Here is a 161,711-nt window from a genome sequence, read left to right as displayed (position 1 = left end):
GCTCCGAAATCTCGAAAACTCGCTCCCAATCAGCGGATTGCCGCTCCAAAACTTTGCAGTTGCACCGAATGAGGCATTACTTGCTCCCAATCGCCCATATCTCGCTCCCAATCAGGCTAAACTTGCTCCGAAATCGTGAAAACTCGCTCCTAATCGCCCATATCTCGCTCCGAAATCTCGAAAACTCGCTCCCAATCAGCGGATTGCCGCTCCGAAACTTTGCAGTTGCACCAAACGAAGCATCACTTGCTCCCAATCGCCCATATCTCGCTCCCAATCGGGCTAAACTCGCTCCCAATCATTGGATTGTCGCTCCGAAATCCTGCAGCTGCTCCGTATGAAGCATCACCTGCTCCCAATCGCCCATATCTCGCTCCCAATCAGCGGATTGTCGCTCCGAAATCTTGCAGTTGCACCGGATGAGGCATCACTTGCTCCGAATCGCCCATATTTCGCTCCCAATCAGGCTAATCTCGCTCCAAAATCGTGAAAACTCGCTCCCAATCAGCGGATTGTCGCTCCAAAACTTTGCAGTTGCACCGAATGAGGCGTTACTTGCTCCCAATCGCCCATATCTCGCTCCGAAATCTCGAAAACTCGCTCCCAATCAGCGGATTGCCGCTCCGAAAATCCAGCTGAACCCGGCTGAATCAGCATGGCTAAAAAAGCCTATCCGTTCCATATTTTCACTTCAATCCTGCCATTTATACACCAGCTGGCGCTGCCGCACGACATCACTTTGTCTTTAAACCTTTATAAGCTGCACCTATTCGTCGTTGGCACCGTCTGACATTTAAAAAGAGTGCGCGGACAAGCTGCGGACACAAAAAAGTCTGAATGGGAGCTGTATTCTGCATCATTCAGACGGCTTCAGTATTAATTTTCGCAGGGTGTCATTCCGGATCGGGAATCTCAAAATCAACGGCCAATGTATCGATCAGTCCTGCTTCTTTAAGGTAAGAAACAATGGCCTGATGCTCCGGTGACGGTGTGTAGTGTTCATGATCGGCCTTTGATCTGAAACGGACTGTCAGTGCCATCGAGTAGCCCTTGCCGCGTGTTGAATAATTCTGACCGGCCTGAATATCGAGAATTCCGGGCAGCTCATGGATCAAATGACGGAGGCGCCGCGCTCCCTCCTCTTTTTGCTCTTCTGTTGTTTCATCGGAAAATTTAAACAAAACAATGTGTTCGATCATCTTCAGAACCTCTTTTCATAAGATAGATCCGTCCCGTTCATTTTATCACATCGTACCGGGACGCCGGCAACAAAAATAGTTCACGGCGCCGTTTTAAAGGGATGGCCGGCCGCTTTCCGGACGGCGGCCGCATGGTTGAAAAGACGTTCCTTTTCCTTAATGTATTTGATCAGTTCGACCGTTGCGCCATAATGGCCCATCGGCGTAATCAGATAAATGCCCTTAAAATGTTTCATGGCGGTATCGATCAGTTCTTTTGCGATTTCCAGCCCCGCCTGAATCGATTCTTCCCGATCTTTTGCCTGTGCCATCCGCCTGCGGACATCGGCGGGCAGCCGAATGCCCGGCACCTCATTATGCAGGAACTCCGCATTGCGGGATGAGGTCAGCGGCATGATGCCGATATAAAGCGGTTCGGCCACGTCCGCAGTCGCTTCGCTGACTTCGATGATGCGCTGTCTGTCGAATACCGGCTGGGAGATAAAATAGTCCGCCCCGCATGCTGCCTTTCGCTGCATTCGCTGTACGGCGCGGTCAAGATTGCGGACGTTCGGATTGAAAGCAGCGGCTACGCGAAAGTGGGCGGGGCGTTTCAGGTTTTTTCCGGAATAAGAAATGCCGCGGTTAAATTTCTTGACCAGCTCAATCAGCTGCATGGATGAAAGATCATAAACCGACGTGGCCCCCGGGAAATCGCCGATTTTTGTCGGATCGCCGGTGACCACCAGCAAGTCATGCAGACCAAGCACGTCCAGCCCCATCAGGTGAGACTGGATGCCGATCAGGTTGCGGTCGCGGCATGTCAGATGGACGAGAGGCGGAATGGAAAACCGTTCTTTAATCAGACGAGCGATAGCCGTATTGCTGATCCGCGGCGAGGCAAGCGAATTATCCGCCATCGTAATCGCATCGGCTCCGGCCTTCTCGATGGCCCGGACCCCCCTGAAAAAATGTGCCGTACTCAGATGCCGCGGCGTATCAAGCTCGACAAATACCGAACGGCCGTTTGCGGTCTTTTCATAAAGCGGCGTTTCAGGATGGCTGTCATCCCGGCCGACAACGATCGGCGGGATTTTCTTTGATACTTTTTTGGCCTGAAGCGGCTCCAGTTCGGCGATTCCTTTTTTAAAAGCTTCAATCTGTACCGGGGTCGTACCGCAGCAGCCGCCGAGAAGCCGCACACCTTCATTGCGGAAGTCGACCGCATACTTTCTGAAATAAGCCGGTTCGGTTTCATAATACAATTTGCCGTCCCGATAGGCGGGAAGACTGCCGTTCGGATAGGCGGAAAGGAAGGCCCGCTTCGGAAGCGGGACCCCCCGGAGCGCCTGTATCATGTGGAAGGGGCCGAGGCGGCAATTGGTTCCGACGATGTCCGCACCGAGCGCCTCCAGCTCTTTCAGCGCGTCGGAAAGAGGCAGGCCGTTAAGCAGAATACCGGGTTCCTGCATGGATACGTGAGCAATGATCGGCCGATCCGTCGCCTTTCTTGCAAGCTTCAGCACCTCCCGCAGCTCATCGAAATCATAATAGGTTTCAAGCAGCAGGCCGTCCACGCCGCTTTCAATCAGACAGTCCGCCTGCTCCTGGAAACTCCGCGTGATTTCGCTCAGTTCCAGAGACTGCTGCCGGAATCCGCGGATACCGCCGATTGTCCCGAAGACATAGGTCTCGGGCCGGGCCGCACTTTTGGCGATTTCCGCGGCCGCCTGATTGAAACGGACGACCTCCTTTTCCAGTCCGTAGCGGGCGAGCTTGATCGCGTTTGCACCGTATGTGTTGGTCTGAATAACGTCCGCACCGGCATTGACATAGGCTTCATGAACGTGCCTGACCTCATCCGCATGGGATACATTGAGTTCCTCAAAACATCGGTCAATGCCGTAAGAGTATAAAAGTGTTCCCATGGCTCCGTCGCCGATCAGAATTCTTTTCCGAAGTTCATCAAGAATGGACGGGCGCATCATTCTCCGCTCCTGACTGTCCGTTTTTCTTTCTCCCGGACCGCTCCGAGAGCGCCCTGAAAATCACGGATCAGATCTTCGGCGTCTTCCAGTCCTACCGACAGCCGGAGCAGGCCGCTGCCGATTCCCGCTTTAATCCGTTCCTCCTCGGACAATTCCGCATGTGACATTTTCGGCGGATAGGATAAAATCGACTCGACGGCGCCGAGGCTGACCGCAAAGACCGGCAGGCTGGCATGACCGACAAATGTCCGCGCACAGGCTTCATCCTTCAGTTCAAAAGACAGGACGGCACCCCCGGAATCCGCCTGCCGGGCCTGCAGTGCCGCGCCCGGATGGCCGGACAGGCCGGGATAATAGACCGTGCGCACTTCCGGCTGTGTCTGTAGAAATTCGGCAATCATCCGCGCCGACTGTGCGGATTTGCGAATGCGGACATCCATTGTCTTCAGCCCCCGAAGCAAGAGCCATGAATCCTGGACGCCGAGAATGGCACCCATCGCATTTTGTAAAAAATACAGTCTGTCGGCAAGTTCGTCGCTGCCCGCAACTGCCAGACCCGCAACGACATCGCTGTGCCCGGAAATAAACTTGGTCGCACTGTGCAGAACGAGATCCGCACCCAGTTCCAGAGGACGCTGGAAAACGGGCGTCATAAAGGTATTATCCACAAAGGTAAGACATCCGTGCGCCCTTGCTATTTCGGAAATCGTCCGGATATCCGTCACTCTGAGTGTCGGATTGGACGGTGTCTCAACATAGATAACTTTCGTATTCGGCCGGATCGCCCGTTTGACTTCTTCGAGGTCGGTTGTATCGACAAACGTATGGCTGATCCCCAGTCTGCCCAATACCTGGGTAAGAATGCGGAACGTTCCCCCGTACACATTTTTCGGGACGACTGCATGGTCTCCCGCAGAGAGAAGCAGAAAAGCCGAAGAAATGGCTGCCATACCGGATGCGAAGGCAAACCCCCGCACGCCCCCTTCCAGTGCGGCTATTGCTTCTTCCAATGCCTCCCGTGTCGGATTGCCCGAACGGCTGTAGTCATATTTTCCATAATGATCAAAATCTTTCTGATGAAAGGTAGACGACAAATAAATGGGAACATTGGCCGCCCCGGTCTGCGGATCGACTGCCACTGTTTCTTTAATCAGCCTTGTGGCAAAACCGAATGTGTCAGCCATGCAGCACCACATCCTTCTTCAAGGACTGAAAAGCCTGATCGAGATCGTCGACCAGATCATCGGGATGTTCGATTCCGGCCGACAGGCGCAGCAGCGAGTTGGACAATCCGTACTTGAGGCGGTCGGCTTCCGGAATGTCCGCGTGTGTCTGTGTGGCGGGATAAGTGATCAGGCTTTCTACACCGCCGAGGCTTTCGGCAAAGGTGATCAGGTGCAGTGCCTTGAGGAAAGGCTGGACATAGGCTTCTTTGCTGAGTTCGAAGCTGACCATTCCGCCCCTGCCGGGATAAAGAACCCGGGTCACAAGCAGCTGATTGTTCAGGTAATCGACAATCCTCCTGGCATTCGTTTCATGCTGCCTCATTCTCAGTGCCAGAGTTTTCATTCCGCGGATCAGCAGCCACGAATCGAAGGGATCGAGTACAAGACCGCAGGCATTATGGAACAGCCTCAGCTTTTCGGTAATCTTGGCGGAGTTGGAAACAACCAGGCCGGCCAGCACGTCATTGTGCCCGCCCAAATATTTGGTTGCACTGTGAATGACCAGATCGGCTCCTTCTTCAATCGGTTTCTGAAGCACGGGCGTGTAAAATGTATTGTCAACAATCAGCAGCAGATGACTTCTCTTGGCAATGTAGGAAACCTCGGATATATCCACTTCCCGCATCAGGGGATTGGTCGGCGTTTCAATAAAGATGGCTTTCGTCTGCGGTTTTACAAGAGAAGCCAGTTCGTCATAGTCTGTGCCGTCCCAATAGGTGAATTCAATGCGGTATTGTCTGGCGAAGATTTCGAAGAGGCGGTATGTTCCGCCGTATAGATCTCTGGAGGCAATAATGTGGTCTCCCGACTGGAAAAGTGAAAAAACCAGCTGAATCGCGCTCATGCCGGAACTACAGGCAAAGCCTTCTTCTCCGCCTTCAATCGAGGCGATCGCTTTCTCAAGAATCGATCGGGTCGGGTTCCCCGTCCGGATATAGTCGTACCCTTTTGAAACGCCGATCCCTTCATGGCGATATGCAGTTGACAGATAAATAGGCGCGTTGACGGCGCCCAGTTCGTCAAAACCGTTGCCGATCTGTGTCAATTTTGTCTCCGTTTTGTAAGCTGTCATCGTGATTCGTCCCCTCTCCTTTTCTTGACCAAAAGCCCTGGCCGGCCCTGAAATTTCCGTAAAAAAAGCCTTCTTCGATAAGAAGAAGGCCGGTTGGCAGTTTTCTTCTTATCCCTCAAGCATCTAAGCATATGCTTGCTGGAATTAGCACCTTGTCGCCACATCGGGCAACGGTTGCTGAAACGTCATCGGGCCAGTCCCTCGGCTTCTCTTGATAAGAATCTTTTATTATGATATTGTTGTTGACTAGTTTACAATACTCTTTTTGTTTTTTCAAGCGGCCTTTTCATTATTTCGGAAAGAAGGCAGGCTATTGTTCGAAAAAGAGCCGCACCTGCGGGGAAAACAAAGATTTTTTACCGGTTCCAATTTTCTTTGATAAAAGCATCGCGGCCCGATTCGCTCCGCTCCGCCGCATAACGGTCCGGATGCTTTTTGTAAAATTTCTGATGCTCCTCTTCGGCCGGATAGAAGGGTGCGGCCGGAAGAATGCGCGTCACGATCGGCTTTGTAAAACGGCCGCTGGAAGCAAGCGCCGACTTTGATTGCTGTGCCAGTTTTTTCTGCACGTCATTATGATAAAAAATGGCGGTCCGATAATTGGAACCGCGATCGAAAAACTGTCCGCCGGCATCGGTCGGATCGATTTGCGTCCAATAGAGATCAAGCAGTTTCTCATAAGGAAAGACAGTCGGATCGAAGGTAACCTGAATGGCCTCCATGTGGCCGGTCGTCCCCGATTTGACCCGTTCATAGGTCGGATGCTCAACCTGCCCTCCCGTATACCCGGAGACAACTTTTTCTATGCCCGGCAGTGTATCAAACGGCTTGACCATGCACCAAAAGCAGCCGCCGGCAAAAGTTGCCGTTTCTTCAAGATGATTGTTCATTGGCTTTCCCCTTCCCGTTTTTATTGCTGTTCCGTCTTTTTTCTCCCGCTCTCAGCAGCTGCGGAACCTTATCTTCCTTTTTTATAAGAGGCAGATGTACGGTAAAAACGGTGCCCTTGCCCGGCCTGCTGTCGGCCTCAATCCTGCCGCGATGCTTCTCAACGATCCATTGAGCGATCGCCAGTCCGAGCCCGGTGCCTTTTCGATCCGTCCGCGAAGCATCCGCCTGAAAAAATCGATCGAAAATATGAGGCAGATCTTTTTCGGAAATGCCGATTCCGCTGTCCGACACGCTAAGCGTCGCCGTTTTATTATCCTGGCTGCAGGAGACGGCAATCTTCCCGCCCTTATTCGTAAATTTCATCGCATTGTCCAATAGAATGACAAGCAGCTGATGAATACGCTGCTCATCGCCGTTAATGATAACCGGCTTCTTGTCAAGCTTCAGTTCAAAAGTCTTCTCATCAAAATCAGCCATTTCGGCAAACGGTTCCGTCACCTTTTTCAGCATGAGCGTCAAATCCAGCGGTCCAAGGCTCACTTCCAGACGGTTGGCATCGGAACGCGCAAGCGTCAGAAGACTGCCGACCAGCTTAGACAGCCGCCGAATTTCGTCAAGCATGACAGCAATATCCTCGCCTGTATCCTGAATAGAGCGCTTCGGCTGCCTGAGCAGCCCTTCCGTCTTTAATTGGATAATGGAAAGAGGCGTACGCAATTCGTGGGAAGCATCGGCGACAAACCGGTTCTGTTTATCCCACGCATTTTGAATCGGCCGCAGCGCCCACCGTGCAAGAACATAGCCGAGCACGACCGAAAGCAGGGTTCCGAATCCCAGACCGGCCCAAATAATGGACAGCAGTGTATTCAGCAGATTGCGTTCCGGATCGACGTTGATGATAAAATAAACAGTTAATGTTGTCTTATTCGCATAAATTTTGTTGACCAGGACATGAAAATAATAGCCGGCTACCCTTTTTTCAACAATTTGATCCGTCGTTTTCGTCAAAAACGATTTCATCGTATCTGTCGTCAACGAATCCATTTTATCGGAGAAGAGAACCTCATTATTCTGATTAAGAATGGCAAAACTTAATCTCGGATCGCGCAATCTCGGATCACGCGTAACCAGAGCACCGCCGTTGAACGAAGCAAGCGCACCGGAAGCATGGGTCAAAATTTCATCGCTTCCCTGATACAGCACAGTCCGCTCATAGATATAGATGGTTCCTCCGAGCAGACTGATCAGACAAAATAAAATGAGCGAATTCAGAGCGGCCAGTTTAATCAGTGTTTGTCGGAACATAGGCTGGGCCCGCTCACTGATCCGACAGCATATACCCAATACCTCTTACCGTCTGGATATCCTTGTCATAACCGTATTTTTTCAGTTTTTTACGAAGCTGATGGACATAAACTTCAACGATGCCGACCGTCGTTTCCGAATCAAAGCCCCAGATTCTGTCGAAGATTTGCTCGCGTGTCAGGATCTGGTCGGCATTGCGAATCAGGTACTCTAAGAGTTCATATTGCTTGACCGTAAAGGCCAGCACTTCTCCGTCAACTTTTATCTGTTTATGCTTTTCGTCGATCACAATGCCCTTATAGCACAATGTCTGATCCAGCGTCATGGGCGAACTCCGGCGAAGCACGGCGGATAGCCTCGCTTTCAGTTCCTGATTCTGAAAAGGTTTGACGATATAGTCGTCTCCGCCCAGATTCAGGCCTTTTACACGGTCATCCACGGCATCCCTGGCCGTCAAAAAAACGACCGGTGTCATGATATTCTCGTCACGCAGCCGTTTAGTTACTTCAAAACCGTCCATCTCGGGCAGCATGACGTCGAGAACCAGAGCATCGTATATATTCTGTTCCGCCATGTACAGCGCGTCTTCGCCATTTGCCGCCGAATCGACCGTGTATTCATCCGACAGAAGTTTTACAATCTCTTCAAGCAGCGACAGATTATCCTCAACCGCAAGCAGTCTCATCTCATTCAGCCTTCCTTCTCAAGCCTGATGACCGTGTGCCTTTTCAAAAAAATGTTGATTTTCTTCTTCCGGGCACCCCCATTGAAACGGGGTCCTGACCGCGTCATCTCTCCTGAAGTCACTACTTATTTTACACATTGTCATCCTGTTTTAACAGTGTTGAAAATCTCATGATTCTCTTTTTGTTTTTATTCAAAACGGAGGGCCTCGATCGGGCTTAATCTCGACGCCTTGTTCGCCGGAAAAACGCCGAAAATAATGCCGATAAGTGCTGAAAACAGGAAGGCAAACAGAATAATCGCTATCGAGAATACCGTCTGTCCGCCGGTTACAGCTGTGTAGATCCGGCCTGCGAGAAGCCCGACGGCCACGCCGCACAGCCCTCCGATCATGCTGAGAACAGTGGATTCGATCAGAAACTGGAGAAGAATATCCCGTCTTTTAGCACCGATGGCTTTTCGAATGCCGATTTCCCTCGTCCGCTCCGTGACGGATACAAACATAATGTTCATGATGCCGATGCCGCCGACAAGCAGCGAAATACCGGCAATGCCTCCCAGGAGCAGGGTCATCGTCTGCGTGACGGAATCCATCGTATTCATGATGTCCTGCTGATTAATGACTGTATAATCATCCGAATTGCTGTAAACCTGCCCCATGGCTCTCTGAATCCCCGACATCGCTATATTAACATCCTGCTGATTGTCGGCCTGGGCGTAAAACTGCGTGATATGGGTGGTCTGCAGCAGCCTTTGCGCCGTTGAAAACGGAATGAACACCGAGGAATCGCTGCTCTGTCCCATCGATCCGCCCTTCGTATTCAGAACGCCGATCACGTTATAACGATTGCCGTTAATCAGCACGCTTTGATTGACGGGCGACCCGCTTGCGAATAATGTCTGGGCAACCTCGCTGCCGAGAACAATCTCTTTTTGACGATATTGATCGTCAAGTGTTGAAATAAAACGTCCGCTGCCTACCGAAAGCTGGCGGGTTGTCAAATAACCGGCGTTTGTTCCCGTCAGACTGACCTGAGTCGACGTACTCCCTTTTTGTACCGTCACACGGCTCGTCAGGACGGGAGAAACACTCTTCACACCGTAAACTTTTTCAATCTGCCCGATATTATCCATGGTAAAAGGCGTATCCGTATTCATGATGTTCACCGTAATGAGATTGGTTCCCAGACTGTTAACACTGTCGGCTACGGACTTGCTTGACCCCTGCCCGATGGAAACGAGGACGATGACCGACGACACGCCGATGATAATGCCCAGCATCGTCAGAAAGGATCGGGTTTTGTTCGCGCGTATATTACGGAACGCCATACTGATTGAAGTGAGTAGATTCATAAAGTTTGCTCACCTTCATACAGTTTGCCGTCGCGGATGCTGACCGTCCGTTTTGCTTCCCTCGCAACATGCAAATCATGCGTGATTAAAACAATGGTGCGTCCCTCTTCATTCAGTGCCGTCAGAAGATCGATAATTTCTTTGCTCGTCCGGCTGTCGAGTGCACCGGTCGGCTCGTCCGCCAGAAGAATGGACGGCTGCCCGACCAGCGCCCGGGCGATAGCAGTGCGCTGCTGCTGACCTCCCGAAAGCTGATTGGGAAGGTGTTCCGCGCGCTCTTTAATGCCGACCTGCGCGAGGCTGGCCATGGCCCGTTCTTTTCTTTCTTTCACTTTTATTCCGCGATAGATCAGCGGCAGTTCGACATTTTCCAGTGCAGTCAGTTTACCGAGCAGATTGAAATTTTGAAAAATGAATCCGATTTTCCGGTTGCGGATATCCGCCAGCTGCCAGTCTTTCAGGCTGTCGACATGATTCCCGTCAAGTACGTATTCACCGGAATCCGGATGATCGAGGCAGCCGATCGTATTCATCAATGTCGATTTCCCCGACCCGGAAGGACCGACTACAGAGACAAAATCTCCCGCTTCAATCGACAGACTGACATGGTCCAAAGCATGAACTGTATTTTGCCCCATTTTGTATGTTTTCTCGATTTCTTTCAAGGAGATCATCGTCTCGGTCATTGCTGATTGCCTCCTCCGGTACTGCCGTTCCCCTGTCCGCCATTTAATCTGCTGCGGAAACCGCCGCCGTTTGTGCCTCCGAACAGCTGTCCGCCTGTTCCTGTCGTAGTCGTGGAGGCAGACGCCGCTCTGGTAATTGCCGGAAGCTGCACAACCTCGCCTGCCCGCAGTCCCGACAGGATTTCAATCGACTGATCATTATGCAGACCCGTTGTAACATTCACCCGCGTGCCGAGCTGATGATCGACACCGCTCATGCGGCCGCCGTATGAACCAGCGGAAGTGCTGCCGCCGGAAGATGACGACGATACATAAACAAAGGACTGGCCTCCCTGCTGATGGACCGCTCCTGAAGAAATATAGAGCGTGTTGTCTTTTTTCTGAATAACTACGTCCGCCGTTGCCGTCATTCCCGCTTTCAGTCCCGATGACTGATTCATATGGATCGTTACATTAAAGGTCGCCACGCCATTCGTATCCGTTCCGGCGTTGGCAATCGATGTGACTGTCCCTGTGAATTTCTGATTCGGGTAGGCGTTGACGGTCACTGTCACGGCTTGTCCGTCCTTTAGTTTCGGAATATCCAGCTCATCGATCTGGGCAACCATATTCAGGTCGCTGTAATTCGTCAGATGAGCAGCAGCCCTTCCCGGACTAACCCGGTCTCCGGCATACAGGCTCAGATTGGAGATGGTTCCGTCAGCAGGTGCGGTCAGCGTCGTGCCGTCGGTGTAAGTGATCAGCGCAGTTCCTTTTTTGACCGTTGCGTTGTTCGCGACATTCACAGAAGACACCGTTTTAGAGGCATCGCCCGAACCGATCACGATGTTCTCATCGACCGCAGGCGTTAAATCCCCCGATCCTGTAACATCTGATGAAATCGAACCTTTCTGAACGACCGTCGTCGGGATAATCACCTGTGCCTTGGCCGTGCTGTTCCTGTTCAGGAACCAGAATGCTCCCCCTCCGACGACAATAATCACTGCAATGACAATCAGCCAGCCCTTCTTCATGCCTGCTGTTCCCCCTCATTTATATCAAATGATTGAAAAATCTTCTGTTGCTAGTTTAGGAGTATTTTCTTAAGAATTGCTTAATGAGGCCAAAAGAAAATAACCGCTTGCCGTCACAGCAAGCGGTTTGTCTGAAGCGGCCGGTCGATTATTTTTTGAAATGGTAGGGAACAGTGGCGACGACCACATCCGCATGGCGGATCAGACTTGCTTTAATCAGCGTTCCGGACTGGTTATGAAGGAAATTCTGCCACCATTTCTTGGTATAGAACTGAGGAAAAACAACCGTCACCGTTGCACCCGTCTGATCCGCTTTCCATTTTACCGTGTCGATAAATTTATCAAGCGGACTGACGATACTTCGATAAAGTGAATGCAGAGTTACCAGACGAATATCCGCTTTCCATTCTTTCCACTCTTTTTCCATCTTTGAAATAGCCTGCGGACTGTCCCCGACATAGACGGCAATCACGTTTTCGGACAGCGACTTTGCATAGGTCAGCGATTGTTCGACAACTTTGGTTATTCCCGCAACCGGAACGACAATGATGTTATCCGTCGTGCGTACCGACCGAAGCGGAACCGACAGATCCAGGCGGAGCTGTTCGGCGACCAGCATATAATGCTGATGTATCTTATGAAAAATGAAGATGACGATAGGCAGAAAGATTAACACAGGCCAGATTTGACTAAACTTGGTCAGGAAAAAAATGAGCAGGATCAGGTAGCAGATCAGGGCGCCTGTCAGATTGACGGACAACCTGCCCGTCCAGCCCTCGGGCCGTTCGCGGATCCAGTGCACAATCATCCCCGTCTGAGAAAGCGAAAACGGAATAAAGACACCGACTGCATAAAGCGGAATCAGATTTTCAGTTTTCCCTCTGAAAATGATAATGAGCAGAATCGACATGACCCCGAGCGTGATAATGCCGTTCGAGTAACCGAGACGGTCGCCCCTGATTTTAAACGGACGAGGCATGTACTTATCGTTGGCCAGGTTATAAGCAAGCATAGGAAAAGCAGAATATCCCGTATTGGCTGCAAGAACCAAAATAAGTGCTGTTGATATCTGAATCAGATAATAGAAAAAGCTGCTGCCGAAAATAATCCTTCCAAGCTGGGACAGTACGGTTTGGTCGCTCATCGGCCGGATGCCGTACCAATAAGACAGAAAAACCGTCCCCGCGAGAAGGGAAGCCAGTATTCCGCCCATCATCAGTAATGTTTTCGCAGCATTTTTCGGAGCAGGATCCTTGAAACCCGGGATGGCATTTGAAATCGCTTCAACACCGGTCAATGCAGAACATCCGGATGAAAAGGCGCGCAGCAGCAGAAAGAGACCGACTCCCGCAACCGGTGTGCCGATGGCCGTGTGGGGATGAACCGGCGCCGTATGCCCGGTCAGAGCGCCGAAAATGCCTGCGCCAATAACAAGAACCATCATCATGACAAAGAAATAGACGGGATAAGAAAGCAGAGTGGCCGAATCGGTCAATCCGCGCAGGTTCAGAATCGTAATCATCACAACAATCGCAACAGCGACCGTTACGTTATAGGCCCGGAGCGCCGGGAATGCGGAAGTGATCGCATCCGTCCCCGCTGAAACACTGACGGCGACCGTCAGAACATAATCGACCAGCAGCGATCCCCCGGCTATCAGGCCGAAATTCACGCCAAGATTTTCCTTTGATACCATATACGCTCCGCCGCCCTGAGGATAGGCAAAAATAATCTGGCGATAGGACAGGATCAGCGCAGTCAGAAGGACGAGCACTCCAAGTGAAATCGGCAGCGCATACCATAACGCGGCAGCGCCCGCCATGACAAGCACAATCAGAATCTGCTCAGGCCCGTAGGCAACCGATGAGAGCGCATCGGACGATAAAACAGCCAGAGCCTTCAGTTTATTCAGCTTCTGACTGTGGATTTCATTTGATTTGAGCGGCCGGCCAATCAGTATTCTTTTCATTTTCGCAAACATTACATCATCACCTTCATACATTCTGATAGACATGAACCGATGATTGCTTCCGGACGGCTGAAGTCCAAAAAGAAAAGGCTCAAAGCGGAAAATTTCCGATTTCGCCCGAAAGCCTGTCATTTTTTGTATGTATATGTATTTGAGAATCAAAAAATCTTTTCACTTGCTCCTGAAAGTTAATAGGATCAATAGTCATGCCTTTTCATGCATTCTGATTGTATGCTAATGATTTAAAAGTTGCAATAGTTTTTATGAAAGCGGCGCAGCGCTTTCTTTTCCCGCAAAATTTCCCGGGGAATTTCCAGCATACGACAGCATTTTCATCACCTGTAAGTTTTTTACTTTGATCGTGCCGGGCAATGGAGCAGAACCGGAACCGCCTCCCGGCGCGACGATCTCAGAGGAGAATCTTTTTCCTTCCACCTGCCGCGGACATTTCCCCGGTGAAAGACGGAGCGGCGTCGGGAGCGGACGGCCGATCGGCTGCAAGTGTTGCCGCCTCCATCTCCGACTCTACTGATTGAATTTTTTTTATTTTCCCTGTATGATGAAGTCAGTTCAGTCAAGTTGAGAAGAGCAAAGAAGAGCAGAGCCTGAGAAAAGAAAAGTTTAAAAGATTGATGAGGGTTTCGGCAGAAAACGCTCATTTTTCGATTTCGAATCAGAATTGCTCTTCTGTATAATTTATTTATACGGGAGGTTTTTTTATTGAGTCTTTCATCCGATGCCAACGCTGCGCGCGGGGCTGCCTTCTATACGACAGACGAAGGCCTGCGCATCACCCGCAGCCGTCTCTCCTGTCCGGCAGACAAATCTGTTTCGTCCTTGCTGAGTCGGCTCGACGATCACAAGGGCGCATTTTTCTCCAGCACTTATAAATTCCCCGGCCGTTATTCCCGATGGGATATCGGCTTTATCAATCCCCCATTGGAACTTACGGCGAAAGGGAACGCTTTTCATATCCGTGCATTGAATGAACGCGGAAAAGTGATCCTGGCCTATTTAAACGAATGTTTAGCCCATCCGTCATTAGCCTTTGCAAAAAACAGCGACACAGAATTATCCGGAACCATCCGGACAGACAGCGATGATCGGATTAAGGAAGAAGACCGGACACGGCGCTCTTCTGTTTTTACCTTACTGAGGCAGTTTCGACGGCTCTTTCAGATTGACGACGGTTTTCTCGGACTGTACGGGGCTTTCGGATTTGATCTGATCTATCAATTTGAGCACCTGCCGATGTACAAAAAAAGAGAAGCGAAACAAAACGACCTGCAACTGTATCTTCCGGATGAACTCTTTGTGGCGGACCGTGAAAAAAAAGAGGCCTACAAGCTTTCCTACGAATTCAGCTACAAAAAAAGAACGACTGATGGGCTGGCCCGCAGCGGGAGACGTTTCTCCTTCGATTCAGACGGCGATAACCGCGCGCCCGCCGCTTTTGCCGACAGAAGCGGCGACTATGCCGAGATGGTCCGCCAGGCAAAAACGGCTTTTAAAAAGGGCGATCTGTTTGAAGTCGTCCCCAGCCGCGTGCTGTCCCGTCCTTGCAAAAGCCGGCCGTCGGCTGTTTTCCGCCGGCTTCAGGAAATCAATCCAAGCCCGTACGGTTTCCTCATCCATTTAAACGAAGAAGAATTTCTGGTCGGCTGTTCCCCGGAGATGTATGTCAGGGTCGACGGAGCCACCGTGGAAACCTGCCCCATTTCCGGTACCATCCGGCGCCGCGGTTCGGTCATTGAGGATGCCGAACAAATCAAGACGCTGCTCGGGTCGGAGAAGGAGGAATCTGAACTGACGATGTGCACCGATGTGGACAGAAACGATAAATCGCGGATTTGTGTGCCGGGGACCGTTAAAGTGATCGGCAGACGCCAGGTCGAGACCTATTCGCATTTATTTCACACCGTTGACCACATTAAGGGGCTGCTAAAAAAGGATTTCGATGCGCTGGATGCATTTATCACGCATATGTGGGCGGTCACCGTCACCGGAGCGCCGAAGCTGGAAGCCATGAACTGGATCGAGAAACACGAAAAGACGCCGCGGGGCTGGTACGGCGGCGCCGTCGGCTGGTTCCGGTTCAACGGCAGCCTGAACACAGGCCTCATGCTGAGAAGCTTGCACATACAAAAAGGTACGGCCCAGATTCGTGTCGGCGCGACACTGCTTTACGATTCTGTTCCGGAAAATGAAGAAGAAGAAACACTGACAAAAGCGGAAGCACTTATGGAAGCTCTTGAAACGGACAGCCTGCCTGAAAACCTGAACCGGGAACAGCCTGACAGCCGAAAGCCGGGAAAACATCTTCATATTCTGTTCGTCGACCACGAGGATTCGTTTGTCCATACGTTATCCGGCTACTTTCAAAAACTCGGCGCCGAGGTCACGGTCCGCCGCAGTCCTGCAGCCCGGAGACAGATTAAAGACGGCAGCGAACCGGCCGATCTCGTGGTCCTGTCGCCCGGTCCCGGCGAACCGGACCGTTTTCAAATGAATGAGACGATCCGCCTTTGCCTCGAGCGCCGGCTGCCGATTTTCGGGATCTGTCTCGGCCTGCAGGGAATTGTCCGTTACTTCGGCGGCGAGCTGAAGGAACTGGACGTCCCGGCACATGGAAAGTCGTCTTTCGTGATCCATGACGGACGCTCTTCTCTGTTCCAAGGCGTGCCGAGACGGTTTAAGGCGGGGCGCTATCATTCGATCTGTGCCGGCCGGCTGCCGTCGGAACTGCATGCCATCGCCGAAACGGAAGACCACGTGATTATGGCTGTCGAACACCGCAGTCTGCCGATCAGCGCTGTACAGTTCCATCCGGAATCGATTATGACCATGGGCGGGGAAATCGGCATGAAGATTCTGAAGAATGTGCTCCGCTCGATCGCCATGCAGCCTGCCGGAAAATAATCGATTTGATACCGCCGGAGACAGCGTCTGCCTTTCCATACATTTACAAGAGCCTAAATCTTATTGAAAAAATGAACGCTCTTGATCTTTTTCGTAAAAAAGATGAATAATGACTGTCTTCCTCTCGTTTTCTATAACTATTCATGTTACAGTATGACATGAGGTTGCGTCCCTTTTCACAAAGGCGGGTGAACACGGATTCCGCGGCGCGGGTGCAAATAATCCAATGACTGTCTCTCTGTTCTTTTATAAACGGTCGGATGCAGCCTCCTTGCGCCGATATTATTATAAGGAAGAAGAACTCATTTATTCTATTTTATGGCTTCTGTGATGTATGGAGGAGGATGTTTCGATGAAAACTGCCATTTATGCGCATCGCGGCAGTAAAGCAAATCGTCCTGAAAATACGCTGTCTGCTTTTGAAGAAGCGATGCGGGTCGGAAGCGACGGCATCGAACTCGATGTTCATCTGACAAAGGACGGAGAAGTTGTCGTCATGCACGACGAAAAAGTCAACCGGACCACAGGCGGCAAGGGGCAGATTAAAAATTTCACACTGCATGAACTCAAAGAACTGGATGCCGGTTCCTGGTTCTCCCCGAAATATTCGCGTGAACGGGTGCCGACACTCAAAGAAGTTCTGGAACTATTATCCGATTTTCCGGGAGTGCTTAATATAGAATTCAAGACGGACAGAAACACCTATCCGACGATCGAAGAGCGTGTTGTCCGCCTGGTCGGCCAGTACCGGCCGAATCTGCCCGTTGTCTATTCATCTTTCAATCACGAATCGCTTGTTCGGCTGAAAAAAATCGATCCGGGCGCAGATCTGGCTCTGCTGCTCTGGGAACGCCTGGCCGAGCCGTGGCGCTACACGCAGCAGGTCGGCGCATCCGCTCAGCACTTGTGGGAACCTTCCGCCTTGTCCGACACCGGAAAGCAGCTTCAGCAACACGGCGTCAAAGTCCGCGCCTGGACAGTCAACAAGCCGAAAAATATGCAGAAGACCTTTGAATTGGGCATTGACGCTTTGATTACCGACTATCCTGAAGTTGCACTCGATCTTAGAAAAAGTTTCGAATCAATGAAAAAGTCGCTTTAAAAATTTTTTCTGCAAAGGAAGCCGGCAATGATATCGGTGCCGGCTTCCTTTTTATTCACGAAATCGTTGGAAGCGGTCAGGGCAAAAGATCGCCGCTGAAAAAAAAAGTGTTATGATGGAAAAGGTGTGTTCTCACCTATTCAAAACTCCACGCCAAATGTGTATCGGCTTTTTATCAGGCAGCCCGGCGGCGGCGCGGAAAGGCGGAGCGCTGTCTCTTATACTCGTGAAACCGCAGACATTGGATACTTCCGGAATTTTTCAACCGGCCGGCTTGTTTATAATCAGCCGGTCATATACAGGAAATTGGGGGATATGATCTATGGACGGAAAAAAAGCAGCAGGCCGGAAGGCCATCGATGAAATTGAAGAAGGCATGACAGTCGGACTCGGAACAGGCTCAACCGTTTTCTATTTTCTTGAAGCATTGGCCGAAAAAGTTGCCGACGGTTTTTCAATCACCGGCGTGACAACATCGCAAAAAACAGCCGAACTGGCCGAAAAGTGGCAGATTCCGCTTCAGTCCCTAAACAATGTGAAGCAGATTGATTTGACGATCGACGGTGCGGACGAAGTCGATCCGTCACTGAACGGCATTAAAGGCGGCGGCGGCGCGCTGCTTTATGAAAAGCTGGTCGCCGAAGCCTCGGACAAACGTATCTGGATCGTCGACAGCCGAAAAAAGGTAGACCGGCTGGGTGCCTTTCCTCTGCCGATTGAAGTGGTTCCCTTCGGCTGGAAGCACGTCGAAGCGCTCATGGCGGGAAAAGGATACAGACCGCGGCTGCGTCAGACAACCGGCGGACAGCCTTTTGTTACAGATGCTCAGCATTATATCCTCGACCTTCATCTGAATTCCATTGAAGATCCGGAGGCACTCGCAGATGAACTGGATCATGTCACCGGAATTGTTGAGCATGGACTGTTTGTCAACATGACTGATAAGGCTCTGATCGGTTATCCCGACGGACGTGTTGAGAAACTGGTTAAGGAAAAATAATCGTTCTGAGGATGGATGAATATGAAAAAAATTGCTCCTTCTATATTAAGCGCCGATTTCTCAAAACTGGCTGCCGAAGTTGCCGAAGTCGAACAGGCAGGGGCAGACTATCTCCATGTCGACATCATGGACGGCCATTTCGTCCCGAACATCACTTTCGGACCTAACGTCGTCAAAAGTCTGCGCCCTCATACCCGCCTGCCGCTCGATGTGCATTTGATGATCACGAATCCGGAAAATTATATTCAGGCTTTCGCCGAAGCCGGGGCCGATATAATCAGTGTCCATGCGGAGACCTGCCCTCATCTTCACCGCGTACTGCAGCTCATTCATGCGTGCGGAGCCCGGGCAGGTGTCGTGCTTAACCCGGCCACTCCGATATCCGCTCTTGACTATGTGGCGGACAGTGCCGACCTCATCCTGATCATGACTGTAAACCCGGGATTCGGCGGACAGACGTTCATTCCCGGTATGATCGAAAAAATCAAACAGACACGCCGTCTGATCTCGCGTCACTCAAAGCCAATTGAAATCGAGGTTGACGGCGGAATCAACCATGAAAACGCAAAGTCGTGCGCAGACGCCGGGGCAGACGTCTTTGTCGCCGGATCATTCATTTTCGGAAAACAGGACCGTGCACAGGCCATCCAGTCACTCAGGTCGGCCCTGTCTTAAAACAATTTTTGCCGAATCATTTTTCAAAAGATGAGTATCCCCGCTCAACCCAGCTACCCAGCAGGCCTCAGCGTAAAAGCACCGGTGATTCCTCCGAAAAACAATCGGCTGGCACGAACTGCCGGCTATAGCTGTGAATGTTCTGCGAACGGCGATTTATTTCGCTGAAAAAGAGGGCTGTCCGGCACGGACAGGCGTTACATAGCGGAAACACCCGATCTTTTTCTTCGGCCTGCCGCGTATCCCAGTAAATTGTGGTGAAAATCGCCGGGAAAAGCCGGTTATCGACAACAACTAAAAAATCGACATCCAACGGACCGGATCAATAAATGTGAATCATTTAGAACAGCAAGCTCGTCCCCGATTGATTGATTAACCCCGCGGCTGGAGATATAGCGATTGTTGTTCCCGGTTTGTCATCGATTAGCTGCCGATTGCCGGTCCCGGGCGACGGTATCGGTCATTCCGAACAGTTTTTCGGTCGCTGTATGCCCGGTATCGGTCGTTATGTCCGGTTTATCGGTCGTGAGGCAAAGCTTTTCGGTCGTCACTGGTTTTATCGGTCGTCGCAGGCAGTTCTTCGGTCGTTACGCCTGATTTATCGACCGTTAGCAGCAGTTTTTCGGTCGTCGTGCCTGATTTAACGGTCATTACAGGGAGTTTATCGGTCGTCGGCAGGTATACGCGGTGTATCAACCGCGACAGGAGTTTATCGACTGTTGCAGAAGTTTATTAATCGTGTAAACACTAACACTCTCCGTTTTTCAAAAAATCGACGGTTCCAGGAAGAGCCGATCGTCAATTGACGGCACAGAAGGACAATGAACTGAAGGGATACTCGAATTTCAAAAAAATAAATTTGACAAAGTGTTGACATTTATTAATCTTGTAATTAAAATAGTTACAGGTGGTGAGGGAATTGATTAATTCACGGGTCGCCGTCGCAATTCACATTCTGGCACTGATTGCCTCAAAGCCCCATGATGATCTCGCTTCGGATTATATAGCGTCCAGCGTCAATACCAACCCGGTTGTCATTCGGCGGATCCTGGGCATGCTGCGAAAGGCGAATCTGATTCGTACCTCGGCCGGAAAGGCCGGTGCAGCCTTGGCATCACCTCCGGCACAGATTTCTCTGCTTCGCGTTTATCGGGCTGTTGAACCGGACAACGAGCTTTTTGCCGTTCACGAAAATCCCAATCCCTATTGTCCGGTTGGAAAACGTATTAATGCAGTGCTTGAAGAAGCATTTCACGGAGCCCAGATGGCGCTTGAGAAAAAACTGGCCAGCCAAAACATTCAGGATGTACTGGATCATCTTTTTCCGGAAAAATGATTCAGTTTCGAAATCTTGTAACAGATTCAGTTACAGATTGAAAGGAGGTGCAGGAATGGGCCTATCATTGGAGCCGGCCCGGGAATTTCAAAGATCTGAAACGGCCGGAAGATCCGGCCCGGACATTGATCGGCCGCCAGGCTTGCCCTTGACAAACGGATGGGACATGATACAACGGCAGTGACCGGCCGCCCGTCCATTCGCAGGGACAAACGAGGATGATGCGGCGGCAGTCATTGGCAAAGCTGGAAACCGAGTAAGTTCATAAGTGTTTTACCGTTGTCCCGGAATCCGCATGAGGGATGCCCGGCCCGGTTCCGGAAAACCCGATTGAACGAATACGGGACGCGTTCATCAAATAAACTATTGGATTTAAAAGGAGAGGATTTAATTGACAAACTGGACAATCGACAGCGCACACACAGAAACATCATTTTCAGTGAAACACATGGGACTCTCAAACGTCAGAGGCAATTTTCAGACCACATCGGGTACCGTGACAACCGACGACAACGGGACCATCACGGCTATTGATGCCAAGATCGATGCAGCAAGCATTGAAACAAGAAATGAGGATCGTGACAATCATCTGAAAAGCGCCGATTTCTTTGATGTCGAAAAGTTCCCGGAAATTCATTTTGTCTCTACATCGGTAACCAAAAAAGACGATGAAGAATACACAGTTGAAGGCAATCTGACCATTAAGGATGTTACCAAACCGATTTCATTCGATGCAGAAGTCGGCGCGCCGGTCGACGATCCGTACGGTCTGAAGCGGAGCGGCGCCAGCCTGGCGTTCTCATTTGACCGCCGCGATTTCAAACTGACCTGGAGCCAGGCACTGGCTAACGGCAGCCTGGTTGTCGGCAACAAGATCAAGGTTAACGTCGACGTCGAGATCACTCAGAATCCGGCTGCCTGATCAATAAGGCCTGATTTTAGAATTTATTAAGGCAACAAGGCTTCGATTTTGGACCTTTTTTCAAAACAGGGCGTCTCACAGACTGGTTTTCCGGCTGCGAGACGCCCTGTTTCCTTTTATAAGAATTGATCCATCCCGTACTTGAGCCATTCGGCCGATCTTTTTCAGAAGAAGCAGTGTGCACAAGTTATCGAAGAAAAACCGGACTTCCGTATTTAAAACGGAAAACGGCCGTCGATTCATTCAAAGCAGGCGTGCACATCGTGAAAAGCACTGTCCGGGGAAAATAATATTTGTGTCCGCATAAAGACAAAAACCGTGAAACGATCGGGAAGCTTCCGTATTCCGGATTTGCGTTCCGAACGGGCATGCGGCGCAATCATTTTACGAATGCATCATTCATATCGGCGCAGGGATTCGACCGGGTCCAGATTGGCTGCCTTGGCCGACGGCGCAAGTCCGGCAACCACGCTGATGCCGAACACCGCAAAGCCGGGTGTGACGTTTAAGAGCGCCACATGCACATGCGGGCGGGCAAAGTAATTGCCGGCGGCACCGGCAATGAAAGACAGCAGGACCCCTGAATTTATTTTTCATGCTATATTTTAGCAATAGAACGAGCGAATTTGACCCGTTTCAAGAATTAATTTTTACTAAGTCTCCAGGCCTATCTTTTTTTTACGTTCGGATCCCCTCCCCGTTTTTTCTTTTATAAAAAACGGCGTTAAGAAAAAGTGCCGTCCATAAAGATATATTAACGATTCAGGCCGATTTCCAGCCTATTATTCATTAATCATAGAAAAAACTTATTTTTAATAGAAACCCCTAAAAATAAAAAGAGAGAACACAAATTTGTGAACTCGTCTGATCAGAATTCTTCGTTTATTTCATCCGCTGCCCATTTAATGACGGATGAGCGGATTCCATTTTATTTTTTTATATCCTTATTTGTGAAATATATCTACTTAAAAAAGCGCAGAAAGTACCGCTCTCTTTCTGCGCAGGAACAGATTGTGAATTTTTGAGTTACGGACAGGTTGACCATGGAATAATGAACCAAATGATCAGACAGATGGACAGTTCCCCCCGAAAAATCATCAGTCAATTTCTGCCGTCTTTAACTCTTTTATGACCGTAAAATATATTAATTTACAGTATCCTGTTCAGTCATATCAGGTTCATGATCGAGGATCCATCTTTCGGCCTCCGGAGACCAAAGGCCGTCATGCTTTTCCAGAATTTCACCCAAAGGAGATTTCGGATCAACTTTTTCCAGTTCAATTCTACTGAACTTCTTATGAGTATACGTTAACTTCTTGCCCCCGCCTATATCAGGCTGACTCATCGTAGTTTCAGCCGCCGCATCCAGGCCTAGTACATGGGTAATGACTTTGGCAACATTCACTCGTCTCTCTGCGATTAACTGAGCGGCCTCCGCCTCATTTTTTGCATTGCCGCCTGAAGTACCGGTAACGTGGGTAAAGTTATAATGCACGTTGTAGAAATTTAAATGAGCGGAAAAATCTTTCTTCATCGGACCGGCAAATTGGTTCAGGCATCCGTCGGCATTTAACAGTTCTCCCGCCATAGTAACTAGAGGAGAAACGCTAATCATACAAAAAATATCATCATAACCATTTCCGCCGACAAGTTGTTTAAGCCCAGCTTTTTGTTCTTCGATACTCAGCCCATTAACGTTAACAAAATGCACGTTTACTTCATCCGACGGGTATAGCTTTTTGGCCCTATCCAGTTTTTCCTGGCTAATATCCGTGACTACAAGATGTTCGGGTTTTCGGTCGGAGTGCAGTGCATAATCAATGGCAAGCAGGCCCATAGGACCCGTACCGCCGAGGATTAAGCAATTACCGTTTCTTTTAATTCCCATCTCATGATCATACGTATGCGGAATCAAATGAAATTGAGCATTAAATGCAGCGATAACGCAGCTAAGGGGTTCACATAATGATCCTTCATAATAAGCCTGTCCATGAAATGGAATGAGACAATTGAGTTCTATTACTTCGGGCGGAATGATAATCGCTGTTGCGTCGCCCCCTATATAGGGATAAGAATAGCCCGGCACGAAAGGTGTATCGTCTCTTGCTAAGTTTGGCTGAATGACATAATTTTCGCCTTCATGAAACTGATCGATCCATCTCTTGCCAACCTTCAATATTTTCCCGGAAAATTCATGACCGATCAATACAGGATCTTCAGCTAAATGATCGGGAGTTTTCTTATGATCCTCCCCTTCCATGGCCAATTTCCACGAGGACATGCACATCGTATCGCTGACAACAGTCGCCAGAATCTCGTCCTCTTTAATGTCAGGTAAATCAAAGCTCTCAACACGAAGATCTTTCTTACCATGTAATTTTAGGCCGATACTTTCCATATTTATTCTCCTCACATTTGTGATAGGTGGCCTGCTGGTTTTTTACATTTTTATAATATACGGTGTTAATGCAAAAAATCAAGATGCCATCATCAATATTCACATTTGTGAGATACTTTTAATTTCCAGAGCCGTTGAATAAGTTGTAATAAGATCCGTAACCAGGCCGGACCGCAATGCGCCGAGGATGCCTCCGGCTTTCTGCTTTCCAGCCGCTATTCCAATCCGGCGATCGATTTTCCTCAACTGATCCAGTGACATACCAATGATATTGATCTCCGGCAATTTAAGAATTTTCCCCTCCGCCGTAAAAGGTTGAGATAAAATATCTCCGGCAGCCATCTTTCCCAGTCCGCTCGCAAAAGACGTTTCTTTGTAAAATTGCTGCCACGATTTGTTTCCTGAAGATTCCCTGCTGCCAATGCCGAAAATGGCAACATCCAAATCCGGCCACATGCTTATGACTTTTTCTACATTCGGATTGTCTAAAAGCTCATCTTTTAATTCTTTACTTTTGATTAAAGCGGGCGTGTCTAAAGAATAAGGAATGGCATCTGTAATTTTTGATGCTAAGCGATGGACAATAGAATTGGCATGATATGGGGCCGGCAGCGATCCTCGCGGCCCTCCAATCAAGGGAATAACCGTTATATTTTTTGGAAATACATCCTGCTGAAACTTATCAACGACTGCCGCCAAAGACTGTCCCCATGATAATCCGATTGTCGTATTGCTTTTAATCAAAGAGTGAAGAAAGGAATCTGCATAAAGTCCCAGCGTGTCTAAACTTTCTTTGTATGATCCGGCCTGATCATCCGGGACAACCAAGGCGGTCTTCAAATCAAACGCCCGTTCAAAAAACTTCGACATATTTTTGGCTGAACCGAAAGTTGTATCTACGCTAATCTTAACAATCCCCAGCTTCTTTGCCTCCTTCAACATGCGGCTGATCTCGGTTCTATGAACATGCATCACGTCGGATATTTGATTCTGATTGAGATGATGTAAATAATAAAGTTCTGACGCTTTAATTAAGCTGTTTATTTTGTCTGCGGAAGGCCTCATAGCCTCCACCCCCTTTACCATAAATAATATATCACAAATGTGCGTTTTATAATATACATATTGCAAACGTATACATGCGTGATATTATAGCAAGTGAAGGTGATCACTTGCTGGTAATCACAAATGAGAGGTGTTTTCTTTGAGCTGGTTGGGTATTGAAGAGGGTGTTTTCATTGTAACGGGCGGATCTTCAGGCATTGGTCATGCGGTTGTTCAAGAACTTATTCAGGATGGGGCCAAAGTGGTCAACGCTGATCTAAGAGAGGGCTCTTATTTTAACGATAATCTTCTATTCGTTCAAACGGATGTCACGGATTCAGAATCGGTCAATCATATGGTTGAAACGGCAGTCTCCCATTTTGGTCACATCGATGGTCTTGTTAACAATGCAGGTATTAATCTTCCTCGCTTAGTCGTAGATACAAAAAATCAAAGCGGTAAGTACGAACTTTCTTTAACAGATTTGCAAAAAATGTTCTCCGTGAATGTACAGGGAGTCTTTCTTACGACTCAAGCCGTTTTACGTTATCTGACAAAACAGAGAAGGGGCGTCATCGTTAATATGTCCTCCGAAGCAGGCCTGGAAGGCTCCGTCGGACAAAGCGCATACTCTGCGACTAAGGGAGCAATCAACGGTTTCACACGGTCATGGGCCAAAGAACTCGGAAAAAATAATATCCGGGTTGTAGGTGTAGCACCCGGTATTCTTGAAGCAACCGGGTTAAGAACTCCTTCATATGAAGAAGCATTGGCTTATACACGCAATATAACCGTTGACCAGCTCCGCAGGGGATATAGCAGCACCACAACGACCCCGCTCGGAAGAAGCGGCAAATTATCTGAAGTCGCCAATTTAGTTGCATTTTTTCTTTCAGATCGGGCCGGCTATATAACAGGCGTCACGACCAACGTGGCAGGAGGTAAATCCAGAGGCTGATTTCCAAACATGGGAGGGACAATATGATGGATTTTATTTTAGTGGGCCACGGCACTACCGGCATAGCTATGAAAAATGCTGTTGAAATGATTTTTGGTGAATCTCCAAGTTTCTATCCTTTGTCTTTTAAGCCGGGAGAAGGGCTTACCGACCTCTCGAAGAAAATCGAAAAAACCATTGACGATCATAGCCTTTCCAGCGATCGTACACTCGTCGTCACAGATCTGTTTTGCGGCACTCCTTATAACGCATCCGCGGCTTTAGCAATGAAGGGCAAAGTTAAAGATGTAATTGCAGGAATGTCCCTTCCTATTTGTCTGGAACTGGCACAAGCCGCGGACAAAGGGACTGTCTCTGAAACCGTAGAGCACATTATACAGGCATCTCCCGCTTATACACGCGCACTCAGTAAAGAATTACAGAAACAACCGGATGAAGGTGACTTTTAATGATTATCAATTTAGCAAGGATTGATGACCGTCTCATTCACGGACAGGTAACAACTGTATGGGCGAAGGGCTCAGATGTCGATCGCATCATTATTGTAAGTGAAGACGTATTTCATGACCCGATCAGAAAGACTCTTTTAAAGCAAGCAGCACCTCCGGGTATCAAAGTGAATATAGTCGATGTGCCGAAAGCGATTGCCGTCTTCAAAAATCCTAAATACGCAAATGATAAGATTTTCTATTTATTTACTAATCCGATGGAAGTCCTGAAACTTGTTGAAGGCGGAATACCATTAAACTATTTAAACATCGGCGGAATGCAATTCCGTGAGGGAAAGAAGCAAATCAATAAAGCTGTCTTTATCGATAAGGAAGAAGCGGAGGCTTTTAAAAGATTAAACGAATTAGGTGTAGAATTAGATCTTCGCGTTGTGAAAACGGATCCGCACACTGATATTCTGGAAAAAATAAAGGAGAAATTCCAAGAATAGAAAAGAGGAGAATAGAAAATGTCGATTATTCAAGTTATCCTTATTTTTCTATGGTCGTCAATTGTCGGCGCCGGAAGCGTTCTTGATGAGTTTCAAACCCACCGGCCCTTAATTGCTTGTACAATAACCGGTTTAATTCTTGGAGATCCGATAACCGGTATTATTTTAGGAGGCACACTTGAACTAATTGCATTAGGCTGGATGAATATCGGAGCCGCCCAATCTCCGGACTCAGCTCTGGCCAGTACAATCTCAACGATTTTGGTTATCATAGGCAGTCAGAGTATTGCGAAAGGTATTGCCATTGCTTTACCTGTAGCTGCCGCAGGACAGGTTTTAACCGTTATCGCCCGATCGATCACCATTGCCTTTCAACATGCAGCAAATAGAGAAGCCGAAAAAGCCAATTTTACAGCCATAGTGGCACTGCATTTCTCTGCTCTATTTGTGCAGGCACTGCGTGTCTCCATCCCAACGACCCTGGTTGCCATATTTGTTAATCCCACAATGATTCAGAATATGTTAAATGCTTTGCCGGAAGTTGTAACCGGTGGTTTAGCGGTCGCCGGCGGATTTATCGTCGTCGTTGGATATGCAATGGTTTTGAACATGATGAGTGTGAAATATTTAATGCCATTCTTCTATCTTGGTTTTATTCTCGGCGGTTATTTAAAATTGAGCCTGCTCTCATGGGGAGTTGTCGGTTTAATTGTAGCCATCGTTTATATAGAGCTTAATCCGAAATTCTCTAAACCTTCAGCTTCTTTAGCTGCTGCAAACGCCGGGGCAATTTCAGATGAGGAATTACCGGAAGACGAATTAGACGATTAAGGAGATGAAAAAAGATGAGTGAAAATAAAACAGTGACAACCTCAGACTCCAAACCCGTTAAAGTGACCAAAGGCGACTTATTTAAAACATTTATTTTCGAAAATTTCCAACAAGCGTCTTTTAACTTTGAAACGATTCACGGGCTGGCATTTTGTGTCGATATGATTCCAATCATCAGACGTGTTTACAAGAATAAAAAAGATCAGGTTGCCGCACTAAAGCGTCATTTAACGTTCTTCAATGTCACCCCCGGATTATGCGGACCCGTTGTAGGTGTGACAGCAGCCCTTGAACAGGGACGTGCCAACGGAGAAAAAATTGATACGAAAATGATTCAAAGTTTAAAAGTCGGCCTGATGGGTCCCTTATGCGGTGTCGGCGATCCATTGATGTGGGGAACACTTCGCCCCATCTTAGCGGCATTGGGCGCCACTTTAGCATTGCGCGGATCCTGGCTCGGCCCAATTATTTTCTTCTTCGGTTTTAACATTATCCGGCTTGCTTTAAAATGGTATGGCCTGACTTACGGTTATCATCGTGGTTTGTCCCTGATAAAGGACCTGAGCGGTAATCTTCTGCCCAAACTGACTGAAGGAGCTACAGTATTAGGACTGTTTGTGATGGGTGTCCTGGTGACAAAATGGACAACAATCAATATTCCGCTGGTCATTTCCAAAACGAAAGCGGCTACAACAACGGTGCAGGACATTCTTAACCAACTGATGCCCGGACTGCCTGCGCTCGGTTTAACGCTGCTGATGGTGTATCTTCTCCGGAAGAAGGTTAACCCGATCATCTTGATTTTCGGATTATTCGGTTTAGGCATCGTCGGATATTGGCTCGGTTTCTTAAAGTAAAATAGATTAGAGTTGATATAAATGACCGATCAAATCATTGCTCTTGTAGGCGGTGTGTTAATACTTTCGTTAGGTTTTCTTATGAAAGCAAGGAAAGGAAAACGTGATTATGTCTATATTCTCTTTGGCTTAATACTCATTGGCATCGGCATGTATAAAATATTGTTCTAATTTTCATGCGGGGTTCTCTCTGTGTGTTATCAAAAGTTGTGTAAAAACAGCGTCCTCTGTCGATTGCTGATCAAACAAGCATTCTATCTGTACCCAAAAACAGGGCTGTCTCATTATTCAGGCAACCTTGTTTTATCTTGTTCTTGCCATTTGAACGAACTCGATCGCCTGCATGGTTTCAGACCTGTTTTTCGGAGACACTTCGCTCCGCGAATAAAATCACAGCCGCTTTTCCAAAGATTCGGCTTCATCCCGGCAGCGCCTGGTCCAGCGAGTTTCAAATTGTCCGTGCGGGAGAATCCGCTCTTTCAGGTCGCTGATAAACACGATCCCCTGCTCTCTGCACCACTTCAAGCGGATTTGATACAGATCTGCTTCCGAATCGTCTTCGTCCAGGAAAACAGGAATCAGAGAAATTTTATTCAGATCATATAGAAGAGCCCGGGCGTGCCCGTCCGCAAAATAAAACTCACCGCCGTTCCTTCTAATCGGAAGCGGCATATTTCCTCTGATATTGAGCGGATCAAACGAATCCTTTAAGCGGTCGACTTTGTCCTGATCTAGAAATAGCTGGCTCGGACGGATCTGATACAAATCGATAAAAAATTTTTTCAACTGAATGACTTCCCTTGTCTTTCGACCGTTCAGGCCGTTCTTCTTCCAATAAACAGCAGATATACAAGAAATCCGCCTACATCGCAAAGAGCGATTAAAAGCGCCATCGGAAAATAAGTCTGGCTGCCGCCCAATCCGACCAGCGGCGAAAGCAGCGCACCGATTGTATTCATGCCCATTCCGAGGATCGCCGAGGCACTCCCGGCCGCTTTTCCCTGACCCTGCATGGCCATTGAAAAAGCCGTCGAGTTCACAAGCCCGACCATCGAGACAATAAAGAAAAGCGGAATCATGACAGCGAAAAGCTGAGCGGGACGGAGCAGCAGACTGCAAAATAAGGCAATACTGCCAAATGCTGCAATCAGTGTGCCTGTCCGCAGAATTTTCCGTTCGTCCACTCTTCCGGCCAGAACCCCGGCCAACTGCGACATCATGACGATACCAAAGCCATTTATTGCAAAAAACAGACTGAAACCTAACGATGAAACATGGAATTGATCCTGCAGGACAAATGAAGATCCGGCAATATAGCAGAACATCGCCCCCGTGATCAATCCCTGAACGGCGGCGTAGCTTATAAACTGCCCGTCGCGGCACAGCCGGCCGATTGCCGCAAAAGAGCCGGCCATTCCGCCGCTGACCCGTTCAGCGGACGGCAGCGATTCGGGCAAACCGAACAAGGCCCCGAGGAAAAGAATAAACCCGATCACTCCGAGAACAACAAAGACACCGTGCCACGAAGTAAAACGCAGGATAAAACCGCCCGCAATCGGAGACAAAATCGGAAAAATCCCGTTCACCGCCATCAGCATCGAGAAAAATTTGGTCAGTGCCGTTCCGGAATAATAATCACGCGCGATCGCTCTCGAGATGACAAGGCCGGCGGATCCCGCAAGCCCGTGCACAAAGCGCAGAAAAATGAGCCAGCCGATCGAAGTGATCATGACGCATAAAAAGGATGTCACGGTAAACAGAATCAGTCCGGCCAGCAGCGGACCCCGGCGTCCGTGACTGTCGCTTAAAGGACCGATAACCATCTGGCCGATTGCGAGTCCGATCAGGCAGGAGGTAATGCTCATTTGAGCGAGCGATGTCGTCGTCTGCAGATCTTTAGTCAGAAATGGCAAAGAGGGCAGATACATATCCATTGACAACGGGCCGAACGCACTGAGCGCTCCTAAAATAACGACCAGCCAGAGATGCTTTCCTCCCGCCGTTTTTTTAAGCCTTGTTTTTTCTTCTGCATGATTCAGTGCCGTCTCCTGCAAATTTCATTCAGTCCTTCCATCCGACAGCCGATCAAAGGACGGCGTATTCAGCCGCCGCCCCGAAAACGGTCTTCAATCCCGACAGGATATAACCTATCATAGCAGAAAAAAAGCCCCGATACTAAAATGAAGGATCGAAAGCTTTCGAACAGATTGATTCTTATAGGAAGGTCCCTTTCATTTATCATCCGGAAACGATTCCGGCTTTTCAGTCAGGCCTGATTTAATTTCTGTTCGGCCAGTTTGATCTGCTTTTCAACCTGATGCGGGGCGGTGCCGCCTTCGCTTTCGCGGGCACGCATCACATTTTCCGGCTTCAGCGCTTCGAAAATATCTTCTTCAAACAACGGGCTGAACCGCTTGTAGTCGTCCATGCCGAGTTCAAGCAGATATTTGCCCTGTTCAATCGCGTAGAGAACCATTTTCCCGGTAATGGCGTGAGCTTCCCGGAACGGCAGGCCTTTTTTGGCCAGATAGTCGGCGATATCCGTTGCGTTGGAATAGTCCTTCTCAACCGTGCGGCGCATCCGCTCCTTTCTGACTGTCATCGTTTTCAGGATCGGTTCCAGCAATTGCAGCGCGCCGCTGATCGTCCGGACCGTATCGAAAATGCCTTCTTTATCTTCCTGCATATCCTTGTTATAGGCGAGCGGCAGTCCCTTTAGAACCGTGAGCAGGCCGATCAGGTGGCCGAATACGCGTCCCGTTTTTCCGCGCAGCAGCTCGCAGACATCCGGATTCTTTTTCTGCGGCATGATGCTGGAACCGGTGCAGAACGCATCATCCAGTTCGATAAATTGAAATTCCTGGCTGCTCCACAGCACCATTTCTTCGGAAAGGCGCGACAGATGGACCATGATCAGCGAACAATCGGCCAAAGCTTCAACAACGAAATCACGGTCGCTGACGGCATCCATGCTGTTCGGATAAATATCGTCAAAATCGAGCAGTTCGGCCACCCGGCGGCGATTGATCGGGAACGTGGTTCCGGCAAGCGCCCCGGCGCCGAGCGGAAGCACATTGATCCGCTTCAGGCTGTCCGCAAGCCGGCTTTTGTCGCGCTCGAACATCCAGAAATAGGCCAGCAAATGGTGGGCAAACGATACCGGCTGCGCCCTTTGCAGATGCGTATAGCCCGGAAGGATGGTATCCACGTTTTGTTTTGCCTGCTCAAGCAGTGCGGACTGGACATTTTCCAGAAGTCCGATCAGTTCTTTCGTTTTATTCCGCATATAAAGATGCATATCGGTCGCTACCTGATCGTTGCGGCTTCGGCCGGTATGCAGCTTGCCCCCGACTGCTCCGATTTCATCGATCAGCATCTTTTCAATATTCATATGGACGTCTTCCTGATCAATGGAAAAAGCCGCTTCACCTTTCTTCACCTTTTCCAGGATTGCGTGAAGTCCCTTTTGAATCGTCTCCGATTCTTCCCGGGAGACAATGCCGCATTCACCCAGCATTTTTACATGGGCAAGGCTCCCCTCGATATCTTCCTCCGCCAATTCCTTATCATAAGCAATCGACGAAGTGTATTCGTCAACCCATTTATTTGTTGACTTCGTAAACCGGCCGCCCCATAGCTTCGCCATGATCTGCCTCCGTTTCGCTCGTTTCGCTATCGTTCTTGTGCACTTCGGCATTGACTTTCGTCGGCAGCCCCCACAGTTTGATAAAGCCGACGGCCGCGTTGTGGTCGAATGCATCGCCCTTCGTGTAGGTCGCCAGTTTCTTGTTATACAGGCTCTGATCCGACGTGCGGCCGACGACAAAGTCATTGCCCTTGAACAGCTTGACACGCACCTTTCCGGAAACAACCTGCTGCGTATTATCAACAAATGCCGACAGCGCTTCTCTTAGCGGCGAATACCAGAGGCCGTCATAGATGACCTGTGAGACTTCCTTATCAATCAGCGGCTTGAACTTCGATACCTCTTTAGTCAGTGTGATCGTTTCCAGTGCCTGGTGGGCATGGATCAGAATCAATGCCGCCGGATTTTCATATACTTCGCGCGACTTGATGCCGACGAGCCGATTTTCCACGTGGTCGATCCGTCCGATGCCGTGCAGCCCGCCCAGTTTATTCAGCTTCTTGATGATGTCCGTAAAAGAAATCGCCTCGCCGTTCAAAGCAACGGGAATGCCCTTTTCAAAAGCGATCTCGATGTATTCGGGTGTATCGGGTGTTTTTTCAATCGGGCAGGTCCATTCAAAAGCGGCTTCCGGCGCTTCGTTCCATGGATTTTCCAGAACGCCGGCTTCGCATGCCCGGCCCCAGATATTGGCGTCAATGGAAAATGGATTGTCCAGATCAATCGGGATCGGTATATTGTTCTTTTCCGCATACTTGATTTCTTCGTCACGGGTCATCCCCCATTCACGAACCGGAGCGACAACCTTGAGCGACGGATCAAGAGCCTGAATTGACACTTCAAAACGGACCTGGTCGTTTCCTTTGCCGGTGCAGCCGTGGGCGACGGCAACCGCGCCTTCCTTGTGGGCGACATTGACAAGCAGCTTGGCAATCAGCGGCCGCGACAGCCCGGAAGAGATCGGATAAACACCCTCGTAAAGTGCGTTCGCCTTCAGCGCCGGGGCGAGATAGCCTTCCGCAAGCAGATCTTCCGCATCAACGATATAGGATTTGATCGCTCCGACGTCAAGCGCCTTCTGTTTCACCATCGCCAGGTCCTTGCCCTCGCCGACATTGATGCTCAGGGCGACAACATCGTAGTTATATTTGTCCTGGAGCCATTTAATGCATACCGAAGTATCGAGACCGCCTGAATACGCCAATACTATTTTTTCTTTAGCCATTATAAAATCCTCCCCTTTATTATGATTGAAAAATTTATTTATAATGGTTCTCAATTGCCTTCCATCAGACACTTCATAATCGCTTTATGCGCATGCAGCCGATTTTCTGCTTCGTCGAAAACCACGGAATGCGGTCCGTCGATAATACCGGCCGCTACTTCTTCGCCGCGATGAGCCGGCAGACAGTGAAGAAAAAGATAATCGTTCTTTGCCAGGCGGGCCAAGTCTTCGTTCACCTGAAAACCGTTGAAATCATGCAGCCGTTTTTCCTTTTCCGCTTCTTCGCCCATGCTCGCCCAGACGTCGGTAATGACAACATCGGCATCTTGCGCCGCCTGCTGAGGAGAATGAGTAAAACTGATTTTACAGCTGTTTTCCGCCCCGCGTTCTTTTGCCGCGGCAAAAATCGTTTTGTCCGGTTCGTAGCCTTCCGGGCTGGCAACCGTCATATCCATGCCGACAGCGGCGGCACCTTCAAGAAGAGAATGAGCCATATTGTTATAGCCGTCGCCGATGAAGCAGGCCTTCAGCCCCTTCAGCGTCCCCTTATGTTCATAAACAGTCAGCAGATCGGCAAGCACCTGAGTCGGATGATGAGTATCGGTCAGTCCGTTGATCACCGGCACATCGGCATAGCGGGCCAGTTCTTCCACTTTTTGATGTGCAAACGTGCGGATCATGATGCCGTCCACATAGCGGGAGAGCACCCTTGCCGTGTCCGGGATCGGCTCGCCGCGGCCGATCTGGATGTCCCGGCTGCTGAGAAAAAGCGCCGAACCGCCCAGCTGATACATGCCGGCTTCAAATGAAACCCGTGTCCGAGTCGACGACTTTTCAAAAATCATGGCCAGTGTCTTGCCTTTTAAATAAGGATGGGAAATATTTTTTTTCTGCAGCTGCTTCATGTCAAGCGCCTGTTGCAGGAACGTATGAATTTCTTCTGTTGTAAACTCGGCGATTGTCAGAAAGTCCCTGCCTTTCAGTGTAGAAATCGTACAATCATTAACCATGTTTGTCACTCCTCAGTTAGTCGTATAGGTCAGGTCGCGGTATTCGTCCAGCGTGTGAACGGTACCTGAAGAAGATGTGCCGGCTGCGCTGAGCGCCTCGGCAACGGTGTCGAGACACGTATAAAGGGGAATCCGATAGCGGAGGGCAAGCGCCCTCATTCGGAAGCCGAATGAATGGACGTTGCGGCCTGCCGTCGGTATGTTCAGAAAAGCGGCCGTTTTTCCGCTTGCGAAAAGGCGGCGGACCGCCTCGCACCCCTTCTCCAGTTTCAGGACCCCGACGCCCCGGTTCCGATAGTAATTGGCCGTATCCCCGGTCGCAATAATCCTGAATCCCTTCGCGGCGAGCCGCCTGACGACCGGCACGCTTTCTTCTCTCTGCCTTTCCGCCACCGACCAAAGTACGGCATCTCTCCGGCCGGGCCCGGCAAACAGGTTCGGTTTTCCGAGAAAAAATGCTTTTTCGAAGGCTTCATAAACTGTATTTCCCATTCCGAGCCGTTCCCCGGTTGACTTCATTTCCGGTCCGAGCACGGGATCGACCCCATTCAGTTTTGCAAAAGAGAATACGGGCGCTTTGACGGCGTAAAATCCGGGATCCCGGCAATAGCCGAAAACAAGCCCCTGATCCGCCAGACGTTCGCCGAGCTGAATGCCGACAGCCTTTTCCACCATCGGGATGCCGATCACCTTGCTGACAATCGGCACGGTCCGCGAGGCGCGCGGATTTACTTCCAAGACATAAACTGTGCTGCCGACGACCACGAACTGAATGTTAATCAGGCCTTTCACACCGATCCGCAGGCAAATTTTTTCCGTGTCCGCCGCGATTTCCTTCTTGACCGCGGCCGGCAGGGTGGGCGACGGGAACACGGCGACGCTGTCTCCGGAATGAACGCCCGCCCGTTCCACATGTTCAAAGATGCCAGGGATTGTGACGTGTCCGCCGTCACTGATTGCATCGACTTCGCACTCGGTTCCCGGCATATAGCGGTCGACAAGAAGCGGGAAGGACTGCGGGCCCAGATGCCGGTCGGCACGGATGTAAGCCTGCAGCTCCTCGGAACGATAGAAAAGAAACATCGATTGGCCGCCGATGACAAACGACGGACGCACAAGGATCGGGTAGCCGAGCGTATCGCCGGCCGCCGGCAGATCCTCAAGCCGGTCGACGGTTAATCCCTTGATATGCGGTATGCCGAGTTCAGCGAGCAGCGCATAGAATGCTTCCCGATCTTCAAGTTCATCGATGCCGTCGGCAGGCGTGCCCAGGATTGGGATCCCCGCCTTTTCAAGAGATCGGGCAACATTGACGGCCGTCTGTCCGCCGAACTGGACAAGTGCCCCCTGGACATGTTCTTTTTCCGCTACGTTCAGAATGTCTTCCACAGCCAGAGGTTCAAAATAAAGCCGGTCGGCAACAGAATAATCCGTACTGACTGTTTCCGGATTATTATTGACAACAATCGCCTGATAGCCCTTCTTCCTGACGGCGAGCGTCGCCTGAACCGAACAATAATCAAACTCAATGCCCTGCCCGATCCGTATCGGCCCCGAGCCGACAATCAGGATCTTCTTTCTGCCGTCGACCGCCGCCTCGTCTTCGCCCGTCCAGGAGGAATAATAATAAGGCGTCTGTGCTTCAAATTCTCCGGCGCACGTATCCACAAGCTTATAGGACGGAACGAGGCCGATCGACTCTCTTTTTTCTCGTACGTCCTCCGCCTTGACCCCGCACAGTTCGGCAAGCCGCGCATCGCCGATGTTGATCTTCTTAGCCTGAATAAGGAGCTCATTGCTGAGATCCGGCCATGAAAGCCGGCTGATTTTTGTTTCAAAATCGATCAGGCCTTTCACGGCGTTCAAAAACCATGGATCAATTTTCGTGAGATCGTTTATTTTTGCAACCGTCCGTCCGCGCCGGAACAGTTCGGCGATCGCAAACAGCCGCAGATCGGTCGCCTGACGCAGAGATTCTTCGAGGACGCTGTCCGGCTGATCATGCAGCCCGGGATTATCCAGCCCGCTGAATTCCAGTTCCAGTGAACGGATCCCTTTATTCAGCGCACCTTCGAATGTCCGGTCGATCGCCATTACTTCACCCGTCGCCTTCATCTGCGTTCCGAGGCTGCGGCTTGCCTCCGTAAACTTGTCGAACGGAAAACGGGGGATCTTTACGACGATGTAATCAATGGCCGGTTCAAACGAAGCATAGGTCGTTCCTGTAATCGGATTGAGAATTTCATCAAGATGAAAACCGGCCGCACATTTTGCAGCAACCCGGGCTATGGGATAGCCGGTCGCTTTCGACGCCAGCGCCGATGACCGGCTGACCCGCGGGTTGACTTCGATAATCGCATATTCGTCGGAATCGGGATTAAGGGCAAACTGGATATTGCAGCCGCCGACGATCTTCAGAGCACGGATGATTTTCAGCGAAGCGTTGCGCAGCATCTGGTACTGTACATCCGACAGCGTCTGCGAAGGGGCGACGACAATACTGTCGCCGGTATGCACGCCGACTGGATCGACATTTTCCATATTGCAGACGATGATGCAAGTATCATTCGCGTCGCGCATCACTTCATATTCAATTTCTTTCCAGCCCTTTATGCTCTTTTCGATCAGCACTTCATGTATCGGGCTTAGACTCAGCCCTCTGTGCAGCACCAGATCCAGATCCTGTTCACAGTAGGCAAATCCGCCTCCCGAACCGCCGAGCGTGTAGGCGGGACGGATAATCACCGGGTAACCGATCTCCTGTACGAACGCCAGCCCGTCTTCATAGGAGCGGATAATGCTCGATTCGGGAATCGGTTCATGAATGGCGAGCATCAGTTTTTTAAATAATTCCCGGTCTTCGCCGTGCTGAATCGATGCGACCGACGTACCCAGCAATTCAACACCGTATTTGGCAAGAATACCTTTTTCATGAAGAGAAACGGCAAGGTTCAGACCGGTCTGTCCGCCGAGTGTACCGATCAGGCCGTCGGGCCGCTCTCTCGCAATGATCTTTTCAATGACCGGCAGAGTCAGCGGTTCGATGTAGGTCCGATCGGCAATCTGATCATCCGTCATAATTGTTGCAGGATTGTTATTGATCAGGACAACCTCGATACCTTCCTCCTTCAAAGCCAGACAGGCCTGCGTGCCGGCATAGTCGAATTCAGCCGCCTGGCCGATGACGATCGGTCCCGAACCGATCACAAGCACTTTTTTAATATCAGTACGTAACGGCATGAGTCGCTTCACCCTTGCTTTGTTTAATCTTTTCAATGAACCGCTGAAATACGGGATGCGTATCCAGCGGGCCGGGATGTGCTTCCGGATGGAACTGAACAGTTTCAATCGGAAGCGTTTTATGTCGCAGTCCTTCAACCGAACCATCGTTGACATTCAGATAAGTAATGATAAAAGTGCGGCTGTCGATGCTGTCTTTCTTTACGACATAACTGTGATTCTGTGAGGTGATCCACACTTTTCCGGTCATGGTTTCACGGACCGGATGGTTTGCCCCGCGGTGCCCGAACAGCAGCTTTCCCGTTTTCGCGCCGTAAGCAAGGGCGATCAGCTGATGTCCGAGGCAGATGCCCAGCGTCGGATACGCGGACGTAATTTTCTTCAGCTCGCCAAACAGGGGCTGGAGCTGAAGCGGGTCTCCCGGGCCGTTGCTGAGCATCACACCATCCGGATGAAGGGCCGAAACGGTTTCGTACGACGTGTTATAAGGAACGACCGTAACTTTGCAGCCGGCGCCGGTCAGTGCGGTCCGCATTGATTTTTTATATCCGTAGTCGATCAGAACGACATGCGGTCCGGCCCCTTCGTAGACTTTTATCTGTTTCGTTGAGACACGTTCGACAACATTCCGGGGAAGGGGCTTTTTCCATTCATCATCGGCGGCTTCAGGCACGCTGCTGATGATCGCCTTCATCGTGCCGCTTTTTCGCACCTTTTTTACAACAGCCCGCGTATCGATCCCGGCGAGTCCCGGCACCCCGGACTGTTTCAGCCATTCATCAACGGTTTTTATCGACTGATAGTGGCTGGGGAAGGAGCAGAGGTTGCTGAAAACGGCACCTTGCATATGGATACGGCCGTGCTCGCTGTCGTACGGATTAACGCCGTAATTGCCGATCAGCGGGTAGCAGAACGTCATGATCTGCCCTGCATAGGAGGGATCGGTCATGATTTCCTGGTATCCGGTCATGCTTGTATTGAAAACAATTTCGCCTGAAACTGAAGTATGCTCGCCGACGCGCAGGCCTGTGAACAAGTCGCCGGACTCCAGAAGCAGATAGCCTTTTTCCATCGTCATCACGCCCCCTTTTTCTTAATTTCCCAGAACTTTATCCAGTGCCTCTGTAAAATAACCGATTTCAGCTTCGTTTGTAACGAGCGGCGGCAGAACGCGCAGTACATTTTTTCCGGCAGTCAGGACAAGAACGCGATGCTCTTCTCTCAGCTGATTGACCCATTCGATGGCCGGTGCAAAAGTTTCCACACCGATCAGCAGCCCTTTTCCGCGGACCTCTTTAATGGCACCGGGATACTTTTTCTTAAGCCCATTCAATTTTTCTGTCAGACTGGCTGCGTTTTTTCGGCATTGTTCCAGTACATTCTGCTTTTTAAAAGTTTCGAGCGTCGCCACACCCGCTGCCGTCGCAAACGGATTGCCGCCGAAAGTCGACCCATGTGTGCCCGGAGTGAACACTTGCGAGACGGCTTTCTTGGCAAGGACCGCTCCGATCGGGATGCCTGAGCCGAGCGCTTTCGCCACCGTGACGATGTCCGGCTCAATGCCGTACTGTTCATAGGCAAACAGCGTACCCGTCCGGCCGATGCCTGTCTGAACTTCATCAACGATGAGCAGAATGCCTTTTTCACCGCATACTTTGGCAAGTGCCTCAATCCATGGCTTGTCGGCAGGCAGGACACCGCCTTCGCCCTGAACCATTTCCAGCATGACGGCGATGCAATCCGAATCTTCGGCAATTGCCTGAACGGCTTCTTCACTATTGAAGGGCAGATAGCGGAATCCGGGAACAAGCGGGCCGAATCCGTCCTGAATTTTTTTCTGGGCCGTTGCTGTCAGCGTCGCTATTGTCCGGCCGTGAAAAGAATGTTCAAATGTAACAATATGTCCGTTTTCCTTATGCTTGATCAGATGCGCATAGCGGCGGGCCAGCTTGATCGCAGCTTCGTTGGCTTCCGCTCCGCTGTTGCAGAAAAAGACTTGATCGCAGCATGAGAGATCAGCCAGCATCGCAGCCAGCTTTTCCTGGGACGCAATATGAAAAAGATTTGAGCAGTGCCAAAGGGTATCCAGCTGCTTCTTCAGGACCGCTTCGACCGCATCGGGGACATGGCCGAGTGCCAGTACGGCGATTCCTGCCGTGTAATCGAGATATTTCTTCCCTGTATCATCCCAGACATAACTGCCTTTTCCTTTGACAATGGTTATCGGGAAACGCCCGTAAGCCGACATCACCGGGAAAACTTTTTCAGCTGATTTTGTATTAAGCATGGAGAGCCTCCTCTTCCAGAAAAATTTTTGTTCCGACCCGGGCGCCCTTCGTGTAATCAATGAGGCATTCCGGTTTCATTCCGTTGATAATTACAACCTCCGGGACATGCTGCTTCAGACCGGCTACCGCCGCCGTGACTTTCGGTATCATGCCGCCGCTGATCTTTTTCGCAGCGATCAATCGGGCAATCTGCCGATCGGAAACCTGCTCGAGCCGTTTCAGCTTCCCGTCCTGTTCGATCAGGATTCCCGGAACGTCGCTGACAAAGCAGAGCCTGCCGTTCAGCGCACCGGCAATAGCGGACGCTGCCTGATCGGCATTGATATTGTAGTGCTGCCCTTTCGAATCCATCGAAACCGGTGAAATGACGGGTATGAACCCCTGCCCGCACAGGCACGTAATCACCGACGGCTCAACCGAAACGATCCTGCCGACATAGCCCAGCTGCTCCAGGTCAATCGGTTCCGCCGTAAATAGGCGGGCGTCGATCCCGCTCAGGCCGACGGCCCTGCCGCCCGCGGCGCAAAGATTGGAAACCATTTTTTTGTTCATTGTCCCGCTCAGCACCATCTCGGCTACGTCCAGAACCTCCTGAGTCGTCACGCGCAGTCCCTGATGAAAAGCAGTAGCAATCGAGAGCCTTTTCAGCATTTGCGAAATGGCCGGGCCGCCTCCGTGAACGATCACCGGCGACCACATTCCGTCTTCTTTAATTTTCCGGATACTTTTAAAAAATGCCGGCGTCAGCTTATCAAAAACGCTTCCTCCGCATTTAATAATCAGATAACGGTCCATTGTGTGCCTCCATTAAAATAATGCCGAGCGGGTTTATGAACGGTAAGACGCATTGATTTTCACGTAGTTATAGGTCAGATCGCATCCCCAGGCAACGGCTTCGCCGTTGCCCTCGCCGAGATTCACCTTGATTACGATACTGTCTCCGTCAAGATAGTCTCTGGCCCTGTCTTCATCAAAGGGAACAGGCCGGCCGTCTGCAAACATGAGCGTATCGCCGAGCGCCAGCGATACTTTTCCCGGATCAAAAGACGCGCCGCTGTAGCCGATCGCGCAGATCATCCGGCCCCAGTTGGCATCGCTGCCGAAGACGGCCGTCTTGACGAGGCTCGATCCGACGATGGTTTTACTGATCGCTTCGGCCGTTTTCTCATCCTTGGCGCCGCTCACCTGCACTTCAATCAGTTTGGTTGCGCCTTCTCCGTCAGCGGCAATATATTTTGCCAGGCCCCGGCAGACCGTCTGCAGACCCGAGAGAAAAAGCGGCCAATCCGGATGCTTTGCCGTCAGCTTTTTATTTTCGGCCATGCCGTTTGCCATAACCAGTACCATGTCGTTCGTACTGGTGTCCCCGTCTACCGTAATCCGGTTGAACGTCCGATCCGCCACCGTCTTCAGTGCCGCCTTCAGATCAACCGGATCAACCGCCGCGTCCGTTGTAACAAAAGCAAGCATCGTCGCCATATTCGGACGAATCATGCCTGATCCTTTGCATGCGCCGCCGATGGTGACCGTCTTACCGTCGATCGCGCACTGTACGGCCAGGTGTTTCGTCTTCGTATCCGTCGTTAATATGGCCTGTTCAAACGGCGCCGCCGATCTCTCCAGAAAAATATTTTCAATGCCCCGCCGTATTTTATCCATCGGCAGCTGCAGTCCGATCACGCCCGTTGAGGCGACGGCAACGGCATGTTCCGGAATCTTCAGACGATCCGCCGCCCATTTTCTGGTGGTATAGGCATTTTCCAATCCCTCTTTGCCGGTGCATGAATTCGCACTGACCGTGTTAACGACAATCGCCTGCAGGGTCTGTTTTTCCGCAATGCTCGCCTTAGTCACAACCAGCGGTGCCGCCTGAAAAAGGTTCGTCGTATAAACGCCCGCCGCAGCAGCAGGCTTCTCCGAAAAAATCCAGCCCATATCCGGCCTGCTCTTTCTCATGCCTATGTTTTGTCCGCCGCTGATAAACCCTTTCGGCGATCCGACGCTGCCGCCCTCTATTTCTTTCAGTTCTGCACACTGCTCAATCATATTTTCCACTTTTCTCTTCCTCTCACGGATAGATCGGGGCGAGGGCAAGCCCGGTCTTTTCGTCCCATCCCTTAATAATATTTAAGTTCTGGACAGCCTGCCCCGCGGCGCCCTTGACCACGTTGTCGATCACGGAAACAATGATCAGGCGCCTTGAGCGGCCGTCTACATTCAGTCCGATATCGCAATAATTGGAACCCGCCACTTCTTTGGTCGACGGCCAGTGGCCGAGCGGCCGGATTCTGACAAAAGGCGATCTGGCATAAAACCGCTCATACATTTCAAGAAATTCTTTTGTCGAATAGCCTTTGGCCAGTGTGGCATAGACGGTACACATCAGTCCCCGCGTCATCGGAATGAGATGCGTCGTGAACGTGAGGCTTTCTTTTTCCCCGCTCATTGCCGCAATAGCCTGCTCAATTTCCGGCGTGTGCTTGTGCGTTCCGAGCTTGTAGGCTTTCACACTTTCGTTGACCTCACTGTAAAGGTTGCCCGGTACCGCACTTTTCCCCGATCCCGATACGCCCGATTTTCCGTCAATAATAATCGAACTCAGATCGATCGCTCCGTCTTTGACGGCGGGAGCCAGCCCAAGCAGAGCCGCAGTCGGATAACAGCCGGGATTGGCAATCAGCCTGGCCCCCTCTATCTGCTTCCGGTTAATTTCCGAAAGACCGTAGACTGCCGTGGCAAGGAGTGCGGGATCTGCCGGTGCCTGACGATACCACTTCTCATAAGCTGCCGGATCTTTCAGTCGAAAATCACCGGATAAGTCAATACAGATCAGGCCTTGTTCCAGGCATTTCGGAAGCAGGTCCTTGCTGACGCCCGCCGGCGTGGCAAAAAAGACAACATCCGTACGCCTTGCGAGCTCATCTGCATCAAAATCCTCCAGCCTCCTGTCCAGGAGATCCGTTAAATGAGGATAGAGCTGCTGAATATCGGAACCTTGCGTCGAATGGGAGACAAGCATCTCCGCTTCGACCAGAGGATGGTTGATGAGCAGCCGGATCAATTCGATTCCGCTATAACCGTTTGCACCGACAATGCCTGCTTTCACTTTCACCTGAATAGCCTCCAGTTTAAGAACATTCGCTTTTTTCACTCTTCATTTAATAAGCTGACGCTTCAGAGAGATGAAGACTGCTGTAAAAAATTTTTTAACAGCCTTCCCCGGCTTTTTTCATCTCAAGACATTTAAAAACGCCCGCCTCTTTTACTGTTAAAAGAGACGAGCGTTGTTCACATTACCCGCGGTACCACTCTGATTATTCCCGAAGAAGATGCTCCCGGTGCGCTTCGACTTTCGAGCACAACACAGCACGCTTCGCAAGAAATCTGCTTTGGTTCTCTGTAACGGGAGCTACCCGGCCGGCCCTACTCCTGATTTCAGGCCGTCACCTAAAAAGTGCGGTTCACAGTGATCGGCTGCACCGGCTCCCATCCTCCCGGTTTGCTTGAGCAGCTTCAAACTATTACTCTCTTTCTCATCGGTTTTCTATTTTCGTGAAGAATTTTTCCATTCATTCTGGCTTGTGTGTTATTCATTATACATTGCCCATGAGATAAGTCAACCCTTTTGAACAATTATTTTTTTCTCCTCGTGCGACACAAATGCTGATACCTCACTCAATCTATTATTATTTCAAAAACAGCCTGTCATTTCTCATCAAACTTTAATGCTCTCATAAACTTAGGCCATATCGGATTATGCTATAATATGGGCTAATGTACTGTTACTAAAAAACATTAGCTCAAGGTTGGTGAATTTTTTGACTCAGATTATTATCGGCATCATTATGGGCGCAATAGAAGGGCTGACCGAATTTGCACCCGTATCTTCAACCGGCCACCTGATTCTTGCCGGATCTTTAATGCATTTTACAAGCAACACCGCCAAAACATTCGAAGTCATTATTCAGCTTGGGTCCATCATGGCTGTGGTTGTCCTTTATTGGAAAAGACTGTGGAGCTTATTTGGATTTTACAGAAACGAACGGGCGGCAGGACCCAGTCATCTTAACCTGCTGCATATAATTATCGCAGCGATTCCCGCTGGCATTCTCGGCTTCCTGACGCGTGATTTTATTAAAAACGTCCTGTTCTCGCCCTTCTATGTGGTTATCGGCCTTGTCGCCGGCGGTATCCTGATGATTTTTGCAGAGCGCCTGGCTCACCGTAATGAAAGCCGTTCTCTCGATCAGATGTCTTATTTTCAGGCATTTACAATCGGCCTTTTTCAATGTCTTTCTCTTTGGCCCGGTTTTTCCCGTTCCGGGTCGACCATTGCCGGTGGTATTATTGCCGGAGCCGATCGTAAAACATCTGCCGAATTCTCATTCATCCTCGCTGTTCCGATGATGTTCGGCGCAAGCGGCTATGATTTTTACAAAAGCCTTCCTTTCCTTAGGATAAGCGATATGCCGCTCTTTGTCGTTGGATTCATCACCGCTTTTGTCGTGGCAATGTTTGCCATCGTTTTCTTCATGAAATTATTGAGGCGCTATACACTCGTCCCGTTTGCGGTCTACCGTTTCATCATTGCGGCAGTCTTTGCTGTCTACCTGATCGCCGCCTGAGACGAACAGATATCGTTTTTCTAAATGGAATCATCGATCCCGTAAGGAAAGTCCCGACTCAGCCGGGATATTCCGTACGGGATTTTTCTTTGCCCTATAGTATAAATTTCAGAGGGTTAAATAGGGCCGGATAAAAGTGCCGCAAGCCGTTCGCCCGCCATTCGGCCGACTAGTGCCGCCGCAGCCAGGCCCCCGGCTTTGCCTGAAGGCTCACCCATCGGCAGGTTTTCTTTACCTGGAAGCGGCTTGTTCAAACGACCCGGATGAATGATCTCCCCCGCGGATGAATCGATCCTCCATTCGTTCTTTATCCGATAAAATTCACAGCGCTGCGAACAGCAGTTTTTGGTTAAGTATTTTTAATGATTCTTTATCTTCCCGCATTCCATAAAAAAATTGCGATACAATGATATAAGGTTTTCTAAAGTTCAATCCGAAGGAGGTTGAAATAAATGGGTAAGACAATATGCATCTATGCAGGCTCCAATCTCGGAATCAATCCGCGATACAAAGAAGCAGCCCGCTGCCTCGGTGATGCCATCGTACACAGGGGGTACCGGATCGTCTATGGGGGCTCGTCAATCGGCCTGATGGGCGAGATCGCCGACCGGGTGCTGGCGCTCGGCGGAGAAGCCATCGGCATTATGCCCCGGGGGCTGATACTTGGCGAAATGGCTCATGAGCATCTTACTGAATTGATTGAAGTGGACGGGATGCATGCCCGAAAAGAAAAAATGAATGAACTTGCGGATGCGTTCATTGCACTTCCCGGCGGTATCGGTACCTTTGATGAACTTTTTGAAATACTTTGCTGGGCACAGATCGGGCTCCATCAAAAACCGATCGGACTCATGAATGTTTCCGGCTATTTCGATCCGCTGCTCGCACTGATCCGCCACAGTATTGATCAGGGCTTTGCCAACGAATCGCACCTTAACCTGCTGACGGTTTCGGACGATCCGGATACATTGCTTGACAAAATGGAAGCCTATGTTCCTCCGTTTCTCGGAAACAAATGGAAGCAATTAAGCAAGTAGGCTTATATCTAAATGAGTGTTCTTTCAGCTTCGTCACAGCCGGACCGCCATGCAGATTCATGATCGGCTTTTCATTATTGCGCTGTCTTCTCCTCTTTTTCAGACGGATAATAATTTCTTTTCGGCTACTTGTATATTGACGCTGCCCGGCGTTACCTTGAGCGGACGATCGCGTCAATTCGTCTGACCGTAAAATCCGAAATACAAAAAAGCGCGGGAAGAAGGAACCTTTCCGGCGCTTATTTTTTAAGCCTCCGAACTGTCCGGATAAGCTTAAAAATGCTCATATTTTTAATTAATTATATTGAGGAATATCAAATACAAGGCTGTATTGGGCAATCTGCCTGTACATACTGTCGATCATCGATGTCTGACTGACGGCCCAGGCGACATCCGTCGCATATTGATGCGCTGCGCTGCCCGCAACCAGGGCCGACGGATTCCAGCGCATTTTGTACAGCGTATCTTGCTGGTAGACCGAATTATAAATATAATATTTGGCGATCCAGGCCGCTCCGCCTTCGATTGCTTTCGCCGGCGTTGTCCATCCCTCGCTGTAAGCCATCGCTGCCCCGGCGTTTTCGGGATCCTGATCATAGGCACCGATCCCGAACATATTATAAACTTTGACTCCTTTATATACGATTCCGTTCGCCAGGTTGGACGTTCCGTTTCCTGTTTCAAGCATAGCGTGTGCAGCAAGATAGACCTCATTTACACCGTTTTTCTTTGCAGCATCGATAAATGTTGATCCATAACCGGACAAAATGCCCTTGCCGGATAAAATAAGATTCATATCCGAAAGGCTGATATTGGCCAATGAAGATAACTGCAGGAACTGAAAATAGCTCGGGGTTCCCTGTGCAAAATTCTTCGGATTAAGATAATAGGCAAGCTGAGACGACTGATTGACTTGCTGCTCTTCCTCCAGAGCCTGCGAGAATGAAATAGGATAATTCGTCGTTTTATAGGCATTATTTCCGGATTGTGTCGTTGTTGACGTTTCTTTTTTAACATAATCGCCGTAAACATAACCGTCATTTCCGCCATAGCTGACTTTAACCCATCCATTCGGTGCATCCGCCAGCCATTCAACTGTTGTTCCGGCCGGAATCACTTGATAAATTCCGTACGTCGTATCCGGCCCCTTGCGGAAATTGACGTCTGTCGTAATCAGGCCTTCTGTACTGCTGGATGTCGTCTGGGAAGTCCCGCCGGGAGCGGAGGGATCGGTCGAAGCCGATGAGCCGTCCTGTTTCTGTACGTAATCCCCGGACACATAGGCTGTCCCGTCTTTATAGATAATCTGAAGCCAGCTCCCGCTCGTCCCGACTACTTCCACTTCAGTCCCTTTGGACAGCGTGGCCAGTATCGTACTCCCGGTCGACGCCCCCGTCCTCACATTCAGAGCGTCCGTCGTCGTCCCCGTGTACAGCACTTTCGGCGTCGACGAAGAGCCCGAGCTCCCGGCCTTCTGCACATAGTCTGCGGATACGTACGCTGTCCCGCCTTTATAAACGATCTGCAGCCAGCTCCCGCTCGTCCCGACCACTTCTACCTCAGTCCCCTTGGACAGTGTGGCCAGCCTCGTACTGCTCGTCGATGCTCCTGTTCTCACATTCAGGTCGTCCGTCGTCGTCCCCGTGTACAGCACTTTCGCTGTCGAGGAGGAACTTGAACTCCCGGGCTTCTGCACATAGTCTGCAGATACGTACGCCGTCCCGTCCTTATAAACAATCTGCAGCCAGCTCCCGCTCGTCCCGACCACTTCTACCTTGGTCCCCTTGGACAGCGTGGCCAGCCTCGTACTGCTCGTCGATGCTCCTGTTCTCACATTCAGATCGTCCGTCGTCGTCCCCGTGTACAGCACTTTCGGCGTCGACGAAGAGCCCGAGCTCCCGGCCTTTTGTACGTAGTCCCCGGACACGTACGCCGTCCCGCCTTTATAAACGATCTGCAGCCAGCTCCCGCTCGTCCCGACTACTTCTACCTTGGTCCCCTTGGACAACGTGGCCAGCCTCGTACTGCTCGTCGATGCTCCTGTTCTCACATTCAGGTCATCCGTCGTCGTCCCCGTGTACAGCACTTTCGGCGTCGACGAAGAGCCCGAGCTCCCGGCCTTCTGCACATAGTCTGCGGATACGTACGCTGTCCCGCCTTTATAAACGATCTGCAGCCAGCTCCCGCTCGTCCCGACCACTTCTACCTCAGTCCCCTTGGACAGTGTGGCCAGCCTCGTACTGCTCGTCGATGCTCCTGTTCTCACATTCAGGTCATCCGTCGTCGTCCCCGTGTACAGCACTTTCGCTGTCGAGGAGGAACTTGAACTCCCGGGCTTCTGCACATAGTCTGCAGATACGTACGCCGTCCCGTCCTTATAAACAATCTGCAGCCAGCTCCCGCTCGTCCCGACCACTTCTACCTTGGTCCCCTTGGACAGCGTGGCCAGCCTCGTACTGCTCGTCGATGCTCCTGTTCTCACATTCAGGTCGTCCGTCGTCGTCCCCGTGTACAGCACTTTCGCTGTCGACGACGCCGAGGAAGTGCCGGCGTTTTTAACGTAGGCCGCAGATACGTAGGCTGATCCATTATTATATTTAATCTGCAGCCAGCCGTCCGCCGTTTTTCCGGTAACGGTCACCGTAGTGCCGCTCCGCAGAGTCGTCAGAATGGTCCCTGTCAGACTGGGCAGGAACCGGACGTTCAGGCTATCAGTGGTTGTGCCCTGATAAGCCGTAACGCTCTGTACTGCCTGTGACGGTGCCGCAGGCTGAGACACTTGTACAACATAAGCACTGTCAACGTACGCAACGCCGTTCTTGTATTGGATTTTCAGCCAATTGCCGTCCTCGCTTTTCCCCGCGATTCCGATGACATTAAATGTCTGTCCCTTATAGAACAGGCCGATCTTCGGCTGATCGGTCCCCGGCAGGCTGCGGACATTCAGATCATCCGTTGCCTGTCCTTCGTATGGCTGAAAAGATTCCTGAGCGGAAACCTGCGACGGTACTATACCGGCTGCTGCCGTCACCGCGGCCGCCGCTGCAAATGTGCCGATTACTGTCAAACCGCGATTTGGATTCAATGTGATCCACACCCCCACTGCAGCAAAAAATTAAAAATAGAATTTGTCATAATATGGAACTTGTTTTATAGGAAAAACTTAATAGATGAAATCCATTTCTATAGGACGAGGAGCATGCATAGTGCCGCTTTTCATCATCATTTATCAGGCCGGGCGGAATGATGCATGAAGATAGGCTGAAAAAGCAAAAAACGGAAATCCCCAAAAAGCAAAATAAAAACTCCCTCCATTTACGTTTCCGCTCAAACATGAGAAAAATACGGCAGTCCAGCCATCATAGCGAATCACGCCTTAGATCTGTGACTTTGCGCCACTGCTTTTCAGCAGCTTTGCCATTTAGAAAAGAGATTTGCAAACTAGCTGTATATTATTCAATATAAACCAGATTTTGGATGCCTGCAACATTACAGCCGTTTAAGCCCGCAACTTTCGAACCTTTATACGGCTTTTATACGTAAATAGGTCTCACTTTCATAGGAAATTATAAACACTGCTCATACTTATTATCGGATAACATTTAAAACATTTTAGACTTTCTTTAACAGCTTTTCATTTTTCCAATAAGGGCATTCTGCTCACTTGCAAAGGAAAATCCTTTATAAATCCGGGACAATTATCCCGCGTCTTGTTTCAGAGTTGGCCGGAACAGGCCCTGCTGAAAATGGCGACGCCGAGTCCGAAGAAGCAGCCGCCCGCCATAAAAAAATCGACGTCCAGCAAATTATAATCGCCGTTCGTCGATATTTTTTGATTTGAAACAAGTATTCCGTAAACTCCGTCTAAGCCGGGCAGGAGATTTCGATCACCCGGCCGGCTGCATGATGCCACTGACCATCGCGGATTAGCAGGAGGAATGATTTCCCAGATGCTGTCAAGGCCGGAACAGACATTCATCGGTTTCACTTAGTATAGGTGACCGCCTGACTTCCGAACTGTTCCCACGCCTCGACAAAATCTGATTTATCCGCCTTACTGCCGCCGCTGCTCATCTCGGGATCATTAAAATAGACATTATCTTTATCATAGCCCGTCACAAGAACCGAATGTTCCATAAAAGAGATGCGCATGTCTCCCTGCTGGGTGTGCCAGGTCTGCCAGTCTCCCTCAGGTACGGGCTGAAAATTTATGCTGACAATAACCCATACCGGAGTCCCTGAAGCAAGCCGCTGCTCAACCTGGTCCCATCCGTCTCCGCTTAGATCCATGACTCTTCCGCCCAGATATTGTCTTGCCAGATCCACTATCGGTCCGTGATAAACCGCCAATCCCGGGTCATCGGTATCACCATGATACATATTGCCGACAAAACCGATGTTCGGATTCCCCTGATAGCCTCCTGAAGAAAAAGGCACTTTTTTTACTTTCGCCGCAAGTGTCATCTTATCTACAGGAACGCCCGCCGAATTGAGAAGCATGGTCAGGCTTGTAATTTCGCAGCCATTCGGCAGTTCGGGTTTTTGACTGGTAAACGGTGCGGAAAGCTTCACTTCCTGCGGCAGAACATTCTTCGCCGCCGATTTAGCAGGAGTACTCACTTTCTTCTGCTCAACTGTCGTCTGTTCCTTTTTCGTTACTTGTTGCGGAGTGCTCACTCGGCCGGATCGGCTGTCCACTTCTCCCGCGACAAGGAGGCCGCCGGCGATGAGAAAAAGGAGAAGAGTAAAGAAAAGCCATGAAATTTTCCCGGCGAATTTCATATATCTGCCTCCCCACATTTACATTTCTGTCCTTGCATAAAAACTTTTAAAACGTTCTCCACTCCATTCCACGCTTTTTATCTGCTGATGATAGCCAAAAATTCATGAAACCGGTCTGCCGTTTCTCCGCCGAAGACGGACCGGACACCGGCCCTGATTCAATAAATCATACGGCATGTCAATAGTCATCGTCTATTTTCGCCTTTTTTTATTAAAATTTACTTAAAAAGAGAAACTGTCACGGCAGAATATCCGCTGATAAAATAAAAACTTCCAGCCAACGGCTCGGCGTGCCGCAAAGTTAAAGAGCTGCCCCTCGTCGAAAAATCGATAATGGGCAGCCGCATCAAGCGCTTCAATTCACATTGTTTCGCTCCTGCGTTCAGAGACTTCAATCCGTCAATAGGGCCGCTCATTCATGTAGCGAAAGTGACGCCCGGCTCCGGTAAATGCTTATCTGACACCTTGTGATAAAGTACGTTTTCTTTCAATGAAACAAAGAAGATGATAAATACTTTCAATCGTTTTAACGGGAACACGATGCTCGTGAGCCACCTCAATCGCGAAACCGAGTATTGCTTCCAGCTCCATTTTCCTGCCATTCTCCAGATCCTGCAGCATGGACGTCTTATGATTCCGGACTTCTTTATTCGGAAGAAGTACGTTATCGGAGAATTTCGGTCTGATTGCCACTCCTGCGGCACGTGCCGTTTTCATGAATTCACTCTTCATGTCGAGAAGAAGCCGCCGCACATCCGGATCGTCCAGCGCCTCTCCTACTCTGGTCCCGGTAAGGGCCGTTACAGGATTATAAGTAATATTCCACAATAACTTTTCCCATTTGATCCGGCGAATATGATCCGTCACTTCCGCCTTTATCCCTGCCGACCGCAAAACACCTGCCAATTCGTCAAGTTTCTTATTAGGGACGCCGGCCGGGCCGTCCCCTTGCCACCCGCCGATGACCAGAGTGCCTTCCCCGACATGATTCACAATACCCGGAGCTTCACGGATAATTGAAATAAAAGCCGAACCTCCGACTATCCGGTCCGCGCCGAATTCATCCGCCAGTTTTTCTTCATTGCCGATTCCGTTTAAAAGGCAGATAATCCGGGTCCCTTGGCCGGTGAGTACCCGAAGCGCTGGCATAACGTCTGTCAGAGCCGTCGATTTTACCGACAGCAGAACAAAGTCAAAATCCGTCTCCTGCCGCTGAAGATGTTCAGCGTCTGCTGCTTTGACGGGCAGCGAAAAATCACCGTTGATACTTTTCACCATCAGATCGTGACTCAGCAGGTAATCCAGGGTCCGACCTCTTGCCACAAACGTCACATCCTGTTTTTCCCTGGCCAGCAGCCCGCCGAAGAAGCAACCAATCGCACCGGCCCCCAGTACCGCAACTTTCAAAACAAACACCCCTCATTAAGCAGATTTATCTTTCCGTTCATCCTTTGACTGTTCTCCCGAACAGTTTTTCTCTGTTTCCGGGTGTCCTTAGTCTTATTTTACAGCATACGAACGATCATGACATTTTCATCGAAATCTTTTTACGATTATATCGTTCGTTCACAGCAGCCTGGATCCGCATGTACGCGCATATAAGCAGAAAACTGAAGAGTCGGATCATTATTTTTGCCCAGTATATAGTATCCTGCAGCGATCTATTCATTTGAGAAAAACGAATTCTGAATTCCTGCGTATATACATTATACGTCGGAATCTTTTGCAATATTTTTAACTTCGGCCGACGGATCGGATTCAAACCTGCTTGCTTTCGGTCGCCGGATTTCCGGCTCCTTTGATATAATGGAGCAAAAGAAATCATCAGACGAAATGAGTGAGGCATTTGAACACTATTATTATCTATTGCGATGGCGGATGCCGAGGCAATCAGAGTGAACGGAACATCGGCGGTTGGGGAGCTGTTCTTAAATTCGGGGAACATACAAAGGAGCTCTGCGGCGGCGCGAAAAACACGACAAACAACATCATGGAATTGACCGCCGCTATTAAAGCTCTTGAAGCTTTGAAAACCGACCACATTCCCGTCGTCTTTTACATTGACAGTGCATATGTCGTCAACGGAATGAACAATTGGGTGCCGGGCTGGATAAAAAAAGGCTGGAAAACGGCGGGCGGATCGTCTGTCAAAAATAAAGAACTCTGGATCCGGCTGAACGAACTGGCCGCCGGACAAAAATCGATTACCTTTAACAAAGTCAGGGGACACCACGGCGTCGCGCTTAATGAACGGGCGGATCAGCTCGCTAACCGCGGGATGGACGAGATCGAGAAAGAGAGCTGACCGAATAAACGGCCGGCATGACCGAATCCATCGCTCCAGACCGATAAGCGGCCGCAGCCGACCGAAAAACGGCAGTTCACGACCGATAAACCGCCCGGGATGACCGATACCGCTCCCAAATTGACCGAATAAACGGCCGGCATGACCGAATCCATCGCCCAGACCGATAAGCGGCCGCAGCCGACCGAAAAACGATGACTCACGACCGATAAACCGCCCGGGATGACCGATACCGCTCCCAAATTGACCGAATAAACGGCCGGCATGACCGAATCCATCGCCCCAGACCGATAAGCGGCCGCAGCCGACCGAAAAACGATGGCTCACGACCGTTAAACTGCCCGGGATGACCGATACCGCTCCCATGTTGACCGAATAAACGGCCGGCATGACCGAATCCGTCGCCCCAGACCGATAAGCGGCCGCAGCCGACCGAAAAACAATGACTCACGACCGATAAACCGCCGGTGATGACCGATACCGCTCCCATGTTGACCGAATAAACGGCCGGCATGACCGAATCCGTCGCCCCAGACCGATAAGCGGCCGCAGCCGATAAACCGGGCGCATCGGCCGTTTTAAACTCATCGCAACGGAATCAATCAGGCTTAATAACCTTAATAACCGATAAGTTCCCCGCGCCGGCCGGCATCTTCCGAAGCAGGCAGAAGGATCGCGTTCCGTATCCGGTTGATCCGGTATACAACGCGATCCTTTCGGCAAGAAACATGACTTCGACTCGCATGCGGCTTCCGGCGCCGCATCGCCGACCTGGCTCACCGGGATTGTTTTCTCAGCAGTTCAGGCCTATTTCGTTCCCGCTCCAGACGGCGCTCATGATATTTGCCGCCCGGTAAGCGTCGCCGATCAAATACAAATCGGCAATTTTTCCATTGAGTTTATTATAAAGCGTCTGATTGGGCTTAAACCCGACCGAAATCACGACCGTATCTGCAGCCAGGAACTGTTTCCGGAACTGATCGTTGATCAGCACCGCGCCTTCATCGGTCACTTCTGTCAGCGAACTATTCGTGATCACCTTGACGTCGTATTGATGAAGCAGGTCAATGAGCATAATCTTGTTCATATGCGGAATCGGCTTGCCGCCGCCGCTGCTTAATATTTCGTTCTGTGCTTCAACGATCGTGACATTTCTTCCGTCCTGAGCAAGGTACAAAGCTGTTTCACACCCTACAAGTCCGCCGCCGACAATCAGGACATCCTTCCCGGCCGTTTTTTTGCTTTCAAGAATTTCAATGGGAGTCGCCACCTTATCTTTGTCGCCGCCGGGCACATCCAAATGGATCTCACCGGCGCCTGTTGCAACAATGACGACGTCCGGATTTTCTTTTCTAACGAGCTCTTCGGTTACTTCCGTACCGTTCAGTACCGGAATATCCAGCCTTTCCAGTTCATTTTTGTACCATGCGAGCAATCTTCGGTCATCTATCTTAAATTCAGGGACGGAGCCGGGTATGATCTGCCCGCCCAGTCTGCCGCTTTTCTCGTAAAGCGTGACCTTGTGTCCCCTGAGCGCCGCGACTCTGGCCGCTTCCATTCCTGCGACTCCGCCGCCGACAACCATCACTTTCTTTGCAGAAAGCACCGGCTTCGGTTCATAATATCTTTCCCTTCCGCATGCCGGGTTAACTGCGCAGCTCAGCGGTTTTCCTTCAAATCCGCGGCCGAGGCAGCCGACGTGACAGCCGATACACGGGCGGATGCGCTCCACCTGATGATTCATTACCTTCTTCGGCCAGTAGGGATCCGTCAGCAGCGGCCGCCCCAGTCCGATCATATCCGCCGAGCCGTCCTCCAGCGATTTTTCTGCCGTTTCCGGAACACCGAGTTTTCCGGCCACGATCACCGGTATATGGACCGCTTCCTTTAATTTTTTAGTATAAGGGAGATACAATCCTTCTTTTTGATAGACCGGCGGATGCGACCAGTACCACGCATCGTACGTCCCGAGGTCCGTATTCAGTTCATCATAGCCCGCTGCTTCCAGAATTTTCGCTGCCTCGATTCCTTCCTCGAGGTCCCGTCCTTTTTCAATGTAATCCTCATCGGGAAGCCCGCCCTGGCGCCAGTCCTTGATACAGCTCTTTACACTGTAGCGCAGTCCCACCGGAAAGTCCTTGCCGCATCTCTTTTTAATTCCCTGTACGATTTCGGCCGGCAGCGTCAGACGGCCCTTCAGATCTCCTCCATATTTGTCGGTCCGTCTGTTGAACAGCGACAGGGTAAACTGATCGAGCAGATAGCCTTCATGAACGGCGTGAATTTCAACACCGTCGAATCCTGCCTTTTTCGCTATATCGGCGCTTTCAATAAATTGCTGAACAATCCACTCTACTTCAGAAGTGGTCAGCTCGTTACAAGTAACAGAGGGATCCCAGTAGTTCGGTATGCTTGAAGCGGAAACCGGCGGGGCAGTGAGCAGCGCGCCCGGTACTCCGCTTCTTCCGAAGCCCATGGTCAGCTGCAGGAATATCTTCGTTCCGTACGCATGCACGCGCTCTGTCATTTCGGCTGAGGTCATCAGAAATCTCCCCGGATTTTCCGAAACAACCGGAATGATGCCGGAAACCACCTTATCCAGTTTATTTTCAACTTTGGTGATGCTCGTAATGATTAATCCCGTGCCGCCTTTCGCCCGCTCAACGTAATAATCCGCCGCCCTCTGATTGTAGCACCCTTCATTGTCGACAAGTCCGAAAGCACCCATCGGCGCCATCGATATCCTGTTTTTGACCTCCAACTTCCCGATTCTGATTGGTTTGAATAAAGCTTCGTACATTTTTACTGCCCCTCCTTTTTTTAATGAATTTCATACATCTCCTGTATAACATGGATCCTGAAAATTGTATGTTATTTTTTTCACAAAAAATGAAATCGTTTTCAAACTTTTATATTAATTTTCCTTTTTCCGGCTGCGGATTTCTCAGAATCTGCAGCTGAAGAATCCATTTCTTCCTGGCCCGAAACAGCCGGCGGCGCCGCGCCGTGCTGCCGTGCTGCCGTGCTTGCCTCACTCGAGCTGCTGCAACGCGTGCTATGATTCCGGCCGCATTCTCGACGGGCCCGCCTTATCTTAAGACGATTGCCTTCATTTGAAGCCCATCGCTCTCTATCCGGAACGGCAGTCCCGTGTTTTAGGATGGCGATCGTCTGCGCGGCGGCAGATCGCGGCTGTTCACAAGCGATCGCGATCATCATTTTTTATCAATCATCGGCACTCGGATAAAAAAACAAACCTGAAAGAGAAAAATATCCTCTCAATCGGGTTTGTTGCGTATGCCCGGCAATCTGCCTATTGCAGCTGCAGAACGATTTTCTGTTGTTCCAGCGATTCCTTCACATTGATCACTCGCTGATTGGACGATCCGCGGAATTTCAGTTTCAGATTTCTCTTTGCCAGATCAAACTGGCCGTCGACAAGGACATCAAGACCGTCCAGCATGTTCCTCCTCCCGGGATCTTCCAGCAGCTCCTCGAACGTAAAGCCTGTCCAGCACCAAATATCTTTCCCTTTGCACTCCCGTCTGACACGCTGCACGAGACGCGTCAGCGTCGCCGGATGATCAAACGGCTCTCCGCCCAGAAGCGAAAGTCCCTGTATGCGTATATCGGGCTGATTCAGATCGGCAATTATCTGATTCTCAAATTCATCCGTGTAAGGCTTCCCAAATTTGGGATTCCAGGCAACCGCGTTCCAGCAGCCTTTACAGTGAAAGTGGCAGCCGCTTACAAACAATGAATGCCTGATTCCCGTTCCATTTAAAAAATCAAATTTTTTATAATCCGCATAATTCATCTTCTCTCAGCTGCACGGCGAAAAACAGAAGCAACAGATTCTGCTTCGCGCAGCACCGCCTCCCTCCCGGCTGACGAACTAACACTGCTGTTTTTCCCGGCTGTTGATTTCTTTCAGGCGCCCTTTAATCGGCTTGCGCTGAATGACGGAACCAAGGTAACCGCACAGCCGGCGAATGCACGATGTCGTCTCCGGATTATGATTGCCGCAGCTCGGGCACTTAAATCCTTCAGCCGTTGATTCGAATTCGCCCTCATAGCCGCATTCATAACACTTGTCGATCGGCGTGTTCGTGCCGAAATAGCCAATCCGGTCATAAGTATAGTCCCAGACAGCTTCCAGTCCTTCCGGATTGTCGACCAAAGACGGAAATTCGCAGTAATGGATGAATCCGCCGGCCGAATACGGCTCATAGTCTTTTTCAAAATCGATCTTTTCAAACGGATTGATTTTTTTCCGGACATCGTAATGAAAACTGTTTGTATAGTAATCTTTATCGGTAATATCCTTGACGCTGCCGAATTTCTGCTTGTCCAGGCGGCAGAAACGATCCGTCAGGCTCTCCGACGGCGTTGCGTAAATGCTGAAAGCGTAGCCTGTTTTTTCCCGCCAGATAAGGGAAACTTCTTTAAAGCGCTTGACAATATCCAGTGTGAACGCCTTGGCTTCCGGATTGTGCTCCCACTCCGGACCGTAGAAGACGGTCGCGGCCTCATAAAGCCCTATATAGCCCATCGAAACGGTTGCCCGACCGTTTTTGAAAATGTCGGAAACGGATTCGTCCGCATGCAGCCGCTTGCCGGTCGCTCCGTACTGATAAAGAATCGGCGCATTCTTTGCCGTGACCTTGTCCAGAGTATGGATACGGAACAGCAGCGCACGGCAGACAAGATCGAGGCGTTCTTCAAAAAGGCTCCAGAACGCCGTTTTATCGCCGCCTGATTCCAGAGCGATCCGCGGTATATTCAAGGTAACGACGCCCATATTATTGCGCCCGTCGGTCACATATTCGCCGTTTTCTTTATAGGAAGGCAGAAACGAGCGGCAGCCCATCGGCGCCTTGAAATCGCCGGTCACTTCAACGATTCGGTCATAATTCAGGATGTCGGGATACATGCGTTTGGTCGCGCATTCAAGCGCCAGTTCCTTGATATCATAATTCGGGTCGCCCGGTTCAAGATTCAGGCCTCTTTTAATTGTAAAAACAAGCTTCGGAAAAACAGCGGTTTTATGATCTTTTCCGAGGCCGAGAATTCTTACATTTAATATGGCTTTCTGAATCTCGCGCGCGAACCAGGACTCTCCCAGCCCGAAATTCAGCGTAAAGAAAGGCGTCTGACCGTTGCTTGAGAACAGCGTATTGATTTCATATTCGAGCGACTGCATCGAATCATAGATTTCTTTCTTCGTCATTTCGTATGCATAGCTTTCCTGCACGGCCGGATCGGAAATCCACGCCTTTGCGGTTTTCAAGTATTTATTGAAACTGATTCTGGCATAGGGTTCCAGCACTTCGTCGGCGCGGTTGAATGACGTGCCGCCATAAATATTCGATGAAACATTAGCCACTATCTGGGCAACGAGCGCCGTCGCCGTCTTGATCGATTTCGGCCGTTCCACATCGGCATTTCCGATTGAAAAGCCGTTTTTCAGCATACCCCTGAAATCAATCAGCATGCAATTGTACATTGAGAAAAAAGGCGAATAGTCAAGATCATGAAAATGAATGATCCCCTCATTATGAGCGGCGGCAAACTCTTCAGGCAGAATATGGCGCAGAGCATAATCCCGTGCCGTCACGCCCGCAAGCAGATCGCGCTGCGTGTTAAAAACCTTTTCGTCTTTATTGGCATTTTCGTTAGCTACATATTCATCCATATTGATTAAATCACGAATTTTATCATCCAGTGTTTTTTCTTTAATCACCGGTTCTTTAATCATTCCTGTCCCCCCTACCTAGGCTTCAAAAATATTATATAACAACATATAGTAGGGTCAAGAGGCATCATTATACAACATATTGATTAAAGACGCAATTTCGTTGATTTTCTGGATAACAGTGCGGAAAAAGAGAGAGAACCCCTCTTGTGACAACTTTTCGAACGCAGAAAAATGAAGAAGCATACGAATCTATCGGAGACAATGCCGGAACAAAAACTCTATACAACTTATATCGGATATTCGGCTCAACAAATAAACAGCTGTTTCTTAATTTTATCGGCGGGCAGAGTAGGGTGGCTGCTGATGCGGAAATGTGTATCCATGCCCCATGACAGCGGACGGGTCGCTTTCGCTGCTTTTTTCAGGCTGAAAAAAGACAGCGGCAGCTGCGGCACGGGTGCTAAGTTTTGACTGCTGCCTGACACCCGTCTATAATTAAAATCACCGGAAATCTTTTAACAGCACGTTTGTAAGCGAATACATTGTCTGTGCCAGGAGGAGAGCGGATTATATGGCAGTAAAAGAAAACCGTCGTCAGGACATTGATCAACTGCTGACCGATATTGCCGTTTATGTGAAAGACGGATCGATTGAAAGTAAAGAAGCCTTATCAACCGCCCGCCTTGTTTTAATGGATACTGTCGGCTGCGGCCTGCTGGCTCTGCGTTTCCCCGAGTGCACGAAACTGCTCGGGCCTGTCGTGCCGGGCACGGTCGTTCCGAACGGAGTCCGTGTGCCCGGGACTTCCTATGTTCTTGACCCTGTCCAGGGCGCCTTTAACATCGGCTGTATGAACCGCTGGCTTGATTTCAACGACACATGGCTTGCGGCTGAATGGGGACATCCTTCCGACAATCTTGCCGCCATCCTCGCGGCAAGCGATTTCATCAGCCGTTCGAACCGTTCTAAGGGAAAAGCGCCGCTTCTGATGAAGCAAGTGCTGGAATCAATGGTGAAGGCTCATGAAATTCAGGGCGGGCTGGCACTTGGCAACAGTCTGAACAGACACGGGCTGGATCACGTGCTGTTTGTCAAAATCGCTTCCGCAGCGGTTTCATGCGCCCTCTTCGGCGGCAGCGGGGAAGACGTTGCGGCGGCGGTTTCACAGGCGATCGTTGACGGTTCAAGCCTGCGCACATACCGGCACGCCCCGAATACCGGATCCCGGAAATCATGGGCGGCAGGCGATGCGGCGAGCCGCGGCGTCCGTTTTGCGCTGATGACGCTGCATGGGGAGATGGGATACAGGACCCCGCTGACTGCCCCCGGATGGGGATTTCAGGATGCACTGTTCGGCGGACAGAGCCTTGCGCTGGAACGTCCGCTCGATTCCTATGTCATGGAAAACGTCCTGTTCAAAGTTTCCTATCCTGCCGAATTTCACGGACAGACGGCGCTGGAGGCGGCAATCCGGCTTCATCCCGAGGCCGCCGGAAGGCTTGACGATATTCAGCGCATCGACATCACAACTCATGAATCCGCCATCCGCATTATCGACAAGACGGGACCGCTGCGCAATCCGGCCGACCGCGACCACTGCATTCAATATATCGTCGCCATCGGTCTGATTTTCGGTACGCTGACCGCCGATCATTACGAAGACGAAACAGCCGCCGATCCGCGCATCGACCGGCTGCGTGCTAAAATGCAGGTTGTCGAAAACGAGGCCTACAGCAGAGACTATCTGGATCCGGAAAAGCGGTCGATCGCCAGCAGCGTTCAGATCTTTTTCAAAGACGGAACGGAAACAGAGCGCGTTGCTGTTGAATATCCGATCGGCCACAGGAGGCGGCGCAAGGAGGCCGTGCCCCTGTTAGTCGATAAATTCAGAAATAATTTGCTGACGGCTTTCACTGAAAAGAAAACAGAACAGATTCTCTCGCTTTGCCTGGACAGCAGCCGGCTTGAAGCCACGCCGGTAGATGAGTGGATGGATCTGCTTTCATTTGCCTGAGAAAGATATTAAAAAAATAAGCGGATCGGGAGGAGATTTTTTTGAGCTGGATTGTTAACGAACAAACACCGCAGAAGCAGCTGGCCGAACAATTCCGCCGGCTGATGGAAGGCCCGGAACTGTTACAGATTCCCGGAGTCCATGACGGCATGTCGGCGCTGATTGCCAGGAAAGTCGGATTTGAGGCGCTTTATCTATCGGGAGCCGCTTACACCGCAAGCCGCGGCCTCCCTGATCTCGGCATTATCTACTCTGATGAAGTTGCCGAGAAGGCGCGTGAACTGGTCCGTGCCGCCGATCTCCCTCTGCTCGCCGATATCGACACCGGATACGGCGGAGTGCTTAATACGGCCAGAGCGGCAAAAGAAATGACAGAAGCCGGGGTGGCGGCCGTTCAGATTGAAGATCAGCAGATGCCGAAAAAATGCGGACATCTGAACGGAAAGAAGCTGATCTCTTCCGAAGAAATGCAGCAGAAAATCCGGACGATCAAGGCCGCGGCTCCGGATCTCGTTGTTGTTGCGCGGACAGATGCCAAAGCCGTCGAGGGAATTGAACGCGCAGCCGTCCGGGCACGGGAATACATCGCCGCCGGTGCCGATGCCGTCTTTCCCGAAGCGCTCACGTCCAAGGATGATTTTCAGACCATGCGGCGCGCAGTCAGCAAACCCCTGCTCGCCAATATGACCGAGTTCGGAAAGACGCCTTATTTTACCGCTGAAGAATTCGCCGGATTCGGCTTCAATATGGTCATCTACCCCGTAACCTCAATGCGGGCGGCGGCCAAGGCGTGCGAACAGGTTTTCAGTGAAATTTTCGAAAAAGGGACGCAAAAAAACAGGCTCGACAGCATGCAGACGCGAGCGGAGCTTTACGAAACGATTGACTACGATAAGTATGAATCCCTCGACCGCCATATTGCCAAAACCGTTCTTCCCGAGATCGGAAAAGAGGGAAAAAAACCTTAATCCACCGCATCCGCGCCGTTTCATGGCATATAAAGAAATCCTAAGACATAGCGAAGATCAGTCAAACGTCTTTTTCAGAAAACGGCAGAGGCCGTTTTCGGCACATGAATAGTCCGTTACTTCATCCGCCTGCTCCTTTACGTGATCAGGCGCATTTTTCATGGCGGCGGAATGGCCGGCGATCTGAAACATTGGCAAGTCATTTTCTCCGTCTCCGACGGCGAGCGCCGATTCAAAAGAAAGGCGGCAGCGGTCAAACAGGATCCGAAGGCCGCTCGCCTTCGAAACCCCTTTCGCCGTGACTTCTGCGTTATTTGGCGACGAGGAGAAAACTTCGAACGGTATTTCCCGGCTCAGTTCGGTCAGCTCCTGTTTCCATCGGCGGATTTTTCCCGCATCCCTGCTGAAGAAATACATTTTACTGGTACTGGAATATTCCGATTCGGCGATCGTTTTTTCCCAGGCGATTGTTTGATTGACGGCCTGCAGACGGGACAGCCATTCATTTTCCGACACCGAGTCCGGTTTAGCCCCGTGAACCTGTTCCAAAATATAGGGCCGGTCGCGGACAAGCGTGACACGCCCTCCCGCCGTCGGGATCAGCTCGTAGTACAGCTCAGCCCGTTCCGCACGTCTGACCAGCTCCGGGGCAAGCCTCTCGGGAAGCACGCCCTGAAAAATATTGGTTGTTCCCACATAAACAGCCATACCGTTTGCCGTAACCATACCGTCAACCGGAAAATCCTGCGGCAGTACCTCCCAAGCAGTTCCGTACGACCGCCCGGTGACGGCAAAAATATGAACGCCGCGTTTTCTGAGCACCTTTAAATAATTTCTCAATTCATCCGTCACTGTATTTCTCGGAGTCAGCACGGTTCCGTCAAGATCCATCATCACTGTCTGGTACACGTTCATCCCGCCTTTCAAAAATACAACCGTTTTTCACACTGCTCCATTCTATCACATGCGGCAGGCTTTAAGGAACACGTAAGGATCAACGATAAAAGTGGGGTAAGAGCTTTCTTGATTGAAATGAAGCACTCTGTGATCACTAGTCAGTGGCATTGGATAAGGGAACGACGAAGCTTATTGTAAACCTCACAATCCAAATAATTTCTTTGGAAAGGATATCTTTCTTTTTAGAAATCATCCTCTTAAACGACATCCATTCGTCAACTGAATAAATGAACGGCAGAGACCGATAGGAGTCCTGCCGATATTAATCCCTGGTTTTCAGTGTGAGAGCTCTAAAACATACAACGGACAATGGGAAGGCCCGATTAGTGCAGCTGAAGGCACTGTGTTTCTCACTCCGATTTCTATTTATTTAAAGTTATTCATACTCCAGTCATAATTATGTTGTTGACTCGGAGGCTGATTGCCTGATTAACAGTTCGGCGAAAAAATAATTTAATGCTCCTGAGACAAAATAAAGAAAGTTGCTACAGCCCTGGCAATCAAATTTTTTTGTTCGTTCACAATCTCACAATCCATAACTAGGGTTTCTTTTCCAATGTGAATTGTTTTCGCGGATATGTTCAGTCGTTCTCCCTGTCCGGGGGCAATAAAATTGATAGAAAGGTCCATGGTCACTGCAAACTGATTTTCATTCACTATTTGCGCAGCTAATTCTCCCATTGTCGTGTCGGCCAAGGCTGCAAGAACCCCTCCGGAAACCATACTCATTCCATTGAAGATGATCGGCTGAACGGGTACAGAAGCAATGATACTTTTTTCTGTCAGCTCCACTAAACGGAATCCAAACAATTCTTTTAGAAGCAGATACTCCTTATGGTCAGCTCGCAATGTTTGTATAAATGCCCCCATTACTTTTTTTTCAGAAGGATTTAGGGAATTCATATATTGAGTGACTAACTTGAAAAAAGGAACCTGTTTATCAATCATCTACACCGCTCCAATCTGGACATTTTGTCTAGTCTATAAGTTGAATGTGTCCAACATAAAATTCGTCTAAAAGTAAAGCCTTCGTTGTTTCAATCAGCAAACAGGATACGGGTCAGAGAATCACCCTTCACCGTACTGCTTTAGAACTTCTGATTCATCAAATTTTCTTTAATCGACTGTAACATACCCTCTGATACCAAGATGTTCCTCAATACTTTAATGAACTTGATTCATCTAATGTCAATCCTTTTGTCTCAGGAGCCATAATTATTGATACAATCAGTCCAAGAACCGAGATCGCCACGCCGACAAGCATCGTCAGTCTGATCCCATGAGCCTTCATGAAAATTGGTAATGCATAAGTAGACAGCACGGTCCCGATTCTACTAAAAGCCATCACTGCACCTACTGCCGAAGCACGAATTTCAGTGGGAAAAAGTTCATTTGGATAAAGCCACTGAAGAATACCGGGGCCGCCGGAAAAAAATGCATAAATTCCGAACGATACAATAACGACCCATATATTCGCGTTGGGTAAAAATTCTAAAACAGCTAATGCAATGCTCATGATTGCAAAGCTTCCAATTAACAGAGGACGGCGGCCTATGGAATTCAGCCAGAACATCGCCGGAATGCAGCCTATAAGGAAAAACAAGCTAATGACGATATCCCCCCAAATGGCCTGCTTCGCAGCCTCGAATCCGAACGCATTCAATATCTGAGGACCAAACGTATATAAACCGAACATAGGAACAACCTGGCATATCCAAATAATACCGATAAATATAATTCTTCTAAAATATCCTTTTTCAAATATCTTGCTGTATCGCGTTTTCTTAACTTCCCCCGTCTCTAATGCCACATCAACCCCAAACAGCCGCTGGACAATAGCACGCGCCTCCTCAACGCGGCCTTTACGCACCAGCCACCGGGGCGATTCCGGCGTTCCCCATCGACCGATAAGCAATATAATACAGGGGATGCACGTACTGCCCAGCATCCATCGCCAGCCTCCGTCTATATCATACAAATAATATCCAACAATATCCGCCGCTGTCGCGCCAACGTACCAAACAGCTGCAATAAATCCCATACTGATAGCTCTGTACTTTCTCGGCGTAAATTCCGACACAAGAGAAGTGGCAATCGGATAGTCTGCCCCGATAACCACTCCGATTAAAAATCTCATAATAACCAGCTGCATGGGAGAAGAAATAATCATAGTCCCAAGGGAAATGATTGCAATAACGATGACATCAATGGTAAACATCTTCTGACGCCCCACCAGATCAGTTATATAGCCGAACAGTGCCGATCCTATAAAAATTCCCGCCAGTGCGGAAGCCCCGACCAATGCGCTCCAATAAGCATTCAGATTCAGCTCTGGTCCCAGTTGGACAAGGGCGACTCCTATAATTACCAGAACATAGCCGTCTAAGAAGGGACCGCCGCTGGCAAAGAGTATCATCTTTTTCAAATAAGGTGTAATTTCAAAATCATCCAGTATTTTTTCTGATTGCATGCTCTTGATCTCCCTTTATTTTTGTATACTTTTATCTCCCTCTCTTTGAACAAATCATTAAGGCTGTTCCCTACGCCATATTTTAAAAATTTTTAGAAAATATTAATCAGGAAAAATTTTTTGTAATGATTCCTCTCATAATAGACACACGATCATGATTCTGCTGAAAATGATTATTTGTGCGGAGGTTCTTATCATATTTTCCCTATAAAACAAATGGAAGCAAGGCGAAGTCCATGTATAAGCGTTCTAACGTTTCCATCGCATTTTTATAATTTCATGGAGCTTCGCTTTTACTTCCTTAAAAAAAGTTTTATAGATGGATTCAAATTTTGAGCGGACTCAAGATTTTAGATCGTTTCTGAAATGGAAATAATATATTATTTCCATTCTACTAATCCGTAATTTAGATGATTGACACCCGTTTCCGCATTGGCAACTCTAAAATGAACGACATTGTGTCCCATTTTCCATATCTGAGTCTTTATGGTAGAGCCCGGATAGAGCGGAGCGGTAATACGAACCTTGAAACGTGTAATTTTTTCAGGCTCACCGGGAAAAAGTGATTGAGTAATATGCCGGCATGCAAATCCTGAGGTACTCAAGCCGTGAAGGATCGGTTTTTTATAACCGCATTTTTTTGCATATTCCCAATCCGCATGGACCTTGAACCAGTCACCCGATAATCTGTAGATGAGCGCCTGATTTAAGGGGATCAGCTCTGTGACTTCATAATCGGGCTCTCTGTCCGGAATTTCCACTCTGACAACCGGTTGTTTGGGTCCTCCGAATCCGCCGTCATAAATTTCTATATCTGTACTTTCGTTCGTAAACAGTTTTTCTCCATTCTCATCGTAAGTGGTTGCTTCATTTAGGGCCAGGCAGCCCTTATTAGGTCCCCGATCATATATGTTCTTAAGCACGCACGTCGTACTTAATTTACCTGATGTTTTGATCAATGGCTGATAAAATCTGATATCGAATCCCCAATGAAGCGAACCATCCCAGTTAAAACCGAAATCCATAGCCTTGCTGACTTCATGTGCCTCAGCAAGCATAGCTCCATATATAGGAATAATTTTTAAATTTTTTTCATATACATAATCCAGGTCAGTGATGCCGTCGGCGCCGGCACCGCAGCCAAGAGCGAAAATAATCAGATCTTTATAATCATATTCATGTACAAAGGGTCCAAACTGTTTTCCAATCATGTCCAATTTAAGTACCAATTTAATCATCCTTTCTCATTATGGTTTGATGAAAATATGCGCCTGTATGGCCGCTTTCTCACAGGTGCCATCATGTCCCTTCCGGTTCGTCCGTCAATGAAGGCAACCCTTATACTGTTCAAAGAGACTGTCCGCTTGATTGTCTTTATCATTTATTCGGCAGCTTTTCCTTCCTCATGCTTCGCACGTATCAACTTCCACCATTTGGCAGTCTGCACTATTTTTCACATCGTATTGAATCAATAATTTTAATACTGTGTTTAAATAGTCGTTGTATAATATGCCTCTTATTTCAACAACTTTTTTTGTATTTTACCTGTCCCTGTCCTAGGAAGAGATGTCACTACTTCTATAACAGAGGGAACTTTGAATTTAGCCATATGACATTTGCAGTATTCCATGATTTCATCAGTTGTAAGTTCTTCGCCGTCCTTAAAAACGACAAAAGCCTTGACTGCCTGATCGCGAATAGGATCGGGAATTCCTATCACTGATGCCTCAGCAACTTTTGGATGAGCCATCAGAATACTCTCAATTTCAGTGGACGATATATTTTCTCCCGACCTTTTAATCATGTTCACCTTTCGATCCACAAAATAAAACCAGCCTGATTCATCCACATAACCTTTATCGCCAGTATGCATCCACCCATCGCGATTCAAAGTTCTTGCCGTTGCATCCGTGTCATGATAATATTCCTTCATCAGCGTGCGCCCGGGTATTCCTTTTATATAGATCTCGCCAATGTTATTGGGAGGAAGTTCATTCTCGTCTTCGTCAATAATTCTTGCTTCATAGGATAGGCCCGGTTTCCCTATTGAGGGCCACTTTCTTTCTCCGCACGGCGGATCGCCAATGACTCCGACAAGGGACTCGCTGAGGCCGTAAGAATTTAAAAGTTTCACATTAAAACGTTTTTCAAAAGCATCTTTTTCCTGATCCGGAAGGGCAAGATAGTAGAATACATCACGAACGCAGTGATCTTTTTCCCAATCTTGCTGGGGCTGCAGCATCATCGTACGAACTAACATCGGGATACATTCCGTCATTGTTGCTTTATAGACGCAGACCTGTTTCCAGAAACGTCTTGCACTGTACTTTTCCACACTGATCAGCGTAGCGCCGACTGTCAGAATAGGCATGACGGTATTTAACTGGAAATCGACATGAAAGGCAGGCATGATTGTCAAATAACGATCTTCGTACCTTAACGAAAGTTGCCAGGCAGTGAAGGTCCCCGCATATAACATGTTGCATTGCGTAAGAACAACGCCCTTAGGCTTTGATGTTGTACCGGATGTGAACAATATTTCTGCAACATCGTCACTGCTTAAAGGCCTGAAATTTTTTAATTCCTTAGGTTGTGCTCTTCTGCCCTTTTCAAAATTAAGCGTGCCGGGAACTTGTTTTGCGGTTCTTGCTAATAATATCGTCTTCACATCATGATCATCATTCGGTCGATTACGGCTTGTAACATACAAAGGCAGAAACTCTTCCTCAATGACTGCAGCAGCAACGCCGTCGCATTTTTTAATGATATAGTCACATTCTTCTTGGGTATATTGCGTATTTAAAGCAACCAAAATAGCTCCGATTTTTGCCAGCCCGAACCAGCACATTAAAAACTCAGGACAATTATGAAGCTGGACGGCAACCTTCTCATTCTTTTTTATTCCAAGATCAAGGAAAAAATTTGCCGTCTTATTAATCTCTTCATTAAGCTGCGAATAGCTGAATTCATTGATGCCGCCTTCGCAGTCGCGAAATATCAGGACTGTTTTTTCTTTGTAAATCCGGGCTATTTCATCCCACATATCACGCAAAGTCTTACTCCCCACTATATCAGTCACTTTTCCCACCTCTGGCTAAATAACTAACTCTAGTCTTGTTTGATGCCCGAAACAAAGTAAAATGATAAATGAGATTTTTACACATTTACAAAGATTAATTATTTGGAGAAGGGAATCAAATATACTCCATATATTCCTTATTATGGATTCTATCTGTAAGATTTCCCTCCTAAACTATTCAATCAATCATTAACAATGATTTTATCCGTACCGGAATTCCACACCTTTCGTGCCTTCAGGATATTCCCATTTTTTTACAACCGTGCCGAGACATAAAATCCGACAGGTTCCGCATTCCAGGCATCCTGCATAATCAAAGGACAGCGTCCCGTCTTCATTGAGTTTATACAAACCTGCCGGACATGCATTAACCAGTTTCATTTTCTCTTTTCTATCAGGATAAGAAGAATCTATCTCTATATGAGGATGGTGCTCATCAACGAAATATTTATTTGTACCCAATTTTTCCTCAACGGTCATATTCATAGAGATCTCACTCCCCTTATGCCGTCCCTTACCAGATTCATGATACCGGCGGCGCTTATATGCTTTTTCATCCGTTTTCTTAATGGAATTGCCGGGGTTCCGTCAATAACAAAAATATCGGCCATCATGTTGGAAATCATCGTCGGATACTGGTTGAATAAACGTTCATTTTCTATGAACGCCGGGAATTTCTTATAAACAGAAAGGTCATGCATAATAAAACTATCATCGAGCAGGGTCTTGTAGACTTTGAGAGAGGAGGCAGTATAATCCTCTTTTTCCTTGGCCTTAATAACAGCTTTTGCAGCCAGCTCTCCTGAAGCAATAGCCAGATCCATTCCCCGTACCATGTAACCGATATTTAAACAAAATCCTGCCGCATCGCCGCAAATCAGAAATCCGTCTCCAAACAAAGTCGAGACCATTGACAATCCGGCTTCAGGTACCATATGGCCGCTTCTTTCAAGAAGTTTGCCATCTTTTATCAGAGGAGCTATTTCAGGATGACTGACAAAGTTTGTAAACATTTCCTCTACCGTTTTATTGTTTTCACCTATATGCTGCAGGCTCAGAACTAAACCTACAGAAAGGCTTTCCCGATTTGTATACAGAAAACCTCCGCCAGTCAATCCATTGGTAGGAGTTCCGGCAAATAAACATGCGGCACCCTCTTCCCCTGCCAGGCCGAAACGCTCCTCTATAACCTTTGCCGGCAGCTGATAAACCTCTTTAACACCTACGGCAACTTGAGAGGGACGGACCTTTTCTCTTAATCCGGCTTTTTCAGCCAGCAAAGAATGAACACCATCGGCCAGAATAACGACATTGGCCCTTATTTCCTCGCCGGCGCAGATAACCCCGGTAACTCTGCTATCCTCCACAATCAGCTGATCAACCTTTACACCAGCAGCGGTTATTGCACCGGCTTCTTCTGCCTTGTCGAAAAGCCAGCGATCAAACTTGCCACGCAAAACAACGTAAGAATCGCTTCCTGCCGCAGCAAGCCGCGGCGAGTGATACTTTATAACAAAAGCATCTTTTTCAGTCAGCATGCCGATATATTCTTTGTCCACTCTTCTCTCTACCGGCGCTTCTTTGGCAAAGTCTGGAATTATTTTTTCTAAACTATGAGCATAGAGACGGCCGCCAGTCATATTTTTGGAGCCGCTGTAATTACCCCGTTCGACGATGAGTACTTCCAAGCCCTGCTTTGCCAGAACGTAAGCCGCCGTAGAACCGGCAAGGCCTCCTCCTACAATAATGGCATCAAATACGCTCAACCGTATCACTCCTACAATTTGCTTTATTACTACAGAAAATAGCTCTATAGCCCCTTACGGCCCTCACGAGCAATCTATTTACAATTGCTCCAGAAGCTGTTAATAGTTCTCGACGCACATCAAATATTTATTTTTGTGTTCTGATTTTCTCAACAATTTTTGGCAAAACTTTATATAGATCCCCTATTAGGCCAATATCAACCTGTTTAAAAATCGGGGCATTTCTATCCTTATTAATGGCTATCAGTGTTTTAGCCTGATTGACGCCTACCATATGTTGAATTTGCCCTGAAATGCCGATGGAAAGATAAATATCCGGTTTCAGAACCGCACCGGATACGCCAACATAGCGATCCTTGCTCATCCATTTCATACCCTCTGCAACCGGCCGGCTGCAGGCTGTTTCGGCCCCAATCAACGCTGCTAGTTCCTCTGCCATCTTTAAATCTTCTTTTTTTTCAAACCCTCTGCCGACGCCAACAACCCGTTTTGCGGCACTCAGATTGACTGGCTCGCTTTGTTTGGAGTGAATCTCCAGTACACGGATGCCGGCATTATCCGCCTTCGAATAAATGTGGGTCATCTCGCCCGACCGGGTCTCATCCATCGGCACGCAATCAAAAAGATCAGGTTCCACCGTTACGACTGCAGTTTCCGATGCCGCTTTTTCCATTCTGACGGCTGCCCCTCCGTAAACCAGCCGTTTCACGACGATACCATCATCCCCCGCGGAGATTTCCGATATATTCGAAAAAACGCAAGTGCCTAATTGAGACGCAATGCGTCCGGCCATAAGTTGGCCGCATGCCGAGGAACTAAATAAGGCAAGATCTGCCTTCCCTTCCTGCAGCAACTTCACAATCGATTGGGAGTGCCCTTCAATCATTCCGGAGTTCTCGGGCCGATCAAACAAATAGACCCGTTCCGCTCCCAAAGCAATAGCTCTCTTTGCCTGATCTTCACTGCCAAATAAAACGGCACACAGATGTTTTCCAAGCTGAGAACCGCCGCTGCACAATTCATCAGCGGTTTTAGAATCATCGGCAATGATCCAAACATTGTTAACGGTCACGAAATATTCACCTCTGCTTTAACTACTTCAATTCAGCAATAAGCTTTTTCACAAAATCATCTATAACCTCGTCAGATTCGCCTTCCAGAAGATCTAACCGCCGATCGACCTGTCCGGGTGCCAGCGTGCTGAGTATCCGGCCGGACGGTTCAACAGCAGCCAGACCTATCTCAGCTAATGTAAATTGAGTCAGCGGTTTTTTTCTGGCAGCAATGATATCTCTCATTCCCGCTATGCGCGGAGTATTTATTTCAGATGTCACAGACAGCACCGCTGGTAATGGAATCTCCAAAACCTGGATTTCATTTTCCAGCATACGCTCAACCACCGCCTTTTCTCCTTGAACCGTTATTTTGTTGACTGCATTGACAACAGGTATCCCCAACAACTCACCTAACTGATTGCCGGTTTCCTGCGCGTAGAGATCTGATGAGCCTGCTCCGCAAAGAATCAGATCAAAATCGCCCATTTTCATTATTGCGGCTTTCAGAATGGCAGCCGTCTGATAAGTGTCCGTTTCTGTCTGTTCATCCATCACCAGATACAAATCATCCAGACCCCTTGAAAGAATATCCTTTTTCAATTTCGGATTATCCAGATAACTTCCTCCAACCACCAGACCTGACAGTTTGCCGCCCACGGTTTCAATAATTTGTTTGCCCGCCTCGACGGCATTTAGATCATACTGGCCGAATTTCCATTCCGCCCGGCTGAGCGACAGCTGTCTATCTTTTGTAACAATAATATCCTGCTCCTCAGGAACCGCCTTACAGCATGAAATGATTCTCATTTTTCCACCTTCTAAATGACTCAGTCTTATGACGTATTCTAATCGGGAAATTGCAACCCATCGAACGCGATCTTCTAACAAACCGGACTTCGGCTTTATTCCTTTTGCGCGGTTTTAATAATGCCCTTTCGGCTGAGTTCCCGTATATGTTGCTCCGAATAGCCCAGCCGGTCCAAAATAGCTTCAGTATCCATTCCCCGCGCAGGCATTGGCCGCCAGACCTTGCCCGGATTTTTTTTGAACTTGGGAAATACATTCGGGCCCGTGCATTTTTTACCTTGAAGCGTTTCCCACTCGATCAGATCCTTACGAGCCAAACAATGAGGATGGTTTTCAATTTCTTCATAGCTCATCATTCTCATTGCGGCAATATCGTATTGGGCCAATTCCTTTTCGGCTTCATCGGCTGTTTTGTTCAAAAAATATTCATCCAGCTTTTCCTCCAGTTGCGGGCCCTTAGGGCTATCGAACCTAACACTGCCGGGCATATCTTCCGGATAATCTTTAGTCCCGATCAGATTTCCCATTCCGATCAGGTTAAACATTGCTTTGATTTGTTTGGCACCGACCAATTCCAAAGCAATGTATCGGCCTCCTTTGCACTTATAGACTCCGCAGCCTATCTGAATCGGATCTTTTCCTTTATTTGCACGTGGGTACGTTACTTTGTCATTAAAGTAATCCATCATGTAATACTGGCCCATACGCAGAATAATCTCATGCATAGCAACGTCTATGCTTTCCCCTTCGCCCGACTTCTGTGCACGGTAGAGAGCAGCTAAGGAGGCTCCAAGTACCATGAGCGCTGTGAAGTAATCCGCGGCATATGGAAAAGCCGGCGTGGGCTGCTCTTTTGTTCCGTTTTGCATCAGATAGCCGCTGAATGCCTGTGTTGTAAGATCATAGGCAGGCAGATTTACAGTGTTTTCATCGCCATCCAATCCCCAACCTGTTACGTGGGCAATAACCAAAGATTTATTGTGCTTCCACAGCAGCTCATCGGTAATGCCATGTCTTGCGAATGACGGGCCTTTACTTGATTCAACAAGGATGTCCGTCGATTCCATCAGTTTCAGGAAGGTTTCCTTTCCTTCGTCCGAAAAGATATTGATGGACAGGCTGTGCTCGTTTCGGCGGTCCAATTCCGCATAATTACGTTCTACTCTTAATGAGTCATCGTGTTTTACATGTTCAATCCAGGTAACATCTGCTCCCCATTCAGCCATCATCTGCGGGCCGAATGCTCCGGCTACTTCCATCGCGGAAAATACAACTTTCAATCCTTGCAGCGGACCGAATATCGGCATATCTGAATGATCTATCATTGTTCTTGTCTCCAGCCTTTCATGAAATTTTAGAAAGCTGCTTCCTCAAACTTTAATTTACCGATACTTTTTAAGCGTTGCTTTAGCAGCCGTAAGAATCTGCATTTCGTCGGTTCCTCCGGACACTCTGTCTACGCGAATGTCCCGCCAAAAACGGCTGATACGATGATTACCGGCGATGCCGATGCCACCCAGAACCTGCATGGCGGCATCGACGACTTCAAAACCGGCATTGGCACAATAATACTTGCACATCGCTGCGTCTCCCGAGTCCATGATTTCATTATCATACTTCCACGCTGCCTCATATAACAGGTTCCGCATATTATGAATCTTTATCGCCATATGAGCAAATTTCTCTTCATTTAACTGGAACCTCCCAATCTTCCGGCCGAATTGTTCTCTTTGATTCGCGTACTTAGCCGCGTCCTCAAAAGCACACAGGGCGATTCCATAATCGCAGCATCCGACTAAAAATCTTTCAAAATCAAATTCTTCGGCAACTCGCTGCATGCCGTTTCCTTCTTTTCCAAACATATCCTTTTCATCTAATGCAACATTATCAAAGTATATCTCACAACAACTATCCATTCTTTGACCCAGTTTAGATAGCTTCTCTATTTTTATGCCTGATTTTTTCATATCCACGAACCATTCGGTTAAATTACCGTTTTCAGAGTCTTTTGCCATTACAACCAAATAGGGGGCTCCTGCTCCGCTTGTAATAAAAGTCTTATGGCCATTCAGATAAACCTTTCCATCTTTTCGGGTATATGCAGTCTGAAGCCCCCCTACGTCTGAACCCGCTCCTGGTTCGGTAATCGCTGAATTCCACATTTGTTTGCCGCTGCCGCGCAGTGCCATTATTTTATCAATCTGTTCTTCTGTTCCTTCACGCAGAACTGTATTAAATCCGGTCAGCTGATAGAGGACATAAGTGGGTACACCTAACCTCCCCAGTTCTTCCCAAGCAGCCGTCACAGTCATCAGACCCGCTTCAAGGCCCCCGTATTCTTCAGGCAATAAAAGACTATCAATGCCTATATTGGCAAGCTCTTTTACAAATCTTTCCGGATAGCGACTGTTGGCATCGCATTCCTCAAAATATTTTCCCCAGTTTTCCCTGCCCATTAATTCCCGAATTCTTGATATTAACAATTCCTGCTCGTCCGTCAGCCTAAAATCCATCATTCAGCCTCCCAAAAATTTCTTAAGTGCCAGCCAATCCAATTTCTAAACCGGTACAGACTAAACCTTTCCAAATCTCGCCTCCCATCGCTTGAATCCTGATTTGCCGGCTCATCCCTTTCTGTTCCTAATCTAAAAAAGCATTCACAGCTATACATGCAAAAATCATGCCAGATTCTCCATATCAAAAAAGCAGTGCTGCTATCCGAAATAGGCCCTATCATCCACCTCGCCAATACAGAGTCAGTTCAACAAAACGGCATCACTTAAAAGAGTCTGTAAAATATTTTTGACAAGTACAATGATTTTGTTGGGTAAGAGATTTTGAAGTAAACCGTTTCCAAGAAACAACGTAAAAGTTTTTTGACAAATATATTTCCTCATCATTGCCGTTCCGTTAAATCCAAGGGGCCTTGCGAAAATATTTATCCTTTAGACACGGCTTTTACCTCTGATGGGCAGAAAAACAGATTGACCTCATACTATTCACATTTTGTCATTAAGCCGCTTAATTTGATTGAATATGAATCATTGTATTAAAAATCACTCCTTTTTTAAAAAACTTGATGTACCCTTAAAAAGGTTATGATGAACTAGGATTATATCTTCATAAAAACAGCCAATCTTTTATTTAGGTAAAGCCGCATTTCTAATTATTAATTAATAGGCATTCAGCCAAGTCCTGCCTTTTTAAGTCCATACACCTATTGCAGCACAGAAACTTTAACTGAACTCTTATTGCCTGACCGTATTCAGATGATTGATTCATCCATTAACCGCGCATGATTTTATCTCAAAAACCGGCAACTTTGTTCCTGACTAATGAATTTTGGGAGGTAGTACAAAATGACTCCAACCGACTTATCCAAATCTCCAAAGAATCTAAGAAGAATTAAAAAGAGCTGCGGAGACATAAGCGATAAATACCAATTAATTATCAATTCTTTGAACAGGCTAAAGGACTGTTACTTTTCAATCGTTGATAGAACAGGAAAGATTATCTTTATATCAAAAGAATTCGAAGATATTGATGGTTATAAAGTCGATGATATATTGGGAAGAAATGTACTGGATGTTTACAAGTTAAATGAACAGACCAGCGTACACATGAAAACAATCAAAGAAAAAAAAACAATGGAAAATACCCTTTTCAGATATACTTCTGCCGACGGTCAGATAATTGAACTTGTCATGGACATCTATCCAATTTATTCAGAAGGAGAAATCATCGGTTCATTTGCTGTGAGTCATGATACGAGCAAAATGAAAACGCTTACCGATAAGCTTTTTCAACTGCAAAAAACTTTTTATCAACAATTACAGAAAATCAACAATAACGGGACCCGGTTTTGTTTTGACGACATCATCGGTCCGGGAGAGGGCATGAAAAATGTCATTGCAACTGCCCAAAAAATGGCCTGTTCGGAGTCGCGGATCATGATTTTAGGAGAAACAGGAACAGGAAAAGAACTGTTCGCTCAAAGTATCCATAATTACAGTTCAAGAGCCAAAGGACCCTTTATAGCAGTAAACTGCTCAGCAATCCCGGAGACTTTATTGGAAAGTACTCTATTCGGGACAAGCAAAGGAGCATTCACCGGTGCGGTGGATAAAGCCGGTTTGTTCGAAGAAGCAAAAAACGGAACACTTTTTTTGGATGAAATTAATTCTATGGGAATAGTTTTTCAAACAAAGCTATTGAGGGCGCTGGAGACGAATAGTATCCGACGCGTGGGCAGCAACAAAGAAGTTCCCATAAACGCACGAATTATCAGCGCAATGAATATCGAACCCGAGGAGGCTGTAGAAACAGGAAAACTAAGAAGTGATTTTTATTACAGGCTTGCTGTTGTTACTTTAGAATGCCCCTCCCTGCGAAACAGAAAAGAAGATATCATCCCTCTATCCAAATATTTCATTAACAAATATAATAAAATTCTAGGGAGAAAAATTCGGGGTGTATCCGAAGAAGTTGAACAAGTATTGCAAAATTATGATTGGCCAGGTAATGTTCGTGAGTTGAGCCATTGTATCGAACATGCAATGAATATGGTTGATCCCGCCGATTATGTTCTGAGCAAACATCATCTGCCCGTTTTTCTCCAAAAAAAGGGAAACCATGCCAGTTTCACTCTATCCATTAGCGCGTCAGAAGTAGACGATTATAAACAAGTCATGCTGCATATTGAAAAAAACCTATTGACACAGGCTTTGAAAGAAAGTAAGGGAAATATTAATCAGGCAGCTAAAAAGCTGAACCTATCCAGACAATGTTTATTTTATAAGTTAAAACGGCTAAATATTAATATCCAGCATGAAACTCATATTGCATGAGTCCAGAACGATCCATCTGCAAGATAGACCGGCCGGTTCGCAGCTAGCAAACCGGCCGGTTTTATTTGTACATCGCCATCCCCTTCATAATACTGCTCATTTTTTTTACACGGTATTACATTTTCTCCTGCGAACGCCGCATAACGCCTCTATAAATTTTTTTACTTGTTCATTCGTTTTGACAGCAATAGACTTGCGATTACCATTATCCCATGAGTCCAGATCAGAAAATAGTGCCGTTTTACGCCAAAGAGCGGCACTTTGAACATATGAAGCAGCTCCTATTTGGCACAAATCTTGCAGAGAATATCTTGATAGAAATAAATGATAGTCTGATATACCTGATATCAAGATCAGAGAAGAGGCGAAGAAGCTCAAACCCGTTGCTGACGGCAAGTCCAGAGTTCTATGAGAGGAGGAATCAGGAAAACTTCGCAGCAATCTGAAAGTGTTGTCTTTAAACAGTTCTACTGTTTTGTCGGATTTGACCACTTAGGAAGTTTTAACCGACAGACCAAGGCAAAAAAAGCTGATTAGAAAAGGAGAGGGGATTTAAGAATTTTAAAATGGGAAGAAAATGTTTTGAACACAAGCAGAAAATAAAGGTGGGAAAAATATTATGAAAATCAGTAAAACGAAGTATTTCGCAAGATTGGTAGTACTTGGGTTTGCTAACCCTGTAATGTATGTGCTGCCCTACTTATATTACACATGGGGCAATCAAATGCTTGGCAGATACCACGCCAGCTTAACAACATTGGCCGGGTTAGTCGGTATATATGGAATTATAGCTTTAATTACGTATGCGCCATCCGGTATTTTAGTTGATATTTTTGGAGCATGGAAATTGTCGATTTTCTCATATATCACTACGACCGCGCTCGTTCTAGTAAGTGCATTTGTAACTGATATTAATGTATTAAAAATCGTTTATATTGCATTGGGATTTACTACAATTTTAACATTCTGGTCACCATGGATTACTTCAACAGCAAGAGCCGGCGGTATAGAAAATCAAACGAAGTCTTTTGGATTTACCTATACATTCGTAGGACTCGGCGGAATTATTGTAAACACGATACTTGTAAAAATCATTGGTAATACAAGCAGCGGAATTAAACCCGGGTTAATTGTGTTGGCAATCATTACAGCTATAATAGGCGTTCTATATATGCTCTTATTTAAAGATATTGATAATATAGAGGGCGAAAATGATGACAGTTCAAAATTCAAATTCTCAATGGTAACACAGGCGATAAAAATACCTGGATTATGGTATGCAGGACTTGTTGTCTTTGCTTTCTATGCACTGCTTACAACAACAAGTGTATTTAACCAATTATTAACAAACTCTTACGGAATGACTAATGAACAAGCATCGTTTATTGCCGTATTCCGTACAAATGGACTTGGTTTAATAGCGGGTCCGGCATTAGTATTTGTTGTATCTAGATTTAAATCCACAGCTAAAACATTACTATCAACTGCGATTGTTGAAGTAGTATTTGTTGCGGCAATTATGCTTTTACCAAAAAGTCCATCTCAGGTTATTTCAGCTATGGTTATCGTATTGGCGATAGCATTCTTGCAGCTTGGTGCTCGTTCAATTTATTTTGGCCAAATTGGTGAAGCAGGAATCCCTGATCGAATTTTAGGTACAGCTTCCGGGATAATTTCATTAATTGCATACTCTTCGGATATATATATGCCTCAACTAGTAGCGGGAATGATTACAGATAAAGCTGGAAAAATAATGACTTCTGGTTATAACACAGTTTACATGCTTCAGTTTGGATTATTAGCAATGGTAGTTGTATTTAGTTTACTTGTTTGGAGAGAATCTAAAAAAAATAAAGCTATACTTGGATAGTGTCAAAGTTGCCATCATAATGGACATTCTAATTTTTAATTGAATTTGCATGACAAATTTCTCTAAAAAGGTTAAGAATGTCCTTTTTTTATTATTGCTGCCGGATCTTGCTTGTTCCTTGCATTTAGAGAAAACCGGCTCTGAATGATGATGAAAAAAGAATGTCAAAAAAAATATAAAAAATTTCACAGCCGTCTAATGAAAGATAAAAATGATCAGAAAGCAGGGTGCCAACTCATGAAACAAACCAAAATTCTGGTTGAAAAAAATGTACCATGCAAAATGAGAGATGGCGTTGTTCTTTATGCAGATATTTATCGGCCTGATAAAGAAGGCAAATTTCCAATTTTGTTAACGAGACATCCTTATGGAAAGGATTTGCCGCTTTATTCCTATCGTTATCTCGATACAAATCGGCTTGTGGAAAATGGATTTGTTGTCATTAATCAGGACGTGAGGGGGCGTTTCCATTCGGAAGGAGAGTTCTATCCGTGGAAATATGAAGCAAATGATGGATATGATACAGTGGAATGGGCAGCATCCTTGCCGTATTCAACAGGAAAAATCGGTATGTTTGGCATGTCGTATTATGGCTATACGCAACTGTTGGCAGCCATCAAGAAACCTCCCCATTTGGCTGCTATTTTTCCTGCGATGACGTTGAATGAACAAAGAAATGATTTTGTCTATCATAATGGGGTTTTTCAAACCGGCGGGTTCGAAACATGGACACTTGAATCGATCGTTGCCGATTTACTGAGAAGAAAGATAAAGGACCCGACAGAAAAAAAAGAGGCTATACGAAAGCTTGCCGACAACCTTAATAAAATGGAGGAATTATACCATTTTATTCCCTATAATGAATGGCCTCCATTAAAGGAGCTGAATGTCGCCGACTATTACTTTGATCAAATATCCCATGCTCCGGAGGATGAAGATTACTGGAAAGAAGCAAACATTGCTGATAAGTACATGGATTTGCAGATACCAGCCTTTCATTTAAGCGGATGGTATGATTGCTTTACCGGTCCGACATTAATGAATTATGAAGAAATGAAAAAAACAGGACAACCGCAAAAACTGATTGTAGGGCCATGGGGGCATGGCTATTTTGCCTCTGTGCAGGGAGAGTGTTCCTATGGCGTCCATGCTTCCGGGGACTGGATTGACTTGGAAGAGGACATCACTGACCTCCATATTCGCTGGTTTAACCATTGGCTAAAAGGAACCGATAATGGTATCGAGACGGAAGCTCCTGTAAAAATTTTTATTATGGGGATCAACAAGTGGCGGAATGAAATGGAATGGCCTCTTAAAAGAACTCAATACACCAATATTTATTTGCACAGCAGCGGGAAGGCAAATACAAGAACAGGGAATGGGAGTCTTTCAATGAATTTCCCTGAAGCTGAAATGTCGGATACTTTTATTTATGATCCTGAAAACCCGGTGCCGTCAAAGGGTGGGGGTACGCTATTTATTGGAGTGCAAACAGCGGGTCCGCTTGATCAAGGTCGGATAGAAGACAGAGAAGATGTGCTTGTTTATACGACGGAGCCGCTAACTGAAGCAATGGAAGTGACAGGACCGATAAAGGTAAAATTGTGGGCTTTAACGGATGCGAAAGATACAGATTTCACTGCCAAGCTGGTAGATACGTATCCGGAGGGAAGAGCGATCATTTTAACACAAGGCATTACTAACGCAAAATATCGCAATGGCAATCAGCCTGAAAAGGAATTGAACGGGGAAATCGTTGAATATGAAATCGACCTCTGGGCAACAAGCAATGTTTTTATGCCCGGGCATCGGATTACGCTGGAAATTTCCTCGAGCTGTTTTCCTCAATATGCGCCAAATCCGAATACGGGGAAATCACTGATTGATAGTAAGAAAGCAGTAAAAGCGCAGCAGGTTATTTTCCACAATGAAAAATATCCGTCTCATATGATATTGCCTATGATTTCAAATAACTAAACAGTCAAAAGTTCCAAGTACCTATGAAATCAGTAATTCATCGTCTGATGCCGGCATTTCCTGCTTCTCTTAAATTATTTAAACGCGGGTTTCGTCGGACAATTGTTCGGCGCTAATAGGCCACCACCGTTGCTGCCGAGCATAGAGTCGGATGATCGCTTCCAGAGCTGATGTCCGGCCGGTACTGGCCAGAATCGCCTGTTGCTCCCCCATCATGACGAGCACAGAGGAGGATACTGAGACTAAGGATACCAGTTATCGTCAATTTTTCCAAAAAATATTTTAAAAGGGCAATATAAGATTATTAATGTAGATGCACTCTTGACTGGGATTAAGTGAAAGAGGTAACAAACCTTTGAATGCGTATAGATCACTTATATGTCCTTTCTCAAATGTGTATATTCGGGCGTAAATGAACCCGCAATATTCTGCTTAAAATAAAACTAAGATCATTCAGATTTATGCTGTTTATAATAGGCTATTCCCGTCGTCTATACCTTATTCCATCAGCACTCCGATGCCTGTCCAATGGATTGCTTCTTCGGCTATGGCTGCACAAAGAGAGGTGTAACGAATGGGCAGGCTTCGTGGAATTATTTTCATCATCGCTGCAGCCGATTTATTTGGTATTATGCCAGTATGGGTCAAACTAGCATATACAACTGGATTGACTGTCTTTGGGGTTGTTTTTCTGCGTTCGGGTATTGCTGCAGCGATACTAGGAATATTACTCTTCTGCCGCAAGATTGATTTTCATATCGGGAAGCCGCAATTAGATCCATTGCTGTTATTGAGTACATTAGGTTATACAGCTACTATTTTCACTTTGTACTTATCTTATAAATATATTAGTGCTGGTGTCGCCACTTCGTTGCATTATCTGTATCCCGTCCTGGTGATGCTGCTCGGTTATTTAATGTATCGTAAAAAGAGACCACAGGTTTATAAATGTTGTGCTCTCCTGATGTCTCTGATCGGTATCTATTTGATCGCTGATCGGGGAGGAGGGGATTTTTCTCTTAAAGGTGTTGGACTAGCTATAAGTTCTGCTGCTTTTTTTGCGATTTATGTGCTGTCCATTAATTACCCTCAGCTAAAAAAATGGGACAGCCTGATGCTTGCCTTTTATGACTGCTTGATGACAACGATTATTTCCCTTGCAGTACTTGTGGTTCAAGCGAAATGGCCGCCGAAGATTACACTGAAAGGTTTGTACTATACAGGATTGATAAGCTTTTTCTGTACTGTTCTGGCATTGCTTGTCTTTATAGAAGGCGTGAAAATAATCGGATCAGTTAGTGCATCCATCCTCAGTACCCTGGAACCGGTGGTTAGCCTTGTATCAGGTATCATTGTTTTACATGAACCGATAACCTGGTACACATCTCTTGGGTGCATATTGATTATCACCTCCGTCATTCTGATTGCTATTTCAGACCTGAAAAGGGGTGCTGCCGGCTGAGAAAGGATAAAATCAACTTCAAAAGAAATCTGGATTTCAGTGGTAACTTTAAAGAAGGCTGACTCAAAAGCCCTTTAAAAGAAAAGAAGCGGAGAGAAATCAATAAAAAAATTTCTCTCCGCTTCTTTTTAGTGTGAAGATGCCCACCTTCTCCTTGCAGAAAGTCCATTCGGACCTTATTCAGAAGGTTATGGGCCAGCGCAACAAGCTGAATTCAGTCGAGACTTTTTCAAAATGAAAGGGGATTTCTATTCTGTTTCAAGTTGCCTAAGACGGGTGCAACTTCCCGCTCTCATCGCCGGTATTTGACTCTGCCTGCTTCCGAAGTGAAGGGCATGCCTTGCTTTCCCTTCACTTCTTTTTCCAAGAAAGGAAAAGACGAGAGGGGAAACGCTCCTTCTCGCCTTTCATTTGAGGCACCCTTTGGGGACATCCTCTTTCTATTGATTTGGCCATTTGTTTTTTCTGCATTTCCAATACTGAAAAGGAGCTATAGATTAAATCTCTGCATTTCCACACCGAAAAATTTTTTAAATAATATTTCACATTTTGTTTTGTTCACGTCAATGGACGGGCAGAGACTCCTCGACACTCTCGCTAAAAATCGTCATTGCCCGGTCGATTTGATCTTTTTCCACAATCAGCGGGGGAATGAAACGGATGACATTCTTGCTGACACCGCAGGTTAGCAGAATCAGCCCTTTTTCCAATGCCTTTTTCTGTATGCACGCAACGATTGCGGCATCCGGGCGGCCCTGTCCGTCAACAAATTCGGCGCCGATCATCAGGCCGAGCCCTCTGACTTCCATAATTTCATCGTGCCGCTCTTTCAGCGATTCCAGTCTCTTCTTAAAATAGCCGCCGATCTCCGCGGCATGATCGGCAAGACCGTTCTCAAGAAGTTCAAACACCGCCACGCCGGCGGCACAGGCTACCGGATTGCCTCCGAACGTTCCGCCATGTGTTCCCGCCGGCCATCTGTCCATGAGAGATCGCCTGGCAACCACCGCACTGAGCGGAAACCCGTTGGCAATCGCCTTAGCGAGAGTCATGATGTCCGGCTTAACATCAAAGTGTTCATAGGCAAAGATTTTGCCGGTCCGCCCGAACCCCGTTTGTACCTCGTCGAAAGCAAGCAGTATACCGTGCTCATCGCAGATTTTGCGCAAGGCCTGAAGAAACGGCTTCGGCGGTACAATATACCCGCCTTCACCTTGAACCGGTTCGAGAATCATACAGGCCACCTGTTCCGGCTCGATCAGATCGTGGAAAATCTCATCCAGCTGGGCCAGGCAGCGCGCCACTTCCTGTTCCTCGGTCAGCCCGCTGCGGATCGCGTATGGGTATTCTGCATAGTAGACGCTCGGGAGCAGGCCTTCATAGTTGCGGCGATAGCGGGCATTCGAAGCCGTCAGCGTCGTCATTGCCAGCGTCCGGCCATGGAAGCTGCGCTTGAATGAAATAATGCCCGGCCGGCGCGTCACCTGTTTTGCCAGTTTAATAGCCCCCTCGTTGGCTTCGGCACCGCTGTTCGAAAAATAGATTTTATAATCGCCGCCAACATGCCCCAGTATCTTTTCCGCCAGTTCAATATAGGAAGGATAGTAAACGACATTATGGCCGCCATGAATCAGTTTATCCATCTGCTCCTTGGCCTTCTTTACGACAAAGGGATGGTTGTGCCCGCAGTTCACAACCGCTACGCCGCTGGCAAAGTCCAGATATTTCCGGCCCGTCTCATCCCATACGTAGGCGCCCTCGCCTCTGATAATGCCGAGATGTGTTGCACGATCCGCGACAGGCGGGAACAGATCCAGTGATTTTTCATACAAACTTTTCTCCGCCATTGTTCTCATGACCTCCTTTTTCTTAAAATGAACTCGGATACAGAGCTGCTCTGCAGCAGATACGTTATTATATAATGCGTTCAGGCATCTTATTATTGAATTTCGGCTCCCGCTTTTTTAACGGCCGGACAAATGCACCGATTTTTACGATCGGACGGTCCGAAATCAGCTCGGACAGGCGGCTGTTCAGGTAAAACCTTCTGCCGTATTATCGGCGCAGACACATGAGACATCTCCCGAAAATGGCCGGCGCAGCGGCCCGGACATAAATTTTTATAATATTTTTTCGAGAAAATCCCTCGCCCGCTCTGTTTTCGGTGCACTGAAGAATTGGCCGGGCGGGGCGCTTTCCAGGATCTGTCCGTCGTCCATAAAGGCAATCTTATCGGCGACCATTTTGGCAAAGCCCATTTCATGAGTCACAATAAGCATCGTCATTCCCGTATCCGCCAGCGACTGAATGACGTCCAGCACTTCCTTGACCATTTCCGGGTCAAGAGCGGACGTCGGTTCGTCAAATAACATGTAGTCGGGTTCCATGGCGAGTGCCCTGGCAATCGCGACACGCTGCTGCTGACCGCCCGACAGTCTGCTTGGATACTCCGCTGCCTTCTCCGACAGGCCGACTTTTTCCAATAATTCCGCGGCCCGTCCCTCAGCCTTATCCCTGGACAGCCCCTTGACCTTCATCGGCGCATAAATCAGGTTTTCGAGGACGGTTTTATGCGGAAAAAGATAGAAGTGCTGAAAAACCATGCCGACTTTTTCACGGACTTTAACGACCTGTTTCGGGCGCAGCGAAGTCATCTCCTGTCCGTCAATCTCTACCCGTCCTTTGGTCGGCTTCTCAAGAAAATTGATACAGCGCAAAAAAGTAGATTTGCCGGATCCGGAAGGCCCGATGATCACGACAACTTCTCCCTCTCTGACCTCGAGAGAAACATCTTTTAAAACGTGCAGCTCTCCAAAATTTTTAAAAATATGTTCGGTTTTAATCACTGCGGCGCATCCTCCTTTCGAGCCGGCCTCCGAGATGAGTCAGAATCAGGACGATCACATAGTACATCACAAGTGAGACAAGCATCGGCGGAAAATATAGATAGTATTGTGCCGCCACGATCTGGGAACGGCGCATCATGTCGGTGACCGAGATTGTCGAGACAATGGCCGAATCCTTAGTCAGCGTAATAAATTCATTCATCATTGCCGGCAGAATGTTCTTGATGGCCTGCGGCAGGATGATATCTTTCATTGCCGGCCAATAGGAAACGCCCAGTGCTTCGGATGCTTCAAACTGGCCTTTGTCAACCGCATTGATGCCGGAGCGGATAATTTCCGACATATAGGCGGCGGAGTTCAGTCCGAACGTCAGCACCGCACACGTCAGCGGATTGACATCCCCCATCTGAAACAGCTGCGGGATGCCGAAATAGGCGATCGCCAGCTGCAGAATCAGCGGCGTCCCGCGGAAAACGGATGTGTAAGCCCGGGCCAGTCCGCTCAGCACTTTAATGTTTCCGATCTTGCACAATGAGAGCAGAATTCCGCCGACAAAGCCAAGGATCGAGGCGCCGAGCGCGATGCCCAGCGATACCCAGACACCGTTGATGATATATGGAATTGAAGGGGCAATCGTCTTAAATCCCCCGATTAATTCGTTCAGCATTGCCCTGTTTTTCCCCTCTTCCGATCAGTAAATAATGAGCCGGTTATTGATTTTTGATCCATTGATTAACCAGCTGCTGGGTCTTTCCGTTCTTATTCATCTTGTCCAGAACTTTGTCAAACTCCGCTTTCAGCTTGCTGTCTTTAGGAAAGGCGACGCTGATCGGATCGGCCTGGGATTTCCCGTTAACGAGCGCTTTAAACTGATGCAGGCTTTTGTCTTTGTTCGTATAGCCGTATGCAACGGAGCTGACAGTAATAATCGCGTCCAGTTTTCCCGCTTTCATCGCTTCGGCCATGTCGTTCAGCTTATCCCATCTCTGAATGTTCATCGGAATCGTCTTGTTCAGCTTGACAGCCAGTGTTTCCTGCGTTGTTCCGAGCTGAACGCCGACTTTTTTCCCTTTCAGATCATTGACACTGTTAATCTTTGCTCCCTTTTTGGATAGAACAACCTGATAGTCGTTAAAGTATGGTTTGGTGAATTCCACCTGTTTTTCTCTGTCCGGGGTGTCAACCATTCCGGCCATGACAAAATCAACCTGTTTGCTGTTCAGTGCGGCAATAAGCCCGTTGAAGTCCTGGTTTTTGATCTGCAGATTGTAGCCCAGCTGACTGGCAATATATTTCGCCATATCAATATCGAATCCGACTATTTTATTGCCGTCTGCCGTATTCACGGACTCAAACGGCGGATAATCCGCGCTGGTCCCCATAACAATGGTTTTCTTGGCCTGTCCGCCGCTGCTGCCTGCGCTGCTGCACGCAGTCAGCACGATCAGAAGACAGGCAATCATGATTAATCCGGTTTTTTTGAACATAAATAATCGCCTCTTTTTTATTTTTTGCTTGCAGGTAGGAAACAGACCGGGAAGAAATCCGGCTTCAGGTTCCGCTCGTTCCAGAAAGGACGCCCTCCGTCATTCCCCTGATCAAACGGGGAAGCACGCCGAAGGAGTACGGCTTGTACACGCGTTCCATCCACGTGTGCGCCTTCTTGCCGTAAACGCCCATATCGACAACCGGTATATTAAGCCGCCGTATGCGGTCGGTCGGAATGCTGTACATTCGCCCCCATCCCGGAAAGTTTTCGATGATCTCATTTGTTTCTTCCTCCGTCTCATTCATGGCTAGATAACTGCTGTCCGCCAGATACGGGAAAAATCTTTTTTTGGCAAACAGTTCCCCCGTTTTCTTACCGGTTTTTACCAACATCCGGTCAAGCAGGTCATCGCAGCGCCGTTCCGCATCGATCTCTGCGCGCAGATAATTGTGCGGACAGTAAGGGGGCGCGAAAAAAACAATCACTTTCGGACGATAGTCTTTCGCCGCTGCTTCGAGTGCTTCAATGATTCGGTAACTGATCCGGCGAAAATCCTCGGACGGATGAATCTGAACCGTTTTCTCCGTCACTTCTTCAACATCCACACCCGTTGTCCTTGCTTCTTCAGCGAACGCTTCATAGGTCATTACAAGGGTCGACCAGTCCGGCGGATCTGCCTTCAAACCGCAATTACCCGAGAACTTAGTGTATTGTTTTTTCAAAAAAACTTCAAGGTCTTGACAAGCGGCTTGCGCCGCACTTTCCAGCTGCCTCAGTACATCTTCCGGGGAACGCTCGTAAAGAAAATAATTAAAATAGAGATAGGCGGCTCCTGCCGTCTGGACATTATAGAACGGCTTGCTGTCCCGTTGATAGAGACAGGACGGCGGCAAAATCACTTCGCCCGGAATTTTCTCCGCGGCATCCATGTTGTTGTTCAGTGCCGTATTAATTCTGCCGGCAATCCAGGTCGGATCAATGCCGGAAAACGTTTCTCCGACATGGGCCTCCCTGCCCCGTATGTAAAAGCAGCCAAGCAGCTTGCCCGCAGAACCGGTATAGACATAGCGGTGCGGATCGCCCTTATAAAGCGGACTGACAAAATCTCCGTTAATCGCCAGCAAGTAGGTCAGATGCCTTTCCCTTCTCAGCCGGATCAATTCTTCCACCGCCTCGATGACGCCTTTATGATCATTTTCTTCGACAGGGTTGAACATGACGAGCAAATTGCCCGAAAGCTCGCCGCGATGGTCCGAGTAGTAAAGCAGGTTGCTCAGATGAACGGCATCGCCGCTCTTCATATCGAGGGCGCCCCGGCCGAAAAGCCAGTCTCCCGAAACGGCATCTGCCTTTGTATCGGCGTCTTTATCATAGTTTTTGAAAAATGTCTGCAAATAATCCGGATCGAGCGCAAAGGACTCGATCCCGCCAAAGTCGGAAGTGCCGACGGTGTCTGTATGGCCGTGGTAAATTACGGTTTTATCTGTCGGCACTCCGCTCTCAAGCAAAGCAAAAACATTTTTCCTGCCCAGTTTATCCCCCTTCAGGCGCTGTGTCCAGACCAGATCCGGATGATTTTTAAAAAAAGGAAAGGAGCGGATGATCGCCTCCAGCCGGGCGGCAATATCCACTTCTCCATGTGTACCATTGACGCTTCTGATACGGACCAGGTCGCGCGTGATCTTCTCGGCCTGCTGTTCGAACGGCAGATCTTTAATTTGTCGATACATGAATATCCCTTCTTTCAATCCTCTCAGTCATCCAGATCATCTCTCTGAAGGACGAGCGACGAACAATGAATCCCGCCGCCCATTTTGTTAATTTCGTCAACCGGCACGGCGATGACTTCGATTCCGGCCTTTCCGAGCGCCTCAATGGTCCGCTGACCGAGCGAAGTAAACAGCACTTTACCAGGAGACAGGCAGAGACAGTTCGTCGTCATCGGCGGATCAAGCGGATCTGTATAAATCAGTTCAATACCGCGCTGCTGCAGCATCTGCAGGAACCAATGCGGCAGATTGTCCGGATCGACAAGCGCCTTGTTCACGTCGACCATATTGAAAACTTCATCAAGATGGATCATGCTTGACGGCAAATCAACGACGATCAGCTCCATCCCCTGCCAGGAAAGAATCGCGCGCAGCTGATCAATGCCCGCCTGATTGACGCGGATCGAGCGTCCGGCAACAGCGGTTTTCCTGTCCAGCACCATAAAGCTGCCGCCTTCGGCAAACCCTTCGCCCTGAATGGACGCGAGCACGGGCATGCCGATTTTAGCCGCTGTTTTAAGCGTCCCCCGCGTTTCCCCGTATCGGAATTTCAATGCGAACCGGGCCAGGATCAGCCCGCCCGGGATTACCATTCCGACATCGCGGGTGAACAGATTATTGGTCAGCAAATCGGCGTCTTCCTCCAGAGGAATAACATCCACCCCTTCTTTCTTCAGCACTGAAGTCATCCGGTCATGCTGCTCCTGCATTTTGGCAAGATCCAGCGGTTCTTTGCCAAGGCAATAGCTGACCACGTTGCCCCGATCGTCCCGCAGAATTCTCGCATGGACGGCAGGCTCATACTCGGCTTTATTCAGCGCAAGCATTTCGTCTCCCGGCCGATGAACAAAAACTTTTCTGACTTTGCCGACCGCATTGCTGTTTCCCCAGCCACCGCCCCAGTAGGTTTCGAGCAGCGATCGATCCGCAAAGGGGCGCCGAATCATGTTTTCATCCAGAAATTTATGCAATACCGACAAACCGATCACTCCTTCTCATGAATGAACTACAGCCGAGTTAACAAGTAGTGGAATAAAAATTAACATTATATACTCTTATCATAATATAAAATCAAAACAGAAAACATATAAATTTTGTGATGATATATATTCAATATTTTAACACTATTTCGAATAAGATACTGCATCTTTTTCTAACCGCTTTGTGCCGTTACATTCTGTGTCTTTGCAAAACCGATTGAGCAGATGTCAGACATTCCGTCTGAACAAAATAATCATGTCAATTTATCTGACAATTCGTTTGACGTTTCGCTCCCTGTCGTATATTATTATCCCTGTAAACTTCATCCTTTCTGTTTTCGTATATCCTTAATCATACGGTTTAAGGGTCTCTACCGAGGAACCGTAAATTCACGGCTACAAAAAATATGCGCGCATATTTTTTGTAGCCCTTTTTTTCAATTTGCCGAGCAATATTATTGCACGGCTTTGCAAAGGCTGATTTAATAGAAGAGTAGTTTATAAACCAAATAGTTTAAAAACAGGAGGGATCCCCATGAGTCCATTCACTTTACCGGAACTGGATTACGCTTTCGATGCTCTTGAACCTTATATTGACGCGGAAACGATGCGTATTCATCACGGCAAGCACCATCAGACGTACGTCAACAACCTGAACGCCGCACTTGAAGGCTATCCCGATCTGAACGGCAAATCTCTGATCGGCTTACTGACGGACCTCGGAGCTGTCCCTGAAAACATCCGGACAGCAGTACGCAATAACGGCGGCGGGCACTACAACCACAGTTTTTTTTGGAAAATACTGACCCCGGGCGGATCGGAAACGCCCGCAGGTGAGCTGAAAGAAGCCATCAACGGCCAATTCGGCAGTTTCGACGCATTCAGGGCACAGTTTTCGGCCGCAGCCGCGGGCCGCTTCGGCTCAGGCTGGGCATGGCTGGTCCTGGATCAAGGCAAGAACCTGAAGATCACAAGCACGCCGAACCAAGACAATCCGCTGACAGACGGAGAAATCCCGCTGCTCGGGCTTGATGTTTGGGAACACGCCTACTACCTGAAATACCAGAACAGAAGGCCGGAATACATTCAGAACTTCTTTAATGTAATCAACTGGGATCTTGTCGGAACAAATTACGCTAATGCACTGAATCAGGCAGTTTGATCAATTGAGGAAAAAAGCGCCGGCCGGCGCTTTTTTCCTTTCTATCGGGCGTGAAACATCACCGTGTCCAGGCCCCCGGCAGGCGAGCTGGGTCGAAACGGCAAAAGCAAGAAAACAAACACGAAATCCGCACAAACCGAATCAGAAATCAGATAGGCCGATCCGGTCCCGGTCCAACGCCGGGCGGCTGTATCCTTTCCTTTCCACATCCCGTATATGCAAAGAACGCTTCTCAAAAACGGGACAAAAGGCTGTTCTGTTTTTCATGCCGGGCTAATCCGAACGGCTGCTTTGTTTAGCGCTTCCCGCCGCTGAATCTGATCCGGAACCGGCAATGGGCCTCTCCGTCGGCACGGCACAGCATTCTGTCGGCACTTTCGGCTCCAAGCACACTTTTCATGAGACTCGTCTCGAACCTGCAGGCAAGCTTATACTGTTTCGCGACGGCAAGGATCGGGCAATTGTATTCGATCAGCTCAAAGGTTCCGTCGCCGATCCGGTGCAGCCGGCACATATACCCGTGCTCATTCTGCAGCCGCGCAAGCGCTTCGGCTTTGCCTTCATCGCTTTTCTCACGGCTGATCGCCGGTCGGTAGGCCTGATAAAGCCTGCCTTTTCTTTTTTCAAACAATTGCCGGACCGCTTTCTCGCCGTAAAGCTGTTCGATATCTTTCAAAAACTGAACGGCGATATGCTCATAGTTTTTTGGAAAAGATGTCTCAGCCTTTTCTGTAAGGGAAAAAAGCTGGACCGGTCTTCCAACCGGTCTTTTGAGATTCTCCGCCTGAATCAGTCCGCCGCCCTCAAGGGCACTCAAATGTTTTCTCACGCCCATTTCAGTCATATGAAGCAGCTTTGCCAGATCGCCGGCAGAAAGCGGTTGCTCTCTCTTCAGAATATCGAGAATTTTGTCTTTCGTTCCCTTCATCGATCCGGGATCTCCCTCCCGTCCTTCTATATTACCGTAGATCAGCCCTGCGGCTTGATTTTAGCAACATTTAGGTTTATAAAGTATAACGTAATGTTTTCCCGACTTGATGTCAAGGAGGCAGCCGTATGAATATGGGGCTGGGTATGATTCTGATCGAAATCTGTGATTACAATATATTGACAGCGGAGCATCTGAAAAAAATAGCCCGTCATCCGGAAGTAGCCGTGATGAGTTACGACTGCCTGAATCTATGCGGCATGTGCAGCCTTCGTCCCTTTGCCGTTGTGAACGGGCAAAGAGTATTTGCAGCATCCGTTGAAGACTGTCTGGCAAAAATTGAGCAAAGAGTGGAAGAGGAGTTAAAAAAACTGGCTTAAATCTTATGCCGGATTTTAGGTTTTTGGCAGCAGAAAGTCCGGCGGGACCGTTTATAAAAAGATCCCCCGCCGGACCCGGCCCACTCCCGATTACCTTGGTGCATGCAGAAATTTAACGCAGACCGGATCGGGCACGGCGAGCTTGGAACCCGTTGCAGCCAGCCGCCCGGTTTCCGGATCCCGCGTAAAGAGGACAAGACTGCCCGTATTCTGGTTGGCGGCTATCAGAAACCGCTCCGACGGATCAAGCGCGAAGTCGCGCGGCCATTCGCCTCCCGTTGAAACACGATCAAGCAAAGTCAGCGTTCCCGATTCCTTGTCTGCACCGAACAGAACGATACTGTTGTCGCCCCGATTCGAAACATAGACGAAGCGCCCGTCCGCCGGGATCCTGATGGCGCTTCCCTGATTGTGACCGCGAAAAGCGGCGGGCAGCGCACGGATCGTCTGAAGCACGGAGAAATGGCCGGATGCCGCATCAAAACGAAGCACGATCACTTCAGAACTGATTTCCGACATAACGTAGGCAAACGGGGCTTTCGGATGAAACGCAAGATGCCGCGGCCCTGTGCCCGGTTTAAAAGCCAGGACGTCCTGCCGGATCAGTTTTCCCTTTGCTTCCTGGTAAGTGGTCAGTGTATCTGTGCCCAGATCAATGGCAACGACAAATCGTCCATCCGGCGTGTAATCGGCAAAATGAACATGCGGTCCTTCCTGCCGCGAACGGTCCGCGCCGGAGCCTTGATGATGAACGACGTCCGAAGCCGGTCCGGCACCGCGGTTTTCGCCAATCGGGTATACAGCGACCGTTCCTTTGTGGTAATTGGCCGACAGTAGATGATGATTTTCCCGGTCCACGCCGACGTAGCACGGTGGCGCACCCTTGGAGATCTGTTCGTCCAGAATTTTCAGCCGTCCTTCCGGCGTGACCGCGAAGGCGGCGACACCGCCGGAGCCGTCCTTTTTAATGACCGAATAAAGCCTCCTGTCATCCTCACTGAACGTCAGATAGGTTGGATTGTCGAGTCTTGCCGCGAGTTCCGTCCGATCAAGCATCTGCCTGTCTGTATCGAGAATGAACGAATAAATGCCCTCGCTGTCCCCATTTGTATACGTTCCGGCGAAGCCTCTGTAAATGCTCATTTTCATCCCCCTCCCCTTATCCAAACAATTTAAAACGGTTTCTGATTCCGTACAACAGACTGCTGACCGCCAGCATCAGGCATGAGAAAAACACGGACGCGCTGAGCAGGATCAGCAGATAAAAATTAAAGCGGCCGATCCAGATCATCATCTGCCGGTGCAGGGACGGATCGAGAACGGCATTCAGCACGTTGGCAAGAACAACCAGCAGAAACATAGCTCCGGCTCCGCTTCTCGCCCCGCGGATATCTTCCGGACTGAGCGACATCCGCGAAGAGATGCAGACCGCTAGAAAAATGAACAGCCAGAAGGCCGGACGGGCCAAATTTTCAACGGTAAAAAAATTGCGGAAAACGTCCAGATCCGCGAACAGCAGGTCCCCCCATGTGCGCGGATCGACGAGAGAGAACGTCTGCGTTCCAGCAAAAAAATAGCGAACGATCAAATACGAACCGTTCGGCACAAGAAAACGGGCACTGGCAAAGATAGCCAGACCGCCGCTGATCAGCGGTGCCAGCCCGATAAACAGATTGCCGATATTCTGGTAGAGACTGCCCGGATTGTACGTGTGGGTCACGTAGCCGATCGTCCCGTCCGATCGGTTGGCCTGAAACAGTTTGATTCCGGTCACCCGGTGCCCGAAGAGCAGGCACATCGCTGCATGGCCCAGTTCATGGACCGGCGTGCCCAGCCAGGCCGTAAAATAGATGCCCTTCATTCCAAAAGTGCGGATTATCAGTCGATTGGACAGCCGCTCCAGATAGCCGAGAATAAACCCGCCAAGCACAAGCCCGCCGATAAGCGAAATAAATTCAGTTGTGCTGAGCCATAAAATCTGCAGAACGGTCCAAAACAGACCTGCATTGAACATTTTTAACGCAGGCCCAGCTGCTGCTTTTCAAGAAAAGGCTTCAGCGCTTTCCGGTATGGCAGTTCAAGACCTCCGGCGATCTGTCCGGTCCACGTTTCCTCACGTGTCCCGCCGGACCGCGTCTGATAGTAATGAGCGATTTTTTGATCATACGTCTTGAGGGAATCCGCCGAAGGTTTGGCATTGTAGTGATTCCGATGAAAAATAACATCGAGCGGCAGGCGCGGCTTCTGTTCCGGATCCTGATCCGGGTAGCCGACAGCCAGGCCGAAAATCGGATAGACATCCTGCGGCAGCTGCAGAATTTCAGCTGTCTTATTGATATCATTCTGGATGCTGCCGATATAGCAGATGCCGAGCCCCATCGATTCCGCAGCGACAGCCAGATTCTGCGCCGCAAAAGAAGCGTCGCCGAACGCGACGATCAGCCGCTGCGCCGTATCCAGGACGGATGTATCTTTTTTATAGCGCTCGCCGATCACTTTATTCCGGTACTGGTCCGCCAGAAAAACAAAAAAATAGCCATTATGTTCGACATAATCCGAATCGTAGGCGATCTTGCGCAACTGTTTTTTGATGCCCGGATCGTCGATCCCGATGATCGAGTAGGACTGGGTAAAACTTGATGTCGAGGCGGCCTGCGCGCTTTCCACCAGAAGCCTGACCTGGTCTTCCGTCAGCGCTTTATTTTTAAACTTGCGAATGGACCGGTGACTTAACAGCGTCTCAATGACGGCATTTGTTTCCACACCCGTGCATCTCCTTTGCAAACTCTGATATTTTCTGAACGGCGTCTGCATCGACATCCGTATTGATTCTTAAAACACCTTCCATTATATAATTTCAACCGTCTCTTCCGCCAGCGACGCGCCTGACCGCGGAGTGGATTTTTGTTTTTTTTCATAACGTGAAAATTCGGGCTTTCAAAATTAAAAAAGCAGGAGAACATTTTTCCAGTCCCCACTGCTTTTTGACGGAGCCGCCTTTTTTTATTTCGTCAGTTCTTCGGTCAGGACAGGAACAATCTGTTTCTTGCGCGATACGACGCCTTTCAGCGTCGCTGTATGGTTGACCAGCTTCACGTTGAAGGCGGTCTCGGCGGCAGCGGCGGCCTTGCCCAGTACCAGAGCTTCCGAGTCGCTCGTCAGGATATTTGTTACGGCCAGCAGGAACAGATCAAGATTTTTCGTATCGATTTCCTTGTTAATCGCCGTCTCAAGCTCCTTCCGGTGCGACAGAACATCATTCGTATCGACGACATTGACCTGGGCAATTTCCACCGAGTAATGGCCCATTTCGAACGGTTTGACATCGAGGCGGATCAGTTCTTCAGCCGTCTTGCCGCTGATATTCGTGCCGGCCTTGAGCATGTCGAGACCGTAGCTTTCCGCCTCAATGCCCGAAATTTTCTCAAGCTCGCGGGCTGCCTTTATATCTTCCTCCGTACAGGTCGGCGATTTGAAAAGAAGCGTGTCGGAAATAATCGACGACAGCATCAGGCCGGCAATCGTTTTCGGAACAGCCAGTCCGTTTTCTTTATATAATTTATTGAGGATCGTTGCCGTGCAGCCGACCGGTTCCGCCCGATAATAAAGCGGCGCTTTTGTTTCGAAATTCGCAATCCGGTGATGATCGACCACGGAGAGCACGTCGACTTTGCCAATGTCGTCCACGCTTTGCTGCCGTTCATTATGATCGACAAGATAAACCGCGGACGTCTCATCGGAAACGGTCCCGACAAGACGCGGCACTTCAACATGAAAGTAATTCAGGACGTATTCCGTTTCACCGTTCAGCTCGCCGAGGCGGACTGCTTCCACGTTCTCTCCCAGCTGCTTTTTCAGGTCAGCGAACGCAATCGCCGAGCAAATTGCATCCGTGTCCGGGCTCTTATGCCCGAATACCAGCACTTTTTCCATTTTTCTACCCCTTAATCATATTTATTTGGCTATTCACAGTCCGGATAACCCCGTTCATAGTCTCTTAACAAAAACATACCCTATGTGTCCGACAATTTCAATAGCCGCGTACCTTGACGATATGAAGGCCGCCGCGCTGCTGACGAATTAGTATATACTTCTTTATCGTTTTGTCAATGATAATTCATCCATTCATAGTCATAAAAAAGACGTATTCCAGTATAGTTCATAGAAGTTTCACTAAATTAAGCGTTTTCACTGGCAATCTTTTAAACGAGTACCTATAATAAACTTATTAAATGAAGGAAAAGGATGATTCTATTATGTTAGGTGTAACCGCATCGGTAAAATCAGAGAAACTGGCGAAATCAGTAACATCGCCAAGAAAATTTATAGTCGGCAAGGGAATTTTGGCAAATATCAGCGACTACATTTCGCCGTTGGGTGACAGCGCTTACTTTATCTGCGATGAGTTTATTGTCGATCGGGCAGCCAAGGAAGCCGGGGCTTCGTTCAAGGCCGCGGGCAAGAAAGCCGCTTTTGAGAAATTCAATTATGAATGTTCACAGACGGAAATCGACCGCAACCGCAAACTGGCACAAGAAGCCGGAGCAAATGTCATCGTCGGCATCGGCGGCGGGAAAACATTGGATACGGCCAAATCGGTCGCCTACTATGAAAAGCTGCCGGTCGTCATTTATCCGACGATTGCCTCAACCGATGCCCCGTGTACATCGATCGCAGTCATTTATACAAATGAAGGACAGTTCGATCATTACCTGTACCTGCCCGGCAACCCGGACATGGTCATTGCGGATACCGATATTCTCGCCGCTGCGCCGAAACGCTTCTTCGCTGCCGGTGTCGGCGACGGATTGACGACCTATTTCGAGGCGCGCGCCTGCTACCGGTCGAACGGCATCAACCTTGCCAACCTGAAGCCGTCGCTTGTCGGCGTCGGACTGGCAAAGCTTTGCTATGATACGATCCGCCGCAACGCGATTCCGGCTTTGCGCGCCGTTGAAAGAAAACTGTCGACTCCGGCCGTTGAAGCAACGATTGAAGCGACCATCTACCTGAGCGGCGTCGGTGCGGAATCCGGCGGCCTGGCTGCGGCTCATGCCATCCACAACGGAATGACGGCAGTACCGGCGCTGCACCGTGTCCAGCACGGCGAAAAGGTGACATTCGCTCTTCTCGTACAGCTTGTCCTGGAAAACGCGCCTCAGGAGGAAATGGAAGAAGTCATTAGAATCATTAAAGCCGTCGGTCTTCCGCTTACATTGAAAGACCTCGGCCTCAAGGAATTTAAAGAAGACGAATGGCGCAAGGTCGCCGAACTGTCCTGCGCGAAAAACGATACGATGGGCAACATGCCGTTCGAGGTCACTCCGGATGATGTATTCAATGCGATCGTGACGGCCGATGCCATCGCTGAATCCTATCACGACTGAGCCGTATCGGACATTAAGCGGGATCAGGAATATCTAATATGAACAAAAACAAGAGCACTTCGTTTTTTTAAAGCGAGGGCTCTTTTTATATGATCCGCACCGGCCGCGGCTTATCGAAAAAACTCACGGCAGCGTGCCGTTAAAGAATACGTTCAGCCGTCTGCCGCTCCTCCTCCCTTTCCCGTTTTCCCGGCAATGCCTGCTTCCCCGGATTCTAAAGGAAAGATCGTTTCCGGCTTCCTATTCTCTTTTCAGCAGTTTGGTGTTGGCGATGTATAGCGCACCGACGAGCACAAGAATTGCTATGGAATACAGCAGTACCGACCGGGGATCGTTGTGGGTGACCACGATCAGACGGACGATCGCCGTCACCCCGATATATACAAAATAACGAAGCGGAAAATGGTAATGCGCCTGAAAATATTTGATAATCAGCGCGATGAATTCAAAATAAAGGAAATAAATAAGAATTCCCTCAAGCAGATGATCATAAGAAGCGTTATTTTTTAAAAACAAATAGGTAAAAAACTGGATTGTCTCTTTAATCAGCGCCACACTCAAAATAACAGCCAGCGTGCCCAATGCAATGTTGAGTATCCACTGCAGGCCTCTCACAAGCAATTGATCGAGTTTTTTGTTTTCCATCTGATTAGCTCCCGCGATTGACCGAATTGAAATGATGCAAACCGTCGATATTATGGCGGGTATGCATATCATTGTCTCTCTTATACTATCTTAACAACGCTTTACTAGTCTGAAAAGACACAGATCCTTTAAGAACGATATATTTTCCTCACTGCCGTTAAATAAACCGTCATTTGTACAAATGGAATCAGAAGAACAATCATCACGGGAAAAATCGGCCAGGCTCCGGCAAAAAACGGATAGACAGCAATGATTACCGCACAGAAAGGAGCGGCGACCCATGTTGCCGCAAACGCCTTTCTGCATGCCTCGGCACTGATCGCCTTTTCCCGTTCATCCTCCGAGGGCGTTATGAGCGGATTCAGCCAGAACGAGCCTTTCCGCTTTTTCCTTTTTAAAGGATAGATGATCAGTTCTATCAGGCCCAGAATCAATAAAGGGAGAATCGGCAAAAGATTGACTGTGAGCGTGAGCGTCTCCCTGTCCGTCCTTATGGCTTCGGCGGCCTGGCCGGTGAAAGAGATCAAGGGTGTTGCAGCAAGCCCTATAAAGATAAGGAAAACAAAACAGAGAACAAAAGAAATCCTCAGCTTTCTCATGAATGATCCTCTCCTTTTTCTAACTGAAATACTTCTTCCATCGGAAGCTCAAACGCACTGCAGATCAGCAGGCCGAGCATCAGTGAAGGCACATAATCCCCCTTTTCGATAGAGGCAATGGTCTGTCTTGTAACACTGACTTTGTCCGCCAATTGAGACTGCGTCCAATCATGGCGCGCCCGAAGTTCTTTAACATGATTTTGAATGCGCGGCACTTGATCACCCCAGACTGATTATGTCCAGTCAATCTAACATAATGTTAAACCAGTTTAACATTTACAGCTTACATGTTAATAAGAACAATGTCAATGCTTTCATTGCCGGAAATTGGACCCGCGACCGGCCCGGATCGCTGAATGACGGCCGGGATAGCAGCGTATGAAGCAGCAGACGCTGGAAGCTGTCAAACCGGCCGAAAAAATGAGCAGCGCCGCCGTTGCACCTCGGCAGACGCTGCTATGCAAACATTTCATTCGTTCATCAGAAAAACAGCCGGTCCGCTTTTTTTCTGCGGACCGGCTGCCTGTTTCGGAAGGTTTTATATTTTAGTTTTTCTTCAGTCTCCTTGCAACCACATTGCCGGCCGACTGGATAATCTGGACGATGACAATCAGGATAATGATCACGGCATACATCACGTCCGGCTGAAAACGGACATAGCCGAACTGATAAGCGAGATCGCCAAGGCCGCCCGCTCCGACAAAACCGGCCATCGCCGTTTCGCCGATCAGTCCGATTGTCGCGATCGTCAGGCCGAGAATAATCGAAGAACGTGCTTCGCGAATAACCACGTTCCAGATAATTTTCGTTGTCGAAATGCCCATTGACTGGTATGCCTCAATAATCCCCCGGTCAACTTCAAGCATGGCCGATTCTATCAGACGTGCTATGTACGGCGCACAGGCAACGACCAAGGGGACAATGACCCCGCGGACGCCGATCGTCGTTCCGGCGACCAGCTTTGTAAACGGAAGAATAAAAAATAACAGAATGATGAAGGGAATCGACCGGATCACATTAATAAACGCATTGAGAAATGTGTAGACAGACAGATTCTCTGCCTGGCCTCCCTTACGTGTCAGCACCAGAAAGACACCGAGCGGAATGCCGATAAGAATGGAAATAAGCAGAGAAATCACGGTCATCTGCATCGTCTCGATAAATCCCTGCCAGATCGCGCCGCCCCATTGATTCAAAAAGTCCGCCATGTCAGTCGTTCACCTCTTCCACAATAATCCCTTCGTCCTGCAAAAAACGAACTGCGGCTTCAATCTGCTCCGGCTCTCCTTTGAGATGCACCAGAAGACTGCCGATCGACTGATCCTTCAATTGATCGATGCCGCCGGCAATAATGCTCGGCAGGACATCAAACCGTCTGGCAAGCGTCGCAAGAGACGGATCCTTGGCCGATTCGCCCAGAAAAGTCAGATTGACTAATTGACCGGAAGCAAGCAAATCTTGCAGCAGTTTCGCAGGAATGCCGAACCGCGATTCGCTGCGGACAAATTGTTTGGTCATCGCTTCTTTCGGCCGGGCGAATATGTCGACCACCGATCCCGTTTCAACGATTCGCCCCTTCTCCATGACGGCGACCCGGTCGCAGATACGCTGGATCACATTGAGCTCATGGGTAATCAGAAAGATTGTAATGCCGAGTTCTTTGTTGACCCTGAGCAGAAGTTCAAGGATCGAATCCGTTGTATTCGGATCAAGCGCACTCGTCGCTTCATCGCTGAGCAGCACTTCCGGCTCATGGGCCAGAGCGCGGGCGATCGCCACACGCTGTTTCTGTCCTCCTGAAAGCTGGCTCGGGAAAGCCTTGCTTCGATCGCTCAGGCCGACGATTTCCAGATATTTTTCCGTTCTCTGCTTAATTTTTTCTTTGGGAACGCCTTCCAATTTAAGCGGAATCGCGACATTGTCATAAACATCGGCCGTCGCCAGCAGATTGTAGCCCTGAAAGATCATGCCTATTTTCCGGCGCAGCTTCTGCAGATCCTTCCTGCCGAGAGAAAGGACATCCACATCGTCGACAAAGATTTTCCCTGCGGTCGGCCTTTCAAGCAGGTTCACGCAGCGGATCAATGTACTTTTCCCGGCCCCGCTGTAACCGATCACGCCGAATATCTCGCCTTTATTAATCTCCACGGATACGTCTTTCAAAGCTTCAATTTTATTCTTACCCACTTTAAACGTCTTTGACACATGCTCCAGCTTGATCAAAATGTTTCCTCCTTACCATGCAGGAACAACGGAACCGCCGAACGTTTTCTGAATATATGCCTTGACTTCGGCAGATTGATAGTATTTTTCTACCTGTTTCACGACTTTATCATTCTTGTTATCTGTACGAACGACAAAATAGTTGGCATATGGATTATTAACGAGCGGTTCGTGGAAGATGGAATCTTTTAAAACCGTCAGGCCGGCGCCCATCGCAAAATTCGTGTTGATTGCCGCAGCGGTTACTTCATTGAGCTGTGCCGGAAGCTGGGCGGCATCCAGTTCAACGATCTGCAGATTTTTCGGATTGCTGATGACGTCTCTTTTTGTCGACGTGATGCCCGCCCCTTTCTTCAGCTTAATCACGCCGGCTTTCTCAAACAGCTGCAGCGCACGAAGTTCGTTGGCCGGATCGTTCGGTACGGCGATTTTGTCTCCGTTTTTAAGATCCTTTAAATTTTTAATCTTCTTGGAATAGATACCCATCGGGAAAGCAACCGTTTTAAATGCATCTGTGATTTTATACCCTTTATTTGAAATCTGGTCCTTTAGAAAGGGCATTGTCTGATAACTGTTTGCATCCAGTTCCTTATCGTTCAGTGCCGTATTCGGCGTGTTGTAATCATTGAAAACTTTCAGATGAATCGTGAGCCCGTCTTTCTTTGCCAGTTTGGCCACTTCTTCCATGATCTGCTGGTGCGGGCCGCCGGTTACTCCGACCGTGATTTCCTTCGTGCTCAATCCGCTCGCAGAACTGCTGCCGCACGCGGTCAGCACAAAAATCAAAGAAACAATCAGGACAGCCGACAAAACTCCTGTAAACTTTTTCAAACCGTTTTCCCCCTGTATTTTTACATGATAACTATAATTGCCAGCCTTCAAATACTTCCTTCCAGAGAAATTCGGCAATAAAAAAGCTTCTCTGTTAAGAGAAGCTTTATCGATCCGATCTTCTCTTATCTTTCAAAATCCGAAAAAGGATTCTGCAGGAATTGGCACCTGAATTAACATAACAATTAGGTTGCCGGGCTTCATCGGGCCAGTCCCTCCGCCGCTCTGGATAAGAATGTATTCAATTGGCCAATGATTTGATTTTACCTCGAAATCAGGACGATGTCAAAAAATTGTCGATAATGCCTGAAGATTAAAATTTTCCTGTCTAAACGAGCGGCTCCTGACGGCCGGGCAGCCGATTCCGATGGATAAAAAACGATGCATCAGTTTGCTTTCACTGAAGCATAGCCCTTCGGATGGCTGCTGTGCCAGGACCAGGCGTCAGCCAGAATTTCCGGGATACTCGTGTGTTCAGGCTTCCAGCCGAGGATCTTCTTCGCCTTGTCTGAAGAAGCGATCAGCGTGCTTGGATCGCCGGCGCGGCGCGGCGCTATTTCCGCCGGTATGGCCCTGCCGGTTACCCGGCGCGCCGCTTCGATAATTTCTTTCACAGAGAAGCCTTCACTCGATCCGAGATTGAAAACATCGCTTTGCCCGCCTTTCAGCAGGTAGGCGAGCGCCAGGCGATGGGCGGCAATCAGGTCCTCAATGTGCACATAATCGCGGATGCATGTGCCGTCCTTTGTCGGATAATCATCGCCGAAAATCAGAATCCTGTCGCGCTCGCCGGCCGCCGTCTGCAGCACAATCGGTATCAGATGGGTCTCCGGGTGGTGGTCTTCACCGATCTTGCCCGTTTTGCTCGCTCCGGCCACGTTGAAATAGCGCAAGGCGACAAAACGCATGCCGTAGGCACGGTCGCACCATTTCATCATTTTTTCCATCGTCAGCTTCGTTTCTCCGTACGGATTGGTCGGCCGAGTCGGCATCGTTTCGGTAATCGGCACCTGTTCCGGCTCGCCGTAAGTTGCCGCCGTCGACGAGAAGACAATATGTCTGACATCGTTTTCCTGCATCACTTCAAGCAGAATCTGCATGCCGTAGACGTTATTATTGAAATACTTCAGCGGTTTTTCAACCGACTCGCCGACCAGAGAATTGGCGGCGAAATGGATGACACCTTCAATTTTTTCCTTTTTAAAAACCGAATCGAGGAACCTTTTGTCACGGATATCGCCCTGATAAAATTTGGCATCCGGATGCAGCGCTTCTCTGTGCCCGGTCTGCAGGCTGTCGACAACGACGACGTCGGTTCCTGCATCAATCAGCTGATAGACGGCGTGCGAGCCGATATAACCCGCACCGCCCAATACTAAAATAGACATTGCCAGACTCCTTCCCAGCGGATGGATCGTATTTTTTCATCTTGCAGACACCATCATTGTCCATCATCCGGCTGATTTTGACAAGTGCGGCCGCCGCAGGCCGGCGGCTGATCAGGGACAGATCAGCGGCGGGCGCTGCTCATCCATATAGCTGCCGATCGCCGTTAAACAGCTGAGATCGAGCGGGCTCGCAGACAGGAAGACACTCTTTTCTCCCAGCTTCAGAACCTTCATCAGTGTTTGCTTTATAAAGGAGGAGACCGGCGTCTGAATTTCCAGCCGGACAATCCTGCCCTGCCCTTTCGGTTCGGTTTCTTCGGCGGCCATTTCTTTGCGTGTCACCCTGAATGAAGAGACCCCGGTGACCGGGTCGCTGAACAGCCGCGGGATCTGTTCCATAATCATGGTTTCAAGAAAGATAAACACGGGCGGTTGTTCCGACAGCAGGAAGCAGCGGGGAAGCAAGGGGGGAACCTGAACGAGGCCGAGCCCCGCCTTTCCGTCGCGTCTCAGAGCGGCAGCCAGATTCAGCGTCCGGTTCTGAAGCCGCGGAAAGGGATGTGAGGCGTCAAGAACTAAGGGGGTGAGGGCGGGGAAAACAATTTTCTCAAAACGATCATGAAGCAGCGCACGATCCGACGCTACGGAGGAATCATAAAGGATGTGTTCATCCAGCAATTTGGGCAGGACAATCTCCCGGAAAAAGTCGGCCTGTTCTGAAACGATCCGGCGGCAGAAGCCGAAAAAAGCAGCCTCTTTTTCTGTTTCACGATTCTGCGGAAGAGCGGATGACTGATTCAGAAAGTATGTTTTTAGAATAAAAAAGCGATCCAGATCGTCTGCAATGGCACTGAGCAGCCGTATATCGGCAGAAAGCGGCCCCTCCCTCGTTTTCTTTTCGATAAGCAGCCGGCGGTTTGAGAGCAGCCGGCCGAACAACTGGCTTCTTTCAATGGCGGGATTTTCCGAATTCATGTCTCTCTCTTCCCTTATCGCTTAAATAAGCGGCCCGCCCGTTCTTTGAAGGTGACGGTAATCGGCATCTGGAGGGCGCGTTCAAGATGTTTCTTATGTTTTTGCGCTGCCTGGTCTTCGAAGAACGGATCATCGTGATAATAGGCACTGAGCTGCAGCGGTTTTTTCCTTGAAATTTTAACCTTTACTTCGTCAACGACATGCTGTCTTGTCCGGTCGAAATCATGAGCCAGACGCAGTACCGCCCCCAGAATTTCATAAAGCTTCAACTCTTCTTTGGTGACCATTTTATGAAACGGTGCGGCAAAATCGAGAAGGTTCGGCTGCGACTTGAATGAAGCAATCAGTGCAACGGCAAGCCGGTCATGGTGGCTGATTCCGTTGATATTAATATTTGTCAATAAATAAAAGGTATGCGCGCTGCTTGACTCGTTATTCACATATTCACCGATATAGGCCAGGTCCGCACTGTGCGACAGAAGCCACGCCGTTCTTTTTTTGGAATATTTTTGTTCAATCGCCGGACTGATTCCGTCGAAAATCTGGAACGCAAGCGCTTTAACGTAACTCGTATGATTTGCGTCCAGGTTAAAATTTTTTCTCAAATAGCGAATGCTTTCATTCAGTACGTATGGAATCTGATTCACACCCTTTGCGCCCAGAAGCCATTCATAAAAAACGCCCTCGCGGATTCCTTCGCCGCTCAGCATAAACGTGCCGCCGCGATTCAGCCCGACGAGTGTATTAATGACGACAGCGGCAGGAAGAATGATATCGGCACGGTCTTTTGAAAGTCCGTCCATCGACCCGCGCGCTTCGATGGTCATTGAAGCCAGCGTGTTCGTCAAGGCGTCCAGGCGTTCACGCGGCATTGTATATTGATGAAGCCCGACCATCGGATAGTGCTCCTGTATCTGATCGATACGCGCCAGGTTGCGCGCACTCCCGCCTATGCCGATCACCGGGAGTTCCTGATCGACCAGCCAGTCGAATTGGGAAAAGGTCTTGATCAGAAATGACTTCAGCATTTTTCCCACATTAGTGTCTCCGGGTGCATAGAACGTATGATACAGGGTCACGGCACCGAATGGAAAAGAATGGGCATGAATCAGCTTGCGGTTCAGAAACATCGTGACTTCCGTGCTGCCGCCGCCGATATCGATGGAAATGCCGTTTTCTATGAATGTTGAGTTGATAATCGCATAATAACCATAATAAGCTTCTTTTAGACCCGAAAGCAGACGAATGGTCAGTCCGGTCTGTTTCTTGGCGAGGGCAAATACCCAGTCACGATTTTTCGCCTTGCGCATCGCCGCCGTCGCGACGGCATCAATCGCCGTCACATTTTTTTCCCGGCCGAGAATCGATTGAAACCGTTTCAGAACGGTCAGAAGGATAGAGATTCCTTCCTGACTTAAATTTTCATCTTCATCTATGTAGTTGCTGAGCCTGGCAACCGCCTTGAAGTTATGCAGTTCCTTAAAAAAAAAGTTCTTGTCTATGCCGATAACTACCAGCCGAATGGAGTTTGAACCGATGTCGATCATCGCATGTTTTCGCACAATCTCCACTGTATAGCCTCCTCACTGATCATATGGAAACCGGACGGCGCATGCCGGCGAACCGGGCGCCACAACAGACGGCCCGTTTCCCGGAACCGTGCAGGCGGGCGGGATTCACCGCTTAGTGTCCGGTTTGTGCCGCTATTTTTCCGCATTTAAAGTATAGCCTAATTACGGCAGAAGTGGGATGCAAAAAATTTGAAGACACTCTTAATGGTGAAAGGACAATAAAAGCGCCGGCGTCCGAAATTCGGGACGTTGGACGCTTTATCCGACTTTCCATTTATTTTAAAGCGATTTTTATCCTGTTTCTGTCAGTTCCGGCCCGATTCCGCCGTTTCGGCCCCCTTGCCGGAATCTTTTTCCGCAAAACCGCTGCCGGAAATAAGCCTGTGCTCGAAACGTTCCTCAGACTCATCTATTTCACCGCGATCAGGATAGGACTGAACAGGAATTCCGCGTTTTATTAAGTAAGTTTCGATTGCCTTGACCATCTGTTTCACGACGGCGATGCGGGCGAACCACTTACTGTTCGCCGGAATAATATGCCAGGGCGCATTCGGACGGTCCGTTTTCTCGAACATTTCTTCCGCCGCCTCGACGTACTCATCCCATTTTGCCCGATTGCGCCAGTCTTCGCTTGTAATTTTCCAGCGCTTCATCGGATTTTCCTCGCGCTCCTTGAAGCGCCTGTATTGTTCATCCTTGCTGATGTGCAGCCAGAATTTTTCAATGATATAGTGATCGTCGGTCAGCAGTTTCTCAAAATCGTTCAATTCGTCATAAGCGCGTTTCCATTCTTTCTTTTCAGCGAAACCCTCGATCCGCTCGACAAGCACCCGGCCGTACCAGGAACGGTCGAAAATCGCAATTTGGCCGTATTGCGGAATCTTGCGCCAGAAACGCTGCATGTAATGATACCTTTTCTCATGGGGAGCAGGGGCGGCGATCGAGGTCACGCGAACGCGCCTCGGATCAAGGTTGGCAACAGCCCGTTTGATCGCGCCGCCCTTTCCGGCCGCATCCCAGCCTTCAAAAACAAAAACAGCGGCAATCTTATTTTCGACAAGCTGATGCTGCAGAGCCAAAAGTTTCAGTTGATACTTTTCCAATTTTTTATTATATTTTTTCCTGCTTTCAATGTGTTGAGTCAGGTCCACCCGATCCAGTCTTCCCTTTGCCATATGTGCGCTCCCCCTTGTAATGCTGCGCGGGCCTTCCAAATATCAGCCTCCGCAAATCATTTTCCCTGTATGAACGATTAATGGATTCGCCTGTCCCCGATCCGCCGAATCAGGCTCCCGGCAAAAGATCCGGCAACGCCTTTAATATGCCCGCAAACGGTACTCTGTACACCGGAAGGAGACCCATTTATCCATCCGGCCGGGCCGCTCGGGATAAATTGAATGAAAGCCGTCAATACTAAAAGAACGGCAAACGCAACATGCCGAATTTTATCAGAAAGCCGTGAAAAACAAATGCCAAAGCATGAAACAGATGCGGAACAGCTGAACAAGCGGGCCAAATCAGCTGATTTCGACGACGAAGAATTTGCACAGCCGCTTGACGAACATTCGATTGAAGAAAAAGAACGTGCTCAGAGAACCGGCAATGACAGCATCAGTGAAACAAAGCAGCAAAATAAATAAGTCGTCAAAAGGGATCCGCGGACAATCGCACGGATCCCTTTTGATTGTGAGAATCAGCCATTAAAAAAGCCCGTGCATTCATTATACCAAAAACGTTCGGAACGGTGCGGTTTAACACCTTCCCTCCGATCAGAAATCAGCCGAATTGAGCCGGCATGCAAAAATGGCTGTTTCTTAATTCTTAAAGGAATGGATCGGTGCGGGAATACGCCCGCCGCGCACGATGAAATCCGCCGATGAACGGCCGTTCACCGCCATGACCGGTGCATGGCCGAGCAGCCCGCCGAATTCGACGCTGTCTCCCACTTTTTTGCCCGGTGCAGGGATTACCCGTACAGCCGTGGTCTTATTATTAATCACGCCGATGGCCGCTTCGTCGGCGATCATCGCGGAAATAGTTTCGGCGGGCGTGTCCCCGGGAATGGCGATCATATCCAGGCCGACCGAGCAAACCGCGGTCATCGCCTCCAGTTTCTCCAGATTGAGGGAACGGTTTTCGACGGCTTCAATCATGCCCGCATCCTCGGAAACCGGTATAAAGGCACCGCTCAGGCCGCCGACATGGCTACATGCCATAACCCCGCCCTTCTTCACCGCATCATTCAGCAGGGCAAGCGCCGCCGTCGTTCCGTGCGTGCCTGCGGACTCCAGTCCCATTTCTTCAAGAATGCGGGCGACGGAATCGCCGACGGCCGGCGTGGGGGCGAGAGAAAGATCGACAATGCCGAACGGCACGCCGAGCCGTTTCGAGGCCTCCTGGCCGACAAGCTGGCCCATGCGCGTAATTTTAAACGCAATCTTCTTGATCGTTTCCGAAACGACATCGAAGCGCTCTCCCTTTACTTTCTCTAGCGCCCTCTTGACCACTCCGGGCCCGCTGACGCCGACATTGAGAATGCAGTCGGCTTCTCCGATACCGTGGAAAGCTCCGGCCATGAACGGATTATCTTCAACGGCATTGGCAAAAACAACCAGTTTGGCGCATCCCAGCCCCTGCCGGTCTGCCGTCAGTTCCGCCGTTTTCCTGATGATCCGTCCCATTTCCGCGACCGCATCCATGTTAATTCCCGATCGCGTCGAACCGACATTAACCGAAGAACAGACACGTTCCGTCGTCCGAAGCGCGTCGGGAATCGACCGGATCAGGCGCCGGTCGCCGGCCGTATATCCTTTCTGGACCAGTGCGCTGAATCCGCCGATAAAATTAACCCCGGTTGCCTTTGCCGCCCGATCGAGCGTTTCGGCATAGGCAGTATAGTCCGTATCTCCCGACGCACCGGCAACAAGCGCAATAGGCGTCACGGAAATACGCTTATGTATGATCGGAATGCCGAATTCATCGGCGATGTCTTCGCCGGTCTTGACCAAGTGTTCCGCAAGCCGTGTGATTTTGTCGTATATCTTTTTTCTTGCCTTCGAACCGTCGCTTTCAATACAGTCCAAAAGAGAAATACCCATCGTGATTGTCCGGATATCCAGTTTTTCTTCTTCAATCATCCGGATTGTTTCCAGTATTTTTGTCGTCTCCATCGTTGTTCAAGAACCTCCGTATCATAGACTGTGCATCGAAGTAAAAATTTCTTCTCTCTGAATTTTAATCTGAACGTTCAGTGCCTCGCCCTTCTCGGACAGCACTCTTTTAATTTCGCCGAAATTCTCGGCCGCTTTCGATAAGTCGAGAATCATCATCATAGTAAAATAGCCGTTCATAATCGTCTGCGTCACATCCAGAATATTGATTTCAAAGTCTGCAAGCTGGCTGCTGACGCCGGCAATGATGCCTACGTTGTCCTTGCCGATTACTGTTAAAATAGCTTTCACTGTCTTTCGCTCCCATCATTTCAATGATTGCCGGTATGCCAGGACACCCGGATCCGTCGGATCGAGCCGCCTGTTTTTCAGCCGTCATTTGACAAAAAAGATCTTTTCCTTTATTATAATTTTTGTCTTCAACAGCATGCGGGTGTAGTTTAATGGTAAAATTAGAGCTTCCCAAGCTCTCGTCGTGGGTTCGATTCCCATCACCCGCTTATCATGTTTTCGGAAAGGAGCGAACGATTCGCTCCTTTTTGCTTTGTCCCGCGGCCCGGTCAGATGCTGGTTACTTTGCCGAAGCTGCCTAAATGATCGATCCGGTTATAGTCGATGATCTGCCAGGAGCTTCCGTCTGAAATGATATGACTGATGCATGTGTTGAACAGTTTTGTTTTCCCGGTTCCGATTCTGCCTTCCGACAGCAGTGCCAGAATGGTGTTAATCAGGCCGCCGTGCGCCACAAGCAGAATAAGTCCGTCCGGAAAACGCCTTCTGATCCCTTCCAGCCCGCTCATGGCACGCTTCTCTATCTGATCGAACGGTTCCATCCCCGGGATCCTGCCGTCCGGAAAATGGCTGTCACGCTCCTGAACGGTCATTCCCGACGCCAGTCCGTAGTCTTTCTCGGTAAAGTCGCCGCTTTCAAACATAGGAAGGCCGCCGATATATCCGTTGACAATCCGGGCCGTTTCCTTTGCCCTGGCCAGCGGGCTCGTAAATACGGCGGCAAATTCCGTACGCTGCAGATACTGCCCGACTCTTTCCGCCTGTTCTTTTCCTTTGGCATTCAAGGGAATATCTTCGCGTCCCTGCAGTCTTCCGGCCGCATTCCACTCCGTTTCTCCATGCCTGAGGAGGCATATCGCTGTCAATTCATTCATCCTCCATCTGCTGAAACTGTCTGAAGCGCCGGCCCGGTACCGGCAAGGCTTCCCCGGCACTTCAGCCTGACAAACTGTGTAAATTCATTATAACGAAAAAACAGAACTTGTGCGCTGATAAATTCCGCATTTTTTTTGCCGGCTTATTTGAGAGACATAAAAATTTTTTTCAATTTAAACCATGCAGACAAGGCCAGACACTGCTGTGCGTCCATCAGGCCGCCGGCTCCTCCCCAGGCAAATTTTTAAAAGGCTCTTTCCAAAAAGCCGGATGATTTCAATACGCACCCCATCGGACAGAATTGAAACCCAGATCGGCACAATAAAGGAGGTGAGCATACTGCGCCAGCATGCCGCGGTTTTATGGTATGATAAGCGTTAACTGAATAAATGAGGTGAATAAAAAGTGAAGATAGAAGTATGGTCCGATTTTGTCTGCCCATTCTGTTATATAGGAAAACATCGTTTAGAGAACGCTTTGGCGCAATTTCCGCATAAAGATCAGACGAACATTGAATGGAGGAGCTTCGAACTTGATCCGAATGCCCCCGTTTACTCCGGGCTGCGCATTGAAGACATTCTTGCAAAAAAATACGGAATATCCATCGAACAGGCAAAACAGGCGAATCAAGGCGTCGCCGCTCAGGCAGCGGAACTCGGCCTGCTGTTTGATTTCGAAAAAATGAAACCGACGAATTCATTTGATGCGCATCGGCTCGCCAAGTATGCAAAAACTCAGAACCGGGACGCAGTCCTTTCCGAAAAACTTTTCAAAGCGCATTTCACGGAAGGCCGGGATATCGGCGATCGCAAGACACTATCGGCCCTTGCGGAATCCGCCGGACTCGACCGCACAGAAGCGGAGAAGGTCCTGCAGGATCAAAAGGCATTTGCCGATGATGTCCGAAAGGACGAGGCACTTGCCCGTCAATACGGGATCACCGGCGTTCCTTTCTTCCTCTTCAATTCGAAATATGCCGTTTCAGGCGCACAACCGCCGGAGACTTTTCGATCCGCCTTAGAAACGGCGTGGCAGGAAGAGGCCGCATCACCTGCCTTTCAGGATCTTTCGACTGAAAAAGATGTTACATGTGCGGACGGAAGCTGCGTCATTCCTGAAAAATAAACGGAGGCCGTTTTGCCCCACAACGGAGACAAGCCCCCCGAACAGAAAAAGCCTGAGCCGAACCGAAGAATGAGAAATAGGAGCCGGCGAATTTATAAAGCGCTCAGCAATCGATTTTCGGCAATAAGGCAGCTGATTGGGCAAAGCACGGATTAATCAACGATACCGTGCCTCGCCTCTTCTTTTCACACATTTTTCTTTCCTATATAAAAAGTATAAAGGTGTCCTATAAAGCAGGCTTTCTGACTCTATAGGACACCTTTAATACAGCGCTTTTTTTATATTCCAGAGACTCGCCGTTATCTCTGTCCTTTAACATACGGGATCCCGTCTGCCTTCGGCGGCTCGGCGCGCCCGACAAATCCTGTCAGAACAATAAGCGTCAGAACATAGGGCGCGATCATCATCACAACCGATGGAAGCCGGTCAATATAAGGAATCTGCTGACTCGTGATACTGAGCGCCTGGGCGAACCCGAAGAAAAGCGAGGCGCCCATCGCGCCGATCGGATGCCATTTGCCGAACACCATGGCGGCAAGCGCCAGGAAGCCCTGGCCGGCAATGGTCAAAACATTGTAATTCGCCGTAATCGTCACCAGGTAAACGGCGCCGCCGATTCCGCCGAAAAAGCCGCTCAGCATGACGCCGATATAGCGCATGCGGGTGACATTGATACCCAGCGTATCCGCCGCGGCAGGATGCTCGCCGACAGAACGCAGACGAAGACCGAAAGTAGTCTTGAAAATGATATACCAGACAGCAAACGACACCAATATTGCAAGATAAGACGTATAGGTGACCTGCTGAAAGAAAATAGGGCCGACGATCGGAATATTGGATAGTAAAGGAACGCTGATTTTATTAATATTGTGCGCAATGTAAGGCGTCTGTCCATTCCCGTTATAAATCAGCTTAACAAGAAATATTGTCAGTCCCGCCGCCAGAAAATTGAGAGCAACGCCGCTGACCGTCTGATCCGCTCTGAAAGTGATCGAGACGACGGCATGGATCAAAGAAAAAATGGCTCCGGCAACCGCCGCAATAAGAATGGCGATCCATGGCGAAGCATTGCCCAGACCCGCATGTTCAAGGAACAATGTGGCGATCGCCGCCGTGAATGCACCGACGGACATCAAGCCTTCCAGGCCAATGTTGACAACCCCGGAACGCTCAGAAAAAACACCGCCCAATGACGTGAAAATTAACGGCGCCGCCGTCAAAAGCGTCGAAGGAACAATGATCGCAAGAACTTCAAGAATGCTCAATTTTTATGCCCCCTCATTGAAAAACGAAGCAGTGCCCATTTAATTACATAGCTGGATCCGACAAAGAAAATAATAAGGGCAATAACGATCTGAATCAGTTCAACAGGCACGCCCGCCACCGATTGCATCGTCAGCCCGCCTGTCTGCAGCCCTGCAAACAGCGCTCCGGCGAGAATGACACCGACGGGCGTGTTCAGCCCCAGAAGGGCAACGGCAATTCCGTTAAACCCGATACCGGTAAACGTCGAATTAATCATCATATACTGGTATGTGCCCAGTCCTTCCATTGCACCGGCAAGTCCGGCAAATATGCCTGAGATAGTCAGCGACAGAATGATATTGCTGCTGACATTCATTCCCGCGTACTTTGAGGCGTCCGGGCTGAAGCCGACCGACCGAAGTTCATAACCTCTCGTTGTTTTCCACAGGATAAACCACATGGCGGCTGCAGCAAGGATGGCAACGATAAAGCCCCAGTGCAGCCTGGAGCCCTGCGTCAGATTGGCGAGGGCCGGAGAAGCGAGCGACGCTGAAGAAGGAATCGTCGGCGTTCGTTCGCCTTCTGTATAGAGAAAATTTTTGATGAGATAGCTGGTCGTATAGAGGGCGATATAGTTCATCATAATGGTCGAAATGACCTCATGGACTTTGAAGCGTGCTTTCAGGAATCCCGGAAGAAAGCCCCATAGTCCCCCGGCAGCCCCGCCTGCCAGGATGCAGAGCGGAAGCAGAATAACTTTGGGTAGCCCGGCCAGCACAATCGCCGCCGCAACCGATGCAAACCATCCGACAAGCAGCTGTCCCTCAACACCGATATTAAACAGACCCGTGCGGAAGGCAAAAGCTACGGCAAGTCCCGCCAGGACCAGCGGAATCATGGCACGGATTGTTTCCCCCGCATAATAGGGCTGAAGAAAAATGGATTGAACAATGGATCCATAGGCCAAAAGCGGATTGTAGCCCGCAGCCACCATGATCACGGCGCCGCAGAGCAGGCCCAGCACCACGGACACAATAGGCACCAGAAGCTTCATCCACTGAAGTTTACTCAGCATTTTACTCATGCCCGCGCCCCCTCTGTTTTGCGGCCGGCCATCAGCAAGCCGAGTTCATTTTCATTGGTTTCTTTCGGATTGACAATATCGATAATACGTCCTTCGAAAATGACGGCAATACGGTCGCTCAAGTGAAGGATTTCATCCAGTTCAAACGAAACAAGCAGTACCGCTTTCCCCTTCTCCTTCTCTTCAAGCAGTTTTCCGTGTATAAACTCAATGGCTCCGATATCAAGCCCGCGGGTCGGCTGCGCTGCAACGAGCAGCTGCGGGCTGCGGTCCACTTCGCGGGCGACAATCACTTTTTGCTGGTTGCCTCCGGACAGCGAACGCGCCAGGGTATGCTCGCCGGGCGTCCGCACGTCATATTCATGGATCAGTTGTCTCGCTTTTTTTGAAATCACCTTATGGTTCAGTACGCCCGCATACGAATAGGGCTGTTTATAGTAAGTCTGAAGAACCATGTTCTCGCCGATTGAAAAGTCCAGCACCAGCCCGTGTTTCTGCCGGTCTTCTGGAATATAGCCCAGTCCTGCTTCAATGATTTTTCTGGTTTTACAGTGGGTCACATCATTGCCGTTGATTTCAATGGCGCCTTCTTTTACTTTTCGAAGTCCCGCAATCGCCTCAACGAGCTCCGTCTGGCCGTTGCCGTCCACACCGGCGATGCCCATAATTTCCCCGCCGTGTACGGTCAGATTCAGCTGATTCAATGCTTTGACCCTTCTGGTATCCAGCACAGTCAGGTTCCTGATCTCAAGCACTTTTTCCTTGGGCTCATAAGGCGCGTTATTAATCTGGACGTTCACCTTTCGGCCGACCATCATATCTGCCAGGTCGCCCGGATTCGTCTCGCCGATACCGACAGTGCCGATTATTTTCCCGCGGCGGATGACGGTGCAGCGGTCGCATGCCTCAAAGATCTCTTTAAGTTTGTGCGTAATCAGAATGATCGATTTGCCTTCTTTGACAAGACGCTTCATGATGTCAATCAATTCTTTGATTTCAAGCGGTGTCAGCACGGCTGTCGGCTCATCGAAAATCAGGATATCCGATCCGCGGTACAGCGTCTTGAGAATCTCCACACGCTGCTGCATACCCACTGTTATGTCCTCCACTTTTTTTGCCGGATCCACGTCAAGTCCGTATTTTTCCGACAGATCCCTGGCAATCTTTACGGCTCCGGCCATGTCCAGCCTGCCATGAATCGTCGGCTCTCTGCCCAGTATGATATTTTCAGCAACTGTAAATTTTTCGACAAGCATGAAATGCTGATGAACCATCCCGATTCCGAGACGATTGGCATCATTCGGATCGGCAATCCGCACTTTTTTCCCGTGAACATAGATTTCACCTTCATCCGGCTGGTAAAGGCCGAACAGCACATTCATCAGCGTCGATTTTCCCGCCCCGTTTTCCCCGAAAAGAGCATGTATTTCTCCTTCCTTCACCTGAAGGGTAATGTCGTCATTGGCGATAATACCGGGAAATGCTTTCCTGATATGCTTCATCTCAATCGCGTAGGGCATTTCTCTGTCTCCAATCTCAAATTATGTACTTGATGTTCTTGATTAGATAGATGACAAGCAACTCAATAAACCACGTATACCGTTCATTATATTGGCTGAAGAAGTCTTCAAATGAGTGCCGAATGTTGAAATGGAGACTGCTTATAATTTGTCATGCGGATCGTGCATTTAAAAAAGTCATGAATGAAAATCCCGCGGCTCCTCGAGACACGGACCGTAACAGAGGATTCCGGCCGATTATTAGACGATTTCTTAAACAGGCACTTAAGAAAACAGCCCTAAAAATAACAATAATGATGGATGGGGCGCCATCCGCCTCATCCATCAGGTCAGTGCATCTTACTTCAAGTTAGAAAGATATGTTTGATATTCCCGGTCTGTTGTCGGCACCTTGATGCTGCCGTCAATAATTTTCTGTTTGTAGGCATTCACACGATCAAGCACGTTCTGAGGCATGTTCTTTGTTGTCGGAGCGATACCGACGCCGTTTTCTTTCAGCCCGTACATAAGCACCTGGCCGCCGGGGAATTTACCTGCCTTGGCTTTCGTTGCAACATCATAGATGGCTTTGTCTACGCGTTTAACCATTGAAGTTAACGTAACGTTTTGAGGAAGTCCCTGAGCATACTGATCCTTGTCGACACCGATGACCCAGACCTTCTTTCCGTTCTTTGTCCGGTCTTTTGCTTCGGTAAATACGCCGTTCCCGGTGTCGCCTGCTGAAGCATAAATAATGTCTGCGCCCTTCGTATACATCGTTGAGGCAATAGCCTGCCCCTTATCGGGAGCATTGAAGGCACCTGCATACTGGACATCGATACTCGCCTTCGGGTTAACCGCCTTGACCCCGGCTTTGAAACCATTTTCGAACTTTTTAATCAGGGCCGAATTAACACCGCCGATAAAACCGACCTGATTTGTTTTTGTCATCATACCGGCCACAACGCCGACGAGGAACGAACCCTGCTCTTCCTTAAAAGTTATGCTGGCCACATTTTTCAGCGGCTTATTGTCCTTTCCTACAGCAACCGCATCAATGATGCCGAGTTTGGCATTAGGATTCTGTTCAGCCACATTCTGTACATCATTCTGCATCAGGAAGCCAATGCCGAAGACCACATTATAGCTCTGATGGACGAGCTGATTCAGGTTCGGAGAATAATCGGATGCCTGTGTCGACTGAAGATACTTGACATCCGTTCCCACTTTTAACCGGTTAGCCTTGGCAAAGCTCTGCAGGCCTTCCCATGAAGACTGGTTAAAAGATTTGTCATTCACACCGCCGGTATCCGTAACCATTCCGGCCTTAAAAGTGCTCTTGCCGGCAGTGCCTGCGGTCGTGCTGCCGCCGCAGCCTGCGAGAATTGTCGCAAGGACGACAACGCATGCTGCAAGGATCGCTATTCTCTTTTTGAACACAAAAACTCCCCCTGTTTTTCTTAATGTCGCAACTCACAAATTTAACTATAGCCTATCTATGAAAAAAAATAAATATTAAAAACAGGCAAAAGGCGAAAATTAAAAAGCATTTTTTATAAATCGTTCGCTTTTCAAACAATTTTCACCCCTGAGCGTCCGTTTTTTCATGAACACAGCCTATAGATAGGAACTATGTCCTGCTCCCCGTCTCTTTCAGACAACACGGCGCTGCCGGATGGATTCCGTCTCTCTTTTATACAAGCACCTATTTAATCTATCCCGCACGCCTTCCCAAGTTTAGATCATTTCACAGAAAAACGGACAAGTTTTGTTATATTTTCTGACATAGTGTTCGATCATCCGTATTTGTGGGTGACTTTTTCGTTCTGCTATAATAAATGTGATTATTATAGGCAAGAGGGGGAATAAATATGGAACATCTTCTGTTTATCGAAACCGGCGTCGGGGTTGATGTGCACGGTCAGGATGTGACAACAGCCGCGGTACGTGCGGTCATTGACGCCATCCATAAAAACTCAATGCCCGGCATTACCGAATTTCTGCCTGACCATGATCTGAACAATATGAAGGTCAATATCCGTCTGGCTGTTCCACTTGACAAGGATTCCCTGGACAGAGACAAGGTGAAAGCCGAAATACCGTACGGAACGGTCACTGTCGACGTTGCGGACGGCGGAATGGCGGCCCCGAGCGGCATTGTTCTGAAGGAAAAAAACGATAAGAATGACCTGATGTATATTGTCAACGCCTCTGTCGAAGTCGGCTATTGATACAGAATAATTGCAGCGTCCAATCTGCAGCGAAAACGCCGGCTTAACAGGTACAAGCGACTAAAAATGATCGGGTTTTCCGTTTCCCGCCAAGATCCGATCGGGTTCATGCGGGCAGCGGATGATATCTGCCCAAGCGGTCCAAAAACACGTACGGAAATAATCATTGTGAAGGACCTGTAACGGGCCCGGATCACAGACTCCGATTCTGTTTGAATCGGAGCTTTTATTTACGCGTTTGGATATGCGACCAGGCGTTGAAAGCCCGATACAGGCCCGGCCGCGGGACGAGCCTCGCGCGCGTGATCGACAATAGGAGCGCAAGCCGCCGGCCTGGATGAGCCGCCGCGGATAGTTGACAACCGGATGACGGTGCACTTTGCCGACCCGGCTGACAAAGAAATACGAGTCTGTTTTCCATGAATCTTTTTCTAAAGATCCGCTCTCTATCTCTAATTTAGTTAAAAATCCGTGATTGAACGCTGTGACTCTGGAATGAGGAACGATGATGGATTCAACATTTTTGCGGCCGCCGGATGATGAAGATACTCACTCCATTTTTAGCGGTGTAAATCTGAAAAAGTTATAATAGGCGTAACGATCTGAAGGGGTGAAAGATGAGACTGAAATTGCCAGGTGCGTAACTGGATGACGTACTGGTTCATTTGGCCATTCCACGGCCATCGACTTTGGGAACCGGATAGAGGCAGACAGCAAACCGCCCCCATTTTGAAAAGCTATCAAAATGAGGGCTGCCTTTTATTTCTTGATCGATTTTTTAATAATCAGGGCCAGTCCCAATGTAAATATGGTAGCAATCAGAATAAAGAAGTTTATATCGACGGCCGGTTTGAACGTGGTTTTTTCCTCAGTAATTTCGTAGAAACCAAGCGGTTTGACCGAAAGATATCCGCCTCCTCCACCTCCCCTGTCCGTAGGCAAATCATCTTTTCTTGCCGCGGTACCGCCACCGCCGCCGCCCATATACCGGACCCTCGCCACGGGGACGATTTGTTTTTTGCCGGCATCGATGGTTTCTCCGAAAACGGTTGAGACGTCCTTTGGCTTCAAAAAGCGCGTAAAAAAGCGCTCAACAAATGATGAAGGCTCGCTGTCTGCCTGACGATTTAATGAGTCACCCGTTTTTTCCATCCGTCATTCCTCCTTTTTCGCAGCCTGTATAGCCCAAACGGCTGCTGCATGAGTGAGTCTTGAAACCGAACGCGTCGGCACCATTACATCATTAATCATTTCGCCGCAGCCACATGAATCACCTTTTTTATCAGGGAGATGAACGAAGCGAAAAAGCTTCTTCTATGGCAACATCGTGTCGACGGCCGGCCATTAAAAATTCCCCCCGCCGGCCATCCTTAGGCCTCTTCTCCTTTACTGTTACTATTTTTGAAGCGCTTCTTTAATTTATCCTGATGCGCCCGTACAATCTCTTCAAGGCTTATGTGGTAGAGGCCGGCAAGAACGGCCAGATTGGACAGCACATCGCCCATTTCTTCAGCCAGATTTTGTCGGATTTCGCTTTTCGACTTTTTCCGTTCTTCAGGATGATCCCGGCCAATCTCATAGGCACGGACAGCTCTGGACACTTCACCGACTTCTTCCATTAAAAATCCTGCCCTGATAAACGGGCCGAGGTCTTTCCAGCCCCTTTTGCTGTAGAAGTTTATCTCCCAATCCTGTACCTCCGACAGATTCATTGTACCCTTCCCCCTGTCCCCTTATTGTGTTTGTTTTCAGTTTAACATGCCAGCTCATTGCGTGACCGTGCAGCGGATTTTTTTGCCGATCCTGCCGCCGCTCTTTATGCGGCCCTACCCCAATAAACAGAATGAGTCATCCATTTATTAAGGCGCAGGCACGGACAGCGAAAATCAGGGATATCGTCTTCTTTATCTTTACACCTATATTTACATGTGTAAACAAAGCTTCTATAATGAGAACAAGCAATCCTACAATCATGAGAAAAGCGTTTATTCTCTGCAGACGCTGCAATCATTACAAATCGGGAGGACGTTATGTCAATCGTAAATCAGCAATCGAACAGAAAGTTATTGGGTGTCGCCGGCCTGGCCTGGCTGTTCGACGCCATGGACGTCGGTATGTTATCTTTTATTATTGCGGCACTGAAACCGGAATGGCATCTAAATGAAGTCCAGATGGGCTGGATCGGCAGCATCAGTTCAATCGGCATGGCGGTCGGTGCCCTGATTTTCGGGCTTCTGGCCGATCGGGCCGGCAGAAAGATTGTTCTAATCTTTACCTTATTGCTGTTCTCGCTCGGCGGCGGCTTTTCCGCGCTGGCCGCCGGGCTCGGCATTTTCCTTTTTCTGCGTTTCTTCGTCGGCATGGGCCTGGGCGGTGAACTTCCCGTCGCTTCCACACTTGTCTCCGAAAGCGTGCCCGCTGACAAACGGGGACGGATCGTCGTCCTGCTGGAAAGTTTCTGGGCCGCCGGCTGGATCGCCGCCGCTTTGATTTCTTATTTTATTATCCCTTATTACGGTTGGCGCATCGCTCTGATCATCGGTGCGGTGCCGGCTTTCTACGCGATTTATTTAAGATGGAACATCCACGACTCATCCAGATATTTGGCCCAAAAACAGGAGTCAAATCATCATGTTATCAGAAACATCGCCGAAGTGTGGTCGAAAAATTATGTCAGACGGACCGTGATGCTCTGGGTGCTGTGGTTCTGTGTCGTCTTCTCGTATTACGGCATGTTTTTATGGCTCCCGAGCATTGTCGTACTGAAAGGCTTCAGCCTTGTCAAGAGTTTCCAATATGTACTGATCATGACACTGGCTCAGCTGCCCGGCTATTTCACGGCCGCCTGGCTGATTGAAAAGTGGGGAAGAAAATGGGTACTGATCGTTTATCTGATCGGCACGGCCGTAAGCGCCTATTTCTTCGGAATTGCCTCAGCACTGCCGCTGCTCCTGACTTCGGGCATTCTGCTCTCCTTCTTTAATCTCGGCGCCTGGGGGGCGCTTTACGCTTATTCGCCCGAACAGTATCCGACCGCAATCCGCGGGACAGGAACGGGTATGTCCGCAGCATTCGGACGGGTCGGCGGCATCTTCGGCCCGCTGCTCGTCGGTTATCTGGTCACGCAGCATTTTTCGATCGCATTTGTCTTTGCCATTTTCTGTGCCTCGATCATTCTCGGCGTGCTTGCCGTGCTCGTGCTCGGAAAAGAAACAATGAATAAAGAATTGACCTGAAAACAGGAGGGATACAGTGCTTTTTTATTCTTTCTTCCGTAAAATTAAAGTAATCAGTATGCATAAGAAACGAGGGGAAATGAAGTGGCAAATAAAGCGCTGATCATTGTTGACTACACCGTCGATTTTGTCGCCGATGACGGAAAACTGACATGCGGCCGGCCCGGACAGAAGATCGAGAACAATATTGTCGGTCTCGCCGAACAATTCGTTGCCGATCAGTCATGGATCGTTCTGGCCGTCGACCGGCATGAAAAAGGCGATCGCTGGCATCCGGAAACAAAACTGTTCCCGCCGCATAATATCGCCGGCACTCACGGCCGCGACTTTTACGGAAAATTGGAAACATGGTATCAGAAGAACAGAGACTATCCGAGACTCTATTATATGGATAAGACGAGATACAGCGCATTTGCCGGGACCGATCTCGACATGCGGCTGCGCGCCCGCCGAGTGGATGAAATCGACGTCTGCGGCGTCTGCACTGACATCTGCCTGCTCCATACGCTGGTCGATGCCTATAATCTCGGCTACAAACTGGTTGTCCACGCGGATGCCGCCGCAAGTTTCAACCAGCAAGGGCACGACTGGGCACTGCAGCACTTCAAGAATACGCTCGGCGCGGACGTTGTCGGCGGAGAGTAATCCGACGCCGGTTCCAGGTTCAGACGGAGCGGAGCACATCATTCGCGGTGATTTTCATAAATCGATTTTAGGCAGAGACAGCCAAACGGTAACTGTGGCTGCTTAAAAGATTTTCGCCTGAAACTTTCAGAATGACCTGCAGGTTACCAATATGGGGACAAAATAGCAGTCAAGGAACAGCCGCCCAGTAAGGAAGCTGCGACTTCTGTTTTTCCGGATAGATGACGACTGATGGTACGGCCCCCCTGACTGTGGCTGTGATCGCAATAAAACAGAAACTATGCTTATTTTAAACTTCTTAAAAAATCATATGATTTAACTGGAGTAAATAGGAAATTATCGGCAGCGGCAGGTGAGAACGCCCAGGTGAATATATAATCGGCAATTTTTTTAAAGCGCTTTTTTAGAAACGTCTTTAAAGTTTCGTGAAGATGTACTATAATATTTATTGCTGAACGAAAGTTAAAAATTGTACGCTGCGTATCTTATCTTATGCATCTGCATCTGCGGTTTAAACGAATCACGAAGATTCGTGAAATAATCTATAATTATAGGTAGACTGCGGATAAATAGTTTTTGTAGATAAGGGTACTTTTGAGGGTCACGAAGATCGATTAACTTTTTGATTTCATCAAAGAGTTAATTGGCAGTCGTGACTCTTTTGCTTGTTTTGGTCATGTTTCTAATCAGCTTTCAGAGCCCTTCACCTATGTATCGTTAAATTCATTAGAGAGGCAGGAATGGAAGATGCATATACCCGATAACTATTTAAGCCCTGAAACCTGTGCTGTCATGGGTGCAGTCATGGTGCCGGTCCTCATCGTATCCGTCAGAAATGTCAAAAACAAATTTTCTCGCAAACGGCTTTCTTTGATCGGTGTCGGTTCCGCTTTATCTTTTCTAATGATGATGTTTAACGTGCCCGTTCCGGGCGGCACAACCGCACATGCGGTGGGGGGCACGCTGCTTGCCATCCTGCTCGGTCCGGAGGCGGCCTGTCTGGCGATTGCCTCGGCCTTGCTCATTCAATCTCTGATCTTCGGTGACGGCGGCGTCCTTTCCTACGGCGCGAATATTTTCAATATGGCATTTGTCATGCCGTTTGCCGGCTGGTTTCTTTATACAATGCTGATGAAACTATTTAAATTCAGGCAGGGGAAAATCATCGCCGCAGCGATTGCCTCCTACATTGCCATCAACCTTTCGGCCCTGTTCGCAGGCATTGAATTGGGTATCCAGCCGCTGCTGTTCACCAATGCGCACGGTGTGCCGCTTTACGCGCCCTATCCGCTCAATATTTCAATACCGGCCATGCTGATCGCCCACTTAACGATGGCAGGCATTGCCGAAATAGTTTTCACTGCTGGTATACTGACCTTCATTATGAAAGTATCACCTGATCTGTTGAACGAAGATGCGCCGCTGCACTCCCGCAAGCTGTCGTTGCTCATGCTTGTTCTCATTCCGCTGACACCGTTCGGCCTGCTGGCCTCGGCCTCTGCCTGGGGTGAATGGGATCCGTCCGAACTCGCCAAAAAAATCGGCTATACCCCAAGCGGCATGACGCATGGCTTCAATTATCATGCCTTGATACCCGGCTATTCCGTATCCGGGCTGCCGGACATCGCAGGATACATCCTTTCTGCACTTGCCGGTGTCGCGATTATTGTCATTTTCTACCGTCTGCTTGCCGGCAGGCGCAATAAACCCGGAAACGGCAAGGCGGTTCAGTAATGAATCAGACAACGCAGCTTCCAAGCTGGCTCACCGAAACTGATGAGTATGAGCCGGCCGTGCAAAAAAATCATTTTGTCGATAGAAATATTCAAACGCTGCAGAGAATTTTGCTTACGATGCAAAAAACGGAAGAGCCGAAGGGCTTTTTGGCGGGCACTCAGGCAGCTGTTAAACTGCCCTTTTTTTGCCTGATGATTCTATGGGTATCGCTGAGCCGATCATCTGCTTTCTTACTTATCTTCTCAACGCTTCTGCTGCTGATACTGAGCGTATCGCCGCTGAAACTGATTCAGCAATGTCTCGTGCCCGGCCTCACAGCTGCAGCGCTGATGTTCATCACACTTGTGCCGGCATGGCTGCTCGGTTACAGTCAGCTGCTCAATCCGCTCATTCTTAAATCGTGGATGACGGTGACACTGACTGTATTGCTTGCCGCTACAACGCCGCGTGACGATCTGATTGCAGCACTGAAAGTGTTCCGTATGCCGGATACATTCATTCTTGTGCTGGACATTACGATCAATTATATTGTCATGCTGTCCCGATGCGCTCTGGCGATGTTTTACGCGATACGGCTAAGGACCGTCGGCCGCAGCAAAACGTTTCATCATTCTTTCTCCGGAATTGGCGGCACATTGTTTATTAAATCACAAATGCTCTCACAGGGGTTGCTTGATGCGATGTATTGCCGCGGGTTTGACGGACATTATCGCAGGGCTGAACACATTCACTTTCATATGACAGACTGTCTGCTTGTCCTGACAGCTATTGCTGTGACAATCTGTTTCTTCAGCATTTGAAAGGGGGGCATCAACTTGATCCAGTTAGATCATGTATCCTATACGTATGACGATTCGGAAAATGCGCTGGCCGATATATCTTTGAACATCGCGGATGGAGCTTCACTCGCTCTGATAGGCGCCAACGGCAGCGGTAAATCAACGCTGATGAAAATCATCAGCGGCCTTACCATTCCGAGTTCAGGCGTCTATCGCCTAAATAATGAGGAAATTACTGAAAAAAAGCTTAAGGATCCCCGCTTTTCCCGAATGTTTCATAAACAAATCGGTTTTGTCTTTCAAAATTCAGAAACCCAGCTTTTTTGCAGCAATGTCTGGGAGGAAATCGCTTTTGGCCCCCTGCAGATGGGCCTGACCGTTCAGGACGTTCAGGCGAGAGTAACAGAGATAATGGATTTACTGGAGATCAGCCATCTAAAAAAACGTCCGCCTTATCACCTAAGCGGAGGGGAACAAAAGCGTGTAGCAATCGCCGCAACAGCAGTGATGAACCCCGATGTTTATCTTTTTGACGAACCCATGAACAATCTTGATCCCAAGAACAAAAGCTTTTTACGCCAATTTATTTCCCGGCTTAATCAGTCCGGGAAAACAATTATCTGTTCGACTCATGACTTCGCCTATGTCGATGATCTCTTTCAGAAAGCTGCTGTTTTTTCAGAGACACATCAATTAATCAGGTTAGACGACTACAGCAGTGTATTGGCTGACCGGGATTTTCTGGCTAAAATGAATATTATCTGACCAGCTGCTTTTTTCTTGATTGTACTGGTTTTTTTAATTCGCATGTTGATCGTTCCCGGCACTTTAGTTATCCGTAAAACTTTAAATTAAATGAGCCGTCTGATGATGTTTAATAAGTCATTGTCAGGTGGCCGATCGCGCTGAAAGCGCCGGCTGCCTTGAAGGCGGGGATTACGTCCAGCACGTCGAAGACGCCTTCCGTGACCCGCTCTTCCGTGCTCAGCTTCCGCCCGGAGATCAGGTTCGTCCCGGTGGCCGCATCGGTCAGCTGCATCGCTCCGTAGGCGGCACCCGCGGCGATCCCGGCCGGCGGGCAGGCGATCGTCAGGATGACGACTGCCGCTCCGATGCCGAGGTTCACCCAGAACTCCCGGTCCATCTGCTTGTCTTTGATCGACCGGTAGTCGAACCCGAGGCTGTACTGAATCGCTTCTTTGTACTGGTCAAAGGTGACCTTCTCCTCTTTGTCAAAAGTAGACAGAGTCTTGAAATTCTCGTACTCGTTTTTGAGCGAAGTTTTCATCAGGTTGTGGGTGTTGAAAAGGTTGTTCAGCACGATGTTTTTTGGGGGGGATCGCTTCATGCATGGCGATATTAGCCATCGTACTGGTTACCCGTATACTCGGTGACATGCAAGGCATTTTTCATGTGAAACTGGCTGATTGATGCGGCTGATCTCCTGGTCCGTATCATTGAATAGATATTGCGTACAAAAAGCCCTGAAAAGTATTAACATTCAGGGTTTTAAAGATCCATAACATTATGAATTTCAATTTTGTAACGGTTTTTTTACATTCTAAAGCATCGATGGTTCACGATTAGGATTCTGATTTTATCAGATATCTCTCTCTGAATGGTTTCCTCTGTTTTCTTATTATATTTTAAATCTTCTAAAATCATAACATATCTGAGAAGATGAAAAGAAACGATTAATAGTTATGGAATCTCTTCCATGCTGTTTATCCTTATATTCTAGTTGCTTTCTTAACGCTCTGAACGATTGCTCTATGAGCTTGGCTAATTTGTGATTAGATAACATACCTTTTACATTCAAATCTTCTAAACTAATGACTTGATTCTCGCTAATTAAATTAGTAGATGTAAAAAGCGAACTTACGAAATGGATAGTAGATTTACCTTACTTAATCAAAGTTTACCCACTCAAACCAGGGTGCGAAAGTTGAGCAATTACGATAACATGCCTATGAATTCTTCGAAGCTTTTAGCAGTGAAATAAGTCATAGGATCCAACTCTCCCGATTCTTCGTGATCCCATACACAAACAGTTGGATGATTTTTAGAGATCCTATAATCCAGGCATAGATAATCTCCAGCAAACAGTATCGCAATTGGCAGTAAATCTACTCCAATCAGATCTTCATTATCTGTAAGGCGCTCCTCGATACGAGTTAAAGTCACATCGATATCATACATGCCAAACTCATTGTTTTCTGTTTCTTCTAAAACACATAAAAATCTATCTATCGCATAAAAATGATTTTGAGTATAAAAATGACTTATGCTCAGGGGTACCCCCATTGTATTTTTTTAAAAAATCTTTATAGCTTTTTGGAAGAGCTACTCTCCACATTTTTTCTTCTTTTTCAAGAAATGTATCTGTGGGTAATGGAAGTACTATTGAATCATTATTTATCTCCACAAAGTTTCCTCCTTTAATTATCTTGGAGTATCTGCCCACATTCCTTTCTCAAGTTTTTTTTCTATTGGATTGGGCCCATAAATTCTGTAATTATCTGTATATGTTCTCTTATTTTTACTTTTTTTAGATTCTCAGTTTTTTCTGAACCACCTAAACCTAGTAGTGGTGTATAGCCAAAACATTCGTCATAAGCTGGTTCACCGTAAATATCAATGGCTTCAAAATATTGTTTTGCATCTAAATATCTATTTAAAAAAGTATTATTTTCTAAATCTGAAAAGAAAAATTCAAATCCAGCAGAGAGTCCTTTAAATATTCCTTTTCTATATTCTACTAATCTTAAATATCGATTCTCTTCCCAAGTGATAATATCACCCATGCCAGTTGCAAAAATGGGTACAGCTACATCACTTCTAAAATAGGAGTCATTCAATATTTCTACAAAATCTTCTGGATTAATTATTTTGAGATAACCTTGTAGAATACTCCCTAAGCCATATTCTTTCCAAATTTGCGTTAACTCATTTGGAATTAGATTACTATACTTTTGTAATATATCATTATCAATTCCGATTTTTTCGTGAAAATCTGTAAAAATATTATTCATCTTGATATTCTCCTCAGTTATTTAATGGGTTAGCTTAACATTTAAGTAAGTATTTTTTAATTGCTCCGGTGTCATTTTTTTTGCCATATCTCTTATTTGTTCATCGACAACATCAATCCTGTATCTCCATTGAATGCCAATAGACGAATTAACGCCTTTATCCCCCATACCTCCAATGTTAACAGCTCTACCCCCGGCTATCTGGTCTGGATTGTGTAAAGCTGCTTGTGTATCTAACCATTCATTTGCTTGTTTTTCCGCATCTTCAAGCGAAAGACCCTTTCTTCTTAACTCGCTAACTCTTTCTAAGTACGCATTTTCCCTTGCAGCTTGCTGAGCAGCATTTCCTTCTATAGCACGACCTTTTGCTAAATATCTTTCTCTATTTCTAAGATACTCATCAACAGTTAGCTCATTCATACCCTTTTCTTGCCCTTTAAGTTGTCTTTCAAACTCTTCAGCGTCATGTTTGGCGCTTTGATTAAATTTTACTTCTATTTCTTTAATCCTTGGAACATCATCCAAATGCTTAACAGCTCTACCAGCACCCTGAACATCCTCTATTTTACTATAATTGATCTGGGGATTGACACTTTCCTTGGACGCCATTTGCCGGAATGTGCTTTTGACATCCTGAATCAGACTCTCTCCTCCGCCTGCACCGCCGACCCCCGAAGCCCCGGCAAACTCCGGCTGCAGGCCGCCCAGGGAAAGCCGGTCTCCCGCGTTGGCCGCGGCTTGTTTCACGCTGTCTATCCCTGCACGGCTGATCTGTTTCAGCTGGATCAGCCGCCTTCCGGATGCCCGGCCCATCGTTTTCGTCAGGTCGCCCAGAGTCGTCACGCCCTTTGTGCCCATCCGGCCGATCGCGCTGAAAGCGCCGGCGGCCTTGAAAGCAGGGACCCCGTCCAGCACGCCGAAGATGCCCTCCGTGACCCGCTCTTCCGTGCTCAGCTTCCGCCCGGAGATCAGGCTCGTCCCGGTGGCCGCATCGGTCAGCTGCATCGCTCCGTAGGCGGCACCCGCGGCGATCCCGGCCGGCGGGCAGGCAATCGTCAGGATGACAATTGCCGCTCCGATACCGAGGTTCACCCAGAACTCCTGGTCCATCTGCTTGTCTTTGATCGATTGGTAGTCGAAGCCGCGGCTGTACTGGATGCTCTCTTTGTACTGGTCGAAAGTCACGTCTCCCGCCTGTTTTCCGGCCGCGGCCCGGTAGGACTCGTATTCCTTTTTCAGCGAGGCAGCCATGAGGCTGCTGCTGTTAAAGAGATCGTCGAATGTGATCGACTGTTTGGTCACTGGCTCATAGGCGGCGACGGAGGCGAGCGGGCTGGCCGCCCGGTATTCTTTGACGTTCAGCGTGTTTTGGGTGTGATACTGGCTGATCGAAACCTGCGCCATTTCCGCCACAAACGCGTCCATCTGTTTGTAAAAAGGATCATCGATGTGGCGGCTGACGGCGTCGCCAGCCTCACCCGTAAACGTGTCCAGTTTCCGGTAGTCATCGCCCAGTTTGTCGAGCGCCCCAGCCTGGCTTTTGTACGAAAACCAGAGGCGCCGGTCCTCGTCCAGATCGTCGATCGCCTTCTGGATCTGCTGAAGGGTCCGGTCCATCTGCCGCATGCGCTCCAGCGCGCCGCCCCAGCCTGAAATTTGAGCGATCGCCCGGCCCATGTCGTCCCATGAAGCGCTCCGGTAGGAAACATCCTCTCCCATGCTTTCCGTCACCGCCCTTCATTGATTGCGGCGGCCAGCGCCTCGTCCTGGCCGCTCATGATTTCCGCTACGAGCGCCAGTATCTGCGCCGCCCGATAGTAGAAGTCGCCGACATCCATCATTTTCTCCAGCGCCTGCCGGTAGTGGGCAAACGCGTCGGCAGCCTCTCCCTGAGTATAATATCCGAGACCGCTCAGCCGTTCGATCTCCGGCCGGATCCGATTTTGAAAAAGACCGCCGATCGACTGGGCCCGTTCGGCAAAGCGCTGCAGTTCATCGGGATTCAGGGAGATCTCTCCGCCCCCGCCTTCCGCCATCATCGTCATCGGGCATGCGCCTCCTGTCCGTAAGGAATGTCCAGCCAGTCAAACAGCTCCTTGTAGAGATAAAACAGGCTGGCCTTTCGTGTCTTCTGGCTGACAACATCTGTCCGGAAGAGCTGATTTTCAACCGGTACATAGAGAAAGTGGGAATAGGGCCTCAGATAGCCCGATTTTTCCTTCGGCATCCATTCCATCGCTAAAAGATCGGTTTGATTCACAGAGATGGATGCCCACAGCTTTTTTTCCTCGGCTGTGATTTCCTTCAGTAAAAACTGCTGTTCTTCCTCAGTCGGTTTGCGGTTCAGGAAGGGATGCGCCTGAAAAAGCCCGGTAACAAGCAGGCTTTTCGGCAGGATCTCCAGCCGGTAACTGCGCCACGGTTCCTGCTCGGTCAGCACAATCAGATCCCTGCTCCTCTCTTTTCTGAACGCCGCCATCTGATCGTTGATCCGGACATAGGCCGGGCTGTCCGCATAGATTTTCAGCATTTCAATGAGTAAAACCGCCTGCTCAGTCAGCCCGCCCGCATCCGTCAGGATCTTCTTCCTCTGCAGCGATCTTTGGGCCTTGATAAAAATCTTCATATCAAGCATCGCCAGCAGTTCCTGTTCCGGAAGGCCGAATAAATCATGCACATCCGCAGCCGTTCCGAGCACATAGAGCTCGGCCGGTGTCAGTCCGTCAAGCGTCAGCCGTTGATCTCCCATATTCACAGCCCCTTTATTTTCGACACTTCATCCGTTCCGGAAAAAGCGGCAATATCTTTTTGCAGAGACTGGAGGGACGCTGCATGCTGCGAAGCAATCTTCGTGACTTGGCGCTGATACTGCAGCAGAATATCCATGAAGGCTGAAAAAGCCAGTTTATTTTTCCCAGTCCAGTCGGGCTGTCCGTCAATATCCGACTTCAGTGCCTCACCCTGCGAAAGTGCGGTGTGCAGCGCGGCGTCGATCGTTTTCATGCATTTTATCGCTTCTCCCAGTTGCGGACCTCTGATTTCCACTTGATTATTGCCGGCTTTTCCCATCGTTTTATGTCACCCCTTCTTCTTGTCTTCTTCCGCGGCTAAATATTTGTAATGAGCATAGGCCCTTTCCGCCCCCGCTCTGGCTTCCTTCGCCTCATCCAGTTTTGTCCTCAAAGTATGCAGTTTCGCCTGCAGCCGCTCGTCCGTCCTTTCCCGCGCGGCACTGAATTCGATTCCCGGGATCTTGGTTTTCGGCACAGGATGTACGCCCATGTAGCTGCCTGTATGCCCGGAGATCTGATGAAGATCGTCTTCCGCCCGGCTGATATAAGCATCTAATTGCTGGCGAAGCTGATCATATTTCGCGCGCTTGCGCTCGGCATCCGTCACGCCGATTCCCAAAAAATTGCCGATCGAATCCCATATTGATTCTCCCAATGGAACGCCTCCTCATCTCCGTTTTCCCTATATCATTTAAACAGCTTGGCGGCCGCTGTTTTAACGTCCGCTTTCTGATTTTTATCCGGCGTCAAAAACAGATTCTTGACAAGGTTATCTCTTTGGCGTGGCTCAGTAAATGTCAGTTTTCTGACCTCCGCCGGTATTTTCCGGTAGGGCCCGTCGATTGTCACATCGATCTCGCTCGGGTTGATCTGCGTCTGCGGTTTGCTGAGACGGTTCGGCGTGACCTTGTCCTGCCTGATATTTTCATTCCCGTAGCCGGAAACAACAATAAATGACAGCAGGACAGCACTCGCCGGCAGCAGCATTTTAAAAAATTTCAGTCTCATGCGCCTTCTCCTCTCTTACATGGCGTATGATCGCTCTCGTTCCGATCACGGCAAATACCGGAACCGTCAAAAGTGCAATTGCCAGAATCCCTTTCAGGAACGGAAGATAGCCCTGACTGTTTGCGATCGAGAGGTACACGTCGGCGGCCGGATTCTGAAAAGCGAAATCGTCCATGCTGTTTTTCAGCAAAGGCAGCGTAAAGAAAACGACCAGCGCCGATGTAAGCAGAACGCCGGCAATCTCAGACAGCCGGTAAGCCTCCCCGATCCATGCGGACATAAGCGCGATCAGCCCGAATGTGAAGACGCTCCACATGATCGTCGCCGCACCGGTCAGCCCGTACTGCACCGCGCCGTAGTAGATGATGGCGGCGGAACTGATCAGTGCGAGCAGAGTCGTAATCAGTCCGTTCGTCATCTTGCCCAGGCTGCGGTAATGATAGCTGAAATAACCGGTCAAAATACTGGCGATCAGCACGGCAAGCAGGGTAAGAAAAGGCTGCTGAACGGGAGACGCAGGTGTACTGCTGTCGGCCGCCGCCGATTGCTGAACCGGGCCGGGTGAAACGTTGTTCACATTCCCGGCAGCCAGTCCGGCGAGACCGACCGGACTCGACAGCTGCTGGTAAACATTCTGATTGCGGTTGCCGGGCTCGCCCGTATTGCCGAGCGTCTGAGCAACCGCGTTTTTCAGCTCAGCGGTCGCCGTGACATTCTGCCCCCATGAGTTGCTCAGCCGGCCGGCGCTGCCCTGAACGCCGTTGACCATCGACTGCACGTCTTTTGAATCCTTCAGAATCAGCGTTTCATTGTCTGAGATGTTCTGGATGCCCTGATCAATCATATTCAGCTGATCAAAATTATTATCCTGAAGCGTCACGGCGATGCCGCTGCCGGTATCGGCAATGCTGATGTCCGGATTGGAAGTCTGAAGCGGCTTGATAATGTCCGCCGTCAGTTGCTGCGTGTTGGCCATGTTATTCGCCAGCACATTCTCCGCTGTTTGCAGATCTGCTTTTTGCTGCTGTGTCACGCTGTAAAAATTTTGAATGACTCCGTCCTTGCTTTTAATGGATCCGGTAATCGATCCGGTTGCGTTATTCAACTGTCCCAGATCTGTGTTCAGCCCCGAGACGGTTCCGTTTACGGCACTTGCATTGCTGTCAAGTGCCTGACCCAATTTTTTAGCATTATCATACTGAACATTAAGATTTGTGAGATCATTTTGAACTTTTTCATCCGTGTTGATGGCATCACTCGTCGTATTGTTATCAAATGCGGATTGCATATCGCTGCCGTTCAATTGAACATAAATGTCCATACCATCAGCAACTGCACTCAGTGTCTTGTAATAGTTCAATAGATTGTCTTCCGAGTAGGTTGTACCGCCGGAGAAATCTATTCCATTAATTGTGGCTGTAATTGAAGAAAAATCGGGAATGCTTGCATATGTCGTATTTTTTGTAATTTCAGTCTGTAAATCCGTAATCGCCTTGACGACTTTATCATATGCCGCTTGATCATTATTAGATGGATTGTCTGTCGAACTGCCTGTCCCATTCCCAGCCGATCCGCCTGTCGGGCTTCCCGTACCGGTCGAATCGCCTGCAGAACTGCCCGTTCCGCTCCCGGATGAAACGCCTGTTTGCTCCAGGGCTGTCTTCGCGTCACTCAATTTATTTTCTCCGTTCGACAGAATCTGGCCTGCCAGATTATTAGTAACCTGACGGAAAGTATCAAGAGCTATTTGCCGGTATATATTCTGAGTATATGTTTTCGTGCCATTAAAGACAGCCGTGATTTGATCTTCGTTATCTTGACCTAAATTCTGAAAGTTATTAAACAGCTGTGTCCCGTCCGTAAAATAACTGTTCAATTGATCCAGCTGAGTAAGTTCCGGCGTTAGAGAAAGATCCCCTGCTCCAGCCGTTTGATTTCCTAAACCGGACACTCCCTGCTGATACTGGGCAAGCATATCGTTCAGACTGGTCTGAGTTTTGGTCGAGGCATCCGTTACCAGTTTCTCATTTTCAATTCGCGTCTGATCCATCGTCTGAATCTGTTTCTTGAGCTGGTCATTGAATGTGTTCAGTGCGTCCAGCTGCCGGCTGATTTGTGCCTTTGTATCGGTCAGCGTCAGCTGTTTGCCGGCCGTCGTTTTTTCCGCCTGGCCGGTTTCGGCAAGCAGCTGATTGATTTCGTCCAGTTGCGTGTTAAAGATCTGCGCCATATTCAGGGACGACGGTTTATAAAAATCGGACATGGCCTGCAGGTACTGCTGTTCCTTCTGCAGGACGCCCGCAAAATTTCCGTTTATGTAATTGATCCGGTCTGAAATGAACCGCCAGTATATTTTGGAAAACTGCTGGTTCAGGGTCCCCCTGACCTTTTCAAACTCGGTCTGGACTTTCGCGGCGTCTGCGGCGGTCAGTTTCGGATCCGCCCGATAGGAAATGATTGCCGTGCTTGGCTTTTGATTCTCAAATGTCAGGATATTCTTAGTGAAATTCGAAGGAATATAGAAAACAGCCTGATAGCTGCCTTGACTTAATCCGCTGTCGGCGACACTGCGGTCGACGGTTTCCCACTGATAATTGTCCTGATCGGAAAAGAGCGGCACAATCTGATTGCCGAGATCCAGTTTCTGGCCGTTGAAATCGGCACCCTGATCCTCATTGACCAGCGCGATATGGCCGGTTTTCGGCACGGAAGGCACGATTGTCTGCGCCGCCTTTCCCTTCTTCACGGCAGGCTGCTGCGGCGACGGCGTCAGGTAGCGCGGCAGCGCGGCCGAAATGCCGACGATGAGCACAAAAGCGAGAATCAGCGACCCCCATTTTATCCAGCGGCTTTTTCTATTCTCGTCCATCCTGAAGAGCTCCTTTTTAATGAAATCGCGATGCGACCGTTTATTTTCAAAATTTCATCTGTTCGCTGTATCAAAGGCGGGCGCGTCCGTCCGCGGGATCATCACGCGGCGGTCCTGTCCCTGATGCAGCAAATAACCGAATCCGGTCTCAAGCACGGGTTCCTTGTTCGCAAAAGGCAATGTAAATAGGTACTGATCGCTTTTCCGAATGAGCAGGAGCGCGTCCTTTGTATTCTTCAGTTCGGCAACGATCGGATCATAGCCCTTCCATTCCGTCTGATTGCCGGCAGCAATCACGTAAAAGCCGAGCGAGGCAAAACGCTTGATCAGTTGAACGATTCTTGTCTGCAAACGGCTGTCTATCCTGCGGAGAAATGTGTCCAGACCGTCAATTAATAAATAATAGGGGGAATAGGCCTCTGCGATTTCCGCACGCGTCTGCCCCGTTTCCAGCATTTTTTCCCTGACTTCCCTTTCCCTCGCAGCAAACGCATTCTCCAGCTGATCGGCATACAGCCCAATCGATGCGGCATCTTCCAGATACATCCAGCCATGGCGTTCGGCCGCCTTGGCAAAGGCCAGTTCCTCGGAATCGCTGACTGCGATCACTGTCCGGCCGGAACGCGCGATCTGCTTGAGAAAGAGCCGGATTGCATTGGTCTTGCCCTTGCCCGGGTCGCCGACAATCATGAAGGTAGTCAATTGCCGGCCGGAAATGCCGAGCGGTTCGACGGATTCCGCATCCAGACCGAGGTAAATACGGTCCGCCTGCATTTTTTTATCCTGAAGGAATTGAGAGACTTCCAAAGTTTCCGGCAGCATCGGCACACGGTAGATCGTCCCGCTCTCCGGATGAATCCGGTTGCATGCATCAACTTCTTCCCGTACTTCCTTCAGCTGCGCACCGGCCGTGCCGGCTTCGAACGGCAGATAGGCCTGGATGCTCTCCAGCTCTTCCGTCATGATCAGAGCACGTCCGGGGATGGCATCAACCGTTTTCTTGACTGAGCCGCTGAATATTGTATAGAATTCCGATTGATCCACCATATAATGAGACAGGCGGACGGGCAGACTGGTCAGCAGATTCGGCCGAATACCGTTGGCGCGCGAGACGGACAGGATGAACTGGAAACCGAGGCTGCCGCCCTCCCGAGCCCAGCGGATGAAGGATTCCTCCAATTCGGACGCTTCCTCTCTCAGTGCTTCAAAATTGTCGACGATTATTTTCAGGTACGGCAGTTTTTCCGTCCCCTGCCCGTTGTAGAGTTCGACATTCGGCACGCCCGTGCGGCGCAGCAGATCTTTGCGCCGCTGAATTTCCTGATTCAGCCATTTGGCGAACTTCCCGGTCTTTTCCTCTTCATCAAGCCGGAAGTAATCGCCGGTATGGTGAAGCTTCTTAAGAGGCAGCAGGCCGCCGCTGCCGAAATCGAACAGATAAAATTGCACGTCGTCCGCTGAATAGCGCCTGGCGGCCGCCAGCAGATAAGAAGAAATAGTGGTCGTTTTCCCAAACCCGGACGCACCGAATATCGCCATATTTTTCGCTTTTTGCAGGTGCAGGTATACGGGCGTCTGTTTCTGCGTTTCCGGATGGTCCGCCAGGCCGACGGCGTACAGATCGCCTTCTTCTTTTAATGCTGCCGGCCGGACAAGATGAACAGGCAGCGGCGCAAGCCACGGACTCGGCAGCCGTTTCAGGCCCATCTCGGCGCAAAGCCCGGCGATTGCCTGCACGACTGCTTCAAGCTCCGTTTCCTTTTTCGCCTGGACCTGCGATTTCGCGTGCACCTCGGAAATCGGATACAGGCCGGTGTCCTTGACATAGAAGACGTCATCCTCGGATGTATAGATATTTTTCTCATAAGGCGCCCCGCTCCAGGCGGACTGAAAAAGTTCATACATCTCGTTGTTTCCGACCTGCAGGTAGCCGCGGCCGACCTGTTTCAATTCAGCCGCGTCGCTGTTGCCCAGTATGTCATTGCTGTCGGCCGCATCCTGCACGCGCAGGGCTATTTTAAACCGCGAGTTGCTGCGGATCTGATCATCCACGACTCCGGCAGGCTTCTGCGTCGCCAGAATCAGGTGAATCCCCAGGCTGCGGCCGATTCGCGCTGTCGTCACCAGCTCGCGGATAAAGTCCGGCTCCTCCTTCTTAAGTTCCGCAAACTCATCGGAAATAATGAACAGGTGAGGCATCGGCACCTGGACTTTCCCCTGCTTATACAGCAGCTTATAGTCGTCAATATGATTAATGTTATATTGGGAAAACAGCTTCTGCCGCCGGCGCGATTCACTTTTCACCGCTGCCAGCGCCCGTTCGCTGAAGTTCTTTTCATCGTTGATATTTGTCATCGTTCCGAGCAGATGCGGCAGTTTTTCAAAAAGCCGGGCCATGCCGCCGCCCTTGAAGTCGATCAAAAGGAAGGCCACATCATACGGATGAAAATTGACAGCCAGCGACAGAATGTAAGACTGCAGCAGCTCGCTTTTTCCGGATCCCGTCGTACCCGCCAGCAGCCCGTGCGGTCCGTGCGCCTTTTCATGAAGGTTCAGTTCCAGCCGATCGTTCCTGCCGCGCAGGCCGATCGGCACGGCAAGCGACTGAATCGGGTCGTGTTCGGCCCAGCGCCGGCGGATTTGCAGATCTCCGACGTCCTCCGCATGCATCATTTCCAGAAAGGATACACTTCCCGGAATCGAATTGGTGAATCGGGTCGTGTGCTTGAGCGAAGCCAGAAAACGGGAAAACCGTTCATTTCCGTCTTTAGTAAACGGATCCAGCTTGAACTTCTGACCGTTCGCCACTTTGTCCAGAATCATCACGTCTCCCTCATGCTCGTTTACACAGCGGACGACCGTATTCACGTTCTCATTCAGATCATCTTTGCTGTTGGCCAGAAAAATGGAACCGGCTCCGATCTCCGTAAAATCCTTGTTGAGGAACTCCACGATTTCATGTTCGTGAATCAGCCGGTCCGACGCGACGATAAAGACGATATGCGGCAAAAAAAGTCTCTTTTCCTTATTTTCCGTATGCTGCCGCTCTTTCAGCAGCTCATAGATACCCGAGAGCAGCAGATCCCTCGTCTGCTCGCTGTAGATCATGTTCCGTCCCCGGGTGCTCAGGCTTTTCAGATGCGGCAGCCATTTCAGCCAGGCCCATTCCGCGTACTCCTCTTCATCAAAAAAAACAACAAAACGCAGGTCATGGTAGCTGTGAAAAAAAGCCAGCTGCAGCATCATCTGCTGGACGGCCTTGCGGATGATCGAATGTTTTCCGACAATCCCGACCGGCCCGTCCAGCAGCCGGATGGTCAGCGGCACATCGTCAACCCGGCGATAGTGATCCACAATCGTCTTCGCTTCCAGATAAAGTTCGTCAAACGAGCGGTTGGAAAGCTCCTGATCGCTGCCCTGAATTTCATAATCAGCAGGCAGAGTCGTGCTGCCCAGCCTCATTTCCAGAAAATCATCGTCTGTCCGGCTGCGCTCCCAGATCCGCGGGCTCAGCCGGAAGGCAAGTTCTTTCAGCTTAGCGCTGTCCGGAAACTGGTAACGCAGCACAGATCTCTGCTTTTCGTACAGCCGATTCAGTTCTTCCCGCTTTTCCCGAAGGTAGCCGGTATAGTTGGCCTTCCGTTCTTTCTGATGCTCCTTCGCGTGCTTCGATTCTCTCATATATTGATAACCGGACGTGAAGATTGTCGAAAGAAACATGACGATCGAGAGGAGCATATAAATGCCGGTTGGCTGAACAATCAGCACGATCGACATCACGATGAGCATAACAAGAGGCGGCAGAATCGTTATCCACAGATTATGGCGGCCGTTTTTCTCCAAATCCGCCGGCCAGGAAAACTTGACTTTGACCTTCGGGCGTTCATAGATGAGTCTCGGCATCCTCTGATAGTTCGGATACTTTTCAGCTAACAGGGTCTGCGGGCTGCGGGCGGGGACAAGCTCTGTCTGACAGGCTTCTCCCGCAGTCAGGACGATTAAATCCGGCGACTTCAGCGTCCATTCGTTCAATCCCCATGAAACGACGTCGCCGGTCTGTAAAAGCGCACTGCCGTGTACCCTTTCCCCGTTGACAAACACGGGACGGATTTCGGAATCCGGCCGTGCACGCCATCTGTCCCTCTCTCTGATCAAAAGAAAACCGGCTTCGCCTTCATACTGCGGGAAGGAAAAATCAGCACCTTCCCCGGCAGCCGACACTTGAAGTCTGTGCCCGATGTAATAGCCGGCGGATTCCGGATCCGCATTCTGATAGACCAGCTCCAGCCGCTCATCCGCTTCATTGCGGGCAATCTCGCGGCGATCGGCAGTCAGGTACGACCGTGAGTCCTGATTGATCAGCATCCACATTTTTTCCCCGCCATCCCACTTCACCGTCATTTTTTGGCTGAATCGGACCGGAATGGTGATCGTATCTTTCAATTCGTCGCCGATAACCACGTCTTTCTTATGAAAAAGCTGCAGGTTAATCAGCTGATAGTGTTCTTTTGTAAAAAGCCATAGCCTTTCCAAAGGGCTTCCTCCTCCTTTCAGCAAATTTTCATTTTTCAGACCCGATGCCCTTGCCTGAAGCTAATGGCTGCCGGTCTGCGTCTTGCCGGATGATCCGCCGCTGCTTTGTGTATTCTGCGTGCTTTTTTGATTCTTCGCCGGCTGGTTCGGCGATGACGTTCCGCTTTGCGTGCTTGCGCCCTGCTGGCTGCTGCCGGCGGCAGAAACGTTCGCGGAACTGCTCCCGCTCCCTGAAGTGCTGCTTCCCGACGTACTTTTCTGCCCTTGCGTTATATCCTTATACTGGGACAGTTCGGAATTAATCGTCTGCAGCTGCTGTGCCTTGGCACTGCCGCTCATCGACATATTGTTCTGAACCGCCAGTTTTTCTTTAATTAGTGCGTAAGCCGTCAGCGTACGGTCATTGAGCGATTTCGCCGTATTCAGCGCACCGGCCGTATCGCCGCGTCCGACCTGAATCCAGTACTGATAGTAGAGCGTGTTGCTTTGGAGGGTCAGGTTATTCAAAATATTGGTGTGCTGCGTATCCGTCAGCGGTTCGTTTTTCACATAAGAAACGGCCAATTCATAACGGACAACATTCGGCATATGATTATAGGCAACCGGACTTAAGACCGTCACAACATCGCTGTAGCGGTTCTGCAGGAAAAACTCATGGCCTTGCTCGAAAAGGCTCTCCCGCGGGAGCTGAATGAAGAATGCATAAATCGTCAAAATAAGAAGAGGAATAAGGACGGCTATGCCGCCGATCAAAAGTCCGTTTTTGATCGTATTCTTTTTTTTAGGTATTCTCGTGCTCTTTTTTTCCAGCAGCAGTTCTTTTTTCCGCTCATTTTCCACCAGGCCGGCCAGCGCGTGAAATGTTTTGCAGCGGAAAATGTCCTTTACAAACCGTGTTGATTTTGTTGCAAAATCAAATTTGACATATGTATCAAAACTGTTTGACGGGTCAAACAATAATGCGATGACCGCCCTGACATGCTGAAGCGTCTTCTCCTCATCGAATGCAACCGGCGGCAGGCTGTCCCTGACGCCGTAATGAAGAAAGGCCGGCTGAAATCCGGGAGAAAAAAAGAGATTTTCCGGGAAACAAATCGGAACGATCCGGGAGTGCCCGCCATTTTCAAAGAAACGAATCAGGTTGCTGGAAAAAATCAGCCGTTCAATCGTCGTTTCTGTTTCCAGTTCGGAAAAGCTCCGCAGTTCCGAATCTTTCTCGGCTGTGATCACGACTTCATCTTCGGTCGTTTCCGCTTCTCTTTTGAAACCGTCCTCAATACTCTGCAGAACGCCCAATTCTTCCACATGCCGCAGCGGAATCTTGACCCGTTGAAAGGTCAGCCTGTACAGATTGTCCTTTTGCTCCGCCTCCGCGTCCAGTACGGATTGAAAAAAGCTGTTCGAAAGTGCCATAATCGTTCTCCTTCACAATACAGTGAGCTTATCGCCGTCCGAGATTCTTTTATCTCCTAAGATATCAAAACCGCGAATCATTTGTTCTTTATTTTCGACGCGCACCCAGTATCCGCTTCGCGGCGCCTTCTGAATGCCGGCAATCGTCCAGACCGTCCGTATCAGCTGTTTGACCGGCTGCCGGTCCGAGACTCTCAGGTCCAGCGTCTTCCTTTGATAACGAGACAAATCGACTGTAATATTGATGTACATTTTATTTCACTCCATTGGAAAAAAACCGAAACTCTGCCGAGAGCTCCGGTTTCCGACTTTTCCTCACCCGTTGATTTGTCCGGCAATGCGCTGGTCGGTTTCTTCGAGCACGCTCGCCGTCTGCGCCAACTGCCGGTCGATGTCCTCAAGAAGCTGCCGCATCTGCTGAAAAGACGGGCGCAGCCTCTCATACTGATCCTTGAACGCCCGGCTTGAGGCACCTTCCCAGACCTGCTCCAACTGATTGATCATCCCGTCCAGCCGCCCGATCAGCTCGCCCGTGTTCGACGACTCCTGCCCGTACTTCGTCGCGTAACTCCGCAGTTCTTCCGGAGTCAGCCTGATTTGTCCTGCCATGAATAAAGCCTCCTCGTTTTTGGCAAACGCTTGCCGGAAAATGCAGGGTCCAATCCGCGCAGCAGCGGATCGCCGCTGAAAGCAAAAGGCCCCGAGTTCCAAGTCCCGAGAAAATTGATAGATACTCATGAACAGCCGAAGACCCGGATTTCTTGTTTTTCGGAAAAGTAAGCCTTTCCCCGCCATTCACTCGTATTATAAATAAATGTGACAGATTATTGAACAGGGAAAAGTTCCTAAATTTCCGTCAATTTTTGCGCCATTCCCCACTCATTCGACAGACTTCGACAAAAAATTGCAGGCCTTTTTTACCATCTCTTTTTTAAATTATCCTATTCTATCGGCATTTCCTGTCCATTCGGCAGCAATCCTCCGCCGCTAACGGGAAGATGAATTTCCGCATACCATTCTCCGTAAACCGCGATCATGACATGATAGAATACAGACGAACAGGAGAAACCATGTTCGCGCGCAAACGCCTGCAGTTCCCGGTGCGAGGCGGAGAACGGTTTGCCCTCCTCGTCGTGGCGGAGAAACAGCGTATGCTCCAGCATGAGAGACGGCTGAAAAACGAATCCGGTTTCGGGATCTGTCTTCAATGACCCGTTCAGCGGCAGATAAAATGTGAACGTAGCCCGATCGGAAAGCGGATCCATCCGGTCAATCGTCATGACAGGCGGTCCGACCGGATACAAGCCGTGTCGGACTGCCTCAATTTTCAAAGATCCCGCCCGGTCGAGCCACATCGCTTTCTCAATAGTTTCCGTTCGGCTCAGCACGTTGAACAGAATAAGCGATGACTCTTTAATGCGGCTGTGCTTCTGTTTTTCTGCCGGCATCATTGAACCCCCACTTTCAATTCGACATATTGAAAATTCAGGTCTCCCCTAAAAAAATGGAAGAACGGAGACGCCATCTCCAGTTCATTTTCTTCTAAAAATTGAAGCAGTTCCGCGTATGCCCATTCCGTCCGTCTTTCAATATTTCCGGAATAATAGGTCATGATCATGTTTTTCACGGTAAAGTAGCTGTGAAAAGAAAAGATGTCGTTTTCAGGAACATAGTTTTCTTCAACAGCGGCAAACACTTCAACAGCCATCTGCTCATCGGCCGGAACATTGTTTAATGAGTAGAAAAGCGTCCCCGTCGGTGTCAGATTCTTCTCCTCGAGTATCCGGCAGAAGTCTTCCAGCGCCTCCGGAAACTGCGAATAGTGAAGGCTGTACCGTCCGGACACGACATTTCTGAGCTTAATCGAATCATTTTCGATGACCATCAGGCAGCACTTCCTTTTATGGGGGCGTGTATATCAAAGAACCGTTCACCATTGACTTCCAGGCAGACATGGTAAAAGGGCCGTTCAAGAATAATCCCCCGCCTGTACGCGGCGTTCTCCAGTTCCCGGTATGACGCTGCAAACGGTTCATCCGCTTCATAATGGCGAATGGCTGCCGTTTTTCTGAGACAAAGACGGCTGCGAAAGCCGAGTGCCCGCCCGGCGGGTCCTTCGACAGGCGAACTGAGCGGCAGAAATAATCCGTACTCCCGCAGTTCAGGCTCGTTTTTCACTCCGCCGATTGTCATCACGAGCGGTCCGTTCGGATAAACACCGCTTTCAAGCGCCAGCTTTCTCAGTTCCTCCCCCTCTTCATGCCAGCGGTCCACCCCGCAGATAACCGAACGGCTCAGCAGATTGAGAAGGACCAGCGAACTTTGCTTAACCCTCATCATCAGGACTCCTTTCATTCTTTCAATTGTTCATGCGTTCTTTTATAATTGTCAGCACAGATGAGGATGAGCAAAAACCAATGATTAACGGTATGATCCGTGTCGCCCTTTTTTTTCACGTTCCGGCCGTTTCATGGCTTCTTTTTTCTCCTTTTCTAACCGATTAATCTGTTTTAAAAGAATCTTATTCTTCCTGTCGATTCCTACTTGTTGTTCGGCTGTTACATTAAACGACGGAAAGCGGAGCTTGCAATAGAATACAAAAATAAATTCAGTCGATACAACCGTGTACATCAAAAACGACATGACAAGCATTATAGAAAGAATCATTATGTCCTGTCCCATGTTTCCAAGGAAGCTCATTACTATGCCTCCTAAAATGACGATCGGAAATATAATACTAAACATCGATGAAAAACTATTTACTCGTTCACCATACTGTTTTCCCATAAGTCCACGACCGTTCTCTTTAAATTCTCCTTTCTGAAGAAGATGATAGGCTCTTAATAGAGAAAGGCCAAAAATGAATATGCTTCCTAGAGCATAAAAAATTAGCGTATTGAAAAAAGGAAATGTCAGAAAATCCATTTTAGTTTTAACTAAAAAAAACAATGTCATTTCGAATGACATTTTTGGTGCACTTAATAAAAGAATCAACATTTGGAACTTTTGATATTTTAAACTAAGTCTCTTAGAAATAAATAACAGAGTAACTAAAAATAATATGCAGGCAGTCAATTCTTGAAAAAAGAAAAAAGGAAACCAAAATTGGCTGAAATTTGAACTTACCGATTGTGACGCTGCATATGCACCAAAAACCATCAACAAAGACAAAAACGGATATATAAAAACCATTTTACCTAGCCTTACCGGATTAAGCCGTCCCGACGAAACGCCATTTCGGAAAAACTCGAAATCTTGTTCAGAAAAGCTGCTTAATACCCTCACACTAACCCCGCCAATCTTTATCCGCAGATTGGATGACTTTGCTCATTTCATCCGCGGAGATTTTTTGAGCTTTTTCTTTTTTCATGATTTTGCTGCTTCATGGCTTCTTTTTTCTCTTTTTCTAACCGATTGATCTGTTTAAAAAGGATCTTATTCTTCCTGTCCATCCTCACTTGTTGTTCGGCTGTGATATTAAACGATGGAAAACGAAGCTTGCAGTAGAATACAAAAATAAACTCAGTTAATCCTACAGTGTACATAATTAAAGACATCAAAAGCATAGCAGCAATAAGAAGTAGATCCTCACCTAAATTCCCAATGAAAGACCCCAAAAGGCCACCTAAAATAGTTACAGCGAAGACTATAACAAATAAAGAAGGAAAATTATTAATTCGTTCACTATACTGCTTTCCCGCAAGTCCACGCCCCCCTTCTTTAAATTCTCCCTTTTGAAGAAGACGATAGGCTCTTAATAAAGACAGGCCAAAAATGAATAGACTGCCAATAGTATAAATAATCATGGCGTTAGTAAACGGAAAGTGCATAAAATCAATTCTGGTTTTAACAAATGAAGCAAGCGCCAGACAATATGTCATTTGAAATACACTTAAAACAAGGGTAAGCATTTGTATTTTTTGAAACTTTAAACTAATTTTTTTAAAGAAAAACAAGATAGATAGTAATCCAAAAATAATGATTGCAACCCATTGAATGATAAATATGGGTATCCAATCCTTATATGGAGTGTTGACTGATTTATCAAAAACAGTAAAAGAGACAACGCCAACATATAAAAAAGAAAGTAGAGGAAAAATAAATAACGCCTGGCCCATACTAACGGGGTTTAACCGTCCGGAAACAACGCCATTTCGGAAAAATTCAAAGTCTTGTTCAGAAAAACTGCTTAATGCCCTCACGCTAACCCCGCCGATCTTTTTCCGCATATCAGATGACATTGCTTATTCTATCCGCGAAGATTTTTTGAGTTTTTCCTTTTCCCATGCTTTTGCCGCTTTATGGCTTCTTTTTCCTCTTTTTCTAACCGATCGATATGTTTAAAGAAAAGCTTACCCTCCTTGTCGATCTTCACTTGTTGTTCAGCTGTGACATTAAATGACGGAAAGCGGAGCTTGCAGTACAGCACGAAAATAAATTCTGTGACACCGACAGAATAAATGATGGCTGATAACCCAAACATGGCAACAACAACAACAAAGGTGAATCCTGTTTCTCCAAAAAAAGCGGCTCCTATGGCTCCAATGAAAGCCGCCCCAAGTGCAAAACTAAATATATTGGAAAAGCGGGATATTTTTTCGTTATACTGCCTGCCCAGCAATCCATGCCCATTTTCTCTAAATTGACCTGCTTGAAGCAGACGGTATCCTCTAAATATCGATAAAAGGAACAGCAGAATACTTCCTAAAATATATAAAATAACAATCCAATCAAAAGGCAGGGCTGTAACTTGTTGCTTCAACGCTCCTAAACATGCAAAAGTTAAATCGAAGGCCATTTTAATTGCATTCAAGATCAGCACAACCATTTGGAATTTTTGAAATTTCAAGCTTAACCATTTTGAAAAAAAAAGTATAGATAAAATGAACAACAAAGCAGCAGAAAATACTTGAAAAATCACGAGAAAAGACCAATTTTTCCCTAATATTCCTTGTAACGTTAATGCCCAGCTTCCGTAGACGCCTAATGAAGATATAAGTGGAAAAATAAACAATCCTCCACCCATACTAACGGGATTTAGCCGTTCCGATGAAACGCCATTTCTGAATAACTCAAAGTCTTGTTCAGAAAAACTACTTAATGCCCTCATTAATTCTGCTCCTATAACTAATAAAATTTACCTAAACCCCAATGCTATTTTGCTTCCCAGACCATGAATTTCATCTTTAGCATAATTCACGAAACTTTTCCCAAAAAATTTATGATTTAATAAAAAACTCGCACCTAATCCCACACCGGCCCCTACTACAGTTCCCAGTGGCGGCAAGAAGAAAGAGCCGGCGAAGGCCCCCGCACCGGCTGCTGCAGCCGAAGCGCCGAGATCCACACCAATATCTTCTGTAATATTGGCAACTTTTTCCCCGCTCATTTTTTCATTTTTATGAGCCTCAATATCGGAATATACAGTAAAACCGACACCGGCAATGCCGGCAGCCTTTCCGAATTTCCCCATGCTGCCCAGCTTTGTCCAGCTGCTTTTTTGGACGAAATCCCAGTTGCTGCTCAGGCTGCTTTTCACACCGCCGTTTAAAACTTTTAATTTGCCTGCCATGCCTTTCTTATTCAATAAATAATTTTTCACATCAGAGGACTCAGTGATCAGACCATCCCCAGCAAGACTCGGCCCTTTTCCCCCGCCGATTCTGATCGGATCACCGTTTGTTAATTTCATATTAAACGTATAATTTTTTGACAGTTTTCCTTGGCGTCCCAGGTACAGCTCCATCCACTTTTTATCACCGGTAATGTAAATATAATTGCCCTTCTTTACTATTTTCAGGCCCTTCATCGCAGCTAGACCCGCAGGCAGAGTTTTTGCCGTCAGTGCCGAGAGCGTGATCGTATATTTTGCGCCGTTTTTTACGAGCACAAGATTACCGTTCTGCCCCGTTTTAGGAACATCGCTAGCATAGGCGGTTTCTACGGCCTTCGTTCTCTGAATCAGTTCTTTGCCGATCGCTGTTTGCGCGAAAGAGCCTCCCAGATAAAAGGACTCGGTGCCTAGATGAGGGCTGTAATCTTTCTTTATCTTGGTCATCGCCCGCTCGATTGCTGTCAGGAGCGGCATCAGGTCGCCGGTAAAATCAGCCGAAACAAAAGACATGAACTGGTCTTTCAATTGGCCGGTTTCCCGGTCCTGCAGTTCGACGTCCGACGAGAACGCCATTGTGGAAGGGACATTGAAAAAGGAGACATCACTGACGGCACGGACGTCCGCCGCCAGCCGGCTTTCAATTCCGTTAAAATGGCTTTTCAGCTGTCTCAGCTGTCTGCGGACGTCATCCAGATGCTCCGAACGGATTACTGCATTGGAGGCGCTGTCGACCTGCCGGTCAAACTGCTGCAGCATTTTCTTATACACCTGCTGCAGCCGCTCCCCCGCCTGAATCAGGCTTTTAATCAGCGTCAGATGAACTTCGCCGAAATAGGCGTGGATGCTGTCCGCAGCCGCCCCTTCAAAAGACTGAAGCGCGTTGAATTCCCTGATTTCAGATTGAACTCTTTGCAGCGCATCCGCCGCCGCGGCCTCTTGAGGCGCCAGTTGGCTTTCTATTCTTCTCGGTTCTGCAATTCGGACTTTCGGCATCGAACCGCCTCGCTTTTCGTCATCATTTAACGTGTGCAGAGAGATAGTGTGCCAGTTTCTGATCGGTTTGCTCGATTTCGTCCCCGATTTTTTTCAGTTTCGAAACTTCGGAATGAAGCGACGACTGATAATCGCGCAGCAGGCGCTGCCACTGTTCAATTGCCTTGCTGAGTTCCCTGATCGATCGGGCATCGGTCTCGTGAAGACTTGTGTCGACAGGACGGCCGGCGCCCAGATTGGCAGCCGCCCGATCAAGCTGCGAGACTTTGCTGAAATACGCACGCGCATTGAATTCAATCGTTATCATCTTAATCACACCTACTTGGTTTTTAATGCGGCAAGAGACGAATGAATCGACGTGATGTCGGAGCGGCAGAGATTCAGGCTGCCGTTCAAATGTCCGATCTGATCCTGGACGTCTTCTCTTAGATGATGAACGGAAGTGATATAGAATTGATAATCCGCCAGGGTTTCCGAATTCAATCGGTTGTCAAAAATTCTCCGATGGGCACCGTCCCATTCGTTTTGCGGATTATACAGCGAATGAAATTTATTGCGGTTGTCCACAAATGAAGACAGATGCTGATCGATTTTTGCAAGCAGCGCATGCAGCCTGTTGATTTTTGCTGTCAGTACCGATTCTTCCCCATAAAGGGATGAAAGGTTATGATTCAGATTCTGCCGGATTTGATCGGCAAGGCTCGCCAGCATCGGTCTTCCCTCCCTCTTGCAGGCTATTAATGAATCGCAAGTGATGCTGAATCCGCTTCATTCCATGAACTTGAAAAAACCGAAACTCCTGTCGGAGCCTCGGCATGATCGAAACAATTATCCGTTGATTTGTCCGGCAATATGCTGGTCGGTCTCTTCGAGGACGTTCGCCGCCTGCGCCAGCTGCCGGTCGATGTCCTCAAGAAGCTGCCGCATCTGCTGAAAAGACGGGCGCAGCCTCTCGTACTGATCCTTGAACGCCCGGCTTGAGGCGCCTTCCCAGACCTGCTCCAACTGATTGATCATCCCGTCCAGCCGCCCGATCAGCTCGCCCGTATTCGACGACTCCTGCCCGTACTTCGCTGCGTAGCTCCGAAGTTCTTCCGGAGTCAGCCTGATTTGTCCTGCCATCAATAAAGCCTCCTCGTTTTTGGCAAATGCTTGCCGGAAAATGCAGGGTCCAATCCGCGCCGCGGCGGATTGGCCGCTGAAAGCAAAGAATTCTGTTTAAAAAATAAACAGCTGCAGAATCAGATTCGTGTTTTCAGGAAAGCAACCCCTTTCCCATTTCTAATTAATATTATAGAAAAATGTGACAAAATATTGAACGGGAAAAAGTTCCTAAATTTCCGTCGATTTTTGCGCGATTCAACACTTATTCGACTGATTTCGACAGGAAATTGCGGGTCTTTTTTACCGGTGACCTTAATCCGTTCATCGATAAGCTGCCTTTAAATTTTTTCCCGTCTGTGAAATTTACGCTTGACTGTTTTCGCCTGTCTACCGTCCGCTTCCCGATCGCCCCTTTCTATCATGGCGAAAGGGACATAAAGCAAGACGAATTCAAGAAGCATCAGTGCTTCAAGCGAGAGAAGATGCCACGGCTGCGGTCCGAGAAAATCCATGACGGAGGACGTTTTCGGCCTGTTCACGAGATACAGATAATTGGCGCCCGTCAGCCGATCGAGGAAAAAGATACCTGCCCCGTATGCGGTAACAATCAGAAAAGTCGTCCACAATGAACGAAATGACGGCCGGTAATGCTCTACCGCAATCATCAGCAGGCAGGCGAGAATCATGCCGCCGTGTGCCGTGAAAAATTCGATGAAGAGAAAATGGGGAAACGCATAGCCGCTCAGATCCGGCGTCAGCAGCGCCTGCAGCGAGCTGCCGATGCCCGCAAAATAGAGGAAGGAAAAAAGATAACGGTTTCCATTGATCAGCAGCAGGATTGCCAGCAGTGCAGAAAGATCGCTCAGCTCAAGCGGAAGCGATGATCTCAGCGACCATTTGCCGGAATAAATGAGCCAGGCCTGATAGCTGATTTCCGCGAGAAGCAGTAAGGCGGCAAGCAGATAACGCAGCCCGTTCCGCCACGGCGCCGAACGGCGAATGTGTTTCCGAAAAACAAACAGAAGGATCGCCGCCAAAGCGATCACGGCAAGAGCCGCCAGATGTTCCGGTGAAAAAAGACGGAACGGTGTTTCATAAGGTTTTGTCTGAAAAAATTTTCCCATATTAATAACACCCCGATGCAAACGAATCGATCTTAGTCTGCCGCAGGGTGCCCTGTTTCATGTATTGTTCATCTGAAAATGCGGTCCGGATTTTTCTGCAAATTTACTCTTCCGTCCGTTGTTCTTTCGGCGCATGCGTCCGCTTCAAAAACAGCGAAAGAATAAATGAAGCGGCAGCGACAATCATCGCCGCCATAAACGCCCGATCCATGCCCAATACCAGTGCTTTCAGCGCCTGTTCGGGTGCCGCCGGATCAGAGGCGCCTTTCAAATAAGCCTGCTGGCCGGAAACCATGATGCCGACGAACAGCACCGTTCCGATGCCTGCGGATACCTGCTGCAGCGTGTTCATGATCGCTGTTCCGTGCGGGTACAGAGCTTTCGGCAGCTCATTCAGCCCCGTTGTCGATACCGGCATCATCACCATCGCCATCCCGATCAGCAGTACGCTGTATAGGATTACTATGTACAGCGTGCTTTCCGAGGCCGTCAGCCGGCTGAAAAGCCAGACAATCGCACCGATGATCAACAGCCCGGGAATGACCAGCCGTCTCGGGCCGAATGTATCGAACAGGCGGCCCATTAGCGGCGAAAGCAGCCCGTTGATCAGGCCTCCCGGTAAAAGAATCAGACCGGCGCTGAACGAAGTCAGCAAAAGCGCCTTCTGCAAGTAAAGAGGCAAAAGAATCATCGTCGAAAACAGAATCATCATGACCAGGATCAGGATGACTGTCGCCAGTGAAAACATTGGGTATTTAAAAGCACGAAGGTCAAGAATCGGCTCCGCAATCGTCAGCTGGCGCCAGATAAAAAGGAGAAGAGCTGCCAGACCGACGGCCAGGAAGATCAGGCCGGCCCGGCTGTTCTCAGCACTCGCACCAAGCCCGTATACCAGCCCGCCGAACCCGACCGTCGATAGCAGAATTGAAAGAATCTCTACTTTCGGCCGGGTCACTTCCGAGACATTTTTTAAATAGGCGATCGCAAACAAGATAGAAAAGAACGCCAGGGGGAGCACCAGGATAAACAGCCAGCGCCAGGACAATATGGAAAGGATCAGCCCCGAAAGAGTCGGTCCGATCGTCGGTGCGAACATGATCACTAGCCCGATCGTGCCCATTGCACTCCCTCTTTTTTCCGGGGGATAGATCAGCAGAATCGTGTTCATCATGACGGGCAGCAAAAGGCCTGAACCGACAGCCTGAATCATTCTTCCGACCAGAAGAAAGCTGAAATTCGCCGATACGGCACAAATCACCGTGCCGATCAGAAAGAACGACATCGCACTGAGGAACATCTGCCGCGTCGTCAGCCAGCCGGCAATCAGCGCAGTGACAGGCATCAGCATGCCGACCACCAGCATATAGGCCGTCGCCAGCCATTGCACCGTCGCTGCCGAAACATGAAAAGTCCGCATTAAATCGACCAGTGCAATATTCAGAAAGGTTTCATTAAGAATGGCGACGAAAGCGCCGATAATCAGTGCCACAGTAATGGGGCCCCTTTTGATTTCCCGTTCAGAAAGTGTCCCGATGTTTGTCATTTTATAAACTCCTCTTGTCGGAAATAATTATAGAGCTGAAAAAAGTTTGGCGAAACGGGGATGCTGAGCCGGCAATAAGCCTGACGGAAGCGAAAGGGAGCAGGGCCCGTCTCTTCGCCGGCTGACTGAGCGGACGCTGTTTTAGTAAAGATGTGCGCCCGTCACGATACGCTTTTATCGACGTTCAGTGCATCCATTTGATCCATCGTTTCGAAAGACAGTTCAAAATCAAAGATGTCCGCATTAGCGACAATGTGCTCCTCCTTTGTTGAACGCGGGATGGCAATCATCTCGTTTTGTATATTCCAGCGCAGGAGCACTTGAGCGACCGACTTATGATATTCTTCCGCAATCCTGTTTAAAACCGGATGGTCGAGCAGCGCTCCGCTGCCGAGCGGTGAATAGGATTCTACCCGGATCCCTTTTGCATAGCAATAATTTCTGAGCCCTATCTGCGTCTGCAGCGGATGCACCTCAATTTGGTTCACTGCCGGTACAACCGCCGCTTCCTGAAGGAGAGTTTCCAGATGATGCTGTCCGAAATTGCTGACGCCGATCGCCCGTGCCCGGCCGTCTCTATACAACCGTTCCATTGCTTTCCAGGTTTCCAAATAGTGATCCCCTATCGGCCAGTGGATCAGATAGAGGTCGATCGTATCGATGCCGAGTTTCGCTGTGCTGTCTTCAAATGCCCTCAGCGTCGCATCATAGCCCTGATCAACAACTTTAGTTGTAACAAACAGGGATTTTCTGAGGAGCCCCGACCGGCGAATTGCTTCGCCGACGCCGCCTTCGTTTCGATAAACGGCGGCCGTATCAATCATTCGGCAGCCTGCCTGCAGAGCGTACTGAACGGAATCAATGACCTCTTTGCCGTCGCGGATCTGCCAGACACCGAGGCCGAATCCCGGCATGCTCACACTATTATTCAATGTCACTGTATCGCTCAAAGATTTTATCATTTCGCCCTCCCCCTTCTTAATGAAATTTTCTCATAGATTAAGCAAGGAGAAAAGAAATAAACTCTTATAAATTTTGCATGATTAGAAATAAATTTTATCGAATATTCCTCAGCTCATGTATCCAGTCAGGCCGCGGCATGAAGAAGGCACGGATTCTCCCGAAAAGCGATCGTTTGGCACGAGCGCCAGTCTGTTCTTTTGAATGTTCATGCGAACGGCGCTTGATTCCGTTGAAGAAGAGGGATATTCTGCACGGACAGGCGTTTCCTGTCGGAAGCACCCGATCTTTTTCTTCGGACCGCTGTGTATCCCTGCGATCGTTGGCTAAAACCACCGGGAATTGCCGGCTTGTCATCAGAAAAAAGCAAAATATCAACAGTGACGTGCAGAAAATCTACAGCAGCAGCCAAAGAATCGACAGTAAACGGACTGAAATCAATAATTGTGAATAATCAGAACAGCAAGATCGTCCCTGATCAATGGCTCAGCCGCGTACGGAGAGTTTTATTAATTTCCGGCCGGATTCGCGGTTCTTCCAGCCAAATTCAAGGTCCTACCGGGTTCCTCCGACCGGTTTTCAGACTCTTCCGGCCGAATTCGGAGTTCTTCCGGCTAAATTCGGGGTTCTTCCGGCCGGTTTCAGGCTCCTTCCGGCCAAATTCAAGGCCCTATCGGCCGATTTCAGAACTCTTCCGGCCAAATTCGGGGTTCTTCCGGCCGATTTCAGGCTCCTTCCGGCCAAATTCGGAGTTCTTCCGGCCGATTCCGGGCTCCTTCCGGCCGAATTCAAGGTCCTATCGGCCGGTTTCAGAACTCTTCCAGCCGGTTCCCGGTGTTGGCACAGTTTTTCGACCATTGCACAAGTTTATTGATCGCGGAAATGCTCTCCGCCTTTCGAGAGATTGACGGTCTCAGGAAAAGCCGATCATTTTTTGATGGCACAGCAGGAAAAAGAGCTCAAGAGACACTCATATAATTTTTTATCACGCATAAAAATATCGGGAAAGACTTTATGAGGATCAAAGCCGGGCCGACAGACGCTCGGACGGGCCAGCGGGCACAAGAGCCTTGACGGAACAAAAAAGAGCGGCCGATTATCAATCTATTTCGGACGCTCTTTCATATAATAACTGACAATTTTTTATTCTTCATCGCTGAGCCGGCCAGAACCACGAACTGGATCGTGAAGACGAATCCTTACCGGAGTCCTCGTTCATCCCGACCAGCTGCGACGACAGGTCCATGAACCAGTCGCGGTCATAGGTAACCAGAGCGAGGTCGGCCATACTGCGTAACTGACCGCCCGTCGGCGGCAGGACCGGGAAGGGTTTGATCAGATAACCGAGCGTCTCAATTGTCCGTCCCACGGTCGATTCACGGTCGCAGGCAACGACGTGGACTTTTACCGTTCCTGTACCGGCGTTGTAATCGACAATATAGCCGTGCATGAGTTCCCCGTTTACCGTTCTTCCCTTTACCCAGTCGCCTTTTTTCCACTTCAGTTCCTGTTGCATCATCCTTCACCACCGATCCTGTTATTTATATAGTATATTTATTCAACTTGTCCTTGTGAGCCGAAACCGAAAAATGATCCGAAAATGAGGTATCCGGCCCACTCATTGTGCGCCTGATCTGTTCCAAGAGAGAATCAATGGTCCATCGCTCCAAATACGTTTCGAGCATTTCCTCGGCTTTGAGGAAAGCCTGATCCATCACCGACCGGACGCTCGCCAGTTCGGGATCGTCCGCCTCTTCTTCCGAACACCAGTTCAGTTTCAGCGCCTCGCACGAAACAGTCCGGTAAACATGCGCAAGCGTAACGTCCGCGGGAGAGAATCCGAGGCGATAGCCGCCGCGCAGCCCTTCTTTTGTCGTGACCAGCCCATTCTTCCGAAGAACGCTCATAATCTTGCGGACTCTCGCCGGATTGGTATGAACCTTTCTGGACAGCGATCCGCTGCTCCAGACATGATCCGGAGCACTCGCCAGCACAATCAGGCAATGCACCGCTATCGTAAACTCGCTATTCATACTATCGATTCCTCTATAAGAAGATTAATGTAATTATAATAGATACAGTTTATAAAATCAATTGTTCTGTTTGAAAAAAGTACAGTTGGAAGTCATTTACTGATTGAATTCCGGAAAGTTCAGAAATGGATCGCCCGGAAACGCTTAAAACTCAGTAAAAAGCCGGAAGGCCCTTCTTTTCGGCACAGGCTTTTCTTTTCATACAGAGGACCTGCGCAAAATGAGAAAGCGCAGTCAGCGGTGGCCGATCCGTTCACCCTGCACATTCACCAGTCTGTCCCTTTGCCGGATCCGTACGTCCTCTTTGCTCTCCGTGTCAGTTATTCAGCATCTTCCTGCCAGCCCTTGCAGACGTCCACCCACTTTTTCGCCCGGCCGAAGGTATACAGCTCGTCGATTTTCAGCTCAATCGCCGAATTGCCGCTGCCGCACGCAGGGAACACAGTTTCGAACCGTTTCAGCGACTCGTCCATAAATACCGGCCACTCATTCTTCAGTCCGAACGGGCAGACACCGCCGACGGCATGGCCGATCAATTCTAATGTTTCATCCGAAGACAGCATGTGCGCCTTGAAACCGAAAGTGCCACGGAATTTTTTGTTGTCGATTTTCCCATCACCGGCCATAACAACGAGCATGGCGCCTTCCTTATTTTCTCCGCGAAAAGCGAGTGTTTTAGCGATACGTTCCGGTTCGACATGAAGATGTTCGGCCGCCAGGTTTACAGTCGCACTGGAGTCTTCCAACTCAATAATATCCTTGTCCCGGCCGAATTGTCGGAAATAGGATCTGACATCATCAACAGACATGGCCCGTCCTCCTTATCCAATCAATAGTTTTGGCGTATCCTGCAGGTTTGCCTGCATCCTATGTAAATTTTTTGCTTAATGAACAGTCTAACAAATTCACTGACCCTGTCAATAAAAGCCGGCTGGCAGAATTTGAGACAGCCGTTATTTTATATTTATTCCCAATCATTTGGCCGGCAGGACCCGCCGGCCTTCAAATTCGAAAAAAGCGGCGGCTCCTGAGAAAAATTCCGGGAGATCCGAGACATGTTTCGTACAAAATTCAAAATTTTTCGGATCAGCATCCCCTTTTGCAAATTGCCGGGATATATAATAAATTAAGTGTATAATCAGTGTCCGCTTTATCGTGATAAAAATTTTTGACTAGCCGAGAAGGGACGGTATCATGACAACGTATTACACAGGAAAAGAAATCTGCGGCAAGTACAGCGACATTGAAAATGACGACTTTGGGACGGATGCCCATCGATTCATTTTAACTGCAGTAGCCAAAGAAACATTGTATGAAGTGCCCTGCCCGTTCAGCAGCAACGGACGAAATCTCCTGACCTTTAAAGAATGGGAGGAGCACCCGGAAAACTATGATGGTTATCATACCGACAGCATTCAGAAAATGATCGAGTATATAAAAAAGGGCGGAACGATGCCGCCGATGATTGTTAATAAAAATCTGGGCCTCTACGACGGCCAGCACAGACTCACCGCCTACAGTATGATCCCCGAAATAAAGGAAGTTCAGATCTACAAGGAGGTGTGATCCGTATCGGAAACGCGGGAAAAAGGCAGTCCGTCGTTCCCGATCTGAAAAAACGGAGCTGAAATATGCTTCGCTTTTTTCTGTGCGGCCGAGATAATTATTTTCAGCCTGGACAGACTCATTTTCCGTTCCTTATTACAATGACAGCCTCTCTTAGGAAGAATAATTCCATCGGTGCCGGCAAATAGTAATTCCTGTAATCATCAAAAGGAGGTATGAGGATGGACGCACAGCGGGCTCAGGAAATTGCCGGGTCGCCGATTATGGTGAATGTGACTCATAACGGGACCCCCGTTTATATTCAGCACGTCGATGAGAGCATGCAGACCGCCCGGATTTATCCGCTTGACAATCCGGGAAATGAGCGTGAAGTTTCTGTCGCAAACCTGCAGGAACATGAATAAATGAAAAGCACCCGCCGCCGCGATTTTGGCTGCGGAAAGTTATAGAAACCCTGCAGGCCGGCTTCCTGCCGAATGCCTTTTAACATTTGTCGGTCCAAAAGACAAATAAAACACATATTTTTAGTATGAATGTGTATTGACATAACGGCGGCCAGTGGTATGATATTAATCAACAAATTAATAAAGTGAATTCTTATCCAGAGCGGCGGAGGGACTGGCCCTATGAAACCCGACAACCAGCACATGATTGTGTATGGTGTTAATTCCAGGAGCACGGATCCGTGTTCAGAAGATGAGAAGGAATAAAAAGCAGGCCTTCTTCATCTTGACGGCTTGTTTTTTAATTTTAAATTACAAATGAGTTAAAGGAGGCGGATGGCAGCAATTCACTTCAGACAGAAAAAATCGGAAAAGGAGGTGAACCGCACGATGCTGGCATTGAAAAACATCCATAAGTCGTTCAACGATCATGAAGTCCTGAAGGGCATCGATTTAGACATTAACAAAGGCGACGTCGTGACCATTATCGGTCCGAGCGGCACCGGCAAAACGACCTTGCTGAGATGCGTCAATTATCTGGAAAAACCCGACGAAGGAGAAATCGCCTTCACAGATTTCCAGCTGAACTGCCGGTCCGTCAAAAAAAAGGACATTCTTCGGCTCCGAAGAAAAACGGCAATGGTTTTTCAGCAGTACAATCTATTTAAAAACAAAACAGCCATTGAAAACGTCATGGAAGCACAGATCGTTGTCCGGAAAAAAAGTAAAAAAGCCGCTTATGAAAGGAGTCTGGAAGAATTAAACAGAGTCGGGCTCGCCGACAAACTGGACGCCTATCCTTCCCAGCTTTCCGGCGGCCAGCAGCAGAGAGTCAGCATTGCCAGAGCCCTGGCAATGGAACCGGAAATCATTCTTTTCGACGAACCGACGTCGGCGCTTGATCCGGAACTGGTCGGCGAAGTATTAAACGTGATTGATAGTATTGCAAATTCGGGCGTGACGATTCTGCTTGTTACTCACGAAATGGCCTTTGCCCGGACCATTTCGACAAAGGTCGTGTTTATGGATCAGGGGAAAATCGTTGAAGAAGGGCCGCCTTCTCAGATTTTCAACCATTCTAAAGAAAAAAGGACCCGGGAATTTCTCAGTCATTTTAACAACAGCTACAAAAAAATTATAACAGCAAAGTGAGTGGAAGAACAATGAAAAAGATTTCAGCCGCCGTACTTGTTTTCATCCTTTTATTTACACTGGGCGCTTGTTCGAACAGTTCATCCGGCGCAAACCAGTCCTCATCTTCATCGAAGTCGTCCAGCGTAAAAACCGTTCAAATTGCCGTCCCGACGGCCGAAAAACCGCTGAGCTATACGGAAAACGGAAAACTGACAGGCTATGAGGTTGAGATATTAAGAAAAATCGATACAAAGCTGAAAGACTACAGTTTCAATATTCAAAGCGTCTCTTCGAACGCTCAGCAGATCGGCCTCGATACAGGCAAATACGATTTGATTGCCGAAGGATTTTTTAAAAATTCCGTGCGTGAACAAAAGTATCTGATTCCGAATGAAAGCGACGGAGCAAGCTTGATCAAAATTTATACGAATGACGCCAATCAATCCATTACGAACTTTTCGGATCTGGTCGGCAAAAAAATCGCTCCGGTCGACGCCAACGGGGGCATATACAATATTTTAACGGCCTACAATACTCAGAATCCTTCGAAAAAAATCGACATTCCGACATCGGACACCGGCCTTTCGACAGCCGACCGGCTTAAAGAAGTAGCTGCCGGAAAATATGACGCCTCGGTTCTTCCGTCCAATCTGGGTGAGGCTCAGATTATTAAACAACTGAACTTAAAGATTCATACTTCTGCCCCGGTAAAAGTAATCCCGACCTACTTCCTGCTCTCGAAAAAGAACGAAAAGCTTAAAGAAGCCGTTGATTCAGCCTTAAAGCAGCTGAAGAGCGATGGGACGCTTTCCGCACTGTCGAAGAAGTATTACGGAGAAGATGTTTTTCAATACAAAATAACCAACTAATTGTATCGAATTACATTGCAATAGGTAACGGAAATCTGTCACTATTTTATTGAACATTCTCACAGCTTCAGAAGGGATACAAGCGAAGATGGATATTGGCTACATGATCAAAATACTGCCCGGTTTTATTGACGCCCTTCCATTAACGCTCGCCGTTATTGTCTGTTCCGGGTTAATCGGATTATTATTAAGCATACTTGTCACAGGTATCCGAATTAAAAAAGTCAAATTTTTCAGTCCTCTGATGGAACTATATATTTCTTTCACAAGAAGCACGCCTATTCTGCTTCAGATGCTTCTTGTTTATTACGGGCTGCCGGTTGTCCTGTCTTTAATCGGCATGAACATCAATTATTGGAGCGGCATATTTTTTGCCATAGTGACCCTTGTCTTTCATTACGGCGCCTATCTTTCGGAAATTCTCAGGCCTGCCTATCTGGCCGTCGATAAGGGGCAGAAAGAGGCCGCTGACAGTCTCGGTTTTACGCCTTTTCAGACACAAATCCGGATCATATTCCCCCAGGTTCTGCCGATCGCATTGCCGGGTTTGGGAAATGCTTTGATTTATTTGATCCAGGATACATCCATCTTATTCATTATCGGCGTGGTCGACATTATGGGTACGGCAAATAATCTGATCTCCAACGATTTCGGCTCAAGGCAGATTGAAGTCTTTCTGACCGTCGCCTTAATCTATTGGGCCATTTCTTATCTAGCGGACAGGTTTATCAATTTTTTTGAAGCCAGAACGGCAAAGTATCATCTGGAAAACGGAATAAAACGATAAGGAGAAAAGTCTTGTTCGAACCCAACATCTTTTTTCAGGACTTTTCAGGGATATTGACTATTGTCCCTTATACATTAGGGCTTGCACTTTTGATTTTATTTTTCGCAATCCTGATCGGAGGCATTTTGTCGCTCATTGATCAATATAAGGTCCCTGTCCTGTCCCGGGTCACAGCCGTGTGCATTTCTTTTTTAAGAGGAACGCCGCTGCTTGTCCAATTATATTTAGCGTACTACGGCCTGCCGAAAATTTTTCTTTATTTTGCGGAATTGTTGAATCTTAGGTTCGATCCCAATCAATTTAATCCGGTCATTACGGTGATTGTCTCTTATTCCATCTGTTTTTCGGCTTTTCAGTCGGAAATCATACGAGGAGCATTTATGGCGGTCAGCTACGGACAGATAGAAGCCGCCCAATCCCTCGGATTCAGCTCCGTTCAGACCTTAAGAAGAATTGTCGTCCCGCAGGCCGTCATTGAAGCACTGCCCAACTTTTTAAACTCATACCTATCGATTATAAAGTCTCTGTCTTTGGCTTTCATGGTTTCCGTTGTCGATATATTGGCGAAAGCAAAACTTGAATCCGCGTTAAACTTTCGCTATCTGGAATCTTATGCCGCAGCCGCTGCCGTTTATTGGCTGCTATGCGTGTTCCTGACTGTTGTTTTCAGAAAATATGAAAAAACGTTAAGAAAAGAAGCCTGATTTCTTATAAAAGGGAGGACAAGAGCATGAACCGATTCGAACGTATTAAAGCCGCGTTAAACTTTGAAGATGTGGACCGTATTCCCGTAAATTTATGGATGCATTTTTCCGCTTATGATCAGAATCCAAAACTGCTGGCTGAGAAACAAGTGGCATATGCCAGAAAATATGATTTTGATTTTATTAAACTGGCTCCGTTCGGTTTATACGGAGTGGAAGACTGGGGCGTCGAAATTGAATATTTTAACAAAATTAACCAACCGCCCACTGTCAGACGTTATGCAATTGAGTCGGCCGACGACTGGAAAAGGCTTGAAGTGCTTCCTGCCATTTACGGAACGTATGGAAAGCAGCTGCAGCTTTCCCAGCATGTCAGCAAACTGGCGAAGAGAGAATTCCCGTTTGTCCAGACGATTTTCAGCCCACTGACGACCGCCCATAAACTGGCGGGAGACCGGCTGTTCCTTGATATTAAGGAAAATCCCGCAGTTGTCAAACAGGCGCTCGATGTGATTACGGAAACGACGATCAATTTTGTTAAAGCCAACATTGAAGCCGGTGTCAGCGGATTTTTCTTTGCCACGAAATCTGCGACCAAAGATCTGTTCACGGAGGACGAATACAAAGAATTCGGTGTGCCTTACGACTTGAAAGTGATTAACAGTTATAACAAACAGACGTTCTTCAATATTGCGCACATTCACGGACCGAACAATCTGTTTCATCTGATCGCAGCCTATCCGGTGAATTGTCTGAACTGGCATGACCGCTGGGTTTCTCCTTCGCTTGCAGAAGCGAGAAAAATAACAGACAAGTGCCTTCTGGGCGGCATTCGGGAGGTTCCGTATTTCGATGAGAATAACCGGATCGTCCGAAAAAGCCTGCTTGTGAACGGTACCGTCAGTGAAGTGGAGAATCATGTGAAAGAAGCGATTCGTGAAGTAAACGGCAAGGGGCTCATTCTGGGACCCGGCTGTGTTGCCGATCAGGAAGCGTCCGAAAAAAATATTTATGCCGTGAGAAGGGCTGCCGTGCCCGGCAAAGCGAAACCCGCATCCGAGGCCACGACTGCCTGATGCCGATTAACCGGCAGCTTTGGTTAAAAGAAACCGTAAAGGAGCACGGTAAAAATGGCACATACACACGGCGGGCCTATATATTCTTACGGAAGCGCGGGCGAAAACATTTCTGGAAATAAGGAGGCAAGGACAAGGAGCGGACTGATTATTTCCCTGATCGGGCTGCTGGCCATAGCACTTTTTCAGGCGGCGGTTGCTGCGATATCGGACAGCACGGCGTTGCTGGCCGATACGATTTACAATTTCGGCAATCTGCTGACATCGATTCTATTATGGGCCGCTTTTTCACTCAGCCGCCGCCGGCCGACAAAGCGTTTCACATTCGGTTTTAGGCGTAGTGAAAATCTCGCGGGCTCAATGATCGTTCTTGTAATCTTTTTCAGCGCCGTACTTGCCGGCTATGAATCGATCGGAGGATTATTCGCCGGATCTTCTCCATCGCACCTCGGCGCAGCAGCCATTGCCGCCGCTGCCGGATTTATCGGCAACGAAGCAGCCGCTGTCTGCCGCATCCGGGCGGGAAAACGGATCGGAAGCGCGGTGCTGATCGCGGACGGCCGCCGTGTGCGGATTAACGGCTGGACTTCTCTCGCCGTATTGGCGGGGATTTTGGCGACATGGCTGGGCTATCCCGTCATTGATCCGATCATCGGCCTGATCATCGCTTTCATGATTCTGGTTACTGTTAAAAATGCAGCACGGACCGTTTTCACACAATGGCTGAACGGAATTGATCCGAAATACATTGAAACCATTGAAAAGACGGCCGCCCGGGTCGACGGCGTCCGGCATGTAAGAGATGTTAAGGCGCGCCGCCAGTTGGGCCATCGAATCGTTGCCGAACTGAGCATCACGCTTCCGTCCGATTCTTCCGTCAGAGAAGGGCATGCCATTGTACGGCAGATCATCCATCGTCTGCGGCATGAAATTGAACACCTGTCTGCCGTGCAGATTCATGTTGAACCTGCCGAAGAGCAGGGCGTATCCTTTCATACTCATAAATGATCGTCCGCGGACACGATCACACGGCGCGTCCTGTTTATCAGAGGAGCACCCCAATGTCTAAGGGTGCAGCCGAAAAAACGGGCTAGGCATGGTTTATCCGTCCGTTTGCTGGCCCGGCAAGCCGGCGTGATGAAAACAAATACCTTAAGGGGGCAAACGGCTGGTGCCTGAAATTAAAAAAAGCGGCAGGAAAAAAGCAGGCGAATCCGGGTTTGACGCATTGCTGAGGCAGGTCCGGAAAAAATATCCTTATGATCCGCAAAGACAGATCGAATTTTTCAGAAGTGAACAAAGCAGCGCCCGATTTGAATTAATCGGCCTGTTAAAAGTGCTGGAAATGCATCTGGGCGAGGAACATAAAACTTTTGAAATCAGCAGTGAAAGTATGGACTGTATCTTCCGCTCATTAATTGATCTGGCAGTCCATCTGAAGGAAGGCCTGCCCGACGGAGTCTATGAGTATACCCTCGGTAACTTAAAAGAGATAACCGATTCTATTTTAAAACAAGGCACAGATGCCGACGCCGTCAGACGCTTCTCCAAAAAATGCCTCCCAGCATCCGCTCTGCCCGGATCTAATCTGTTCCTTTAAGGAACAAACCGGCCTGATCCGCATTTGCATGCAGAAAAGATGGTCCCGATAAAACGGGATCATCTTTTCTGCGCTATCGGACACTATCATCGGTACCACGGGAGCGCAGGAAACTGTGCACACGGCCGGAACCATTGAGGCGTTGCGGCGGCGGACATTCCCGGCGAACCTTCTTCTCTTCCCGTCCCGGGCTCTTCCGGCCCCAGATCGATCATTCCAAGTATCCTGCTGCAGTGCTCACGATAATAAGTCCATTGTTTTGACCGGGGATCGTATACGTTCATGCCGACCCTATCCGTCGCAGGATTAAGAGACAGCAGCCTGATCGTCAGCATTTCTGCAGAACCGGCGAGCCCCACTCGATAATAATGGCCCGTTCTTCCGAGATTGATTTCGTTTTGAACGGCTGCGGACGGCCGCAGATCAGCCGGCCGCCTGCAAAAATCATTCCGATTCCGAAACCTGCCGCGGCAGTTATTCACGCAAACGTCACCTACCTACCCATTTTTTACTAATGTATGCCGGACAGATTCACGGGCATGGGCGCCTGTTCCCGATATCAATCAAGAGCCGGAATTTTACAAGAAAGTGGCTGCTCATAGGCCGTGCTCATGAAAGCGATTAAAAGTAAAGCAGTACGCAAAATGTCTATCGGGACGAATACCTTTTGTCATTTTTTTAAAATAGCAGTCTTTTCCTTTAAAAACTGCTCCATTCAGAACGATTTTTGGCATTGAGCATCACTTTTTTTAAATTTGCCATTCTCGCGATTTTCTGATGATCAGGGTACTGTTAAAGAGTATTGTAATTTGAATTAAGGAAGTGATCTCCAGTTGATTGTAAAGGAAAGAAATCCACCCCGAATTCTCCAGCAGATACGCGCTTTAAAAAGCCGAATTCCCAGCCATCATCCTCAATTTACTGAAATCAGTCGCAATGAAACAAGAAGGTCAAGTGGGTTTAAAGGTGAAGAATCCCTCGATTATTTTTTTACTGATCTGGCAACTGAAAAAGATTATTTTATCTTTCACGACCTCCGCCTTTCCTTAAACAATACTTTTTTCCAAATGGACACTCTTATTATGAATCGCTGTTTTCTATTAATTATTGAAGTGAAGAACATGGCGGGTACACTCTACTTCGATCCGGTCTTCAAACAATTGATCCGGGCGCTTAATGGCAGAGAGGAAGGGTTTTTCGATCCTATTGCACAGGTCGAGCGGCAAAAAATGCAGCTGACCCGCTGGATGAATTTACACCAATTGCCGCCGATCCCGATTGAATCTATGGTTGTCATAAGCAATCCTTCTACAATTATCAGAACTGAGCCCGGAAATTCCGCAGTTCCTCAGCGAGTCACTCATATACATCAAGTACCTGAAAGAATTCAAACGATCAGATCCACGTATTCGGAAGAAAAAATGACTTTGGCCGAACAAAAAAGAATCAGTCATTATTTAATAAAATATCACACTCCTTCCGATATCAATATTCTGAAAATGTATCAGATTACTGAAGCTGATTTAATCGCAGGCGTCCATTGTCCTTCTTGTCGTGCAATTCCGATGCAACGAGCCAATGGGACCTGGCACTGTCCCTCCTGCGGCTGCAAATCGAAAAATGCACATGTGCAGGCACTACACGACTACTTTCTGCTTATCTGCCCTGCAATAACTAATGAAGAATTCCGAAAATGGACATACTTAAAGTCCAGTAAAACTGCTTATGAACTCTTGCAAAAAATGAACCTTCCTGTATCGGGAAACAATCGACGTCGATTATATCATCAACCGATCGGTTTCGATAAATGATCTTGCTTATATCTTTTATGCTTCAAAATAACTTCCTTTTTTCATTAGAGCAATTCTCGATTCTTTCCGGGCGATTCTCTCTGCACAAGGCGATTTCAACTCTGATCGGGGCGATTCTTCTCTTTTTTAGGGCGATT

146 protein-coding genes, 1 tRNA gene, 1 pseudogene and 5 riboswitches are annotated in these 161,711 nt (G+C 48.6%); of the genes and pseudogenes, 44 read left to right on the top strand and 104 right to left on the bottom strand.

Annotated features, from left to right (window positions below):
- Positions 1–893 precede the first annotated feature (893 nt).
- From Q6A92_RS16955 to Q6A92_RS16905, 11 genes are all read right to left on the bottom strand, one after another.
- Positions 894–1,199, bottom strand: a complete 306-nt coding sequence (locus Q6A92_RS16955; protein WP_332238808.1) for a Dabb family protein — start codon at positions 1,197–1,199, stop codon at positions 894–896.
- Between the two features lie 80 nt (positions 1,200–1,279).
- Positions 1,280–3,163, bottom strand: coding sequence for a bifunctional homocysteine S-methyltransferase/methylenetetrahydrofolate reductase (locus Q6A92_RS16950; protein WP_332238807.1), 1,884 nt, complete (start codon positions 3,161–3,163; stop codon positions 1,280–1,282).
- The gene (gene metC, locus Q6A92_RS16945; RefSeq protein ID WP_332238806.1) at positions 3,163–4,350 is read right to left on the bottom strand and encodes a cystathionine beta-lyase; all 1,188 of its coding nucleotides are present in this window, start codon (positions 4,348–4,350) and stop codon (positions 3,163–3,165) included. The genes Q6A92_RS16950 and metC overlap by 1 nt, the downstream gene beginning before the upstream one ends.
- A complete protein-coding gene (locus tag Q6A92_RS16940) occupies positions 4,343–5,464 on the bottom strand; it encodes a methionine biosynthesis PLP-dependent protein (RefSeq protein WP_274401335.1) in 1,122 nt (373 codons plus the stop codon). Before Q6A92_RS16940 ends, metC begins: the two co-directional genes overlap by 8 nt.
- Before the next feature lie 105 nt (positions 5,465–5,569).
- A riboswitch (SAM riboswitch) is annotated at positions 5,570–5,685 on the bottom strand.
- A 135-nt stretch (positions 5,686–5,820) separates the two neighbouring features.
- Positions 5,821–6,354: a peptide-methionine (S)-S-oxide reductase MsrA gene (gene msrA / locus Q6A92_RS16935; RefSeq protein WP_332238805.1), complete on the bottom strand. Its 534-nt coding sequence runs from the start codon at positions 6,352–6,354 to the stop codon at positions 5,821–5,823.
- Entirely contained in the window at positions 6,338–7,660 is a 1,323-nt protein-coding gene (locus Q6A92_RS16930; protein ID WP_274401337.1) for a sensor histidine kinase, read from the bottom strand. The genes msrA and Q6A92_RS16930 overlap by 17 nt, the downstream gene beginning before the upstream one ends.
- Before the next feature lie 13 nt (positions 7,661–7,673).
- Positions 7,674–8,345 (bottom strand): response regulator transcription factor, encoded by a 672-nt coding sequence (locus Q6A92_RS16925; protein ID WP_274401338.1) that lies wholly within the window; start codon positions 8,343–8,345, stop codon positions 7,674–7,676.
- A gap of 188 nt (positions 8,346–8,533) precedes the next feature.
- Complete coding sequence (locus Q6A92_RS16920; RefSeq protein WP_332238804.1) at positions 8,534–9,697, bottom strand: ABC transporter permease; 1,164 nt, start codon at positions 9,695–9,697, stop codon at positions 8,534–8,536.
- Positions 9,694–10,383, bottom strand: a complete 690-nt coding sequence (locus tag Q6A92_RS16915; protein ID WP_274401340.1) for an ABC transporter ATP-binding protein — start codon at positions 10,381–10,383, stop codon at positions 9,694–9,696. Before Q6A92_RS16915 ends, Q6A92_RS16920 begins: the two co-directional genes overlap by 4 nt.
- The gene (locus Q6A92_RS16910; protein ID WP_332238803.1) at positions 10,380–11,396 is read right to left on the bottom strand and encodes an efflux RND transporter periplasmic adaptor subunit; all 1,017 of its coding nucleotides are present in this window, start codon (positions 11,394–11,396) and stop codon (positions 10,380–10,382) included. Before Q6A92_RS16910 ends, Q6A92_RS16915 begins: the two co-directional genes overlap by 4 nt.
- Before the next feature lie 148 nt (positions 11,397–11,544).
- On the bottom strand, positions 11,545–13,377 hold the full coding sequence (locus Q6A92_RS16905; RefSeq protein ID WP_274401342.1) for an APC family permease: 1,833 nt from the start codon (positions 13,375–13,377) through the stop codon (positions 11,545–11,547).
- 708 nt (positions 13,378–14,085) lie between these two features.
- Here Q6A92_RS16905 and Q6A92_RS16900 point away from each other — a divergent pair.
- The 6 genes from Q6A92_RS16900 to Q6A92_RS16875 all read left to right on the top strand — a co-directional run bounded on the left by Q6A92_RS16900 (position 14,086) and on the right by Q6A92_RS16875 (position 21,319).
- Positions 14,086–16,284: an anthranilate synthase component I gene (locus Q6A92_RS16900; protein ID WP_332238802.1), complete on the top strand. Its 2,199-nt coding sequence runs from the start codon at positions 14,086–14,088 to the stop codon at positions 16,282–16,284.
- Between the two features lie 352 nt (positions 16,285–16,636).
- Positions 16,637–17,386, top strand: coding sequence for a glycerophosphodiester phosphodiesterase (locus Q6A92_RS16895; RefSeq protein WP_274401344.1), 750 nt, complete (start codon positions 16,637–16,639; stop codon positions 17,384–17,386).
- A gap of 322 nt (positions 17,387–17,708) precedes the next feature.
- Entirely contained in the window at positions 17,709–18,386 is a 678-nt protein-coding gene (gene rpiA / locus Q6A92_RS16890) for a ribose-5-phosphate isomerase RpiA (RefSeq protein ID WP_332238801.1), read from the top strand.
- A gap of 21 nt (positions 18,387–18,407) precedes the next feature.
- Complete coding sequence (rpe, locus tag Q6A92_RS16885; protein WP_274401346.1) at positions 18,408–19,061, top strand: ribulose-phosphate 3-epimerase; 654 nt, start codon at positions 18,408–18,410, stop codon at positions 19,059–19,061.
- 919 nt (positions 19,062–19,980) lie between these two features.
- Positions 19,981–20,397, top strand: a complete 417-nt coding sequence (locus tag Q6A92_RS16880; protein WP_274401348.1) for an Rrf2 family transcriptional regulator — start codon at positions 19,981–19,983, stop codon at positions 20,395–20,397.
- A 391-nt stretch (positions 20,398–20,788) separates the two neighbouring features.
- A complete protein-coding gene (locus tag Q6A92_RS16875) occupies positions 20,789–21,319 on the top strand; it encodes a YceI family protein (RefSeq protein ID WP_274401349.1) in 531 nt (176 codons plus the stop codon).
- 1,144 nt (positions 21,320–22,463) lie between these two features.
- Here the strand turns inward: Q6A92_RS16875 and Q6A92_RS16870 are convergent.
- Together Q6A92_RS16870 and Q6A92_RS16865 are read right to left on the bottom strand one after the other, a co-directional pair.
- Complete coding sequence (locus Q6A92_RS16870) at positions 22,464–23,717, bottom strand: zinc-binding dehydrogenase (protein ID WP_332238800.1); 1,254 nt, start codon at positions 23,715–23,717, stop codon at positions 22,464–22,466.
- Positions 23,718–23,816: 99 nt separating this feature from the next.
- The gene (locus tag Q6A92_RS16865; protein WP_332238799.1) at positions 23,817–24,782 is read right to left on the bottom strand and encodes a sugar-binding transcriptional regulator; all 966 of its coding nucleotides are present in this window, start codon (positions 24,780–24,782) and stop codon (positions 23,817–23,819) included.
- A gap of 139 nt (positions 24,783–24,921) precedes the next feature.
- Between Q6A92_RS16865 and Q6A92_RS16860 the strand changes: the two genes are divergently transcribed.
- From Q6A92_RS16860 to Q6A92_RS16840, 5 genes are read left to right on the top strand one after another with little or no spacing between them, the layout of a single operon-like run.
- Positions 24,922–25,719, top strand: coding sequence for an SDR family oxidoreductase (locus Q6A92_RS16860; protein ID WP_274401352.1), 798 nt, complete (start codon positions 24,922–24,924; stop codon positions 25,717–25,719).
- A 26-nt stretch (positions 25,720–25,745) separates the two neighbouring features.
- A complete protein-coding gene (locus Q6A92_RS16855; protein ID WP_332238798.1) occupies positions 25,746–26,168 on the top strand; it encodes a PTS sugar transporter subunit IIA in 423 nt (140 codons plus the stop codon).
- Positions 26,168–26,659, top strand: a complete 492-nt coding sequence (locus tag Q6A92_RS16850) for a mannose/fructose/sorbose PTS transporter subunit IIB (protein WP_274401354.1) — start codon at positions 26,168–26,170, stop codon at positions 26,657–26,659. Before Q6A92_RS16855 ends, Q6A92_RS16850 begins: the two co-directional genes overlap by 1 nt.
- Positions 26,660–26,677: 18 nt before the next feature.
- Entirely contained in the window at positions 26,678–27,490 is an 813-nt protein-coding gene (locus tag Q6A92_RS16845) for a PTS mannose/fructose/sorbose transporter subunit IIC (RefSeq protein ID WP_332238797.1), read from the top strand.
- A gap of 14 nt (positions 27,491–27,504) precedes the next feature.
- Positions 27,505–28,347 carry a PTS system mannose/fructose/sorbose family transporter subunit IID gene (locus tag Q6A92_RS16840; RefSeq protein WP_332238796.1) on the top strand — a complete coding sequence of 281 codons (843 nt, stop codon included), beginning with the start codon at positions 27,505–27,507 and terminating at the stop codon, positions 28,345–28,347.
- A gap of 390 nt (positions 28,348–28,737) precedes the next feature.
- Here Q6A92_RS16840 and Q6A92_RS16835 read toward each other — a convergent pair whose 3' ends face one another.
- The 11 genes from Q6A92_RS16835 to argC all read right to left on the bottom strand — a co-directional run bounded on the left by Q6A92_RS16835 (position 28,738) and on the right by argC (position 42,862).
- Entirely contained in the window at positions 28,738–29,133 is a 396-nt protein-coding gene (locus Q6A92_RS16835) for a hypothetical protein (RefSeq protein ID WP_332238795.1), read from the bottom strand.
- A 29-nt stretch (positions 29,134–29,162) separates the two neighbouring features.
- Positions 29,163–30,401: a multidrug effflux MFS transporter gene (locus Q6A92_RS16830; protein WP_443029749.1), complete on the bottom strand. Its 1,239-nt coding sequence runs from the start codon at positions 30,399–30,401 to the stop codon at positions 29,163–29,165.
- A 212-nt stretch (positions 30,402–30,613) separates the two neighbouring features.
- Positions 30,614–31,993 carry an argininosuccinate lyase gene (gene argH / locus Q6A92_RS16825; protein ID WP_274401358.1) on the bottom strand — a complete coding sequence of 460 codons (1,380 nt, stop codon included), beginning with the start codon at positions 31,991–31,993 and terminating at the stop codon, positions 30,614–30,616.
- Positions 31,950–33,218 (bottom strand): argininosuccinate synthase, encoded by a 1,269-nt coding sequence (locus Q6A92_RS16820; RefSeq protein ID WP_332238794.1) that lies wholly within the window; start codon positions 33,216–33,218, stop codon positions 31,950–31,952. Before Q6A92_RS16820 ends, argH begins: the two co-directional genes overlap by 44 nt.
- 50 nt (positions 33,219–33,268) lie before the next feature.
- Positions 33,269–34,228, bottom strand: coding sequence for an ornithine carbamoyltransferase (argF, locus tag Q6A92_RS16815; protein WP_274401360.1), 960 nt, complete (start codon positions 34,226–34,228; stop codon positions 33,269–33,271).
- Between the two features lie 12 nt (positions 34,229–34,240).
- Complete coding sequence (gene carB, locus Q6A92_RS16810; RefSeq protein ID WP_332238793.1) at positions 34,241–37,468, bottom strand: carbamoyl-phosphate synthase (glutamine-hydrolyzing) large subunit; 3,228 nt, start codon at positions 37,466–37,468, stop codon at positions 34,241–34,243.
- Complete coding sequence (locus Q6A92_RS16805; RefSeq protein ID WP_274401362.1) at positions 37,452–38,540, bottom strand: carbamoyl phosphate synthase small subunit; 1,089 nt, start codon at positions 38,538–38,540, stop codon at positions 37,452–37,454. The genes carB and Q6A92_RS16805 overlap by 17 nt, the downstream gene beginning before the upstream one ends.
- Before the next feature lie 21 nt (positions 38,541–38,561).
- Positions 38,562–39,755, bottom strand: a complete 1,194-nt coding sequence (locus tag Q6A92_RS16800; RefSeq protein WP_332238792.1) for an aspartate aminotransferase family protein — start codon at positions 39,753–39,755, stop codon at positions 38,562–38,564.
- Positions 39,748–40,551, bottom strand: coding sequence for an acetylglutamate kinase (gene argB, locus Q6A92_RS16795; RefSeq protein WP_274401364.1), 804 nt, complete (start codon positions 40,549–40,551; stop codon positions 39,748–39,750). Before argB ends, Q6A92_RS16800 begins: the two co-directional genes overlap by 8 nt.
- A 33-nt stretch (positions 40,552–40,584) precedes the next feature.
- Entirely contained in the window at positions 40,585–41,802 is a 1,218-nt protein-coding gene (argJ, locus tag Q6A92_RS16790) for a bifunctional ornithine acetyltransferase/N-acetylglutamate synthase (protein WP_332238813.1), read from the bottom strand.
- Positions 41,803–41,824: 22 nt separating this feature from the next.
- Positions 41,825–42,862 (bottom strand): N-acetyl-gamma-glutamyl-phosphate reductase, encoded by a 1,038-nt coding sequence (gene argC, locus Q6A92_RS16785; RefSeq protein WP_332238812.1) that lies wholly within the window; start codon positions 42,860–42,862, stop codon positions 41,825–41,827.
- Positions 42,863–43,574: 712 nt separating this feature from the next.
- Here argC and bacA point away from each other — a divergent pair.
- Together bacA and Q6A92_RS16775 are read left to right on the top strand one after the other, a co-directional pair.
- On the top strand, positions 43,575–44,381 hold the full coding sequence (bacA, locus tag Q6A92_RS16780; protein WP_332238791.1) for an undecaprenyl-diphosphate phosphatase: 807 nt from the start codon (positions 43,575–43,577) through the stop codon (positions 44,379–44,381).
- A 452-nt stretch (positions 44,382–44,833) separates the two neighbouring features.
- Positions 44,834–45,418, top strand: a complete 585-nt coding sequence (locus Q6A92_RS16775; protein WP_274401366.1) for a TIGR00730 family Rossman fold protein — start codon at positions 44,834–44,836, stop codon at positions 45,416–45,418.
- A 295-nt stretch (positions 45,419–45,713) separates the two neighbouring features.
- On the opposite strand, the gene Q6A92_RS16770 is transcribed toward Q6A92_RS16775, so the two are convergent.
- The 3 genes from Q6A92_RS16770 to Q6A92_RS16760 all read right to left on the bottom strand — a co-directional run bounded on the left by Q6A92_RS16770 (position 45,714) and on the right by Q6A92_RS16760 (position 51,607).
- The gene (locus Q6A92_RS16770; RefSeq protein ID WP_332238790.1) at positions 45,714–48,503 is read right to left on the bottom strand and encodes an SH3 domain-containing protein; all 2,790 of its coding nucleotides are present in this window, start codon (positions 48,501–48,503) and stop codon (positions 45,714–45,716) included.
- Positions 48,504–48,761: 258 nt separating this feature from the next.
- A riboswitch (cyclic di-GMP riboswitch) is annotated at positions 48,762–48,847 on the bottom strand.
- 555 nt (positions 48,848–49,402) lie between these two features.
- Positions 49,403–50,200, bottom strand: coding sequence for a C39 family peptidase (locus Q6A92_RS16765; protein ID WP_274401368.1), 798 nt, complete (start codon positions 50,198–50,200; stop codon positions 49,403–49,405).
- Positions 50,201–50,653: 453 nt separating this feature from the next.
- Positions 50,654–51,607, bottom strand: coding sequence for a ketopantoate reductase family protein (locus Q6A92_RS16760; protein ID WP_274401369.1), 954 nt, complete (start codon positions 51,605–51,607; stop codon positions 50,654–50,656).
- Between the two features lie 439 nt (positions 51,608–52,046).
- Here Q6A92_RS16760 and rnhA point away from each other — a divergent pair, with 439 nt between their 5' ends.
- The gene (rnhA, locus tag Q6A92_RS16755; protein WP_332238789.1) at positions 52,047–52,505 is read left to right on the top strand and encodes a ribonuclease HI; all 459 of its coding nucleotides are present in this window, start codon (positions 52,047–52,049) and stop codon (positions 52,503–52,505) included.
- Here rnhA and Q6A92_RS16750 read toward each other — a convergent pair.
- The 4 genes and pseudogenes from Q6A92_RS16750 to nrdD all read right to left on the bottom strand — a co-directional run.
- Positions 52,460–52,771, bottom strand: a complete 312-nt coding sequence (locus Q6A92_RS16750) for a hypothetical protein (RefSeq protein ID WP_332238788.1) — start codon at positions 52,769–52,771, stop codon at positions 52,460–52,462. The two genes, rnhA and Q6A92_RS16750, sit on opposite strands and share 46 nt — an antisense overlap.
- A 527-nt stretch (positions 52,772–53,298) precedes the next feature.
- Positions 53,299–55,305 carry an FAD-dependent oxidoreductase gene (locus Q6A92_RS16745; RefSeq protein ID WP_332238787.1) on the bottom strand — a complete coding sequence of 669 codons (2,007 nt, stop codon included), beginning with the start codon at positions 55,303–55,305 and terminating at the stop codon, positions 53,299–53,301.
- A 513-nt stretch (positions 55,306–55,818) separates the two neighbouring features.
- Entirely contained in the window at positions 55,819–56,322 is a 504-nt protein-coding gene (gene nrdG / locus Q6A92_RS16740; RefSeq protein ID WP_332238786.1) for an anaerobic ribonucleoside-triphosphate reductase activating protein, read from the bottom strand.
- Between the two features lie 78 nt (positions 56,323–56,400).
- Positions 56,401–58,236 (bottom strand): annotated as a pseudogene (nrdD, locus tag Q6A92_RS16735) (anaerobic ribonucleoside-triphosphate reductase); the annotation flags it as partial.
- A gap of 198 nt (positions 58,237–58,434) precedes the next feature.
- Here nrdD and Q6A92_RS16730 point away from each other — a divergent pair.
- The 3 genes from Q6A92_RS16730 to prpB all read left to right on the top strand — a co-directional run bounded on the left by Q6A92_RS16730 (position 58,435) and on the right by prpB (position 61,185).
- A complete protein-coding gene (locus tag Q6A92_RS16730) occupies positions 58,435–58,674 on the top strand; it encodes a hypothetical protein (protein ID WP_332238785.1) in 240 nt (79 codons plus the stop codon).
- Positions 58,675–58,774: 100 nt separating this feature from the next.
- A complete protein-coding gene (locus tag Q6A92_RS16725; protein ID WP_332238784.1) occupies positions 58,775–60,217 on the top strand; it encodes a bifunctional 2-methylcitrate dehydratase/aconitate hydratase in 1,443 nt (480 codons plus the stop codon).
- Between the two features lie 41 nt (positions 60,218–60,258).
- Positions 60,259–61,185, top strand: coding sequence for a methylisocitrate lyase (prpB, locus tag Q6A92_RS16720; RefSeq protein ID WP_332238783.1), 927 nt, complete (start codon positions 60,259–60,261; stop codon positions 61,183–61,185).
- Positions 61,186–61,242: 57 nt separating this feature from the next.
- Here the strand turns inward: prpB and Q6A92_RS16715 are convergent, their stop codons facing one another.
- From Q6A92_RS16715 to caiA, 11 genes are all read right to left on the bottom strand, one after another.
- Positions 61,243–62,100: an HAD family hydrolase gene (locus Q6A92_RS16715; protein WP_332238782.1), complete on the bottom strand. Its 858-nt coding sequence runs from the start codon at positions 62,098–62,100 to the stop codon at positions 61,243–61,245.
- 495 nt (positions 62,101–62,595) lie between these two features.
- Complete coding sequence (locus Q6A92_RS16710; RefSeq protein ID WP_332238781.1) at positions 62,596–63,090, bottom strand: PaaI family thioesterase; 495 nt, start codon at positions 63,088–63,090, stop codon at positions 62,596–62,598.
- Between the two features lie 208 nt (positions 63,091–63,298).
- Entirely contained in the window at positions 63,299–64,612 is a 1,314-nt protein-coding gene (locus Q6A92_RS16705; RefSeq protein ID WP_274401379.1) for an MFS transporter, read from the bottom strand.
- A 380-nt stretch (positions 64,613–64,992) separates the two neighbouring features.
- Positions 64,993–65,850: a MaoC/PaaZ C-terminal domain-containing protein gene (locus tag Q6A92_RS16700; RefSeq protein ID WP_332238780.1), complete on the bottom strand. Its 858-nt coding sequence runs from the start codon at positions 65,848–65,850 to the stop codon at positions 64,993–64,995.
- A 278-nt stretch (positions 65,851–66,128) separates the two neighbouring features.
- The gene (gene caiC, locus Q6A92_RS16695; protein ID WP_332238811.1) at positions 66,129–67,679 is read right to left on the bottom strand and encodes a crotonobetaine/carnitine-CoA ligase; all 1,551 of its coding nucleotides are present in this window, start codon (positions 67,677–67,679) and stop codon (positions 66,129–66,131) included.
- A gap of 213 nt (positions 67,680–67,892) precedes the next feature.
- Entirely contained in the window at positions 67,893–68,177 is a 285-nt protein-coding gene (locus Q6A92_RS16690) for a ferredoxin family protein (RefSeq protein ID WP_443029748.1), read from the bottom strand.
- On the bottom strand, positions 68,174–69,466 hold the full coding sequence (locus Q6A92_RS16685; RefSeq protein WP_332238779.1) for an FAD-dependent oxidoreductase: 1,293 nt from the start codon (positions 69,464–69,466) through the stop codon (positions 68,174–68,176). Before Q6A92_RS16685 ends, Q6A92_RS16690 begins: the two co-directional genes overlap by 4 nt.
- Positions 69,467–69,584: 118 nt before the next feature.
- On the bottom strand, positions 69,585–70,529 hold the full coding sequence (locus Q6A92_RS16680) for an electron transfer flavoprotein subunit alpha/FixB family protein (protein WP_274401383.1): 945 nt from the start codon (positions 70,527–70,529) through the stop codon (positions 69,585–69,587).
- Positions 70,530–70,551: 22 nt separating this feature from the next.
- Positions 70,552–71,319 carry an electron transfer flavoprotein gene (locus tag Q6A92_RS16675; protein WP_274401384.1) on the bottom strand — a complete coding sequence of 256 codons (768 nt, stop codon included), beginning with the start codon at positions 71,317–71,319 and terminating at the stop codon, positions 70,552–70,554.
- Positions 71,320–71,414: 95 nt separating this feature from the next.
- On the bottom strand, positions 71,415–72,644 hold the full coding sequence (gene caiB, locus Q6A92_RS16670) for an L-carnitine CoA-transferase (RefSeq protein WP_332238778.1): 1,230 nt from the start codon (positions 72,642–72,644) through the stop codon (positions 71,415–71,417).
- Between the two features lie 57 nt (positions 72,645–72,701).
- Positions 72,702–73,832 (bottom strand): crotonobetainyl-CoA dehydrogenase, encoded by a 1,131-nt coding sequence (gene caiA / locus Q6A92_RS16665; protein ID WP_274401386.1) that lies wholly within the window; start codon positions 73,830–73,832, stop codon positions 72,702–72,704.
- An 846-nt stretch (positions 73,833–74,678) separates the two neighbouring features.
- Between caiA and Q6A92_RS16660 the strand changes: the two genes are divergently transcribed.
- The 4 genes from Q6A92_RS16660 (at position 74,679) to Q6A92_RS16645 (ending at position 81,475) form a co-directional block, all read left to right on the top strand.
- Positions 74,679–76,166 (top strand): sigma-54 interaction domain-containing protein, encoded by a 1,488-nt coding sequence (locus Q6A92_RS16660; protein ID WP_274401387.1) that lies wholly within the window; start codon positions 74,679–74,681, stop codon positions 76,164–76,166.
- Positions 76,167–76,785: 619 nt separating this feature from the next.
- Positions 76,786–78,036 carry an MFS transporter gene (locus Q6A92_RS16655; protein ID WP_274401388.1) on the top strand — a complete coding sequence of 417 codons (1,251 nt, stop codon included), beginning with the start codon at positions 76,786–76,788 and terminating at the stop codon, positions 78,034–78,036.
- A 237-nt stretch (positions 78,037–78,273) separates the two neighbouring features.
- Positions 78,274–80,013: a CocE/NonD family hydrolase gene (locus Q6A92_RS16650; protein WP_443029750.1), complete on the top strand. Its 1,740-nt coding sequence runs from the start codon at positions 78,274–78,276 to the stop codon at positions 80,011–80,013.
- A 574-nt stretch (positions 80,014–80,587) separates the two neighbouring features.
- Positions 80,588–81,475 carry a DMT family transporter gene (locus Q6A92_RS16645; RefSeq protein ID WP_332238776.1) on the top strand — a complete coding sequence of 296 codons (888 nt, stop codon included), beginning with the start codon at positions 80,588–80,590 and terminating at the stop codon, positions 81,473–81,475.
- A 563-nt stretch (positions 81,476–82,038) separates the two neighbouring features.
- On the opposite strand, the gene Q6A92_RS16640 is transcribed toward Q6A92_RS16645, so the two are convergent.
- The 6 genes from Q6A92_RS16640 to Q6A92_RS16615 all read right to left on the bottom strand — a co-directional run bounded on the left by Q6A92_RS16640 (position 82,039) and on the right by Q6A92_RS16615 (position 88,568).
- Complete coding sequence (locus Q6A92_RS16640) at positions 82,039–83,322, bottom strand: aspartate aminotransferase family protein (RefSeq protein WP_332238775.1); 1,284 nt, start codon at positions 83,320–83,322, stop codon at positions 82,039–82,041.
- A gap of 273 nt (positions 83,323–83,595) precedes the next feature.
- The gene (locus Q6A92_RS16635; RefSeq protein WP_274401392.1) at positions 83,596–84,321 is read right to left on the bottom strand and encodes an amino acid ABC transporter ATP-binding protein; all 726 of its coding nucleotides are present in this window, start codon (positions 84,319–84,321) and stop codon (positions 83,596–83,598) included.
- Positions 84,314–84,988, bottom strand: coding sequence for an amino acid ABC transporter permease (locus tag Q6A92_RS16630; RefSeq protein WP_274401393.1), 675 nt, complete (start codon positions 84,986–84,988; stop codon positions 84,314–84,316). The genes Q6A92_RS16635 and Q6A92_RS16630 overlap by 8 nt, the downstream gene beginning before the upstream one ends.
- Positions 84,989–85,031: 43 nt before the next feature.
- On the bottom strand, positions 85,032–85,808 hold the full coding sequence (locus Q6A92_RS16625; protein WP_274401394.1) for an ABC transporter substrate-binding protein: 777 nt from the start codon (positions 85,806–85,808) through the stop codon (positions 85,032–85,034).
- Positions 85,809–85,872: 64 nt separating this feature from the next.
- Positions 85,873–87,540 (bottom strand): M20/M25/M40 family metallo-hydrolase, encoded by a 1,668-nt coding sequence (locus Q6A92_RS16620; protein WP_332238774.1) that lies wholly within the window; start codon positions 87,538–87,540, stop codon positions 85,873–85,875.
- Between the two features lie 23 nt (positions 87,541–87,563).
- On the bottom strand, positions 87,564–88,568 hold the full coding sequence (locus Q6A92_RS16615; RefSeq protein WP_332238773.1) for a dimethylarginine dimethylaminohydrolase family protein: 1,005 nt from the start codon (positions 88,566–88,568) through the stop codon (positions 87,564–87,566).
- 309 nt (positions 88,569–88,877) lie between these two features.
- Positions 88,878–88,978: riboswitch (purine riboswitch) on the top strand.
- Positions 88,979–89,094: 116 nt separating this feature from the next.
- On the opposite strand from Q6A92_RS16615, the gene Q6A92_RS16610 reads away from it, so the two are divergent.
- Positions 89,095–89,721, top strand: a complete 627-nt coding sequence (locus Q6A92_RS16610) for a superoxide dismutase (RefSeq protein WP_332238772.1) — start codon at positions 89,095–89,097, stop codon at positions 89,719–89,721.
- A gap of 295 nt (positions 89,722–90,016) precedes the next feature.
- Here Q6A92_RS16610 and Q6A92_RS16605 read toward each other — a convergent pair whose 3' ends face one another.
- Entirely contained in the window at positions 90,017–90,649 is a 633-nt protein-coding gene (locus tag Q6A92_RS16605; RefSeq protein WP_274401398.1) for a helix-turn-helix transcriptional regulator, read from the bottom strand.
- A 128-nt stretch (positions 90,650–90,777) separates the two neighbouring features.
- On the opposite strand from Q6A92_RS16605, the gene Q6A92_RS16600 reads away from it, so the two are divergent.
- Positions 90,778–91,029, top strand: a complete 252-nt coding sequence (locus Q6A92_RS16600) for a DUF1450 domain-containing protein (protein ID WP_274401399.1) — start codon at positions 90,778–90,780, stop codon at positions 91,027–91,029.
- A 90-nt stretch (positions 91,030–91,119) separates the two neighbouring features.
- Here Q6A92_RS16600 and Q6A92_RS16595 read toward each other — a convergent pair whose 3' ends face one another.
- From Q6A92_RS16595 to Q6A92_RS16580, 4 genes are all read right to left on the bottom strand, one after another.
- On the bottom strand, positions 91,120–92,172 hold the full coding sequence (locus tag Q6A92_RS16595; protein WP_443029747.1) for a lactonase family protein: 1,053 nt from the start codon (positions 92,170–92,172) through the stop codon (positions 91,120–91,122).
- Positions 92,173–92,188: 16 nt separating this feature from the next.
- Positions 92,189–93,043, bottom strand: a complete 855-nt coding sequence (locus Q6A92_RS16590; protein WP_332238770.1) for a M50 family metallopeptidase — start codon at positions 93,041–93,043, stop codon at positions 92,189–92,191.
- A 2-nt stretch (positions 93,044–93,045) separates the two neighbouring features.
- Positions 93,046–93,792, bottom strand: a complete 747-nt coding sequence (gene nfsA, locus Q6A92_RS16585) for an oxygen-insensitive NADPH nitroreductase (RefSeq protein ID WP_332238769.1) — start codon at positions 93,790–93,792, stop codon at positions 93,046–93,048.
- Positions 93,793–94,032: 240 nt separating this feature from the next.
- Positions 94,033–94,962: a manganese-dependent inorganic pyrophosphatase gene (locus tag Q6A92_RS16580; protein ID WP_332238768.1), complete on the bottom strand. Its 930-nt coding sequence runs from the start codon at positions 94,960–94,962 to the stop codon at positions 94,033–94,035.
- A gap of 323 nt (positions 94,963–95,285) precedes the next feature.
- Here Q6A92_RS16580 and Q6A92_RS16575 point away from each other — a divergent pair, with 323 nt between their 5' ends.
- Positions 95,286–96,416, top strand: a complete 1,131-nt coding sequence (locus Q6A92_RS16575; protein WP_274401404.1) for a glycerol dehydrogenase — start codon at positions 95,286–95,288, stop codon at positions 96,414–96,416.
- Positions 96,417–96,656: 240 nt separating this feature from the next.
- Here Q6A92_RS16575 and psiE read toward each other — a convergent pair whose 3' ends face one another.
- From psiE to Q6A92_RS16560, 3 genes are all read right to left on the bottom strand, one after another.
- The gene (gene psiE, locus Q6A92_RS16570; RefSeq protein WP_274401405.1) at positions 96,657–97,061 is read right to left on the bottom strand and encodes a phosphate-starvation-inducible protein PsiE; all 405 of its coding nucleotides are present in this window, start codon (positions 97,059–97,061) and stop codon (positions 96,657–96,659) included.
- Positions 97,062–97,189: 128 nt separating this feature from the next.
- Positions 97,190–97,660: a hypothetical protein gene (locus tag Q6A92_RS16565; protein ID WP_274401407.1), complete on the bottom strand. Its 471-nt coding sequence runs from the start codon at positions 97,658–97,660 to the stop codon at positions 97,190–97,192.
- Complete coding sequence (locus Q6A92_RS16560) at positions 97,657–97,875, bottom strand: helix-turn-helix transcriptional regulator (protein ID WP_274401408.1); 219 nt, start codon at positions 97,873–97,875, stop codon at positions 97,657–97,659. The genes Q6A92_RS16565 and Q6A92_RS16560 overlap by 4 nt, the downstream gene beginning before the upstream one ends.
- 163 nt (positions 97,876–98,038) lie before the next feature.
- On the opposite strand from Q6A92_RS16560, the gene Q6A92_RS16555 reads away from it, so the two are divergent.
- Positions 98,039–98,209, top strand: coding sequence for a hypothetical protein (locus Q6A92_RS16555; RefSeq protein WP_332238767.1), 171 nt, complete (start codon positions 98,039–98,041; stop codon positions 98,207–98,209).
- Here Q6A92_RS16555 and Q6A92_RS16550 read toward each other — a convergent pair.
- The 7 genes from Q6A92_RS16550 to Q6A92_RS16520 all read right to left on the bottom strand — a co-directional run bounded on the left by Q6A92_RS16550 (position 98,206) and on the right by Q6A92_RS16520 (position 105,823).
- Positions 98,206–98,868, bottom strand: coding sequence for a methionine ABC transporter permease (locus Q6A92_RS16550; protein ID WP_274401409.1), 663 nt, complete (start codon positions 98,866–98,868; stop codon positions 98,206–98,208). The genes Q6A92_RS16555 and Q6A92_RS16550 overlap by 4 nt on opposite strands.
- Position 98,869: 1 nt before the next feature.
- Positions 98,870–99,883, bottom strand: coding sequence for a methionine ABC transporter ATP-binding protein (locus Q6A92_RS16545; RefSeq protein ID WP_332238766.1), 1,014 nt, complete (start codon positions 99,881–99,883; stop codon positions 98,870–98,872).
- A gap of 12 nt (positions 99,884–99,895) precedes the next feature.
- The gene (locus Q6A92_RS16540; RefSeq protein ID WP_274401411.1) at positions 99,896–100,714 is read right to left on the bottom strand and encodes a MetQ/NlpA family ABC transporter substrate-binding protein; all 819 of its coding nucleotides are present in this window, start codon (positions 100,712–100,714) and stop codon (positions 99,896–99,898) included.
- Positions 100,715–100,836: 122 nt separating this feature from the next.
- Positions 100,837–100,950: riboswitch (SAM riboswitch) on the bottom strand.
- 150 nt (positions 100,951–101,100) lie between these two features.
- Positions 101,101–102,102, bottom strand: coding sequence for a UDP-glucose 4-epimerase GalE (gene galE, locus Q6A92_RS16535; RefSeq protein WP_332238765.1), 1,002 nt, complete (start codon positions 102,100–102,102; stop codon positions 101,101–101,103).
- A gap of 111 nt (positions 102,103–102,213) precedes the next feature.
- Entirely contained in the window at positions 102,214–103,077 is an 864-nt protein-coding gene (locus Q6A92_RS16530; protein ID WP_332238764.1) for a hypothetical protein, read from the bottom strand.
- 14 nt (positions 103,078–103,091) lie between these two features.
- A complete protein-coding gene (locus tag Q6A92_RS16525; RefSeq protein ID WP_332238763.1) occupies positions 103,092–104,648 on the bottom strand; it encodes a Ppx/GppA phosphatase family protein in 1,557 nt (518 codons plus the stop codon).
- 305 nt (positions 104,649–104,953) lie between these two features.
- Positions 104,954–105,823, bottom strand: a complete 870-nt coding sequence (locus tag Q6A92_RS16520) for a polyphosphate kinase 2 family protein (protein WP_274401416.1) — start codon at positions 105,821–105,823, stop codon at positions 104,954–104,956.
- A gap of 294 nt (positions 105,824–106,117) precedes the next feature.
- Between Q6A92_RS16520 and Q6A92_RS16515 the strand changes: the two genes are divergently transcribed.
- Entirely contained in the window at positions 106,118–106,288 is a 171-nt protein-coding gene (locus Q6A92_RS16515; protein WP_274401417.1) for a hypothetical protein, read from the top strand.
- A gap of 174 nt (positions 106,289–106,462) precedes the next feature.
- Here the strand turns inward: Q6A92_RS16515 and Q6A92_RS16510 are convergent, their stop codons facing one another.
- Complete coding sequence (locus Q6A92_RS16510; protein WP_274401418.1) at positions 106,463–107,818, bottom strand: PFL family protein; 1,356 nt, start codon at positions 107,816–107,818, stop codon at positions 106,463–106,465.
- A gap of 21 nt (positions 107,819–107,839) precedes the next feature.
- Positions 107,840–108,109 carry an ACT domain-containing protein gene (locus Q6A92_RS16505; RefSeq protein WP_274401419.1) on the bottom strand — a complete coding sequence of 90 codons (270 nt, stop codon included), beginning with the start codon at positions 108,107–108,109 and terminating at the stop codon, positions 107,840–107,842.
- 138 nt (positions 108,110–108,247) lie between these two features.
- Between Q6A92_RS16505 and Q6A92_RS16500 the strand changes: the two genes are divergently transcribed.
- A tRNA-Gly gene (locus Q6A92_RS16500) sits at positions 108,248–108,318 on the top strand.
- Positions 108,319–108,378: 60 nt separating this feature from the next.
- On the opposite strand, the gene Q6A92_RS16495 is transcribed toward Q6A92_RS16500, so the two are convergent.
- The gene (locus Q6A92_RS16495; RefSeq protein WP_332238762.1) at positions 108,379–108,984 is read right to left on the bottom strand and encodes a histidine phosphatase family protein; all 606 of its coding nucleotides are present in this window, start codon (positions 108,982–108,984) and stop codon (positions 108,379–108,381) included.
- Between the two features lie 406 nt (positions 108,985–109,390).
- On the opposite strand from Q6A92_RS16495, the gene Q6A92_RS16490 reads away from it, so the two are divergent.
- The gene (locus tag Q6A92_RS16490; RefSeq protein WP_274401421.1) at positions 109,391–110,110 is read left to right on the top strand and encodes a DsbA family oxidoreductase; all 720 of its coding nucleotides are present in this window, start codon (positions 109,391–109,393) and stop codon (positions 110,108–110,110) included.
- A gap of 299 nt (positions 110,111–110,409) precedes the next feature.
- On the opposite strand, the gene Q6A92_RS16485 is transcribed toward Q6A92_RS16490, so the two are convergent.
- The 4 genes from Q6A92_RS16485 to Q6A92_RS16470 form a co-directional block, all read right to left on the bottom strand.
- The gene (locus tag Q6A92_RS16485; RefSeq protein WP_332238761.1) at positions 110,410–111,375 is read right to left on the bottom strand and encodes an ABC transporter permease; all 966 of its coding nucleotides are present in this window, start codon (positions 111,373–111,375) and stop codon (positions 110,410–110,412) included.
- On the bottom strand, positions 111,372–112,439 hold the full coding sequence (locus tag Q6A92_RS16480) for an ABC transporter permease (protein WP_274401424.1): 1,068 nt from the start codon (positions 112,437–112,439) through the stop codon (positions 111,372–111,374). Before Q6A92_RS16480 ends, Q6A92_RS16485 begins: the two co-directional genes overlap by 4 nt.
- Positions 112,436–113,959 (bottom strand): ABC transporter ATP-binding protein, encoded by a 1,524-nt coding sequence (locus tag Q6A92_RS16475; RefSeq protein ID WP_332238760.1) that lies wholly within the window; start codon positions 113,957–113,959, stop codon positions 112,436–112,438. Before Q6A92_RS16475 ends, Q6A92_RS16480 begins: the two co-directional genes overlap by 4 nt.
- Before the next feature lie 339 nt (positions 113,960–114,298).
- The gene (locus Q6A92_RS16470) at positions 114,299–115,378 is read right to left on the bottom strand and encodes a BMP family lipoprotein (RefSeq protein WP_332238759.1); all 1,080 of its coding nucleotides are present in this window, start codon (positions 115,376–115,378) and stop codon (positions 114,299–114,301) included.
- 431 nt (positions 115,379–115,809) lie between these two features.
- On the opposite strand from Q6A92_RS16470, the gene Q6A92_RS16465 reads away from it, so the two are divergent.
- Positions 115,810–116,169 carry a Lin0512 family protein gene (locus Q6A92_RS16465; RefSeq protein ID WP_274401427.1) on the top strand — a complete coding sequence of 120 codons (360 nt, stop codon included), beginning with the start codon at positions 115,810–115,812 and terminating at the stop codon, positions 116,167–116,169.
- 759 nt (positions 116,170–116,928) lie between these two features.
- Here Q6A92_RS16465 and Q6A92_RS16460 read toward each other — a convergent pair.
- Together Q6A92_RS16460 and Q6A92_RS16455 are read right to left on the bottom strand one after the other, a co-directional pair.
- Positions 116,929–117,321, bottom strand: coding sequence for a hypothetical protein (locus tag Q6A92_RS16460; RefSeq protein ID WP_332238758.1), 393 nt, complete (start codon positions 117,319–117,321; stop codon positions 116,929–116,931).
- 218 nt (positions 117,322–117,539) lie between these two features.
- Complete coding sequence (locus tag Q6A92_RS16455) at positions 117,540–117,881, bottom strand: MazG-like family protein (protein WP_274401431.1); 342 nt, start codon at positions 117,879–117,881, stop codon at positions 117,540–117,542.
- 318 nt (positions 117,882–118,199) lie between these two features.
- Between Q6A92_RS16455 and Q6A92_RS16450 the strand changes: the two genes are divergently transcribed.
- From Q6A92_RS16450 to Q6A92_RS16430, 5 genes are all read left to right on the top strand, one after another.
- On the top strand, positions 118,200–119,405 hold the full coding sequence (locus tag Q6A92_RS16450) for an MFS transporter (protein ID WP_332238757.1): 1,206 nt from the start codon (positions 118,200–118,202) through the stop codon (positions 119,403–119,405).
- Between the two features lie 84 nt (positions 119,406–119,489).
- Positions 119,490–120,050: a cysteine hydrolase family protein gene (locus Q6A92_RS16445; RefSeq protein ID WP_332238756.1), complete on the top strand. Its 561-nt coding sequence runs from the start codon at positions 119,490–119,492 to the stop codon at positions 120,048–120,050.
- A 747-nt stretch (positions 120,051–120,797) separates the two neighbouring features.
- Positions 120,798–121,784 (top strand): cobalt transporter CbiM, encoded by a 987-nt coding sequence (cbiM, locus tag Q6A92_RS16440; RefSeq protein WP_332238755.1) that lies wholly within the window; start codon positions 120,798–120,800, stop codon positions 121,782–121,784.
- A complete protein-coding gene (locus tag Q6A92_RS16435; protein ID WP_274401437.1) occupies positions 121,784–122,587 on the top strand; it encodes an energy-coupling factor transporter transmembrane component T in 804 nt (267 codons plus the stop codon). The genes cbiM and Q6A92_RS16435 overlap by 1 nt, the downstream gene beginning before the upstream one ends.
- Positions 122,588–122,602: 15 nt before the next feature.
- Positions 122,603–123,331, top strand: a complete 729-nt coding sequence (locus Q6A92_RS16430) for an energy-coupling factor ABC transporter ATP-binding protein (protein WP_332238754.1) — start codon at positions 122,603–122,605, stop codon at positions 123,329–123,331.
- Between the two features lie 109 nt (positions 123,332–123,440).
- On the opposite strand, the gene Q6A92_RS16425 is transcribed toward Q6A92_RS16430, so the two are convergent.
- The 31 genes from Q6A92_RS16425 to Q6A92_RS16280 all read right to left on the bottom strand — a co-directional run bounded on the left by Q6A92_RS16425 (position 123,441) and on the right by Q6A92_RS16280 (position 152,393).
- Positions 123,441–123,854 carry a hypothetical protein gene (locus Q6A92_RS16425; protein WP_332238753.1) on the bottom strand — a complete coding sequence of 138 codons (414 nt, stop codon included), beginning with the start codon at positions 123,852–123,854 and terminating at the stop codon, positions 123,441–123,443.
- 665 nt (positions 123,855–124,519) lie between these two features.
- Positions 124,520–124,870: an SMI1/KNR4 family protein gene (locus tag Q6A92_RS16420; protein ID WP_443029746.1), complete on the bottom strand. Its 351-nt coding sequence runs from the start codon at positions 124,868–124,870 to the stop codon at positions 124,520–124,522.
- Positions 124,809–124,991 (bottom strand): SMI1/KNR4 family protein, encoded by a 183-nt coding sequence (locus Q6A92_RS20365; protein ID WP_443029745.1) that lies wholly within the window; start codon positions 124,989–124,991, stop codon positions 124,809–124,811. The genes Q6A92_RS16420 and Q6A92_RS20365 overlap by 62 nt, the downstream gene beginning before the upstream one ends.
- A gap of 61 nt (positions 124,992–125,052) precedes the next feature.
- Positions 125,053–125,598 carry a T6SS immunity protein Tdi1 domain-containing protein gene (locus Q6A92_RS16415; protein WP_332238752.1) on the bottom strand — a complete coding sequence of 182 codons (546 nt, stop codon included), beginning with the start codon at positions 125,596–125,598 and terminating at the stop codon, positions 125,053–125,055.
- A gap of 21 nt (positions 125,599–125,619) precedes the next feature.
- Positions 125,620–127,317 carry a polymorphic toxin type 15 domain-containing protein gene (locus Q6A92_RS16410; protein ID WP_332238751.1) on the bottom strand — a complete coding sequence of 566 codons (1,698 nt, stop codon included), beginning with the start codon at positions 127,315–127,317 and terminating at the stop codon, positions 125,620–125,622.
- A gap of 8 nt (positions 127,318–127,325) precedes the next feature.
- Positions 127,326–127,643, bottom strand: a complete 318-nt coding sequence (locus Q6A92_RS16405) for a hypothetical protein (protein WP_274401162.1) — start codon at positions 127,641–127,643, stop codon at positions 127,326–127,328.
- Entirely contained in the window at positions 127,640–128,347 is a 708-nt protein-coding gene (locus tag Q6A92_RS16400) for a DUF5081 family protein (protein WP_332238750.1), read from the bottom strand. The genes Q6A92_RS16405 and Q6A92_RS16400 overlap by 4 nt, the downstream gene beginning before the upstream one ends.
- A 2-nt stretch (positions 128,348–128,349) precedes the next feature.
- Positions 128,350–128,667, bottom strand: coding sequence for a hypothetical protein (locus tag Q6A92_RS16395; RefSeq protein WP_274401164.1), 318 nt, complete (start codon positions 128,665–128,667; stop codon positions 128,350–128,352).
- Between the two features lie 9 nt (positions 128,668–128,676).
- Entirely contained in the window at positions 128,677–129,045 is a 369-nt protein-coding gene (locus tag Q6A92_RS16390; protein WP_274401165.1) for a hypothetical protein, read from the bottom strand.
- A 32-nt stretch (positions 129,046–129,077) separates the two neighbouring features.
- Positions 129,078–129,398, bottom strand: a complete 321-nt coding sequence (locus Q6A92_RS16385; RefSeq protein ID WP_274401166.1) for a hypothetical protein — start codon at positions 129,396–129,398, stop codon at positions 129,078–129,080.
- Positions 129,379–132,267: a type VII secretion protein EsaA gene (gene esaA / locus Q6A92_RS16380; RefSeq protein ID WP_332238749.1), complete on the bottom strand. Its 2,889-nt coding sequence runs from the start codon at positions 132,265–132,267 to the stop codon at positions 129,379–129,381. The genes Q6A92_RS16385 and esaA overlap by 20 nt, the downstream gene beginning before the upstream one ends.
- A 54-nt stretch (positions 132,268–132,321) precedes the next feature.
- Complete coding sequence (essC, locus tag Q6A92_RS16375; protein WP_332238748.1) at positions 132,322–136,800, bottom strand: type VII secretion protein EssC; 4,479 nt, start codon at positions 136,798–136,800, stop codon at positions 132,322–132,324.
- A 60-nt stretch (positions 136,801–136,860) separates the two neighbouring features.
- Positions 136,861–138,213, bottom strand: coding sequence for a type VII secretion protein EssB (gene essB / locus Q6A92_RS16370; protein ID WP_332238747.1), 1,353 nt, complete (start codon positions 138,211–138,213; stop codon positions 136,861–136,863).
- Positions 138,214–138,225: 12 nt separating this feature from the next.
- Entirely contained in the window at positions 138,226–138,465 is a 240-nt protein-coding gene (locus Q6A92_RS16365; RefSeq protein WP_188802484.1) for an EsaB/YukD family protein, read from the bottom strand.
- A 63-nt stretch (positions 138,466–138,528) separates the two neighbouring features.
- Positions 138,529–138,822, bottom strand: coding sequence for a WXG100 family type VII secretion target (locus Q6A92_RS16360; protein WP_332238746.1), 294 nt, complete (start codon positions 138,820–138,822; stop codon positions 138,529–138,531).
- A gap of 332 nt (positions 138,823–139,154) precedes the next feature.
- Positions 139,155–139,661 carry a hypothetical protein gene (locus Q6A92_RS16355; protein ID WP_332238745.1) on the bottom strand — a complete coding sequence of 169 codons (507 nt, stop codon included), beginning with the start codon at positions 139,659–139,661 and terminating at the stop codon, positions 139,155–139,157.
- Positions 139,661–140,098: a DUF5085 family protein gene (locus tag Q6A92_RS16350; RefSeq protein ID WP_332238744.1), complete on the bottom strand. Its 438-nt coding sequence runs from the start codon at positions 140,096–140,098 to the stop codon at positions 139,661–139,663. Before Q6A92_RS16350 ends, Q6A92_RS16355 begins: the two co-directional genes overlap by 1 nt.
- Positions 140,098–140,550, bottom strand: a complete 453-nt coding sequence (locus tag Q6A92_RS16345; RefSeq protein WP_332238743.1) for a hypothetical protein — start codon at positions 140,548–140,550, stop codon at positions 140,098–140,100. Before Q6A92_RS16345 ends, Q6A92_RS16350 begins: the two co-directional genes overlap by 1 nt.
- 84 nt (positions 140,551–140,634) lie before the next feature.
- On the bottom strand, positions 140,635–141,498 hold the full coding sequence (locus tag Q6A92_RS16340; protein ID WP_274401174.1) for a hypothetical protein: 864 nt from the start codon (positions 141,496–141,498) through the stop codon (positions 140,635–140,637).
- 47 nt (positions 141,499–141,545) lie between these two features.
- The gene (locus Q6A92_RS16335; protein WP_332238742.1) at positions 141,546–142,454 is read right to left on the bottom strand and encodes a hypothetical protein; all 909 of its coding nucleotides are present in this window, start codon (positions 142,452–142,454) and stop codon (positions 141,546–141,548) included.
- 8 nt (positions 142,455–142,462) lie between these two features.
- A complete protein-coding gene (locus tag Q6A92_RS16330) occupies positions 142,463–143,323 on the bottom strand; it encodes a hypothetical protein (RefSeq protein WP_332238741.1) in 861 nt (286 codons plus the stop codon).
- A 27-nt stretch (positions 143,324–143,350) separates the two neighbouring features.
- The gene (locus Q6A92_RS16325) at positions 143,351–144,820 is read right to left on the bottom strand and encodes a T7SS effector LXG polymorphic toxin (RefSeq protein ID WP_332238740.1); all 1,470 of its coding nucleotides are present in this window, start codon (positions 144,818–144,820) and stop codon (positions 143,351–143,353) included.
- A 22-nt stretch (positions 144,821–144,842) separates the two neighbouring features.
- The gene (locus tag Q6A92_RS16320) at positions 144,843–145,127 is read right to left on the bottom strand and encodes a TIGR04197 family type VII secretion effector (RefSeq protein ID WP_274401178.1); all 285 of its coding nucleotides are present in this window, start codon (positions 145,125–145,127) and stop codon (positions 144,843–144,845) included.
- A gap of 11 nt (positions 145,128–145,138) precedes the next feature.
- Positions 145,139–145,531 (bottom strand): YwqH-like family protein, encoded by a 393-nt coding sequence (locus Q6A92_RS16315; RefSeq protein ID WP_332238739.1) that lies wholly within the window; start codon positions 145,529–145,531, stop codon positions 145,139–145,141.
- A 117-nt stretch (positions 145,532–145,648) separates the two neighbouring features.
- On the bottom strand, positions 145,649–145,942 hold the full coding sequence (locus Q6A92_RS16310; RefSeq protein ID WP_274401180.1) for a WXG100 family type VII secretion target: 294 nt from the start codon (positions 145,940–145,942) through the stop codon (positions 145,649–145,651).
- A 320-nt stretch (positions 145,943–146,262) separates the two neighbouring features.
- Entirely contained in the window at positions 146,263–147,048 is a 786-nt protein-coding gene (locus tag Q6A92_RS16305; RefSeq protein WP_332238738.1) for a YwaF family protein, read from the bottom strand.
- Positions 147,049–147,151: 103 nt separating this feature from the next.
- On the bottom strand, positions 147,152–148,591 hold the full coding sequence (locus Q6A92_RS16300) for an MDR family MFS transporter (protein ID WP_332238737.1): 1,440 nt from the start codon (positions 148,589–148,591) through the stop codon (positions 147,152–147,154).
- A gap of 161 nt (positions 148,592–148,752) precedes the next feature.
- A complete protein-coding gene (locus Q6A92_RS16295; RefSeq protein WP_332238736.1) occupies positions 148,753–149,553 on the bottom strand; it encodes an aldo/keto reductase in 801 nt (266 codons plus the stop codon).
- 1,148 nt (positions 149,554–150,701) lie between these two features.
- On the bottom strand, positions 150,702–151,070 hold the full coding sequence (locus tag Q6A92_RS16290; protein WP_274401184.1) for a hypothetical protein: 369 nt from the start codon (positions 151,068–151,070) through the stop codon (positions 150,702–150,704).
- 22 nt (positions 151,071–151,092) lie between these two features.
- Complete coding sequence (locus Q6A92_RS16285) at positions 151,093–151,584, bottom strand: RrF2 family transcriptional regulator (RefSeq protein WP_274401185.1); 492 nt, start codon at positions 151,582–151,584, stop codon at positions 151,093–151,095.
- 320 nt (positions 151,585–151,904) lie between these two features.
- The gene (locus tag Q6A92_RS16280; RefSeq protein ID WP_332238735.1) at positions 151,905–152,393 is read right to left on the bottom strand and encodes a YbaK/EbsC family protein; all 489 of its coding nucleotides are present in this window, start codon (positions 152,391–152,393) and stop codon (positions 151,905–151,907) included.
- Between the two features lie 385 nt (positions 152,394–152,778).
- Here Q6A92_RS16280 and Q6A92_RS16275 point away from each other — a divergent pair, with 385 nt between their 5' ends.
- The 9 genes from Q6A92_RS16275 (at position 152,779) to Q6A92_RS16235 (ending at position 159,763) form a co-directional block, all read left to right on the top strand.
- Positions 152,779–153,150 carry a ParB N-terminal domain-containing protein gene (locus Q6A92_RS16275; RefSeq protein WP_274401187.1) on the top strand — a complete coding sequence of 124 codons (372 nt, stop codon included), beginning with the start codon at positions 152,779–152,781 and terminating at the stop codon, positions 153,148–153,150.
- Positions 153,151–153,371: 221 nt separating this feature from the next.
- Positions 153,372–153,554, top strand: coding sequence for a small acid-soluble spore protein H (locus tag Q6A92_RS16270; RefSeq protein ID WP_332238734.1), 183 nt, complete (start codon positions 153,372–153,374; stop codon positions 153,552–153,554).
- Between the two features lie 190 nt (positions 153,555–153,744).
- A riboswitch (SAM riboswitch) is annotated at positions 153,745–153,853 on the top strand.
- Between the two features lie 130 nt (positions 153,854–153,983).
- Positions 153,984–154,745 carry an amino acid ABC transporter ATP-binding protein gene (locus Q6A92_RS16265; RefSeq protein WP_332238809.1) on the top strand — a complete coding sequence of 254 codons (762 nt, stop codon included), beginning with the start codon at positions 153,984–153,986 and terminating at the stop codon, positions 154,743–154,745.
- An 11-nt stretch (positions 154,746–154,756) separates the two neighbouring features.
- A complete protein-coding gene (locus Q6A92_RS16260; RefSeq protein WP_332238733.1) occupies positions 154,757–155,596 on the top strand; it encodes a transporter substrate-binding domain-containing protein in 840 nt (279 codons plus the stop codon).
- Positions 155,597–155,684: 88 nt separating this feature from the next.
- Entirely contained in the window at positions 155,685–156,383 is a 699-nt protein-coding gene (locus tag Q6A92_RS16255; RefSeq protein WP_274401190.1) for an amino acid ABC transporter permease, read from the top strand.
- An 11-nt stretch (positions 156,384–156,394) separates the two neighbouring features.
- Positions 156,395–157,087 (top strand): amino acid ABC transporter permease, encoded by a 693-nt coding sequence (locus tag Q6A92_RS16250; RefSeq protein ID WP_274401191.1) that lies wholly within the window; start codon positions 156,395–156,397, stop codon positions 157,085–157,087.
- A gap of 26 nt (positions 157,088–157,113) precedes the next feature.
- On the top strand, positions 157,114–158,163 hold the full coding sequence (locus Q6A92_RS16245) for a uroporphyrinogen decarboxylase family protein (protein WP_274401192.1): 1,050 nt from the start codon (positions 157,114–157,116) through the stop codon (positions 158,161–158,163).
- A gap of 54 nt (positions 158,164–158,217) precedes the next feature.
- Positions 158,218–159,171 (top strand): cation diffusion facilitator family transporter, encoded by a 954-nt coding sequence (locus Q6A92_RS16240; RefSeq protein WP_332238732.1) that lies wholly within the window; start codon positions 158,218–158,220, stop codon positions 159,169–159,171.
- A gap of 163 nt (positions 159,172–159,334) precedes the next feature.
- Positions 159,335–159,763, top strand: coding sequence for a hypothetical protein (locus Q6A92_RS16235; RefSeq protein ID WP_332238731.1), 429 nt, complete (start codon positions 159,335–159,337; stop codon positions 159,761–159,763).
- A gap of 86 nt (positions 159,764–159,849) precedes the next feature.
- Here the strand turns inward: Q6A92_RS16235 and Q6A92_RS16230 are convergent, their stop codons facing one another.
- On the bottom strand, positions 159,850–160,245 hold the full coding sequence (locus Q6A92_RS16230) for a hypothetical protein (protein WP_332238730.1): 396 nt from the start codon (positions 160,243–160,245) through the stop codon (positions 159,850–159,852).
- 351 nt (positions 160,246–160,596) lie between these two features.
- Between Q6A92_RS16230 and Q6A92_RS16225 the strand changes: the two genes are divergently transcribed.
- Positions 160,597–161,574 (top strand): NERD domain-containing protein, encoded by a 978-nt coding sequence (locus Q6A92_RS16225; protein WP_332238729.1) that lies wholly within the window; start codon positions 160,597–160,599, stop codon positions 161,572–161,574.
- Positions 161,575–161,711 lie beyond the last annotated feature (137 nt).

This window comes from Sporolactobacillus sp. KGMB 08714, from assembly GCF_036598985.1.
Lineage (GTDB): Bacteria > Bacillota > Bacilli > Bacillales > Sporolactobacillaceae > Sporolactobacillus.
This window is presented reverse-complemented; position numbering and strand designations above follow the sequence as displayed.

Excerpts from the sequence above, each read along its gene's own strand:
- Q6A92_RS16335 (WP_332238742.1), bottom strand. The coding sequence starts at position 142,454 with ATGTCATCTGATATGCGGAAAAAGATCGGCGGGGTTAGCGTGAGGGCA.
- Q6A92_RS16725 (WP_332238784.1), top strand. The coding sequence starts at position 58,775 with ATGGCAGTAAAAGAAAACCGTCGTCAGGACATTGATCAACTGCTGACC.
- rpe (WP_274401346.1), top strand. The coding sequence starts at position 18,408 with ATGAAAAAAATTGCTCCTTCTATATTAAGCGCCGATTTCTCAAAACTG.
- Q6A92_RS16925 (WP_274401338.1), bottom strand. The coding sequence starts at position 8,345 with ATGAGACTGCTTGCGGTTGAGGATAATCTGTCGCTGCTTGAAGAGATT.
- Q6A92_RS16345 (WP_332238743.1), bottom strand. The coding sequence starts at position 140,550 with ATGAGGGTTAAGCAAAGTTCGCTGGTCCTTCTCAATCTGCTGAGCCGT.
- Q6A92_RS16420 (WP_443029746.1), bottom strand. The coding sequence starts at position 124,870 with ATGGGGGTACCCCTGAGCATAAGTCATTTTTATACTCAAAATCATTTT.
- galE (WP_332238765.1), bottom strand. The coding sequence starts at position 102,102 with ATGTCTATTTTAGTATTGGGCGGTGCGGGTTATATCGGCTCGCACGCC.
- Q6A92_RS16950 (WP_332238807.1), bottom strand. The coding sequence starts at position 3,163 with ATGCGCCCGTCCATTCTTGATGAACTTCGGAAAAGAATTCTGATCGGC.
- Q6A92_RS16385 (WP_274401166.1), bottom strand. The coding sequence starts at position 129,398 with ATGAGACTGAAATTTTTTAAAATGCTGCTGCCGGCGAGTGCTGTCCTG.
- Q6A92_RS16245 (WP_274401192.1), top strand. The coding sequence starts at position 157,114 with ATGAACCGATTCGAACGTATTAAAGCCGCGTTAAACTTTGAAGATGTG.
- psiE (WP_274401405.1), bottom strand. The coding sequence starts at position 97,061 with ATGGAAAACAAAAAACTCGATCAATTGCTTGTGAGAGGCCTGCAGTGG.
- Q6A92_RS16845 (WP_332238797.1), top strand. The coding sequence starts at position 26,678 with ATGTCGATTATTCAAGTTATCCTTATTTTTCTATGGTCGTCAATTGTC.
- Q6A92_RS16260 (WP_332238733.1), top strand. The coding sequence starts at position 154,757 with ATGAAAAAGATTTCAGCCGCCGTACTTGTTTTCATCCTTTTATTTACA.
- Q6A92_RS16625 (WP_274401394.1), bottom strand. The coding sequence starts at position 85,808 with ATGTTCAAAAAAACCGGATTAATCATGATTGCCTGTCTTCTGATCGTG.
- Q6A92_RS16475 (WP_332238760.1), bottom strand. The coding sequence starts at position 113,959 with ATGCCCTACGCGATTGAGATGAAGCATATCAGGAAAGCATTTCCCGGT.
- Q6A92_RS16850 (WP_274401354.1), top strand. The coding sequence starts at position 26,168 with ATGATTATCAATTTAGCAAGGATTGATGACCGTCTCATTCACGGACAG.
- Q6A92_RS16515 (WP_274401417.1), top strand. The coding sequence starts at position 106,118 with ATGCCAAAGCATGAAACAGATGCGGAACAGCTGAACAAGCGGGCCAAA.
- Q6A92_RS16895 (WP_274401344.1), top strand. The coding sequence starts at position 16,637 with ATGAAAACTGCCATTTATGCGCATCGCGGCAGTAAAGCAAATCGTCCT.
- Q6A92_RS16255 (WP_274401190.1), top strand. The coding sequence starts at position 155,685 with ATGGATATTGGCTACATGATCAAAATACTGCCCGGTTTTATTGACGCC.
- Q6A92_RS16870 (WP_332238800.1), bottom strand. The coding sequence starts at position 23,717 with ATGGAAAGTATCGGCCTAAAATTACATGGTAAGAAAGATCTTCGTGTT.
- Q6A92_RS16590 (WP_332238770.1), bottom strand. The coding sequence starts at position 93,043 with ATGTTCAATGCAGGTCTGTTTTGGACCGTTCTGCAGATTTTATGGCTC.
- Q6A92_RS16465 (WP_274401427.1), top strand. The coding sequence starts at position 115,810 with ATGGAACATCTTCTGTTTATCGAAACCGGCGTCGGGGTTGATGTGCAC.
- Q6A92_RS16320 (WP_274401178.1), bottom strand. The coding sequence starts at position 145,127 with ATGATAACGATTGAATTCAATGCGCGTGCGTATTTCAGCAAAGTCTCG.
- Q6A92_RS16405 (WP_274401162.1), bottom strand. The coding sequence starts at position 127,643 with ATGACGATGATGGCGGAAGGCGGGGGCGGAGAGATCTCCCTGAATCCC.
- Q6A92_RS16690 (WP_443029748.1), bottom strand. The coding sequence starts at position 68,177 with ATGAATATGACCGTTGAGGAAAAATTGGGTACAAATAAATATTTCGTT.
- Q6A92_RS16745 (WP_332238787.1), bottom strand. The coding sequence starts at position 55,305 with ATGTACGAAGCTTTATTCAAACCAATCAGAATCGGGAAGTTGGAGGTC.
- Q6A92_RS16395 (WP_274401164.1), bottom strand. The coding sequence starts at position 128,667 with ATGGGAAAAGCCGGCAATAATCAAGTGGAAATCAGAGGTCCGCAACTG.
- Q6A92_RS16310 (WP_274401180.1), bottom strand. The coding sequence starts at position 145,942 with ATGGCAGGACAAATCAGGCTGACTCCGGAAGAACTTCGGAGCTACGCA.
- Q6A92_RS16640 (WP_332238775.1), bottom strand. The coding sequence starts at position 83,322 with ATGGCGGAGAAAAGTTTGTATGAAAAATCACTGGATCTGTTCCCGCCT.
- Q6A92_RS16915 (WP_274401340.1), bottom strand. The coding sequence starts at position 10,383 with ATGACCGAGACGATGATCTCCTTGAAAGAAATCGAGAAAACATACAAA.
- Q6A92_RS16450 (WP_332238757.1), top strand. The coding sequence starts at position 118,200 with ATGTCAATCGTAAATCAGCAATCGAACAGAAAGTTATTGGGTGTCGCC.
- Q6A92_RS16520 (WP_274401416.1), bottom strand. The coding sequence starts at position 105,823 with ATGGCAAAGGGAAGACTGGATCGGGTGGACCTGACTCAACACATTGAA.
- Q6A92_RS16705 (WP_274401379.1), bottom strand. The coding sequence starts at position 64,612 with ATGCAATCAGAAAAAATACTGGATGATTTTGAAATTACACCTTATTTG.
- Q6A92_RS16610 (WP_332238772.1), top strand. The coding sequence starts at position 89,095 with ATGAGTCCATTCACTTTACCGGAACTGGATTACGCTTTCGATGCTCTT.
- Q6A92_RS16480 (WP_274401424.1), bottom strand. The coding sequence starts at position 112,439 with ATGAGTAAAATGCTGAGTAAACTTCAGTGGATGAAGCTTCTGGTGCCT.
- nrdG (WP_332238786.1), bottom strand. The coding sequence starts at position 56,322 with ATGAATTATGCGGATTATAAAAAATTTGATTTTTTAAATGGAACGGGA.
- Q6A92_RS16315 (WP_332238739.1), bottom strand. The coding sequence starts at position 145,531 with ATGCTGGCGAGCCTTGCCGATCAAATCCGGCAGAATCTGAATCATAAC.
- Q6A92_RS16435 (WP_274401437.1), top strand. The coding sequence starts at position 121,784 with ATGAATCAGACAACGCAGCTTCCAAGCTGGCTCACCGAAACTGATGAG.
- caiB (WP_332238778.1), bottom strand. The coding sequence starts at position 72,644 with ATGATAGATCATTCAGATATGCCGATATTCGGTCCGCTGCAAGGATTG.
- argF (WP_274401360.1), bottom strand. The coding sequence starts at position 34,228 with ATGGTTAATGATTGTACGATTTCTACACTGAAAGGCAGGGACTTTCTG.
- Q6A92_RS16415 (WP_332238752.1), bottom strand. The coding sequence starts at position 125,598 with ATGAATAATATTTTTACAGATTTTCACGAAAAAATCGGAATTGATAAT.
- Q6A92_RS16600 (WP_274401399.1), top strand. The coding sequence starts at position 90,778 with ATGAATATGGGGCTGGGTATGATTCTGATCGAAATCTGTGATTACAAT.
- Q6A92_RS16555 (WP_332238767.1), top strand. The coding sequence starts at position 98,039 with ATGAAGCAGCAGACGCTGGAAGCTGTCAAACCGGCCGAAAAAATGAGC.
- Q6A92_RS16660 (WP_274401387.1), top strand. The coding sequence starts at position 74,679 with ATGACTCCAACCGACTTATCCAAATCTCCAAAGAATCTAAGAAGAATT.
- Q6A92_RS16355 (WP_332238745.1), bottom strand. The coding sequence starts at position 139,661 with ATGCCGGCAGAAAAACAGAAGCACAGCCGCATTAAAGAGTCATCGCTT.
- Q6A92_RS16410 (WP_332238751.1), bottom strand. The coding sequence starts at position 127,317 with ATGGGAGAGGATGTTTCCTACCGGAGCGCTTCATGGGACGACATGGGC.
- Q6A92_RS16650 (WP_443029750.1), top strand. The coding sequence starts at position 78,274 with ATGAAACAAACCAAAATTCTGGTTGAAAAAAATGTACCATGCAAAATG.
- Q6A92_RS16645 (WP_332238776.1), top strand. The coding sequence starts at position 80,588 with ATGGGCAGGCTTCGTGGAATTATTTTCATCATCGCTGCAGCCGATTTA.
- Q6A92_RS16280 (WP_332238735.1), bottom strand. The coding sequence starts at position 152,393 with ATGTCTGTTGATGATGTCAGATCCTATTTCCGACAATTCGGCCGGGAC.
- cbiM (WP_332238755.1), top strand. The coding sequence starts at position 120,798 with ATGCATATACCCGATAACTATTTAAGCCCTGAAACCTGTGCTGTCATG.
- Q6A92_RS16710 (WP_332238781.1), bottom strand. The coding sequence starts at position 63,090 with ATGATTGATAAACAGGTTCCTTTTTTCAAGTTAGTCACTCAATATATG.
- Q6A92_RS16330 (WP_332238741.1), bottom strand. The coding sequence starts at position 143,323 with ATGAGGGCATTAAGTAGTTTTTCTGAACAAGACTTTGAGTTATTCAGA.
- Q6A92_RS16855 (WP_332238798.1), top strand. The coding sequence starts at position 25,746 with ATGGATTTTATTTTAGTGGGCCACGGCACTACCGGCATAGCTATGAAA.
- argJ (WP_332238813.1), bottom strand. The coding sequence starts at position 41,802 with ATGATTGAGCAGTGTGCAGAACTGAAAGAAATAGAGGGCGGCAGCGTC.
- Q6A92_RS16275 (WP_274401187.1), top strand. The coding sequence starts at position 152,779 with ATGACAACGTATTACACAGGAAAAGAAATCTGCGGCAAGTACAGCGAC.
- Q6A92_RS16655 (WP_274401388.1), top strand. The coding sequence starts at position 76,786 with ATGAAAATCAGTAAAACGAAGTATTTCGCAAGATTGGTAGTACTTGGG.
- Q6A92_RS16460 (WP_332238758.1), bottom strand. The coding sequence starts at position 117,321 with ATGGAAAAAACGGGTGACTCATTAAATCGTCAGGCAGACAGCGAGCCT.
- Q6A92_RS16265 (WP_332238809.1), top strand. The coding sequence starts at position 153,984 with ATGCTGGCATTGAAAAACATCCATAAGTCGTTCAACGATCATGAAGTC.
- Q6A92_RS16550 (WP_274401409.1), bottom strand. The coding sequence starts at position 98,868 with ATGGCGGACTTTTTGAATCAATGGGGCGGCGCGATCTGGCAGGGATTT.
- Q6A92_RS16605 (WP_274401398.1), bottom strand. The coding sequence starts at position 90,649 with ATGAAGGGAACGAAAGACAAAATTCTCGATATTCTGAAGAGAGAGCAA.
- Q6A92_RS16700 (WP_332238780.1), bottom strand. The coding sequence starts at position 65,850 with ATGATTAAATTGGTACTTAAATTGGACATGATTGGAAAACAGTTTGGA.
- essB (WP_332238747.1), bottom strand. The coding sequence starts at position 138,213 with ATGGCACTTTCGAACAGCTTTTTTCAATCCGTACTGGACGCGGAGGCG.
- Q6A92_RS16765 (WP_274401368.1), bottom strand. The coding sequence starts at position 50,200 with ATGAAATTCGCCGGGAAAATTTCATGGCTTTTCTTTACTCTTCTCCTT.
- Q6A92_RS16905 (WP_274401342.1), bottom strand. The coding sequence starts at position 13,377 with ATGTTTGCGAAAATGAAAAGAATACTGATTGGCCGGCCGCTCAAATCA.
- Q6A92_RS16290 (WP_274401184.1), bottom strand. The coding sequence starts at position 151,070 with ATGATGCAACAGGAACTGAAGTGGAAAAAAGGCGACTGGGTAAAGGGA.
- Q6A92_RS16840 (WP_332238796.1), top strand. The coding sequence starts at position 27,505 with ATGAGTGAAAATAAAACAGTGACAACCTCAGACTCCAAACCCGTTAAA.
- Q6A92_RS16730 (WP_332238785.1), top strand. The coding sequence starts at position 58,435 with ATGAAGAAGCATACGAATCTATCGGAGACAATGCCGGAACAAAAACTC.
- Q6A92_RS16930 (WP_274401337.1), bottom strand. The coding sequence starts at position 7,660 with ATGTTCCGACAAACACTGATTAAACTGGCCGCTCTGAATTCGCTCATT.
- Q6A92_RS16305 (WP_332238738.1), bottom strand. The coding sequence starts at position 147,048 with ATGGGAAAATTTTTTCAGACAAAACCTTATGAAACACCGTTCCGTCTT.
- Q6A92_RS16750 (WP_332238788.1), bottom strand. The coding sequence starts at position 52,771 with ATGCCGGCCGTTTATTCGGTCAATTTGGGAGCGGTATCGGTCATCCCG.
- Q6A92_RS16595 (WP_443029747.1), bottom strand. The coding sequence starts at position 92,172 with ATGAGCATTTACAGAGGCTTCGCCGGAACGTATACAAATGGGGACAGC.
- Q6A92_RS16820 (WP_332238794.1), bottom strand. The coding sequence starts at position 33,218 with ATGGCTAAAGAAAAAATAGTATTGGCGTATTCAGGCGGTCTCGATACT.
- Q6A92_RS16350 (WP_332238744.1), bottom strand. The coding sequence starts at position 140,098 with ATGGTCATCGAAAATGATTCGATTAAGCTCAGAAATGTCGTGTCCGGA.
- msrA (WP_332238805.1), bottom strand. The coding sequence starts at position 6,354 with ATGAACAATCATCTTGAAGAAACGGCAACTTTTGCCGGCGGCTGCTTT.
- Q6A92_RS16300 (WP_332238737.1), bottom strand. The coding sequence starts at position 148,591 with ATGACAAACATCGGGACACTTTCTGAACGGGAAATCAAAAGGGGCCCC.
- Q6A92_RS16800 (WP_332238792.1), bottom strand. The coding sequence starts at position 39,755 with ATGCTTAATACAAAATCAGCTGAAAAAGTTTTCCCGGTGATGTCGGCT.
- metC (WP_332238806.1), bottom strand. The coding sequence starts at position 4,350 with ATGGCTGACACATTCGGTTTTGCCACAAGGCTGATTAAAGAAACAGTG.
- Q6A92_RS16575 (WP_274401404.1), top strand. The coding sequence starts at position 95,286 with ATGTTAGGTGTAACCGCATCGGTAAAATCAGAGAAACTGGCGAAATCA.
- Q6A92_RS16285 (WP_274401185.1), bottom strand. The coding sequence starts at position 151,584 with ATGAATAGCGAGTTTACGATAGCGGTGCATTGCCTGATTGTGCTGGCG.
- Q6A92_RS16910 (WP_332238803.1), bottom strand. The coding sequence starts at position 11,396 with ATGAAGAAGGGCTGGCTGATTGTCATTGCAGTGATTATTGTCGTCGGA.
- Q6A92_RS16530 (WP_332238764.1), bottom strand. The coding sequence starts at position 103,077 with ATGAATTCGGAAAATCCCGCCATTGAAAGAAGCCAGTTGTTCGGCCGG.
- argH (WP_274401358.1), bottom strand. The coding sequence starts at position 31,993 with ATGGCGAAGCTATGGGGCGGCCGGTTTACGAAGTCAACAAATAAATGG.
- rpiA (WP_332238801.1), top strand. The coding sequence starts at position 17,709 with ATGGACGGAAAAAAAGCAGCAGGCCGGAAGGCCATCGATGAAATTGAA.
- Q6A92_RS16295 (WP_332238736.1), bottom strand. The coding sequence starts at position 149,553 with ATGATAAAATCTTTGAGCGATACAGTGACATTGAATAATAGTGTGAGC.
- esaA (WP_332238749.1), bottom strand. The coding sequence starts at position 132,267 with ATGGACGAGAATAGAAAAAGCCGCTGGATAAAATGGGGGTCGCTGATT.
- Q6A92_RS16510 (WP_274401418.1), bottom strand. The coding sequence starts at position 107,818 with ATGGAGACGACAAAAATACTGGAAACAATCCGGATGATTGAAGAAGAA.
- Q6A92_RS16580 (WP_332238768.1), bottom strand. The coding sequence starts at position 94,962 with ATGGAAAAAGTGCTGGTATTCGGGCATAAGAGCCCGGACACGGATGCA.
- Q6A92_RS16360 (WP_332238746.1), bottom strand. The coding sequence starts at position 138,822 with ATGGCAGGACAAATCAGGCTGACTCCGGAAGAACTGCGGAGTTACGCG.
- Q6A92_RS16400 (WP_332238750.1), bottom strand. The coding sequence starts at position 128,347 with ATGGGAGATCAACGGCTGACGCTTGACGGACTGACACCGGCCGAGCTC.
- Q6A92_RS16955 (WP_332238808.1), bottom strand. The coding sequence starts at position 1,199 with ATGATCGAACACATTGTTTTGTTTAAATTTTCCGATGAAACAACAGAA.
- Q6A92_RS16425 (WP_332238753.1), bottom strand. The coding sequence starts at position 123,854 with ATGAAAACTTCGCTCAAAAACGAGTACGAGAATTTCAAGACTCTGTCT.
- argB (WP_274401364.1), bottom strand. The coding sequence starts at position 40,551 with ATGGACCGTTATCTGATTATTAAATGCGGAGGAAGCGTTTTTGATAAG.
- Q6A92_RS16940 (WP_274401335.1), bottom strand. The coding sequence starts at position 5,464 with ATGACAGCTTACAAAACGGAGACAAAATTGACACAGATCGGCAACGGT.
- Q6A92_RS16805 (WP_274401362.1), bottom strand. The coding sequence starts at position 38,540 with ATGGAAAAAGGCTATCTGCTTCTGGAGTCCGGCGACTTGTTCACAGGC.
- Q6A92_RS16240 (WP_332238732.1), top strand. The coding sequence starts at position 158,218 with ATGGCACATACACACGGCGGGCCTATATATTCTTACGGAAGCGCGGGC.
- Q6A92_RS16920 (WP_332238804.1), bottom strand. The coding sequence starts at position 9,697 with ATGAATCTACTCACTTCAATCAGTATGGCGTTCCGTAATATACGCGCG.
- Q6A92_RS16775 (WP_274401366.1), top strand. The coding sequence starts at position 44,834 with ATGGGTAAGACAATATGCATCTATGCAGGCTCCAATCTCGGAATCAAT.
- Q6A92_RS16675 (WP_274401384.1), bottom strand. The coding sequence starts at position 71,319 with ATGAGAATCATTTCATGCTGTAAGGCGGTTCCTGAGGAGCAGGATATT.
- Q6A92_RS16715 (WP_332238782.1), bottom strand. The coding sequence starts at position 62,100 with ATGAACGTGTACCAGACAGTGATGATGGATCTTGACGGAACCGTGCTG.
- Q6A92_RS16495 (WP_332238762.1), bottom strand. The coding sequence starts at position 108,984 with ATGAATGAATTGACAGCGATATGCCTCCTCAGGCATGGAGAAACGGAG.
- caiA (WP_274401386.1), bottom strand. The coding sequence starts at position 73,832 with ATGGATTTTAGGCTGACGGACGAGCAGGAATTGTTAATATCAAGAATT.
- Q6A92_RS16455 (WP_274401431.1), bottom strand. The coding sequence starts at position 117,881 with ATGAATCTGTCGGAGGTACAGGATTGGGAGATAAACTTCTACAGCAAA.
- Q6A92_RS16630 (WP_274401393.1), bottom strand. The coding sequence starts at position 84,988 with ATGCTGAACGAATTAATCGGGGGATTTAAGACGATTGCCCCTTCAATT.
- Q6A92_RS16325 (WP_332238740.1), bottom strand. The coding sequence starts at position 144,820 with ATGCCGAAAGTCCGAATTGCAGAACCGAGAAGAATAGAAAGCCAACTG.
- Q6A92_RS16270 (WP_332238734.1), top strand. The coding sequence starts at position 153,372 with ATGGACGCACAGCGGGCTCAGGAAATTGCCGGGTCGCCGATTATGGTG.
- Q6A92_RS16565 (WP_274401407.1), bottom strand. The coding sequence starts at position 97,660 with ATGAGAAAGCTGAGGATTTCTTTTGTTCTCTGTTTTGTTTTCCTTATC.
- Q6A92_RS16620 (WP_332238774.1), bottom strand. The coding sequence starts at position 87,540 with ATGTATCGACAAATTAAAGATCTGCCGTTCGAACAGCAGGCCGAGAAG.
- carB (WP_332238793.1), bottom strand. The coding sequence starts at position 37,468 with ATGCCGTTACGTACTGATATTAAAAAAGTGCTTGTGATCGGTTCGGGA.
- Q6A92_RS16865 (WP_332238799.1), bottom strand. The coding sequence starts at position 24,782 with ATGAGGCCTTCCGCAGACAAAATAAACAGCTTAATTAAAGCGTCAGAA.
- Q6A92_RS16365 (WP_188802484.1), bottom strand. The coding sequence starts at position 138,465 with ATGTACATCAATATTACAGTCGATTTGTCTCGTTATCAAAGGAAGACG.